Annotated in this window: 219 protein-coding genes and 1 tRNA gene; 121 read left to right on the forward strand and 99 right to left on the reverse strand. The window is 62.4% G+C overall.

Annotated elements, in window-relative coordinates; all coding sequences use genetic code 11:
* Window positions 1-103: 103 nt before the first annotated feature.
* The 9 genes from HNQ39_RS24960 to HNQ39_RS25000 all read right to left on the reverse strand — a co-directional run bounded on the left by HNQ39_RS24960 (window position 104) and on the right by HNQ39_RS25000 (window position 8,909).
* On the reverse strand, window positions 104-1,240 hold the full coding sequence (locus HNQ39_RS24960; RefSeq protein WP_184203310.1) for an FG-GAP repeat domain-containing protein: 1,137 nt from the start codon (window positions 1,238-1,240) through the stop codon (window positions 104-106).
* A gap of 105 nt (window positions 1,241-1,345) precedes the next feature.
* Entirely contained in the window at window positions 1,346-1,951 is a 606-nt protein-coding gene (udk, locus tag HNQ39_RS24965) for a uridine kinase (RefSeq protein WP_184203312.1), read from the reverse strand.
* Window positions 1,948-3,294 (reverse strand): vanadium-dependent haloperoxidase, encoded by a 1,347-nt coding sequence (locus HNQ39_RS24970; protein ID WP_184203314.1) that lies wholly within the window; start codon window positions 3,292-3,294, stop codon window positions 1,948-1,950. Before HNQ39_RS24970 ends, udk begins: the two co-directional genes overlap by 4 nt.
* A gap of 72 nt (window positions 3,295-3,366) precedes the next feature.
* Window positions 3,367-4,047 carry a hypothetical protein gene (locus HNQ39_RS24975; protein ID WP_184203316.1) on the reverse strand — a complete coding sequence of 227 codons (681 nt, stop codon included), beginning with the start codon at window positions 4,045-4,047 and terminating at the stop codon, window positions 3,367-3,369.
* Between the two features lie 182 nt (window positions 4,048-4,229).
* Window positions 4,230-4,637, reverse strand: coding sequence for a hypothetical protein (locus HNQ39_RS24980; protein WP_184203318.1), 408 nt, complete (start codon window positions 4,635-4,637; stop codon window positions 4,230-4,232).
* A 5-nt stretch (window positions 4,638-4,642) separates the two neighbouring features.
* Window positions 4,643-6,082 (reverse strand): DUF1501 domain-containing protein, encoded by a 1,440-nt coding sequence (locus HNQ39_RS24985; RefSeq protein ID WP_184203320.1) that lies wholly within the window; start codon window positions 6,080-6,082, stop codon window positions 4,643-4,645.
* Entirely contained in the window at window positions 6,072-8,207 is a 2,136-nt protein-coding gene (locus tag HNQ39_RS24990) for a PSD1 and planctomycete cytochrome C domain-containing protein (RefSeq protein ID WP_184203321.1), read from the reverse strand. The genes HNQ39_RS24985 and HNQ39_RS24990 overlap by 11 nt, the downstream gene beginning before the upstream one ends.
* Window positions 8,204-8,707, reverse strand: coding sequence for a nucleotidyl transferase AbiEii/AbiGii toxin family protein (locus HNQ39_RS24995; protein ID WP_184203322.1), 504 nt, complete (start codon window positions 8,705-8,707; stop codon window positions 8,204-8,206). Before HNQ39_RS24995 ends, HNQ39_RS24990 begins: the two co-directional genes overlap by 4 nt.
* A complete protein-coding gene (locus HNQ39_RS25000) occupies window positions 8,694-8,909 on the reverse strand; it encodes a hypothetical protein (RefSeq protein WP_184203323.1) in 216 nt (71 codons plus the stop codon). The genes HNQ39_RS24995 and HNQ39_RS25000 overlap by 14 nt, the downstream gene beginning before the upstream one ends.
* Window positions 8,910-8,941: 32 nt before the next feature.
* Here HNQ39_RS25000 and HNQ39_RS25005 point away from each other — a divergent pair, with 32 nt between their 5' ends.
* Entirely contained in the window at window positions 8,942-9,931 is a 990-nt protein-coding gene (locus HNQ39_RS25005; protein ID WP_184203324.1) for a hypothetical protein, read from the forward strand.
* Here the strand turns inward: HNQ39_RS25005 and melA are convergent.
* From melA to mqnC, 3 genes are all read right to left on the reverse strand, one after another.
* A complete protein-coding gene (gene melA, locus HNQ39_RS25010) occupies window positions 9,928-11,361 on the reverse strand; it encodes an alpha-galactosidase (protein WP_184203325.1) in 1,434 nt (477 codons plus the stop codon). The two genes, HNQ39_RS25005 and melA, sit on opposite strands and share 4 nt — an antisense overlap.
* A 27-nt stretch (window positions 11,362-11,388) precedes the next feature.
* Window positions 11,389-12,189 (reverse strand): tetratricopeptide repeat protein, encoded by an 801-nt coding sequence (locus HNQ39_RS30730; protein WP_184203326.1) that lies wholly within the window; start codon window positions 12,187-12,189, stop codon window positions 11,389-11,391.
* A 66-nt stretch (window positions 12,190-12,255) separates the two neighbouring features.
* Complete coding sequence (gene mqnC, locus HNQ39_RS25020) at window positions 12,256-13,371, reverse strand: cyclic dehypoxanthinyl futalosine synthase (protein WP_184203327.1); 1,116 nt, start codon at window positions 13,369-13,371, stop codon at window positions 12,256-12,258.
* A 103-nt stretch (window positions 13,372-13,474) separates the two neighbouring features.
* Here mqnC and HNQ39_RS25025 point away from each other — a divergent pair, with 103 nt between their 5' ends.
* From HNQ39_RS25025 to HNQ39_RS25050, 6 genes are all read left to right on the forward strand, one after another.
* Complete coding sequence (locus HNQ39_RS25025; protein WP_184203328.1) at window positions 13,475-14,071, forward strand: hypothetical protein; 597 nt, start codon at window positions 13,475-13,477, stop codon at window positions 14,069-14,071.
* A 42-nt stretch (window positions 14,072-14,113) separates the two neighbouring features.
* Window positions 14,114-16,825: a hypothetical protein gene (locus HNQ39_RS25030; RefSeq protein WP_184203329.1), complete on the forward strand. Its 2,712-nt coding sequence runs from the start codon at window positions 14,114-14,116 to the stop codon at window positions 16,823-16,825.
* Window positions 16,826-16,941: 116 nt separating this feature from the next.
* A complete protein-coding gene (locus HNQ39_RS25035; protein ID WP_184203330.1) occupies window positions 16,942-17,826 on the forward strand; it encodes a prepilin-type N-terminal cleavage/methylation domain-containing protein in 885 nt (294 codons plus the stop codon).
* Between the two features lie 132 nt (window positions 17,827-17,958).
* Window positions 17,959-18,837, forward strand: coding sequence for a prepilin-type N-terminal cleavage/methylation domain-containing protein (locus HNQ39_RS25040; RefSeq protein ID WP_184203331.1), 879 nt, complete (start codon window positions 17,959-17,961; stop codon window positions 18,835-18,837).
* A gap of 80 nt (window positions 18,838-18,917) precedes the next feature.
* Window positions 18,918-19,517: an adenylate kinase family protein gene (locus HNQ39_RS25045; protein WP_184203332.1), complete on the forward strand. Its 600-nt coding sequence runs from the start codon at window positions 18,918-18,920 to the stop codon at window positions 19,515-19,517.
* 171 nt (window positions 19,518-19,688) lie between these two features.
* The gene (locus HNQ39_RS25050) at window positions 19,689-20,630 is read left to right on the forward strand and encodes an NADPH:quinone reductase (protein WP_184203333.1); all 942 of its coding nucleotides are present in this window, start codon (window positions 19,689-19,691) and stop codon (window positions 20,628-20,630) included.
* Here HNQ39_RS25050 and HNQ39_RS25055 read toward each other — a convergent pair.
* The 6 genes from HNQ39_RS25055 to HNQ39_RS25080 form a co-directional block, all read right to left on the reverse strand.
* Window positions 20,627-23,740: a hypothetical protein gene (locus HNQ39_RS25055; RefSeq protein ID WP_184203334.1), complete on the reverse strand. Its 3,114-nt coding sequence runs from the start codon at window positions 23,738-23,740 to the stop codon at window positions 20,627-20,629. The two genes, HNQ39_RS25050 and HNQ39_RS25055, sit on opposite strands and share 4 nt — an antisense overlap.
* A complete protein-coding gene (csaB, locus tag HNQ39_RS25060) occupies window positions 23,737-24,741 on the reverse strand; it encodes a polysaccharide pyruvyl transferase CsaB (RefSeq protein ID WP_184203335.1) in 1,005 nt (334 codons plus the stop codon). Before csaB ends, HNQ39_RS25055 begins: the two co-directional genes overlap by 4 nt.
* Window positions 24,738-26,678, reverse strand: coding sequence for a DUF5693 family protein (locus tag HNQ39_RS25065; RefSeq protein WP_184203336.1), 1,941 nt, complete (start codon window positions 26,676-26,678; stop codon window positions 24,738-24,740). The genes csaB and HNQ39_RS25065 overlap by 4 nt, the downstream gene beginning before the upstream one ends.
* A gap of 19 nt (window positions 26,679-26,697) precedes the next feature.
* Window positions 26,698-28,323 (reverse strand): M48 family metalloprotease, encoded by a 1,626-nt coding sequence (locus tag HNQ39_RS25070; protein ID WP_184203337.1) that lies wholly within the window; start codon window positions 28,321-28,323, stop codon window positions 26,698-26,700.
* Between the two features lie 123 nt (window positions 28,324-28,446).
* Window positions 28,447-28,516, reverse strand: a tRNA-Gly gene (locus HNQ39_RS25075).
* On the reverse strand, window positions 28,507-29,463 hold the full coding sequence (locus tag HNQ39_RS25080; RefSeq protein ID WP_184203338.1) for a hypothetical protein: 957 nt from the start codon (window positions 29,461-29,463) through the stop codon (window positions 28,507-28,509). The genes HNQ39_RS25075 and HNQ39_RS25080 overlap by 10 nt, the downstream gene beginning before the upstream one ends.
* Before the next feature lie 29 nt (window positions 29,464-29,492).
* Here HNQ39_RS25080 and HNQ39_RS25085 point away from each other — a divergent pair, with 29 nt between their 5' ends.
* The 7 genes from HNQ39_RS25085 to HNQ39_RS25115 all read left to right on the forward strand — a co-directional run bounded on the left by HNQ39_RS25085 (window position 29,493) and on the right by HNQ39_RS25115 (window position 36,026).
* A complete protein-coding gene (locus tag HNQ39_RS25085; protein ID WP_184203339.1) occupies window positions 29,493-30,116 on the forward strand; it encodes a flavin reductase family protein in 624 nt (207 codons plus the stop codon).
* A gap of 17 nt (window positions 30,117-30,133) precedes the next feature.
* Window positions 30,134-31,138, forward strand: coding sequence for a WD40 repeat domain-containing protein (locus HNQ39_RS25090; RefSeq protein ID WP_184203340.1), 1,005 nt, complete (start codon window positions 30,134-30,136; stop codon window positions 31,136-31,138).
* An 87-nt stretch (window positions 31,139-31,225) separates the two neighbouring features.
* Window positions 31,226-31,864 carry a hypothetical protein gene (locus HNQ39_RS25095; RefSeq protein ID WP_184203341.1) on the forward strand — a complete coding sequence of 213 codons (639 nt, stop codon included), beginning with the start codon at window positions 31,226-31,228 and terminating at the stop codon, window positions 31,862-31,864.
* Window position 31,865: 1 nt separating this feature from the next.
* Entirely contained in the window at window positions 31,866-32,870 is a 1,005-nt protein-coding gene (locus HNQ39_RS25100) for a WD40 repeat domain-containing protein (RefSeq protein WP_184203342.1), read from the forward strand.
* Between the two features lie 10 nt (window positions 32,871-32,880).
* A complete protein-coding gene (locus HNQ39_RS25105) occupies window positions 32,881-34,203 on the forward strand; it encodes a WD40 repeat domain-containing protein (protein ID WP_184203343.1) in 1,323 nt (440 codons plus the stop codon).
* Complete coding sequence (locus HNQ39_RS25110) at window positions 34,204-35,514, forward strand: WD40 repeat domain-containing protein (RefSeq protein ID WP_184203344.1); 1,311 nt, start codon at window positions 34,204-34,206, stop codon at window positions 35,512-35,514.
* Window positions 35,511-36,026 carry a YaeQ family protein gene (locus HNQ39_RS25115; RefSeq protein WP_184203345.1) on the forward strand — a complete coding sequence of 172 codons (516 nt, stop codon included), beginning with the start codon at window positions 35,511-35,513 and terminating at the stop codon, window positions 36,024-36,026. The genes HNQ39_RS25110 and HNQ39_RS25115 overlap by 4 nt, the downstream gene beginning before the upstream one ends.
* Here HNQ39_RS25115 and HNQ39_RS25120 read toward each other — a convergent pair.
* The 3 genes from HNQ39_RS25120 to HNQ39_RS25130 all read right to left on the reverse strand — a co-directional run bounded on the left by HNQ39_RS25120 (window position 35,998) and on the right by HNQ39_RS25130 (window position 38,584).
* Window positions 35,998-36,930 carry a TolB-like translocation protein gene (locus tag HNQ39_RS25120; RefSeq protein WP_184203346.1) on the reverse strand — a complete coding sequence of 311 codons (933 nt, stop codon included), beginning with the start codon at window positions 36,928-36,930 and terminating at the stop codon, window positions 35,998-36,000. The genes HNQ39_RS25115 and HNQ39_RS25120 overlap by 29 nt on opposite strands.
* A gap of 20 nt (window positions 36,931-36,950) precedes the next feature.
* Window positions 36,951-37,997 carry a Gfo/Idh/MocA family protein gene (locus HNQ39_RS25125; protein WP_184203347.1) on the reverse strand — a complete coding sequence of 349 codons (1,047 nt, stop codon included), beginning with the start codon at window positions 37,995-37,997 and terminating at the stop codon, window positions 36,951-36,953.
* 119 nt (window positions 37,998-38,116) lie between these two features.
* The gene (locus HNQ39_RS25130; protein ID WP_184203348.1) at window positions 38,117-38,584 is read right to left on the reverse strand and encodes a hypothetical protein; all 468 of its coding nucleotides are present in this window, start codon (window positions 38,582-38,584) and stop codon (window positions 38,117-38,119) included.
* 87 nt (window positions 38,585-38,671) lie between these two features.
* Here HNQ39_RS25130 and trhO point away from each other — a divergent pair, with 87 nt between their 5' ends.
* Window positions 38,672-39,565: an oxygen-dependent tRNA uridine(34) hydroxylase TrhO gene (gene trhO / locus HNQ39_RS25135; RefSeq protein WP_184203349.1), complete on the forward strand. Its 894-nt coding sequence runs from the start codon at window positions 38,672-38,674 to the stop codon at window positions 39,563-39,565.
* Here the strand turns inward: trhO and HNQ39_RS25140 are convergent.
* Window positions 39,562-40,014, reverse strand: coding sequence for a BON domain-containing protein (locus HNQ39_RS25140; RefSeq protein WP_184203350.1), 453 nt, complete (start codon window positions 40,012-40,014; stop codon window positions 39,562-39,564). The two genes, trhO and HNQ39_RS25140, sit on opposite strands and share 4 nt — an antisense overlap.
* Before the next feature lie 246 nt (window positions 40,015-40,260).
* Between HNQ39_RS25140 and HNQ39_RS25145 the strand changes: the two genes are divergently transcribed.
* The gene (locus tag HNQ39_RS25145; RefSeq protein ID WP_184203351.1) at window positions 40,261-41,586 is read left to right on the forward strand and encodes a hypothetical protein; all 1,326 of its coding nucleotides are present in this window, start codon (window positions 40,261-40,263) and stop codon (window positions 41,584-41,586) included.
* Here HNQ39_RS25145 and HNQ39_RS25150 read toward each other — a convergent pair.
* Window positions 41,553-42,062, reverse strand: coding sequence for a GNAT family N-acetyltransferase (locus tag HNQ39_RS25150; RefSeq protein ID WP_184203352.1), 510 nt, complete (start codon window positions 42,060-42,062; stop codon window positions 41,553-41,555). The two genes, HNQ39_RS25145 and HNQ39_RS25150, sit on opposite strands and share 34 nt — an antisense overlap.
* 69 nt (window positions 42,063-42,131) lie before the next feature.
* Here HNQ39_RS25150 and HNQ39_RS25155 point away from each other — a divergent pair, with 69 nt between their 5' ends.
* The gene (locus tag HNQ39_RS25155; protein WP_184203353.1) at window positions 42,132-42,566 is read left to right on the forward strand and encodes a hypothetical protein; all 435 of its coding nucleotides are present in this window, start codon (window positions 42,132-42,134) and stop codon (window positions 42,564-42,566) included.
* 25 nt (window positions 42,567-42,591) lie between these two features.
* Here HNQ39_RS25155 and HNQ39_RS25160 read toward each other — a convergent pair whose 3' ends face one another.
* The 5 genes from HNQ39_RS25160 to HNQ39_RS25180 all read right to left on the reverse strand — a co-directional run bounded on the left by HNQ39_RS25160 (window position 42,592) and on the right by HNQ39_RS25180 (window position 48,232).
* Complete coding sequence (locus HNQ39_RS25160) at window positions 42,592-43,023, reverse strand: hypothetical protein (protein WP_184203354.1); 432 nt, start codon at window positions 43,021-43,023, stop codon at window positions 42,592-42,594.
* A 20-nt stretch (window positions 43,024-43,043) separates the two neighbouring features.
* The gene (locus tag HNQ39_RS25165; protein WP_184203355.1) at window positions 43,044-43,652 is read right to left on the reverse strand and encodes a hypothetical protein; all 609 of its coding nucleotides are present in this window, start codon (window positions 43,650-43,652) and stop codon (window positions 43,044-43,046) included.
* 27 nt (window positions 43,653-43,679) lie between these two features.
* Entirely contained in the window at window positions 43,680-44,210 is a 531-nt protein-coding gene (locus HNQ39_RS25170) for an SMI1/KNR4 family protein (protein WP_184203356.1), read from the reverse strand.
* Window positions 44,211-44,298: 88 nt separating this feature from the next.
* Window positions 44,299-46,926 (reverse strand): DNA mismatch repair protein MutS, encoded by a 2,628-nt coding sequence (gene mutS, locus HNQ39_RS25175; protein ID WP_184203357.1) that lies wholly within the window; start codon window positions 46,924-46,926, stop codon window positions 44,299-44,301.
* A gap of 133 nt (window positions 46,927-47,059) precedes the next feature.
* Window positions 47,060-48,232, reverse strand: a complete 1,173-nt coding sequence (locus tag HNQ39_RS25180; protein ID WP_184203358.1) for a tyrosine-type recombinase/integrase — start codon at window positions 48,230-48,232, stop codon at window positions 47,060-47,062.
* A gap of 79 nt (window positions 48,233-48,311) precedes the next feature.
* Here HNQ39_RS25180 and HNQ39_RS25185 point away from each other — a divergent pair, with 79 nt between their 5' ends.
* The 30 genes from HNQ39_RS25185 (at window position 48,312) to HNQ39_RS25330 (ending at window position 79,088) form a co-directional block, all read left to right on the forward strand.
* On the forward strand, window positions 48,312-49,118 hold the full coding sequence (locus HNQ39_RS25185) for a hypothetical protein (RefSeq protein WP_184203359.1): 807 nt from the start codon (window positions 48,312-48,314) through the stop codon (window positions 49,116-49,118).
* Window positions 49,111-49,716: a hypothetical protein gene (locus HNQ39_RS25190; protein ID WP_184203360.1), complete on the forward strand. Its 606-nt coding sequence runs from the start codon at window positions 49,111-49,113 to the stop codon at window positions 49,714-49,716. The genes HNQ39_RS25185 and HNQ39_RS25190 overlap by 8 nt, the downstream gene beginning before the upstream one ends.
* 4 nt (window positions 49,717-49,720) lie before the next feature.
* The gene (locus tag HNQ39_RS25195; RefSeq protein ID WP_184203361.1) at window positions 49,721-50,461 is read left to right on the forward strand and encodes a hypothetical protein; all 741 of its coding nucleotides are present in this window, start codon (window positions 49,721-49,723) and stop codon (window positions 50,459-50,461) included.
* 24 nt (window positions 50,462-50,485) lie between these two features.
* Window positions 50,486-51,268, forward strand: coding sequence for a hypothetical protein (locus HNQ39_RS25200; RefSeq protein ID WP_184203362.1), 783 nt, complete (start codon window positions 50,486-50,488; stop codon window positions 51,266-51,268).
* A gap of 16 nt (window positions 51,269-51,284) precedes the next feature.
* Complete coding sequence (locus HNQ39_RS25205; RefSeq protein WP_184203363.1) at window positions 51,285-52,973, forward strand: hypothetical protein; 1,689 nt, start codon at window positions 51,285-51,287, stop codon at window positions 52,971-52,973.
* Window positions 52,974-53,073: 100 nt separating this feature from the next.
* On the forward strand, window positions 53,074-54,708 hold the full coding sequence (locus HNQ39_RS25210; RefSeq protein ID WP_184203364.1) for a hypothetical protein: 1,635 nt from the start codon (window positions 53,074-53,076) through the stop codon (window positions 54,706-54,708).
* Window positions 54,705-56,258 carry a S49 family peptidase gene (locus HNQ39_RS25215; protein WP_184203365.1) on the forward strand — a complete coding sequence of 518 codons (1,554 nt, stop codon included), beginning with the start codon at window positions 54,705-54,707 and terminating at the stop codon, window positions 56,256-56,258. Before HNQ39_RS25210 ends, HNQ39_RS25215 begins: the two co-directional genes overlap by 4 nt.
* 22 nt (window positions 56,259-56,280) lie before the next feature.
* Window positions 56,281-56,721, forward strand: a complete 441-nt coding sequence (locus HNQ39_RS25220) for a head decoration protein (protein WP_184203366.1) — start codon at window positions 56,281-56,283, stop codon at window positions 56,719-56,721.
* Between the two features lie 165 nt (window positions 56,722-56,886).
* Window positions 56,887-57,927: a hypothetical protein gene (locus HNQ39_RS25225; protein ID WP_184203367.1), complete on the forward strand. Its 1,041-nt coding sequence runs from the start codon at window positions 56,887-56,889 to the stop codon at window positions 57,925-57,927.
* A gap of 51 nt (window positions 57,928-57,978) precedes the next feature.
* On the forward strand, window positions 57,979-58,788 hold the full coding sequence (locus HNQ39_RS25230) for a hypothetical protein (RefSeq protein ID WP_184203368.1): 810 nt from the start codon (window positions 57,979-57,981) through the stop codon (window positions 58,786-58,788).
* Between the two features lie 254 nt (window positions 58,789-59,042).
* Window positions 59,043-59,447 (forward strand): hypothetical protein, encoded by a 405-nt coding sequence (locus HNQ39_RS25235; RefSeq protein WP_184203369.1) that lies wholly within the window; start codon window positions 59,043-59,045, stop codon window positions 59,445-59,447.
* A 13-nt stretch (window positions 59,448-59,460) separates the two neighbouring features.
* Window positions 59,461-60,231 (forward strand): hypothetical protein, encoded by a 771-nt coding sequence (locus tag HNQ39_RS25240; RefSeq protein WP_184203370.1) that lies wholly within the window; start codon window positions 59,461-59,463, stop codon window positions 60,229-60,231.
* Window positions 60,228-60,530 (forward strand): hypothetical protein, encoded by a 303-nt coding sequence (locus tag HNQ39_RS25245; protein WP_184203371.1) that lies wholly within the window; start codon window positions 60,228-60,230, stop codon window positions 60,528-60,530. Before HNQ39_RS25240 ends, HNQ39_RS25245 begins: the two co-directional genes overlap by 4 nt.
* On the forward strand, window positions 60,527-61,414 hold the full coding sequence (locus tag HNQ39_RS25250; RefSeq protein ID WP_221290323.1) for an N-acetylmuramoyl-L-alanine amidase: 888 nt from the start codon (window positions 60,527-60,529) through the stop codon (window positions 61,412-61,414). Before HNQ39_RS25245 ends, HNQ39_RS25250 begins: the two co-directional genes overlap by 4 nt.
* 104 nt (window positions 61,415-61,518) lie before the next feature.
* Window positions 61,519-63,591 carry a hypothetical protein gene (locus tag HNQ39_RS25255; RefSeq protein WP_184203372.1) on the forward strand — a complete coding sequence of 691 codons (2,073 nt, stop codon included), beginning with the start codon at window positions 61,519-61,521 and terminating at the stop codon, window positions 63,589-63,591.
* 4 nt (window positions 63,592-63,595) lie between these two features.
* Window positions 63,596-64,096: a hypothetical protein gene (locus tag HNQ39_RS25260; protein WP_184203373.1), complete on the forward strand. Its 501-nt coding sequence runs from the start codon at window positions 63,596-63,598 to the stop codon at window positions 64,094-64,096.
* 122 nt (window positions 64,097-64,218) lie between these two features.
* Window positions 64,219-64,650 carry a hypothetical protein gene (locus tag HNQ39_RS25265; protein WP_184203374.1) on the forward strand — a complete coding sequence of 144 codons (432 nt, stop codon included), beginning with the start codon at window positions 64,219-64,221 and terminating at the stop codon, window positions 64,648-64,650.
* A 2-nt stretch (window positions 64,651-64,652) separates the two neighbouring features.
* On the forward strand, window positions 64,653-65,474 hold the full coding sequence (locus HNQ39_RS25270) for a LamG domain-containing protein (RefSeq protein WP_184203375.1): 822 nt from the start codon (window positions 64,653-64,655) through the stop codon (window positions 65,472-65,474).
* A 4-nt stretch (window positions 65,475-65,478) separates the two neighbouring features.
* The gene (locus HNQ39_RS25275) at window positions 65,479-67,131 is read left to right on the forward strand and encodes a hypothetical protein (protein WP_184203376.1); all 1,653 of its coding nucleotides are present in this window, start codon (window positions 65,479-65,481) and stop codon (window positions 67,129-67,131) included.
* A 10-nt stretch (window positions 67,132-67,141) separates the two neighbouring features.
* Complete coding sequence (locus HNQ39_RS25280; protein WP_184203377.1) at window positions 67,142-67,654, forward strand: hypothetical protein; 513 nt, start codon at window positions 67,142-67,144, stop codon at window positions 67,652-67,654.
* Between the two features lie 34 nt (window positions 67,655-67,688).
* A complete protein-coding gene (locus HNQ39_RS25285; protein ID WP_184203378.1) occupies window positions 67,689-67,976 on the forward strand; it encodes a hypothetical protein in 288 nt (95 codons plus the stop codon).
* A gap of 24 nt (window positions 67,977-68,000) precedes the next feature.
* Complete coding sequence (locus tag HNQ39_RS25290) at window positions 68,001-68,966, forward strand: hypothetical protein (protein ID WP_184203379.1); 966 nt, start codon at window positions 68,001-68,003, stop codon at window positions 68,964-68,966.
* 40 nt (window positions 68,967-69,006) lie between these two features.
* Window positions 69,007-69,483 carry a hypothetical protein gene (locus HNQ39_RS25295; protein WP_184203380.1) on the forward strand — a complete coding sequence of 159 codons (477 nt, stop codon included), beginning with the start codon at window positions 69,007-69,009 and terminating at the stop codon, window positions 69,481-69,483.
* Window positions 69,484-69,527: 44 nt separating this feature from the next.
* A complete protein-coding gene (locus tag HNQ39_RS25300; RefSeq protein ID WP_184203381.1) occupies window positions 69,528-69,701 on the forward strand; it encodes a hypothetical protein in 174 nt (57 codons plus the stop codon).
* 4 nt (window positions 69,702-69,705) lie between these two features.
* The gene (locus HNQ39_RS25305) at window positions 69,706-70,227 is read left to right on the forward strand and encodes a hypothetical protein (RefSeq protein WP_184203382.1); all 522 of its coding nucleotides are present in this window, start codon (window positions 69,706-69,708) and stop codon (window positions 70,225-70,227) included.
* Between the two features lie 9 nt (window positions 70,228-70,236).
* The gene (locus HNQ39_RS25310) at window positions 70,237-70,821 is read left to right on the forward strand and encodes a hypothetical protein (protein ID WP_184203383.1); all 585 of its coding nucleotides are present in this window, start codon (window positions 70,237-70,239) and stop codon (window positions 70,819-70,821) included.
* A 217-nt stretch (window positions 70,822-71,038) separates the two neighbouring features.
* A complete protein-coding gene (locus HNQ39_RS25315; RefSeq protein ID WP_184203384.1) occupies window positions 71,039-72,610 on the forward strand; it encodes a hypothetical protein in 1,572 nt (523 codons plus the stop codon).
* Window positions 72,611-72,635: 25 nt separating this feature from the next.
* Window positions 72,636-75,314 (forward strand): hypothetical protein, encoded by a 2,679-nt coding sequence (locus HNQ39_RS25320; protein WP_184203385.1) that lies wholly within the window; start codon window positions 72,636-72,638, stop codon window positions 75,312-75,314.
* 29 nt (window positions 75,315-75,343) lie between these two features.
* The gene (locus HNQ39_RS25325) at window positions 75,344-75,622 is read left to right on the forward strand and encodes a hypothetical protein (RefSeq protein ID WP_184203386.1); all 279 of its coding nucleotides are present in this window, start codon (window positions 75,344-75,346) and stop codon (window positions 75,620-75,622) included.
* 19 nt (window positions 75,623-75,641) lie between these two features.
* The gene (locus tag HNQ39_RS25330; RefSeq protein WP_184203387.1) at window positions 75,642-79,088 is read left to right on the forward strand and encodes a hypothetical protein; all 3,447 of its coding nucleotides are present in this window, start codon (window positions 75,642-75,644) and stop codon (window positions 79,086-79,088) included.
* Between the two features lie 137 nt (window positions 79,089-79,225).
* Here the strand turns inward: HNQ39_RS25330 and HNQ39_RS25335 are convergent, their stop codons facing one another.
* The 3 genes from HNQ39_RS25335 to HNQ39_RS25345 all read right to left on the reverse strand — a co-directional run bounded on the left by HNQ39_RS25335 (window position 79,226) and on the right by HNQ39_RS25345 (window position 80,431).
* On the reverse strand, window positions 79,226-79,483 hold the full coding sequence (locus tag HNQ39_RS25335) for a hypothetical protein (protein WP_184203388.1): 258 nt from the start codon (window positions 79,481-79,483) through the stop codon (window positions 79,226-79,228).
* 154 nt (window positions 79,484-79,637) lie between these two features.
* Window positions 79,638-80,012, reverse strand: a complete 375-nt coding sequence (locus HNQ39_RS25340) for a hypothetical protein (protein ID WP_184203389.1) — start codon at window positions 80,010-80,012, stop codon at window positions 79,638-79,640.
* A 56-nt stretch (window positions 80,013-80,068) separates the two neighbouring features.
* A complete protein-coding gene (locus tag HNQ39_RS25345) occupies window positions 80,069-80,431 on the reverse strand; it encodes a hypothetical protein (protein WP_184203390.1) in 363 nt (120 codons plus the stop codon).
* A 141-nt stretch (window positions 80,432-80,572) separates the two neighbouring features.
* On the opposite strand from HNQ39_RS25345, the gene HNQ39_RS25350 reads away from it, so the two are divergent.
* From HNQ39_RS25350 to HNQ39_RS25360, 3 genes are read left to right on the forward strand one after another with little or no spacing between them, the layout of a single operon-like run.
* Window positions 80,573-80,809 (forward strand): hypothetical protein, encoded by a 237-nt coding sequence (locus tag HNQ39_RS25350; protein ID WP_184203391.1) that lies wholly within the window; start codon window positions 80,573-80,575, stop codon window positions 80,807-80,809.
* Window positions 80,806-81,255 carry a hypothetical protein gene (locus HNQ39_RS25355; RefSeq protein ID WP_184203392.1) on the forward strand — a complete coding sequence of 150 codons (450 nt, stop codon included), beginning with the start codon at window positions 80,806-80,808 and terminating at the stop codon, window positions 81,253-81,255. The genes HNQ39_RS25350 and HNQ39_RS25355 overlap by 4 nt, the downstream gene beginning before the upstream one ends.
* Window positions 81,252-81,467 (forward strand): DUF1653 domain-containing protein, encoded by a 216-nt coding sequence (locus HNQ39_RS25360; protein WP_184203393.1) that lies wholly within the window; start codon window positions 81,252-81,254, stop codon window positions 81,465-81,467. The genes HNQ39_RS25355 and HNQ39_RS25360 overlap by 4 nt, the downstream gene beginning before the upstream one ends.
* A gap of 13 nt (window positions 81,468-81,480) precedes the next feature.
* Here HNQ39_RS25360 and HNQ39_RS25365 read toward each other — a convergent pair whose 3' ends face one another.
* Both HNQ39_RS25365 and HNQ39_RS25370 read right to left on the reverse strand, forming a co-directional pair.
* Window positions 81,481-81,831: a type I restriction endonuclease subunit M gene (locus HNQ39_RS25365; protein WP_184203394.1), complete on the reverse strand. Its 351-nt coding sequence runs from the start codon at window positions 81,829-81,831 to the stop codon at window positions 81,481-81,483.
* Between the two features lie 53 nt (window positions 81,832-81,884).
* Window positions 81,885-82,442, reverse strand: a complete 558-nt coding sequence (locus HNQ39_RS25370; RefSeq protein WP_184203395.1) for a hypothetical protein — start codon at window positions 82,440-82,442, stop codon at window positions 81,885-81,887.
* 160 nt (window positions 82,443-82,602) lie between these two features.
* Here HNQ39_RS25370 and HNQ39_RS25375 point away from each other — a divergent pair, with 160 nt between their 5' ends.
* The 5 genes from HNQ39_RS25375 to HNQ39_RS25395 all read left to right on the forward strand — a co-directional run bounded on the left by HNQ39_RS25375 (window position 82,603) and on the right by HNQ39_RS25395 (window position 85,564).
* Window positions 82,603-82,806, forward strand: coding sequence for a hypothetical protein (locus tag HNQ39_RS25375; RefSeq protein WP_184203396.1), 204 nt, complete (start codon window positions 82,603-82,605; stop codon window positions 82,804-82,806).
* 3 nt (window positions 82,807-82,809) lie between these two features.
* Complete coding sequence (locus HNQ39_RS25380) at window positions 82,810-83,055, forward strand: hypothetical protein (protein WP_184203397.1); 246 nt, start codon at window positions 82,810-82,812, stop codon at window positions 83,053-83,055.
* Window positions 83,042-83,293, forward strand: coding sequence for a hypothetical protein (locus HNQ39_RS25385; RefSeq protein WP_184203398.1), 252 nt, complete (start codon window positions 83,042-83,044; stop codon window positions 83,291-83,293). The genes HNQ39_RS25380 and HNQ39_RS25385 overlap by 14 nt, the downstream gene beginning before the upstream one ends.
* Window positions 83,294-83,606: 313 nt before the next feature.
* Window positions 83,607-83,825, forward strand: coding sequence for a hypothetical protein (locus tag HNQ39_RS25390; protein WP_184203399.1), 219 nt, complete (start codon window positions 83,607-83,609; stop codon window positions 83,823-83,825).
* A 197-nt stretch (window positions 83,826-84,022) separates the two neighbouring features.
* Window positions 84,023-85,564 (forward strand): DNA methyltransferase, encoded by a 1,542-nt coding sequence (locus HNQ39_RS25395; protein WP_343075987.1) that lies wholly within the window; start codon window positions 84,023-84,025, stop codon window positions 85,562-85,564.
* Here the strand turns inward: HNQ39_RS25395 and HNQ39_RS25400 are convergent.
* From HNQ39_RS25400 to HNQ39_RS25415, 4 genes are read right to left on the reverse strand one after another with little or no spacing between them, the layout of a single operon-like run.
* The gene (locus HNQ39_RS25400; RefSeq protein WP_184203401.1) at window positions 85,548-85,817 is read right to left on the reverse strand and encodes a hypothetical protein; all 270 of its coding nucleotides are present in this window, start codon (window positions 85,815-85,817) and stop codon (window positions 85,548-85,550) included. The two genes, HNQ39_RS25395 and HNQ39_RS25400, sit on opposite strands and share 17 nt — an antisense overlap.
* On the reverse strand, window positions 85,814-86,728 hold the full coding sequence (locus HNQ39_RS25405) for a hypothetical protein (RefSeq protein ID WP_184203402.1): 915 nt from the start codon (window positions 86,726-86,728) through the stop codon (window positions 85,814-85,816). Before HNQ39_RS25405 ends, HNQ39_RS25400 begins: the two co-directional genes overlap by 4 nt.
* Window positions 86,729-86,732: 4 nt before the next feature.
* Entirely contained in the window at window positions 86,733-87,143 is a 411-nt protein-coding gene (locus HNQ39_RS25410) for a hypothetical protein (protein WP_184203403.1), read from the reverse strand.
* Between the two features lie 3 nt (window positions 87,144-87,146).
* On the reverse strand, window positions 87,147-87,605 hold the full coding sequence (locus HNQ39_RS25415; protein WP_184203404.1) for a helix-turn-helix domain-containing protein: 459 nt from the start codon (window positions 87,603-87,605) through the stop codon (window positions 87,147-87,149).
* A gap of 103 nt (window positions 87,606-87,708) precedes the next feature.
* Here HNQ39_RS25415 and HNQ39_RS25420 point away from each other — a divergent pair, with 103 nt between their 5' ends.
* The 13 genes from HNQ39_RS25420 to HNQ39_RS25480 all read left to right on the forward strand — a co-directional run bounded on the left by HNQ39_RS25420 (window position 87,709) and on the right by HNQ39_RS25480 (window position 95,852).
* Window positions 87,709-87,921, forward strand: coding sequence for a helix-turn-helix domain-containing protein (locus HNQ39_RS25420; RefSeq protein WP_184203405.1), 213 nt, complete (start codon window positions 87,709-87,711; stop codon window positions 87,919-87,921).
* Window positions 87,922-87,952: 31 nt separating this feature from the next.
* Window positions 87,953-88,219, forward strand: a complete 267-nt coding sequence (locus HNQ39_RS25425; protein WP_184203406.1) for a hypothetical protein — start codon at window positions 87,953-87,955, stop codon at window positions 88,217-88,219.
* A 1-nt stretch (window position 88,220) separates the two neighbouring features.
* The gene (locus tag HNQ39_RS25430; RefSeq protein WP_184203407.1) at window positions 88,221-88,370 is read left to right on the forward strand and encodes a hypothetical protein; all 150 of its coding nucleotides are present in this window, start codon (window positions 88,221-88,223) and stop codon (window positions 88,368-88,370) included.
* Window positions 88,371-88,777: 407 nt separating this feature from the next.
* Entirely contained in the window at window positions 88,778-89,398 is a 621-nt protein-coding gene (locus HNQ39_RS25435; RefSeq protein ID WP_184203408.1) for a hypothetical protein, read from the forward strand.
* Window positions 89,398-89,835: a hypothetical protein gene (locus tag HNQ39_RS25440; protein WP_184203409.1), complete on the forward strand. Its 438-nt coding sequence runs from the start codon at window positions 89,398-89,400 to the stop codon at window positions 89,833-89,835. The genes HNQ39_RS25435 and HNQ39_RS25440 overlap by 1 nt, the downstream gene beginning before the upstream one ends.
* Entirely contained in the window at window positions 89,836-90,456 is a 621-nt protein-coding gene (locus HNQ39_RS25445) for a hypothetical protein (RefSeq protein WP_184203410.1), read from the forward strand.
* Window positions 90,453-90,710, forward strand: a complete 258-nt coding sequence (locus tag HNQ39_RS25450) for a hypothetical protein (protein WP_184203411.1) — start codon at window positions 90,453-90,455, stop codon at window positions 90,708-90,710. Before HNQ39_RS25445 ends, HNQ39_RS25450 begins: the two co-directional genes overlap by 4 nt.
* Window positions 90,711-90,715: 5 nt before the next feature.
* A complete protein-coding gene (locus HNQ39_RS25455) occupies window positions 90,716-91,090 on the forward strand; it encodes a Lar family restriction alleviation protein (RefSeq protein WP_246386172.1) in 375 nt (124 codons plus the stop codon).
* Window positions 91,087-92,184 carry a ParB/RepB/Spo0J family partition protein gene (locus tag HNQ39_RS25460; protein WP_184203413.1) on the forward strand — a complete coding sequence of 366 codons (1,098 nt, stop codon included), beginning with the start codon at window positions 91,087-91,089 and terminating at the stop codon, window positions 92,182-92,184. Before HNQ39_RS25455 ends, HNQ39_RS25460 begins: the two co-directional genes overlap by 4 nt.
* Window positions 92,184-92,444: a hypothetical protein gene (locus tag HNQ39_RS25465; protein WP_184203414.1), complete on the forward strand. Its 261-nt coding sequence runs from the start codon at window positions 92,184-92,186 to the stop codon at window positions 92,442-92,444. Before HNQ39_RS25460 ends, HNQ39_RS25465 begins: the two co-directional genes overlap by 1 nt.
* Window positions 92,441-93,664, forward strand: coding sequence for a DNA polymerase III subunit beta (locus HNQ39_RS25470; RefSeq protein WP_184203415.1), 1,224 nt, complete (start codon window positions 92,441-92,443; stop codon window positions 93,662-93,664). The genes HNQ39_RS25465 and HNQ39_RS25470 overlap by 4 nt, the downstream gene beginning before the upstream one ends.
* Before the next feature lie 32 nt (window positions 93,665-93,696).
* Complete coding sequence (locus HNQ39_RS25475) at window positions 93,697-93,921, forward strand: hypothetical protein (protein WP_184203416.1); 225 nt, start codon at window positions 93,697-93,699, stop codon at window positions 93,919-93,921.
* Entirely contained in the window at window positions 93,918-95,852 is a 1,935-nt protein-coding gene (locus HNQ39_RS25480) for a ParB/RepB/Spo0J family partition protein (RefSeq protein ID WP_184203417.1), read from the forward strand. The genes HNQ39_RS25475 and HNQ39_RS25480 overlap by 4 nt, the downstream gene beginning before the upstream one ends.
* 8 nt (window positions 95,853-95,860) lie before the next feature.
* On the opposite strand, the gene HNQ39_RS25485 is transcribed toward HNQ39_RS25480, so the two are convergent.
* Window positions 95,861-96,040 (reverse strand): ribbon-helix-helix domain-containing protein, encoded by a 180-nt coding sequence (locus tag HNQ39_RS25485; protein ID WP_184203418.1) that lies wholly within the window; start codon window positions 96,038-96,040, stop codon window positions 95,861-95,863.
* A gap of 130 nt (window positions 96,041-96,170) precedes the next feature.
* Here HNQ39_RS25485 and HNQ39_RS25490 point away from each other — a divergent pair, with 130 nt between their 5' ends.
* From HNQ39_RS25490 to HNQ39_RS25525, 8 genes are read left to right on the forward strand one after another with little or no spacing between them, the layout of a single operon-like run.
* On the forward strand, window positions 96,171-97,208 hold the full coding sequence (locus HNQ39_RS25490) for a DUF5131 family protein (protein WP_184203419.1): 1,038 nt from the start codon (window positions 96,171-96,173) through the stop codon (window positions 97,206-97,208).
* Window positions 97,201-97,476, forward strand: coding sequence for a hypothetical protein (locus HNQ39_RS25495; RefSeq protein WP_184203420.1), 276 nt, complete (start codon window positions 97,201-97,203; stop codon window positions 97,474-97,476). The genes HNQ39_RS25490 and HNQ39_RS25495 overlap by 8 nt, the downstream gene beginning before the upstream one ends.
* 1 nt (window position 97,477) lies before the next feature.
* Window positions 97,478-97,933: a DUF7694 domain-containing protein gene (locus HNQ39_RS25500; protein ID WP_184203421.1), complete on the forward strand. Its 456-nt coding sequence runs from the start codon at window positions 97,478-97,480 to the stop codon at window positions 97,931-97,933.
* The gene (locus tag HNQ39_RS25505) at window positions 97,930-98,157 is read left to right on the forward strand and encodes a hypothetical protein (RefSeq protein WP_184203422.1); all 228 of its coding nucleotides are present in this window, start codon (window positions 97,930-97,932) and stop codon (window positions 98,155-98,157) included. Before HNQ39_RS25500 ends, HNQ39_RS25505 begins: the two co-directional genes overlap by 4 nt.
* Entirely contained in the window at window positions 98,150-98,656 is a 507-nt protein-coding gene (locus HNQ39_RS25510; protein ID WP_184203423.1) for a hypothetical protein, read from the forward strand. Before HNQ39_RS25505 ends, HNQ39_RS25510 begins: the two co-directional genes overlap by 8 nt.
* Complete coding sequence (locus HNQ39_RS25515) at window positions 98,653-99,201, forward strand: DUF1643 domain-containing protein (RefSeq protein ID WP_221290326.1); 549 nt, start codon at window positions 98,653-98,655, stop codon at window positions 99,199-99,201. The genes HNQ39_RS25510 and HNQ39_RS25515 overlap by 4 nt, the downstream gene beginning before the upstream one ends.
* A complete protein-coding gene (locus tag HNQ39_RS25520; RefSeq protein ID WP_184203424.1) occupies window positions 99,194-99,751 on the forward strand; it encodes a hypothetical protein in 558 nt (185 codons plus the stop codon). Before HNQ39_RS25515 ends, HNQ39_RS25520 begins: the two co-directional genes overlap by 8 nt.
* Complete coding sequence (locus HNQ39_RS25525) at window positions 99,748-100,083, forward strand: helix-turn-helix domain-containing protein (RefSeq protein ID WP_184203425.1); 336 nt, start codon at window positions 99,748-99,750, stop codon at window positions 100,081-100,083. Before HNQ39_RS25520 ends, HNQ39_RS25525 begins: the two co-directional genes overlap by 4 nt.
* Window positions 100,084-100,151: 68 nt before the next feature.
* On the opposite strand, the gene HNQ39_RS25530 is transcribed toward HNQ39_RS25525, so the two are convergent.
* The 3 genes from HNQ39_RS25530 to HNQ39_RS25540 form a co-directional block, all read right to left on the reverse strand.
* Entirely contained in the window at window positions 100,152-100,529 is a 378-nt protein-coding gene (locus HNQ39_RS25530; protein ID WP_184203426.1) for a hypothetical protein, read from the reverse strand.
* A 113-nt stretch (window positions 100,530-100,642) separates the two neighbouring features.
* Window positions 100,643-101,587, reverse strand: coding sequence for a non-reducing end alpha-L-arabinofuranosidase family hydrolase (locus HNQ39_RS25535; RefSeq protein WP_184203427.1), 945 nt, complete (start codon window positions 101,585-101,587; stop codon window positions 100,643-100,645).
* A 7-nt stretch (window positions 101,588-101,594) separates the two neighbouring features.
* Window positions 101,595-103,262: a C13 family peptidase gene (locus HNQ39_RS25540; RefSeq protein WP_184203428.1), complete on the reverse strand. Its 1,668-nt coding sequence runs from the start codon at window positions 103,260-103,262 to the stop codon at window positions 101,595-101,597.
* A 101-nt stretch (window positions 103,263-103,363) separates the two neighbouring features.
* Here HNQ39_RS25540 and HNQ39_RS25545 point away from each other — a divergent pair, with 101 nt between their 5' ends.
* The gene (locus HNQ39_RS25545) at window positions 103,364-104,764 is read left to right on the forward strand and encodes a beta/alpha barrel domain-containing protein (RefSeq protein WP_184203429.1); all 1,401 of its coding nucleotides are present in this window, start codon (window positions 103,364-103,366) and stop codon (window positions 104,762-104,764) included.
* Here the strand turns inward: HNQ39_RS25545 and katG are convergent.
* The 5 genes from katG to greA all read right to left on the reverse strand — a co-directional run bounded on the left by katG (window position 104,741) and on the right by greA (window position 109,817).
* Window positions 104,741-107,119, reverse strand: coding sequence for a catalase/peroxidase HPI (gene katG, locus HNQ39_RS25550; protein WP_184203430.1), 2,379 nt, complete (start codon window positions 107,117-107,119; stop codon window positions 104,741-104,743). The two genes, HNQ39_RS25545 and katG, sit on opposite strands and share 24 nt — an antisense overlap.
* 156 nt (window positions 107,120-107,275) lie before the next feature.
* On the reverse strand, window positions 107,276-108,232 hold the full coding sequence (locus HNQ39_RS25555) for a LysR family transcriptional regulator (protein WP_184203431.1): 957 nt from the start codon (window positions 108,230-108,232) through the stop codon (window positions 107,276-107,278).
* A 30-nt stretch (window positions 108,233-108,262) separates the two neighbouring features.
* Window positions 108,263-108,808 (reverse strand): hypothetical protein, encoded by a 546-nt coding sequence (locus HNQ39_RS25560; protein WP_184203432.1) that lies wholly within the window; start codon window positions 108,806-108,808, stop codon window positions 108,263-108,265.
* A gap of 67 nt (window positions 108,809-108,875) precedes the next feature.
* Window positions 108,876-109,328 (reverse strand): low molecular weight protein-tyrosine-phosphatase, encoded by a 453-nt coding sequence (locus HNQ39_RS25565; protein ID WP_184203433.1) that lies wholly within the window; start codon window positions 109,326-109,328, stop codon window positions 108,876-108,878.
* A gap of 18 nt (window positions 109,329-109,346) precedes the next feature.
* On the reverse strand, window positions 109,347-109,817 hold the full coding sequence (gene greA / locus HNQ39_RS25570) for a transcription elongation factor GreA (RefSeq protein ID WP_184203434.1): 471 nt from the start codon (window positions 109,815-109,817) through the stop codon (window positions 109,347-109,349).
* A 277-nt stretch (window positions 109,818-110,094) separates the two neighbouring features.
* Between greA and rpoB the strand changes: the two genes are divergently transcribed.
* From rpoB to HNQ39_RS25600, 6 genes are all read left to right on the forward strand, one after another.
* Complete coding sequence (gene rpoB / locus HNQ39_RS25575; protein WP_184203435.1) at window positions 110,095-114,141, forward strand: DNA-directed RNA polymerase subunit beta; 4,047 nt, start codon at window positions 110,095-110,097, stop codon at window positions 114,139-114,141.
* A gap of 97 nt (window positions 114,142-114,238) precedes the next feature.
* Entirely contained in the window at window positions 114,239-118,660 is a 4,422-nt protein-coding gene (rpoC, locus tag HNQ39_RS25580; RefSeq protein WP_184203436.1) for a DNA-directed RNA polymerase subunit beta', read from the forward strand.
* Window positions 118,661-118,734: 74 nt separating this feature from the next.
* Entirely contained in the window at window positions 118,735-119,715 is a 981-nt protein-coding gene (locus HNQ39_RS25585; protein ID WP_184203437.1) for a peptidylprolyl isomerase, read from the forward strand.
* Window positions 119,716-119,817: 102 nt separating this feature from the next.
* On the forward strand, window positions 119,818-120,966 hold the full coding sequence (gene steA, locus HNQ39_RS25590) for a putative cytokinetic ring protein SteA (RefSeq protein WP_184203438.1): 1,149 nt from the start codon (window positions 119,818-119,820) through the stop codon (window positions 120,964-120,966).
* A gap of 30 nt (window positions 120,967-120,996) precedes the next feature.
* Window positions 120,997-121,326 carry a VOC family protein gene (locus HNQ39_RS25595; protein ID WP_184203439.1) on the forward strand — a complete coding sequence of 110 codons (330 nt, stop codon included), beginning with the start codon at window positions 120,997-120,999 and terminating at the stop codon, window positions 121,324-121,326.
* A 56-nt stretch (window positions 121,327-121,382) separates the two neighbouring features.
* Complete coding sequence (locus HNQ39_RS25600; protein ID WP_184203440.1) at window positions 121,383-122,099, forward strand: glycerophosphodiester phosphodiesterase family protein; 717 nt, start codon at window positions 121,383-121,385, stop codon at window positions 122,097-122,099.
* Here the strand turns inward: HNQ39_RS25600 and HNQ39_RS25605 are convergent.
* Window positions 122,086-124,368 (reverse strand): carboxylesterase family protein, encoded by a 2,283-nt coding sequence (locus HNQ39_RS25605; RefSeq protein WP_184203441.1) that lies wholly within the window; start codon window positions 124,366-124,368, stop codon window positions 122,086-122,088. The genes HNQ39_RS25600 and HNQ39_RS25605 overlap by 14 nt on opposite strands.
* Window positions 124,369-124,404: 36 nt before the next feature.
* Between HNQ39_RS25605 and HNQ39_RS30735 the strand changes: the two genes are divergently transcribed.
* Genes HNQ39_RS30735 through HNQ39_RS25635 form a run of 6 tightly spaced genes read left to right on the forward strand, consistent with a single transcriptional unit; the run spans window position 124,405 to window position 130,691 of the window.
* Window positions 124,405-125,979 carry an O-antigen ligase family protein gene (locus HNQ39_RS30735; protein WP_184203442.1) on the forward strand — a complete coding sequence of 525 codons (1,575 nt, stop codon included), beginning with the start codon at window positions 124,405-124,407 and terminating at the stop codon, window positions 125,977-125,979.
* Window positions 125,980-125,981: 2 nt separating this feature from the next.
* Complete coding sequence (locus HNQ39_RS25615) at window positions 125,982-127,046, forward strand: glycosyltransferase (protein ID WP_184203443.1); 1,065 nt, start codon at window positions 125,982-125,984, stop codon at window positions 127,044-127,046.
* Entirely contained in the window at window positions 127,047-127,919 is an 873-nt protein-coding gene (locus tag HNQ39_RS25620; RefSeq protein WP_184203444.1) for a glycosyltransferase family 2 protein, read from the forward strand.
* Complete coding sequence (locus tag HNQ39_RS25625) at window positions 127,916-129,082, forward strand: glycosyltransferase (RefSeq protein WP_184203445.1); 1,167 nt, start codon at window positions 127,916-127,918, stop codon at window positions 129,080-129,082. The genes HNQ39_RS25620 and HNQ39_RS25625 overlap by 4 nt, the downstream gene beginning before the upstream one ends.
* Window positions 129,079-130,083, forward strand: coding sequence for an NAD-dependent epimerase/dehydratase family protein (locus HNQ39_RS25630; RefSeq protein ID WP_184203446.1), 1,005 nt, complete (start codon window positions 129,079-129,081; stop codon window positions 130,081-130,083). Before HNQ39_RS25625 ends, HNQ39_RS25630 begins: the two co-directional genes overlap by 4 nt.
* Window positions 130,080-130,691 carry a sugar transferase gene (locus HNQ39_RS25635; RefSeq protein WP_184203447.1) on the forward strand — a complete coding sequence of 204 codons (612 nt, stop codon included), beginning with the start codon at window positions 130,080-130,082 and terminating at the stop codon, window positions 130,689-130,691. The genes HNQ39_RS25630 and HNQ39_RS25635 overlap by 4 nt, the downstream gene beginning before the upstream one ends.
* Before the next feature lies 1 nt (window position 130,692).
* Here the strand turns inward: HNQ39_RS25635 and HNQ39_RS25640 are convergent, their stop codons facing one another.
* Together HNQ39_RS25640 and HNQ39_RS25645 are read right to left on the reverse strand one after the other, a co-directional pair.
* A complete protein-coding gene (locus tag HNQ39_RS25640; RefSeq protein ID WP_184203448.1) occupies window positions 130,693-131,280 on the reverse strand; it encodes a pentapeptide repeat-containing protein in 588 nt (195 codons plus the stop codon).
* Between the two features lie 88 nt (window positions 131,281-131,368).
* Complete coding sequence (locus HNQ39_RS25645; RefSeq protein WP_184203449.1) at window positions 131,369-132,511, reverse strand: Gfo/Idh/MocA family protein; 1,143 nt, start codon at window positions 132,509-132,511, stop codon at window positions 131,369-131,371.
* A gap of 216 nt (window positions 132,512-132,727) precedes the next feature.
* On the opposite strand from HNQ39_RS25645, the gene HNQ39_RS25650 reads away from it, so the two are divergent.
* Window positions 132,728-133,357 (forward strand): hypothetical protein, encoded by a 630-nt coding sequence (locus HNQ39_RS25650; RefSeq protein ID WP_184203450.1) that lies wholly within the window; start codon window positions 132,728-132,730, stop codon window positions 133,355-133,357.
* Here the strand turns inward: HNQ39_RS25650 and HNQ39_RS25655 are convergent.
* The 5 genes from HNQ39_RS25655 to HNQ39_RS25675 form a co-directional block, all read right to left on the reverse strand.
* Window positions 133,354-134,001 (reverse strand): cyclase family protein, encoded by a 648-nt coding sequence (locus tag HNQ39_RS25655; RefSeq protein ID WP_184203451.1) that lies wholly within the window; start codon window positions 133,999-134,001, stop codon window positions 133,354-133,356. The genes HNQ39_RS25650 and HNQ39_RS25655 overlap by 4 nt on opposite strands.
* 38 nt (window positions 134,002-134,039) lie before the next feature.
* The gene (locus tag HNQ39_RS25660) at window positions 134,040-134,723 is read right to left on the reverse strand and encodes a hypothetical protein (protein ID WP_184203452.1); all 684 of its coding nucleotides are present in this window, start codon (window positions 134,721-134,723) and stop codon (window positions 134,040-134,042) included.
* 249 nt (window positions 134,724-134,972) lie between these two features.
* Complete coding sequence (locus tag HNQ39_RS25665) at window positions 134,973-135,803, reverse strand: hypothetical protein (RefSeq protein ID WP_184203453.1); 831 nt, start codon at window positions 135,801-135,803, stop codon at window positions 134,973-134,975.
* Entirely contained in the window at window positions 135,800-136,381 is a 582-nt protein-coding gene (locus tag HNQ39_RS25670; protein ID WP_184203454.1) for a sigma-70 family RNA polymerase sigma factor, read from the reverse strand. Before HNQ39_RS25670 ends, HNQ39_RS25665 begins: the two co-directional genes overlap by 4 nt.
* Window positions 136,382-136,412: 31 nt before the next feature.
* Window positions 136,413-136,928: a GNAT family N-acetyltransferase gene (locus tag HNQ39_RS25675; RefSeq protein ID WP_184203455.1), complete on the reverse strand. Its 516-nt coding sequence runs from the start codon at window positions 136,926-136,928 to the stop codon at window positions 136,413-136,415.
* Window positions 136,929-136,970: 42 nt separating this feature from the next.
* Between HNQ39_RS25675 and HNQ39_RS25680 the strand changes: the two genes are divergently transcribed.
* Genes HNQ39_RS25680 through HNQ39_RS25695 form a run of 4 tightly spaced genes read left to right on the forward strand, consistent with a single transcriptional unit; the run spans window position 136,971 to window position 141,173 of the window.
* Window positions 136,971-137,801, forward strand: coding sequence for a M20/M25/M40 family metallo-hydrolase (locus tag HNQ39_RS25680; RefSeq protein WP_184203456.1), 831 nt, complete (start codon window positions 136,971-136,973; stop codon window positions 137,799-137,801).
* Window positions 137,798-138,937 (forward strand): WD40 repeat domain-containing protein, encoded by a 1,140-nt coding sequence (locus HNQ39_RS25685; RefSeq protein WP_184203457.1) that lies wholly within the window; start codon window positions 137,798-137,800, stop codon window positions 138,935-138,937. Before HNQ39_RS25680 ends, HNQ39_RS25685 begins: the two co-directional genes overlap by 4 nt.
* A gap of 5 nt (window positions 138,938-138,942) precedes the next feature.
* Window positions 138,943-140,058, forward strand: coding sequence for an outer membrane protein assembly factor BamB family protein (locus tag HNQ39_RS25690; protein WP_184203458.1), 1,116 nt, complete (start codon window positions 138,943-138,945; stop codon window positions 140,056-140,058).
* A 17-nt stretch (window positions 140,059-140,075) separates the two neighbouring features.
* Window positions 140,076-141,173 (forward strand): outer membrane protein assembly factor BamB family protein, encoded by a 1,098-nt coding sequence (locus HNQ39_RS25695; RefSeq protein ID WP_184203459.1) that lies wholly within the window; start codon window positions 140,076-140,078, stop codon window positions 141,171-141,173.
* 3 nt (window positions 141,174-141,176) lie between these two features.
* Here the strand turns inward: HNQ39_RS25695 and HNQ39_RS25700 are convergent, their stop codons facing one another.
* Complete coding sequence (locus HNQ39_RS25700; protein ID WP_184203460.1) at window positions 141,177-142,295, reverse strand: RNA ligase; 1,119 nt, start codon at window positions 142,293-142,295, stop codon at window positions 141,177-141,179.
* A gap of 260 nt (window positions 142,296-142,555) precedes the next feature.
* Window positions 142,556-143,020, reverse strand: coding sequence for an SRPBCC family protein (locus HNQ39_RS25705; RefSeq protein ID WP_184203461.1), 465 nt, complete (start codon window positions 143,018-143,020; stop codon window positions 142,556-142,558).
* An 89-nt stretch (window positions 143,021-143,109) separates the two neighbouring features.
* On the opposite strand from HNQ39_RS25705, the gene HNQ39_RS25710 reads away from it, so the two are divergent.
* The 3 genes from HNQ39_RS25710 to HNQ39_RS25720 all read left to right on the forward strand — a co-directional run bounded on the left by HNQ39_RS25710 (window position 143,110) and on the right by HNQ39_RS25720 (window position 145,124).
* Window positions 143,110-143,682, forward strand: a complete 573-nt coding sequence (locus HNQ39_RS25710) for a carbohydrate binding domain-containing protein (RefSeq protein WP_184203462.1) — start codon at window positions 143,110-143,112, stop codon at window positions 143,680-143,682.
* Window positions 143,679-144,512: a family 16 glycosylhydrolase gene (locus HNQ39_RS25715; RefSeq protein ID WP_184203463.1), complete on the forward strand. Its 834-nt coding sequence runs from the start codon at window positions 143,679-143,681 to the stop codon at window positions 144,510-144,512. The genes HNQ39_RS25710 and HNQ39_RS25715 overlap by 4 nt, the downstream gene beginning before the upstream one ends.
* 102 nt (window positions 144,513-144,614) lie before the next feature.
* Entirely contained in the window at window positions 144,615-145,124 is a 510-nt protein-coding gene (locus tag HNQ39_RS25720) for a hypothetical protein (RefSeq protein WP_184203464.1), read from the forward strand.
* Here the strand turns inward: HNQ39_RS25720 and HNQ39_RS25725 are convergent.
* Window positions 145,105-145,542: a sporulation protein gene (locus tag HNQ39_RS25725; RefSeq protein WP_184203465.1), complete on the reverse strand. Its 438-nt coding sequence runs from the start codon at window positions 145,540-145,542 to the stop codon at window positions 145,105-145,107. The two genes, HNQ39_RS25720 and HNQ39_RS25725, sit on opposite strands and share 20 nt — an antisense overlap.
* 8 nt (window positions 145,543-145,550) lie before the next feature.
* Entirely contained in the window at window positions 145,551-146,759 is a 1,209-nt protein-coding gene (locus HNQ39_RS25730; RefSeq protein WP_221290328.1) for an alpha/beta hydrolase, read from the reverse strand.
* 239 nt (window positions 146,760-146,998) lie between these two features.
* Here HNQ39_RS25730 and HNQ39_RS25735 point away from each other — a divergent pair, with 239 nt between their 5' ends.
* A complete protein-coding gene (locus HNQ39_RS25735) occupies window positions 146,999-148,126 on the forward strand; it encodes a glycosyltransferase (protein ID WP_184203466.1) in 1,128 nt (375 codons plus the stop codon).
* A 177-nt stretch (window positions 148,127-148,303) separates the two neighbouring features.
* Here the strand turns inward: HNQ39_RS25735 and HNQ39_RS25740 are convergent, their stop codons facing one another.
* Together HNQ39_RS25740 and HNQ39_RS25745 are read right to left on the reverse strand one after the other, a co-directional pair.
* Complete coding sequence (locus tag HNQ39_RS25740) at window positions 148,304-150,139, reverse strand: SGNH/GDSL hydrolase family protein (RefSeq protein ID WP_184203467.1); 1,836 nt, start codon at window positions 150,137-150,139, stop codon at window positions 148,304-148,306.
* 37 nt (window positions 150,140-150,176) lie between these two features.
* Window positions 150,177-151,544, reverse strand: coding sequence for a hypothetical protein (locus tag HNQ39_RS25745; protein WP_184203468.1), 1,368 nt, complete (start codon window positions 151,542-151,544; stop codon window positions 150,177-150,179).
* Window positions 151,545-151,616: 72 nt separating this feature from the next.
* Between HNQ39_RS25745 and HNQ39_RS30740 the strand changes: the two genes are divergently transcribed.
* Window positions 151,617-152,531, forward strand: a complete 915-nt coding sequence (locus HNQ39_RS30740) for an NlpC/P60 family protein (protein ID WP_184203469.1) — start codon at window positions 151,617-151,619, stop codon at window positions 152,529-152,531.
* A gap of 21 nt (window positions 152,532-152,552) precedes the next feature.
* On the opposite strand, the gene HNQ39_RS25755 is transcribed toward HNQ39_RS30740, so the two are convergent.
* From HNQ39_RS25755 to HNQ39_RS25765, 3 genes are all read right to left on the reverse strand, one after another.
* Window positions 152,553-153,752 (reverse strand): sensor histidine kinase, encoded by a 1,200-nt coding sequence (locus tag HNQ39_RS25755; RefSeq protein WP_184203470.1) that lies wholly within the window; start codon window positions 153,750-153,752, stop codon window positions 152,553-152,555.
* Window positions 153,753-153,758: 6 nt separating this feature from the next.
* Window positions 153,759-154,901: a M48 family metalloprotease gene (locus HNQ39_RS25760; protein WP_184203471.1), complete on the reverse strand. Its 1,143-nt coding sequence runs from the start codon at window positions 154,899-154,901 to the stop codon at window positions 153,759-153,761.
* Window positions 154,902-155,002: 101 nt separating this feature from the next.
* The gene (locus tag HNQ39_RS25765) at window positions 155,003-155,698 is read right to left on the reverse strand and encodes a C40 family peptidase (protein ID WP_184203472.1); all 696 of its coding nucleotides are present in this window, start codon (window positions 155,696-155,698) and stop codon (window positions 155,003-155,005) included.
* A 167-nt stretch (window positions 155,699-155,865) separates the two neighbouring features.
* Here HNQ39_RS25765 and HNQ39_RS25770 point away from each other — a divergent pair, with 167 nt between their 5' ends.
* The gene (locus HNQ39_RS25770) at window positions 155,866-156,789 is read left to right on the forward strand and encodes a hypothetical protein (protein WP_184203473.1); all 924 of its coding nucleotides are present in this window, start codon (window positions 155,866-155,868) and stop codon (window positions 156,787-156,789) included.
* A gap of 3 nt (window positions 156,790-156,792) precedes the next feature.
* On the forward strand, window positions 156,793-157,599 hold the full coding sequence (locus HNQ39_RS25775; protein ID WP_184203474.1) for a hypothetical protein: 807 nt from the start codon (window positions 156,793-156,795) through the stop codon (window positions 157,597-157,599).
* Window positions 157,600-157,652: 53 nt separating this feature from the next.
* Here the strand turns inward: HNQ39_RS25775 and HNQ39_RS25780 are convergent, their stop codons facing one another.
* The 4 genes from HNQ39_RS25780 to HNQ39_RS25795 form a co-directional block, all read right to left on the reverse strand.
* On the reverse strand, window positions 157,653-157,997 hold the full coding sequence (locus HNQ39_RS25780; protein WP_184203475.1) for a YciI family protein: 345 nt from the start codon (window positions 157,995-157,997) through the stop codon (window positions 157,653-157,655).
* A gap of 71 nt (window positions 157,998-158,068) precedes the next feature.
* Window positions 158,069-158,968 carry a phosphodiester glycosidase family protein gene (locus tag HNQ39_RS25785; protein WP_184203476.1) on the reverse strand — a complete coding sequence of 300 codons (900 nt, stop codon included), beginning with the start codon at window positions 158,966-158,968 and terminating at the stop codon, window positions 158,069-158,071.
* Window positions 158,955-160,961: a DNA gyrase/topoisomerase IV subunit B gene (locus HNQ39_RS25790; protein ID WP_343075988.1), complete on the reverse strand. Its 2,007-nt coding sequence runs from the start codon at window positions 160,959-160,961 to the stop codon at window positions 158,955-158,957. The genes HNQ39_RS25785 and HNQ39_RS25790 overlap by 14 nt, the downstream gene beginning before the upstream one ends.
* 94 nt (window positions 160,962-161,055) lie before the next feature.
* Entirely contained in the window at window positions 161,056-162,186 is a 1,131-nt protein-coding gene (locus tag HNQ39_RS25795) for an ATP-binding protein (RefSeq protein ID WP_184203478.1), read from the reverse strand.
* Between the two features lie 125 nt (window positions 162,187-162,311).
* On the opposite strand from HNQ39_RS25795, the gene HNQ39_RS25800 reads away from it, so the two are divergent.
* Entirely contained in the window at window positions 162,312-164,024 is a 1,713-nt protein-coding gene (locus tag HNQ39_RS25800) for a phosphodiester glycosidase family protein (protein ID WP_184203479.1), read from the forward strand.
* Here the strand turns inward: HNQ39_RS25800 and HNQ39_RS25805 are convergent.
* The 5 genes from HNQ39_RS25805 to HNQ39_RS25825 all read right to left on the reverse strand — a co-directional run bounded on the left by HNQ39_RS25805 (window position 163,999) and on the right by HNQ39_RS25825 (window position 170,795).
* Window positions 163,999-164,994: an alcohol dehydrogenase catalytic domain-containing protein gene (locus HNQ39_RS25805; RefSeq protein WP_184203480.1), complete on the reverse strand. Its 996-nt coding sequence runs from the start codon at window positions 164,992-164,994 to the stop codon at window positions 163,999-164,001. The two genes, HNQ39_RS25800 and HNQ39_RS25805, sit on opposite strands and share 26 nt — an antisense overlap.
* The gene (locus HNQ39_RS25810) at window positions 164,991-166,163 is read right to left on the reverse strand and encodes an MFS transporter (RefSeq protein ID WP_184203481.1); all 1,173 of its coding nucleotides are present in this window, start codon (window positions 166,161-166,163) and stop codon (window positions 164,991-164,993) included. The genes HNQ39_RS25805 and HNQ39_RS25810 overlap by 4 nt, the downstream gene beginning before the upstream one ends.
* Window positions 166,164-166,196: 33 nt before the next feature.
* Complete coding sequence (locus tag HNQ39_RS25815) at window positions 166,197-166,784, reverse strand: RNA polymerase sigma factor (RefSeq protein ID WP_184203482.1); 588 nt, start codon at window positions 166,782-166,784, stop codon at window positions 166,197-166,199.
* Window positions 166,785-167,227: 443 nt separating this feature from the next.
* Complete coding sequence (locus tag HNQ39_RS25820; protein ID WP_184203483.1) at window positions 167,228-168,859, reverse strand: DUF885 family protein; 1,632 nt, start codon at window positions 168,857-168,859, stop codon at window positions 167,228-167,230.
* A gap of 40 nt (window positions 168,860-168,899) precedes the next feature.
* A complete protein-coding gene (locus HNQ39_RS25825; RefSeq protein WP_184203484.1) occupies window positions 168,900-170,795 on the reverse strand; it encodes an oxidoreductase in 1,896 nt (631 codons plus the stop codon).
* 103 nt (window positions 170,796-170,898) lie between these two features.
* On the opposite strand from HNQ39_RS25825, the gene HNQ39_RS25830 reads away from it, so the two are divergent.
* On the forward strand, window positions 170,899-171,447 hold the full coding sequence (locus HNQ39_RS25830) for a hypothetical protein (protein ID WP_184203485.1): 549 nt from the start codon (window positions 170,899-170,901) through the stop codon (window positions 171,445-171,447).
* A gap of 34 nt (window positions 171,448-171,481) precedes the next feature.
* Here HNQ39_RS25830 and HNQ39_RS25835 read toward each other — a convergent pair whose 3' ends face one another.
* Complete coding sequence (locus HNQ39_RS25835) at window positions 171,482-172,426, reverse strand: NmrA/HSCARG family protein (RefSeq protein WP_184203486.1); 945 nt, start codon at window positions 172,424-172,426, stop codon at window positions 171,482-171,484.
* Window positions 172,427-172,557: 131 nt separating this feature from the next.
* Between HNQ39_RS25835 and dacB the strand changes: the two genes are divergently transcribed.
* Together dacB and HNQ39_RS25845 are read left to right on the forward strand one after the other, a co-directional pair.
* Window positions 172,558-173,928 carry a D-alanyl-D-alanine carboxypeptidase/D-alanyl-D-alanine endopeptidase gene (dacB, locus tag HNQ39_RS25840; protein ID WP_184203487.1) on the forward strand — a complete coding sequence of 457 codons (1,371 nt, stop codon included), beginning with the start codon at window positions 172,558-172,560 and terminating at the stop codon, window positions 173,926-173,928.
* Between the two features lie 51 nt (window positions 173,929-173,979).
* A complete protein-coding gene (locus HNQ39_RS25845) occupies window positions 173,980-176,172 on the forward strand; it encodes a redoxin domain-containing protein (protein WP_184203488.1) in 2,193 nt (730 codons plus the stop codon).
* A 2-nt stretch (window positions 176,173-176,174) separates the two neighbouring features.
* Here HNQ39_RS25845 and HNQ39_RS25850 read toward each other — a convergent pair whose 3' ends face one another.
* The gene (locus HNQ39_RS25850) at window positions 176,175-177,152 is read right to left on the reverse strand and encodes a glucuronyl esterase domain-containing protein (protein ID WP_184203489.1); all 978 of its coding nucleotides are present in this window, start codon (window positions 177,150-177,152) and stop codon (window positions 176,175-176,177) included.
* Between the two features lie 99 nt (window positions 177,153-177,251).
* Between HNQ39_RS25850 and tnpA the strand changes: the two genes are divergently transcribed.
* Window positions 177,252-177,773: an IS200/IS605 family transposase gene (gene tnpA / locus HNQ39_RS25855; RefSeq protein ID WP_184203490.1), complete on the forward strand. Its 522-nt coding sequence runs from the start codon at window positions 177,252-177,254 to the stop codon at window positions 177,771-177,773.
* Window positions 177,770-178,843: a sialidase family protein gene (locus tag HNQ39_RS25860; protein ID WP_184203491.1), complete on the forward strand. Its 1,074-nt coding sequence runs from the start codon at window positions 177,770-177,772 to the stop codon at window positions 178,841-178,843. The genes tnpA and HNQ39_RS25860 overlap by 4 nt, the downstream gene beginning before the upstream one ends.
* Here HNQ39_RS25860 and HNQ39_RS30410 read toward each other — a convergent pair.
* Window positions 178,830-178,961 (reverse strand): hypothetical protein, encoded by a 132-nt coding sequence (locus tag HNQ39_RS30410; protein WP_281380357.1) that lies wholly within the window; start codon window positions 178,959-178,961, stop codon window positions 178,830-178,832. The genes HNQ39_RS25860 and HNQ39_RS30410 overlap by 14 nt on opposite strands.
* Before the next feature lie 109 nt (window positions 178,962-179,070).
* Here HNQ39_RS30410 and HNQ39_RS25865 point away from each other — a divergent pair, with 109 nt between their 5' ends.
* Complete coding sequence (locus HNQ39_RS25865; protein ID WP_184203492.1) at window positions 179,071-179,481, forward strand: hypothetical protein; 411 nt, start codon at window positions 179,071-179,073, stop codon at window positions 179,479-179,481.
* Between the two features lie 46 nt (window positions 179,482-179,527).
* Here the strand turns inward: HNQ39_RS25865 and HNQ39_RS30885 are convergent, their stop codons facing one another.
* From HNQ39_RS30885 to HNQ39_RS25890, 5 genes are all read right to left on the reverse strand, one after another.
* Window positions 179,528-179,983: a DUF2716 domain-containing protein gene (locus tag HNQ39_RS30885; protein WP_184203493.1), complete on the reverse strand. Its 456-nt coding sequence runs from the start codon at window positions 179,981-179,983 to the stop codon at window positions 179,528-179,530.
* Window positions 179,984-179,996: 13 nt separating this feature from the next.
* Window positions 179,997-181,478, reverse strand: coding sequence for a DUF1501 domain-containing protein (locus HNQ39_RS25875; RefSeq protein WP_184203494.1), 1,482 nt, complete (start codon window positions 181,476-181,478; stop codon window positions 179,997-179,999).
* A complete protein-coding gene (locus tag HNQ39_RS25880) occupies window positions 181,462-181,794 on the reverse strand; it encodes a hypothetical protein (RefSeq protein WP_184203495.1) in 333 nt (110 codons plus the stop codon). The genes HNQ39_RS25875 and HNQ39_RS25880 overlap by 17 nt, the downstream gene beginning before the upstream one ends.
* 64 nt (window positions 181,795-181,858) lie before the next feature.
* A complete protein-coding gene (locus HNQ39_RS25885) occupies window positions 181,859-182,341 on the reverse strand; it encodes a macro domain-containing protein (RefSeq protein ID WP_184203496.1) in 483 nt (160 codons plus the stop codon).
* Window positions 182,342-182,355: 14 nt separating this feature from the next.
* On the reverse strand, window positions 182,356-184,602 hold the full coding sequence (locus HNQ39_RS25890) for a DUF1549 and DUF1553 domain-containing protein (protein ID WP_184203497.1): 2,247 nt from the start codon (window positions 184,600-184,602) through the stop codon (window positions 182,356-182,358).
* Window positions 184,603-184,723: 121 nt separating this feature from the next.
* Between HNQ39_RS25890 and HNQ39_RS25895 the strand changes: the two genes are divergently transcribed.
* Window positions 184,724-185,269 (forward strand): hypothetical protein, encoded by a 546-nt coding sequence (locus tag HNQ39_RS25895; RefSeq protein ID WP_184203498.1) that lies wholly within the window; start codon window positions 184,724-184,726, stop codon window positions 185,267-185,269.
* Between the two features lie 5 nt (window positions 185,270-185,274).
* On the opposite strand, the gene lhgO is transcribed toward HNQ39_RS25895, so the two are convergent.
* Together lhgO and HNQ39_RS25905 are read right to left on the reverse strand one after the other, a co-directional pair.
* Window positions 185,275-186,459, reverse strand: coding sequence for an L-2-hydroxyglutarate oxidase (gene lhgO / locus HNQ39_RS25900; protein ID WP_184203499.1), 1,185 nt, complete (start codon window positions 186,457-186,459; stop codon window positions 185,275-185,277).
* Between the two features lie 3 nt (window positions 186,460-186,462).
* On the reverse strand, window positions 186,463-187,098 hold the full coding sequence (locus HNQ39_RS25905; RefSeq protein ID WP_184203500.1) for a 3-keto-disaccharide hydrolase: 636 nt from the start codon (window positions 187,096-187,098) through the stop codon (window positions 186,463-186,465).
* A 112-nt stretch (window positions 187,099-187,210) separates the two neighbouring features.
* On the opposite strand from HNQ39_RS25905, the gene HNQ39_RS25910 reads away from it, so the two are divergent.
* Window positions 187,211-187,603: a MerR family transcriptional regulator gene (locus HNQ39_RS25910; RefSeq protein WP_484476953.1), complete on the forward strand. Its 393-nt coding sequence runs from the start codon at window positions 187,211-187,213 to the stop codon at window positions 187,601-187,603.
* On the opposite strand, the gene HNQ39_RS25915 is transcribed toward HNQ39_RS25910, so the two are convergent.
* The 4 genes from HNQ39_RS25915 to HNQ39_RS25930 all read right to left on the reverse strand — a co-directional run bounded on the left by HNQ39_RS25915 (window position 187,593) and on the right by HNQ39_RS25930 (window position 194,234).
* On the reverse strand, window positions 187,593-190,001 hold the full coding sequence (locus HNQ39_RS25915) for an AMP-binding protein (RefSeq protein WP_184203502.1): 2,409 nt from the start codon (window positions 189,999-190,001) through the stop codon (window positions 187,593-187,595). The two genes, HNQ39_RS25910 and HNQ39_RS25915, sit on opposite strands and share 11 nt — an antisense overlap.
* A gap of 118 nt (window positions 190,002-190,119) precedes the next feature.
* Window positions 190,120-190,575: a hypothetical protein gene (locus tag HNQ39_RS25920; RefSeq protein ID WP_184203503.1), complete on the reverse strand. Its 456-nt coding sequence runs from the start codon at window positions 190,573-190,575 to the stop codon at window positions 190,120-190,122.
* Between the two features lie 128 nt (window positions 190,576-190,703).
* Window positions 190,704-193,379, reverse strand: a complete 2,676-nt coding sequence (gene acnA, locus HNQ39_RS25925) for an aconitate hydratase AcnA (protein WP_221290331.1) — start codon at window positions 193,377-193,379, stop codon at window positions 190,704-190,706.
* Between the two features lie 96 nt (window positions 193,380-193,475).
* Window positions 193,476-194,234, reverse strand: a complete 759-nt coding sequence (locus tag HNQ39_RS25930; RefSeq protein ID WP_184203505.1) for an ATP-grasp domain-containing protein — start codon at window positions 194,232-194,234, stop codon at window positions 193,476-193,478.
* A gap of 35 nt (window positions 194,235-194,269) precedes the next feature.
* Between HNQ39_RS25930 and HNQ39_RS25935 the strand changes: the two genes are divergently transcribed.
* The gene (locus tag HNQ39_RS25935; RefSeq protein WP_184203506.1) at window positions 194,270-195,160 is read left to right on the forward strand and encodes a LysR family transcriptional regulator; all 891 of its coding nucleotides are present in this window, start codon (window positions 194,270-194,272) and stop codon (window positions 195,158-195,160) included.
* An 11-nt stretch (window positions 195,161-195,171) separates the two neighbouring features.
* Here the strand turns inward: HNQ39_RS25935 and HNQ39_RS25940 are convergent, their stop codons facing one another.
* The 7 genes from HNQ39_RS25940 to HNQ39_RS25970 form a co-directional block, all read right to left on the reverse strand.
* Window positions 195,172-195,747: a hypothetical protein gene (locus HNQ39_RS25940; protein WP_184203507.1), complete on the reverse strand. Its 576-nt coding sequence runs from the start codon at window positions 195,745-195,747 to the stop codon at window positions 195,172-195,174.
* 14 nt (window positions 195,748-195,761) lie between these two features.
* Window positions 195,762-196,790, reverse strand: a complete 1,029-nt coding sequence (locus HNQ39_RS25945; protein ID WP_184203508.1) for a glycoside hydrolase family 76 protein — start codon at window positions 196,788-196,790, stop codon at window positions 195,762-195,764.
* Between the two features lie 12 nt (window positions 196,791-196,802).
* Entirely contained in the window at window positions 196,803-197,852 is a 1,050-nt protein-coding gene (locus HNQ39_RS25950) for a TolB family protein (RefSeq protein WP_184203509.1), read from the reverse strand.
* 41 nt (window positions 197,853-197,893) lie between these two features.
* Complete coding sequence (locus tag HNQ39_RS25955) at window positions 197,894-198,481, reverse strand: uracil-DNA glycosylase family protein (protein WP_184203510.1); 588 nt, start codon at window positions 198,479-198,481, stop codon at window positions 197,894-197,896.
* 197 nt (window positions 198,482-198,678) lie between these two features.
* Window positions 198,679-199,959 carry a hypothetical protein gene (locus tag HNQ39_RS25960; protein ID WP_184203511.1) on the reverse strand — a complete coding sequence of 427 codons (1,281 nt, stop codon included), beginning with the start codon at window positions 199,957-199,959 and terminating at the stop codon, window positions 198,679-198,681.
* A 3-nt stretch (window positions 199,960-199,962) separates the two neighbouring features.
* Window positions 199,963-200,607: a hypothetical protein gene (locus tag HNQ39_RS25965; RefSeq protein ID WP_184203512.1), complete on the reverse strand. Its 645-nt coding sequence runs from the start codon at window positions 200,605-200,607 to the stop codon at window positions 199,963-199,965.
* Between the two features lie 8 nt (window positions 200,608-200,615).
* Complete coding sequence (locus HNQ39_RS25970; RefSeq protein WP_184203513.1) at window positions 200,616-201,206, reverse strand: RNA polymerase sigma factor; 591 nt, start codon at window positions 201,204-201,206, stop codon at window positions 200,616-200,618.
* A 75-nt stretch (window positions 201,207-201,281) separates the two neighbouring features.
* Between HNQ39_RS25970 and HNQ39_RS25975 the strand changes: the two genes are divergently transcribed.
* Entirely contained in the window at window positions 201,282-201,905 is a 624-nt protein-coding gene (locus HNQ39_RS25975) for a superoxide dismutase (RefSeq protein ID WP_184203514.1), read from the forward strand.
* A gap of 120 nt (window positions 201,906-202,025) precedes the next feature.
* Window positions 202,026-202,913: a HEAT repeat domain-containing protein gene (locus tag HNQ39_RS25980; RefSeq protein ID WP_184203515.1), complete on the forward strand. Its 888-nt coding sequence runs from the start codon at window positions 202,026-202,028 to the stop codon at window positions 202,911-202,913.
* Here HNQ39_RS25980 and HNQ39_RS25985 read toward each other — a convergent pair.
* From HNQ39_RS25985 to HNQ39_RS26005, 5 genes are read right to left on the reverse strand one after another with little or no spacing between them, the layout of a single operon-like run.
* Window positions 202,860-204,719, reverse strand: coding sequence for an amylo-alpha-1,6-glucosidase (locus HNQ39_RS25985; RefSeq protein WP_184203516.1), 1,860 nt, complete (start codon window positions 204,717-204,719; stop codon window positions 202,860-202,862). The genes HNQ39_RS25980 and HNQ39_RS25985 overlap by 54 nt on opposite strands.
* 37 nt (window positions 204,720-204,756) lie before the next feature.
* On the reverse strand, window positions 204,757-205,206 hold the full coding sequence (locus HNQ39_RS25990) for a hypothetical protein (RefSeq protein ID WP_184203517.1): 450 nt from the start codon (window positions 205,204-205,206) through the stop codon (window positions 204,757-204,759).
* Between the two features lie 3 nt (window positions 205,207-205,209).
* On the reverse strand, window positions 205,210-206,529 hold the full coding sequence (locus HNQ39_RS25995) for a VanW family protein (RefSeq protein ID WP_184203518.1): 1,320 nt from the start codon (window positions 206,527-206,529) through the stop codon (window positions 205,210-205,212).
* Window positions 206,526-207,224: a serine O-acetyltransferase gene (gene cysE, locus HNQ39_RS26000; RefSeq protein WP_184203519.1), complete on the reverse strand. Its 699-nt coding sequence runs from the start codon at window positions 207,222-207,224 to the stop codon at window positions 206,526-206,528. The genes HNQ39_RS25995 and cysE overlap by 4 nt, the downstream gene beginning before the upstream one ends.
* A gap of 39 nt (window positions 207,225-207,263) precedes the next feature.
* Complete coding sequence (locus HNQ39_RS26005; protein WP_184203520.1) at window positions 207,264-209,156, reverse strand: DUF3857 domain-containing transglutaminase family protein; 1,893 nt, start codon at window positions 209,154-209,156, stop codon at window positions 207,264-207,266.
* Window positions 209,157-209,212: 56 nt separating this feature from the next.
* Here HNQ39_RS26005 and HNQ39_RS26010 point away from each other — a divergent pair, with 56 nt between their 5' ends.
* The 5 genes from HNQ39_RS26010 to HNQ39_RS26030 all read left to right on the forward strand — a co-directional run bounded on the left by HNQ39_RS26010 (window position 209,213) and on the right by HNQ39_RS26030 (window position 215,113).
* Window positions 209,213-210,730: an Ig-like domain-containing protein gene (locus HNQ39_RS26010; protein ID WP_184203521.1), complete on the forward strand. Its 1,518-nt coding sequence runs from the start codon at window positions 209,213-209,215 to the stop codon at window positions 210,728-210,730.
* A 99-nt stretch (window positions 210,731-210,829) separates the two neighbouring features.
* Window positions 210,830-211,660: a sugar phosphate isomerase/epimerase family protein gene (locus HNQ39_RS26015; RefSeq protein ID WP_184203522.1), complete on the forward strand. Its 831-nt coding sequence runs from the start codon at window positions 210,830-210,832 to the stop codon at window positions 211,658-211,660.
* Window positions 211,657-213,369, forward strand: a complete 1,713-nt coding sequence (locus HNQ39_RS26020; RefSeq protein WP_184203523.1) for a M14 family metallopeptidase — start codon at window positions 211,657-211,659, stop codon at window positions 213,367-213,369. Before HNQ39_RS26015 ends, HNQ39_RS26020 begins: the two co-directional genes overlap by 4 nt.
* A gap of 9 nt (window positions 213,370-213,378) precedes the next feature.
* Window positions 213,379-214,449: a DUF6398 domain-containing protein gene (locus tag HNQ39_RS26025; protein ID WP_184203524.1), complete on the forward strand. Its 1,071-nt coding sequence runs from the start codon at window positions 213,379-213,381 to the stop codon at window positions 214,447-214,449.
* On the forward strand, window positions 214,430-215,113 hold the full coding sequence (locus HNQ39_RS26030; protein ID WP_184203525.1) for a hypothetical protein: 684 nt from the start codon (window positions 214,430-214,432) through the stop codon (window positions 215,111-215,113). Before HNQ39_RS26025 ends, HNQ39_RS26030 begins: the two co-directional genes overlap by 20 nt.
* Here the strand turns inward: HNQ39_RS26030 and HNQ39_RS26035 are convergent.
* On the reverse strand, window positions 215,110-216,114 hold the full coding sequence (locus HNQ39_RS26035) for a hypothetical protein (protein ID WP_184203526.1): 1,005 nt from the start codon (window positions 216,112-216,114) through the stop codon (window positions 215,110-215,112). The genes HNQ39_RS26030 and HNQ39_RS26035 overlap by 4 nt on opposite strands.
* Window positions 216,115-216,234: 120 nt before the next feature.
* Between HNQ39_RS26035 and HNQ39_RS26040 the strand changes: the two genes are divergently transcribed.
* From HNQ39_RS26040 to HNQ39_RS30745, 3 genes are all read left to right on the forward strand, one after another.
* Window positions 216,235-216,819, forward strand: a complete 585-nt coding sequence (locus HNQ39_RS26040) for a carbohydrate binding domain-containing protein (RefSeq protein ID WP_184203527.1) — start codon at window positions 216,235-216,237, stop codon at window positions 216,817-216,819.
* A gap of 192 nt (window positions 216,820-217,011) precedes the next feature.
* Window positions 217,012-218,361 carry an apolipoprotein N-acyltransferase gene (locus HNQ39_RS26045; protein WP_184203528.1) on the forward strand — a complete coding sequence of 450 codons (1,350 nt, stop codon included), beginning with the start codon at window positions 217,012-217,014 and terminating at the stop codon, window positions 218,359-218,361.
* Between the two features lie 52 nt (window positions 218,362-218,413).
* On the forward strand, window positions 218,414-221,704 hold the full coding sequence (locus HNQ39_RS30745; protein WP_221290338.1) for a UTP--glucose-1-phosphate uridylyltransferase: 3,291 nt from the start codon (window positions 218,414-218,416) through the stop codon (window positions 221,702-221,704).
* Window positions 221,705-221,851: the final 147 nt, after the last annotated feature.

The following is a 221,851-nucleotide window of genomic DNA, read 5'->3' on the forward strand; positions in this document are numbered from 1 at the left end:
CTCGGTCTATGAGAAAGTGGGAACTCTTGAGGCTTCTGCGGTGTCCGCTTTTAATAAAAAGCTCCGGCCTTCAGGCCGGAGTATTTTACTGCCCGGCGACGATTTATCGCTTGCCTACGAATAGATACAGCCCACTCTTGCCGGGCGCGACAATATCGAGCCTGCCGTCGCGGTTGATGTCTTGGACGACAATCTGCAGGCCGGTGCCGGTCTGGGTGCCGGAGTCGATGACGAACTTCTGCCAGGTCTTTTTCTTACGGTCGAACTGGTAGTAGTAGAGGCCTAGGGGCTCCTCTGCACCAGGATCGTGGTCGTGGGCGAGGTAGCGCTTGCCGGTGAAGACCTTGTCCCCAACCAAGACCAGCGTGTGGAACTGCGATGCGGAGAGGTCGATGGGAAGCTGCTCCCACTTGCCGCCGCCAAGATTATGGAGCCAGTAGAGGCCGTAGTTGTGGCCGCTCCCAAAGACAATATCGTTCTTGCCATCGCCGTCCACATCAAAGACCGGGGTCGAGATGCCCAGATCGCCAGGCTTGCAGGCGAACTCGGGGTGCCAGGTCCACTTGTCACTCGTTGCGTCGACATTCTCCCACCAGCCACTCGCGGTCACCAGGTCGCACTTGCGGTCGCCATTGACATCGCCAAAGCCAATCCCATGGCCCGCGCCCTGGTTGCCGACTTTATGCTCGACCCACTGGTGCTCCCGCAGCTCGTACCAGACCACTTGCCCGCCGCAGTTGGGAAGAATATCTTTTGCGTTCTTGCCCGTAAGCGGGGCAAAGACCGTGGTCTCGGCGCTTCCGGGCTTGGCGATGGCGTGGCGCGCCCAGTTTCCCGTCGCGCCGCCGTTGTTCTCGTGCCAGAAAAGCTCGCCGCTGGCGTAGTCCGACGAGACAATATCGACTTTCTTATCGCCATTGACATCGACCGGGAGCTCGGCGAAGCTGGCACGGTAGCCGCTGGAGCCCGGCCCACGGCCCCAGACCCCGATCTCGCGAAACGGGTGCGGTGTCCACCTCGGCGCCTCGTACCACGTATCGCCCGAGATGAGATCGAGCTTGCCATCGCCGTTGATGTCGGCCACACCCGCGGCCTCAAAGTCCGACGCGGCATTGACCACGACCTTCTCGAACTTCAGCGCCGACGGCAGGGTGGGCGGGACAACGGCAGCGTTTTTCTGCTGGGCGCTCGCGGCGAGGGCAAGCAGGCAGAGAGAGAGTCCAAGGGAGCGTAGCATCATAGCACTGGGATTATACCAGCGAGCAATGCCCCCTAACCCCCGCCCGGTAGGGGGACAACAAGGTATTCGTCTTATTTCCTCCGCTTGCGGGGGGCAGGGGGCTGGCTACGCTACCAGCGAGCGGATTTTATGGCTGAGAAGCTCTACGACCAGGTCGAAGTTGGCTTTCTCGGGGATGATCAGGTCGGCGAACTTCTGGCTGGGGGCGACAAACTGCTGGTGCATCGGGCGCACGGTGGCGGCGTACTGGTCCAGCACGGACTCCAGGCTACGGCCGCGCTCGCGCGTATCCCGGCGGATGCGGCGCAGGAGCCGGATGTCGTCGTCGGTGTCTACAAAGATCTTCAGGTCCAAGAGCTCGCGGAGGGCGGGGTGGGTGAAGATCAAGATTCCCTCCACCAAGATGACCGGGTGGGCGCGCTGCTCAGTCGTGGTGGGGAGCCGGTGGTGGGTCGCGAAGTCGTACTGGGGCACGGGGACACTGTGTCCGGCTCGGAGCGCTTCGAGCTGCTGGACGAGCAAGGGGAAGTCGATACAGTCTGGGTGGTCGAAGTTGCCGGAGGCCCGTAGCGCCTCGGGGAGCGTGTCGATATCGCGGTAGTAGCTGTCTTGCTGGAGCGCGACCAGCCGCTCCGCCCCGACCGCATCCCGCAAGCGGGTCGCCAGCGTGGTCTTCCCCGAGCCCGAGCCGCCTGCAATTCCAATGATCATGTGCGTGTCCCCTGAAGATACCCCATCACGCGGTCCCAGACAAGACCGCCCACCAGCCGCCCGATACGCCGTCCCTCCAGATCAGCGGACTCAAAATGAATCCCGCCGTAGCGCCGGGAGACACCCGCCTGCTCCGCGGCTCCTGAGAAGGTTGTCCACTGGCCAGCCAGAGGCGCGATCCGCCCGGTGCTGTAGACAAAGTCATCGCTACCCGTAAAGCGCTTGAGCACCTCTGCCGCCGCCGCGCTAAACGTGCTGTGCCCCGACGTATACTCGGGGAAGGGAGGGGTCAGGAAGTCGGCGGACTGCGACGGTACCCAGAAGGCGTTTCCGGGGGAGAGCGCACGGATGGCGGTGATGGGCCGCGAGGTATTGTAGTGGCGCTTGCACTCCCAGCAGGAGATACCTGCGTCCATCACAGCATTTCCCACCAGGAAGAAGCACTGCACATCACGGTCCAGGCTGTGACTGTCGCGGGCGGAGACCGCAAGGGCGAAGAGGAGCCAGTGGCCGGGGGGCTGCACCGAGCGGGGACCGTCGGCCCAGTACTCCACCCAGGACTTTTGCTGTGGGGTGAGGTCCGCCGTGAGCTGAATCACCTCGTTCATCTCCGCGATATAGAGCGCGGACCCAAACTCCGGGGGAGCAGCGGGGCGCAAGACCGACGACGAGCTCAGGGCGAAGGGGGTGACATTGCCCCAGTGCGGGCCGATATAGGCAGGAGTCGCGCCATTGGGAAAGCGAATCTGCTGCCAGTACTTGGGATCGACCACGGTATCGGGGCCATTGACTGGGACATAGCCCGTGGTATCGGCGTAGTTGTTGAGCTGGTTGGAGCCATCGCTGTGGCGGAACGTGAGTAGCTCCTGGGCGCACCGGTTGCCGATCCCCGCTGCCGTGGTCGTATCCAGCGACATATTGCTGGGGTCGTAGCCCAGCGCGAGTAGCTGCTCGTCGAAGCTGGCTTTATGGGCGGGATACAGATCGACCAGGACCCGGTAGGCAGCAAAGCTCACCGCTTGTGCCTTATTGCTCTCGGTGCGCTCGCCCTCGGGTCGTCGAAGCGCTCCCCCGAGCCGCGTCCCCAGCGCCACAGAGTCGTAGCACGACCAGGCATCGTAGGCTGCGGTGAAGACCATGGCAATAGCACGCGCATTCATCGGGGGGCCAAGTGTGGCATGTGAAATGGCGTCCAGAGTCGCCTCCGCCCACTTCCCTACCACCGTTCGTGGGATACTCGCTCCTCCCCCGCCACCGCCACAGCCGATCAGCGCGAGAGTAGGGGGGAGAGCCAGACCACCCAGCAGAAATTGGCGTCGTGTCAGAGGTGTATCGTTCGTCATCGGTGATTCTATCCTCCCTAACGACTGCGTTCCTCAGGTAAATGTTTCGAAAATTATACGGCAACAGGACCTTCAGCCTTCTTGCCAGAGAAAGCAGTGGCAGCTCTCCTGAAAATCAGATGCCATCATGTGCTCTATCGAATCGATAACTTCCTGGAGATACTCCGGGCTCTCACGATGACGATAATGACCATGCCAGTCTTTGAAGAATAGAATTGCCTCATTGGGCATGAGCTGGACGCTAAGAGTCCACTCAAAGGGCGGTGGAGTCTTTGGTTGTATCCCTAACTCTAGGGAGATCTTTAGCTTTCTAAACGACGCCAGGGTCTCTTCACGTAGTTTGCTCGGACGAATCTGGGAATGGAGAACGGGAAAGCGAGCGGCAAAGAGTTCGAGAAAACGCAGCTTGGCTACACCCTGCCGTCGGTCAACTTCCACTTCCCAGTGGTCCGCCGCATACCGTGCCTCGGGGGTCTCCAGGAGCGCATTTTTCTCCGCCACCCACCGCTCCGCGTCGTCCTGCGTGTACTCTTCGCCCCACGTGCCGATCATGCCACAGCCGGTGCAGGTGTACGAAAGATGCCAGCTTGTGCGGTAGCCGTAGCTCTGAATCTCCGCCCGAAGCGCCGCTGCCGCGGACTCTGGGCCATGAGCGAGCTTGCTCCAGAGCGCACGAGGAGCCAGCGACGGCGACATGGTCGTCACCTTGAACCGAAAGGGGCAGCCGCAGTAGTCGCAATTTGACTTCATCATGGGACGTTATCGCTCCAGCGACGAAAATTAGCAAACAAGCCACGACACAGACGATTTCCGCCACGCCTCGCTAGGTTTCTGCCTCTGGGCATAGGATCCCCACATCGCTCCATAAGACTTCTCAGACGCCAAATAGCGCTTCAAGCACGCTTCATAAGACCTCCACCAAGCGCGACAAGGCATCAGCCAGGGGGACTAGCGTGTCGGCTGAGGAGGACGAGGGTGGCGATGATACCGGGGATAAACGCGATGCCGCCCGCCAAGATGCCGTAGATCCAGAGCCCCATCACCCCCGAGTTGCGCGAGTCGCCGTAGTCGATGCCGTCGATCAGCTTGAAGAGGCACGCATTCACCCCGATCACCACCGCGACAATCACACGCCCTAGGAGCCAGCTACGGGAGACGCCGGGGACAAGAAAGACCGTGAAGGTCAGCGCGATAGCGACAATGGCTCCGACGATGCAGGTGCGCTCTAGAAACGTGTTGCCCGCTGGGGTGGGCGGTGTGTTGCGTGCTGCCAGCCAGCAAGAGAGCAGAAAAAAGAGGAACCAGAGTAGCTCAGGGCCAAGGAGAATAAGAGATCGCTTCATAGGGTTTAGGAGAGGATCGGCTTTATCACCGTACCGCTAACATCGGTGAGGCGCATGTTTCTCCCGCTGTAGGGATAGGTCAGCTTAGTGTGGTCCAGCCCGAGCAGGTGAAGAACGGTTGCATTGAGATCGTAGACCGTCTGGACATTCTCCGACGCGATATACCCCAGCTCGTCCGACGCGCCGTAGATGGTCCCGCCTTTCACCCCCGCACCCGCCAGCCAGACCGAGAATGCCTTGGGATTGTGGTCACGTCCCGAGCCGCCCTCGGTGAAGGGCATGCGGCCAAACTCGGTGTGGAAGACCACTAGGGTATCATCGAGCAGGCCACGTTGCTTGAGGTCCTTGAGCAGGCCCGCCACCGGGATATCGATCTCCCGAGCGCGCTTCTCGTGGTTGGCCACCATCCCATTGTGGGCGTCCCAGCTCTGGTCAAAGACCCCGCCGCCGGAGTAGATCTGGACAAAGCGCACCCCACGCTCGACCAGCCGTCGCGCCAGCAGGCACTGCCGCCCTACCAGCTCGGTCTCCGGCTTGTCCATGCCATAGAGCGCTTTTGTTGCCGCGGTCTCTTTACTCAGCTCCACCGCCTCGGTCGCCTCGGACTGCATCCGGTACGCCAGTTCGTAGGCGCGAATCCGGGCCGCGAGCTCTTGCTCTTGGGGCCGCTCGCGCAGGAACTCATCGTTGAGCTGGTGCAGGAGGTTCAGCTGCTCGCGTTGTTTCTCGGGGGAGAGGCCGCTCGGGGGCTTGAGGTTGAGCACGGGAAGGCCGGCGCTACGAAACTGCACGCCCTGGTAGTTGCTGGGCAGAAACCCCGCGCTCCAGTTGCCCGCGCCGCCGCCCACGAGCGCACGGGGATCGGTCATCACCACAAAGGCGGGCAGGTTCTGGTTCTCCGTTCCCAGGCCATAGCTCACCCAGCTCCCCAGGCCCGGTCGGCCGGCGAGGATCGAGCCTGTGAGCATGTGGTAGACCGCCGGGACATGGTTGTTACTCTCCGAGCGCATCGAGCGGATCAGCGCGAGCTCATCGGCGCAGCCTCCGATGTTGGGGAGGAGGTCCGAGACCGGCATCCCACACGTGCCGTAGTTCTTGAAGGCCCAGGGGCTCTTCATCAGCTTGCCGGGCGCGCTCCGTCCGCCCGTGTCGAACTCCTTCTTCCCTGCCACCGAGACCCCGTCTTGCTTCACGAGCTCGGGCTTGGGATCGAAGGTGTCCATGTGCGAGAGACCGCCAAAGCAAAAGATCGAGATCACCCGCTTGGCCTTGGGAGGGAAGTGCGGCTTCTTCGGCGCGAGTGGATCGTTGGCCCCCTCCGCCCCCACACGTGGAGGAACTGCTGCGGCATCTTCGGCGAGAAGCGCGTTGAGTGCCAGGGCACCGATGCCGCCGCCGGCACGGGCGAGGAACTCACGGCGGGGGAGGTAGTTTTTAGGGAACATAGACAAACTCATTGAGATTGACGAGTGTGTGACAGAGCTCGGCGAGGGAGCGGGTCTTGAGGAAGCTCAGGCTGAGCTGGCGCTCTCGGGGGCTGGGACTGCGGCCAAAGCAGAGCCGGTACGCCCGATCGACTTGTGCCCAGGTGTCGCCGGGACGCTCACGCTGGAGCCGCTCGGCGAAGAGGGCGGCCTGACGCAGGATCAGCGGGTCGTTGAGGAGGGTGAGGGCCTGGAGCGGGGTGGTGGTGACATTGCGCTGGGCGACCGTGTAGGTGATCTCGGGGCAGTCAAATACCTCCAGCTGGGGCAGGAGGAGAGAGCGCTTGACCTTTACGTAGACACTCCGCCTCCAGGTCTTGGGGCTATCTTCTGCCTCGTTGGGCCAGTTGAGTCCCTGGAACGTATCGGCACGCAGCGACGAATCGACGGGGGGATAGACCGCGGGGCCGCCGACTTCTAAGTTGAGTGTTCCCGCGACCGAGAGCAGGCTATCGCGCACGGCCTCCCCCTCAAGCCGGCGGACCGGCATGCGCCAGAAGAGCTTGTTGAGCGGGTCGGTTTTGAGGGCGGCGGGACGGATATCCGATGCCTGCTGGTAGGTCTGCGAGAGGAGCATCGTCCGGTGGAGGGCCTTGATGCTCCAGCCGCTCGCCATAAACTGCTGCGCGAGCGTGTCCAAGAGCTCGGGGTGGCTTGGCAGCTCCCCATTCAGGCCGAAGTTACTCGTGGTGGCGACCAGCCCGCGCCCGAAGTGGTGCTGCCAGACTCGGTTCACAAGGACGCGCGCGGTGAGGGGGTTCTCTTTGCTGGTTAGCCACTTTGCCAGCGCGGCGCGGCGTCCGGTTGTCTTTGCGCCTGCGGCGCTGGGGCCCACTTCGATAGCACCGCCGGGCAAGGAGCAGACAAACCCGGGCTTGATCTCTTTGTCGGGCTGGTAGGCATCGCCGCGGCGTAGGAGAAACGACGGTCCAAAAGTCGGGGCTTTGTCGGTGACCGCTAGGGCCTTACCACCAGGGACATCGACCTCGCGACGCTCGGTGGGGGCGAAGATCGCTGCCAGGCGGTAGTAGTCGGTCATCTTCACAGGATCGTACTTGTGGTCGTGGCAGCGCGCACAGCCAATCGTCAGTCCCAGCACGACCGAGCCCGTCGTGGCCACCAGGTCGTCGAGCTCGTTGGCGCGGGTTCGGACGTTGTTCTCGACGATATCCTGAGGACCGCACGCCAGATAGCCCGTGGCGATCAGCGCACTTGGATCACTGGGCTTGAGCTCATCGCCGGCAATTTGCAGCCGGATGAACTCATCGTAGGGCAGGTCTTTGTTGAAGGCATCGATCACCCAGTCCCGGTACCGGTACATCAAAGGCCGGTCTTTATCGCCCTCGAAGCCCCCCGAGTCGGCGTAGCGCGCCAGGTCCAGCCAGTGCCGCCCCCAGCGCTCGCCGTAGCGCGGCGAGGCAAGGAGCCTCTCGATCAGCTTCTCGTAGGCGCGTGGGTCGGTGTCACGGACAAACGCCTCCACGTCTTCGGGCGCGGGCGGCAGTCCCCAGAGATCGGCGTAGACCCGGCGGATCAGCACACGTCGCGGGGCGGGCGGCGAGAGGGAGAGGTTGTTTTCCTTGAGCTTGGCAGTGATGAAGGTGTCGATACCTCTCCCCAACCCCTCTCCCAGACGCTCATTCTTCGCTGGGAAAGGGGCTTTAATGGGTTGGAACGACCACCAGGTCTGCTTTTGACGAGATGCGAGGCTTGTGGTCACTCCCCAGGGCGCACCGCCGTCGATCCAGGTCTTGAGGGTCGCGAGCTCGCTGGCGGGGAGCTTTCCTGAGGGCGGCATGAGCGGCGCGCGGCTTCCGGTCAGGAGAATATGCATCAGGCTCTTGGCGGCGTTGCCGGGCACGAGTGCCGCGCCACGGGTGCCGCCCTTGAGCGTGCTCTCCCGGCTCCGCAGGTCAAAGTGCGAGAGCTGCGTCTCCGCCCCGTGACAACCCACGCAGCGCTTCTCCAGAATCGGCTGGACTTTCTGGGTGAAATACACGGTGTCAACTTTGACCGTTGGCTGCGAGGGTTTCTGCGCTAGGCTTGGGAGGGCGAGTGCAAAAAAGAGCAGCGTTGCGAGCTTCATGCTTCTTCTTCTTCAGCGATTATTTTTTTTAGTGCGTAGAGCTCCATAAGATGCCGCTCGTCTTTGGGGCGGCCTGCGGCTTTTTTCATCGCGATAAGATCGTCAATAGAAGCAACACGGATGGAGAAGCCACCCAGATCCATAACGTTTGCCCTCTCCCAGAGTCCGTCAAAAGAGTCGATACCTGAGGGGAGAGGCAGAAGGTCAATGGCTCCAAGGTCCGTTTTCAGATTCAGGAAGCGGACTCGGCTAAGTTGGGATGCGGTGACACTGAATGGATTGTACGAGGGCCAGCCAAGTGGCTTTGCGTGCATCTCATTCATCGTGACAGCCAGACGCTCTCGATTCCCATCCTCAGGCGCAAAGCTAAAGTCAATGTCTTTTGTCAGGTGGGCTCCCCCATGTAAGTTTAACGCAATGCCACCAACCACAACAAACTGGACTTGCGCTTTGTGGAGACGTTCTATTGCTTCGACAAAGCGGGGATCAATTTCCGGCATGACGGTTTATCTTGACTCTCTCTTGAAGGCGCATCAAGCCGGAGACACAGCGCTCTAGCTCCTCTAGACGCTGCCTTGGAGTCAGGAGGCGATTCTCCCGGAGCTGATCGCGGCTGATGCCGTTCTCATCTGGATCGCCATTCCCACGGGCGTTGAGCCACTCAATAATCTCGTCCTCTGTCTTTGGTGCTTCGGTGCTCATAAGAATCCTATCGAGTATTATACCGAGTATTCATGACCCCGCTTGAGCAAGCAGCCCTGATCTGTCTTCACTACAGCATGTACTGCACGCTGGAGAAAATGCCGCTCTGGGTGGTGGGGGAGTGGGCGCTGGGGCAGGAGTTCAACCCGGAGATTAAACTTGAGACGGCGGATACCTACCACGCCGCCTTGGAGGGAATGCTGGCCAAAGGTTGGCTCCGTGTGGTGGACAAGACCCCGGAGGAGCGGCTTGCGAAGCTCCGGGCGGCGGGCTGGATCGGCCCCAACCCCCACTGGATTCCCCAGAAAGGCGACCTTGACTTCACGCGCAAAGGCTACACGCTCTACCGTCGTATCTGCCGCGCGAACGGAACGGCGCATCCGGAGAGCCTTCTGTTTGTCGAGGAGAGCAAGCGTGTTGTTCAGATTGTGGCTTCGACAAAGGCACAGTGCTTGAGGGCCTTTCAGGAGAGCATGGGAAGCTCCCCCGGACGCTACGGAGACGAGCTTGCCTCCTATGTCGGCAAGCCTGTACGCGTACTTCGTGTTGAGGAGCCTGAGCGCGTGGGGCGCTGGATGGAGCGTGAGATGAGCCCGCATCGTGGGGGCTGGCGGATTCAGGTGCACTACCAACCTATTCGACGCTGTCGGGTCGAGATCCCAGAGCTGGGCGTGACGGGCTGGCGTGAGACCATGCACCGGACGACCATCACAGGGAGAGTTCGCCCGGAAGGCGCAAAAAAGTCACTCCATTTCGAGCTCTCAGAACCCGTCGATTGCGATAGCCGCAAAACCGTGAGCTACCGCCCCCGCTTGATTGTCTACGATGGTAAAAACACGCCAAAGCCGATTTTGACGGTCTACCACGGCGATAGTGTGAGTGCCGGTGGGATTGGGGATGGCTTTACCCACTTTCAGTGGCACGGTAGCACGGCGCTGCCCCAGCCCATGACACCGGAGCTGGCCGTTGCGGCTCTGCGCGAGGGCATTCTTGCCTGGCAGAGCCACAGGTCGGGGGGCTAGTCGGTCTTTTGCTCGATGAGGGTGCCAAAGCGCTTGCCGATCGCGAGGGCGGGATCGAGGGGAACATCGACCGCAACGCAATCGGCGGGGATGGAGATGGTCGGGGTGGCGCGGAGCGATTTCCCCTCGAACTGCGGCAGGTAGGGGCGCAGCTCGTCGAGCATCTCACTGGTTAGCTCCCGAATCTCCTTGAGCGTGCAGACCGCCGAGGTGAGCGGATCCAGCGCGAGGGCGTGGACTAGGTGCTCCGGGTCGCCGCCCAGGGCGGCCTCGGCGCAGAGGGTCTGGACATTGATATTGGTCTGGCAGAGCGCGGCGCACTGGGGCGGGAGCTCGCCAATCACGGTCGGATGCAGACCGGTGTCGTCGGCGAAGGTGGGCACCTCGACACAGCAGCCATTGGGGAGGTTGGTGATGTAGCCATCGTTGCGGACATTGCCCATCAGGCGAAACGGCTTGCCGGTGACGACAGCCTCCAAGATGTAGGAGCAGTACTCCACACTCCGGGCCTCGATCGTGGTGGACTCGAACTGGAGCGGATCGACCTTCTCGTACTTCTCCGCCATCGCCTTACCCCACTTGTAGTACGCGCCGCTCTCCCCGCCAAAGCCTGGCTCGTCACAGTAGAGGTCGAGCGCTTTCTGGTTGTTGCGAAACCACGGCACATACTCGCTCAGGTGCCCGGTGGACTCGGTCATGAAGTAGCCGAACTGCCGGAAGACCTCGCCGCGCACTTTCTCATTTTTGTAGTACTCGGGCTTCTCAAAGAGCTCGCGGAGCTGGGGGTAGAGATCGCGGCCGTTGTGCGAGAGCTTGAGGAACCAGTCCATGTGGTTGATCCCCCCACAGACAAAGCTAATCTCGTCTTTGGGGACGCCACAGTACCCGCCGATGAGATCAAGGGTCGTCTGCACCCCGTGGCACAGCCCGATAAACGGGACCGTGCTCACACGGCCCAGCGCGAGGCAGTTGGCGGCCATGGGGTTGGCGTACTGGAGCAGGATCGCGCCCGGCTTGGCGAGCGCCTCCATGTCCTTGGCGATCTCCGCGAGCACGGGGATATGGCGCTGGCCACGGAAGAGGCCGCCCGGCCCGAGCGTGTCGCCGATGCACTGATCGACTCCGTACTTGAGGGGAATCTCGTAGTCCACGCCGTAGGCATGAAAGCCGCCGACCTGGATCATCACCACCACGAAGTCGGCATCCTTGATGGCTTCTTGGCGGCTGGTGGTCGCCCAGACACTGCCCGGCAGTCCATTGTCAGCGAGCATGCGCTGCCCGAACGCCTCCATCCGGCGGAGCTTGCTCTCGGTGGGGCTCATCAGGGCGAACTCACAGCCGTGCAGGGCGGGGGTTGCCATAATATCGGACATCAGGGTCTTACAAAAGACGACGCTTCCTGCGCCGATCATTGCGATCTTCTTCGACATACCCAGATTTTACCTGATCCGGCCGTTCTAACGGGGGAGGTGGGCGTAGAATTCGGCGCGCTCGGGCTGGTCGAGGGCGCGGTAGAGGTGCTCCAGCTCCTCGAAGACATAGGGATCGGGCGCACCCGCGGCGGCGCACTCTTGCTCCAGGCGAAGCTGAATCGTCAGGGCTTCTTGGAGCTCGCCCTTTGCCCGCAGGGTCCAGGCGATCATCCAGTGGGCAACCCGGATACTCTCGGGCTTGCCCGTCCGTTCCTGGGCGGCGAGGGCGAGCCGGAACTGGGCGAGGGCATCGTCGTAGCGCCCGAGCTGGTGCAGGGCATAGCCGACATTGTTGCGTAGGCTCGCCTCCCACTTCTTGGCCTCGGCTTGCGCCGATTGCTCCATGTAGGTGAGGGCCTTCAGGTCCCAGTCGAGCTGCGCCTGCGGCTCGGTGTCTACAAAGGCCATCATGTGGAGCGCATCGACCGCGAGGTAGTCGAGCTGGGACGCTTTTGCCCGCTCAAAAGCGCGGGTGTAGCTCTCGCGTGCGGTCTGCTTGGTTTCGGGGGTCTGCGCTTCTGCCGCGTGGGCCGCGGAGGCATGGGCACGTCCGAGCTCTAGGAAGTAGCGGACCTGGGCCTCCGGTGAGGCGGCGGTGATCTCTGGCTCAAGTGTTTTGAGGAGCTCCTGGGCCTTGGCGAAGTCGCGGCGGAGCCCAAACGTGCGGGCGAGCTGTGTCTGCAAGATCAGGGCATCGTCCCCGGTTGCGCGCAGCAGTGCCTCGCGGAAGCGCTGCTCACTGAGAGCGGGATTCGCAAAGTCCCAGAGGGAGGAGAGGTCTACCACGCGTTTTGTTTCCTTTACTGGCGCCCACACTCCTTGAGCGCCAGTGAACCCGGAAAGAGTTATTTGCTAGACCCGCTCGTAGCGCGTGTTGCGCCGGGCGGGGGTGTAGCCTGCGTCCACGATCAGGCGCTCCATCTCGTCGGTGGAGACCGCGAAGGTGCAACCGGCCGTGCTCACCACGTTCTCCTCCATCATGGTCTGCCCAAAGTCATCGACCCCGTAGCGCAGGGAGAGCTGCCCGATCTTGGGGCCTTGGGTCACCCAGCTTGCCTGCATGTGGGCGAAGTTGTCCAGCATGAGGCGGGAGATGGCGATCGTGCGGAGATAGTCCAGCCCCGAGGCGCGGGTGCCGCCCAGCTCGGTGCCATCGGGCTGGTAGCTCCACGCGGCAAACGCCGTGAAACGCGCGGGAGAGTTTGCGATGCTCTCGTCCTGGAGCGCACGCAGGCGCAGGAAGTGCTCGACCCGGTCCTCGTAGGTATCCACGGAGCCGTACATCATGGTCGCGGTGGAGGGAATCCCCACTTTGTGCGCGACCCGCATGCAGTCCAGCCACTCATCGGCGGTGTCTTTGTACTTGCTGATAAAGTTGCGGACGCGGTCGGTGAGGATCTCCGCGCCGCCGCCGGGGATCGACTGCAGGCCCGCGGCCTTGAGGCGGGTGAGGGTCTCCTCCATGGTCAGCTTGCTGATGTTCTTGATGTAGATCAGCTCGGCGGGGGAGAAGCAGTGGCGGATGATGTGCGGGAACTCGGCGCGCATCCAGCTGAGGAGCTCCTCGTACCACTCGATCTTGAGCTTGGGGTTGAGGCCACCTTGCATCAGCATCTCGACCCCCCCCACATCGGAGAGCTCCTGGAGCTTCTGGCGGATCTGCTCCCGGCTCAGGACATACGAGTCGCCGCTCTTGTCGCCCGGGGTACGGTAGAAGTTGCAGAAGCTGCAGCGCACCCAGCAGACATTGGTGTAGTTGATGTTGCGGCTGACGATATAGGTGACGGTCTTCTCGGGGTTGAGGCGGCGGCGCACCGCATCGGCGAGGAGCGCGAGCTCATCGAGGTTGGGGTGGTAAAACAGCCGCAGGGCATCGTCGGCGGTGAGGCGCTCTTGCGCCCAGACCTTCTCCGCGATGTCGGCGATATCGCTCTCGGGGGCACGCTTAGACGGGGTAAGGGGGAACATGTTGGGTCGCCTTCTTGACTTCGTGATAGATTTCACAAAGTATACCGCCGCTGTATTTTTCTGTCAACTTTCGGGTTCATGGTACGATAGGAAGGAGATTAACATGAAGTACGCAGGAGTTTTCTTAGTCGGGCTGACAAGCCTTGCCTGGGGGCAGGAGAAGCCTCCTATCGCCCCGCCGCCCACCCAGACACAGAGCGAGCGTGCTACCCCGCAACCTGTTGCGCCCGCCACGGTCACCGACACGCAGGCACTGACTTTTGCCCCCCAGAAGATCGCGGTTCGCCTCCCGCTGGGCTGGCAGGTCTTGCCTGTCGCGACCCGCCAGTCCGGGACCCTGGCCAGCCTCGCCCCGCTGGGCACGTCGGGCGCGACCCTCGCGCTGTCCTACGCCGATGACCCCACACGCACACGGCTCCCCGACAACCTCCCGGCAACCATCGCCACGGCGCTGGGCAAGCGCTATCCGGGATTTCAGCAGACCGCCAAGCAGCGCCTGGCACTCGCCGGCGGCGATGCCTGGGTCCTCGATGGCCAAGTTCGCCCCTCGGGGCAGAGTGTCGTCGTGAAGAACCGGCAGGTCTATCTGTGCCACGCGGGCCGAATCTATATCTTCACGCTCACCAGCAAGAAAGACGACTTCGAGCGCCTGACCCCATCTCTGGACCGCATGCTCAAGAGCATTACCTGGCTCGACTAAGCACGACGCAACCAGAGCGGCATTACAGGTATCCTAGGGGTCATGGGAACTCTGATTCAACCTCCTGCACTTGTGCCGGGGATCGTCGCGCCGCAGGCCACGGGCACCGCAAGCTCGCTGGACTCGGTCCTCTCCAAGCTGTACTGGAGTGTCCAAGCACGCGGACCACTGCTGGTTGTCGGTGCGGAGAAGTACACGCTGGTCCCCGAGCCCAAGCCGCTAGACTTTTTTAGCGCGGGAATGGGCGGGATGTTTGGTGCGATGGGCAACATGGCCGAGCTCATGGGCCAGAAAAAGACCCCGCCGCCGACCCTGGAGCCCACCCCGCGTGAGGGCTGGAACCCGACCGTGCTCGCTCCGCGCTTTGGGGGACAGCTCGTGCGCTGCGGCACGGTGACGGTCTTTGCGCCGCTCTTGCTCCCCGATGCCTCCAAGAAAAACGATCCCTTCGGTGGGCAAGACATGGCCGAGCTCATGCAAGAGGGGATGGCGATGGGAATGGGCGGGAGCCGCTTGCTTCCTCTGCTGGCGAGCCTCACCCCCAGCCAGGTGACCCAGGCCAGCTCGACTGCGGGCCTGCCGCTTGCCAGCCTCGATAAAAACCAGCGTGCGCTCCTGCAGCCCCTGATGCGGCGGACACTCACGTTCCGGTTTGCCCAGAAGCCCAATCTGCCGCCGGCGACCCCGTTGGACCCGGCTCCCCTGATCCCGCAGGCCGACCAGAACCAGTTCCGGCTCCGCCTCTCCCGCAGCCTGAGTATCACCCCGCAACTACCGCAGTTCACCGCGAGTGGGGGCGGGCCGCGCATGGCGATGCGCCTTGGTAACCTCGTGGCGGAGAAGAATGTGGGCGAGTCGCGTGCGCTGGCGCTCAAGCCGGGCAAGCAGCTCAATCCCATGGCGATGCTCAGCATGCTGGGAATGGGCGGCAACGACAAAGGCACTCCCGCCCGCCGCAAGCCCTCCGACCTCAACCCGGACTCGGGTGCCCTGAATGCCCGTGTCTCTCTGGAGGGGGTCAGTACGGTCGAGGAGCTCGTCGCTCGAATCGCTGCTGCTACCAAGGTTCCGCTCCTCGCCGACCAGCGCATTGGCAAGCTCAAGGTGAGCGTTCGCGGGACAAGCGCCCGTGCCGGAGATCTCGTCGAGGCGCTCTGCTGGGCTGTCGGCGGGGCGGTGCGGCGCATCAGCGACGACCGCGAGGCGGTGTTCTTGCTAACGGAGCAAGCCCCGCTCAAGACCAGTGCCAATCCAATTGCAACCATGATGCCCGCGATCACCGGCATGATGCAGGACCAGAAAAGCGCTGAGCGCAAGGCGGTCGATGCCCGGATTCGGCTGATCCGCCAGCGTACCCTCGCAGGCATCTCACGCGGGACGGGCTCCGAGTTTGGGGAGCAGTTCTGGCGGATCGCGGAGGCACGCCCCACTCCCGAGGGGAACCTCATTCCCGCCGCTGAGCTCTCGCCGGATGTCCTAAAGCAGGCCCAGGAGCGCTACAACGGCTTTGCCACGGCTATCGCCGCCATCCCGGATGGGACGCCGGGGATCACCAAGCCGGCTCAGGGCGGCCTGACCCATGTTCGCTGTGGCCAAGAGCTGGTTGCGGAGCTGGTGGCACCGACCCTGGGAGCTGTCGCGACCCTCACCACCACCGATGCCAATGAGATCCACCCCGAGCTTCCCGTTCCTGCGCCGCCCCCGGCGGTCGGCTTCCCTGAGACACTGAAGCAGCGCGTCCTCTCGGTGGCGCTCCCGGAGACAGCCGCGCTTGCGGAGGCCCTGGTAGAGTCGGCGAGTACGCATGGCATCACCGAGCTTAGAGTTTCCGTGCCTGCGTCGGGGGAGAGAGCGCTCGCGACCCTGGCTGCCGCCGCAAAGGGTAAGGTCGGTGTGGTCGCGGTGTTAAGCCCGCTGGAGCCACTCACCTCCGAGGCCCCGCGGGATCGGTCGTGGGCGGGCCAGACCTTTCCTGAGTGGTTTGCCCTCCCGGAGTCGAAGAAGATGATGTCCGACCTGCCCCCTCAGCTCGCACCATTCCTGAGCCGGATGTTTGCGCAAGACTTCCTGACGCCGGAGAGCGCAGATGTGGCGAGCTTTGTCGCACGTACCAAGCGCCTCCTCGCCCTGCCGGGGGTTACGGGATTTGCTCTGGAGCGCCTCGCCGCGCCGGGCTACCGCGAGGGAATCGGGGGAATGGGCGGTGCCGAGGGCTTCTTCTGGCAGGGGGGGGCGAACGCACGGGAGCGGGTCGCCTTTGCCCGAGACCAAAGGTCCGACCCGGCGGAGCTGGGCGGCTTTAGCTTTACCGATATCTTCAGCGGCGGGAGCGTCCGCAGTGCCTGGACCAAGCGCACGACAGCCCGTAGCGATGCCTTCCTTGGGCGCCTCACCGCAGGGCTCACGAAGGCGGGGCTCGCCCCCAGCTCGGTGCTGACCACTGCCGAGCCCCCGCGCTGGGAGAAGTGGACGGGCAAGTACCCTGGGGGCTCTACCGTCAGCAGCGCGATTCGTCCCGTGCTCAAGACCCTCTCCTACAGCCGAATCCTCGCCCAGCCGGGGCAGTTTGGCGATGCCAGTGAGTTCGCGGGCTTCGACGACCCCGATCAGTTTACAGGAGTCCTTGGCAAGGAGCTCAGTGGCTTCAATGCCCCGGACGCGGAAGTGCGCTGGGATGGCCTGGTACTCGACCTGGCAGACCAGACCGTGGAGACCACGTTGGCAATTCTAGAGCGTGCTCTGCTCAAAAAATAAAACCAAGGGCAAGGCTAAGAATAAGACTATTTTAAGAGCATTAAATAATTGCGCTGTGATATAATCCCCTGTCCCCAAAACAGGGGATTATCCCTTATTGTTGAGGTACTTTTTCAATGCAACGACGTGCATTTACTCTAATTGAGCTTCTCGTAGTGATTGCGATCATTGCGATTCTTGCCGCCATTCTCTTTCCTGTTTTCGCTCAAGCTCGTGACAAGGCTCGCTCCGCAGCGTGTCTTTCGAATACGAAGCAGCTTGCGCTTGGTGTGTACCAGTACGCGCAGGACTACGACGAGACCCTTCCTGTTGCGGGCTACAACGCGCAATGCCGTGGCCGCTGGCAGTGGCAGATCTATCCCTATGTCAAGAACGAGCAGGTCTTTACCTGTCCCAACATCTCGCAGCAGCCTTGGCGCGCCACAACCGGTGTGAACTTCAACTACACCTGTCCTAACAGCGGCCAGGTGATCACATCGGGGCTGGGCCAGAACGACAAGGGCGGCTACGGCTGGAACTACGCCCTGCACGGCGACTCGGGCGATGTAACCGGTGCCGCGCTTGACCGCGCACCAGGCTACTCCTTGGCCGCGATCAACAAGCCTGCCGATACCGTCATTATTGGTGAGACCGGCTTCATTGGAACCGCGGGAACGGCCTCCGGCTGGGCGATGATGGCGTGGGACCCACGCAACACCGGATCCGCTGGCTTCTCGCAACCGGGCCTCTTTGCCCAGGGCCGCCACAACAGCGAGCAGACCGTCACCATGCAAGGCATGCCCGTTCCGGTGAAGGGGCGCCTGAACGTGGTCTTCCTGGATGGCCACGCCAAGAACCTCAGCCTGGGGCAGCTCTTCGAGAAAGCACCCAACGTGGGAGGAGTCGCTGTCGAAGACGGTGTCACCTTGACCAATGAAGATGGTGTCGCGACCTATGCTCAGGGTACCTGTGTGAACTGTGTCCGCTCGCACAACTACTACCGGCTCCTGAACCGCGACTAGTCCGCGCTTCGCTAAAAAAAATCTCTACGTTCCCGCAGGGGACGTAGAGATTTTTTTATGAGGGGCCGGGTATACTCTAAATGTTCGGCAAGGTGCCGGATAATTTCTTATAGGTATGGGGTTCCTAAATTCATGCAACGACGTGCATTTACTCTAATTGAGCTTCTCGTAGTGATTGCGATCATTGCGATTCTTGCCGCCATTCTCTTTCCTGTTTTCGCTCAAGCTCGTGACAAGGCTCGCTCCGCAGCGTGTCTTTCGAATACGAAGCAGCTTGCGCTTGGTGTGTACCAGTACGCGCAGGACTACGACGAGACCCTTCCTGTTGCGGGCTACAACGCGCAGTGCCGTGGCCGCTGGCAGTGGCAGATCTTCCCCTACGTCAAGAACGAGCAGGTCTTTACCTGTCCCAACATCTCGCAGCGTCCCTGGGTGAAGACTACCAACAATAACTTTACCTGTCCCAACAGCGGGCAGGTGATCACATCGGGGCTGGGCCAGAACGACAAGGGCGGCTACGGCTGGAACTACGCCCTGCAAGGCGACAATGGAAACGGTGCATCCAGCCTCGACTCCGCTCCGGGCTACGCCCTCGCGGCTATCGGCAAGCCCGCCGACACCGTGATCATCGGCGAGACCGGCTTCGTCCCCAATGTCGCCGCCGCTTCCGGCTGGGCAATGATGGCGTTCGATCCTCGCCTCACCGGGGCCGCCGCAGGCTTTGCACAGCCGGGCTTGCTGGCCCAGGGCCGCCATAACACGGAGCAGACCTTCACGATGCAGGGCATGCCCGTTCCGATCAAGGGACGTCTCAACGTGGTCTTCATGGACGGCCACGCCAAGAACCTCAGCCTGGGGCAGCTCTTTGAGGTGGCACCCGTGGTGGGAGGCGTTGCCGTCGAAGATGGTGTGTCGCTCGTGAATGAGAACAATGTCGCAACCGCGACACCGGGGACGCTGGTGAACCACACCCGACCCAACATCCGCTACAGACTCCTGAACATCTACTAGGATACGCGTTGCCCGACGGAGCCCACTCTCTGGATTCAGAGAGTGGGCTGTTTTTTCTTCGGGCGGTACAATAGCCCGTTATGTCACAACGCTATCGCACCATCTTGCTCTTTGGACGCCCAGGGTCGGGGAAGGGCACGATCGGGAAAGTCCTGGGCGCTGTCCCCGGCTTCTTTCACATGGCCTGCGGCGATGTCTTTCGCACGATCGACCTCTCCACCGACCTCGGAAAGATCTTCAATGAGTACTCGTCGCGCGGGGAGCTGGTCCCCGACGACGCGACTGTCAAGCTGTGGAAGGTGACGTGCGATGCACAGGTCGCAACCCACCGCTACCGCCCCGACTCGGACTTGCTGATCCTGGATGGGATACCGCGCAACCTGGAGCAGGCCAAGATCATGGAGGAGCACATCCAAGTGGAGCGCGTCTTTCACCTGGTCTGCACCGATGAGCCCGAGATGATGGCCCGCCTGCGCCGCCGCGCCCTCCGTGAGAACCGCTTCGACGATGCCTCTGAGGACGTGATCCGCCGCCGCTGGCAGGTCTACACCGATGAGACACGCCCCGTGCTCAACTACTACGCCCCCGAGAAGATCGAGCGAGTCGATGCTATGGGCTCGCCCGCCAAGGTCATCCACGATATCCTCGGGCGCATGATGGGCTGGGGGCTGATTAAGTAACCGTTGTTTATCCCGCCCGTTGGAGGGGCGGGACTGGAGAGCCTTCGGCTGGGAAGCCCGTGCCGGGCATAATTCGGTATGGCCGAAGGCCTTCGTGTCGGAGCGTGCGACGACAGCAAGACGCCCCCCTCCAACGGGGGCGGTCTAAAACGGGCGGGATAGATCAACACTATGCAAGCAATACGTTTTCACCAGTTTGGCGGGCCGGAGGTACTCCAGCTCGATACGCTCGACGACCTCACCCCCGGTCCGGGGGAGGTACGAATCGCCGTGAAGGCATCGGGGGTCAACCCGGTCGATACCTACATTCGCTCAGGGATCTATGGGCCACGACCGTTTCCCTTCACTGCCGGGCTCGATCCTGCCGGTGTTGTCGATGCCGTGGGCGAGGGCGTTACCAAGATCGCGGTGGGGCAGCGGGTCTATGCGGCAGGAGTGAAGACCGGTGCCTACGCCGAACAGTGCCTCGCCGATGCTAGCCTCGTCTTCCCGCTACCGGACTCGATCTCGTTTTCCCAAGCGGCAGGGATCAATGTTCCCTACGCCACCGCCTACCGTGCGCTCCATGGCCGCGCCCATGCCCGCCCGGGAGAGCGCGTGCTGATCCACGGGGCCTCGGGGGGAGTCGGGATCGCCGCCTGCCAGCTCGCACGGGCGCTCGGGATGACGGTCACCGGGACGGCAAGCACCGCCGAGGGCCGCGAGCTGGTCCTGCGCGAGGGAGCCCACAGGGCGCTCGACCACACGCAAGAGGGCTATCTCGACGGCCAGACCTTTGATGTGATCATCGAGATGCTCGCCAATGTCAACCTCGCACGCGACCTGGCCGCCCTCAACCGCTATGGTCGGGTGGTGGTGATCGGAAACCGGGGCACCATCGAGCTCAACCCGCGGGAGACCATGAGCCGGGACGCGGCCATTCTGGGCATGACCCTCTTCAATGTCCCCCCCGACGAGCTCCAGAGCATCCATGCCGCGCTCTACGCGGGGTTTGAAAACGGCACCCTGCGCCCCGTGGTGGGGCAGGAGTTCCCTCTGGCGGAGGCCGCTGCGGCACAACTCGCGGTCATGGCACCAGGAAAGCTCGGCAAGATCGTGCTCACTGTCGGCTAGTTAAACCGCGCTCGTAGGTCGAAGTTGAAGGTGCGGGCGCGGTAGGAGAAGTTCGGGGCGTCACGGTCGGTCATCTGGATAAAGCGCACGTCCACGGAGGCCGAGAGCAGGCTGCTGAGGCCCCACTCCGTTCCCAGACGAATCTCACTATTGCGGTAGTTGAGTGCGTTGTGTGCCCCCGAAAGTGTCCCGGTTCCCGCTCCCGTATCGCTTGTCGACGACTCGGGGCTGGTGGCATTGAGCAGACGCCACTCCATAAAGGGCAAGAACGGCGTCTCACGCGCGGGGCCTGCCGTTGCGCCTTTCTTGCGCTGGGAGAGAGTCACCGCATAGGTGCTGCGCAGCACCAGCGTGTCCGTGATTCCCTGCTGGCCGAGGCCGCTGAAGCCACTTCCCAGGCCCCCCGAGAGGCCGCCGCCCAGCCCCCCGCCGAGTCCTCCCCCGAGGCCACTGCCCGACGAATTACTAAAGACCGAGCCAAACCCCATGTGCGCTCCACTCACCGTGAAGTTCGCCCGCTTGAACGGTCCCAGGGTCGCTTGCAGGATGTAGTTGCTATTGTCCGAGTTCCCGGTGCTCCCGACATAGGTTGTTGCTTGCTGGCTCCACTGTCCCAGGAGCTTGACCTTAGGATTGAGGCTGTAGTCCATCGAGACATCGGTGGTCGAGCTCTCGGTGTTGTCGTAGCCAGGAATCAGCGAGAGCTGCTGGATATAGCCGGTCTCCATGCGGAAGCGCTGGTTGGGTGTGAAGGAGAGGCGGGCGTTGCGGGAGCGCGTGCGCTGGCCGGTCGAGGAGCCCCCTAGAGTGTTACCCGTGGTATCGAGGCCACTGCCCGTGTTGTAGAACCCCGTGAGGCTCTGGCCATTGGCGGTGTCGGTGAGGTCGATCTGGAGCTGTACCTTATCGACAATGGGGGAGTAGGTGGTCGAGAACGCCAGGTCCTTACCTTGAAATGTCCCCCCGCCCGAGTGGTTGGTAGTCACTCCGATGGTCGTGGAGTAGGTGAAGTTGGGGCTGGGGGCCATGTTGAAGCGCAGCTGGGCGTTCTCCGACGACGAGTTGGTCGTGGTCTGGGCCGTGGTACCGTCGCGGTAGCCCCCCAGCAAGCCCCCCGAGCTCCCCGAGGTTCCCGTTCCTACTGTCGAGGTGTAGCCGTAGGCGAAGATACTGCGCCCGTTCGAGCCGGTCTTGGAGAGAGTCGCCTCCAGGCTGCCCTTGGGAAGATCGTAGGTCGCCGCCAGGGTATCGCTCGCAAAAGTGGCTGTGTTGGTCCCGCTTCCTTGGGTCGTCCCCGCGTGGGCGAAGCGGACCTTAGGGAGCCTGCGCTTGCCGGTGGCGCTGGGTGACCATGTCGTGCCGATATTAAAGGTCTGGTTGCGAAACGAGGTCGGAGTCGTGGCGGTGGAGCTGCTGCTGGTTGCGGAGAGTGCCTGAGAGACAGTCGAGTCGTTGATGGCCAGGTCGTAGGCCCACTCCGGTGAGGGCGTGAAAGAAAAGGTCCCTCGAAGCCCCTTCTCGGAGCGCAGGAGCGCCGCCGCCGTGGACTCGATACTGGAGAAGCCCGGCTCGATATTGCGCAGGCTGAGTGTCCCGTTCCAGCGCGACGAGCCTTGGGGGAGGTCCTTATTGGGTTTTTCTCGCTCCCCAAAGAGCTCCTGCCGGTCCGCGCGTGGCTGGCGCGTGTCGGGAGTCCCAAAGGTCGCGTTCAGGATCAAGCCCGAGCCCGAGTTCTGCTTGGTGATTCCCTGGCTCTGGCCAAACTGAAGGTTGACCCTTGTTCCCGTGGCCGGGGTGAACTGGGTATCGAACCCAAGAACCTGCTTGTCGCCCGCCACCCCGGACTGGGGGACAGGCGTGTAGGTCACGGCCAGCGACGAGATCCCGAGCAGGGCGGTGTCGGCGGGCAGGGAGCGCCGGAGCTGGATGTAGTTGAGGTCCCGGTTGACGATGTAGTCGGCGTTGATTCCTTCGGTGAGCAGCCGCTCCTGGTAGCGTACCTGGACAGGTGTGTTGGCGGTGATGGGCGACGGAAGGGTGTAGCGCGAGGCGAGGTCGGCGGAGACGGGGAAGTACTGGGTCACGGGCCGGTTCGACGATCCGTTGCCGCCTGTGGTCTGCTTGAGGAGGGTCACTCCCATCCGGGCGTTCTTGGCATACTCCACCGGCATCTCGTAGCGCAGGCCCGTGAGCACGCCTGGCGCTGTGTTGAAGTTCTGCGCCTCGTAGGTGAACTCGACCGTGTCCTCGCGGTTGAGGATCTTGCTCTTCTTCATCCGCACCGTGCCCAAGACATAGTCCAGCTCGTAGTCTTCGTAGGAGACCAGGAGCTGCCCGTTGAGGTAGAGCTTCTCCGAGCCCGGGATGATCTGGCTGGCGTTCATGTAGTAGGGGCCGGTGGTGCCATTGCCCTGGAAACTCCCGCGGCGCGTCAGAGCGCGGGTGATCGACGCCACGGTCGAGAAGGTCCGCCCGCCTCCGAGCTGGCGGTCGTACTGCACCCCGACAAGCCGCCGCGAGAAGGTCACCAGCTCATTGCCCGAGAGGTTGCCATTGACATCGCCAAAGGCCGCCTTGGTGCGCTTGTCGGCGCTCTCGTACTCAAAGCCCAGGAGCTGCGCGAGGCTGGTCTGGGCCGCCACTCGGTTGTTGGTGAGGCTGGTGTTGACCCGGACGGCGTTGAACATGCTCCCCATCAGGGTCAGGTCGAGCTGCTGCTGAAACGGCCCCAGGGAGCTGGTGTTGAAGAACTGGTTGTTGTTCTGGAAGTTGAACCACTGCTTGGCGGCATCGCTGCCCGTTACGTTGTTGGAGCGCAGGGTGAGCACCCAGTTGCCGTACGCGTTGAGGTCTTTCCCCAGCGGGCCGATCAGGCGCTCGGGGAAGGTCTTGCCATCGCGTGGGCCGCCCCCCAGTCCGCCCCCGCCTGTCGAGTTGATCCGAAACTGGTCGCGGCGTTTTTTCTCCTCGGGCTTGCCTGCCTCTTGGGTGGTCGTGGCTCCCTCAACAAACTTGAGCTCGTTCTTGACCTCGGTCTCTTGCGCCCAGGCGGTCAGGGACGCGAGCGGCAAGGCTGCCGCCAGGAACCAGCGGATGTTATCTCTCTTCATAAAAACCACTCAGATGCCAGGGCTGCGGGGCGGTGTGCACGGAGGCGCTCGGTGCGGGCAAAGTCTTGGAGCTGGCACCGACGCTCGACACTGGTCTCACGAACTCGGCGGACGGTCTCCCGGAGCTGTTCGGGCGTGACGGTTGTCGCATCGAGGAGGGCATCGTCTTGGCCCGCCGCCCGCGCCAGTGCCACGACCTTGGGGTCGTAGGAGAGGGCCACAAACGGAGTTGCGCACCGGGCGGCAAAGATCAGCGCGTGGAGCCGCATCGCCACACAGAGCTCGGCCACCGCGACCTGGCCCAGGACATCCTCCACCCGCGCTCCGGCCTGCTGCCAGTTGTAGCACGGGAGCTCCCCCTGTGCCTCGAGGTCGTCGGGGAGGTGCATCGGGAGCGCGGTCGCGCCCGGGAGCGCATGGGCGAGCGTCGCGGGTGAGACACCCGGCCAGCGCCGGAGCGCAACCAGGACGCCTTGGGGCTGGCTTGCGGGAGCAGGGGTGAGAGCGAATGCGGGGTCGGCCACTACTTCTATAGATCGCTTTACGCCCAACTCCTTCAAAAGTGCCGCACTTTTCTCATCGCGCACCGTGAGGGCATCGGCCTGGTTGCCGATCAGCCGCACCAGGGTTCGCGAACTTGGGCTCTGCAGAGGCCCGACACCCTGACCCCACCAGAGCACCCGCTTTGCCTTCCGCCGGGCGAGCGCCGCCATCAGGGCGTACCAGAGCACCGAGCGCGCGCTGGTCGCATCCTGGAGCAAGCTCCCGCCACCAAAGACAAAGAGATCTGTCCCCTGAAGAGCCGCAAGGGCGTCTCTCCAGCGCCAGCGGTTGGCAGTCTGAACACCCGGATGGAGGGTCTGGGTTGCCGTGGCATCGTTGGTGAGCACCAGGAGCTCGGCCTTGGGAAAGGTCTCCCCGAGCGCCGTCCGAATCCCCGCGAGAACTGCCTCGTCGCCCAGATTGCCAAAGCCGTAGTAGCCGAGGGCCGCGATCTTCATCGGCGCTTCCCGTAGCGCTCCACGAGGGCGATCAGGGCAAGCCCAATCAGAGCGCCGAGCAAGAGCCCCAGGATATCGCGGCGGACACTGACAAGCAGGGGGATATGGAGATGGCAGAAGGTGTTAAGGTAGTCCGTGACCGCGATCACCCCAAGGAGAAACACGGGGATGGCAAGCTTGCGCTCACCCCGACCCGCCAGATAGATTCCCAGCATCAGCGCGCCAAAGAGATTGGCCTTGAAGCGGGGACGCACCGGAAGGGTCATGTCCAGCAGATCACGGAACCGAAGCTCGAAGTCCGTCACCACCGCCGCGCCATCGTTGCCCGAGCGCAGCCAGAGCAGCGCCAGCACTACGAGGGCGAGCAGTGCCGCCGCGACCTGCCAGAGCCGAATGGGATCGTCGGCGAGGGCGATTCCCTGCCGCACCCGAAGCTTGAGCTTCTCCCAGAGTGCCAGCGGACTGGGGGCGTGGAGGTCGAGGGCCCAGTAGAGAGTCGCCAGGAGGAGGGGAGCGTAGAGCGCGAGCTTGATCCCCACGAAGGCATCGGCCTTGATCAGAAAGACCTGCTCTGCCAGGAGCCCCACAACTGCCGTGAGGCCCAAAGTGACGATCCCCACGACCCGTGCCAGCCGCCGCAGCACCGTGGGGAGGGGCTTGTCGGTGGGGTCAAAGGGCAAGAACAGCTCGGGCTGGACCACGGCGAGCGCGGCAAAGATCACCGCAGCGGCCAAGGCTCCTAGCTTGGGGGTGACAAAACAGCCCGCGACCAGCCCGAGCGCCACCACGCCCAGCCCGACCCCCACCAGGCCCCGTCCATTGCTCAGGGTTCCCGCGAAGGCATCGGTCAGGAGGAGGAAAGCGGCGGCAACTCCAAGCCCGATCAGGGCGCGGACCACGCGCGGCACGGCGAACTTGGGATAGGTCTGGCTGACAGGCTCATTGGCGCGCGCGGGTTGGATCGTGAGCCCCCCGCGCTCCAGCGCCCGTGCGATCTTACCGACATACTCCAGGTTGGCGTCTAGGGGGTTGGGCTTGTCGAGAAAGAGCCGGATGTAGAGCAGGCGCATGTTGCGTTCACGGGCGGCGAGGGAGAAGCGCTGGACATTGTCCTCGGGGGTGGCGGTCGCCATCTCCGTGCCGAGGACCGTATGGACCCGGATCACGTGCGAGGCAGCGAGCTTTTGGAGGACCGCATCGCCCTTCATTTTGGAGAACTCGACCGTTCCAAAGCGAAGTCCCGTTTTTTCCAGGGCGTCCCGGGTGGCTTCCAGCTTCTTGTCATAGCCCAGGACATCATCGCCGGAGAAGATGACGGTGTGGACGCCCTGTTGCTTTAGCTGGTCCAGGGTCCAGCCAATGCCGGCATCGGGGATGTTGGGGGAGTTGCCCACACGCCCGACAACCCCCAGGTGTGCGGCGCGCGCAATCGAGACAAGGTCGGGGTCCAGCCCGACCCCAAGGCTCTTCACGAGGCTAAAGGGATGGTGGAGCTGCAGGCCGATATCCTGCGCCTTGAGCTTTTCGTAGTCGGGGGGGAAGCTTAGCTCCGCGTTGGGGTTGCCGGGATCGGGCCGCAGGTGGGTGCGGTGCAAGAGCGCGGCGGCGATGCGCCCAAAGTTTCCCTGGTGGGCCATGAGGTAGGTGAAGCCCCGTAGCGCCGAGGGGACGATCTCCACCCGCCGCGACTCCTCAAGGGAGCCGAGCGTGTCTTCCGTGATCGCGACCGACTGAATGCCCTGCTGCTTGAACTTCTGCAGGACAACCGGTAGCGGCTTACCTTCGGCGAGGGCTAGCTTCTGGAGCTCGGTCATGTCCAGGGTCAGCTCGACCCGGCGGTTCTTTTGCTCGACCCGAAAGCGCTCGACTGCTCCGTAGAGCCCGGCCAACATCCCGATCCCAATCATTACCCAGAGCGCTACGCGCAAGTTTTGCATTCTACTAATGGTGCCATCCTCAAGATTTCTGTCGCAAGTACGCACGAGCCGCGAGCTCGCGTTCCACGTCCAGGGTCAAGAGCCGCAGGACAGTCGCGATATTTTCGGGTATTCCGCCGCTTTGTGCCACCCCTTCCACAGAGAGTGCGGGGCCGAGCCGTGGGATTTCTTTCCCGAGCTGCACCAAGAGCGCGGTGCGTAGGCTCGCCTCTCCGGTGGACTGGGCGGCGTCTGGGGGGCGTCCAAGGCGGCGTGCCGCTAGCTCCTGCCAGACTCCGCGTGCCTCTGTGTTGTCTTGTGGGACAAGGGCGGTGAGGCGGCGCTGGTAGCGGCGGATACGGGCGAGAGACAGAAAGCGCCAGGCAATCCCCGCTGCCTTGTCCGCACGGGAGAGCTCGCTCTCGGCGTAGCGTACCAGTCCCTCAATCGCGCCGATTCGGGTCCACTGTGCGCCGCTGCTCAAGTGGTAGAAGCGCCCCAGCTGGAGATCGGCGAGGGCGGTGAGGGCGGCCTGGCTGGCGCGCTGTAGGGGAGCCGGGACGCCCTCGAGCCGCCGTAGCGCCTCCTTGACCTCTGCCCGCCCGAGCTCACACTCGCGGGGATCGCCGTGGCTGCCAGTCGCGAGGTCGTCCCAGACCGGTGCCGCTACCCGCAGGCTACGGACCGTGCGGGCGTAGGTGTCCTGGATGCGAAACTGCACCAGGTACGCATGGGTTGCCAGCGCCAGAAAGCGGATGTCCTGGCTTGGGGCGGTGAGCAGGAGAAGCTGCTGGAGGGTACTGGCGGTCACGAGCGGCTTGTAGGTCTTGAGGAGCCCCTTGAGAAGTGCGCTCTGGGAGCGCTCCAGCGCCAATCGCTGGTCGCGCAGGCCCTCGGGGATCTGGGGGGCGCTCAGGGTCGGCAGTGCGAGGGGGTCTCGACCCAGCCGCGCGAGCTCCGCTACCCCCACAAACCCCCGCTGGGCAAAGCCTGCGGCGAGTGTCGCACGGCTATCGGGGCTCGTGTCTTGTAGCAAGGCAAGCGCGCGCCCGGCCTGAGCGCGCTTGGCTCCGGGCGGGTGGGTGGCAAAGTACTCCTCCCAGCGTGCCATCGGGCCACTGGCCATGGTCTCGATAAAGCGCAAAAGCCCCAGCGGCGCGTAGCCCGCCGCTGCTGCAAACCCCAGGCCGACGTGATCTGCCTGGTACTCATTGTCGCGGCTCTGGGCGAGGGCACGGAGCAGGTTGAGAATCGGCAGGCCCTGCTGGAGCAGCGCGCCCTTGGGCTTGAGCAGGCGCATCGCCAACGCAAAGAGCGCGTTTCCCTCGATCTGCTGCCACGCATGGCGCTTGGCGACATGGGCGCTCTCGTGGGCCAACACCCCTGCCAGCTCGTCGTCGCTAGTGATCTCATCGAGGAGCCCTCGCGTCACCAAGACTTTACTTCCGGGTAGGGTCAGCGCATTGGCGACATCGCTGCCCAGGATCAGAAACTCTGGCTTGCTATCGAGCCGGTCGGAGTGCGCCGTGACCTCGCCCCCGATCCGCGTCACCCAGCCTGCAAGGAGGGGATCGTCGTCAACCCCCGATGCCCCAATGAGCGCATCGCTGGAGGCCCGGCCCAGAAGTTTTTCGAGCTCGTTGGCAAGGGTATCGGGTCTCTTCACGTTGAATTCTCAGTCTCTCAGAAAAACGGGCTCGCTTTCCGGGGGCATTATACCGCTGCCAGGGCTCCAGGTCGTTGTGGACCCAATCGCTTTTCGAGCGACAGAAGGGAGGTCTTGACGGAGAGCGGGCCGGACTCGAACCGACATCCTTTGCCTTGGCAGGGCAATGTTCTTCCGCTTGAACTACCGCTTTCCAGGGTAAGTATACCGCCGCAGGGCTTCTAGCTCATCGAGAGCGTGCTGGCGAACTTCAAACGAGAGCGTAGAATCGTAGGCGACTTGGCTAAGTCGTTCCTTTCTACCAGGCGTCTCAAGCTGTGCTCTTCTCGACTCGCGCCAGTAGGCACTCCAAGAGTCCGAGTGGCTCGGCGAGAGCCTAAGGCTTTCGTTTCTACGCTTGCGCTCCATACGAAGCTGCTTTTGAACCTTGCGAGCGGTGGGTGTGCTGAGAGATTCCAGGGCATCCCACCCCTGCGGCGTCCGAATCTCCCCAAGTAGCTCAACGAGTACCGTTTTATTTTTTCCTGTTGCGCGAGCAATGCCGTCAAGGACGAAGGGAATTGCCTCATTTTGAAAGGTGGCGATGCAGCGGATAACCTGCCCACAGGTGGTCTCGTAGAGATTGGGAGTGCTTGCAAGCCAGGTGACCAGGCTTGGGAGCGCGGGAGAAAACCGTGCGCGGGCAATCGCCTGGAGGAGGACGGTGCGGTCCTCAGGAAAGAACAGATGAAGGTCTCCTGACCAGGAATCGGGATTGCGACGGAGTTGCTCAGGGAGGTAGTGCCCCAGCCTAAAGTGGGGGTCCAAGAGCGAGCGGTGCTTTCGCATGAGGATGCGTGCGCTACGGCGCACACGCGGCCAGTCGTCGTGAAGGGCACGGGTGAGAACTGTCTCTGCATCCGCTGGAAAACCGCCTACAAGTGCCTGGAGCGCCGCAATCCTACCAGGAGGATCCTCCTTTAGGGTGTCGTAGGCAAGCAGAAGGAGCTCATGACCAAAGTCGCCAAACAGCGCCAATCGTCCCGCCGCGAGCATGCGTAGTGCGGTTTCTTCGTAGGGATCAAACAAGGCATTACAGTAGGCATCCAAGTTGTCTTGGGCCAAGAGCTCGTGTCGTGCCTGGTTGAGAGAGGGGCTCACGAGACTATTCTACCGGGTACACTCTCCGTATGTCCCACCGTGCCTTTGACCCGTCGGCGATGGCGATCCCGGATGCCTACAAGCTCCTCAATGTCTGTGTCTCGCCGCGCCCGATTGCCTTTGTCTCGACCCTCTCGCCCGAGGGCAAGCCAAATCTCGCGCCGTTCTCGTACTTCATGGCGGGTGGGGCCAATCCGCCTTCGGTGACCATCTCGCCGCTGAACAACCGCCACGGGGAGCCCAAGGACACGCTCGTCAATATCGAGGCGACCGGGGAGTACACGATCTCGATCGTGACCTACGGGATTCGCGAGAAGATGAACCAGGCGTCGTTGGAGTACCCCTACGGCGTGAGTGAGTGGGAAGAAGCGGGCTTTACCCCAGGCCCGACCGAGGTGGTCAAGCCTGCCCGCGTGCTCGAGTCGCCGCTGGCGATGGAGTGCAAGCTCTTTCAGGTAGTTAAGCACGGGCCAGGGCCGCTCTCCGCCAACTACATTATCGGGGAGGTGGTGCGGTACTGGATCGACGAAGCCTTACTTGACGAAAATGGGGTGGTGGACCCGACTCAGGTGGACTATATCGCTCGAATGAGCGGTGACTGGTACACCCGCGCCACTCCCACGGCGATGTTTGAGCTAGCACGCCCGACCTGACTGCCGTAAAATGGGACATGCGCCCGACGACAACGCTGCTGCCCCGTCCTTTACGCCATCTGGTACGCGCCACGGCGCTGTGGACGACTTTTCTCCTTCCCGTACTGGTGGTTGGGGGCGTGGTTGCCCGCCGTACCCCACGACAACCAGTGTCCGCTCCTGTCCTTTTCTGCCCGCTTCCGAGCGATGCTGATTTTGAGGGGGAGTTTTCCTTCTTTGGCTCGGAGCAAGTCGTCCTCACAGCCACGGACGCCGCTGTTCCGCGGCACGCACAAGGAAGTGGCGGGCTTGCTTTCAATACAAGAACCGGCAAAAGAGAGGCAATCGAGATCCGCCTTTCAAGCCCGATGCTGCTCATGGGGCGGCAGGAGTTTGCCCCGTTGGTACGTTCCTGGGACGACAAGGTCAGAGCCCGCTACATCGACAAGCCCGGCGTGGCTCGCTGGATGTTCGGGCATCCCGATCACCCCGACTCGCCCCCTGTCGCCCGAGAGGTGCCTGGTGTCCGACTCACCAAGGCGATTCTCTCTCCAAAAGGCCGCTATCTGGTCGGCTGGGGAGATGCCGGGGCGGACGGTAAACAGCTGGTGATCTGGGAACACGGTGTCCACCCGCCAAGGATACTGAAGGGGCTGGGAGGCAAGTCACTCAATGTCCTCCGCTTCTCCCCCGATGAGCGCTATCTTCTTATCTCGCATCGGGAAGCGGAGCTTAGCGGGGAGCTCGCCTGCCGGGAGCTGGCGACTGGAAAGCTGTGCTGGCTCGTGAGACTCCCCGCCACGGGAGGCAAGAACCTCCAAGTGGAGGATATGACGGTCTCGTGGGACAGCAAGTATGTCGCCACGGCTTTCGCGCAGGGACTGGCGATCCTCGACATTAAGACAGGGGCACCGCTGTGGCAGCAGCCGCGCCTGAATGGGTTCTATCCCCGTGCCATGCTCCAGTTCTCCCCCGATAGCCGCTTGCTGGGCGAGTCTCAGCAGGATGGGGTCGCGCTCTGGGACTGGCAGAAAGGAAAGTAGGATGCACACTCGCTCTCTCACCCCACGACAGCGCCGGGCAATGATGTTTGAGCTAGCGCGCCCGACCTGACTGCCGTAAAATGGAACATGCAGCCAAGTCTAAGTAGACGTCACAGTAGGGTAGTCGGGCTCTCGATAGGCTTTCTGGTTCCCTTGGTTGCGATTGGGTTGTACCAAGGAAACCGGCCTCCCGTGGGCTCGCGTGCCACTCAAAAACTCTTTCCCCGCGATCCTATCCCACAGGCGTATTTCGAGCTCCCCGACGGCGCAGACGGTACGTTTGTTTTTACGCGCATGGACACGATTGTCGCTGGTCTCACCAAGCGTCACCCTGACGGTGTTGAGCATGTCTATCCGGAGTTTCTTCTCTTAAATGGTAAGTTGCAGCGGTATAACTCGGAAGTCGCTCCGCTGTATCCCGCTGTGATCGAGAAAAATAAGGAGCTGATGACAAAAATTCCCGTTCCTGAAAATATTGCCTCGCTCTTACCTGCTGGAGCGACACGTGAGTGCCTGGCGCTATCTTGGGATAAGGTCTATGTCGCAATGGGCTATACAGATGGTATCGTCATCTGGGAGAGCGCGACCGGGAAGTTGCGGAGGCAAATCAAGCGCCACAATGGCTTCCCGCAGTACTCCTATCTGCAGTTCTCCTCCGATGGTCAGCTCCTCGGGGATGCCTATGTCGATGGGATTGCCCTCTGGGACTGGCAGAAAGGGACATAGATTGCACGCTCTAACCCTCACACGACGGCAACAGGGGGCGCTGGTTCCTCTGGGAATCGGGCTCCTGCTCCCCGCGGTTGCGACGGCACTCTACGGCCCCCAGGTCTATCAGCGAGAGCAGATTGCCCGTGGACTCGCCCCCGCCGTTCGGCTTCGGCTTCCCTCCGGCAAGTCGGCCAAGTCGTTTTCCTTTGACCTTGAGACCCACCGTGTCGAGGTGGAGGCAGTCCGCGCAGAAACCGCGTCCGAGGATGAGAACCTGAGAGTACGGCACCCTAGGACCGACCTTTTTGTCTTTGACCCGGCGACGGGTGCACTGCTGGCGGAGGGGAGCGGGAGCACGGCCCGCAGCGGTGAGTTCTCCGACGAGCATGCGATCTCCGCGGACAGGCAATTTATCGCAAAGCCCACCGATCTCTACCTCGACCATGGCTGGAAGGTGCTGGATCCGAGGGGAAAGGAGCTCAGCACGACTCCCTCCAACCTCTCGCTCTCCCGTGTCCTTCTCTCGCCGCACGGGAAGTACCTGCTGGGCTGGGGACAGACACACTCGCCGCGCCAGGGACGGGGAGAGGGGATGTACTTTCTGACCGGCCCCCAGAGAGACAATCCCCGGCCGATGCGGGACCTCAGCCGGTGGGACCTGATCGCCTTCACGCCCGATGAGACCGGGCTGATGGTGGTGTCTCCTGCGCCCCAGGGGCTTTGGTCACGCCTTCGCTACATAGGCCTCTCGACCACTGCGAGCTGGGAGTGCACGCTTCCTCAAGAGTCTCTCCCCCCGCAGGCTCTGACTGTCTCCCCTGATGGGCGCTTTGTCGCGGTTGCCTCCCAAAATAGCCTTCTTGTCTTTGATGCCCACAACGGGCTACTACTACGGACAATTCCCCGGACCGCGGGCTGGGCGAGTCACTGCATCGTTCGCTTCTCCCCCGAGAGCCGCTGGCTGGGGGACCTGACACCCGAGGGTGTCGACCTCTGGGACTGGCAAAAACACAGACCCTGAAAACACAACGATGCGACTGAAGAACACTCCCGCTCCTCGTAGCCAGGCCGCACCGACGCAGTACAGTACGGCACCCGCACCAACGGCATCTACGACCGCCACGACGCCCTCGGTGACTGCGAGCGTCGCAGCTCCCGTGCAGACGCGTCCAGGCCGACGGCGGTGGCGACGGCTTGGGCTCTTGGCATGCTTTCTTACCCCGCTTGCCGTGCTCGGGACCAAGGTGCCACGCCTTCTGGCAGCTCAGCAGCAGCAAGCGTTTCTTCGGAGCCCCGAGGCACGCGAGTCATTGCTCGTCCCGCCCGGCTGGGATGCCGTCACGAGCTCCTTTTCCCCGGATGGCAAGACCCTTGCGGTGGTGGTAAGCAAGCCGTATCCCAAGTCCTACGCGGGGCTCATGCTGCCCGCGTATGTCAGTTTCTGGGACTGGAAAGCCCGTAAGGAGCTAGGGACGAGAGTGCCGCTCATCAGCTGGGCGACCCCCTTGGTCTGGAGCAACAAGGGTAAGGAGCTGATCCTGCCGGGGGCCAAGGCGAGGCGGGTCGAGGTTGCCACGGGTAAGGTTACGCCTCTCGCACCCAATGTCGCCTTTGCCACCGACGGCAAGCTCATGATCCGTAACCGTCCTGAAGAGGCGGTCTCCAAGTGGGTTCAAGGGGATCGGGTCGCACGGCGCATGTTCACGTCGTTCACCGTGGCGGATGTCGGCACCGGAAAAGCGCTTGGCCGCCTCAAGCTTCCGCCGTCGTTCCTTGCGGATGAGGGGCTCGTCTCAACACAGCGCTGGAGCTTCTCGCCCGACCACCGTCACGTCGCCTTGGCGATGCTGAATTTTGGGACGCGCAACACAACCTCATCAACGAGCCTCGTGTACTGGGAGCGGGGGCGAGAGGCTCCGCTCTGGACCGCGGAGATCGAGGACTCCGCACCGGTCGCCTTCAACGCAGACGGGACACGGATTTACTCCATTGTGCGTGATCTGACGACAACCCGGGATAGCCGCGGCATGACATCGGGCTACAACGGGCCACACTTAGTCTGTTTCGATACAAAGACGGGACAGCAGGTGTGGAAAGCGCGCGCCGATGAAGCCCTCTCGGTGTGGAGTAGCGAGCTTCTGGTGACGGGGGACAGTGTCCTGGTGACCACGCCCAGCGGGATCCGGCTCTACGACCCCCATGTCCAGTATTGGGGGCCATTGCTGCCGCTGACCGCCTTTGGTTCCACGGGGTACAGTGGCGTCCCCCGAGTCGCACTCTCGCCCGATGGCACGACCATCGCGGAGCGGTACGAGTTTGGGATTCGGCTACGGCCCCTCGTGGGAGGTGACTAAGTGCGCCTGACCACAAACACGCCCACACCGACCACGCAAACACAACCCACAAGCCAGCACATCACGGCCCCTACACCTGTCGTGGCCGCTTCAACGGTGCTGGTGACGACGGGCGCTCGGACGCGTCGGAGGCGCAGCAGTAGTGGGCATCTCGTGCTCTGGGGCACGTTGCTGGTGCCGGTGGTGGCACTTGGGCTGGCGCTGAGACCCGCCGTGCAAACACAGCTGGTTGAGCGGCGGCTTGCGCCGCGCCAGCTCCTGGCCGTGTTGCCTGGCACGGAGACAAATGGGATGGCGCTGAGCGCGAATGGTCGCTATATGGCGGTGCGGTCTCTCAAGCTAGAACGTGGAAGTGGTGAGGGGATTGCATGGCTCAACCAGACCCAGGTCTACGACACAGGCACAGGCAAACAACTCGGAACGGTTCGCACTCCTGATGGCACCTCTTCTATGGTCGGAATCACCGCGGATGGCACACGGATAGTGACAGCGGAGTACGGTAACGCGAAGAAAAACCAGGGGCAGCTGAGCTGGTGGGATGTGGCTAGCGGCAAGCCGATTAATACGGTCACCTACCCTAGTACCACCGCTGAGAACCTGCTCTCCGTCGCGGGAACGGAGCTTCTGGAGTCTCAGGACGGGGTGCTGACGTTGCGGAGTACGGAGACGGGAGCACTGCTGGCTCGCTTTCCCATCCCCTCAACTCTAGCGGGGCAGCCGACCAATCCACGCTGCTACCAGCTCGCGCTCTCCCCCAATTCTCAGTGGGTCGCGGCGCGTGTCTCCCTCAAAAACAGCACAGGGCTCTACGGTCTCGTGGGCGCGGAGCTGGTGCTCTGGAAGCGCGGCGAGCAAAAGCCCCGCTGGAGTTTCCCCGTTCGCGAGCATAACGCGGCGAACACGGTCATGGTCGCCAATGATGGCACGGTGCTAGCAACGGTCGAGAAGGTAATACAAGACGCCAGGCAATTCATCAATCTCAATGATGCCATGTATCGGGGAGTGATCTGCCTGGACGCAACTACAGGCAAGGAGCGCTGGTTTATCCCGCACGGTAAGGGCTTCACGGGGCTTACGTATGCCCTCGCAATCGACCCGGCACGAAACCGGGTGGCCCTGCGCTACGGGGAGCGCTTTATCGGGCTACATCGCCTGACGGATGGGAGCCTGATCTCCACGATTGATACCCGGCAGAAAATCAGTAATGGAGGGGTTTTGGGAGAGCGGGTGCGCTTCTCCGACGATGGCAAGACCCTGTATGACCGACAAGTCGGTGGGATTGCCGTCTGGAGCCTGGAGGGGCTGAAGTGAAGTACAGCTTCACGCTCCTCGAAGACGGCGAGCGTGAGAAGCTGATCCTGGAGAGTGGCGGGGACCTTCCGCGCCACGTCGTGCTGAAGCTGCTGGCCTATCTCCTCTACCGAAAACAGCACGCGCTGGAGATCGAGAAGGGGGTAGGGCAGCGCCACAAGCCGGACTTGGTCGCGCAAAACCCCGTCACGGGGCAGGTTCAGCTCTGGATCGACTGTGGCCAGATCGAGACCGATCGGCTGGGGCGCATTGTTGCCAAGAACCGCCACGCGGAGGTAGTCGTGGTGAAGGCAACCGCGCGTGAGGCCGAGCGCTACGCGGCCGTGGCGGCCAGAGATGTCACGGGGCACGCGACGGTTCTCGGCTTCGACGACGGCTTCACGGAGCGTTTTGTGGAGCTGCTACGCGGCACCAACACCGTTGAGGTCGTGTGCTTGGAGGAGACGATCCGTATTGTGCTCAACGGCGAGGCGCTGGAGAGTGCTAGGCAAGCCTGCTCTTGCCGGGCGTGAGAAACACGGCGAGCGCGCTCAAGCAGCCCCGCCGCGATGATTTTCCATCTTTCCAGCTGGGGGGATCACTAAAGAGCGTGTCATCGGCGAGGCACTCCTGGCCGATGCCATCGGTCTGGATGCGCCAGAGGCTGGAGTCGTTGAGGAAGTAGATCGTCTTGCCATCCGGGGAGAAGGCCGGGTTGCGCGGGCTCGTCCCCGATTTTTTAAAGACCCCGAGTGCGCGAGCCGGTGCGCCCGGTGCGTCCGCGTAGAACAGCTCGTGGCGGAACTCCTGCGGGTCGGCGATAAAGGTAAAGCCCGTCCCGACCGGAGCGAAGCGCGGGTTGCAGACCGCGCCGCCCTTGGTGTAGAGGTAGACCGGGGCGGCCTTGGTACGCAGGGAGACCGTGGCAATCCCATTGCGCGTGTTCTCGTCTTCGTAGGCCCAGAACGCGACGGTCTGGTTGTCCAGTGCGACATGCGGGTTCATGGCGCAGCGGTAGTCCTGGCCGGAGTGCGTCGTAAAGTCTGTGCCATCGATTCGGACCGAGGCAATACCACCTGCCGTATGATTCGGGCCGATCCAGTGGGAGTACATAAAGACAATGCGCGAGCCGTCTGGGGTGACCGTGGGAGCACCGTGAAAGTGGCGCGACTTTGACAGGAGTGGGGTGTTTTCGCCACTGCCCACCTCAACGCGCCAAAGCGCGCTCTGGTCGTCGTAGAGCTTCTCGGTGCGGGAGTAGATCACCGCGGAGCCATCGGGGGTGAAGGCGGGATGGTAGGCGTAGATTCCCGGCGCGGTGAGGGGCTTCACCTCCCGCGCGACCAGGTCAAAGAGAAACAGCCCCAGGTGCTTACCGCCCCAGGGGGAGAAGACAAGCCAGCGGCCGTCGGGGGAGAGATCAAATGTCCGGCTCATCTTCTTGGTTTTCGGGCTTTCTAAGCGTAGGGACCCGCGCCCGCCTTGGCGTAGATGGCGTTGAGGAGCGCGACCACACGCACCCCTTCCTCGGGCTTGATGAGCGACTCTTTGCCCTCACGGACCGCGGCGATAAAGTCCCGGTAGTTGGCCTCGTGCTGGTTCGACGAGAGCGCGAGGGGATCGGCGGCTTTGTTCTCCGCGCCGGTCTCTTCCGCCACTGCCGCGCTCGCTTCCTCAAAGGGCTCACGGGTCTTGAACTTGACCAAGGTCTCCCCATCGAAGGCCGCGCTGCCGTCGGTGCCGCAGATCAGCACCCGCTGCGCCATGCCATCGTAGGCGAGTGTCGTTCCCGTGATCGTGGCGATGGCTCCGTTCTTCAGGCGCACGGTCGCCACTCCCAGGGTCTCGGCCTCAATATCCCGGAACTTCCCGAGGGAGCAGACCGCATGGAGCACCTCGTCCCAGTCGCCTGCCAGCCAGAGCAGGCGATCGACCATGTGCACGCCTTGGTTGGTGAGGACGCCGCCATCGAGGTCCCAGGTTCCCCGCCACGCGCCCGAGTCGTAGTAGCTCTGGGCGCGGTACCACGGGGTCTCGCAGTGGACATAGACCAGCTCGCCAAACGCCCCAGCCTGCACCGCGCGGCGCACTTTCTGGACACCCGCATTGAAGCGCTGCTGGAAGATGCCGCTCAGCACGACACCCGCCTCCTTTGCCGCCGCCACCGCCGCCGCCGCGCGCTCCGCATTGGTATCGAGTGGCTTCTCTGAGAGCGCGTGCCGCCCGGACTTAACCACTTGAATCGCGTGCTGGGCATGAAGCCCACTGGGCGAGGTGACCGCCACGGCGTCGATATCGTCGCGTGCCAGCAGGCTCTCCAGCGAGTCGTGCATCGGGATTCCCCACTTCTCTCCAAAGGCAGCTCGCCGCCCCGGATCGCTCTCTGCTCCCGCGACCAGCACCGCCGTGCCGTCTTTCTCTAGCCCATCGCGAAAGGTCCGCGCGTGCAGCCCCGCGATCCCGCCACAACCCACAATCCCAAAGCGCAGTGGTTTCATGAACATCCTCAGTGCTTCCTAAAGTTTGTTCATTATAGCTTGTCAATCTTGCCGGAACCACGTGAGCCCTGAGAACAAGTAAGCCCGGACAACGAGTGTCCGGGCTTGAGAGGGCTACGGGCTGCCTACATTCCCAGATTAAAGAACGGCTCGGGCTCAGCGGCGAGCGGGGCGGTGAAGAGCTCCTCGCCGATCAAGAACGAGAGCACCCGGTCGAGCTGCGCGACACGGTTCTGGAGCTCCTCGCTGCGGTGCGTGTAACGCTCTTGCACTTTATCGCGTCGGTCCCAGAGTGCCTCGATCTGCGCCGTGATCGCCACCTGCTCGCTCTCCTCCTCTTGAGCGAGGCTCTCCAGCGAGCTCATCAAGTCACGCTTCTGCCAGGCTAGCTCCCCGACAAGGGTCTCCGGGTCGAACGTGGACTTCCGGGAGAGGATGTTCTGCACAATCCGGCGCTGCTGGTCGGCGGGGAGGTGGGTGGGGAGGGCGGCTAGCAGCTCCAGGATCAGCTCGGGGCGCTCGGTAAGGCTGACGTCCTGGGGCGCGGTGAGGGCGATTGGGCGGGGAAGGAGAGGGTTGGTAAAGCTACTCATCGTTGTTAATCGGTTCCTACTGGAGATATGCCATATATTTCTCGGAACAGAAGCTAAGTTTTTTAGGGGCGGTAAAATGCAAGTGAAATGACCTACGCGATCGCTGCCTTCTACCGATTTGTCCCACTCACCCCCGAGCGGGTGCTTGCCCTCCGCGACCAGCTCCTCTCCTTGGGGAAGGCGCAGGGGATTCAAGGGCTGATCCTGCTGGCAACCGAGGGAATCAACGCGACTATCTGCGCGCTCCCCGAGGCGTTGGCGGCATTTAAGACGGCGCTGGTCGCGCTCCCGGAGTTTGCGGACCTCACCTTTAAGGACTCGTTCTCCGAAACACCCGCATTTCGGCGGCTGACCATCCAGATCCGCGAGGAGATTGTCACCGCGGAGCTGCCCGGTCTCTACCCGACCTCGACACAGCACCGCCACCTGGCTCCCAAGGAGTGGCACGCGCTCTTGGAGCGGGGGGAGGACGAGGTCGTGGTGGTGGATACCCGCAATACCTACGAGACCAAGATCGGGAAGTTCAAAGGGGCGGTCGCGCCCCCGATCCGGCAGTTCTCGGAGTTTGGGCGCTTTATCGACGAGAACCCGCTGCCGCAGGACAAGACTGTCTTGATCTACTGCACCGGGGGAATCCGCTGCGAGAAGGCGATCTTGGCGCTCGAGGAGAAGGGCTACGAGAATGTCTACCAGCTCGATGGGGGCATCCTCAACTACTTTGCCGAGTTCCCCGACGGTGGCGCGTTCGAGGGGGAGTGCTTTCTCTTCGACCACCGTGTCGCGGTAGACAGCAAGCTCCAGCCGTCGCAGCAGTATAGCCTCTGCCCCCACTGCGGCGACCCCGCGACCGAGAGCTTCGCGTGTGGGTACTGCAAGGGGGCAGGCCAGGTCTGTGAGGCGTGTGCGGGCAAGCCACACTGTGGTAAGGCGTGCACTAAGAACTGTGCCTACCACCTGCGACGCCTGGCACAGCGGGTCTAGGGCTGGACCAGGAGCTGGTTCATCACCTTGTCCGTGCCCTGGTTCTCCTTAATCTTCTCCGTGGCGATCTTGGTGGCCTTGGCCTTGAGCGCATTGCTAGAGACATGCCCCTTGATATGGACAATCCCGTCCTTGGTGTCGATATCGATCTTGTTCTTGGCATCGTTGAGCTCGGTGTCGGCCGTGATCGCGGTCTTGATGAGGGGCGTGACTTCGAGGGCTCCGGTGACGTTCTGCCCCGCGCCCTTGGCGATCTCCCCAGCGCTATTGGCCATCTTGGCGGCGTTCTCACCCGCCTTCTCGGTCTCCGCCGACGCAGACTGTTTCGCGATCTCGGTGTCCTTGGACATGCCCTCTCCGGTGTTCTTACAGCCCGAGACCATGCCAAGCGTGAGCAGTGCGAGCGTTGCGCCGATGCTGTGGCGCAGGATGTTTTCCGTGTGAATCATAGGGGTGATTCTCCTTTTCTGTGACGCTCTATATCCCAATAACCTCCCAAGGTTCCCTGGAATTTAGCGTGTGCTGAGTCCCTGAGAACAAGTCTCTGGGCTTAAGAGGGCGACGGCTCCCTGCGGAGCCAAGCGAATCTCGTGGCGACGAAGGTCGCCGTCGCCCTTTCAAGCCCGGACACTCGTTGTCCGGTTACTCGTTGTCTGGGGGTCGTGTGGTTCCGGTGGCGGTAGAATAAGAGCACTATGCGCCAAGCTCCCCCCCGTGTCACCGCTCCGCCAGAGAGCTTCTTCCTGGGGTTTCGGCCCGACGACCAAGAGCCCGCGCGGCGCTTCTACCGCAAGCACGTCGACCTCAAGGGGCTCCATATCGCGGCGGCGGCGGTCGTGGACGATGCCGCGCTGGTGCGGACGCACTTTCTGGTCTCGCACCTGCTGGCGGGACGCGCCGATGTTCTGGAGACCATGGCACGCGTTGGGACGCGGCTGATCGTGATCGGCAAGGACCAGGTCTACACCGACATGCCTGAGTACCGCAACGCGCCCAACCCCGCCTACCTCAACGAGCGGGTGCGCGGAACGGGTGGGCTGGATGTGACGAGCTTTGGGGAGGAGAACCTGCTCAACTTGCCGCTGGACCGCTACGACGATGAGAGTATTGCGGTGCATGAGTTCTGCCACACGGTCGATGCTGCGCTTGCAAAACTCGATCCGGGGTGGCGCGCGCGGCTGCGGCAGACTTTCCAGGGGGCGCTCGACAAGGGGCTCTGGAAAAATACCTACGCGGCCTCCAATCCGGGCGAGTACTGGGGAGAGATCGCGCAGAGCTACTTCGACTGCAACCGGGTCAACAACTGGAACCACGGGCCCATCGGGACCCGCGAGCAGCTGGAAAAGTACGACCCCGACGGCTTTGCGCTCGTCCGGGAGACCTTCCGGCTCACGGGGGGCGACGACTGGCGCTACACGCCCGTGCGCCGGCAGCCGTCGGTGATCGCGCCGCCCGCCAAGCTTGGGTTCCGCCCGGAGTTTACGAAGTTCACCCTAGCGCGGGAGTTTCCCGTGGTGGGGGTGGCCAAGACCCGCGACTCCGCACTCCTCAAGGCCAACGACACGATCCGCAAGCTCTTCGCCTACCGCCACGATATCCTCAAGGCCCTGATCCAGGCAGGTATCTCGCTGGCGGTCTTGCCCAAGGGCTACACGCGCACCGCGCCCGACCCGCGCCAGCTAGCGATCTCCCAGGAGCAGCTCTCCGACCTTGTGGGCCTCTTCGCCCGCGCGCTCTACACCACCACCGCGACCCGCCCCGTGGACCCCGAGTTCGAGGCTCGCCGCGATAAGCAGCAGTACGAGCTCCGGGTGAAGCGCCTCGATATCACCTTTGACAACCGCCTCAAGGCCCTCTACGGCGATCAGCGTCTGGAGCGGTGGGTTTCTGGAGTGGAGGCCTACTTCGACACCAAGAAGCGGGGGAGCCGTGAGGCGCTCAAGGCGACCGACCCGGCTCTGTTTGCCCTTGTCCTAGAGACCTTCGCCTACGCCGACCACCCGGACTGGCGCTTCTCGTAGCGGACGACGTGGAGCCAGCCAAAGACGGTGCGCTCATCGACCCGCTGAAAGCCCGCCGCTTCGTAGAGGGCTCGGAGCTTAGGACGGTCCGCGCGGCAGTCGAGCTTGAGGTAGGGGACACCCGCCGCCACGGTTTCTGCCTCGGCTTGGCGCAGTAGCGCCTGCGACACCCCACGCCCCGCCGCCCGCCGCGCCACGGCGACCCTGTGGACATAGAGCGCCGCACCAGGGGCATCCTCCGGCCAGAAGTCTTCGTCGGTGGCGGCGACCAGCATCGTCCCCACGGGATCGGAGCCGTCCCAGGCCAGCCAGAGCTCACCGCGCTCGGCGTTGGGGACCATGCTCTCGGGCGTAAACCACTCGGGCTCCCAGTTCTTCTGCCCAATCGCCACAAGCCACTCCGAGACCTCCAACAAGATCGCCGCCGCCAGCGGTGCCTCGTCCACGGTTGCGCGTGCCACCCGAAACTCACTCATGAGACGGATAGTACCCGGCTCTTGTGCAAACGGGAAGCGCTCTGCGATACTGTGTCTAGGATAACTCTGATGTCTGGCTACACCCACCGTCTCTATAAACAGCACCTCGCTTGCTTTGCCTGCCGCAAGGTCTGGCGTCAGGAGCGGCTCGACTCCGAGAGTGCGCCCCTCTGCCCCGACTGCCACCAGCCCCTCACGGACATGGGCAAGGACTTCAAAGCCCCGCGCCGCAACGCCACCGCGCAGTGGGCCAAGGCCGAGGCGCTTGTCAAGAACGGGATTCGCTTTAGCTCATTGGGAACGTCTGGCACGATTCCTCAGCGCCTCAATGAAGTCGAGGCATTTGTCGAGGCCCGGGCACAGTCCGCGGCGGAGCAAGCCGCCGCGAGTGAGCGGTACGAGCGTCAGCGCGCCAAGGAGCAGCGCCTCGCTGAGGTCTGGGATCGCCGTGAGCAGCAGCGGGTGCGGCAGTACCAGAAGAAGCTGTCTCGTCCTGCCGATTAGAACGGTGGGACTGGAGAGATTCCAGCTATGCCTCAGGATTTGGCTTTGGAGGTAAGGGGGGGAAGTTCTCGGCAAATTGTTGCACCAGGTGCTCCGCTTTTTCTCGGGAGTCCTCGGAATCGTCTGTCGGAAAGGACCTTAAGGTTCGCGGAAAGCCGCCTTCCCGAATCTTCCGCAGTGCCTTTGGCTCATAGATGACTTTGGCTCGCCAGTTCGTAAGCCAGCTTGGCCGCATCACCATAGCAACCAGGCGTGGGCTTCCGCGGTGTTTTCCCACCACACGAATCTTCGTAAGCTCGGCGTCCCAGTTAACACCGACCACATAGACCTTCGTTCCGGGCGAAAAATGCTTCGTGCCGATCTGCACCCACTCCCCTTGGTTGGGGCCGTAGTAGATAGCCTCACGGACGTTTGCTACGACGCACCACTGTGGTGGCTCGCCAGTTTGGTCTTCCATTGATACTCCACTTCAAGACGTTATGATCTCACCGCCTGAACGGCGTTGAGAAACCACTGTGCCAGCTCATCTCCATGGTCCCAAAAATCATCCGCGAGGGCTTTCTGGACATGGGGAAGCTCTAATACTCCGGGAAGCCAGGGGCACTCACGGCAGAGATACTTTAAGCTGGCTGTTGCCTTGGGTGCGCAGACCCCACTCCAGAGCCGCTCCCGTGCGCGTGGCTCAAAGTCGGGGTCGCAGAGGAAGGCCATCACGAGAAGCTGGGGGGAGACCCAGCTCTCCCGATCCACCGCTTCCCAGAGAGCCAGGAGCGTCTTTGGTGTCCGAACTCCCAGCCAGACCGCGCAGGCTCCCACGAGATGGGGACGGTACATCTTCCCCGCCAACAAGGCCAAGACCTCGGCTTCGGAGTCCTTGCTCTTTGCCACACAGCGCCGCACAATCTCAACGGACCACGCTGGCTCGGCAAACCCCAGGAGCAAGTTACAAGGCGAGCGCAGCCAGGTCGCGGTCAGGTAGCCGCGAAAGGCCGGCTCAAACGACCGATACCCACCACGCCGCGCCTGCTCCCGTGCCTGACGATTGACCTGCCGAATCACTGCCAGCCGGTGTAGGTAATCTCGCATAACAGAGAAGATTTGACCTATTCGCTTTTAGGATTGGCGAAAGAAACGCTCTTGCATGGGTTCAATATCCTCGGGATACCACTGGTTTCCAACCTCAGGATTCGTGATCGTGCCGGAGAACCAGCCAACCAAAAGCTCATGCCATCTGACACTTAAAAACACATGGCTACCTTCGCTGAAGCCATTGTCAAAATTGATGAGAGTCCATTGATCTGGTGAACCTTTTGTGCTCCAGGCAAACTGACTATTTCCGTCGTCGTGCCCACACGCAAGTAGCCCTCCGCGTTCGGGATAAATCACAAATTTTTCTTCCTCCCAAAACTCAGTAACAATGCTCCAGAACTCTCCCGAACGCTTACAAACATCAACAATCTCTCGTGGGTGCCGCAGGCGAATCCACTCCCCAAAAAATCCATCACCGTAAGTCTGGATGATCTGTTTGTAATCCGACGGAAACGCACACCCCAGCGCCGCTTCATACCGCGCCCATTCCTCCGCCGAGGGCACATTTTTCGGCTCCACAGGCGGCGGAACCAATTGAATCAAATCTTCAATCATCTTTGTTCTCTATGGCCGAAGGCCTTCCCAGCCGTAGGCTCGTTGACGCCCCGCTCCAACCGGGGCGACCTAATCCAACCGGGGCGACCTACTTCGTTGCGCGTTTTTGCAGCCGTTGCAGCGCGATCAGCGCCTCGACCGGGGAGAGCGTGTTGATATCCAGCCCGCGCAGCTCCTCCACCACCGGGTGCTCCTCGGCCTCAAAGAGCGTCATCTGGAGCTTCTGTGCCTTGGGCGCGACACTGACACCACCGAGCGTATCGCGCCGCTTGGAGCCGTCGCGCTCCAGGTCGCTCAGAATCTCTTTCGAGCGCTCGATCACGGTGGGGGGCAGGCCGGCCATGCGGCCTACTTGGATGCCGTAGCTCTTGTCCGTGCCGCCGGGGAGGACTTTTCGGAGCCAGATAATCCGGTCGTTGGTCTCTTTTACCGCGATCCGGTAGTTCTTCACGTTGGGGAGCTGCTTTTCGAGCTCATTGAGCAGGTGGTAGTGGGTCGCAAAGAGAGTCTTGCAGCCGCGTGCCGCCAGAAACTCCGCGACCGCCCAGGCAATCGAGACCCCATCAAACGTGCTCGTGCCGCGCCCGATCTCATCGAGGATCACCAGGCTGCGCTCAGTGGCATTATTGAGAATCTCCGCGGTCTCGGTCATCTCCACCATGAAGGTCGATTGCCCGGCGGCGAGGTCATCGTGCGCCCCGACACGGGTGAAGATGCGGTCCACCAGCCCGACCCGCACGGAGTCCGCGGGGACAAAGCTCCCGACCTGGGCTAGCAAGACAATCAGCGCGACTTGCCGCAGCACCGTGGACTTACCGGCGGAGTTGGGGCCCGTGATGATGTGCACCTGCTGCTGGTCGGTGTCGAGATACGTGTCGTTGGGGATAAAGTTCGCCGCCGAGCCCATCAGCCGCTCGACCACCGGGTGCCGCCCGCCCTTGATCTCCAGTGCATCGCCGGTATCCACGACGGGCCGGACAAAGCGGTTGTTCTGCGCGACTTCCGCTAGCGCCGCGACTACGTCTAGCTTGGCGACTGCCTGCGCCACCGCCAGCACGGGGCCAGTGAACTCCTGCGCCACATAGTCCCGCACCGAGACAAAGAGATCGTACTCCAGGGAGTTGATGCGCTCCTCGGCCCCGAGCACCTTGGACTCCATCTCCTTGAGCTCGGGGGTGATGTAGCGCTCGCCGGTCGCGGTGGTCTGCTTGCGGATGTAGTCTTTCGGGACATAGGCCAGGTTTGCCTTGGTCACCTCGATAAAGTAGCCAAACACCGAGTTAAAGCCCACCTTCAGGCTCTTGATCCCCGTCTTCTCCCGCTCATCGGCCTCCAGAGTTGCGATCCAGCTCTTGCCGCCCCGGACAATCTGCCGCAGCTCGTCGAGGTTCTCGTCGTAGCCGTCCTTGATGAGGTTGCCCTCGCGCACCGTCAGCGGCGGCTCATCGGCGATGGCAGACGTCAGAAGCTCGGTGAGCGCGGGCAGGCCATCGAGTGCGCTTGCCAAAGCCTGAATTGCCGGGTGCTCGATCTGGAGCGCCTGCGCCGCGACCTCAGGGATGCGCTCTAGTGACTGGCGTAGCGCGACAAGATCGCGGGCGTTGGCCGCGCCGGTCGAGAGGCGGGCCATGAGCCGCTCTAGGTCGGCGATCCCGCGGAGCGTGTCGCGCACATCGCCGCGGGGCAGGGCATCGTCGTAGAAGGCCTCGACCGCATCGAGCCGTGCATTGATCTTCTCCACCGAGAGCAGGGGGGCATCGAGCCACTTCTTGAGCATGCGCCCGCCCATCGATGTCCGCGTCTCATCGAGCACGGCGAGGAGCGACTTGCTGCGGGCGCTGTCGTAGAGGCCCGCCGTCAGCTCTAAATTCCGCCGCGCCGATGCGTCTAAGTACATCGCGTCCTCGGTGGAGTAGGTCGCCAGGGTCCGAATGTGCCCGACCGCGCCCATGTGGGTTGCCTTCAGGTACTCCAGGAGCGCGGCGGCGGCGCTGAGCCCCGCGGAGTAGTCGTCGCAGCCGAAGCCCTTGAGCGTCTGCACCCCGAAGTGCTCCAGCAGCGCCTCGCGCGGCAGGCGGGGGAGCTTGCCCTTCCCGAGCCGCGTCAGGGTCGCCGGGCACGCCGCGGCGATCGCCTCCGCGAGCTCGTCCATGCCCTCGGGCACCAGGCACTCGGCGGGCTGGAGGCGCAGGATCTCCTCGACCACCTTGGCGATTCCCTCGTCCTCCCCGACCTCCGTGATCAGAAACTCACCGGTCGAGACATCCACCACTCCAATCCCGTTCACCGGCTTGGAGAGAATCGCCGCGACTAAGTAGTTGTTGCTCTTGGCATCGAGCAGCGCATCCTCAACCAGCGTCCCCGGTGTCACGACTCTCGTCACGGCGCGCTTTACCAGTCCCTTGGCCTGCTTCGGGTCCTCGATCTGATCGCAGATCGCGACCTTGAAGCCCTTCTGCACCAGCCGTGCCATGTAGCGCTCCAGCGCGTGGTGGGGAACGCCCGCCATCGGGTACTTGCCGTCGTAGCCCTGCACCTCGCGCCCCGTGAGCGTGATCTCCAGCTCCCGCGCGATCAGCTCGGCATCGTCGCCGTACGCCTCGAAGAAGTCTCCCACCCGCATAAAGAGCACACAGTCGGGACGCTCCAGCTTCATGGTCACGTAGAGTCGGAGCATCGGGGTCAGTTTTTCCAGGGGGATGTCAGGGGTCGGCATGTTATCTATAACCTCGTTTTTGGGTGCTTGTAGAGGGAAATCGGCTGTTTCTGTAGCTGGTTTGCGGTGCTACTGTAGCAACCCTACAGCTACTTGGCAGGAAAACGGGGCAAATCATGGCCCATTGTACCAACTAACTACCCTCTGGCTTTCCGTCCACCAGCTCGTCCATCACCACGGCCACAACGTCGGTGGAGCTCTGCAGCGCGTGGGCATAGACCCGCATGGTGACTCCCGGATTGGCGTGGCCGAGGCTCTTGGATACAACCGGCACCGGGACGCCCTCATGCAGGAGCAGGCTGGCGTAGGCGTGGCGCAAGTGATGGAGCGTGATGCCCTCGATGCCATGCACCTTCAAGTGGTGTGCTGTGGCCGCCGCCACGCTGGAGTAGCGCAAGGGCGCTCCCGTGGGCGTCGTGAAGACCAAGCCGAAGGGATTGGACCACGCTTCACCCGCCGCGCCTTTGTGGCCCTCCTGCTCGATCCGGCGAGCCTCCAGCGCCGCGACCAGGAAGCGGGGCATGGCGCACTGGCGCACACTACTCTTGCTCTTGGGCTTGCGAAGCACTGCCGCGCCCTTGGCCGCGCCTTCTGCGCGCCCCAGGGAGTAGCGCACGTGCAAGATGCCAGCCGCCAGGTCGATGTCCTCCCAGCGAAGCCCGAGGCACTCTCCGATCCGCAGGCCACAGCCCAGCAGGACAGCTACAATCGGGTAATAGTCGATCTTGGCCGTGTGCCCCTTGGCGTAGCCGCGGGGGATGGGCGTCTGCATCGCCGTGAGGATGCCTCGAATGTCATCTCGGCTGAGGTCCTTGGGCTTGCGTGGCGTGACCTTGGGCGCCGTGGTCAGCTCGACCGGGTTGCGGGGCAGCCAGTCGTAGCGCACTGCCAGAGCACACGAGCGAAAGAGAACGCCTCGGGCCACCTGAGCCGAGCGGGTCTGCCCCAGCTTGCGGAGCCACACGCTCACGGCGTGAATGGTGAGGTTTGCCAGCTTGACCTTACCCAGGTGGGGGGTGATGTACAGGCGAATGTGCATCTCGGCAACTTGGTAGGTGTGGGGTGCCCAGCCCGCCTTCTTCTCGGCCAGGTACTCCGCGCAGAGCTGCTCCACCGTGATGTCCTTGCGCGCCTCGGGAAGCAGGCTGTTTGCCTGAGCCTGGAGCTCCTGGAGCTTCTGGGCGGCAAGGGCTCGCGTCTTGGCGTAGCGCACCTTCCTGCCCTCGGGAGTGCTGATCGCCGCCACCCACAGACCATCTTTTCGCTGGTAGATCGAGCCCTCGTTTTGGCCTCGCTTTTTTGCCACTTCCCTAACTCCTTGGAGGTTTCCTGTGCCTTATATTGAGTCTCACCAAGAGCTCGGTCGTCACCCTAAGACTAAGCGCTTGGCCCGTCTTCTGTCCGTCTCGCTGCCCTGCGCCGTTGGTCACCTCCAGTTCCTCTGGTGGTGGGCAATGGACTACGCCCAAGATGGCGACCTCACCAAGTTCGATGCCTTCGATATCGCCGATGCGGCTGGATGGGAAGGCAATCCGCAGGTGTTTCTTGATGCCCTGATCCAGTGCGGCATAGGCGACGGAGCGGGCTTTGTAGAGCACGACCAGTACGGCACGATGTGGCTCCATGACTGGAACCAGTACGGAGGAAAGCTCTTTGAAGAGCGCCGCAAAAATGCCCAGCGCGTGGCCTCACATCGCTCAAAACAGGTCACCGAAAAGGCTCCCCGTGGTGAGGGAAATGATACCCCGCCGTTACGTAATGCGCACGTAACGCGTACGTCACCCGTTACCCTTAAGGAGAGGAGAGGAGAGGAGAGTGTAGAGAAGCCTGCGGCTTCTACGCGCGAGGACGCGCCAGCCGCCGCCGATGCCCAACCACCCAAGACCGTCTTCGACCCCTCGAAGCCCTTGCCTGTCGTCGTGGAGAACTTCCTGAGCCACATGCCTGACCCGCCTCTCTGGAGGTCGTGGCTGCTCGATGAGCTCACGGGCCGAGAGTTCCACTCCCTGGAGCGCTACGCCCTAGGAGTGCTGCGCGAGAAGAAGCAACAAGGCGGACTTCCACCATCTCCGCCCCGGCGAAGCTCCGAAGCTCCACCACAGAGACAACGGCGAATGACCCACGAGGAGGCCGTGCTCGATTCACGGCGACTGCTGACAGAACTTTTGACCGAAGGAGACGGCTTTGAATAACCTAGCAACTACCCGCAGCACGGGCTTTACTCGCGTTGGAGACACCCAGATCGGCCCTGGAATCAGCCCTGCTCGCAAGAGTGCCGAAATCAAGTACCCGGAGCACATCGAGACTTTCCTGTCGCTGATTCGCACCCGTTTCGCCCAGGCCAAGGACGCCCCGGAGTTCGACAAAAACGATGTCCGGGTCTACGTGAAGCTGATCCTGCCACTCACGCCGCCTCAGTGCCGCGACCTGATCGACAAGCTCCGTGCAGACCATCTCTGGCGTCCCAGCCCCGCCACTGTCCGCGAGGCCATCGACGAGCTGCTCGACACCTCGCAGCCCATTGCCGCCGATCTTGCCATTCGCACGATCACCATGAGCCCACAGACGGCCGCCGCTATCCTAGCTGACCCCAATGCCAGCCCGGAGAACCAAGCCATCGCTCGCAAGGTCCTGGGGGAGTTCCCCGCGCTTCCCAGCACGGGGGAGGGGCCAGGTCGAAGCCGGGCGCGCGAGATCCTCAACAACCTGCGCCAGCGCTCGGGACTTCCGCCCAAAGAGAGCATGGCTGCCACGGCAAAGTATTCGGCACCGAATAACCATGGGAATTGACAAGATGGCAATAACCGCATACAATTCGCCTAACAATATCGGCCACCATGCCGAACGGTCAGCATCGAGCCTCCGAGCAGACTTGCCGCCTCAGATGCCCGCCGCCCTCTCGCCCGAGCAGGGGATGACCAGCGACTTTGCTGGTTCAAGCTCACAGGCGCAAAGCACCGGCAATACCGGGGCAGGGGCCACCGCTTTCTCTCTTTCTCCAATTTCGCCCTCTATTGAGGCCGCGAGCATTACTCTCCGCTCCCGCCGAGTCGCCCCCCTTGCCCTTGTCTCCTCCCGTCGCCGTGCGCGCTTGCGCTACGAGGACCGCAACGGCCACTTGGTTCGCATCCACCCTGACGGAAGCACCTCGCCCGTTGGGATCGAGTGCGACCGCTACGAGGGAGCCTTCACCGTTGCTGTTCAGCAGGCCACCGGGCTCATCAAGGGCGGCAAGACGCTTCCCCTGGACGCGATCACCGTGCTGCTCACCCGCATCGTGGTGCACATGGGCGAGAAAGAGCGCTCCTGCCGCTTGTATCGTCTGCCTGTCGTGCTGGCCTTGATCGGCTGCCCAGATGCCTCTGGCGTCGCGCCTGAAGAGGAGGCGATCGCTCGAAGGGCCAACAAGACCGAGCGAGCCATAGCTGCTGCGATCCGCTCTCTCTGCCTTGATGGCGGGGAGATGAAGAGCCTGGCTCGGCGTCAAGCTGGCATCGAGGTGCGCGAGATCCGAACGACGAAGGGAGGCAAGTAAGTGGCCTCAAAGTCGGGAAACCCCATGCTAGAGGTTGAAGCAGGGAAACCCCATGCTACGGCTCGCTGCGGAGCTCTAACGAAAGCGGGCGCTCCCTGTACTAAGGCTGCTGGGTGGCGAACAGATCACCCTGGATCAGGTCGGTGCTACCTGCATGGTGGGGCAGGGGGCCGGCCGATCGAGCATGGGCGGTACAGTCGCTACAGCATCATCACCAGCGCCGAGGCAAGGCGGCTTAGGGAGCACTTCGAGGCAGATCCCGACCCGCTGAACCTGCTGCCCGAGGTGATCGAGCTGAGAGTGCGCATCGCGGACTTCTGCAACCGCTACGATGAGTTCTCGACCGCCCTCCTGGGCTGGCATGGGAGCTGGAGCGGGGACTGGAGTCAGGCGGTCGAGAGCTGGGAAGAAGACTACGCCAACTGGCACGCTAAGTATGTCGAGCTGATCGAGCGGGTACAGGACCTACGAAAAAACGATCGGACGCTGGCAAACCTGGGCGACCCACCCGCGCCACCTGACCCGGGCGATATGCTCCAGAGGCCGCGCAAGATCGTCGATATCTTGCAGGCAGGGCAGTTTCTCGGCCTGGCCGGGACGATGGTAGACCGGATCAAGCGGCGCGAGGAGGAGAAGGGCTTCACCCTTCAGGACATCGACGCGATCATCAAGCAGCATGGCGTGGAGTTCGTGGCGGCTCTCCGGGAAGTTTTAGGGGACAACGATGAGCTGCGAGAGCAGATTCTCACTGCGGTCGCTGATCGGTGGGATATCATCCCCATCGCTAAAGCCGCAAAAGGCAAGTAACCCGGCCTCAGAGGTCTTGCGGGGGAGGCTGCAAAAGGCCAACCCCATCACGCTCTTCGACCTGTGGATTCAGGTCAAGGATGGCCCCCCGATCAACCTGGGAGCCAACCTCAACGAGCCGCAGAAGATCGCGCTGGACTATTTGGCACCGGGCTGGAGAGAGGGGGACTACACCCTAGCCCGCGGTGCTCGCCTGACGTTCCTCAAGGGGCGACAGGAGGGCATGACCACGCTGATCCTGGCGCTTTGCTTTTGTCACGTGTGCAACGTGAGCGACCAGAACGCGGTCTTCATCGCCGACGATGCCTCGAACTCAGAGACAGCCTTCGGAAAGATCGCTTACTTCTGGGAGCATCTGCCCGAAGAGAAGCGCCCCAAGCGTAAGTACTCCTCCCGCAAGGAGCTGGTTCTCGCCAGCAACGACTCTACCTTCCGCATCCTGACGGCAGGGGCGGGGCGCGTGGGGCAGTCGCGTACCATCCATATCCTGCACTGCTCGGAGGTATCCAACTGGCCTAATGCGGTCGAGACGACGCCGGGCTTGCTGCAGTCGATCCCCAGCTCTGGATTCATCGCCTTCGAGACGACGGCCAAGGGCGACGGAGAGTACGACGAGCAGACCAACGAGTATCTCGGTGGCAAGGGCGCTTTCTTTGCGGTCGAGTACAAGCGGGCGAAGGCAGGCAAGAACGGCTATACGGCCATCTTCCTCCCCTGGCACAAGATGCGGGAGTACCGCCGCACTCCGCCAGAGTGGTACACGCAGGAAAATCTTGTCAGCATCGAGGACAACGCCGACGAAGCGCCCGTAGAAAGACGTCGCCTCTATGCGCGCTTTGGCGATGAGCGCTCCCTGGTCATCCGCTTCGGGCTGGACCTGCATCAGCTTTGGTGGCGTCGGTGCAAGATCGAAGAGCCAGGCATGGGGCTTCTCATGTTCCGGCAAGAGTATCCCTGCGACGAGGAGGAAGCCTTCGCCGTCAGCGGCCAGCGCTTCGTCCCGCTCTTCGACACCCAGCCAGGCGGAATGCACGTTGTCCCGTACCGGAGCCTGGAAGAGCTGACAGAGCTCTATGGGGCACCGGATGAGATTGTTGGTGGCTACGACTGGGGAAAATCCAGTCCCTACGCCTTTGAGCTGATTGCTCGGTGGAACTCTGGGATAAGGCGGCGCGAGATCCTCGACGAGTGCGGAGGCCCAAACAAGACCGAAGAAGAGCACGCTGCCGAGATCATCAAGGTGCTAGAAGGGCGTGGCCTCAAACCTCACCAGGTTCCCATCTTTTGTGACCCGAGCATCTTTGGGAGCGAAAACGAGAAGCGGCGCACGGGTGAGTACATCGAAGACAAGCTCAAGCGAGGTGGCCTGAAGATCTACCGAGCTATCAACGACCGAGCGACGACTCACCCAGGCGTGCGCGACCTGGTGAACACTCCCGGCAGGCTGGCGATTCAGGTGCAGTGCCAGGGGCTTATTACGAGCCTTGCTTCACTGGAGACCGATCCCAAGAACCCAGAGTTCTGGGTCGAGGGTGGCAAAGACCACTACCCCGATGCGGGCGTGCGCTATGGCTGCCAGAGCGAGATTCCCGAGGAACAAAACAAGGTCGTAGGAATCAACCCCGCAGCTATTCTTTCGGGCTCTGGAAAAGTTGGGGGGCTTCCGATCGGAAATCTACCACGGCGCAGCGCTTCCCTGTTTTGACACCTTTTAGACTCTTTGACACGCCGCCCGACTCTTTGACACAACGACTATGGCAACAACGCACCACTCTAAAACCCAGCCCAGAGAAGGCGGTCGATTTGTGTCAAAGACCACGGGCGAAGCTACCAAGCTCGGCACAAGCGCCGCCCCCAAGTCCAGCACTACTGCTGATGTGCCCACGAAGCAGGTCGGCACGAAGACAAACGCTACCGCGGACTGGACCACCCTAAACGGGAAGCCGGGCGCGCTCTCCTCGACCGGCTACATTGGGCCCAGTGCCTTCACGCCCGAGGCAGCGCCGGATATGTTTGGGCGCTTTTCTCGCCCCGGCTACTTCAACGGATACGCCTCCTACCTGGGGATCGTGCCGCGCCGTGGCTGGGACGAGCAGACCCAGCACTGGATCGGGCAGAGCTCCGGGATGCCGCTGCGCTCGGTCGAGCAGTGGGCACAGTCGGCTCCCCTGGTGCTTCTGCGCCTGCTTGCCTACCTGCACCCGCTGGCAAGCCAGGCGGTGGGCAATAACCTCGACCTAGCCTTCGCCCCCGAGGACGTGAGCATCGTTGCCGTCGAGCTCGTGACGCGCTCCGATGGCACTACGACGGAGAAGGTCTCCAGCGAGGGGACTGCAGTTCTCACAGCGCTCTGGGACAAGCTGGCCCCCGAGCTAGGTAAAGAGCGCGGCCTGATGCGCTCCTGTGGCCTGCGCCTGATGGACTGTGGCCTGGCGATGCTGGAGGGAGTGCCTGACGAAAACCCTCGAAACGGCCTCAAAGACATCTACACGATCGACCCGCTCACCATCCGCTTCCGCGACACGGACGAAGGTAGGCTGATCGAGCAGACGCAGTTCGGCTATGGGATTCCCTCCCAGCTCCCGCGCGAGCGCATTGCCTATGCCGCGCTCGATGGCGACTCCGACAACCCGTATGGCGAGCCGCTGTTTAAGGCCTTCCTCGCCGAGGCGCTGGCCGATGTGCGTGAGCAGAAGAACCTGGGCGATCTGATGCACTCGGTTGTTTGGCCCCGGCTCTTCTTCAGCTTCCCGTTTGAGCAGGTGGTCGAGTACGCCCGCACTACTCCCGAGGTCTTAGTTGGGGCGGGTGGGCTCGGTGCCGATGGCAATGCCATTGACCTATCTCCCACCCAGTACGCCTTTACCCAGATGGAGCTCTTTAAGAAGAGCATCCAGGCGCTTGCTGCCGACGATCAGCTCTTTGGCATCAAGGGGGGAGACGCAAAGACCCTGACCCTGGCTGAGGGGCTTGCCGCGCTCGATCCGATCTTCCAGCGCCGTGCTTTGCGCATCGCGTCCTCCCTGCGCCACCCGGCAACTCTCCTCAACATCCAGATGGGAGGCACGCAAGGCCTGGGGGACACCAACTGGCGTGTCTATGCCACGCAGCTGCGATCTCTGCGTGCTTCGGGGGCTGCTCCCGTGCTGCAGATCGCAAACCTGCACCTGCGGCTGATGGGGCTCAACCTGGTTGCGCGGCTGAAGGCAGAGCCGATCCGCACCACCGAGAAGCTCACGGACGCACAGGCCGACCAGACAAGCATCGCCAACGCGATCACCAAGCGGGATCAGGGCTGGATCACCCAGGAAGAGGCCAGCATCGAGGTCACCGGCAGTGGTCCTGTTGGAGATGCCCCCGCCCCCATCGCTTCCGTAGCCATCCCGCCGAGCAATAGTTCTTCGCCGAGCAACAACCAGCCGACCAAGGAAAAGTCATGACGAAACCCGCTACCCCTTCAAAACCCCCGGTTCCTCCCGCAAATCGCCTGCTCGCCATCTCGCTGGCGCTGGAGGCACTTTCTGGACCGCTGGCGCTCTGGCAGCCCGCGTGCAACGCCCTGATGCAGCGCCTAGCTTCGGGTCAGACCACAGGCGAGACCGTTGCTTTTTGGAACGACGACGAGGACGAAGACGAGCCCGAGAGCGGCTACGAGGTCTTTGGGCAGGTTGCTCTGATCCCTGTGTCGGGCGTGCTGCTCCCTACGAGCTCGTGGTGGATGCGCTATCTGGGCTTTCGCTCGACCCCGGAGATTGCCGAGGCGATCAAGCGCGCCCAGGCCGATGCCAACATCAAGACCATCTTGCTCAAGATCGAGAGCCCTGGCGGCGCTGTGCAGGGAATCGCGGAGCTGGCTGACACGGTGAAGGCTTGCGATAAGCGGATCATCGCCTACACCGGGGGAGTCTGCGCTTCTGCCGCGCTCTGGGTGGCCAGCCAGTGCGATAAGGTCTACGCCTCGCGCCTGGCTGATGTAGGTTGCATTGGCACGCTCCGGGTAGTCTCCGACTGGAGCCAGTACTACAAGGCGATGGGCGTGACGGTCAATGCGATCACCAGCACCGGCGCGGAGAGCTTCAAGGGCATGGGGGTCAATGGAACCCCGCTGACCGATGAGCAGAAAGCCGACCTCAAGCGCAACTGCGACGAAAGCCAGGTGCACTTCACCCAGGCGATCGCCGATGGCTTCTTCGGTGGGGACTTGGCAAAGGCGCAGGCCATCGCCACCGGCCAGGTCTGGGTCGGTCCAGCCGCCAAGGCGCAGGGCATCGCCCACGAGATCGTGCTGGACACCTTCGACACCTGGCTGCAGAAGCTCTCGGACGATCCCGACGCCGAGCTCGATGAAGACGGTGGGACGGACGCGACCAAGACAGACGACGATGATACGACCTCTGATGAGGACGACGATATGCCTGGTTCACGCCGGGCAGAACTAGCCAGAAGCGGTGATAACACCGGCAATGGTAAGACCGCCGCGCAAACCCAACCAGGTAGCGGCAAGCGGAATGAAGACCCGCAGGAGAACGAAATGGACGAAAAGACACAAGATAGTCTTGCTTCTAAAATCGTTGCCGGGCTATCTGGCCTGTTTAAAAGCAACGGCGCAAAGGAAGCAGCAACAACCCCGCCCGCAGATCCGCTTGCGGAGCGGAAGGACGCGCTCAAGAAGAGCATGGTCGCCGCGCTCGGGCAGGGACACCCCCAGCTCACCGCGCTTGCGGGCAATGTCGATGCGATCACCGAGGAGGGCGCTCTCACCGCTCTGGAGGCCGCCTGGACCATTGCCACCCCGGAGGCCCTGAAGCAGACCACCCGCGCCAGTCACAGCCAGCGCCTCGATGACCCAAGCACGGCCGTCGATCCGGTGCGCCAGCAGGAGGCTGGGATGACTGCCCAGCAGAAGGCGGACTACGAGTACACCCTCAATCACACCGATCTGGGGCGGCGTGCAAGGAACGCTCGCAAGGAAGGACGGCTGGGACTCTAAAACCAGCCCAGGAGAAACAACTATGTCAGCACTTATTTACAGCAGTAATGCCTCTAAGCTGGAGCCCGCCTTTGATCCGTCCGAGGCGCGCACCATGGCCGGCCGCTTTATCGCCAGCACGACCTTCGCCAAGGGGACCATCATCGGCCAGATCACTGCCGCAGGTGCAACTCAGGGACAGTTCAAGCCCTACGCCAGCGGCAACACTGACGGCAGCCAGGTGGCGGTCGGAATCGTGACCTACGACTTTGTGACCGACGCCAATGGCAACGTGATCCTAGGGCCAGCCGGTAGCGCCGCCGACCTCGGGCGCGGCAACAACCCTACTGCGGAGTTCTACTACAAGGGCGCTTTCTACCAAACCGAGCTTACCGGCCTCGATGCCACCGCGATTAGCAGCTTCAAGGCTCGCGAGTTTGGCATTACCGGCGTCGGAAACGGAAAGGTGCTCTACATCCCGTAGCTACCGCGAAGGTTGGTACCTTCGCCCAAGCTTAGGTCCCGTAGCTACCGCGAAGGTACCACGCTTTTAAGGCCGCTCCCATTCAGGGAGTAGGCCTTTTGTTTTGACTGGAGCTCCCACGCAGGTTGGTACCTGCGCCAAGCTCCAATTGGTTGGAGACTAACTATGCCAATTACCTACGTTTTTCAGGACAGCTTCACGCTGACCCGCATCTCCCCCGATCTGATCCAGACGGCGGCGATGGATGATCCGATCTTTGATATCTTTCCCCTGCGTCCTCGCAACGCGGCCAAGCTCCGTTGGGCGATCAAGGACAAGTACACCGGCCTGATGGGGCTTCGTGGCCTGGGCGGCGAGCCCTCCCGCGTGAACCGCGTCGGGGAGAAGGTCTACGAGTCCGACCCCGGCGCCTACGGTGAGTTTGAGACCGTGGACGAGACCGAGATGACCAACCGCGGCGCAGGCTTCCCTGCCGGCATGGACATCCCGATCGATATCCGCGACCTGGTGAGCGATGCCCAGTACCATTTGACGGTGCGCCAGGTGAGCCGCATGAAGCAGGTGGCTTGGGCTCTGGCGCTCTCCCAGACCATCACGGTGCTCCTGCCCGGCGGTGGTGTGGGGTGGCAGGAGAGCTACACGGGGCAGACACTCACCCCTGCTACTCCCTGGAGCACGCTGGCGACCTCGACCCCGCTGGCCGATCTGCGCTCCCTGCAGCCCACCTACGGGTTTGGAACGAGCAACAAGTTCAACAGCCAGGCTCGCCTGATTATGAACTCGGTCACCAAGAACTACCTGCTGGGCAACACCAACGCGGCGGACCTTGGCGGCAAGCGTGTCGAGAACGGTGCGACCATCAACGACCTTCCGGGCATCAACCGGATTCTCGTGGCGCAGGATCTTCCTCCCATCGAGGTCTGGGACGATGGCTACATCGACGACGCGGGAGCCTTCCAGCTCTACATCCCCAACGGACGTGCGCTGGTGGTCGGAGCTCGCCCCACGGGTGAGACGCCCGGCGAGTTCCAGCTCACTCGCAACATGAACAACCCCAACGGCGAGCCCGCGCCCTACGCCTTCGTGGACGATCGGACGAAGGGGGACAAGAAGAGCGTCCCGCCACGCATCGATGTGCACCAAGGCTTCAACGGTGGTCCCGTTGTGGAACGCCCCAGCCAGCTCGTTACCCTGGTTGTTGGATAGGAAAGGGCATGCCCTCCGGCTTGAGCACTAAGCCGGAGGGCGACTAAAACGATGAAACTCTACCTTGTCCTGACCGGCATCCTGACCTTTGCCTCGGGAACGACAGCGCTAAAGGGGGCCGTGATCTCCCATGAGCAGCTGGAGACTGAGGCCGCCGATATCGACTTCCTTCTGGGAAACGCAGCCATCGAGCCGCATGACCCCGAGGCAACCTCCTCGGTCGAAACCGACCAGAATATCACCCAAGATGAAACGACTATCCAGCTTCTTCCCGGCATTGCTGTGTATCGGCCTGATGGCCTGCTTCCCGTCCTTATCGAAGGCGAGTCCACCCCCACCTGGTGCGTCCCCGGAGACTTCCAGCGCTATCTCCAGCCAGGAGAACCCGAGACACGAGCCAGCGGTCTTGTGCGAGAAATCCTCGTCGGTAGCTACCGTAGCCCCGCAGACGACGACAACGACGACCCAGCATGCCTGGGAACCTTTATCCCTGACTCGGAGTGGGACGCTGTCGTGGCTGCTGTCCACCGGGAGCGCTTGCAGCTCATTGAGGAAATCGGCTTCGATCCCACCATCGAGCGCCCTGATGAGTCTAAGCCCCGCGGTGAAACTTGGCTGGCAGAGCGCAGTAATTGGGAAACCGAAGTGGTTGGTCTCAAAGAGCACATTGCCAGCCTCGAAGCCCAGCTCGCCGCTTCTGCGCCAGCTCCCGCACCCTCCGCGCTCCCTGAGAACGCTCTGGAGCTGATCCAGGCTGCTGGATCACTGAGCAAGCCCAAGGCTGAGGCGGTTCTAGCGGCGCTGACCAGCACGGCAACGCCCGAGAGCACAGGAGCGCCCGAGAGCTCTACCCCCGCGTAGAGAGCTCTAGAGGAAGAAAGAGGCCAGGGCTGATGTCAGCCCTGGCCTTAGTAATTCGATGGCAAGAAACAACAAACCTGAACCCGGAGAGGAGCGATTAGGACAGTTCGAGCTGTCTTTCTCGCCTGGGCTATAACGCAGCTTGGGAGCTGCGGCACGCCCCACCTCCCCGAGTCCTCCACACGATGCACCTCGTGCGGCACCGGCAATATACACGCCCCTCGCCTCACGTTTCAACGAACAGAAGGCAAACGATGACACTACTCACCTGCACCGAAGAAGAAGCCGAGCAGCAGCTTGGCGACGAGCTGGGCTTCCCCACGGTCCCTTATCCGATACTCCCTGACTGGAGCAAATTCGGCAACTGGTGGCTCTGGCTACGCTCCAAAGTCCGCCTGGTTGAGCCTGCGCCTGACCCCGACCCCTACGAGATCGGCATTGACATCATCAACGCGATGCTCCCGATCCTCTACGGCCCGGCGTACCCCACGTTCCCCCTGCCGTCGCCCACACCGCCGACCCCAGCCGACCCCGAGGCGGAGCTACCAAGCTCCAGCGATCCGGTCGCCATTGTCGAGATCGAGAGCTGGGAGCAGCTCGCGGCGATCCTCCTGGAGGCTGCGGAAGAGGCAGGCTACGACCTCTGGGCTACAGAGTAGAAAGGCCACGGCCATGATCTACGACACATTGGCCTATGCAGGCGCGATGGGGGGCGGTGGGCTGATGTGCGCCGCTCTCCTTGGCCTGCTTGGGCATGGGAGAGAGCGACATCGTGTGTCGCAACTGCCGGGGGGCGCACTCGCTTGCCAGCTACCCCGCTTTGGAGAAAGTAGGAAGCGAGTGGGATACCGTTCTGGTGAGATTCTGTCGGCGCTGGTCGCCCTTATTGTGAGCTGGATGGGGCAACCGTCACAGGTGCTCTATGTCGTCGTCGTCGGGGCGTGCCTGCTCTTTTTGCTGGACTACACGACGGCGCACAAAGCCGCCCGGCTGGCTGGCGAGGCGATCACCACCCGCAAGATTCGGGAGATGACCAGCGCCAAGATCCTCTCGTACTGGATCACCGGCATGGCGTTCTGCTGCATCGGCCTCATGCTCCGGTCGTGGCTCCCGATCACGGGCATCTTCGGCTGGATTGCCTACTGCGAGGCGGTGAGCAACCTGGAGAACCTGCGCAAGATGGCGCTCGCCAGTGGACAGCAAGGGAGCCTCTTCTTCCGTGGCGTCCTCAACCTCGCCAACAAGTTCCTCGGCGAGCTACCCGGCGCACGTGAGGCACTGGGCACGGATGCCACCATCTCCCAGACGACGCAAAGAATCGATTCTTTGACTACCACGAACAAGGCCACGCAAAGAATCGATTCTTTGACGACCACCACGACCCAGACGGACACGACTGTCCATGTCTCGGCACCGACTGAGCAGAAAGCGGGGCTCTCATGAACTGGCTGAAGAACCTCCTCAACGGCCCTTTCGAGACTACCAAGGCCACCGTGCTCCGCGAGATCGACCGGGCCATCGGCAAGCTGGAAAGCGGCGCGACCGTCGCCGTCGTGGTTGAAGAGCTCCGCGAGCGCCTCACTCAGGCGCTGGCCACGGCCAAGCTCCCCGCAGGAGGGGCGATCCTGCTCAACATCGTGCTCGCACAGGTGAACTGGTCTGCTCTCCTGGGCAAGCTCCCCGCCGACGCTCTTGCCGAGCTGAAGCGGATGCGGACTCGGGTGGAAGGAGCCCGGCTGTGAACACTGCACTCCTACCGCTTGCCTGGACGCCTCCCTGCGCCATGCAGCGGGTCATCATCCACTGGTCGGAGGGGCGCAACCTCTCCAACGACACCGACCGCGAGCACTACCACCTCCTGATCGAGCAGGCAGAGGCCGGGCAGGTGCGCGTGATCCGGGGAGATCACTCCATCGCGGACAACGCCAGCACCGGCGACGGGGACTATGCCGCTCACACACGGGACTGCAACACGGGCTCAATCGGCGTCGCCTTGTGCGGCATGATGGGCTGCCAGGAAAGCCCCTTTCAGGCTGGCCCTGCTCCGATCACCCTCGCGCAGTGGCGTCTGCTGGAGCAGGTCGTCGCCGAGCTCTGCCAGCGGTACCGGATTGCTGTCACCCCGGAAACCGTGCTCTGCCACGGCGAGGTACAGCGCAACCTCAATATCCGCCAGCGGGGCAAGTGGGATCCGATGCGCTGGCCATGGGACTTGAGCGTTCCCGGCTCCCAGATCGGCTCACAGTTTCGTATCGCTGTCCAGGGCCGAATCAGTGTGGCCGCCATGTCCAAGGGGGCTACGGCTCCTATTCAGCCTCCTACGCCAACGCGCCGGGTGATCCTGCCCGATAGCTTGGTGATTGACGCTCCTACTGTCCGGGTTGAGGATGGGGAGACGTGGCTTGGTCTGAGGTACATCGCTGATCACTATGGCTGGACGATCAAGACGACGACGACAAACAGCGCCACGGTCGCGATCAGCGGCGTAGATCACACGCTGGAGCTCGATATCGACGGCGGCACAGGCTATGTGCCGGTGCGCCAGGTCGCGGAGCTACTCGGAGCGTCGGTGAGCTGGGACGGGCCTAACAAGACGGTCACGCTGGCCAAGGAGCTCTCCCAGTGAAGCGCGCACACACCCTAGGCACAGACCTGCTCTACAGCTTCTTGATCGTCGCCATCGTATCGGGGTTTACCCTGCTTGCCTTCCGCATGGAGGGATGGATTTAGATGCCAAGCAACCTCTTTGACCTCACCCACGCCAATGCGAGCTGGTTCGGGCGGCGCAACCAAAACGACTACGAGATCTATCTCGATGCCGGCAAGCGCATCAAGTTCGCCTTCACAGGCACGACCTGCCGCATCTTCGCCAAGAGCGACTATGCCGACGGGGTGACCAAGGGGTTTGCGGTCTCGGTCAACGGGGGGGCCTGGACGCTCTACGGCCCGACCACCTTCGGCAGTGGCACGGTCATCGCCAACGTGGCAGAGGGCACGCACACCATCGAGATCGACGGCGACTACAACAACGCCGGAGCGGGCACCCTCAAGCTCCGGCGCTTTGTGGACGGTGGCGCGGTCGAGATCACGGGGGCGGCTCCCAGCGTGCAGTACGCCGCGGGCTTTGGCCGGGTGCGCCACTTTGGCAACACCGACACTGACCCGCTGCGCCAGCTCGCCGGTTGGATGAGCCTCACCGGGAGCGTGCTGAACTTCGATACCTTGGTCTCCGGCCTCAACGCAGGCTCCCAGATCAGGATTCGCACCGCCGACCGCTACCTCTACTGCTACTACACCAGCCGGGGCAACGCTCCCGAGGTCTGTGTGTTCGACGGCCGCACCTCCACCCGGGGCGCGATCCTGGCCTACGGGACGCTGGCAAGCTCGACCGAAGACGCCGTGATGGTCCTCGATACGGGGCTGACCGATGGCGTGGCACGCGACCTGGTGCTCGGCGTGGGGGGCGTGCCTCCTGCCTCAATTGGCACGGAGGGCACTGGACTCCTGACTCTGGGAGCGGACTGGCCCATCGCGGCGAGCCTGGGGACCTCGCTGACCGTAACGGCCAAGCCCAGCGTTCCCGCCTTCAACCAGAGCTCTAAGAGCTGGCCCAACCAGGTCGGCGTGCGCTTTGGCTGGCTCGTGGTGAACTTCGGCGTGGGGGGCTCCTCGCTCTCCGACTACGGTGGTCTGATCAGCGGCGGAGCGCCCAACGCTCTAGGCCGCGACCGTGAAGATGAGGTAGCCACTCTGGGCTCCTCAATCGTCCTGACGAACCACTACGTCAACGATGCCCACGCGGCCTCCCAAGGCGCGGCGATCACCCCCACGATGTTTGGCGGGCAGATGCAGGCGCACCTGACGGCCCTGACCGCCATGCCCTTCGTCCAGAAGGTCTATGCCCTGGGTGGGGAGACGGCCTACGAGAGCGGTCTGCGCTCCACGTGGCTCCCCAAGATCAGCCAGGCGGTGGCGGCGGTCAACACGGCCAACGGCGACACCCGGTGTACCTACCTCAGCACCGATGCCTTCTACGCCTCGGTCGATCTCTACGATGGCGTGCACCCGACGGTCGTTGGGGCCGACCAGATCGCCGACGGTGTGGAGACCGTTCTGCGTGCCACGCTGGACAACACCCCGCCCGCTCTCCTGATCGCCAGCACGGACGAGGGGGGCGTGCAGGTCTCCCTGGGCTTCGATGAGGCGATGGCGAGCGGCTACGACGGCCTCACGGTCAAGATCAACGGAAGCGCCGCCAGCGTGCTCTCCTACGCCTGGAATGGGCAGAAGACCATCTTGACGCTCACGATGGCCCGGGGGATCACGAGCACCGATGTGGTGACCCTGGACTATGCGCCGGGCACTCTGACCGACTTTGCAGGCAATGCCCTGGCCTCATTCACTGGGCATTCGGTATCGAATAATTCCACCGTTAGTGGTGGCGGAGGTTCTGACGTGGCATTTATCGCGACCCCCATGGAGATCTCCTGGGCTGGCAAGTGCAAGTGCTCTGTGATCGAGCTGCGGGCCGGGGACTGTGTGCCCAAGCGTCTGCACCTGACCGATGCCAATGGAGCGCCCGTCTCCGTGGCGACCGGCACTCTGACCGCAAAGTTCGTGCAGGCAGGAGTGGTGAAGGTGCCGAGCCTCACGATCACCACCATCGTCGCCGACGAGGGATTCCTCAACGTGAAGCTCGACACGCGCACGGGCCTCACGGGAGTAGCGAGCTGCGACCTGGTGATCCAGTGGACGGATGGAACGACGGTGCTGCTCTTTGAGGCACCGGTGAGGATTGGATAACGACATGACCACAGAACAACTACGAGCTCTGATCGAGAGCGATCCCGAGGCGCTGGAGCTGGCCCAGGCGGGCAATGACAGCGGGTGTGCAGAGCGCCTCTCGGAGATCGCGCCCAAGGTGATCGGCCCGGATAAGTTCATCCACGGTATGGACCTAGTGTCGGCTTTTGCCGACCCTGCCGTGGGAGCCGAGGCCTGGGCCAAGCTCAAGGCAGCGGCCCCCTCAAATGCTGTCGTGGCCCTCGCCGTCGAGTACATGGGGCCGTCTTCCGTGCGCGGTCTCAACATCGCCGACCAGCGCTCTCTGGCTATGTGCGATCAGCTCCGGCAGCTCGGCGTGTGGAATCAGGCCCAGTGCGATGGCGTGAAGGCGCTCGGCATGGTGGCGCAGACCATCACCGCCGACCAAGTAAGCGAGGCGATGGCACCTGACCGGGCGATGTTCCGCGACGAAGGCGACGCCGATTCGCCTTGGTTTGTACCAGTAGAGGGAGGGGGTGAATAGGATGAAGAAAGTTTACGTGACTCAGGATACTGATGGGTGGACAAGAGTGGTTGTTGTTGGCTCTGGCACGATCACCGTTGAAGATGTAGACAAGGCGCTGAAGAAGCAGGGAGGCGAGTAGTATGGCAAAAGGCACATGGTCTGCACTTGGGACAGTGACCACGGTACTGTCCACCGGGCTCAACTCGCTCGCCAGCAACGCCTCGGCGATCTCCAACTCGTACACGACCTCGGGCTGGATGCTGGCTAGGGTCACCCTCACGATCTCCTACGCTGTCGCGCCGACCGCCAACACGAGCATCGACCTGTTTGCCATCCAGAGTAGCGATGGTGGCACGACCTGGAGCGATGGGAGCGGGAGCGTGACTCCTACCGCGGGTCTCATTAAATCCTTTGGTCTACGGGCCGTGACGGGGGCGCAGGTGCTCGTTGATACCGTGATGATCCCTCCCGGCCCGATCAAGTTCTTGGCGCGGAGCAATGGCGTGGGCCAGACAGCGGCGGCCTCTGGCAACACCATCACCATCGAGACCGTCACGGTGGATATGACCTAGCCATGATGCGCATTCCTGACATCTTGGGGCCGATCAACACGCTCGTGCCGCTCAACCGCAGCCACTGGCTCAACGAGAAGCGCTTGGCCTGGTGGCTCTCCCTGCCCAGCCAGAGCGGCGGCAGAGAGTTTCGAGATCTGTGCGGCCTCAACAACGCCACGCTGACGAACATGGGCAACACGAGCAACGGCTGGCGGTTTGACACTCCCCGGCCTGGTGCTCTTGGCCCTGCCATCCTCTGTGATGGGAGCGCGGGGTATCTCTCTGTAGGCTCTCCTGCCGCCCTTAAATTGCAGCCGCCCTTCACAATCGCGGCATGGATTCGCACCCCACACAGCGCCGATTACAATTGCGCGATTGCCAATACGACCGCGTTTAATAACAACGCGACATCGTACTCAATCGTAGTGCAGGCAAACGGCTCTGTGTACGCAGATAGGGGGTCGTCGGGGCCGGTTTCTAGCGCAGCCGGGGTGATTCCGGCAAATACCTGGTGTAGAGTCGCGGTTGTCTACGATACGAGTGCGACAACGATCTATGTCAACGGTCAGCAGGTTGCGACCGGTGCGGCGGCTCCTACCCTTTCGTACTCTGGCAGTTTGCAGCTGGGAGCCTACGTGGCAGGCGGCGGCAGGTTCAACGGCCTTATCGACGATCTATCGGTCTTAGGGCGAGCGTTCTCGGCAAGGGACATGGCTGAGGAGTACTGGCTGTCGCTGACGGGATACTTCGGCGTGCTTAATCGCTTCGGCCTCCCGCTCAACTCTACCTCGTCTTGGTTCCCGTGGTATCGCCGCGGCGATCTACTGCTCAAGGGGCTCTGAAATTATGGGATACGCAATCCAACAAGGCAACACCACCATCCCGATGGTTTTCTTCATGCAGGACTCTGCGGCAACGCGACGCCTGGGAAAGACCGGACTGGTGGCTGGCGGGACCCTCGCAGTCAAGATCTCCAAAAACGGTGGCACGCAAGCAGCTCCAGCGGGGGCGATCACCGAGATCGGGGACGGCTACTACAGGATCGCCCCAAACGCCACGGACGCCAACACCCTAGGGTCGATTGCACTGATTGCCACCGCGACCGGTGCTGATCCGTGTGACGACGTTTTTCTGGTTGTGGCCTACAACCCGTTCGCCGTCGCCGACCTGGGGTTGACTAACCTCAATGCAACCATTGCCTCACGTGCGGCCCCTGGGGATGCCATGGCCCTGACTGGCGGCGAGCGCACCACACTCCTGGGGGTCTTCCAGGGAGTGGGGACGTACCTGAAATCGCTCTACGACGGCCTGTCGGGTCGGTACGCCTATCTCGACAACCTCAACATTGGTGGCCCGGTCGCCTCCAATGCCTCGATCCTGGCGATCAACCAGAGTGCCAGTCGGCGCATCGTCGTCGCCTGCGTGGGGCAGATGGAGCGCCCGGAATCGGGGAGCAATACGTTCACGGTCGAGGTTCGTACCTACGACGGGGACGGAGCCGTGGTCGATGCAGATGCCACCCCGACGATCGTGCCCCAAGGCAAGACCTCCGGGTCTCTGGCGGCCAACCTCAGCGCAGTCACCCGTGTGAGTGCCGGACTCTACCGGGCAACCTACACCGTGGCGAGCGCGGCGACACTGGAGGAGATCCGCTTCGATGCCAGCGCGACCGTAGCGACCGAGGTTTTTACGCTCTCGGCCTACTCACAGGCAGTGGACTTCGTAGCGGCGAACTTCAGCGCGACCGACCGGGCGAACCTGACCAGCGCGGCCTCGGATGCGGCGGCGGCAAAGACAGCGGCGCAAGCGGCTCAGGCCCGTGCCGAGCTTGCCCTCCCCGCATTCGCACCCGGCAACGCCAGCGGAGTGCCTCGCGTCTCCGACTTGCCTGCTGCAGCTCCTACCGTCTCGGCGATCTCCGACCGAATCGAGCGTAGCGGTGGCCCTCTGGCACTCACCCAAGCAAGTGCCTCCAGTGCCGACGGGAAGCTCACGCCCGGCTTTACCAACATGGTCACCCGCTTCCTGACCATGATCGAGAGCTACTCTGGCGGCACGCTCTGGCGCTTCGTCACGGGGGCACTCTCCCAGGCAGGTGGAGGCGGGGGCAGCGCTGGCACGCAGCTGATCTCTCTCCCGCTGCGCATCGTGCTTGCCTCGGGGGAGGGCTGCGAGGACTGCCAGAGCGATAGGCTCACGCTCACCCGTGGCTCCAAGCTCGATGTCCGGCTCAACCTGGTCGATGCCGACGGCACACCTGTCCCGACCACGGGGACGACGCTCTCGGGCAAGCTGACCACCATGCGGGGCGCGCTCATCGTGGCTCTGGCAGACGGCACTGTGGTCGAGACGCTTGGGAGTGAGGGGCAGCTCACGGTGTCGCCACTGGACACCAGCATCTCCGAGCTGGCGGGCATTAACCAGTTCAAGCTGGTCATCACAAGGGGCAACGGTGCGGCAGATGTGCAATCCGGCGAGATCATCGTCGGGCTGGAATAGGAAAAGATATATGGCATCGTATACAGACTGGGCACGGATGGCGCTGACGGGGACCAGTACAAGCACTGTACCGGCGACGGCAGATATCGAGATGCTGGGTGAGGTTGTTGAGCCACGCCTTAACAACCAGTTTCCCACTCAGCTGAGTGGGGCACCTGGATCGCTCTCGAGTAGCGATCTTGCTGCCTACAATCAAGCCGTTGGTCTCTGCATCGCGGCACTTTTGATCACCACACCTGCGGGCCTCGCATGGCTCCGCTACGTGACGAGCAAGAAGCAGGGGCCGATTACGAATGGCTACGAGGGAACCACGATGACGCCTGCCCAGGCCCAGGAGTTTCTGCTCGGCCAGGCCAATGTCGCGCTCCGCCAGATCAGCACGATTCGTGAGCTTATCGCCGCAGCGCCCCCGGCTCCGCTCTTTGGCACGGTCGCAACCCGTAGCCGTGTGCCGGGTATCAGCCTGACGGAGATCATGCTCGGCGGCAATGTCGCTCTTGGCGAGGGTACTCCCAATGGTTGAGCCTACTCACCAGATCCGCGTTGGTAAAGAGTGCGTGCTAGGCCAACTCACGCCCCTGCCGCAGGGCTCCCAGCTCGGCGCTCAGACCGGCGTCGGACAGATCGAGAGGGCGCACCAGCTCCTGGTCAACCTGGAGGACGAGCAGCACTTCCCCGATGGCACAGTCTTCACCGTGGGCCGACGCTCGTTTCGGGTCGCTGCGCCTGGCCTGATCTGGGATGCAGACCCGGAGACCTCCTGCGCTGAGATTCTCTGCCAAGCTCTCACGGGCGGCAAGGCGGGGGACATGAACACCGTCGTCGATAAGTTGGCAGGAGCATAACAATGGAAACAGGAGCGTAAGATCATGGGCAATCCCTTCCCAGCTTTCCATGCCGGACTTCGGGCCGCGATCTCCGCGACCTGGCCCGATATCCAGAGCGGCAGCGACCAGCCGATCTATAGGTTCGGACAGCGGGCGCGCATCGCCTGGAAAGCCATCTTGGAGCAGGCCAACAACCAATACCCCTACGCGGTGATTTTCCTCTCTGATGTCCCGCAGGCCACAAGCTGGGGGCTAAATAATACGATCTGGACGCCGCGTGTGGAGATCTTCTACATCACCAAAGCGGTCGCCAGTGAGCCTGACATGAGCGCTTACCTAGAGGAGCAGCTGATGGCACTGCGCCAGACGCTCCTCACCTGGTCCACGGGCTTTCAGTTCGCCTACGATGCCTCCATCGAGGTCGGGACTGCCAGCGCGGTGCAGCAGGCACTCCTCGCCGAGAACATGGACCTCTTTGTCGGCTCGATCGCCTTCGATGTGCGAGTGAGTGACAGTGGAGATAGCCAGCTTCTCTTCTTCGATCCGCGCCAGCTCTCGGTGTGCAAGCTGGAGCCCTTCACCCTCACGACCAATGCCGGAGTCACTACGGCCACGACAAACACAGGGGCCGCGGTGGATCTGCTGACCATGGTCGATGCCATCGCCTACAACCCGACCCAGACCGTCAGTGACTATGCCAACGAAGACGCTCCGATCATGGACTATCGGAGCGGGGGCAAGAACGACTTCACCCTCTCGATTGGGGCCATCGACGGGCAGGGGCGCTCCCAGCCTCTCATGGACCTCTGGCACCAAGGGAAAGACGCGCTCAAGTTCTCCCTGCGTGCCAAGAACCTCGACGGCACCGATGGCAAGTGGCTCATTCTCGTAGGCATCCCCGCGACCCTTAAGAATGGCGTGGTGGCAGGCAAGAGTGCGACCTTTATGACTTTCAAGCCCACCTGGGGCGTGATGCCGTACTGGGGCATGACCCCGCCGGCACTGTGAGCAAAGCTACCAAGCTTTGCAGGAGAAAGACTCTAGCGATATGAGTGCACCCGCACGAGTACTTACCCGCCTCCAGGAGCTCGCCCAGGCGGCGGAGAGCTACCCTGAGCGCCTCGCCCGCGCGATCGTGGACGCCGAGCAGGAGAGCCTCGACGACATCGAGGCGGAGTTCAGACGCCGGAGCGAGGGGACGCTGACCTACTCCGACCTGCGCCGCATGGGCCACCCCTACGCGCGTCGAGACCCACAGACCCCACTCGATCCCGCCATGCTAAACACCCACAGCGGGGAGCTGCTGGCGGGCTACGAGCAAGAGTCCATCGAGGCTGATGATGAGGGTACCAGCGGGATGGTCTTCAACGACTCGGAGCACGCCCACCGGATCATGTCCGGGGGCAAGGGGGACAGCCTGATGGTCGAAAGGCCAATCGTCGAAGCGGTCGAGGACTTTATCGAAGCGCCCAGGCGAGAGCGCCTTCAGAGGGCGCAGCAGAGTGTGCTCAGTCGGATGGTCTGAGCCAAGCCCTGAGGTGCGAACCTCAGGCACTGAAAGGAAACGAAATGGCAGTCAAGAAGTATGCACTGTACCGCCGGGTCGCTCGCCGCGGCTTTGGGGGGCCGTGCGAGAAGAAGGTTATCGAAGTCGAAGAGGGCACCCAGCCCCAGGGCGCGATTGAAGTCGCGCCAGAGACCGAGCTGCAGGACTGGGCTCCTGTGGCGGAAGAAGGAGCATAGCTAAATGGCACTGACACTCACCTCGTACCTGGTCCCCAACCAGATCACCTATGTCAAGATCACGCCGGGGACGCCCAACGCCTCGGGCGTGCTGGTCTTCGATAGCGCCAACATGCTCGATATCTCTGAGGCGGTTCTCAAGCGCTTCGTCTCGGTGGAGATGACCCCGATGCAGGAGCTAGAGCAAATCAACAATACCGACAGCTTTGTAAAAAATAATGTGGTCCAAGCTATTAGCTTCAACGCCACCATCCGCGAGCTGATCCCTTCCAATGTCCTCTCAGCGATTCAGCAGGTCTGCATGGGCTTCAGCTACGTGCGTGTTGAGGTCGGCTACGCTTCAGAGTTTGCCATTGGCACCACCGTGGTCAAGGCCGCGGTCGCGGGAGTCTGGGGCGAGGCAGGGGGCATCGGCGTGCAGGCTGGCCAGAACGTGAACTCGCTGACGATCCTCCCTGCAGGCAAGACCAGCGCCAACGGCACCGGATTCTGGGTCGGACTTCTGGCAGGAACCATTCCCTTCTAAAAGGACGCTATGAGCAAGCTACTCTCTCTCTTGCCTCAAGCCCAAGTCTTTGAGGAGACAAGGGCTTTCATTGATTCCCGCTACCCGGACTCACCGGAGACGCTGGCCTTTCGCATCGTTCCCGGCCCTCTGCATGACATAGCTGTGCAAGATAAGAAAAACGAGTTACAGCAGCGCTTTGTCACTGCTGGCGAGGTTATCTCGCTTCCGGGTCAACCACCGCAGACAATCTCCTCGTCGATGTGTAAAACGCTAGCATTGCTCCTTGTGTGCCAATGCCCGCCTAAGGCAGATCAAACGGTATCAGGGGGCGTGACCGAAGACCTCACAGGGCTAGGCTGGAAGCCCTACACACTCGATACCTGGGTCGAGATTGCTAATGGAAGCCCACAGGTTTTCTGGGCATCTGTAGCACTGGTGAGGCTCCTTGAGGCTCGTGCCGCTGGTCTCAAGACGCGGAGATCGTACGTCAGTCTGGCATATCAGCAGGAAATGCCAGAGGGTGCCAATGAAGACGACCTAGTGAGCCCGACGCTGGACGGGCTCATGGAGGAAGGTATCAAGACTCAAGAGGCTCTACAGGGAAACGAGTAGCCGGGCGGCTGTCGGGGGCGCGTGGCGAGCTGCTCCGCGCCTCCCTTCAGCCGTCCGGCATTCACCCTGACCTTCTGCATCGCTTTGACCATCTCCTCACGGGGATGTATCGCGCCCTGGCCGTGATGGTCCCACAGGCAGGACTGCTTCCTGTTCCTGACCCTGACGGGGACTGGCTCAGTGACTTGGTAGCGCTCCATAGAGAAAGCAAAGACGGATGAACCCAGACGAAGAACTCAAGATCAAGCTCTCGACCGAGTTTGGCGGTATGGACGATGCGGCCAAGTACGCCGCAGCGCTCCGCAATGTCGCCAACGAAGAGGGAAACCTGGCGCGCGCTTCTCGCCGCGCGGCCAAGGTGCTGGCGGAGTCGGCCAAGGTCAAGCAGGACGCGATCAAAGCCACGGGGAGCAATGCCCCAGCGCCCAACTACTACCAGCTCTCTCGCAATGAGGTTATTGGGCCTCACACACGGCTAGGGCTTCTGCAGCAACGTCTGGCAGAGGCAACCGCGCAAGGGGCCGACGATGCACTTCTGAAGGACCTGCGTCTCAAGGTCCGACGCACCCAGCGCTTAATTGACCGATCCGGCGAGGGCATTGAAGGACTAAACCACGAGGCCATTGGTCAGGCAATTCTGACTAGCCGCTTCAATGCCGGCCCTTTTCAGCCTCTCGCGGGCCGAGCTCTTCGCGCCACGCTTACGCCAGAGCGTGCGGCAGAGTTGGCCAAGTCGGTAGCAGGGCTTCCCGGTGGCAAAAAGCTCGCAGAAACGATTGAGGGGCTTGCTGGAAGCAATGCTGCCTCCGTTGTTGGAAAACTGGTTACGGGTCCTGCTGGCGTGGCCGCTCTGGGTCTTCTAGGGGTGGCCAAGGCCAGCAAGGCGTTCTACGAAGCCGAGTTTACTCGTGCGGAAAAGACGTCTGCCCTGACGCAAAAGCTAACCGAGTCCATGGCGGCTTTTGGGGATGCCCGAACAGGCTCTTTAGGCCAGATGATCGGCGGGCCGGGCGCGATGGGAAACGCCTTTGCTTTTCAGAACCGCATTGGTACAGACCCGCTTGCCCGTGCCGCCGCTGCGCGTCTGGGAATCTCGGACCTCGCCGCCCCTTACGGAAAGATTGATCCGGGGAAAGAGTACATTGAGGCCATCAAGAAACTCTCCCGTGAGGGTGACGAGATGGTTCGTCGCCGCACTGCGCGTATTTTAGGGATCGAGCGTGAGGTCGAGCGGTATCGCCTGCTCTCGCCTGAGACAAAGAAGGCGATGGAGCTGCAATCGCGGATGGAGGGCATCATCAATGACGTTGCCCAGCAGAAGAACGCAGGGGAGTTTGATGCCGCGCAAAAACGACTAGAGAACGCCAAGAACCTGTTTGACACCGCCAAGGGTAAAGGTTTTTCTCGGGGCATTACGGACTTGATGAATCGAGAATCAAATGCACTAGAGCTTCTTGCTGGCTTGGCGGATGCCGCAGACAAGATTGGTGTTCAAGAGACCGATCCCACCGGGCTGCTCATGCTCCAGAACCCCGCCCAGGCGCTTGGCGTTTACCTAGGCAATAAGCTCGGCCAAAAGATTCAGGGAGGCATTTCTGGGGGCGAACAGGGCGGCAAGTCCGAAACCCAGAAGAACACCGAGGCCATGAAAGAAAACACCCAGGCCATGATGCGGCTCAACAAAAACATCGGGGAGACCGAGGGCAGCCGCTCGGCACTGGGCAAGATGCGCGGCGATCAGATCTTCGATGCCTACCTCATGGGCGCTCTACAGATGGGAGCCTTTTGATGAATAAGATGGGAGCTTTCTAGCTATGGCGGGAATGGCTGGGGTGGATGAGAACGGCAAGGTCACAAAGGGCCGGGTCACGCGCGCCAAGCTGGACATCAGCGAGACCTACGCGCTCTCGGATGGGGGCGTTTCTGACACGCGGCGGCATGGGGCGGTGTCCCAGATCGCCGCACGCGATAAGGGAGCCAACTCCTACCGCTCGAACGAAGTGCGCCTCTACGCCTCGGGAGCCTGGGGACTGCGCCCGCTTCAGCTCAAGCCTAGTGCCATGCAGGAGTTCACTGCTGGAGCGTCTGCGGTCTTCCTGCCATCTTCCACGGGCGTGGGTTCGTCTCGCCAGATCCAGACTGCGCCCATCACCCTCGCCGCCAAGTTTCGCAGGCCCACGGGTACGGGCATGGCCAGCGCTCCAGCAGGGGCCAACAGCGACGGGGGCGACCTCTTCTTTCGCTTCAAGGTGCCGGCAGGATCAAGCTGGGACCAGAGCTCTGCCGTCTCCTCAGAGAGCCACATCACGGCGCTGCTCTCAACGCTCTCGGGCATCCAGACAACGAGCCAGCCGCTTGACATTCTGGCACGCTCCACCAACGCCGTCGAGGTCGATGCGGGATTCTGCCTGCGCTTTACCCTACCCGGTGCCAAGCAGCACTCGCCGGACATGGTGGCGATCTTTACCTGGGGACAGTACGCGCTTCTGCTTGGTGGCGACGGCGAGGGAGCGCTCTGGATGTATGCTCCCTACACGGTGGGTGGTGATCCGGCCTGGCGCTCGATCCGCTCGCTGCGCTGGTCTCGTCCTGCTCAAGTCAGCGGGTTTGCCCACACCATCTGCATCTTCCCCCACATGGGTGAGCACGGCGAGAAGCACCTCAGCATCATCTCCGTGGCGATGGACTCCACCAGCGTCTCCAGCGCCGGGGGCGCTTCCACGCTCTCGCCAGCCAAGGGGGACAGCGGAGCGCACAGCACGACAGAGGACCTGTGGACGTTCGATCCGAGCGTGACCGGCCAGCTCGATGTCGCTGCCACAGGCCAGGTCACCACCTCGCGCCGCTTCTACCTCTTGGAGCGGCGCGATCTGCGGGGCGAGTGGCAGGTCTCCCGCCTCACGTTCCCTGTGGGATCTCCCATTGGCAAGCTGATCGGCGACCCCCACGCCAAGGCGACCCCCTTGACGCTAGGAGGGATTCCCTCAACGGACTGGACCGTGCAGAAGCTCTCGCGGGAGTCGGGGGCCATGACCATCACGCCACGGGTCAAGGATGCCGATACCGACTCGACCAGCGCGATCGATACTCCCTACGTCATCTTCGACTTCTACAGCGACGGGAGCAAGACGCCGCTCCTGTACGGCTACAGCATCTCCCGCGCTCCCTTGGTGGTCACCAGCGCTCCCGGAGAGTTCACCTGCCCGGTCAAGTCGGTCAGCGTGCAGACGGGGAGCGCCGACCCGCGCAGTGAGGCGGCGCACGTGGATATCGAGGACCTCACCGATGCCTGGCCGCGCCTGCGCAGGCGCTCTCGCCTCTCCTTCCGCCTCACGACCACCTACACGCCGCCCGGCGGCACAGAGCAGACCATCACGCTCTTTAGGGGGGCGGCCAAGTCCCCGCGGCGCACCAAGAAGGGGACGAGCTACGGCACCGAGGGATTTGGCACCACGGCCCGCGTCTATCCGTCTGCCGAGTGGAGCGAGTACAGTGTGAGCTGCGTCGGGATGTGGGAGCGCCTCTCTGCCATGACCACCCGCACGGTTCTCTCCTTCGAGACCTTTGTCGCCGATCCCGTGGCAGGGACAGCCGCCGACGGCTCGCTGATCCCCTGGAAGGTCACCGATGTGATCAAGCGGGTGCTGACCATCGCGGGCTTTCCCTCCTCCATGCAGCGCATTCCTGACCTGGGGATTCGCCTCAATCCCGGCGTCGGCACCGGGGACAGCGACCGCATCTTTGAGCCGGGAACCAGCGCGGCGCAGCTCGTGGTAGACCTGGCGAGAAGCTACCTGGGGCGCTGGCTGCACTTCGACTACAACGACGGCGCGGAGGGCAAGTGGACACTGATCGGGCCACCGGCGGCGGGAACCGTGACGCCACTCTTCGCCTTCACCAAGGACGCTCCCACCGTCGCCTCGGGCTCGCTGGTCTTGCCTCATGCGCTCCATGCCTACCCGGCTGGCACGGCTCCGACCTTTGGCCGCGCGACCAGCTACATCCTCCCGCCACAGAAGAACCATATCTGGCTCATCAGTGCGGTCAATGCGGCTCAGGCAGGAGCGGTCAAGATCGACAACCATGTCTATAATCCCCTCAGTTATGCGGTGCCTGGAGCCAGCACCGCGCCGGACTACGAGAGCGGACACTACATCGGGCACGAGGAGCTCTTCACTCTTGCCGATCCTGCGTTCTGGGCAGGAGGGCATCCTCTGACCTACCAGCAGACCCAGAACATGGTCAATTACGTGGCGCTGCGCCTCTTCCCGCTGGTCTGCATGGCACGCAAGATTCAGCCGATCCACGCGCCCCTGGTCTTTATCCAAGACCCCGTACATAGCGGCTGGCGTCCTCTGCGCTTCTACGACCCGGTGACGCTCGATGGCGTGGGCTACTACGTGCGGAGCGTCAATATCCTCTACGACAACGACGGACTCCAGATGGCCGACTACGAGCTGGAGCGGTTGATTCCCTACAAACCAGGGACATAAAACAAAGGCCAGGAACCTAGGAGAACGACATGGACGGACACGTTTACAGTAAGCGGGCGATCACGGACTTCGCCAAGCGAGCCGAGGAGCAGAAAGCAAAGAACCTGCAGGGGCACTTTGCCGAGAACGCAGGCAAGGGCTACACGCCCCAAGCTCACCAGGCGCTCAGCAACGCCCCCACGATCACAGCGACCCGAACGGCGCTCCAGAACACACTGGGCCAGTTCCTCTTGAGGCCCGCCGACGATGGCACGCTGACGGCCGGCACCTTCGGCTTTGACGAGTGGGGCCGGATGGTGGCAATCTAATGAATAAGGTGGCGATCTAGTGGCCTTCACTCCGACAGCCAAGTGGCTCACCGGGCGCTCTCGCGAGCAGGTCTACACTCTGGACTTTACCCTCTCGCTGGAGTGGGCTCCGATTATCGTCGGCTCGGGCGTGGTGGTGCACTTTGTGAAGCGCTGCGACCTCATCGCAGCGGCAGACGGTGGCTACCAGCTCGCCTTTAACCCGACCTTTGGGGGTGGCACGCGTGGCCCCTACGTGCAGATCCAGCCCACCTTCCAGCTCGTGGCGGGCTCGATCCGCACGGTGAGCGCCTCGCCCTACCCCCCGGACTCGACCTACCAGTATGTCTGGAGCCCTGCCTTTGATCCAGCAGGGGGCTGGGTTCAGGCAAACCGACAGGTGGCCGACTATAAGTGGGGCTGGCTCCTGACGATCTACCCGGGCGATGGCGGCAGTGGGGGAGTGACTCAGTTCGTGGACGTGTCGGCGGGCTCGCCGGTGACGTTCTGGTACATCGGCACGAGCCTCCCTGCCACGCCCGGGCCACTGGGAGCGACGGTCTATTCCTCATCGGGCGTACCCGCTGGCGTGACGATCCCACCCGACACGCTCCGGCCCGCCCCGGATGACTGGGAGCGCACCCACGGGCCGACCTACTCCCACACCCTGAGCGGGACGATCACCTTCAGCGGTGGGCTCTTGGAGGAGTACTTCCTCAACCTCGACCAGCCCTCCGCTCTCGACATCGGGGGGCACTCGGTTCCCAGTGCTCAAGTGTCGGAGCTGGGGAGCGAAGACCCCGACCTTGGGCAGCTCCAATGGGCACGCCAGTACTCCGAGCGTAGAGCATCCGGCTCGGTGCAGTCCATCACGGTAAACCTGGGAGCGCTGGGCACTTACAGCTCGACCACCGCGGCGAATGCGAGCTTCCCCAACTCGTCCTTCCAGATGCCCTTTGCCCAGGTGAGTGCCTTCTCCCATGCCCTGGGCTCGACGGGGAGCAGCATGAATGCCACGTACTCGCTGACGGCCCTCTGGAGCGCGGGCGGGGTCACGGTCTCGCCGCAGCCGGTGAGCTACAGCGACTCGGGGGGCAGTGCCAGCGACTCGGGCGGCACGGCGACCACCAATGCGCTCACAGGCTCTTCTGCCTGGCCGAGCTTCCCGACCTACTTGCCTGGTGGGGGACCAGGGGGAGGGCAAGCCGAGCGCGGCGGGGTCAAGGTCGGCAATGCCAGCACGCACCTCAAGATTCCCACCCCTCAGACCATGGTCTTCAACGGGCAGCTCCTGCGCCTGCCCATCGGGGCGGCCAATGACGTGCCCTACGATGTCCAGATCGACACCTACAGCAGTGCTCCAGGCACCGCGCCGGGGAGCCTGGTGACCATCAGTGGCGTCACTAGCTCTTTCTCGCGCACCTTCACCTACGATGATCGCGCCTCACGCGGGGCAACGCGCCTGGGGAGTGCGATTAGCCGGGCAGGAGGGGGATCTACTTGGTACGTGGCCAAGAGCGGCTTTCCTGACAATGCAGGCGTGCGCCTCACGGGCACCAACGCTCCCGCGTGTCTCTCTCGCCGCATGGCGCTTCGGGGGCGGCGCTGGGGGCTCTACAATGCGACCCTGCCCGACATGGCGGATATCCTCATCGCCCCTTGGCCTAGCTACACCCTGAGCGCGACCGCGACCGCCAGCGTCACCGGCGGCATCCTAGGCCTCACGGGCGCGACCGGGGCGGGCTCGATCTACTTTGCGAGCGGCACGGTAAGCACGGCCCCCCTCCCAGAGTACCGCTACTTCAGCTTCCGTGTGCGGAGCGTGGGGAGCGCCAATCAGAGCGTGCGGCTCCAGCGCTCCGGGAGCGTCTCTATCCCCACCCAGCACACCTACGACTGGACGGTGACCACGGGAGCCGATGGCGTCTGGACGACCTTCGACCTCGATGCCCTGGGGAGCTTTGGGAGCTCGATCTTGGCAGGATTCATCACGCCCGCGCTCATGTCCGGCTTCTGGGTCATCACCGTGCCCAGTGGGGCCACAGTGGAGATCGAGTACCTCAAGGCCAGCAAGCACACCTTTGCGCGTCTCGATGCCATCCGTGGCCTCTGGAGCACAGGAAACCCTGCACTCACCGGCATTGTGGATGGCTCTCCCTACTACTTCACGTTGGCGGGCACCGACACCCTCCCCTCGTGGCTGTATGGCGGCTGGAGCCTTACGCCACAGGCCAGCCCAAGCGGGAGCAAGCCCTGGGGGCACGAGCGGCCCACCAATGCCAATGTCAACAGCGGCAGCTACTTCCCGCAGGCGTGGTTCTACGACGCGGATAACTGGTGGTACATCGCCGGGGGCGGGCTGCTCTACAATCCGAGCGGTGGGGGCTGGGAGGTCTTCTTCAACCAGGAGCCGTCCGCTGGTCTGGGAGGAACTCCCTCGCCGGGTAGCAGCACAACCCCCGAGAGCAGTCTGGTCGGCCTCGGAATCGACTGCCAGGATGTGTATGAGCGTGTCCAGGTCTACTCCGGGGCAGGCGATGTGTTTGGGCACTCAGGGGGCAACTACGGCCTCACCACCACGCTCCAGTTTGGCATCCTCCTGGGAGCGGCCAGCACGGGCCTTGAGGTTGGCGACACGGACGCGGGCTGGCCTGATGTGGTGGCCTACGACCCCACTCCGGCGGAGCGGGCGCGGGGAGCGGTGGCAGGAGTGGAGAACTACGCAATTCTCTCGCCTGACCTGCGTAGCAACATCACCTATACCTGGCGCCTCGATCCCGAGGTCGATATCAGTCAGTTTCTCACCGCCTCGCCGGTGGATCGGGACATCTGGCGCACGATCTGGGCACTCTCCGCCGACGGCAAGGGGCTGGCTGCTTTGGCGAGCGCCGACGGCTGGTACGCCCTGGCCGCTGTGGAGACATCGGGCGGGACGACGGGAATCCGCTTTAGGCGCTGTGACCATGGGGTGCCCGACGTGCCCTCGGGGATGCGCTGGCCGGTCTTGGTCTTTGCCACGACCAACGCGGCGGACAAGTGGCCCTCTCTCGCCCTCGATCCGTGGGGGAAGATCCTCTTGCTCTACGAGCGGGCGGGCGCGGTGTATCGAAGGTCCTCAGACGATGAGGGCGCTTCGTGGAGTGATGAAACGATGGCATTTAGTTCAGGCAAGTTCCCCGACCAGAGCGCCGACCCCATGACCGGGACGCTCCTAACGGCGGCAGTGGCCGCCTCTGGGAGCGACTGGGTGATTAAAGGCCAGGTGCAGCACCCGGGCGATGCAAGCCCATCCGCCGAGTTCACCTTCCAGTACTGGAATGGGAGCGCTCTGGTCGATCTGAAGGTGAAGAAGAGCGCGTTTCGGCTCGCCTGTGGCTACGAGGTGCAAGGGCGCTGGAACCTGGCCTGCACGGTAGCGGGGGAGTCGGACGTGTCTAACTGGTGGTGCGGGGACGGGGAAGGGCGCACGTGGACCCGGATCACGTAGCATCGATGCTCTGGTCACGTAGCTTGAAAGAGCTTGAAAAGCTTGTCGGGTATTTCTGCCAAGCTTTTCAAGTATTCGACGCCAAATATTCAAAGCCCCCTGGACCCGTGTTGCGGGTCCAGGGGGCTTTTTGTGTTTTAGTACCCCTCGATCCCGATCTCTCGGAAGGCTCGCTCCATGCCCCGCTGCGCCTCGGTGCTTATCGGCGGCCAAGTCTGCCCCGTGCCGAACTGCCGCGCCAGCTCGGTGATGCGGCCGTATAGCGCGCGCCGGTGCGCTCTCCTCGATGCGTGACCAGCCCAGCGCCAGGCCGCCCTCCAGCCAGCGCTGGGCGTCGCGGCGCTCGTGTAGACACCATCAAGGTCAAAGAGTAGAGATTCCAGTTTGATTTCCATACTATATAAGTCGAAATAAACTGCATAAAATCGGTAAGGTTTTGAATAAAAAGTTATTTTTCTGAATACTTTTGCATAACTTTAGGGGCACCACGAATAAAAAAGCCCGCCACCGGGGAACCTTCCGGGGCGGGCTTGTTGGGGGTCTTGGAGGCTAGTCGTTACCTCCTTCAAAGGCGGCGGTATCGACTTGCTCGGCGAGCTGGTCTTGCCACTCCTGGCTGCTCTCCTGCTCCTCAAAGCGTGCCAGCTCGCAGGTCGGGCAGTCACCATCCCGATTGAACTTCAGAGACCACGTAGGAGCGCCACAGGAGGGACAGCGCACCTCATCGAAGCCGGTGAAGCGGAGGCCGTACCCGTCGCTGGTCATGTGCGCCTTCAGGCTCTCTACAGGGTTGCCCTCGCCTGTCGTGGGAGCTCCTGCCAGGATAGCACCGATGGCACGGACGCACTCGTCCAGCTCGGTCTGCATGACCTCCAGCGCGCGCCGCGCTCTCTGCTCTTGGGTGAAGTGGGGAGGAAAAATCATTGTCGTCTCTTTCTGTGAAGGTCTTGGGGGGAGGTTCTCCCTCCCCCCGTTAGGGGCTAGCTCAGCCATGCCCCGTAGGTGTCGCTCAGGCAATCCTCGGTGAACCCTGCGAGGTGCTCTCGGGAACACTCTAGGAGGAACGCTCCGTCCTCCTGAGCCTGCTCCATAGCGCGGATCTCGATCTCCTCGTCCACGATGTACTGATGCTTGCAGACGCCACCCTTGCGGAACGCTTCGCACTGGCAGGTGCGGAGCTCGCTGTCCACAAGGTAGCTCCGGGAGCGGTCGCCGTCTTTGCGAGAGACTTTCCAGAGGTTCAGGTCGCTCAGGAAGTCGCAGATGTGGTACTTGCCAGCATCGCGGAGACCGTTCTTGATCGCGGTCTCGATAGCTTCAGGGGTCGGGATGATGAAGTTCATGGTTTCAGGTTCCTTATGGAGCTTGATTGCTCGGTATGAATTAATTATATCCTGAGTCTCAGGTTATGTCAATAATCAAGAGGAAGTATTTTGACATAACCTGTATTGACAAAACCTGACAAGTGGGATAATCTGCCAACTATGGAATTGACAGAAGAGGAAAAGCAGGTGCTTCAGGAAGCGGGGCGAATCCTGCGAAGGATGAACACAGACAAGCAGCGTCAGGCGAGCGCGGCCAATGGGAAGAAGGGGGGGCGGCCTCAGAAACCGCTCTCTGAGATTCCCTGCAACTGTGGCCGGGGAGAGGATGAGCAGCATCCAACTTCCTGCCCACGAGGGCTCGCCGTGCGCCGTCGCATGAAAGCAGGCACCTCATGAGCAGTCTGCCCCAGGGCACGCTGGACAGCCTCCAGACGCACGCGGTATCGGCGCTGGAGAGCTCTATGATCTCCCAGGCGCTCCACGCTCGCTCTGGCAACCCCAAGGGTGAGGAGCTGGCCCGTAGCGCGACGGAGAACGTCCGGGCAATGGTAGGTATTCTCCACCGCCTAGGAGCTCACGAGGACCAGCAAGCCGCCGCAGCGCTCGCCCATCCGATTCCCTTCCACGCTCTGGACACTCCCGACGTTCGAGAGCTCCTTGCGGGCTTGGAAGCGCTCTTGCCGGTCGCGGAACGTGTGGACGCCGCTCGGGGTCGAGCTTGCGCGGAGGTGATCGGTGGCTCTGCGGGGCTGGACTTGGCCGAAGACTTAGCGCAGCTGATCGCGAGGATCTCGCTAGAGGTGCATGGCCCTGGTGAAGCAGTCACGGGGGCTAGGGAATGAGCATCACGCCACTACCCGGAGAGCTCTACACGCACCGCAAGGGCGGGCTCGTCGTCTGCGTGGCCACCGAAGAGGCCACGCAGCGCCCCGTGGTGGTCTACCGAAGCCAAGAGACGAGGCGATACTGGACCAGGCCGCTGGGTGAGTTCATGGATGGCCGATTTACGCGCGCCTCAGACGCCACCACGCCCACCATTGAGCCGGGCCAGTAAGCCCGGCTCTTGGCTAGTACTCGTCCGGTAGCAGGATTGTCGTGCTGGAGCGGTCGGCCTCTGTGATGACCCAGAGCTTCTGTGGAGCCGTCCCAGGAACCCGGACGGGCAAGTGATAGGCCGAGAGAATCCGCGCCCCATGCCTCAGAGCCTGGTCGTTGGCGCTCTTGTCCTCCCTACACACGTCGCCCCAGTCCCCGGAGCGGTGCCGGGCGATCAGCCGCCCCGCCTCGATGCGCCAGCGGTTCCCGTGCGCCTCATTCAGGGCCTCGATAGCTCCGGGGGTGGCAACGACCTCGCCACAGAGAAAAAGCGGGTTGCCGATGGTCGATTGTGTCGCCTGCTGTGTTGGTTGTGCTGTCATCGTGTTTCTCCTTGCCCCCTTCCCCCCGCCACACGGGGGGAAGGGTAGCTCCATCACCGAACCCAGAAGCTGGGAGCCTCCCCGATGCCCTCGACCAGGCGAGTCCCGCGAGTGTTCGGCCCGGCGTTGTTGGTAGTCCTCACGCGGGTTCCGTGGGGGACGTACACGCTCGCCACCTCGAAAGCCCGGTGTGTGTCGGGGCAGGAGCGAATGGAGGAGGAGCTATCCCAGTCAAAGACCAAGACGGTGAACTCCTTCCCACAAGCTCCCTTCGGGAAGGTGACGCGAGGCTCCCCAAGCTCCTCACCCCGCAGGGTCTCGGTGAGAGCGTAGCCGAGGCAACCGGCGGCGCGGGTGATCTCCTCGGCAGACAGGCGGCGCTGGAGAACCACCTTGATCTGCTCAAAGCGCACGGGGACGGAGCGTAAGCAGCTTCCAAGCTCCGCGGGATGATCGAGCGCGATCTTCTTCCAAGGGAACTGCTCGTCGATGATCTTCTCGATAGCGGCGGCAAGGTCGGGGCTTGCGGTCGCGGAAGTGGGAAGGGCGGCATCGAAGCTACCAAGCTTCGCTAGAGCGCCAAGGGCAACGATGTTCAGAGTGATTTTCATTGGTAAATGAACCTTTCGGGAGAGGGAAGTAGCGAAGGTACCAACCTTCGTCGTAGCTCCCTCCCTCACCTAGAGACTCCCCAAAATCCCCCCTAAACGGAAATAAAAAGTACACATTTATTTATTTTCCGGTATAATTATCTCCGTGGAGTATCCAGACATGAGAAGCGATTTTGACGACATTTTCGTAGAAGAGGACACTACCACCGAGGCCGAGCGAGCAGCTGAGAGAGCCTACTGGCAGCAGCTCCGCGACATTGACCGGGCCGCTGATGCCCAGGTTGCTGAGATTGAGGCCGAGGCCCTGCTCGCTCAGTACGACGACGATCCCAGCCCCTACGCGGGCAATTGGAGCGAGGAGTAAGACATGGAAGATTGGATACCTAGCCCTGGCGATATCGTGCAGGCCAAAGACCCGGCGAAGGCTCCGGGGTGGCGCGGTGAAGTGGTCGGGGTGTATCGAGTGAGCCCTGAGAACAACCGCCTCCACTGGGCGGATGTGCGATGGGAGACCGGCCCCAGTGAAGATGACTGCGAGCTGACCCGCATCCCGCTCGACGAGCTGGAGCCCTTCGTGTGGCCTGGAGAGGAGCCGGATCATGTTCGACATTGAGTCTGAGGAGGATCTTCTCAGGAAGCTCTTTGCCAGCAAGCTGCGGATCGCGCGGTATCGGGGAGAGCAGCCCGACTTGGCCGAGCTGGAGGCGCAGGTTAGGGCATCTCGCGCCAGCCTGCTCCAGACCCGCTTGGAGACCTGGGAGCCGCGCTTTGGGAGCGCTCAGGGAACTCGGGAAGCGCTGGCCTACTACACCGAGGGGAGCGGCCTGGTCGTGCAGGGCTTCGGGAAGTGACCAGAGGCTCTTCCGGCTGGGTGCGCTACGGTCGGCACTGTGGGGGCACCTGGGTGCATGAGGAAAGCGGTTGCCGGGTTCAGCACTGCGGCCATCCGACTGCACTCTGGCCCTACTATGGAATCCTGCCCGATGGCTCCGTCCCGCAGATTTGGTTCCCGGAGGGCTTTAGGTGCAAGACTGAGGGCGCATTTCGCTCTAGTCCTAAGTGGAGCGAGCTGTGGGAGTGTCAGGAGTGGATTTTGCGGGTGTACCGGGGAGAAAGCCCCGAGCTGCTCGACACTGATCAGATAGGGATAAAATGATGGCTATTATGGGACGAAAACCAACGGGTGTGACTCCACAGACGCAGGCGCGCATTCCTGCCGACCTTAAGGCGCTGGCCCAGGCCGAGGCGACCAGGCGGGGAATTTCGCTTTCTGAGCTGATCTGCGAGGGACTTCGCCACGAGCTGGAGCGCGGGCCGGCTGAGATCGCGGGCCAGGCCGCCATTGAGGCGCTGCGAGCAGAAGGTTATACGGTCGAGAAGTGAGCAAGGCTGGGGTTATCGTGGGGTGAGCAAACGGGCGTTTCGGAGGAATCCCCACCAATCTGCCGAAAATCTCCGGCGTGGAAACTAACAGGCTGTACTTTGGCGACAATCTCACCGTGCTGCGGGAGAAGATCCCGGATGAATCCGTAGACCTCTGCTACATCGACCCGCCGTTCAACTCAGCCCGAAATTACTTCGTGATCTTCAAGGACCGCACCGGGGACGCCAGCCAGGCGCAGGAAGCCGCCTTCGTCGATACCTGGAACTGGAGCCACGAGAGCGAGTACGCCATGCGCGAATTCACACGCCAGCCCAATCAGGAGCTGCGCGTGTGCATGGAGGCGCTCCACACCATGCTCAAAGAGTCGCCCATGATGGCCTACCTCGTGAGCATGGCCCAGCGCTTCATCGAGATCCACCGGGTTCTCAAGCCTACGGGCAGCTTCTACCTACACTGCGACCCGACCGCGAGCCACTACCTAAAGATCGTTCTCGATACAGTATTCGGACCGGAAAATTTCAGAAGTGAGGTGATTTGGAAAAGGACTAATTCCCGAAGCACATCGGGTAAGTGGCCAAGACTTCATGATGTTATTCTTCAGTATTCTTGTAGCACTACAGCAATTTTCCATTCATTACAAGTTCCAGGAGATGTTGCTAAAATGCCTCATACTCTAATAACAGGCATAGATGGATTAAAATATCAAACCTTTGAGTTAACTGCTCCAGGTGTTACTAAAGATGGTGAAAGTGGAAAACCCTGGCGGGGACACAATCCGACTTTGATGGGCAGGCACTGGGCAAATAACTTTGAGACACTTGACAATTGGGACGCAGAAGGTCTTATACATTGGCCCAAAAATGGAGGGTTTCCACGTCGTCGAGCACAGGAACCTTTTCAACCCACAGAGCGAGTTGTAACTGTGGGAGATGTTTGGACAGATATTGATCGCATAAATCAATCTGCAAAGGAACGTCTCGGCTACCCCACCCAGAAGCCCCTTGCTCTCCTGCGCCGGATCATCGAAGCCAGCTCGAACCCTGGGGACGTGGTTCTCGACTGCTACTGTGGCTGCGGGACGACGGTACACGCGGCGCACGAGCTCGGGCGGCGCTGGGTAGGGATCGACATTACCCCGATCGCGGTCTCGGTCATCAAGACGCGCCTGGAGCAGACCTTCGACGGGCTGAAGGTGCCTATCGACGGGTTCCCGACCGACTACGAGGGAGCGCGCACGCTCTTTGAGACAGACCCCTACCGCTTCCAGACCTGGGCTTGCACGCTGGTGGGAGCTTACCCACGGCTCAAGAAGGGGGCGGATCGAGGCATAGACGGCGACCTCCCGTTCTACGACAACAACGAGAAGAGCCAGCTCGCTCTTGTCCAGGTCAAGGGGGGCAAGGTTGGAGCCGCGCAAGTGCGGGATCTGGTCGGGACGGTCCAGCGCGAGAAAGCAGCGCTCGGGCTCTTTGTGTGTCTCGATGAACCCACCAAGCCCATGCTCACCGAAGCAGCTTCTGCGGGTCTCTGGGAGGCGGGCTACGGCCGAGAGTATCCACGAATCCAGATACTGCCCGTGCGGGCGCTCCTGGAGGGCACAGTGGACGTTCGGATGCCTCCGCAAGAGAAGCGCTCCCTTCTGGGCTTCAAGGCCGCCAAGGGAGCAGTAAAGGGCAAACAGACAGCGGCCAAGGTGACCCAGACCAACGGCCAGCCAGAGCTCACCTTCGAGCTGTAAAGGTCAGTCCTCCCGCTCGATCAGCAGGTAGCCAGTCAGATCCTGCTCTCCCACACCACACCCGCCGCACTGCCAGACCATCGGAGCGATCCAGCACGGGGGAGAAGAGGGGGAAGGATAGGGGCTCACCCGGCTCGATCCCGAAGCGCTCGCGGAGCTGCGCCAGGCGTGCGTCTGCCTCCAGCTCGGCCTCTAGTACACGGAGGTTGCGGCGAATGGTGGCGGGGTCGGGTGGGGGCTGGTCGGGGGTCATACGCGCTCTAAAGTCAGCGTATCGGAATCGCCGTGAAGCTCTACGCGCACGCTCTGTTTGTCGCCCCCAGGGGCCGTCAAAGTGACTGCCGAGTATTGGTATTTCTCCTCCCTGCGCTGGCCTGAAACGGGATCTATTCTAATCCAGTACAAGGTGTCTTTTGTGGTGTGCCAATCAAAATCACTTAGCTTTGTGCCCATTCCCGTTTCATAAATGCTTCCTACGCCATCGTGCTCAAATTCGTACACGCCCATGTGGCTTGAGGTAGTCCACTTGCCGACAATGAGAGGGTCGTGCTCTTCACCTGTCGCGCTGACAAAACCTTTCGCTGCCTGCTTTGCTCCGCAGCTCAATCCGCCCGCCAGCACGATCACCACGCCGACAACGGCCCCAAGAATTGCGACACTCTTGACAACCATCGTGATGATGGGGCCGGCTGTGTCCCAGAAGCGTGCCCTGGCCGCCCTCGCCAGCTCCTCGGGATTGACACCCATCTCCGCAGCCCTACGCCTTAGCGCTCCCTGCTGGATCACCCCGTAGAGAAAGAGGCCGATGGCGATAGGCCCGGTGATGAATCCGATGATGGCAAGCGCCTGGTACCAGTAGAGAGTCGTGTACTGCTTGGTGTATTCCTCGGTGGTGTAGGGATTGGCCGGGTTGAGCTTGCCGTCCACTCCCAGCGCTCCGGGTGCGTCTGCCTTGGGCGCTTTCTTAGCCTCCTCGGCCTCTTGGCGCTTGCGGGCCTCGTACTTGGCTTGCTCTTCCTGAGCCTCGCGCTTTGCCTCCGCCTCGGCATCGAAGGGGAGCTTTTGGTTCCAGCCGCACGTCCCACAGAACTGCTGATCGGGAGGCATGGCATTCTTACACTTGCGGCAGTAGACGGGATCGAGGGGAAGCGGTGGCGTACTCATGGTCTTATCCTAGCAGAATCCTCTCCACCCTGCGAGCCACCTTGTGCCGCTCATCAGCGGGCTCGCCCTCGTAGCGCCCCGCGTCGCTCCCATCGTCGAGCAGGGGCGGCTGTAGGCGATGCAGGAGCAGCTCCGCCAGCTCGTGAACGAACGCCTTTGCCACCTCGATCTCTGGGTAGGCGGTATTGATCGCGATGGCGCTGGGGTCGCCGTCGGGTGGGGAAGCTCTCCACTCCCCACGACCAGCGCCGGGGACGTGGTAGAGGTGGACGCTCACGCCCATCTCCTCGGCGACGCGCTCCCAGGTGGCACGGGAGGCCAGCGGGAAGCCCTGGGCATAGCGTGCGAGGCGGGCGGCGACAAGCTCGGCTACCTGCCTTTGGGTACTAGGAGAGATGGCGGGCAGTCGAGACATGGGCTACTCTTCTTTGGGCTCTCCTGTGCCGCCGATAGCCTGCTTGCGCTCCAAGTCCCGCAGGCGATTCTCCAGGTCGGTCAGCGCCGCCAGCTCGTTTGCCAGCTCCTCTACACGGGCCTTGCGGTCAGGGGGTAGGTTGTCGAATCGCCCACCGAAGAAAATCCGGTCTTCGTCGGGGACGTACTCGGTCTCAAGGCCAGCCCGCACTGCTCTTGCCTCTCTGGAGAGCGCCGTCACTTCCTCTTCCGATGCGCCTTCCCCTGCCAGCGCTCGCACGACCAGCTCAAGGGTGCTATCCCGCATCCCACCACCACGCTCCGCTTTATCCAGAGACGAATGGGCGATACCGGCAAGTTCGGCAAGTTCCCTGAGGGAAAGCCCTAGCCCTAGGCGCTTCTGCTTTATCCACTGACCAAGCCCGGCAGATTCTAAAGCACTGCTCATTTTTAAGTATGTCACTACCTTCTGACACCATTGTACGCCGTTAGGGTACACGCAACCATACCGGTTTAGGCGTACACTTGCCTTGTGTCTTGTACGCTAGTAGGATACAATTGAGGTTATGGTACTAAAGAGTTTCAGACCCGAGGGTGTTTCCATTGGGGACGTGGCCCGGAACATGGGCAGGGCTCGCTCAACGGTTCAGAAGATGGAGACTAGCGAGAATCCCGGCGTCTTCACCGTGAAGCAGTACGCCGAAGCCGTGGGCAAGTCCCCGTTAGAGGTGATCGCCGCAATTCTGGGAGTGGACGAAAAAAGCGTACAAAATGCTTGACAGACTGTACGCCTGTAGCGTACAATTAGACATGCGAACACTCTACACCCCCAACGGCCCCGCCGCCTACCACAAGACGATGCACGTAGCAGCGCACCTCTCGATGCGTGGCACTCCCACCGCCAAACGCTACTCGGTCTGGTTTGTCCCGACTGGTGGCGTCGGTCGCGGCCTGGCGGAGTCCGATCCTCGCCACAAGGCCGCCGTCAAGCGCGCTCTGGAGGCCGGTCCGCTGAATGGGGCGCGTGCGGAGTGGGCGGAGGAGAACGGCGACACGTACACGGTGCAGGAGGCCTGAGATGAAGACAAGGCCCGCACGCACCATCACGATCTACAGCGCCAAGGTCTACGTCGCCTGGGACAAGTTCCCGCCGCTCTGCGCTCCCGACTCGGTATGGAAGGAGTGGCACAGGCTCCAGGCTGAGGCCGGGGAGGCACCGACCTCCTAACAGTTTCCCGGTAGAGGAGATGTGTACTCCTCCTCCCCGCTATGGCCCCGGCGTACCGGGAAAGGGGCCGATTCGTTTACTGCTCTCCCCCGGCGCACTCCGGGGGCCTTTTTGGAAAAGCGCAGGTAGCCACCTAGCGAGACGCAGCGCCCGCCGCTCTTGCCGTGATGGGGCAGGGTTCGATTCCCTGGCTTTTCCTTTTGCTGAGGCGACCTCTCAGCAGACGCGACGCGCTCCGGCGAACAGGGGCGCACAGATTCGGTGTTCGTTCATTCACTTCCTCGGGGTAGCTCAACACCTGCCCCGAGGTCAGAAAAACAAAAAGGGTCGGAGCGCTACGAACGCTCCGGCCCCAATCCTCGAAAGGATCATTTACCGTGACGATTCTATCATCCGACCTGACTGCCATGCCAACTGGACGCGAGACCAAAGCAATCACCACGAGCTTGATGCGCTCCCAGACCCTGCTCTGGAAGGGCTACAAGATGCGTCGTGTCCAGGCTGGCGTCGTCGAGGTCAAGGGGCAGCCCACCGAGCACAAGATTCGCGGTGGTGGCACTCGCATCGACACCCACGGCCCCTACACCGTGGACACCATTGCCCGCACCTGCACCTGTGCCGGATTCGCCAATCGCTCGATCTGCGCCCACCTTCCTGCCGCGATGGAGTTCCACGCGGCCTACCAGCGCGGGGAGAGCCCGACGGTGCGCATGGTGACCATCTCCCGTGAGCTGATCGCACTGCGCGAGATCGAGGGGAGCCGCTACCACTGCCAGGAGGGCCGCATCGTGGTCTTCCGCTCCTGGGAGCAGGCGGGAGCCTACTGGAACCAGCGCCCCGACCTGATCGAGCACACCGAGCTGGTCGAGCTGCGGAGCATTGACCTGGAGGAGCTGGCCGCGACCAGGCGCTATGCCGGGCTGATGCTGGAGACCGGCGAGGGAGCGCAGGAGATCCCGCTTCCCGAGGTCGATTGGTCGGCCCGTGCCACACGAACCAATGCTGCTAAGAGAGAGGACTTTGACTGATGTCTAACCCAATCGCCTTCTCGCTTCTGCTTGCCTACGCCCAGGCGCAGGAGGCCAAGCGCGCCCTCGATGCCATCGACTTTGGCTACTACGACGATCTCACCACGACCGAGAAGTGCCGCCTTTGGTGGGATCAGCTCGATCACCTCTTCCCCGCCGTGGCCACGACCTGCCCGCCGGTGACGGTCGAGGACCTGATCGCGCACGACGAGCTCGACACTCTCCGGGACACCGAGAGCATCGCTAGCCTGGAGGCGCTGACCCCCGCCGAGCTGCGGGACCAGCGCTGGCGCTTCGAGTGCTACGACGAGTGGGAGGCTCCCGACTCCGAGCACGTGGACTACAAGCTCGACCACTACCTTCGCCAGCTCCGCCACCAAGCGATGGCCGCCGCTGGCGTTTCTGTCTCGCTACCGACCTACCAGGAGGGCAATTAGATGCCTACCACTAAGCCAATCAGGGTTGTAGATTCTTCTCGACCCGCGCCCCCAGCAGGCACCAAGACCCACAAGCAGGGATGTCCCTGCCCGATCTGCAAGATGCAGCGCAAGAAGGCCGAGCAAGAGGTGCGCGCCGAGGAGTACGCCCTGGCGATCCGCACCCAGAAGGCGGAGGAGCTTGCCAAGGTCGAGAGCCTTGAGGCCCAGGTCTCCCGAGTGCAGGAAGCCCTTCGCACGATGGAGGACAGCCGCAACATTCTCCAGACCCAGCTGCGCAACACTAACGAGGAGCTCAAGGCGGCCAAGGAAGAGAACGATGCTCTGAACACTGAGGCCGGCATCAACCACCGCAAGCTGATCGACCAGAGAGCACAGATCGACGAGCTCCTGGCCCACGTGACCAGCGCGGAGAAGGAGCTGACCGCGATGCAGTCGGAGCTCGCCTCGATCACTGGAAGCCGAGAGCAGCAGTTCCGGGAGTGGGACGAGGAGCGCAACGTGCTTCAGGCCATGCTGGAGCACGCCGAGATAAGTCGGAGCGGGGCACGGCTGATGATCGCCCTTGTGGTCTCGCTTGCCTTGGCGCTGGGGATTGTGATCGGGAAGGTTGGACGATGAACTGGAACACCCCCGACGCCCCCGACCAGTACGCCGCGCTGGTTCGCTCCCGTGCCCAGGTTCAGGCCGCGATTTGTGCAGACCGCCGCCGCGATGCTCTCTCTCTCTGGCGACTCCGGGGCGCTCTCCTTGCCATCGTCTTCGCCGTGATCGTACTGCTGGTCGGACTGATCGACTCGCCTGCGGATCACGTGGGGCCGGACGAGATGGCTCATGTGCGGGCTGGGCGTCAAGTCGTTGAGGTGACCCGGTGAGCATAATGCCCTGCCCGTTCTGTGGGCGTAACTCATTCCGCACAAGGGCTTCCGCAGGCTATCTAGTCATGTGCGCTTCCTGCGGAACCACCGGCCCCGGCGACAGCCTCACTGGAGGAGGCACTACGCACGACACGCAGGAGGAGGCAATCGCCGCATGGAACAAGCGCCACACTCCCGCCCCAAGCAACACCCAACAAGCCGCCGCCGCCGTTCTAGCCGCTCAGGAGGCCAAGGGCTTGAGCAAGTACGGCACGACGCTCGACACGGCGGGACTCAGCCTGCTTGAGATAGCCGAGCACTACCAGCAAGAAGCCGCCGACGCCCTGATGTACGCGACGGCGATGGTGGAGCTGATGAAGAAAGAGGCCGCCTCATGAACACCCAGATGCTTCTGCTCTCCCGGATCGTCGAGACCCCCGGCTTCAATCCGCGCGAGAAGTACGGCGATGAGGAGTTTGCAGAGCTCGTCGAGAGCATCCGCACCAATGGGATGATCACGCCCCCGCTGGTGCGCGCCGCCGATGCCGAGGGGATGTCTTGGAGCCTGGTTGCGGGTCACCGGCGCGTGAAGGCCGCTCGCCAGATCGGTCTGGAGCAGATCGCCTGCGTGTGCCTGCCCTACGCACCGGAGGCGGACAACCTCCCCTTAGCCCTAATCGAGAACCTGCACCGCAAAGACCTCGACCCCATCGAGAAGGCCAAGGGCTTCAAGCGCATGATGGATCGTGGGCTCAATAAGCTCCAGGTAGGCAAGGTGCTGGGCATCTCGGACGCCTATGTGGGGCGGATGCTGTCCTTGCTGGAGCTGCCCAGTCCCATCCAGCAGCTCGTGACCACCAAGGGCCTAGGGCAGGAAGCCGCCTCGCACCTCGCCACGGGGATTCGCCAGGGGATGCCAAAGCGCGAGGCCACCACGCTGGCACGCACCGCCGCCAAGGACAAGCTCACGGGCTACGAGGTGCGCCAGGAGGTTCGCAAGTCCCTGGGCGATCCCATGCCACCCGTGCGCCAGCCCAGCGAGATCTTCTTGTCTTTGCCCATGAGCAAGAAGCCCGTTCTCGACTGGGCACTGATGCGCTTTGGGAGCCTGGCGGGGGCGCTGGAGGCTCTCCAGGCGCTACACGCTCCCGCCACGGCCAAGAAGCAGGCAGGGGAGCCCTCGCCCATCGCGGTGGGCTCTGATGCCGTCATGGGCACCTGGCGCGATCCCATGGGCGTGGTACGCACGGGTCAGCGGCGCTGGCCTGAGTTCCTCGTGGGCATGAACCAGGGGACGGGCGGGCTCATCGCGCTCCCCGCTGGCCCCCTGCCTGCGGGCTTTGTCCTCTGCTGCGAGGTCATGCCCAACGACTCGGTACACATCGCCGCCACGGCCAGCGGTCGGGCTCGCACGGTCGCCGAGACGATCAAGGACAGCCTGATGGGCCGAAGGATCGATCCTTCGGCGGGCAAGAAGGGCGGCATCAAGTAATGGCTCGCACGCTCCTTCCCGCATCCCAGCGCTGCCCCGCACAGAAGGCATTTGCAGACGCGCTGTGCCCGGATGGCATTGGGGCTAAGGACGCGGCCACGGAGCTGTACCGCCTACTGGCGCTAGCCCAGAGCATTCACGACAACCCCAACGCAAAAGAAGCCGACCTGCGCCTGGCGACGGACATCGTAGGCGCAGGTCACATCGTCGCTCATCACCTGGAAGCAATCCGGGAGCTGAGCAAAGGACTACCAAAATGATTCATGTTTCAACCCGAGACTTAAACCAGGCACTTGCCATCGTCACGCCGCTTGCCCTGAAGGCGGGCACGCTTCCGATCACGAGCACAGTGCACCTTCTTCCGTCCAGCAACAAGCTGGCCCTGATTACTACGAGCATGAGCGCATGGCTACGGGCCGAAGTCCCAATGATGAGCAACTCAGGCACTCCTGACCTTGGACTTGGCGAGCCCACGCCCAAGTCTCTAGGCACCGAAGAGGTCGGCACGTGTATCGGAAGCCGGCAGCTCAACACGCTCGTAAGCACGCTGGAAGCCCCCGATACGCAGATCGCACTTCCCGAAGGAAACAACAAGGCGACGGTCACCAGCGGGCGAGTCAAGGCCGCTCTCCTATGCCTCCCCGGAGAGGAGTTTCCACACCCTGCCAGTGATGGACAACTTGGGCAGCCGACCGTGCTTCCCGCCGAGGTATTCTGCATGGCTCTCCAGAGTGCCATTGCCTTTGCCGCAACGGACACGAAGCGAACGGCCCTTTGTAGCGTCCTGCTCGATGGCGACCGACAAGAGGTGCGATTTGTGGCTACGGATACGCACACGCTCTTTCGTAGGTCGCTCTCGGGAGGGAGCTACACCGGGGTCTCGCCCCTGGGCAAGTGCCTGATTCCCATGGAGTCTGCCACACACGTGCTTCGGATCGTGCGTGCACTGAAAGCCCTGGAGGTTTCCCTACGAGTCCTCAAGCCGGAGACGGGTGGTAGCTACTTGGTTGTTGGTCTGGCTTCCGGCGATATGGCAGTGACGATGACGCTTCGGCTTTCCGAGGAGGCGTACCCCAACTACGAGCGCGTCATCCCGACGGCTCACGAGAGGGAATGGACGCTGGATCGAAAGGACGCGCTGACCGCCATCTCTCGCGTCTCCATTGCCGCCAGTGACAATGCGAACCGCTGCGTCCTGTGTAACTACGACCGCCCCTCATCTGCACTGATCACGGCTGAATCGGGCACTATCGGCGTGATCGAGGACGAGCTGGAGGTAGCCGCCAATGGTGAGCCGATTGAGATCTGCTTCAACGCAAAGCTGTTCAAGCGGTGTCTTGATGCGATGGTGGGCGATGGCGTCTCCCTGCGGATGACCGAGCCCCTGCGGCCAAGCAGTATTGTGCCCACCGATGAGCCCGCCACAGACGGGTGGCACGTCTCGACGTTGACAGTTCTGATGCCGATGCAGGTGGTTTGAGAAGGTTCGTACCTTCTTTGAGGAGCAATACCATGAGATGCAAGCGATGTAAGTGCGATATTTCCCGTCCCATCGAGCAGTTTGGCAACCCCGCCGGACTGCCCGATCAGGGCGATGGCCCGGTCTGCGCCGTGTGCTGGCTGTCCACCACGACCAGGGGAATCTACGGCGGCCCCGTGATGCCAGTCAAGCTGCCCATTCAGCAGCTCAGCATAGACGTGAGCCTCGATCTTGAGCAGAAAGCGGTGGCAGCATGATCCCCCCTGTAAACCTGTCCCTGCCCTTAGAGGAGATGGACAATAACAACCGGCACATTGGCCCGGGCGTCTTTCCTCTGGCCGCGATCTCGGAGCGCCCTGGACATAACCCGCGCAAGGACTACGGCGAGCATGATGGGAGCTTCGCCTCCCTGGTTGAGTCGATCAAGCAGTTTGGGATGATCCAACCCCCCGTAATCATCCCGACCAGCACCGCCGGTGAGGCGTGGTTTGTGGTGAGTGGGCATCGGCGTATCGCCGCTGCCCGCGCCGCTGGCATGGAAGAGGTGCGCTGCATCGAGCTGGGCTGGGACTGGACAACCGATGAGAGTGGCAAGGACCTCGCCAAAGACACCCTTGCCAGCTACACGGAGACAGAGCAGAGCATCTATGCCCTGATCGAGAACCTCCAGCGTAAAGAGCTCAACTGCATCGAGGTCGCCGAGGGGGTTCACAGTCTGGAGCGCCTCGGCAAGACGCAAGAGGAGATCGGGCGCTGGATCGGACGCTCCCAGGGGGCCGTCTCGAAGCTCTCCCGGCTTCTGACCCTCCCCGACGGCGTGCGGGCTTACCTGCGCACCGGAGAGCTCTCCCAGAGCCACGGCGAGGAGCTGCTGCCTTTGCTCGGGGAGTCGTTCCTGACCGGGGAGATCGAGACGCTGGCAAGCCGGGCGGTGGAGCAAGGGCTCACCGCCAACGGACTGCGCCACGTGGTGCGGGAGAAAGTCGAGCGCGCCACCCCCAAGCAAGTCACTCTCGAGGAGTATTCGGCACCGAATGATGAAGGGTTCGACAGCGAGCTCGATGCACGAATCGCCCGGACACTGGCGGGCACCAAGGGACTCGACAAGTCGGAGCTTGGTAGCTTCGACAAAGACCCGAAGCCCATGCCCCGCGATGACAACGGCCTGACGCGCAAGGAGAGCGATAAGGAGTTCGCTGCGGCGATGGCTCCCGATCCCGACGTTGTGCCGCTGTCGGAGCTACCAGCCCCAAAGCCTTCCCCTGAAGTGCAGGCACGAATCAGCCTAGGCAAGTGGCTTGATGAGATCGGCCTCAATTGGATCGAGGCCGCAGGCAGGCTCTGCGATATCACGGGACCAGGCGGCGATGTCCACAAGCCTGGTATGTGGATTCGCTTGGAGCCGGAGACCGCGCTGAAGCTCATGGAGCTGTGTGACTGGCACCTGCAAGAGCACGGGGACATTGCCGGCAGCGCGATGGGGGCCAAGCTAAACGATGTGGTGAACTCGTTCCACGCCGCCAAGCTGGAGATGCGATCGGAGGCGGATGCGGCCAAGCAGGCGCTCTCTGCAACCCTCCCTGTCTTTGAGGAGCCAGCGCCCGCACAGACTAAGCCCCTCACTCCTTCCGAAGCTGGCGAGAAACAACGCCAGAAGGAGCTGGCAGACCAGCAAGCGGCGCAGAAGAAAAAAGCCCAGCGGCAGGCAGAGCACGAGGCCAGGGCCGCAGAGAAGGCCAAGACCGATGTCACCTTCCGTGTGAGCTACTGCTACCCCCAACACGGTGAGTGGCAGGGTGGGGGCGAGTGCGAGACCCTGGACGGTTTTACCGCCAGCTTCAAGAGCCTCGTCGAGGCCCGTGCGTTCGCGGCAGAGGAGTCTGCTCGAAACCCGCGCTTCCTGGTTCACGTGACAATCTGGACGGAGCACATAGATCGCCAGTCCGACCGATGCCAGCAGCGGGGCGATCTTTGGTTCTTCCGCGGGCAGTCCGTTCCTGGTGGCGTCTCCAACTCGATCCCCAGCGAGGAGAGCCTGGCCGTGGTCGGGTGCGTGCTGAGTGAGCTGTACCAGGTCGAAGGCGCGAAAGACGAGGAAGATCCGGGCGACCCCGCCAACTTCCAGATCTTTCCCGAGGCTCAGACCACCCGCGGGCTCGTCGATGACATGGCGGGGAGGCTGGTCTGATGAGAGCGCTACTGCTCTATTTTGGGGGGCGTGCCCGACACGCCCCTCTTTTCGGCGTACTCCCGGACAGCCTGCTCGATGATCGCTGCCTCGCTAATGCCGTAGCGCAGGATGAGCGCCTCAAGAAGCGCTTTACAGTCGGCGGTGATCCGGCTTGCCAGCCGGAAGGGTTTGGTCGGTCTATTCACGATAGCGATAGTAGTCATCATGTACCTCTAGTGCAAATTATGCTGTACTTATTTTACCTCATGGTTGATACTGTGTACCGTTTGGTGTACAATTCCTTTAGACCCAAGGAGACAGAGAAAGGTTACACCAATGGCTAAAGACAGCAAGATTGAATGGACGCATCACACCTTTAACCCGTGGCGTGGATGCACCAAGGTTTCGGAGGGGTGCAAGCACTGCTACGCGGAGACCCTCAGCAAGCGAAACCCCAAGGTGCTTGGGATTTGGGGGCCGCAGGGGACGCGCGTGATGGCGAGTGAGTCCATGTGGCGCGAGCCGCTCAAGTGGAACGAGGAAGCCAGAGCAGCAGGGGAGCGCCATCGGGTGTTCTGTGCCAGCTTGGCCGATGTGTTCGAGGGGCCGGAAACCTGTAGCGAGGAAGCGTACCAGGTGGTTCGTGAGGCGCGGGAGAAGCTCTTTAGACTCATAGAGGCGACCCCTGATCTTGATTGGCTCCTGCTGACCAAACGCCCAGAGAACATGATGAAGTTTTGTCCGTGGCCGTGGGCGAATCTTTGGCCCCGAAATGTTTGGGCAGGCACCTCAGTCGAGAACCAGTCCGCTGCCGATAAGCGCATCCCGGAGCTGCTGAATGTTCCTGCCAAGTACAGGTTCCTGAGCTGTGAGCCTCTCCTAGGCAGGTTGGATATTCTCCCGGCCATTGGCGCTTGGTGCTCTTGTGGGTGGAGGCAAGTATCGCCTCGGCAAATAGATCGCTCTCTTGCTACGCATCTAGACAGCAATAATCCGTGCCCTCGGTGCGGCGAATCTGTAAGCCTCTCGCCGCGCGGTATCCACTGGGTGATCGCTGGCGGTGAATCTGGCTCCGACGCTCGCCCGATGCACCCCGATTGGGCGAGATCGCTTCGGGATCAGTGCCAGAGCGCCGGAGTGAGCTTCTTCTTCAAGCAACACGGGGAGTATCGGCAGGCTGAAGGTGATGAAGGGAGATTGCCTGAAGGATGGCCCTCAGTGCCTTACCGAGGGTTGCCTACTCACTGTTTCTGTGAGCCAGGACCTGATACTCTCGACACCCTTGTGATCCGTGTTGGCAAGAAGAACGCCGGTCGCCTGCTCGATGGCCGCACCTGGGACGAGCTGCCCACCGTGGAGGCGTCCCATGCGTAAGCTCATCACCTCGAAGTTTCGGGGCTTCCTCACCTCCCCCGACCTGCGCACCGAGCCGGGTAAGTCCCGCCTCAACCTGCTCCTGTGCGCCCTGGCGGTCTCCTCACTCTCCCTGCTGTCTACCGCCTGCCACACCGAGCCCACGGTCATGGTGGCGATGCAGAAGGATGGGGCCATGCTTCGGAGCACAGGGGCTGATGCCGTGCGCCAGGCCCGAAGCGCGGCTCTCACGACCGTGGGCTATATGGCCCAGATAGGGGGCTGGTGAGATGGCCTTCAAAGTCCCTGAAGCCAAGCGCGTGACCTTCCATCCGGCCTTTGGACCAATGGATATCAGCATGGGCAATAACGGTGTCTTCGAGCTCTACCACAAGGCCACCGGGCGGACGCTCTACTGCATCGCCTCGGATGGTCTTGGCTGGGAGCACGTCTCCGTATCGGTCAAGGGAAGCTCTCAGACTCCCGCGTGGGCCGACATGAACTTCGTCAAAGACCAGTTCTGGGGCGAGGAGGATGCCGTGATGCAGCTGCACCCTCCGAAGGGCGACTGGATCAACAATCACGCCTCCTGCCTGCACCTCTGGCGTCCTTACTTTCTGGAGATTCCCTTGCCACCCTCGGCCATGGTCGGGGTGAAGGGCATCGAGCCTGAAGACGTTGAGCGGATCGGAGCGCGCAAGCTCCGCGAGATCGCGAGCCAAGAGCTGACTGGAGTGACGCTATGACTCCCTGCCCCTTCTGCGATAGCCTCGATGTCCGCACCAGCGCCACGCAAGACCTACCGCCTCGTCCCACGATCTCGCAGCGCCGGAATGCTAGCTGGACTGCCTACGCCTACTGCCGAAACTGTGGCGCACGCGGTCCGCAGGTCACGACGATCCGCGAGTTCAGCAACGTAGCTCATGACCTGGCTTTACAGGCGTGGGAGGGGAGAGTCCGCAATGGCTAAAGGCAAGTCCGCCCCCGTCCTGAACCTCTTCGACTTCGAGGAGCCCGAGACCGTGATTGACGTAGACCTGGTACTCAGCAACGATCACGCTGTCACTGCGCATATTCCCGGCTTCGAGAGCATGGCCCCGGCAACACAGAAAGCCCTTGGCGATGTGGTGCAGTCCGTTGTGGCTCTCGCGCAAGAGGTTCTGGATACATCAAGCCAGCAAGGTGCTGGCCCTGCCAAGGCCGCGGACTCGTTTGCCCTGGGACGCCTCGAAGACCAATGGCCCCACGCCTATGCCTTCGTCGCCCAGGCGCGTAAGAGTGGCCTCACCGACCCTGCCCTGACCCCGGTGCAGGTGAGCACTGCTGGGCGCCGTGAGTTCGACCTGGCCGAGCTGGCACGCTACGCCAACGCGCTGCTCCGTGGGGTGCGCTCTGATCGACCTACGATGACGCCGGAGCGCTGGGCCCAAGCGACCGCGAAGGCGAGAGAGATGGGAGGGAAGTCGTGAACACGCTTGCGACCCTTTCAGAGTGCGGAACCTTCCGCTATGACCTGACCCGTGAGTGGACACGCGGGCTCTACGACGACGACCGCGGGGTTCTTCTCATCATGCTGAACCCCAGCACAGCAGACGCGACCAAAGACGACCCGACGATTCGGCGAGCGATTGGTTTTGCGAAGGCGTGGAAGTGCTGCTCGCTGACCGTCGTGAACCTCTTTGCCTATCGCGCCACCGACCCCAAAGACCTGCTTGCCAGGATTGAGTCAGGGGAGGACGCAGTAGGCAAAGAGAACGACCAGCACATCATTGCCGCGCTGGAGAGAGCCGAGAGCCGAGGGGACTATATCGTCGCCGCGTGGGGGGCGAACGGCTCCCACAAGCTAATCAAGCCCCGGCGCGATGCTGTCCTCAGAATGCTCCCCGTGGCCGACACGTGCTGCCTGGAGACCTGTGCGAGCGGCGACCCGAAGCACCCACTGTACTGCAAGGGCTGGCTAGTTCCGGTTCAGTACGAGTTCCCGCGAAGCGCATGGGAGGCCAGCAATGCCTGAACTGATCGAGGGAGCGACTTATCGCTTTATCGGGGACTCTGCTGCCTACCGTGGCCGCACCGGGGTTCTCTCTGGCGTGCGTCGTCAGGGTCGCCACTGGTTTGGCTCCCTGAGCAACCACGCGGAGTGGATGAAGGCAGGACTGCCGCCACAGATCGAGGTGATGGACACGGAGCTGGAGCTGGTGAGCGCTCCAAAGGCAAAGCCCGCGGCCTCGGTGCCTGCCTCTGTGGCCTTCGATGGCATGGAAGCGGATCTCGTGGCCCTGATCGAGTTCGCCGCCCAGGAGCGGGGCTTCGAGGTCGCCAAGGTCGGGCAGTTCCGCGCTGACGGCTCTGGTACGACCGTTGGCTACCCCGATATGTCTTTCCGCCGCCCGAGCTGGCCCCGTGGTCTGGTCTGCCTGATCGAGGTCAAGACCAAGGCAGGGGTTCTCTCGCCCGAGCAGCAGAAGCTCAACGACCAGGGCTGGAGCTTTGTCGCAAGGTCTACTGATGAGGCCCTGGTGCTCCTCGATATCTTTGAGCGAAGTTTCGGAGGGAAACTGTGAACCGAATCGCTTATAGCGTGGAGGAAGCTGCGCAGCTCTGTGGTGTCTCCGAGGAGAACATTCGGGAGATGATCCGTGCCGGCAAGCTCCTTGCCCAGCCCATGGGGGCCACGGAGCGCGGTCACCTGCGGATCGGTGCCGTCGAGCTGGAGCGCTTCTTTCTGGGGATGCCGAGGCCCTCTCAAACTGCTTTAGGCATCGGCTCCGTCACTGTCGCCACTGCTCCGGCTACTGTAGCAACTGAGCACAAAACTGTATCAACCCCGGTGCGTTCCCGTCGGTCTCCATCGGGCCGTGTCGGTGCAGATCGTGAGGAAATCCGCTATGAGTAGAGGGCACCTAATCTGCGGGGTCGGCATTTCGGTTCTATTCTACGCCATGCCCTGCAATTGCGGAAAGCCTACTCCCTGCTCAGATTGGCGTAAACATAATAAAGCTTCCCTTCTTCAAAACGAAGCGCGATCCCGTTGTGCCTGTAGCTGTCCTCTCCATAACCCTTTTGTGGCGCGAATCCGAGGGAGATTATGCGTGGCTTGATCTCTTTGAGCTCCTGCCCACGTTTCAGAACAAGCGTCTGTATGCCCTTCTTGAGCTCCACAGTAAAGTCCTGCTCGTAGCGGGTGTGGAAGGCGACAAGGCGGTGGTCCTGACTAAACTCGAACTCGGGGGAGCCATCTTGCACGGAGCAAAGTTCGGGGTCGGAGCCGGTGTACTCCATGTACCGGACACAGGAGCCCTGCTGTCGCTTGAGCTGGTCGAGTGAGTCACCACCTTGCATGCCCAAGACGGTTCGGCGGTCCAGATCGATCTTGATCGGCTTTGGCGGGCCGTTCTGACAGCCACTGGTGCTGAGGATTAGTAGCCCAAGGTACAGGCATCGCCTGCCTCGTGTCATGGCTTTACCGTGAGCAGGCCGAGCTTCCAGGGGATTTTTCCGTAGGCGGTTCGGTACTCGGTGTCGCTGGCACCTTGGAAGAGAAACTGGAGGTTTTGAGGGTCTATCTCCAGGGTTTCGTCGTTGCGGGAGCGGAGCAGCTCGCCGTGGCTAATATTGGTTGTCCAGGGCGACGGGCAGTTGGTGAGGCCGGCGAAGGGCTTCTCCCAGCTATCGGCGAGGGGCTTCCAAGGACCCGTGAGGGTGTCGGCGAGGTAGGCTTTGAAGTAGCGGCGCCCCTTGCCTTGGGCCTCCACGATCGTGAGGTACGGAGAGCGTCCCTTGAGCTTGTAGGTGTGGGAGGCCTCGAAGATATCGGCTTGGAGCGCGAGGGTGGGCGCCGACCAGACGCCACCCGGGAAGTGCTGGTGCTCGGTCTGGGCGCGCCAGAGCTTGCCGTCGAGGGAGGTCCAGAAGAGGTGGGCGTGGGTGGTGTCGCAGATCACCCAGAAGTCGAGCCACTTGGGCTTGGCGGGGGGATTTGCCATCAGGGGCTGTGGCTTGCTCCAGCTCTTCAGATCGCTCAGGTCGGTTGTCGTGGAGTAGCAGGGCTGGAAGGGCGGGGTTCGGGAGTCGTCGGCGAGCTGGTAGATCAGAAACCAGCGCTTCTGGGGCGTGTAAAAAAAGAGCTGGGGCGCGCAGTAGTACTTATCGTGGAGCGCAAGGACATGGCGCGGTGCCGTGGCGGCATCGGCCCAGGTCTTGAAGCGGCTCCCGACAATATCCACCCGCCCCGATGCAAACCGGACCGTCGCGTAGAGGTTCCAGAATCCCTGGTCAAAGACAAGGGTCGGGTCCTTCACGGCAACTTGGGGATCGGCTCCACCCCGCTCTGGCCCAAGAAGAGGGGCGGAGACCTGCCAGGAAAACCGCCCTGTGGTGAAGCTGTCGTCGGGGTACATAGGGCGCTTACTTGGGGAAAATAAAGCTGACTCCGGGACCGCCATCGTTGGTTTGAGGATTCTCGGGGAGATTTTCGTGGGTGCGGTTCCACTCTGCCATCTCGCGGACCGAGATCTTTCCATCGCCATTGGTATCGGCGTTGATGGCACTACCGGTGGGAGTGACACGGCCGAGAGCCGTGGTGATGTGATAGTTAAACTCCCCGTGGCTATACTGCCGTCCCGCGACAGTCTCAAACTCGGTGTCGGCGGGACGCGCGTTTTCGTCGAAGCGGCACGCTGTGGCAATAAAGGTCTTACTGTTTTGCAGGTTGTCGATAAAGCCGCCACTTCGGCACTGCTGCATAAAGATCGCGCGGGAGGCGTAGGAGATGGCGTTGAGCTTGTTGGCAAAGTCGGTGTCGGTGATCGCGCCGCCCCGCAGGTTGAGGGTGGCGTTCATTCCACCGCCGCCGTGGTCAAAGGTCCAGACAAAGAGCGTGTCGTTGCTATCGAGCTTGGGGAGGCTATTGGCGGCATCGCCATTCTTCAGCCCATCGAGGACCTTATTTACCCATGTGGGGCTGGCGGGAAAGTCGGTGACAGTGCTAGGGTGGCGGTACTTGGGATTGGCTGAGGCATAGTCGGCACCATCGCCGTAGAGCACGAAGATGTTCTCAGGCTTATAGCCATTGTCCAGCAGGGTCTTGTACATCCAAACGGTGTCGTTCCAGAAGCACTCGCCCGCAAAGTTCTCCGCCAGATCGCCACAGATGAGCACGGCGTAGTGTTTGACGAGGTACTTGCTCCAGTCGATCTTGGGAATTCGGACATCGACCCGGCGAATGACATCCACATTGAGGCGCGTGGTGTTGAGATTCGTGAGGGCTTTGTCGATCTGATACTTGCTGATGCGGCTCACACTGTCGGTGAGGACATTGAGCTCCCCATCGCGGAGCGCGAGACCTCTAGCCCCCGCCTGAGGTAGCTCGATCTTATCGTGGGTTTTCTCCACCGTGTCGGTGTAGCGGGCGACCTGCGAGCCATTGCCGGTGAGGACATAGAGCCCGCTCTGAAAAAACGCCATGGCGCTCATCTCCGCGCCTGGTGCCCAGCCACGGCTGACGATGCGCTTGGTAGCCAGGTCAATCTTGAAGATCGCACTGGAGAAGCCCGCCTCCATCGCCACAAAAACCTCCTTGCCATTGGAGGCCACCGCGGTGAGCTCGCCGGACTTGAGCAGTGCACTCTCGGGTTCCTGGCCCGCATTGGGATCGGTGACCGCATCGAGGCGTAGGAGCTCCGTGGTCTGGCCGCTGGCGATATTGAGCCCGATGAGGATCTTGCGCGCGCCATCGCCCAGAACAAGCTGATCGGCGGTGTGCTTGGAGATCGAGAGCTTTTCAATCCCGACGTTGTAGCGACGTAGCACCTCGCCTTTCTCCCCAAGTGCGGCTACCGTCCGCGGCGCGCCAGCAAAGAGCTTCCCATCGAGGTCTGTCAGCGTCTCAAACTTATCTTGTTGTGCGAGGCGAAGCTCGCTTAGCTTCCCGGCCTGTACAAACTTCGAGAGGCTGACAGGACGGAGCTGAGGAGAGAGCTGCGGGTCGAGCCGGTTGATCTGTGAGAGGCTGGCACCGGCCCAGAGGGTCAGGACACTCGCCAGTGAGAGCCCCAGAAGAGTCTTTCGTTTCATGGAAACAATGCTACCCGTTAACGAAAGTCTGTAAACTTCCCAAGGAGTAAATACGCCATTTTGGAGACGCTACTCTGCGCTGGGGCGGCGATACTGCTACTATGAACCTCGATCAACCTCTTCTCGATGGTATGCCCCGCTTGATCCAAGCCGGAATGGGCATCCATGTCTCGTCGGCGCAGCTTGCCAATGAAACGTCCCGGCGGGGGGCGCTTGGGGTTGTCTCCCATGTGGCGCTGCGGCATATTGTGGTGGAGGAGGTCCGGCGCGGCGATGCGACCGCGATCGCCCTCGCCAAAGAGTTTCCGATTCCGTGCTACGCCGAAGAGCTGCTGGCCTTTGCTCCTGGTGGCGAGTGGCACAAGCGCCCCGTGCCTCTCGATCTCCCCGACCCGGAGAAGGCCCGCCTGCCCAAGCGCCTCAGCACGATCGCGGCCTTTGTCGAGGTGAAGCGTGCCAAGCTCGGGCATTCGGGGAAGGTCGGGATCAATGTGATGTGGAAGTGCTCCCTGACCGTCTTGCCGTCGATCTACGGTGCGATGCTGGCGGGAGTCGATGCCCTGCTATGCGGCGCGGGGATTCCCATGGAGCTGCCCGATATCGTCGCCAAGATTCGGGCGGGCGAGGACCTGTGCTACAGCCCGCTCCATGGGACGGGGACTCCGGTTGCGCTGGAGATTGCCGCCGACAAGTCCGCCGGTTTTCTGACGCAGTTCGCCGAGCCCAAGCTCCTGCCGATTCTCTCCAGCTTCCCGATCGCCAAGCGCCTGCTGGATGTCTGGACCCGGGAGTTTGGCACGCGGCCCTTTGCCTTTATCCTGGAGAACCACACGGCGGGTGGGCACAACGCCCCGCCGCGCAACAAGACCGACTACACCGACGCCGACGAGCTCACGGGGTACTTCGACAAGGTCCATGCCCTTGGGGTGCCGATCTATGTGGCGGGCGCGTTCCCCGAGGGCGGCTCGCACAACGACTTTGTCTACTGGCGGGAGCGGGGGGCCTACGGCCTGCAGGTCGGCTCGCGCTTCGCGCTCTGCGACGAGTCCGGGATGCGGCGCGATATCAAAGACGAGGTCCTAGCCTACAACGCGCTGGGGGGGGAGCTGGAGACCGCGTTTGGCATCTCCCCCACGGGCTATCCGTTCAAGGTGCTCCCGCTCCCCGGAAGCGCCGCCGACCCGAGTGTCCACGCGCAGCGCCGCCGCATCTGCAACAAAGGCTACCTGATGCAGGCGGAGACCATCGAAAAAGACGGCGAGGCGGAGCTGGTCTATCGCTGTCCCGCGATGCCGTCGCGCCAGTACGAGAAGCTGGGTGGGGATGCCACAGAGATCGGGCCGCGTATCTGCCTCTGCAACTCCCTGCTCTCCACGGCGGGCTTCGATAGCGAAAAAGAAGCGCCGCTGATCACCCTAGGGATCAGCGGCAAGCGAATCACCGAGCGGCACAGCGCCCGAGACGTGATTGAGGATATCTTAGGCCAGGTCGAAGCGGTCTAGGTTCATCACCTTGGTCCAGGCCCCGACAAAGTCCTTGACAAACTTCTCCTGGGCATCGTCGCTGGCGTAGACCTCGGCGAGGGCGCGCAGCTCGGAGTTGGAGCCGAAGATCAGGTCCACGCGGGTCCCGGTCCACTTGGTCTGGCCGGTCTTGCGGTCGCGGCCTTCAAAGGTATCCTTGGCGTCCGAGGTCGGCTTCCACGTGGTCTCGAGATCGAGAAGATTCACGAAGAAGTCGTTGGTTAGGGCCTCGGGGCGCTTGGTGAATACCCCGTGGTTGCCATGACCCGCCTTGAGGACACGTAGACCACCGACCAGAACGGTCAGCTCGGGGGCCGTGAGCGTCAGAAGCTGCGCCTTGTCGATCAGGAGGTCCTCCGCCTTGATGGGATGTCCCGCCTTCAGGTAGTTGCGGAAGCCATCGGCGGTTGGCTCCAGGGAAGCAAACGATGCGGCATCGGTCTGCTCGGCGGTGGCATCGACACGGCCCGGGGTGAAGGGAACCTTGACGCTGTGCCCGGCGGCCTTGGCTGCCTTCTCGACGGCGGCGCAGCCGCCCAAGACGATCAGATCGGCGAGGGAGACCTGCTTACCTCCGGTCTGCGACGCGTTGAACACCTTCTGGATACCCTCCAGGGTGGAGAGAACCTTCGCGAGCTGGGCGGGCTGGTTGGCCTCCCAGTTCCTCTGCGGGGCGAGCCGGATGCGGGCACCGTTGGCACCACCACGCTTGTCGGAGCCGCGGAAGCTAGCGGCCGAGGCCCAGGCGGTCGCCACGAGCTCGGAGACGCTCAGACCGGAGCCGAGGATCTTGCCCTTGAGTGCGGTGATATCCTTGCTGTCGATCTTCTTGTAGGTGGCCGCCGGGAGCGGGTCTTGCCAGCTCAGAACCTCCTTGGGAACCTCGGGGCCGAGGTAGCGGGCGATCGGGCCCATGTCGCGGTGGGTCAGCTTGAACCAAGCACGGGCAAAGGCATCGTTGAAGGCCGCCGGGTCGCTCAGGAAGCGGCGCGAGATCTTCTCGTAGACCGGGTCGAAGCGCAGGGCGAGGTCGCTGGTGAGCATCATCGGGGCGTGGCTCTTCGACGGATCATGGGCATCGGGGACGGTTCCCGCGGCGGCGCTGCCCTTGGGCTTCCACTGCTTGGCACCGGCAGGGCTGGTGGTCAGCTCCCACTCGTACTTGAACAGATTCTCAAAGTACTGGTTGCTCCACTTGGTGGGAGTCGAGGTCCAGGCACCCTCTAGGCCACTGGTGATCGTATCGCCGCCGCAGCCCTTGCCGTAGGTGTTGGTCCAGCCAAGCCCCTGCTCCTCAATACTGGCCGCCGCAGGCTCCCGTCCAACATACTTGCCCGGGTCTGCCGCGCCGTGCGCCTTGCCCAGCGTGTGGCCCCCGGCGATCAGCGCGACCGTCTCTTCGTCGTTCATCGCCATGCGGGCGAAGGTCTCACGGATATCCCGGGCCGACGCCAGAGGATCGGGGTTGCCGTTGGGGCCCTGTGGGTTGACATAGATCAGCCCCATCTGCACCGCCCCCAGCGGGTTCTCTAGCTGGCGGTCGCCGGTGTAGCGCTTGTCGCCCAGCCACTCGGTCTCCGCGCCCCAGTAGACATCCTCCTGTGGCTCCCAGACATCCTCACGGCCGCCGGCGAACCCAAAGGTCTTGAGCCCCGCCGACTCCAGCGCGCAGTTGCCCGCCAGGATCATCAGGTCGGCCCAAGAGAGCTTCTTGCCGTACTTCTTCTTGATGGGCCAGAGGAGCAGGCGCGCCTTGTCGAGGTTGGCGTTGTCGGGCCAGCTATTGAGGGGGGCGAAGCGCTGCATCCCGGCTCCCGCCCCGCCGCGGCCATCGGTGGTGCGGTAGGTTCCTGCGCTGTGCCAGGCCATGCGGATGAAGAAGGGGCCGTAGTGGCCGTAGTCGGCGGGCCACCAGTCCTGCGACGAGGTCATCAGGGCAAAGATGTCCTTCTTGACGGCCTTCAGGTCCAGCTTCTTGAACTCTGCTGCGTAGTCAAATGTCGAGTCCATGGGGTTGGAGAGCGACGAGTGCTGGCGCAGGATATTGAGCTTGAGCTGATCGGGCCACCAGTCCTGGTTGCGCATCCCACGCCCGGCGACGGACTGGGGCGCGGCGGCCTCGGCATGGAAGGGGCACTTGCCCGCCGTGCTCGGTGTTGGCGCGGGCTCGGTGCTGAGGAGATCAGATGGGATGCCGGGGAAGGCGGCGGCGCTGGAGGCAACGGCCCCCGATGCAAGCGAGCAGCCCAGCGCGGCCAGGAATGTCCGGCGGTTGCTCACCAGGGGGCTCTCGTCTTGGGAGGTGGGCTCAGGGTTTGGATTGGTCTCGTTCATGGTGCTTATCGTGTCCTTATTGCCGTCGTTTGGTCTGGAGTCGCATCGACGGCTACGTCTTGTCTGATCCTATTGTCACCGGGGTTGCGGACAAGATCAACGACGGATTTCCGATCCTAAGCTTCGGTTTTTCCGATGCATGAAAACGGCCCGCGCTTAGGCGAGGGCTTCTGGACGCCCACGCTCGGTGGGGGGGACGCTCTCCAGGAGCAGTTCCAGGGAGGGGAGGCGGCGGAGGAAGGCGACTAGGCTCTGGGAGTCGCGGTCGTCTTGGTTGGTCTTGCGGGTCACGAGCGCGATCGTGCGACCGGGGGTGGGCGGGGCGAAGGGGATTGCGCGGATGCTGGAGTCTGGGCGGCGGGTGGCGAGGGCGGGCAGGATCGCACAGCCAAGGCGCGCGGCGACTAGGGCGCGCTGGGTCTCTAGCCCCGCGGCGTGGACAATGCGCTTGTGGGAGAGAAAGCCCGTGCCGCAGGCGGCGAGCACCTGGTCGCGCAGGCAGTGCCCTGGCTCGAGGAGGAGAAGCTCGTCGAGCGGGACATCCTCGACTCTGAGCTGTGCATGCTGGGCCAGCGGGTGCTCGTGCGCCACCCCGAGCCAGAACGGCTCGCGAAAGAGTGGATAGACCGCCAGGTCGCCTTCGTCTTGAGGGAGTGCCAGCAGGGCCGCATCGAGCTGGCGGGCACGGAGCAGGCGCAGGAGGTCGTCGGTGAGGGCCTCGGTGAGAACGAGCTGGAGGTTGGCGTAGGAGGCGAGCAGGCTCGGCAGGATCAGAGGGAAGAGGTAGGGAGCCAGGGTCGGGAAAGCCCCGAGGCGGAAGCGGCCACAGAGGGGCGCGCTGGCGTCCTGGAAGGTCTGGGCGAGGAGGGTGGACTCGTCCAGGACCACCAGCGCTTGCCGCACGACACTCTCGCCCTCCGGGGTGAGGGAGACACTGCGGCTGGAGCGGGTGAAGAGTGGCTTGCCAAAGGCGGCCTCGATCTTCTTCACGGTCGCGGAGAGAGTCGCCTGGCTCAGGCCAAACTCCTCCGCAGTGCGGGCAAAGTGCCGGCGCTCGGCTAGGGTGACCAGCAGGCGCAGGTCGCGCAGGGAGAGGTTCTCGATCCGATCCATCGGGCTATCGTAGCACACGAAGGGATCAATTTAAGCCATCTGAACCTCTCCGACGACTTCAATGCCATGGCCCTCTAGGGTCGCTTCACGGATCCGCGCAGTCCAGTTGGAATCGCCCTCTGTCACAATCAGGCCCTTGATCCCGGTGCGCCACGCCTGCAAGACATGGTTGGGGTCATCGTCGAAGACCATCTCCTGGCCCTCGAACGGCGGCCACTCCACCTGGGTGGGGACCCCAAAGTGATCCAGGCCGAGGGTCTTGAGCTCCTTGGAGAACCGCTTCTGTTTCTTCTGTGCCTTTTGTTGGAGCCGGCGCTTCTCCTGCTCTACCGTGATCACCCGCTCGACCGGGAGCCCACTCAGGCGGCACCAGAGCCAGAGCTTGGCTGGGTGTTCCGCTGCCGTGGAGTAGAGCGTCAGCGAGTGACCGGCCCGTGCGAGGTCTCGGAGGAGGGCGCGTGCCTCCTGACGGACTTCCCCACGAAACGAGCGGTGTGTCAGTGCGGGTTGTGCATTGTCCGAGGTCTCTTCCCCTTTGCGGAGAAGGACACCTTCCAGGTCGAGTGCTATCTTCATGATGGGCGTTCCTAGTAATTATAGTAGTATAGCAGTCTACACATAATCTGGACAAGTCTGTACAAGTCTACGGACAGAGCGCCGCAAGGAGCCCATCACACGCACGGTCGAGGAGCTGGTAGGTCAGGGCGAAGTTGCCGTCGTACCACGGGTCGGGGACTTCGTCGTAGCCGAGGTCAGGGGCGAACTCCAGGATGGGGCGCAGGATACCGGTGGGCACCCCAAGACGCTGGACATCGCGGAGATTGTCGTGGTCCATCGTGAGGAGGTAGTCAAACTCCCCCAAGTCTGCGCCGGTGAGCTGGCGGGCACGGATGCCGGAGAAGTCAATCCCGTGCTGGTGAAGAATCTGCTGTGTCCCCCGGTGTGGCGGCTCGCCGGCGTGCCAGCCCCCGGTCCCTGCGGAGTCGCACGTGAGCTGGTGGGCGAGCCCTGCGAGCGCTACTTTATGGCGAAAGAGTGCCTCGGCCATGGGGGAGCGGCAGATATTGCCGAGGCAGATAAACAGGACACGGGGCATGGGGCAGCTTGGAAGGTGCTACTCGACCGAGAGAATCTCGAGGGTCATCGAGCCGCCGGGGGTAGCGACCGTGACGGTCTCGCCCACTTTCTTTCCCATGAGCGCGGCCCCCACGGGCGAGGCGACCGAGATCAGGTCGTTGATCGGATCGGCCTCGTAGGAGCCCACGAGCGTGTAGGTGAACTCATCGTCGAACTCGGTGTCACGGACGCTGACCTTGGAGCCCATTCCGACGATACCACTGCCGGGGACGCTCTCGGGGACGATCATGGCGCGCTCTAGCATGGCCTGGAGGTCGGCGATCCGGCCGCCGATAAAGCCCTGCTGGCGCTTGGCGTCTTGGTAGTCAAAGTTCTCGGAGAGGTCCCCGAGGTCCCGTGCCTCACGGATACGCACGGCAAGCGCGGGCATCTCGACGCTGCGGAGGTGCTCTAGCTCGTCTTCAATTTTCTTCTTGCCTGAGGGGGTCAGGACGATTTCTTCTGCCATAGTCTTTCCCTGGGAAAAGCAAATTGCCCCGAAAGTGTTCGGGGCAGTCAGGCGATTATACCAACCAACCTTAGTTCGGTCAAGAAAAAAGAAAAAAAGTTAAGTCCGTAGTGTTGACAGGGAGGTAATACAGCGGTAAATTAAGAGTTCGTGCCACAAGAGGAGTATCCGCAAAAAGCGCCTCTGGCGAGTGGCTTTTTTGGGCTCGGGAAGGGGAGGTCAGTGTACCCCGACCGTCCTAACCGATTTGCCCGAACTAGGAGGGGTTCCAGTCCGTATGGAAATTCAGCATCAGGCTAAGCGTACCGAGCATGCCGCCCCGATCCCCAATCTTGTCGAACTTCAGCTAGATTCATTTCGCTCGTTCCTTGAAGAGGGGTTGCATGAACTGTTCCGATCTTTCTCTCCCATCTATGATTTTACTGGCCAGACGGCCATTGAGCTTGTAGATTTTACTCTGGGTGAACCAAAGCATTCTTTGGAGCAGTGCCGGTCACGTGATGTGACCTTTGAAGTGCCGATCAAGGCCAAGGTACGACTTACCAGTCCCGGCCAGGAAGTGATCGAGTCCGAGGTCTACCTGGGCGATCTGCCGTTGATGACCGAGAAGGGGACATTTGTGATCAATGGCGCCGAGCGCGTCGTGGTGTCACAGCTCTCCCGTTCGGCAGGTATCTACTTCCGCGACTCTCTGAGTAACTTGCTGGAGTGGCAGTTCTTCGCTACCTTGATCCCTTCCGAGGGACCTTGGGTGGATATCGAGACCGACGGCGGTGCGATCACGGTGCGTATCGGCCAGAACAAGAAGTTCTCGATCATGACCCTGCTGCGTGCGCTACATGCCTTCGATGTAGCCTCGCCTGAGGGTGAGTTTGTGATCGAGTTCCGTGAGCTCGTGGGCAAGACCCTCGCCGAGCCGATTATCGACGAAGTGACCGGTGAGGTTCTTCTGGATAAGGGCGCGGTGGTGACCACCGACGACTACCGGAACCTGCTGAAGGCCCTGGGCGGTGAGCAGGCGGTTCGTACCCGCAAGACCAAGTGTCTGCTGACGGGCTTCGACCTGGAGACCGACAGCCAGCTCTTGGACCACTTTGGCACTCGGGTGAGCCTGAGCAGTGCGGAGTTTGACCAGACGGACGAGGACCCGGAGGCGCGCTGGCGCTACGCGGCGACCGATCTCTACGACGGTGCCGGTAAGCTGATTGTCCCCGCCTATGCCCGCATCGACCGTGAGGCGGCCAAGAAGCTCATGGTGATGGACCAGACCGGTGTCGAGGTCATTGAAGTTCATCGCTTCATCGGCCTCTCGCTCGCCATGGAAGAGTCCAAGATCACCGACCGCAAGAGCGCGCTGCACGATATCTACCATAAGATTCGTCCGGGCGATCCCGTGACCGATGAGTCGGCCAAGGCGCTTCTGCACTCGATGTTCTTCGACACCCGCCGCTACGACCTGGCGAAGGTGGGACGGCACAAGCTCAATAAGAAGCTGCGCATGACCCTGCCGCTCTCGGTGCGTACGATCACTAAGTACGACCTGATCGCGGTGATCGAGTACTTGATCGGGATGCAGGAAGCCTCCCGCCCCGATGCGTCGGAAGAGCTCAAGATGCGCTTCACCACCGACGATATCGACCACCTGGAGAACAAGCGCGTTCGCTCCGTGGGCGAGCTGCTCTACTCGCAGCTGCGCATGGGCTTCCTCCGCATGGAGAAGGTCGCCAAGGAGCGTATGACCCAGTACGATGCGGAGAATATCATTCCCCAGGTCGTCCTCTCGGTCAAGCCAGTCAGCGCCGCGATCAAGAGCTTCTTTGGCTCGTCGCAGCTCTCCCAGTTCATGGACCAGACCAACCCGCTGGCCGAGCTCACCCACAAGCGCCGTCTCTCGGCTCTTGGGCCGGGTGGTCTCTCCCGCCAGAGTGCCAAGCTGGAGGTCCGCGACGTCCACCACTCGCACTACGGTCGTATCTGTCCGATCGAGACCCCGGAAGGTCCCAACATTGGTCTGATCGGCTCGCTGGCCGTCCATGCCCGTGTGGACCCGTTTGGCTTTATCGAGACGCCCTACCGGCGCGTGATCGACGGTAAGGTCTCCCGTGAGCTGGACTGGCTCCCGGCCGACAACGAGCACCACTACCATATCTGCCCCGCGAGCGTTCGGCTCAACGAGGACGGTAGCTTTATCACGGCTCAGGTGCAGGTGCGCCACAACCACGAGTACCCGTATGTCCCCGCCAAGCAGGTAGACTACATGGATGTCTCGCCCCAGCAGCTGGTCTCGGTCGGTACGAGTCTGATTCCCTTCCTGGAGAACGACGACGCCAACCGAGCGCTGATGGGCGCGAACATGCAGCGCCAGGCCGTGCCGACCCTGCGCCCCGATGCCCCGCTGGTCAAGACCGGTATGGAGCGCCGTGCGGCTCTGGACTCGGGCGCGATCATCGTCGCCAAGCGCGGCGGACGGGTCAAGAAGGTCACGAGCGAGGAGATCATTATCGAGACACGCGAGGGGCGGATCGACCGCTACTGGCTACTCAATATGATCCGCTCGAACCAGGCGACCTGTATCACCCAGCGCCCCGTGGTCGAGCCCGGTCAGCGGGTACGGCAGGGGCAGGTTCTCGCCGATGGTCCCTGTACCGACGGCGGTGAGCTGGCACTGGGGCAGAATGTCCTGGTCGCCTTCATGCCCTGGAACGGCTACAACTACGAGGACGCTATCCTGCTCTCTCGTCGTATGGTCAAGGACGATGTCTACACGTCGATCCATATCGAGAAGTACGAGGCCGAGGCCCGCGATACCAAGCTGGGACCCGAAGAGATGACCCGCGACATCCCCAATGTCGGTGAGGACGCTCTCAAGGACCTGGACGAGGACGGGATCATTCGGATCGGAGCCGAGGTCCGCAGCGACGATATCCTCATCGGTAAAGTCGCACCCAAGGGCCAGGGTGAGCTCACGGCAGAAGAGCGCCTGATTATCGCGATCTTTGGCAAGAAAGCTGAAGAGACCCGCGACGTCTCGCTGCGCGTTCCGCACGGTGAGAAGGGCAAGATTGTCGATGTCAAGGTGTTCTCGCGCTACAAGTACAAGGACGCCAGCGGCAATATCTTCAACTTCTCCAAGCGCCCGGACTCGCTGGAGTCCCCCTACGATGGCTCGGAGCTGGAGCGGCTTGCGCCCGATGAGCTCCAGGCGGGTGTCAATAAGCTGGTCCGTGTCTATATCGCCCAGAAGCGAAAGATCATGGAAGGCGACAAGATGGCGGGACGTCATGGAAACAAGGGTGTGGTCTCCAAGATCATGCCCGAGGAGAACATGCCCTTCCTGCCCGACGGGACCCCGGTCGATATCGTGCTGAACCCGCTTGGCGTGCCTAGCCGTATGAATATCGGACAGATCATGGAGACCCACCTTGGGCTGGTCGCCAAGGAGTTCGGAGCCCAGTTTGTGGAGCCGATCTTCGAGGGGTCCAACGAGGAAGAGATTCTCAATGAGATGGGCCGCTTCGGTGAGAAGCGCCGCCGCGAGATGCTGATCCGCTATGTCAAGAGCGATCTGGAGCTCACGGTAGACTTCCCGGAGGTCGGGGAGGGTGGCCAGAACCTGGAGGACCTGCTCGGTCCGATGGAAGCGGCTCTCCGTGACCTGGAGTCTGAGGAGCTAGAGCGTGTCTCGACGATCCTCGCAGGACCCGAGGTGCCGGAGGAGATTCCTGCCGACTACCCCTACGACCTGCTGATCGACGAGATTCGTGACCGTGTCTGGCGCCGCGTGGGCTTCCACGAGGACAAGTGTAAGATGGACCTGCGCGATGGTAGAACGGGCGAGAGCTTCAACATGCCGGTGACGGTCGGAAATATCTACATGCTCAAGCTGGCCCACCTTGTCGATGACAAGATCCATGCCCGCTCGACCGGTCCCTACAGCTTGGTTACCCAGCAACCCCTCGGAGGGAAGGCACAGTTCGGTGGACAGCGGTTCGGTGAGATGGAGGTCTGGGCTCTGGAGGCGTACGGCGCTGCCTACACGCTGCAGGAGATCCTTACCATCAAGTCCGACGATGTCCTGGGCCGTGTGAAGACCTACGAGTCGATTGTCAAGGGCGAGCCCATGCTCGAGCCCGGTGTGCCGGAGTCGTTCAAGATCCTGGTCAACGAGCTCCAGAGCCTGGCGCTCAAGGTGACGGTCGAGGACGCCACGGGCGCTGAGATCGATCTGAAGGACAAGGACGAGGACTTCCTCGACGACGAAGCCAACCGCCGCCGTGCGCAGATTCGTCGCCAGCAGGAGTCAGAAGACCTGCTTCTGAGCTAGTTTGTTTTTCTAAGAGTTGGTTGGGCCCCGTGCTCTTCAGCTGAAGAGTGCGGGGCAATGCCTTGTTTCCATGGAAGGAACTTCCGAAAGGGAAAAAATGGCCGACGCTAGTACATTTGATAAGATTCGTATCGGGATCGCTTCGCCCGATCAGATCCGCACCTGGTCCTACGGTGAGGTAAAGAAACCCGAGACCATCAACTACCGAACCTTCAAGCCCGAGCGCGATGGGCTGTTCTGCGAGAAGATCTTCGGGCCGACCAAGGACTGGGAGTGTCACTGTGGTCGCTACAAGAAAGTCAAGTTCAAGGGAGTGGTCTGTGACCGCTGTGGGGTCGAGGTCACCCGTGCCAAGGTCCGCCGCGAGCGCATGGGGCACATCGAGCTTGCCTCGCCGGTCTGCCACATCTGGTACCTGAAGGGCGTCCCCTCGCCGCTGGCGCTTCTTCTGGACATGACCCCGCGTCCGCTGGAGAAAGTGCTCTACTTCGCCAGCTATATTGTCACCGAGATCGACAAGCAGCGCATCAACGCCGGGATGGAGCAGTTCCGCCAGGCCGTTGAGCAAGAGATTCAGCAGATCGAGGAAGACCGCGATGTTGCTATCGTCGAGTGGCGCGAGGAGATCGCCCGCGAGATCGCGCTGGGCCGTCCGGTCAACCCCGAGGCGATGTACAACGAGGACGGCGAGGAGCTAGAGGTCGAGCGGGTCGCCTACACCGAGGAAGAGATCGCCGATAAGTACAAGTACCTCGACGATCGCATCCAGCAGGAGAAGAAGGACGCCGAGGAGCAGGCTCTGCTTCTGCGTGCGAGCCTCGACAACCTGCCCAAGGTCGAGAAGAAGATGCTCGTGGCCGAGGACGACTGGCGCGCGATCGAGCGTCTGGTCGAGGTCGTCAGCCGCCGTGTCGATGAGAGCCTGGAGGATATCATTCAGGCCGGTCTCGGTGGCGCCGCGATCAAGAAGCTCCTGATGGAGATCGACCTGGACTCGCTCCAGCGCTCGCTGAAGAAGGAGATTGAGGAGACCCAGGGGCCCAAGCGCCTCCGCGCCATCAAGCGTATCGAGGTGGTCAATGCCTTTATCGACTCCAAGAGCCGCCCCGAGTGGATGATCCTGGACGCCGTTCCGGTGATCTCGCCCGAGCTACGCCCGATGGTGCAGCTGGACGGGGGACGCTTTGCGACGTCGGATCTCAATGATCTCTACCGCCGTATCATCAACCGCAACAACCGCCTGAAGAAGATTCAGGAGATTCGCGCCCCCGAGAGCATCGTCAATCACGAGAAGCGGCTCCTGCAAGAGGCTGTGGATGCGCTGATCGACAACGGTCGCCGCACCCGCCCGGTGACGGGAAGCAATGGCCGTGCGCTCAAGTCGCTCTCGGACATGCTCAAGGGTAAAGAGGGCCGGTTCCGCAAGAACCTGCTCGGCAAGCGCGTAGACTACTCCGGTCGCTCCGTGATCGTCGTTGGGCCCGATCTGCACCTGCACGAGTGTGGTCTTCCGAAGGAGATGGCGCTGGAGCTCTTCAAGCCCTTTGTGATGAAGACGCTTGTGGAGCGTGGTTTTACCAGCAACATCAAGACCGCCAAGCGCATGATCGAGCGCATGCGGCCCGAGGTCTGGGACGCGCTGGAGGAAGTGATCAAGGAGCATCCCGTGATGCTCAACCGCGCTCCCACCCTGCACCGTCTGGGAATCCAGGCCTTCGAGCCCAAGCTGGTCGATGGCAAGGCCATTCAGCTGCACCCGCTGGTCTGTAAGGCCTTCAACGCGGACTTCGACGGCGACCAGATGGCTGTCCATATCCCGCTGTCGTCGTCGGCGCAGGCAGAGGCCCGCGTCCTGATGCTCTCCACCCACAACCTGTTCTCGCCCGCCGATGGCTCGCCCATCGTCTCGCCGCAGCAGGACATCGTGCTGGGGGCGTTCTTCCTGACGATGGACAAGCAGACCGAGATCGAGCCGAGTGGGGACATGACTGAGCACGTCGGCCGTGTCGTCGCCCGCGATATCGTGGATAAGAGCACCGGGACGGTCCTGGTCAAGTCGGGGCGCTACTTTGGCCCCGATACCGCGGCGGCGATCGCGGCGGCACCGGCCAACTTCGGTCCGCTGGTGCTGGGGGCAACCCACCCGCCGTTTGCCGACCCCACCGATGCGATCCAGGCCTACGACAATGGGCTCCTGGACCTGCACGACTACATCTCCGTGCGCCTCAAGCCGGGTGAGGGCCTCTCTGCGATCACCGCAGGGCGCCTGATCTTCAATGAGATCGTCCCCGAGGAGATTCGCTTTGTCAATGCAGCGCTGGACAAGAAGACCATCACGGCTACCATCGCCTCGGTCTACCAGAACTGCGGCCATGAGCGGACGATCCAGTTCCTCGACGACCTCAAGGCGACGGGCTTCAAGTGGGCGACCAAGGGAGGCATCTCCTTTGCGCTGACCGACATGAAGTCACCGGAGAGCCGCGCTCGTATCCTGAAGGACACGGAAGACGCGGTCAATAAGACCAATACGCAGTACCGCCGCGGTGTGATCTCCCACGCCGAGCGCAAGCAGCGCGTTCTGACCCTCTGGACCGATGCAACCACCCTGATTGGTGATGAGATTGTGAAGGCGATCGAGCCCTTCAACCCGATCTCGATCATCACGACCAGTGGTGCCCGTGGTTCCAAGAAGCAGATCTCGCAGCTCTCCGGGATGCGTGGGCTCATGGCCGACCCGTTTGGAAACATCATCGACTCGCTTCCGGTGAAGTCGAACTTCCATGAGGGGCTGACGACTCTTGAGTACTTCGTGACCACCCACGGAGCCCGTAAGGGACTCGCCGACACCGCGCTTCGAACCGCGGACGCCGGCTACCTGACCCGGCGCCTAGTCGATGTCGCGCAGGATGTCATCATCCGTGAGATCGACTGTGGCACCGAGAACGGTATCTTTGTCGGGGAGGTGCGCGACGGCAACGACGTGATCGAGATGCTCCACGAGCGCCTCCTGGGTCGCACGTCGCTGGAGGACATCGCCCATCCTGAGACCGGTGAGCTGATCATCGCCAAGGGCGAGATCTTCACCGATGTGATCGCCAAGAAGGTTGCCGGGAGTGGGGTCAAGCGTGTTGGCCTGCGCTCGGTGCTGACCTGTGAGTCGCGCCAGGGTGTCTGTGCCACCTGTTATGGCAAGGACTTGGCTATCGGCAAGCTGGTCGAGATCGGGGTTGCGGTCGGAATTATCGCCGCCCAGTCGATTGGTGAGCCGGGGACCCAGCTGACGATGCGAACGTTCCATACGGGAGGGGTTGCCACCGCGCACTCGCTTACCGGTGTTGCGGGAACCAAGCGCCAGCGCACCCAGAACCTCCAGATGCTCTTCCAGGACCAGCAGAGTGGACACATCTCGCTGGGTACCGAAGAGGGCAGCGAGCGTGAGAAGGCCCGCCAGGTTCAGGCCCTCCTGAAGGTGGCGGAAGAGCAGGTCGGTGGACTCCTTCGTGTCGTGGAGCTCTTCGAGGCCCGAAAGCCCAAGGGTGAGGCGATTATCTCCGAGTTCGGTGGAACAGTCGCCGCGATCCCGATGGAAGGTCTGCGTAAGGTTGTGATCCACTCGCCCCTCAAGGTGAGCGAGGACAACAAGCCCATGACCGGCCAGATCGCTGCCGTCTCGATCGTCAATCCCGCCAACAACGAGGAGATCGTCCCGGCGGGCAAGGACCTCGTGGACCGTGATATCCGCAAGATCCGCGAGGCGGGGCTTGAGAGCATCCTGGTCCGTAAAGAGATTGTGGTGCCCTACCGTGGTGAGCTCAAGGTCAAGGAAGGCGATGTCATCGAGCCCGGTGATCGCCTCACCGACGGCCCGCTCAACCCGCAGAAGGTCCTGGAGCTCCAGGGGCTACGCGGTATCCAGGAGTACCTGGTGCGTGAGGTCCAGAAGGTCTACAAGCAGCAGGGCGTGGACATCAACGACAAGCATATCGAGGTGATCGTCCGTCAGATGCTCAAGAAGCGCAAGCTTGTCGAGCCGGGCAACAGCGAGTACCTGCACGGCCAGCTCGTCGATCGCTTTGAGATCGAGGATGCCAACCGCAAGATTGAGAAGCGCGAGCAAGAGGCCGGGATTCCGGGCAAGCCCGCGACCTCGATCCCGGTGCTCCTGGGAATCACTGAGGCATCGCTGGCGACCGAGTCGTTCCTCTCTGCGGCGAGCTTCCAGAAGACCACGCGTGTTCTGACCGAGGCAGCTGTCCGTGGCAAGCGCGACAACCTGATCGGCCTGAAGGAGAACGTCATTATCGGGCGGCTCATTCCTGCAGGAACCGGTCTGGCGCAGTACCGCGCTCTTGAGGTCACCAGCGCCGATGGTAGCGCCATTGGCCTGCTCGAAGTGCCGGACTTCCCGCTCTCCAGCGAGGCATCGACCATCCCGGCTCCGGTCCGTGGGCTCGATGATGCTCGTCAGCTACTCGGTGGCGATCTTCAGATTGAGGAACCTGTCGAGGCCGAGAGCTAGTCTAAACCGATAAGTTCGTTGACAATCCCTCCTCCGTCTCTGCGAAGGGGGGATTTTTTTAGAAAGGGATACAGATGATAGTTGCAACGACGCTGGTCGCCATGATGCTCGCGACCGCTCCCCAGGGGACCAAGAAACCCACCCAAGCCAAGCCCGCTACCAAGTCCGCCGCCGCCGCTAGCCTGCCGGCCAATGTCGTGGCCCGCTACAATGGGATTGATATTACGGTCGATGACATCCGCCAGCAGGTCAACGCCACCCTAGCCCGCAAGGTCGTGCCCGATCTCATCCAGCGTGCTGTGATCGAGAAGCAGGCCAAGCTCGCGGGGGTGACCGTCACCGCTGCCGAGCTCGCCACCAAGGTCTCGGAGGAGCAGGGGAAGGTGATCTCTCAGATGGCGCAGAGCACGGGGGTGATGATGAAGTTCGACCAGATCACCCGTGAGTATGGCTTGACCGAGGCCGAGATCAAGGAGAGCGTCCGCCTCAACCTTCTGGCCCGTAAGGCCTTTGAAAAGTCCATCGCTAAAGAGCTGCCGTCGCTGGATGGCCAGCTCCACCTTGCCCATATCCTGATCGCCACGGTTCCGTTGGCACCTGGTCCCGAGACCCAAACCCCGCTCACCAAGGAGCAGCAGGACAAGAAAGACGCCGATCAGAAAGTGCGTCTGGAGCAGATCATCACCGATATCAAGGGCGGCAAGCTCAAGTTCGAAGACGCTGCCAAGCAGTTCTCCGACGACAAGGGCTCGGGGGCACAGGGGGGAGACCTTCCCTGGGCGGGCAAGGGCACCTTTGTCCCGGAGTTTGAGAAGGCTGCCTTTGCGCTCCAGAAGCCGGGAGACATGAGTGTCCCCGTGAAGAGCCAGTTTGGCTGGCACGTCATCAAGCTTATTGCCAAGGGCTCCGATGCCAGCGCTGCCGAGAAGGAAAAGTACCGCAAGGAGCAGCTCGCACAGCGAACCAGCCAGCCCCAGGCGGTCCAGCAGTGGCTCGCCGGGCTCTCCCGTGGGGCGAAGATCACGTTCAATACCAACGCCAAGGTCTATAAGTAGGCTAAGGGACGCCATAAAACGCCCCTGGCAACGAATCTTGCCAGGGGCGTTTTCGTGACTGCTTGTTCCGCTGTCGGAGCAGGGATATAATCTCTTAACACGATGACTCGAGGCCAGTGGTTCACTCGCGGAAAAGAAAAGGCACAGTCGCACACCCTGGAGGTCCGTCTTGGGCGGCGTACCAAGGCGCTTGCCCCAACCCTCTCACCCGGTTGCCTTGTTGTGATCGATCACCCCGACCTGGATGCCGTTGCCGCCCAGATGCTCCTTCGTGCACGCCCCGCGGCCATTATCAACTGCCAGCCGTTTGTCACCGGGCGCTATCCCAACCGTGGCCCACGTGTGCTTCTGGAGGCGGGAATTCCCCTCTACGAGCTACCCGGCTGTGATCTGTTTGGGGTCCTCAAAGACGGGGAGCGGCTCCGACTCTCCGACCGGCGTCTGGCGGATCTGGAGCTCTTGACGCTCCCTCTCTTGGAAGATCGCTTAGAGGCCGCCCGGAAAAACCTGGATGCGGAGCTCCAGCGCTTTGCCCAAAACACGCTTCAGTTCCTGGAAAAACCCGAGGAGAGGGCGCTTCTCTTGGAGACGGGCGCGCTGCCGACACTGAAGACAAACCTCACCGGGCGGCATGTCTTGGTGGTGGTGCGCGGGGAGGGCTACGAGCAGGACCTGCAGCGCCTGACCAGCTACCTCCGCGAGCAAAAGCCCGCCGTGATCGCGGTCGACGGAGCCGCCGATGCCCTCCTCGCGCTGGGGGTCCGCCCGGAGCTGGTTCTTGGGGACATGGACTCCGTGAGCGATGCGGCGCTGCGCTGTGGCGCGGAGATCGTGGTCCATGCCTACGCCGATGGCCGCTCGCCGGGCAAGGAGCGGGTCGAGGCGCTGGGAGTCGAGGTCACGCTCTTTCCGACAGCGGGGACGAGTGAAGACGCCGCCTTGCTCCTCGCCTATGAAAAAGGGGCGGACTTGATTGTTGCGGTGGGCACGCACTCCAACCTGGAAGACTTTCTGGACAAGGGGCGCGGGGGCATGGCGAGCACGTTTCTGGTGCGCCTCAAGGTAGGCAGCCGCCTAGTCGATGCCCGCGGGGTCTCCCGCCTCTACGGCAAGCACCCGTCGGCCTCGCCCCTCCTCTTCTTCCTCTCCCTCTCCGCGCTCTTTCCCGTGATTGTCCTCGCCGCCAGCACCGAGTGGGGGAAGAACGCCTGGCAGCTCATTAACTTCTGGCTCCGCTCGCTCCATCGCTAGTGGCCCGTGTGGGTCAGGTACACTCGGGGTATGGAATTTGTCTTTGATCATGTCGCGCAGGTTGTCCCCGATATCTCCGATGCCGTGGCCTGGTATGTGGAGCATGTCGGGGCGAGCGTGCTCTACCAGGACGCGACCTGGGCCTTTGTGGAGGCGGGCGGGGCGCGGCTGGCGTTTGTGGTGAAGGACCAGCACCCCAATCACCTCGCGTGGCGTGTCTCGCTGGCGGAGCTGGAGACGCTGGCGGCCAAGCACGAGAAGGCGATCAAGACCCACCGCGATGGGACGCGCTCGTTCTATCTGGAGGCGCCTGGCGGGACGCATGTCGAGATCATCACGTGGGACACGGTGCCCCAGTGAGACAGGCACCGCGCTGGCCGAGGGCCCGGCTACCGCAGCACCGGGGCAGGTTTGTCGTGGCATCGCACCGGGGCACCCACACGCACGACCCGGAGAACAGCCTCGCCGCGCTGGAGGCCGCGATTCAAGTCGGGGTGGACTTTGTGGAGTGCGACCTGCGGACCACCAAAGATGGCCACATTGTCATCCTCCACGATAGCACAGTGGATCGGACGACCAATGGTAAGGGAAAGCTCGCCGAGCTGACCCTCGCCGATGTCAAGGCGCTCACCCTCCGCGACTCCCGCTTCCCGGAGCGCACGCGTGAGAGCATCCCGACCTTTGAAGAGCTGCTCCAGACCGCCAAGGGGCGCATGGGCTTCTATCTCGACTGTAAGGCGGTCGATCCCGAGCAGGCCTTTGCCCTCGTCAAGCGCTACAAGCTCACGGAGCGTGTCTTTGCGTATACGTCAACCGAAGGGGCGGTGGCGTGGAAGAGAGCCGCGCCCCAGGTCTGTGTTATGACTAGCCCGCCGGAGACCGCCAAGACGCCCGAGGGGATGATTGCCTTCCTGAAGGAGTGGCCCTTTGAGCTCCTGGATGGCCCCTACAACCTGCCCCCCGAGACGATCGCTGCCGCGAAGACGCTGGGCACGGAGGTCTGGGCCGATATCGAGAACCCACGGGAGAGCCCGGCGCAGTGGGAGCCCGTGATCGCCCGCGGGGTTACCGGCCTCCAGACCGACCACCCCGCGGAGCTAATCGCCTACCTCAAGTCGGTCAAGCGCCGGTGAGGCTCCAGTCGTTGGCAAAGAAGCCTGCCTCTAGGACGCCGCCCATGCCCTCGGTGAGCATCTTGGACCCGAAGACACACCAGTCCGGGTAGGGGGTCCCCGACGTGAAGTAGGCAACCCGCTCGGTGAGGCGCAGGCCCGGCAGGCCCGTCCCCCCAATCGCCCCGATCAGCCCAACTGCGGAGTCCGGGCGGGGATAGACAAAGAGGCAGGCAAGATCGGGCTGGCGCAGGGCCTTGCTCTTATTGCCAAAGACGATACCGTCGCGGTGGACTTTGATCGGGCAGGTGCCAAGGAGCTGCTTCCAGAGCCGGTTGGTATCGGCGTTGCCGTAGAGAATCACGCTCCGGTCCCGCTCGCGCTTGGGATCGAACTCCGTGTCGGGGAGGAGGTCCGGGGAGGCGTTGCCGCGGTAGAGGAACTGCTCGGCATCGAAGCGTGCCTTGGCGTAGCTCCAGGCGTTCTCCTCCGGCGAGCCTGCAGTGCCGTAGACCAGCACAAAGCGCTGCGTGAAGGCCTGCTTGAACGGCCCCGAGCGCAGGTTACTCTTGGCGAGGGTCGGCAGGGCCTTACGCGTCGTCTTCCAGTCCGTGCCGGAGTTCTCTAGCGTCAGTGGGCCACCGTCGTGCTTGAGTGTCTGGCCATCGACGACGATCTCGCGAATCCCGGCGAGACCCACCGAGAGCCGCGCCGCGTTCTTGGTTGTCCCTGTGAGCTTGCTACCCTCCCGACGAAGATTAAACGACGAGACTTCTAATGCAGCGGTCTGCTGCTCCAGAGTCGCCCAGGCGTTGGTGGCGCTGACCGCGGGGTTGACCGTCACGAGGGCCGCCGTCTCCGGGTGCTCGTCGCGGCGGCAGGCGTTGAAGAGGCGCACCATCGGGGGCCAGTCCACGCAGGCCGCACCCGGGGTCTTGGGGTCGTTGTCCCACCAGTGCCCCGCGCCCGGCTCTTCGTGCCAGAGGAGCTTGGGGTGCCCAATCGCCTCCAGCTCCTTGCGCATGGTTCGGGCCTCACTCACCGGGACGTTGTCGTCGGCATCGCCATGCACCACGTAGATCGCGGTCTGCTTCAGGTTCTCCTTGAAGAGGAGCGTATCATACTGGTTGGCCGCGCGGCTAAAGGCAGCCGTGACAGGGTTGGTGCTCGCGACACGGTTGGCACCGCCGTAGCTGTTGAAGCTGATCCAGCCCGCGCTCGGCCCGATCACCGCAAACTGCCCCGGAAAGAGCGAGCCAATCGACCAGGTGCCGTGTCCGCCCATCGAGTGGCCGGTGAGGTAGCGCTGGGTGGGGTCGTGGGGGTAGCGCTTCTGGGCATCGGCGAAGACCTCCAGCGCATCCAGGCGGCCCCAGTCCTCCCAGTCGAAGCCGTAGGGGCGGCGGTTGGTGGCGGCGGCGAGGGTCGCGCTCTCCTTGGAGCCATAGGCCTCCGCCTGACCCTGTGCCTGCACACTGGCCCCGTGGAGCGAGAGAATCAGCGCATTGTCTGGGGCGGGCTTCTGCGCCGGATTGACCGCGTAGTACTGCACCGAGCCATCGACATTGCTGATAAACGTCCGGCGGTGGGTGAGGGTCGGCTTGCGAACCCGGAGAGAGATGCTGGCCGTCGCGCTGCCCACTTGTAGGGTCACGGGCAGCTCCTCACCCATGAGCCCCCGCGGAGGCACGAGCTGGAAGGCGGCCTTTCGGACACTCAGTGGCGGCAGAGGAGGGATCGGGGTTACACGGCCATTGGCGAGAATCTTGAGCCCGCGCTGGGTCTTCTCGCTGGCATTGACCACGACCACGCTTCCCCAGACCGGTGCACTCTCGCCCAGGACAAGATCGGGCTGTGTCAGCTCTGCCGTATTGATCGAGATCTCGGAGGTCACCGGCACGAGCTTGCCCGCGAAGCGCCCCCGGCCTACTGGAAAGAGCAGCTCGTTCTTGCCCGCCTTGAGCCGCACGGGCACAGCGATCCGGTTGTCGCTATAGACATCCCCGATCCGGGGTTCGCCATTGACATAGGCCATGCTATGCCCACTGGCCGCCAGGAGAAATGTCTGAGGCGCACTGAGTTCCACCGTGAAGCGCAGCAGACCCAGCCCGCGCCCGGAGAACTCGCCGCTCTCACTGGACTGAATGGGGGACCAGGCGATACTCTCCAGCCCCTCTTTGCCGATTATCTTTGCCTGGAGGTTGTCCGCCGAGAAGGCAAACCGCCCGCCCCGTCCGCCACTGGGCGCGGCCACGAGGCCCTGCCGAAACTCAATCACACCTTGCTTCATGCCAGGCATTGTACCCGAGGCGAGTATAATGCTCTCGTGCCCGCTCCACTCAAGACCTTCCTCCTCGCGCTCCTGGCGATCTCCGCCTGTGTCGCGGGGATTGCGTTCAAGCCCTTTGGGATCGCCTTGACGGTCGCCTGTCTGGGAGTGGGGGTGTGCTCTTGGCTGATGCGGCGCCCGATTGCCGGGTTCTGGCTGATGCTGGTCTTCTTTCCGATCTACCCGCTCTTCCGCGCGTGGGCGGAGCTCAACCTCCCGACTGTCTTGATGGGGATCAAGTTCTGGCCCGATCTGCTCGTCGCCTTGATCTGGGTCTCGATTGTGCTGCGTGCCACTCTGGAGCGACGGCGGCTGAAGCTCTACGGCGACGACTGGCCCGCCCTTGTCTGGGTGGTGAGTGTGGGCTATGGCTCGCTGATCGCCTTTGAGAACCAGCACCCCTTTGTTCTGCTCTTTGGCTGGCACTATGCCTTGCCGCCCGTGATCGGCTACTTCGCGATCCGCCAGATTCGCCCCAGCGCCCGCGAGGCCGCCGGCCTGGTGCGCCTGCTTCTGGTGACCTATGTCTGTCTGGCCGTTCTCTCAATCGCCGACTATGTCTTTCGCCCGGAGTTCACGGCCAAGCTCGCCCAGACCGCACGCCCGGAGGTGGCGAAGTGGGCGATGCAGGTCGATGACCAGATCAGCAGTGCCGTGGACTTCTGGAAGCGCTACGCCCGCATGCAGTCGCTGCTCTTTGAGGAGAATGTCTTTGGCTCGCTCTCGGCCTTTGTCTCGCTCTACTGCCTCTCGTGGTTCACGCTGAGCCGGCGAGCTGTGGGGCGGTACTTCTGGCTCTGGGGGCTCAGTACAGCCGCGCTCTTTCTCTCGGTCTCGCGGGGGAGCACAGTGGGCTGGGTGGTCGGTGTGGTCGTGCTGATCCTGCTCTGGCGACGCTACTCGTGGCGACTGACCGTGGCGCTGGGCTCGATCACGGCGCTGGCAGCGGGGCTCTTTCTCTTCTTCACAGACAACCCCAAGGTGAAGTTCTGGGTGCAGATGATCGAGAACACGGGGGCACTCGACGGTAAGTTTGGCCAAGACCGGGCGCACCAGTGGAACGCGGGGCTCGATATCTTCGTCCGGCACCCGTCGGGGATGGGCCTCGGCTCGGTGGGGTATGCGGCGTCGCGCTCCGGGGCGGCCTCGACTATCGTGGCGGATGGCAACTACATCGCCTACCTCGCCGAGCTAGGAATCCCCGGTGCGCTGGGGCTAGTCGCGATGCTGATCGGCCTCTTCTGGGTGCTGGGGCGCTGGCAGCGCACCACCGACGATCCCGGCCTGAAGGCACTGGGAATGGCGCTGATCGCCTATCTGGCCGGTGAGTGTGTCCACGCGGTGAGTGCCAATGTCTTTGAGTACTACTACACCTGGCCGGTCTTTTGGCTCCTCGTGGGGGTCTATGTCTGCCGCTGCGAGGCGGGCACAAAACCTCTCCCACCCCCTGCCCCTCCCTCTCCCGGGCGTTCGTACCTCACTGGGAAAGAGAGGGGAGCTCATCTGGTTTGTAAAGCCCCTTTCCCAGCGAAGAATGAGCGCCCGGGAGAGGGGGTGGGGAGAGGTAATTAACCGTGCGCGTCCTGTTTGTCTCCTGCGACCCCCTCGACGGTGCCGTCACCCGCTATCGCTGCACCCACCTCGCGGAGGCGCTGAAGTCTGCCGGCCACACCGCCGATGTCGCCACTATCTACGACCCCGTGATTCGCCTGGAGCACGATATTGTCGTCCTGCACCGTATCTGCGCCAACAGAGAGGGCCAAGCCCTCGCCGACGCCGTCCGAAAGTCCGGCGCAACCCTGATCTACGGCGCGGACGATCTGGTATTTGAAGAGGGGCTCCATCTGGCGATGCTTCGCCAAGCAGATGGGGTGCTGGTCTCGACAAATGCTCTTGCGGAGTTTGCGAGCGAGGCGGGTGCAAAAGACGTTGTCGTTGCCCGAAATGTTGCCGATGCTCGACAAATCCCCATGTTGGCATTGTCGCCCGATCTACAGGCTAAATTTCTTAACCTAGGAGGGAAAGTTCGGCTTTTCTACCCGTCAGGAACCCCGACACATGATGCAGACTTTGCTGTGATTGGTGAGACATTAAGCGCTCTTTTAGGAACCTACTCTGAGCTTCGGCTGGTTCTCATGGGACCACTCACTATTCCCGAGGCTCTCAGATCCAGGCAATCACAGATTCTAACCTTACCGCTGATGGACTGGGACAACTTCACAGCAGTGATGCGCTGGACAAATATCGTCCTGGCTCCTCTTGCCCAAACTCGCTTTAACCAAGGCAAGAGTGAGCTGAAATGGCAAGAAGCGGCAATCCTAGAGACCGCGACGGTTGCAAGCAACTGGGGTGGTTTTGCTGAGTCGGTGCGGGATGGCGAGGATGGTTTCTTAGCTTCCACTCTTGATGACTGGTCACAAAAACTATCGGAGCTTATAGAAAGGCAAGAGCTCAGGGACACAATTCGTTGTGCTGCTTTCGCACGGTTACAACGGATGCGTGAGGAACGCAATGCCACTCTGTTTGAGCAATTTGGATTGTGGGCGGATTTAGGCCCGATCCATCTGACTACGGTCTCCAATCCGCGCGGGTTCGCTAAAGGAATGGTGAAAAGGACGTTGCGGAGGCTGAAGGCATAGATGCAGCTCTCCATTGTAATTGTCACCTACCGCTGCAAGGACGACGTGCTCAAGTGCCTGTCCTCGCTTTCCCCTCGTTCTGGGGGGCAGGGGGCTAGCCAAGTGATCGTCGTGGATAACGCCAGCGGCGATGGAACGGTCGAGGCGGTTCGAGAGCAGTTTCCTGCTGTCTGTGTTCTGGCGCTCGACGAAAACATTGGGTTCGCGCGGGCCAACAACCTTGCCGCGCAACACGCAACGGGTGAGTTTCTGCTCCTCCTCAACCCCGATACGATTATCCCCGAGCCCGGCACGCTGGAGCGCTGCGTGGAATATCTTGCCGCACAACCCAGCGAAGTCTGTGGGATGACCTGCCGCGTGGAGTCCACCGATGGCTCGCTCCAGTGGGAGTGCGCGCGGCGCTTCCCGACGGTGTTCTCGGAGTGCGCCAAGGCGTTCTTTCCCTATCGCCGATGGGATGCGATTCCACGCTTCGACGAAACGAAGGCACAGGCAGTTCCGTGCGTGCTTGGAGCATTTGTCTTGCTTCGTCGTGCTGCCTGGGAGGCGGTGGGGGGCTTCGATGAGCAGTTCTTTCTGATGTACGAAGATGTCGATCTGTGCCGAAAACTCGCGAGCCACGGCGGCAAGCTGCTGTACTGGCCCGAGGCGCGGATTGTCCACACGGGCGGGCAGTCGTGGAAGACGGAGAAGCCGCGCACCTACGCCAACACGCATCTCTCGTCGCTGCAGTATGTCGCCAAGTACTGGCCCGGCTCCGAGCGGGGCGTGAAGGGTGTCTTTCGGCTTGCGCTGGCGCTGAAGAAGCTCGCAACACGCGGCAACCCCGACAAGCAAGCCATGATCGCCGCGGCACAGGAGGCGCTTCGGTGAAGCTCCTGTATGTCTCGACCCTGGATCACATTGTCTATGTCATGCTGCCACAGCTCGATGGGGCACGAGCGGCGGGCTACGAGACCCATGTTGCGTGCCAGTTCACGCGCTTCAAGGACGATGCCGCGCAGCACGCCGACTTCCTCCACCCGCTCTCGGTGCAGCGCAATCCGCTCGATCCCCGTAATATCTGGGCCCTCGTGCAGCTTGTACGGCTCATCAAAAAGATCCAGCCCGATATTATCCATTGCCACAATCCCAGTGGCGGGCTGCTTGGCCGGCTCGCCGCGACCTTGGCAGTCCCTCCCGCCCCCAAGAAGGGGGGAGCTCGAAAGCCAGTGCGGGTCTATACGGCCCATGGCTTCCACTTTCATCCCCTCGGGGGGAGGCTTACCAATGTGCTCTACCGGGCGATTGAGCGCTTCGCGGGGCGCTTTCTCTCCGACGCGGTGCTGACAATAAATCAATGGGACTTCGAGGAAGCGCAGAGGCTGATGCCGAAAGATCGCGTCTTTGCAACCCATGGGGTGGGGGTCTCGGTGGAGGTGTTCGACCCGGCAGGGGTGCCCGCAGAGACGCGTCAAGCCCTCCGCGCCGAGTTTGGGGTGCCCGACGGTGGGCTCTTGATTACCTGTATCGGGGAGCTCTTGCCGCGCAAGAACCAGAAAGAGGCGCTTGCAGTTCTGGATCAGGTACGGAAGCGAAACCAGGAGCGAGCTCCGGTGCTGGTGCTGGTCGGCGATGGGCGGGAGTGGGAGGCGCTTCAGGCACAGCTTGCGGGCGGGGACAAGGCGAATGTTCATCTTGCGGGGTTCCGGCGCGATACCAAGGCGATCCTCGCCGCGTCCGATATCTTTCTCTTTCCCTCCCTCCAGGAAGGACTTCCGTGCGCGGTGCAAGAAGCTCTCTGCATGGAGGTTCCTGTCGTGTGCTACCCGATCCGGGGCTGTGTCGATCTGGTGGACAGTGGCTGTGGCCGAATTGCAAAAGAGCAGACGGTCCAGGCGCTTACCGCCGCCCTTGAGGAGGTTCTGGCTCTGACCCCCGACGAGCGCAAGGCTCTGGGGCGTGCAGGGCGTGAGAAGATGCGCCAGATCTACTCCCGAGAGCACTGTATCGCCGAGTGGCTAGAGATCTACAAAACCCTCGGAGTGGCCCCATGATCGCCCTCGTGACCGGTGCCAGTGGCTGTGTCGGCTACGCGCTCTGTGAGGCCCTGCTCGCCGATGGGGGCTTTCACGAAGTCCGTGGCCTCGTCCGCCGAGCCGATGCCGAGCTTCCCCCGGGAGTCGTGCGCGTTGTCAGCGACCTCTCCTGCTGCGCCGATGCCGACGTCATCTTCCACTGCGCCGCCCTCGTGCACCAGCCAGACGCCGCGAAGGAAGACTACCACAAGGTCAATGTGGGCTTCACCGGGCAGCTCCTCGATGCCTGCAACCCGGAGCGCCCGCCGCGCTTTCTGTTCTTCTCGACCGTCGCGGTCTACGGCGAGAGCACACCGCGCACCGGAGTCGCGGAGGACGCCCCGCCCGCGCCGGCAACGCCCTACGCCGCCTCCAAGCTCGCCGCAGAAAAGCTCATCGACCGCTGGGCCGACGATGTCGGCGCGGTTGCCGTTCACCTGCGCCTCGCGACCGTCTACGGGCCACGGGATCGGGGCAATATCGCTAAGCTAGAGACTGCCATTCGAACAGGTCGCTTCTTTATTCCGGGCGATGGGCAGAACAAAAAGACCCTCTGCGCGGTGGAGTACGCCGCCACTGCCGCGATCGCACTGGCTCGCATGGGCTCGATGGCCGTGGCAGGGAAGCGCTTCGTGATCGCCGATGCCGCTCCCTACACGCTCCGGGAGATCGTGGTGGCGCTCGGGGGGAAGCCCTTTGCCCTACCGCTCCCCCTCGCACTGCTTGCGGCACGGGTGCTCAAGGGCCGCACAGGCGTTGCCCAAGTCCGAAAGCTCGCGGCGGACAATGTGTACCGGGGATCCCTCCCGGCATCCCTCCCCCCGGCCCCCTCCCTTCGCTCTGTTTCCCGCTTCGCGGGGACGAAGGGAGGGGGAGACAGAGGGGGTGGGTTCCCCTTGAGCACTCCCCCGCCTCGTTCCTCGGCACCCCCTCTCCTCCCGACGAAGGAGGAAAAAGAGGGAGAGGGGGTCGCGGAGTGAGGAACGAACGAAGCGGGGGGAGTGTTCGTACCCTCTACCCCGCCCTCATCAAGCGCCTCGCCGACTTCGGGTTCGCTCTACTCGGCTTGGTCTTTCTCACGCCACTCTGGCTCTTGCTTGCCCTGCTGATCCGCCTCGACTCGCCTGGCCCCGTGCTCTTTCGCCAGCGCCGAGTCGGGCGAGGGGGCCACGAGTTTGTCTTGCTCAAGTTCCGCTCGATGCGCACCGACACCCCCAATCTCTCGACTGCCGAGCTCCGTGCCTCCGGTCTAGAGCCCTATACCCGAGTCGGTACGTGGCTCCGCAAGACCTCCGTCGACGAGCAGCCGCAGCTCTGGAACGTGCTCAGAGGGGAGATGAGTATTATCGGGCCGCGCCCCGCGTTGCCATCGCAGACCGAGCTAAATGCCGACCGTGAGGCACGCGGGGTCCACGCGCTCCGACCGGGAATCACGGGCTGGGCGCAGGTCAATGGCCGCGACAACCTCACCGATGACGAAAAAGTACGCTTCGATGCGGAGTACCTAGAGCGCCAGTCTCTCGGCTTCGACCTGTGGATTCTCTGGCGCACGCTGGCGGAGGTTGCCACGGCACGCGGTAATAAGTAGGCTATCCGAGCTCGGCGCCGTAGCAGCGGGCGAAGTAACCGGCCTGGCTGAGATCGAGCTTGGTCTTGTCAAATGTCACGGTCTTCAGGTCCACGCGATCCAGAGTCGCCCCCCGCAGATCGGTCTTGAGCAGCGTTGCTCCTGCTAAGCTGGCCTCCGTCAGATCGGCGTTGCTCAGGTTAGCCTCGGTGAGGTCGGCGCCGTAGAAGTCGGCCCCGGCGAGCTTTTGCCCACTGAAATTTTGTTTCTTGAGGGATTGGTGGCGAAAATTAACAAAGCTCAGGTCGCAGTCGCTAAAGGTGACGCCTCCCAGATCGGCGCTGGTAAAGTCTGAGCCCAGCAGGCGGCACTCCGAAAAACTAGCCACAAAAAAACTAGCTCCCACAAAGCGGCAGTTTGTGAAGTTACACTGGGAAAACAGCCCCGCATTGAGCCGCGCCCCCGAGAAATCACACTCGTCGAAGTGGCACCCGGTCAGCTCCGCCTCCTGAAAGTTCGTACTCAGAAACTTGCATCGCGAGTACTCCTCGCCCTGCCAGCAGACCTCCACGAAGCTCTTGTGGGAAAAATCCAAGCTCACCTGACTCACAGGCCCCACCGCCTCACTGGTCTGTTCCCTCCCTTGTCGCGGAGCGACTTCGAGGCCGAAGGCCAGCAGCGAAGCGGTGGGGCCTCGTTCATGAGGCCGCCGTGAGGTCGTCAGGGAGGGTGAAGGTGGTCTTGAGCACCTGCGTAACCCCCGTCTCCGCCGCCGCGTAGCCCGCCTCGATAATCTCGATGACGTGGGCGGCGTGGTCTGCGGTCACGATCGACGGCTTGCCCTCGCGGATCCAGCGCACCAGCTGCATCGTGTCTTCGTAGACATGGTGCTCACCCAATTTGCCGTGCGCGGCGTACTTGCCGGCGACGTGTGGGGTCACTTGCAGCGGGGAGAGCCCCTCGGCCTTACCGGGGTAGTCAATCGGCTCGCCGTTCAGCTTGGTGCCGACAATCTGCCCCTTCTCACCGAAGTAGCTGGGCTGCCCAAACTCGCTCACCATCCCGGCAAAGGTTCCGTGGATAAAGGCAAAGACATTGTCGCCAAAGTCCGCCAGAATGACCGTGTTGTCGTCGGCGTCGCACTCGTAGGCCTCGCCCTTGAAGTGACGAGTCTTGATCCCGATCCCCGACATCGCTGTCACGCGCTTTGCCGGTCCCAGGACCCCTGTCAGCGAGTGCAGCGCATAGACCGTCATGTCGTAGAGCGGGCCGCCACCGGGCTTGCGCCAGTACCAGCTCGGGTTGATATTGGTGAGCGGAGAGTCGCCGGTGCGGACCCCCTCGTTCTCATGGTAGGCACCAAACGCAGCGCCGGCCACGGCCCAGGAGAGCTTGCCCAGGCCACCGCCACGGACAATCTCACGGATCTTCTGGTTGGTGGGGCGGAGCATCTGGCCAGGGGAGGCGACCAGGTGGACACCCTTGGCCTGTGCGCGGGCGATCAGGTCGAGGGCCTCGCCACTGGTGACCGTCATGGTCTTATTAAAGTGAATGTGCTTGCCCGCCTCGATCGCCTTGATGCCCTGCTGGTAGTGCAGCCCGATGGGGGAGCAGATAATCACCATATCGACATTCGGGTCCGCGAACAGCTCGTCCTCGGTCTCGTAGGCGGCAGCGACACCGTACTTCTCCGCGGCGGCTTGGGCGCGGCCGGGGGCGGGGTCACAGCAGGCAGCCAAGTGAACCTGGTCCTGCACGTCTTCGAGAATGAGATGATCCAGGGCGCCACGAATGCCGATACTGCCGCATCCGACGACGCCGATTCCAACACGCTTGCTCATTTGCTTTTTCTCTCCTGCGGCAGTGCACACCTGGCCCTGCCCGGTCTCGTTTCGCCAAACACGGGCCGGATTCCTCCCGCCACAACACCGGGATCGCGGGGGGAATTAGCCTACATTTTTGGTGGAGATTTACCGAATATAGGAGGGAAACCTATGAGATTGACTGAGCGCTTACGTGGATTTGTAGGAAAGGGGACCGCTGACGAGCCTGCCCCTGTGATCGAAGCGACACCGGTGGCCTCACCCCCACCCGCCCCCGTCCCGCCTCCGCCTCCCGCCGCCGTGCCCGCAAACGTGACGGTCGAGGCGGCGTACGCCATGCTCCAGGCCTTCCCCAAGGAGACCGAGGATGCCCAGCGACTCCCCGCGTTGCGCGCTGCCTTGGCCGCGACGGTCGAGGAGAAGAATAAAACCCTCCAGCAGCTCTTGGCGGAAGTGTTGCAAGAGAAAGCGCGCATCGCGGGCCTCTTGCAGAACCAGGACAAGCACTTCGAGCTCCAGGTTCAGAAGATCACCGAGGCGGTCGATGCCCTGTGGGACAAGCGCGATAAGCTCACCGAGCACCACCAGCGCGTGACCCTTCAAGGGAAGGAGCGCCTTGATGGCCTCGACCAGCTGATCCAGTGCCTGAGCCTCACCGACGACACCGCGCCCAGCCCGATGACCCTCACGACCATGACCCCGCCTAAGGTAGAGCTGGTCGAAGAAAACGACGAACCGGTAGTGATTCGGATGCCCATGATGGAGCTCCGCCCGCTTGGCGAAGACCAGTCGTTCGAGTCGGTGCCGGAGCCCGTGGAAGAGGCTCCTAGCAACCCCCGCAAGCTCTACCGTAGCGCCGCTTAGAGCGCCCCCGCCGGGAGCAAGACCGCCCTGCAAGGCGCGCCATCGGTGGGGAGGCTCAGCGGCAGGCAGACGAGGGTGTAGGTTCCCGCCGCAACGCCTCGTAGGTCCAGCCCCTCGACAATAATCACCGCTGGCCCCAGTAGCGCCCGGTGGGTCTCGGGGTTGCCGCCGTAGAAGGGGCCAATCGAGAGATAGTCCGTCCCGATCAGCTTGAGCCCGCGCTCTACCAGGTACTGCGCGGCGTCCTCGGTGATCCCGACATAGTTCGAGAAGAACCGGCTCTCGTCGAGCTTGCCATCGTGGATTTTGCAGTGCAGTAGAAGCCGCGTGACCGGATTCGGGAGCGCCTGCGCCTCGAACCATGCCTTATCCAGCGGCCCGTCGCCATCGTAGCAGACCACGGTGCACTCCCCGATCAGGGTGTTGAGGTCCAGCTTGTCCACCAGCCCGCCGCCTGCCACAAAGTGCCGGGGGGCATCGAGGTGGGTTCCGGTGTGGCACCCAATCGCCATGTCCGTGACCTGGACTTCGTCGCCGGCTTCGTGGCTCTTGACGATCTTTAGCTTCACCGGCTCGTGCCCCGGCCAGACTGGGAAACCCTCACGAAGGGGGTAGGAGATATCGCGGATGTCTAAGTTGCTCATGAGAGAGACAGTTCGACAGGCGCGGTGGGATTCCTGCTCTACCCGGCACTTAGGGTCGGGATGGTCTTGAGGAGCGCGTGGCCGGCGGGGAGAAGGCCGCGCGCGACTCCCGCATAGTCCTTCACGACGGTGCCCGCTTGCTCATGGAGGCGCTTACGCTCCACAATCCCCTCGGTGACCGTGCTCTCTGCGGTCGCGAGGGTGTCGGCGGCGGCCCGTAGCGCGTCGATCCGCGCCCGGAACTGCTCCAGGGTAATGTGGACGATCCCATTGTTCTCCTCTAGTGGGATGCGCAGGGGGAGTTTTGCGGCTGGCACGCGGGCTTGGGGCAGGGCATTGACCCGCTCCCAGACACTGGCGATATCGGTGTAGTTTTCCAGCAGCACGGCGGGGGCACTGGTGATGGCAAGGAGTGTGGGGAGCCCGTAGAGATCGGGGGCGTTCTTTGCCAGTCCCTTGAGAGAGAGGCGTGCCTGCTGGGCGACCGTGTGAGCCGCCCGCCGTGTGGCATCGCGTGTCCCTTGCGCCGCCGAGAGCGCATTTCGCTCTACAGTTACGGCAGTCTCGGCGTCTTGAATGCTCATCGCAAGGTCAATCGCTACATCGTGTGTTGCACCATCGGGCAGAAGGACTCTCTCTCCTAGTGCTGTCTCGACCTTATCCCAGTGGGTGATGGTCTTATTTAAAACGGGTAGGTTATTAACGGTCTTTGTTGTGGGCATAGTAGCTCCCTCCATTGTAAAGCGTTAGTATAGTATACAATAGAGTGTGTACACTTTGCCAATAACCCTCTCCTCCTAGATGGGCAGTGTGTACCGAGGTATGGTAAGTCTTTTCTAAAGCATGGGCAGCTCGCCGCTACGATGGGCCGACTACCCCGTGACATAAAGAGACCACCCCGAGGCATGGGAAGAACGCCGGTGACATGGGCTGACTACCCGACAACTTAAAGTGCCTAATATTTTATTTAACTAAGGATGTTGGCCCACTGTATACTGTTTAACTTGTTCGGTAAGTAATTTCCAATAGTCAGGTTGGTAGGTAGATGGTCTGCCATTACTATTAGTCCACGTTGTCTCCGTGCGCTTTGCATCTTTGGGAAAATCCACCCAGAACACGGAGTCAGGTATGTGTACACTTGTCTCCACCTCCATTTGTGATTTCCCCTTGTCTAACTCTTTAATTTGAATGACCAACTCCGTCTCTGGATCATAATAATAATTCTTTGATCCTATACGGGCAACACGTAGCTGCTTTCCATATTTAAACTCTGTTGGGCGGTTATCACGGGTGCGAAATAGCAATATAGGAATTGTGTTTATGGCAATTGTTTTATATCTTTCGTATGGTGAAACTTTTATCTCTGGCATGTGAGTTATTGTCACGGTATTTAGCGATTTGTTATAACTAAAGTTAGTGTGATCTGCGTAAATGTCGATAGTTTCTAGTCTTCCTTCCATGTCGAGAGTATTAGTCCTGATCTTACCGCCTCTGTGCCAGCTTTCAAGACGTAAGACCCGTTCCGCTTTTTGTCTATTAGTGCTGGACAGATTGTATAGGTACAAGCGGGTATGATAGCCCACTGGAGCGAGGTTTTGTTTGGCAATCTTGAGCGCTGTTGGGACATTGTGCCCGATCCATAAAACTGCGAACACGGCAAAGATGTGGCGGAACTTGAGCTTGTAGCCGGTGACGGTCGGGGTGAGGGGGGTGAGGTTCTCGATGCGCTGGCTTAGCTCCGGACGGACAGGCTCGGTGGGGAAGGCGGCTTGGAGAGACTGGGTTTGCTCAGGCTCGGTCATGGGGTGGACTCCTCGGGGAGAAAGTGGGCGGCGGTGCGCGCAAAGACCGTGGCGCGGGCGCGCTGGATGAGGCTATTGACGGCGGCTTCGGACTTGCCCAGCACGGTGCCGATCTCGGGCATGGTGAGGCCATCGACATACTTCAGGAGCAGGGCGTCGCGCTGGTTGGGCGGAAGCGCAAGCACGGCACGCCGGAGCTGGAGCGCGTCCTCGGCACGGAGCGCGTGTGCCTCGGGGGTGGGGGCGCTGTCGGGCGGCTCGGGGAGGGACTCGACCAGGCTCTCGCGGCGGCGGTAGCGCTTGCGGTGCAGGTCGGCGACCTTGCGGCGGGCGATCCCTAGGAGCCAGGCGCGGTGCAGGGACGCATCGGCGGGGCAGCGGGCCACCGACGAAAACGCGGCGGCGAAGGTCTCGGCGGTCGCGTCCTCGGCATCGTCGCGGGTGGGAAGCCGCCGCCGTGCAAAGTCAAAGACCGTGGCGAGGTGGGCGTCGCGGAGCTGGACAACCACCGCGCTATCTGCGGGCGGCGACGAGCGCGCAAAACTACGAAAGGGGCGCCGGAGCAAGAGCTGGTTCACTACTTACCAGATCGCTCGCAACACCGAAAAGCTATCGGTCCGTGCTCGGGGGGAGGTGAATCTGGTAGAGGCTTACATCCACGAGCCGCCCAAACTTCTCCCCAACCCGCTCCAGGGTCCCGACAAAGCGGAAGGCGAGCTTCTCGTGGAGGCGGATCGACGCCAGATTGTCCGACGTGATCAAGGCAACAATGGTCGTGATCCCGCGCGAGGGGGAATCGTCGAGGAGGGTCTGGAGGAGCGCCTCCCCGACTCCGCCGCCTTGGGCACGCACATCCACGTAGATAGAGTTCTCCGCGGTGCCACGGTAGCCGGGCTTGGGGTTATAGGGCGAGAGCGACGCCCAGCCCACGACAATTCCATCCCGGTCTTCGGCGACAAAGCAGGGGTAGGGTTCGCCATTGTGCTGTTGGAGCCAGCAGCGCTGGGCGGCGAGATCCCGTTCATTGGTCTCCAGCGTGGCAGTGCTGGTCTTAACAGCGTCGTTGTAGATGCGGCGAACAGCCTCTGCATCGTCGATGGTGGCGATACGGATGATAAAACTCACGGCGAAGTTTTACCATAAACCACTTCTCCGGTACAATCACCTGTGGATAAATACCAAGTTCTTTCCAAAATTTCCCGCGCCAACCTGGAGCGTGATGTTAAAGACCTCGCGACGCGCTGGCCGACCCGTCACACGCTCTCAAAGCACCATCCCGCTATCGTGGCGTATCTCTCCGGGAAGTTTAAGGCACTTGGCTATCCTCCTAAGCGCCATGTCTACGAGCAGGCAGGCAAGTCTCTGAGCAATGTGATCGCCCAGAAGCCCGGCGGGAGTGGTGCGCCGATCCTGCTCTGTGCCCACTTCGATAGCCGCCAGGAAGATCTGCATGCGCCGGAGGCCCCCGCCCCCGGCGCTGATGACAATGCGACCGGGGTGGCGGTGCTCTTCGAGGTCGCGCGGGTGCTCAAAGACACTCCGCTCCGTGTCCCGCTCCGCTTTGCGCTCTTCTCCGGCGAGGAGCAGAACCTCTGGGGCTCGACTGCCTACGCCGCGGAGTGCAAGCAGCGTGGCGAGAAGCTGACTCTGGTCTTCAACCTCGATGAAGTGGGCTACCCGGACACCGAGAAGCATCTCTTTCTGGATCGGGATGAGCGCGGGCGCCCGGAGAACAACGCGGCATCGGCGAAGCTGATTACGCGGCTAGAGTGGCTCGCCCGGAACGTCGTGAAGGTCCCCACCCGTATAGATCCTGCAGAGGCCTCGGACTATATTCCCTTTGAGGCGCAGGGCTACACGATCACGGGCCTCTACGAAGGGGAGTACCGCTATCCGCACTACCATAAATCAACCGATACTCCGGATAAAGTGGATTTTGGCTATGTCAAAGACATGGCGCGTCTGACGGTCGCTTTCTTACTGGACTACGCACGATGAACAAAGAACCCTGGTACACAAGTCGTCTTCTCACCCGCTTGCTTGGTGGGGTGGGGGTTGCCTGCACGCTCGTGGGCTCGTGTGTGCGCCTCGAGACCCTCGATACTCGTTCGTCGTGCCGGGGAGACATTCTTCAAAGCAATGCGTACAACGCACCTGTCTTCTCCACGGACAGTCAGAAAGTCTTCGGGTTTGTCGATCACACCACTCCCGGCAAGCACTCCCAGACCCTGGAGGCATGGGAGACGGCCCAAGGGCGACGGCTGTGGAAAGTGCCGTTGTCTTCAGATGGCCTGGCGCTCGCGACTCAGGGAGACCGTGTGGCAACCATGACCTTTAAGGAGCTGGCCGTCCGTGACACCCGCACCGGACGTGTGCTCTGGCAGAATACACGTACGATACCACTCTCGGAGCACGCCACACTCTCGTTCTCGCCGTCGGGGAAGCTCCTCGCGCTGACCCTGCCCGATTTCATTCAGGTGCTTGATGTGGCCACGGGCAAGTCGCTGAAAGGAATTGCCTACACCGACTGCAAGTTTCACCAACAACCGGTCTTCTTATCGGATGGGACATTGGTTGTCGCAGAGTGTGCGACGGTTTCTGGCGACCCATATCCGGGCCTCAACCTACGCCTGAGCTTCTCCACTCCCGCCGTTTCCGTTGTGACCGTCTTGGACCCCCTTACCGGAAAAGCCCTCCGCCGCCTCGCCCGCGATGTGGAGGATTGGTGTGTCTCTCCCGACGGTACTCGCGTGCTCGTCAAGCGCGCCCACGAGCTCCTGCTCTTGAGCCCCTCAGGCGAGACGCTTGCCACCGTCAGCCCTGGGAAGTACTTCGAACAATACGTAGGTGCGAGGTTTATCCCTGGGAGCACCAATATCTTGCTCATCGGAGACAATGCAGGCGATACGCCCGTTCGGTCGTATGTCTGGAACCCGACGCAGCACATCGTCCGCCGTGCCCACCCGGACGAAGAGCTTCACGAGCAAGCGTACTCCCGCGAGGGAAGCAAAGCGCTGCGTGCGGAGGACATGGGGGGCCTCGGGCGGCACAAGCCCCTTGGCACGGTAATGAGCCCGAATAAAGCCGTTGCGCCCGTCCCGCTTGAGGGAATGACGGGCTGGGAGCTGAAGTAGACGAAATGAACGACCCCTGGTATACCCGTCGCCCGGTTACCCGCTTCCTTGGCATCACCGGCTGCATCGTCACGCTTGTCGCGAGCTGCTACCGTATCAATGTCCAGGACGAGCGGAACCACTACCGCGGCGATCAGCTGGTTGCCTCCGAGACGGCCGTGCGCTTCTCCGAAGATGGGAAGCAGCTCTTTGGCGTCGTTGGGACAAGCACGCCGAAGGACTCTCATTGGGAGCTACGGGCATGGGAGACTAGCCAAGGTCGGCTCCTCTGGCGGCACCGCCTTCCCTCAACTCCGCCGGGAACCTACGACTATGACTACGCCCTGAGTCAGAACATGGTAGCTCTGGCGACCTCGGGAAAGTATGTGGCCGTGGTGACGGATAAGGAGCTCGCGCTCCGCTCGACCGAGACGGGCCGCGTACTCTGGCGCACCCCTTCGACAACTACCGACGGTTTCAGGATATGTTTCTCCCCTTCAGGAAAGCTCATCGCGCTCTCTGAGCCTGGGTCTGAGTCGGTGCGCGTCTTTGACGTGGAGACGGGACGAAAGCGGAACGCACTCTATGTGTTCTACAAGGCCCCAAGCTACCCGCTCCACTTCCTCGCTGACGGCAGCGTGCTTGTGCCCGAGATTCGGCGCGATCCGAAGAGCAAAGAAGACGTCACCTTGCTGGTCGCCCGTGACCCGCTCACGGGAGCAACGCGGCGGCGTATCGCCCGTGATGTCGTGCACTGGACCGTCTCCCCAAAAGGCGACAAGGTTCTCGTCACCCAGCAGCGCCAGGTTCTTCTCACGACACCTACGGGGAAAGTGACGGCTAGTCACCGCCTTGTGGGATTTAACGGCTATTCGGGACCCGAAGCCACCTTCTGGTCCGATGGGGTCTCGGTGCGGGTTACGGATAACTATCAGAGAAGCTACCTCTGGAATCCGGCACGTGTGGGGAGTAGCGCGATCACGGCTCGGGATTTCTCCCGCGATGTCCTCTATTTTCCGACGACAACCAAGGCAGTGCGTGTGTCGTCTACGTGGGGGCCGGGCTCCCATGAGCCACTGGGGGCACTGGTGGAACCGAGGAGGAGGATCGCACTGGAAGGCCAGACGGGCTGGGAGCTTTAGTCGTGCTGAGCCCGGGGTTGACCCGCTTTCTTCTGGTCGTGGGCACTCTTGCGACAGTCGTACTGGCCTCCGTCATTGGTTACGTTGAGATTGCGGGAAGGCAGCGTGCAGGGGAGTACCTCTGGCTGTACCGCCACGGTGCCGTCTTTTCCCAGGACAACCAGCGCTTCTACTCGTTGGTGCACCGGGAGACCCTCTGGGAAGGCACGAAGCAGCTCCGGGCGTGGGAGACAAAGTCCGGCAAGCTCTTGTGGCAAGCCCCCGTGGGCAACCCCGACGAGAGCCGAGATGGGTTCAATATTACGATCGCCGTGAGTCCGCACTATGTTGCCGTGATGAACACAAGCTCGGTCTCCGTTCACAGCGCCGCGACGGGGAAAGTGCTTTGGACACGTCCTGAGCAACGCCTCGGTGTGGAGCCTTGGATTTTCTTTAGCCCGGATGAAAAGACCCTTGTCTATGCCCTGGAATACAAAGTGGTGGCCGTGGCAGCAGCAACAGGCGCGCACCTCTGGGATGGGGATTATTTTTGGGGAGGAGGCTTTCTCCCTGATGGCACGCTCCTCCTCCCTGAGCTAAGGGATGCTCGCAATTCGCCCAAGGAGCAGAGTATCGTCGTGGTCGATCCGCAAACCGGAGAGCGGATTCGAGTGGTCGATCCGCAAACCGGAGAGCGGATTCGAAACGTGACACCCGAGCCGTTCGACTGGGGGCTCTCGCCCAGTGGCCGCCTCCTTGCGTGCGTCGGCCCCAAGGCGCTCTGGCTTGTGGATACAGCCTCGGGTAAGGTCCTCCAGCGCACTGTCTATGCGTTCGCTCCACAGATGATGTCAGGAAGTATGGGAATCGGCCCAGGGACGCCAGCCATTACGTTCAATTCCAAGGAGACAAAGGTATATCCCTACGGGTCAGATTTCTGGGATCTCAAAAAGAATACGTTGCAGAAGAAAAAACTGGACAACGAGCACGGGGGTGCGCTCACCTCGCCCGATGGCACGCTCGTGCTGGAGAAGGGGCAGACGGGGGGGCTTCACCAGCGCTTCCCGCTCGGGTATCTCGTGGACACCGCGAGCAAGAAGCGCGTCGTGACTCTGGAGGGCCTGACCGGCTGGTAGGCCCTACTTGCGCTGGTAGATGACGTTCTTCAGCAAGACCGACTCCAAGAGCGTCCGCTTGCCGTCGTAGAGCGTGAAGGCGTACTTGGCGAGCGGGGCGTGCTGCGAGAAGACCAGCGCCGCAAACGCCTTGCGCCGCGCCCGCTCGTCGTCGTAGGCGATCCCGGAGCCGTTGAAGCCCGCGATTAGCGCCTCGACTTGGGCGGTGAGCTGGTCTGCCTCCGCGCGACGGGTCTTATAGACCGCGAAGTGCTCCTTGGCCTTGACAATGATCTCGTAGTCCCAGCCCGCCTTCGCCAGCCCGGACTCCAGCCCTGCCTCGTCGGTGATCCCGCCATCCAGCACAAACCGGACAATGCTGTCGTAGGTCATGTGCCAGCGGAGCGCGTGCTGGGCGAAGTACCAGGCGGACTTGATCTTCAGCAAGGTCTGGCCGTCGCCAGAGCGCACGACCACTCCCTCCGCGTGGTTCCAGTCCTGCACCAGCGAGAGCACGTCCCCGATCCCCCCCGTGCGTGCCCAGTCGTAGGTCTCAACTAATCGCAGGCCCAGCCTCTCCGCGAGGGGCTTTAGCTCCGCGAAGGGAAGGTAGCGCTGGGTGTCGTGGAGAACGGCGCCGAGGAAGATCAGGTCGTCGTCGCCTTCGTAGCGCACGACAATCTGGTTGGCCTGCCCAACATACTCAAAGAGTAGCGAGCCCTCGGGAAAGACATCGGGATCGAGGAGGGCGGGGTACTTGGCAGTCGCGACCGCGTGGGCCGCTACCCCGTACTCCCCGCCGTCATACGAGCCGCGCGTACGCAGCAGGACTTGCTTGTCCGATAGGACGGAGCGGATGAGCAGAGAGCCGTCGTGCTTGTGCGTGATCACGGCCCGACCCGCCGCCAGCTCCTGTGCGATCACCGAGTCGTGCGTGGGCGACTCGCCCTGATTGAAGAACTTCGGCCAGCCGAGCGAAGCGATGCTTCCGTCCGCGTCGAGCACGGCGGACCGGTAGATCAGCTCGTCGGGCTCCCAGTCGAACTTGTTGCGGGCCGGATGCACCAGCACCCGGTTGTCCGCCGTCGTGTGGGTGAGAAACCCGCTCTTGCTCAGCTTCGTAAGTAGTGCCGCCCGATCCATCCCAGCCTCCGTCTGTGGTGTTCTCCTGGAGTGCGTTCAGCCCAGGGACATCCTCGACATAATGATATCGGACCAGCAGCTCTAGCATTGCTAACATTTTTCTCTCCTTCTCTCTCTCACTATTCTCTACTACTCCTAAGAGCATGCCTGACCTGGAAAAGTCACAGGGTTGTGCCAATTTTCACAACCTCGGTTTCTTCTTCTCCAGACGATCTAGCCACTGGAATCCGCGAACTCTATCGCGCGGCTTCCCTGACCTGCTAAACGCTCTCAAGAGCCTCCTTTGTGACACGGTGCCGGTAGGCAAACATCTCCGTGAGCGTGCGGTGGAGAAAGAGCCGGTCGGCGATTCGCCCGAGAAAACCCAAGGGTGGTGTGTAGGTGATCGTGTCTACCAATAGACACGAATCGGGGCCGTCGGGTTCAAAACGGTGCTCGTGTTCCCAGAAAGCAAAGGGGCCCTTCCCCGGAACTTGGTGGTCCACAAAGCGACACGGCGGCTCGTAGACCACAAACTCACAGCGCCAGGGAAGCGGCACGTAGAGGGGCGGCTGGGAGACCACGAGGGTGAAGATCACTCCCTGCCCAAGAGACTCGGGGGGATCGAGGAGCCGCACACGGGTGCCGGGAGGGGTGATCTTGGTGAGCGCTGCCGGGCTATTGTGAAAATCCCAGAGGGTTTGTTGTGAGACAGCGAGCTTAGTATGGAACGTTAAGGTGGGCATCAGGGGTTCTAACGCCTTTCTTGTTAAGAATGTTCCTCAAAGGCTATAGAACACTGTGCAATATACCTAAAATAGTTAAGGAGGATACGATGCGTATTATCATCAAACCACTGGGCATGGTATTTTTTGCCCTCGCAATTGGCGGTGGGTTTGCTGCTGTCTCGCTAAAGAAGACGGGTCCCCTAGGTATTGGAGCGGGTGCTGTGGCGCTCTCAGGCCATGGCAACAACGTGGTTGCGGAAGAGAAGTGGAAGTTCTACACCGAAAAGGGCGCGGTTGGGAACATGACGGTGACCCGTGAGACGATCGAGGGGGCACCGCGAAACGGCCTCAAGATCCTGGCGGATCGGCCCGGTGAGCAGCCGTGGAACCTCGGGATTTCCAATGCGCTGGGCACTCCCTTTAAGGCCGGCGAGAAGCTACAGCTGCGGTTCTGGGGGCGCTCGGAGCAAGGCTCGCAGGTGACGATTATCCTGCAGCGCAATGTCCCCGGGTTCCCGGACTGTTTTAAGCAGACCCTAACCCTGACTCCTCAGTGGAAGTCCTACCAGTACGATGTCACGACCACGGCCATGGCGCAGTGGGAGTCGATGATCGCGGTTCATGCCGGATTCCAGGCGGGCTCCCTTGAGCTGGCTGGAGTTGAGCTGGTACGGGTGTGAGAGTCCAGTTTGAGACAACGGGAGGGGCACTCTTTGCCGCCCTCGCCGCCTCGTTTGGGCTTGGGATGGTGATCCAGAAACAGAAAACGACCGCGCCGGCACCCGTCGTGGCGACCTCTGCTCGTCCTAGCCCTCAGCAGACCGCCGCTCCTAATCCCGTGACCGGCATGACCTTCCACGATGAGTTCGACGGCAAGGCCCTAGATACCCAGAAGTGGATCGACTCCTATCCCGATGGTGTGCGTACCCACTCCAACCACGAGCAGCAGTACTATGCCACCGATGGCTACCGGCTCCAGGACGGCAAGCTGGTCCTGATCGGGGAGCGTAAGCCCCAAGGCGGCATGCCCTACACGTCGGGGATGGTCTCCAGCTACGGAAAGTTCTCCCAGCTCTACGGGCGGTTTGAGATCCGTGCGCGCTTTCCGGCGGGCAAGGGAATCTGGCCCGCGTTTTGGCTCTTGCCTAACGACAAGTCTTGGCCCCCGGAGATCGATATCCTGGAGATCTTGGGGCACGATCCGACCTGTATCTACTTTACCAACCACTGGCGCACGGTGGCGGGGACGGTCCAGAACGAACAAGGGCGGCTCCGTGGCCTGGACTTTTCGAAAGAGTTCCATACGATCACGCTGGTCTGGAAGCCCGATGTTTTGATCTGGAGCGTCGATGGGGTCGAGCGGTTTCGGACCAAGGAGCACGTCCCCCAGAAGCCGATGTTTGTCCTGGCGAACCTGGCGATCGGTGGCGACTGGCCGGGATTCCCGGATGCGACGACGCCCTTCCCGGCAAAGATGGAGATCGACTACATCCGGGTCTGGGCACTGTGAAAAACTACTGACCTAAATCTGGCACAATTGCGGATAAATCTATGTCCTACTTGTGAGAAGATGTTCACCAGAACCCTTCTCCTGAGGATATAATCACACGCAATGCTAAAACGACGACACTTTCTGCTGGTCAGTCTTCTTGCGGTTAGCGCCGCAGCCGTGCCCGCCATCATGGCGCGTGACGGACAGGTGGTTGTGGACGACAAGGACTGGACCCTCTCGACCGTGAACGCGCTCGACGGGACCATGGAGGTGCTCACCGACGGCGACACGCACCCGCCGATCTACCAGGTGAATGTGCTCCGGCCCGGCCAAGGGGTCGAGGACCTGCACCTGCAAAAGCCCGTTCCCGCGGACGTGCTCTCGTCGAACCAGCCGCTCTCCCTGCGCTTTCGTGCCCGTGCCGGGAACCGTCGCAAGATCCGTACAGCGCTCCAGGACCCCCAGAACGAGCCCTGGGCCAGTGAGGTCACACTGACCTCGGACTGGCAGGAGTTTCGGCTCCCGATCAAGCCCAAGACCTCGCCCAAGGGGCAGGCAATCATGGCCTTTCAGATTGGCGGCACCAGCGGCGACGTTGCCATTACCGATATCAAGCTGGAGCGCTCGTAAAGCGAAACTCCGCAGCGTGGCGGGGATCGGGCGCACCCCGGAGACTCACGCGTGCCTCCAAGCGAAGCCGGCCCCGCTCTCCGTCGGGCTCGTAGTGCGCGAGGTAGGGGGAGTAGGCAGCGGGGGCAATCGCAAACGTGAGGGCTTTCTTCTCCCCCTCCGCCACGGTCAGCGGCGTGATCACCGTCTGCTCCACAATGGCGACCCAGTCGTAGGTGACGGTCGGCTCGGAGCGCCCCCGGTCTCGTCGAAAGAGCGTGAGCTCGACGCTTCCCTCTAGTGCTCGGTCCACTCCCTCTATCTGCACCGTGCCGGTGAGGGGCTCGCCGAAGTCAAAGGCGTCTTTGTCGAGCTGGAGCGCGACGTAGCTTCCTGTGTTGTTTGTCAGCCGCCAGAATGCCTTGACCTTCTCCAGCATCCGATACCCTACTTCTTTCCTTCGTCGCGCCAGAGCCAGCGCAGCGACTCGGGGAGGATCGCGCGGCCGTGGCGGTCGCCGTGGAAGCCGTTGCCAAAGACAAACTTGTAGTCGTACTGGCCGAAGGCGAGGGCTTTTGCCATCTGCTGGTTGGAGAGAGGCCAGTTGCCGGCTTTGTTGTCCAGGTCGTTGGCACCGTCTTGGAGGAACACCCGGATCGGCTTGGGCGCGCCCTTTTGGTCCCAGCCACGGCGGTCGCGGATGATGGCGGGGAAGGTGTTGCCGCCCGCCACGCCGGTGGGACCGCCTTGCAGGTTGGTGAAGCTACCGACCCAGCTCAGCACCTTATGGAACTGGTCGGGGCGCTGCCAGGCGAGGTTGAAGGCACAGATACCGCCGCTGGAGATGCCCGCTACCAGGCGCCCCGCCGGGTCTTTGCGCAGGTTGTAGCTCTTACTAACCTCGGGGAGGATCTCCTCGACAATCAGCTTGGAGAAGCGATCCGAGACCGTGTCGTACTCGATCGAGCGGTTGTTGCCGTTCCAGCCGTTCTCAGGGGGCGTCTCGCCTCGGTGACCGGGGCTGATGAAGATGGCAATCGACACAGGGAGCTCGCCCTTGTGGATCATGTTGTCCAGCACGACCGGGACAAAGTCTTTGTAGGAGTGGCCGTCCATGAAGATCATGACTGCCGCGGGCTTGGACGCATCGTACTGGGCGGGGACATAGACCCACCAGTTGCGCACCGTCCCCTCGTAGACACTGCTCTTCCAGGCGGGCTGCGGGGTGAGCTTTCCTTGGGGGACGCCGGCTTGGCGCTTGCTCTCCGGGGGCGCGGTGTAGACCTCCAGCTCACCACCGCCGCGGGTCTCCGCACCGACTATGAACTTCCAGCGCGTCCCAAAGCCCTCGGGGAGAGTTGTGGCGGCAGCCCAGATACGGGAGCCCTCGATATTGCGTAGCGGCAGCGACCAAACGCCATCATCGGAGACCAGCTTGGGCTCCGGCTCACCGTCGGCGACCTCGATAGCAAACGCGACTTTGAGCTCATCGGTCTTGAGGGCGCCGCGCTTGAGGTTGGCCTCACCGAACCAGGCACGGAGCGGGGCGGCAAGGCCCGCGCGGGTCGCACGCTCGCGGAGCGCGGTCTGAAGGGTGGCAATATCCATAGGCGGCTGTGCTGGTACAACCAGCGCGATCATGGGTGGGAGTAGCATGCCAAATTGTACCCGAGTTTTTTCGACCGCCCGTGTTTAGACCGCCCCCATTAAGACCGCCCCCGTGGGAGGGGGGCGTCTTACGTCCTCGTGCCTCGGACACAAAGGGCTTCGCCCATCCCGAGGTAACTCGGGATTATGGCCGGAGGCCTTCGTGTCGGAGCCTGCGACGACAGCAAGACGCCCCGGTTCATCGGGGCGATCAAAAACACGGGCGGTCGAAGTGGTACAATGCGCCCGTGAAAATTCTGGTGGTCAGTCACTCTTGTGTGCGCGAGGTCAATCAGCAGCTCTTTATCGAGCTCAGTCGTCTGCCTGGAGTGGAGCTGGAGCTGGTAGTGCCCGAGACCTGGGACGATGAGTACGGCAAGGGGATGTTCCGCTCGGGGCGGCACCCGGAGGCGACCTTTCCGATCCACTTCTGCCCGACCATCAAGCCGGGGCACATCACCTTCCATGCCTATCCCAAGCTCCCGATGGCCGCCTTCAAGAAGTTCGCGCCGGACTTGGTCTACTCCACCCAGGAGCCCTGGAGCCTGAGCAACCTGCAGTTTCTGATGGCGGCACGCTCTCTCAAGGCCAAGTTTGTCTACCATACCAACCAGAACCTGCTGAAGAAGTACCCACCGCCGTTTTCGTGGTTCGAGCAGCTCTCCTACAAAGAAGCGTGCGCGTCGCTGGCCTACTCGGAGGAGGCGCGGCAGGTGCTCCTCACCAAGGGGCTGAAGGGACCGTCGTTTGTGGTGCCCTACGGAACCAATGTCGATCAGTTTGTCCCCGGGCGCGAGGAGGCGCTGCGGGAGAAGCTTGGGCTGGGAGACAGTGTCGTGGTGGGCTATATCGGGCGCTTTGTCGAGGAGAAAGGCGTTGATCTGATCGTCAAGGCGCTCCCCAAGCTCCCCGCCAACACGAAGATTTTGTTAGTGGGGACCGGGAGTGAGGAGCAGGCGCTCAAGTCACTGGCGAAGGAGCTCGGCGTGGCGGAGCGTGTTGTCTTTACGGGGGGCGTCCCGCACAACGAGGCCGATAAGTACCTACGGTGTATGGACATCATGGCGCTGCCGTCGCTGACCCGCCCGCACTGGAAAGAGCAGTTTGGCCGCGTGCTCATCGAGGCACTAGCCTGTGAGGTGGCGGTGGTGGGCTCGGACAGTGGGGAGATTCCCAATGTGGTCCGCAACACGGGCGGCGGGCTGGTCTGCAAAGAGGGGAGTGTCGAGTCCCTCACCGAGTGTTTGAGCGCGCTGGTCAACGACCCGGCGCGGCGGCTTGCCTTTGCGAAGGTGGGCTGCGCGGTGGTGCACAGCCAGTACACATTTGGCGCGGTCGCCCGGCAGCTCCAGGGGATTTTCGCGGAGGCGTTGTAGGGCATCCCTCCCCCCTGCCCCCTCCCTTCCCCTGAGACCCGACTTCGTCGGGGGGAAGGGAGGGGGGGACTGGCTCAACCCACCCCTCTGACTCCCCTCCCTTCGTCCCCGCGAAGCGGGATAAAGAGCGAAGGGAGGGGCCGGGGGAGGGATGTCAAACCGGGCAGGGATGTCAAACTACGACACTAAGAAATACACCACCCGAAGCGCGGTGCCCGTTGCCTTGGGATTGCGCTTCTCCGAGAGTGTCAGGGTGAGCGTGTGCTCGCCGGAGCTAAGATCATCGGCGAGGATCACGGCCCAAGGCAGGTGCAGGCCGCCGCTCCAAGGCGTGTAGGTATCGAGAGGCGGGCGCGGCTTGCCGTCGATCACACACTCCACCACACCCGTGTCCGGCCCCGCAGCGATCATCAGGCCGACTGTGTTGCCCGTAAAGGTCAGGGTAAAGCGGCTCTTGGGAGTCGTGGCGACCAGTGCAGGAACCTTCACGAAGCCGTCGCGGGTGCCCTTGCCATCGGTGGGCTGCCACGACGGATCAAGTGCAAAGCCTTCGAGCTGCGTGGCGGCGTTAGGCAGGACATAGCGGCCCGCGCTGTAGCTGTGCCTATCGACCGGCTTGGGGAGCGGGTGCGGCTTGGTCGGGCGTGGCGTTGCGAGGGCGGAATCGAGCAGGCGCGTGATGCTATTGGCGTAGAGCTGGTGGCCAAAGGGCGAGGGATGCAGGTCCTTAAAGTCCTTCTCCCAGCTAAACTCCCCGGCGGCGATCCGCTCAGAGACCTCGCGGGTGAGGTCCAGCGACGGGTTCCCATAGCGCTCGGCGACCTTCTCGTGCTGCGCGACCGCCAGCGGGGTCTTGCCGGACTTCCAGTCCGCTAGGTGCTCGGGCATGGCAAAGTGCAGGTGGACGATATCGCACTCGGGCGCGACGGTGCGCACGTGCCGCACGACGCCCTCTAGGCCGCGCACCATGCGCTCGGGCGTCGTGAAGTTGGTCGGATCATTGACCGCCGCCTCCACAAAGAGCAGGTCCGGCTTGCCTTGGCCCAGCACATCGCTCTCCAGGCGGAAGGCGTGGGGGACCGAGCCCAGCGACGAAATCCCAGCGCGGATGAACGTGAACTGGGTCTGAGGAAAGCGCTGGGTGAGCCAGCTCTCCACTTGGGTGCGCCAGCCGTTAGGCGAGAAGGTGATCGAGCCGCCCAGAAACGCGACTGTCGCCTTGGGACCAAACGCCTTGAGCCCGCGCCGGAGCGTGTGGTAGCTCTTGCCCATCGTGTGGCGCTTGAAAAACTCCGCACTCTCGGGAATGCCGACCAGCGGGAAGTGGTGCCCCTGGCTCTCCGCGGTGCCCTCCTGGATCGTCACCACGTCCATCGTGACGCCCAGCTTCTTGAGCCGCCGCTGCGCCTCCCGCGTGTTCTCGTCGGCGGGGACCACACGGTCGTTGAGGCTGACGACGTGGCGCAGGGGGATCTTGGCTTTCGCAATTACAGGCAGTAGGTCGAGTGGGTTCTGGTTGTAGGCTAGCGCCTCGGCGTCGGACTTGAAGCCGTAGCGCTCAAACGCGACCTTCCAGACCTGCGGCGCACCGACCCCCTTGCCCTTGCCACCGGGCCAGCTCTTGAGGTCCAGCACCGGCGTGTCAGCGTAGAGCGCGGCGATCCGCTCGGGGTGGCGCGCGGCATAGCGGTAGGCATAGAGCCCGCCTCGGCTCACGGCCTCCAGCGCAGGCCGCGCTCCCAGCCCGCGATTCTTCGTCACTTCGTCGTAGAACGCGTCCCAGAGGTCCAGTGCCGCATCGCAGCCGAGCATCTCGCCCGTCTCCAGATAGGCCGTGTGCCATCCCGCGGCGAGCAAGGCACGGTCGATCTCGGCGTGAAAGTCTGGAAACGATGCCCGCCACACCCAGGGCCTCCCGGACTGCGGCACCTTGGGCTCGGTGATCCAGCCCTCCTTGCCCGCTACCGTGAAGGTCACCCGACGAAACCCGAACCACTCTGTTACTCGATCCATGCTCGCAGTATGCCCGATTCTCCGCAGCCCTGGCAAGCTACTCCGCAGGTTTCCCCACCACGGTCAGACGCTTGCGCTCGTACTCGTAGTCTTTTCGAAGATTCGGGGGACAGAGAGCCATGGCCTGATTGAAGTACTGCAGTGCCTTGTCAGCGTAGGCTTTTTGTTTCTCTGGATCGGTCGTGGCCGCTCCCTCACGCAGGTCGCGGTAGTGGCGGAAGCGCGCCAGCGCAATCGCCATCGTAAAGGGGATGGGAGGTGTGTAGCCTGTAGCTGGCCCTGCTCCTGTGGGGGGAGGCGAGGGGGGTGGGGGCGGAGCGGGCAGTGCGCGGACAGGAGCCGGAAGGGGAACCGTTACAGAAATCAGGTCCTTCTTGACATCGGCGAGCTTGAAGAGCTGACGAGCCTCATTGGCCCAACCGAGCTCTGTGAGGACATCCAGGGTGACGGTCTTGGGGCGCTTGGCGCCTGGAGCGAGCGGGGTGATACGTGCCAGATAGAGCTCGCTGTGCGAGTGGAGGCGATACGACGCAGCCGGATCGGTGCAGCGGTAGACTACGCCTTGGTCGTCGCGTGGGGCTTGTTCTTTGATCCAGCTCATGGTCTGGCGTGGCCCGTCTATGGGAGTGAGGCGGCTCATGTCCACCATTGCGGCGGTGGGCGGGGGCGCTGTCATCACCCGCTGCCGGCGCGCTAGTGGGCTTTGCAGCATGTTCGAGACGCGGCAGTATGCCGTTAAAGGGAGGCTCTCGGGCGCACCGGGCGGGCCAGGGGTGACATCGACCGCCACCTTGAGATTGCCCTCGGGGTCACTTGCGACAACGGTGGCATGGACGGTCACGCCACCACGGTAGGTTGTGTTGGGAGGCAGGAGCCGCGACGGGAGGCTCTGCTGGGTATCGATCACCGTGCCTTGGCGGACGAGCTCTAGGCCCTCGGTGGGGAGGGGCTGGTTGTAGGTGGCGCTCAGCTCGGCGAGGGGGGCACCACCGGTCTGGATGCGGTAGCCGGTGGGGAGGTTGGTTGTGGGATCGCGCTCGGGGAGAGACCACTCTTGCAGGAGGACAAGCTGGTTCTTGGCCGTAAGCTCACTCCCAAGGACAGTCAGAGGTGCCTTTCCGCGCCAGGGCTCCAGCGAGACATCCTCGCGGTTCTGGGTGGCGATACGAACACTATTGCCGATCCGCTCGTAGAGGAAGAGGGGCTTGGCTTGGCCCCAGATCTCCCAGGGAATCTGTTTCTTCTCCAGGAGGCGCCAGCCCTTGAGATGCCAGGTTGCCGCGCTATCGACCCGTCGGTCACCGAGTGGAACCGAGGGGGGCTTAGGTGCGGTCAGGCGCATGAAGGCAATAATGCTCGCAAAACCACCCAGGGACAAGAGGCCGATGCGCAAACGTGGGCTCATGGTGCATTATACCGGGAAGTTTTTCCGGCAGAGGCCTTGCAAACTAAGTCCATTTCGCCGATAATCGACCTTGTGAAGACACTCTCTGGAACTCTTGCCTTACTCACACTGGTGCTGGCTCCGGCCACACAAGCTCAGGAAAACAGCGGAAACAGCTCCCTGGATGTCACGGTCAACACGGGCTCCGCGCCCTCGTCGGCTGCATCACGCGCCGTGGGGACAGCGGGGACCCAGAAAGCCAAGCTCCCTCCTCTCTCGAAGTCGGCGCCGGCTCCGAACCGGGGAACCCTCTCCAGCCGTGCGGGCCGCCCTCAGGAGCCGCAGGCCGCTCCCACAAAAGTGATCGTCCGGCCGGCCAAGGTGGTCATCGACTCCGTGGGGGTGCGTGTCTCCCGGACCGACAGCTCGAAGATCCTCTCGGTCGCGACTGTGGGGCAGACCCTGGCGGTTCTCTCGGAGCTGGAGGGCTTCTACGGGATCCTGATGCGCAACAATACGATTGGCTGGGTTCCCAAAGAGTCGATGGAGCTCCTGGACTACGACCAAGAGGTCACCCTGGAGCAGACCGCTCCCACCCCAAGTGGCACCCCCGAGATCGCCGAGCGTGGCGGGCTCTCCGCGAAGCAGCGCCAGGTCCTGCGCGAGGCATTCACCTACATGGGCGTCCCCTATGTCTGGGCTGGCAACACGCGCTCTGGGCTAGACTGCTCCGCATTTGTCAAGAATGTCTTCTCGACGGTCGGTGTCTCGCTTCCGCGGCACTCTGGCGACCAGACCGTCGTGGGGCAGAAGATCACCGACACGGGCGAGCTGCTTCCCGGTGACCGGCTCTACTTTGCGATGAAGGGCGGCTCGACCATCACGCACACCGGAATCTATATCGGTGATGGGCTCTTTATCCACGCCTCGACCAACCATAAGTGCGTCGATGTGGACAATCTTTTCAAGAGCTACGTCAATAAGCTAGTCGCCATTCGCCGCGACTAGCTTATTGGCGTAGCTCACGGGTTATTTTAGGGGCAGGCGTAGCCGGATTCGTGTGCCTTCGCCCGGCGCACTCTCGATCACGAGCTCGCCGCCCTGACCCTCCGCGCGCTCCCGCATGCTCATCAGCCCGATCCCAGAGCCCAGCTCTGCCACATCAAAGCCCGGGCCGTCATCGGCAACCACGAGTGTGAGGGTTTTGGGGTCCCGCGTGACGGTTACGCTGGCTTGAGTTGCGCCAATCGCGTGCTTGGCCGCATTGATGAGCCCCTCTTGCGCGACCCGGAGAACCGAGAGGCGAACTTGCTCGGGGAGGCCGCTCAGGAGGTCGGAGCCCTCGGTCTTTATTGGGAGGCCTGTGCGCCGCGAGAGACGTTCCGCCTCAGCCGCGAGGGAGACCTCGGTGGACCAGGGACGGTTGAAGAAGGTCCAGTCCCGAACCTGCTGCATCGCCTCGCGGAGGGTCTGTGCCTCGTCTTTTAGGATAACAATGGTTGGGTCACTGGCATCGGCCTTCTCCCGCACCCGTGCGGCGAGCTCTAGGCGCATGACCGCAGCGGCCAGGCTATTTCCCACCCCATCATGAACCTCGCGGGAGAGCGACGAGCGCTGCTCGGTGAGCTCCAGCTCGGACTTGAGGTTGGCCAGCTCCGCCGAGACCTGCTCGGAGCGCTCGCGCAGGCGCCGCACGACCGAGCTTACGGCGAGCAAGAGCCCCATCCGCACCACCATCTCCAGCGCGTAGGCCGCCCAGTCGGGGGTACTTGACGGAGACGGGACGGTTCCCAGAAAGAGCGCGAGGCACGCCCCGGAGCGGGTGATAGTGGCCTCGACCCGGTTCTCCAGCAGGGTCTCTCCCGCTAGGACAACAAAGGCGACCACCCAGATCGCGCTCTGGAGCCCCCCCGAAAACCGGAGCCCCAGCGCGATACAGATCAGGTCCACGGAGACAAAGAGCCAGCCGAGGCTGTAGTAGACCCGGGCCGCGATTCCCTGCTGGTCACGGCGTGCCGAGGCCCAGTTGCGGACTGCGAGATTGACCATGACCAGCGTGAGAACTCCAAGAAAGGGCTCCAGCTGAATGGGAGGAGCGGCCCGGTCGACCCCGCTGGCGCGTGCGAATGCCCAGGCGACAATGCCCACAACACAGGCCCAGTAGACTCCATTGGGATTGCGTCGTACCCGCACACTCAGGCGCTGCGCACGGTGGGTGAGAGTACGCATACGGGGCTACAGCGTTCCATTGAGGACATAGCGGTAGAGCGAGAGGCGTAGCATCTTGCAGGCATCGTCGGCGAGCTTGTCCACGGGCGCGGCACCATCGCTGGTCTCTAGGGTCACGAGGTGCTGACCACGGATCTGGATCGACGTGCCTTGCTTGCGAACGTCGTAGACCTGCAGGTCCTGGTCGAGCGCCTTGTCCAGCGCCGCCGCGACCTCTTTGGCCCGCTCGGGCTTGGGGGTACGCAGAAAAACCTTGCCATCGAGGAGCACCTCGGTGAGGGTGCCATCGGCGCGGGTGGCGACCTTGAGGATATCTGCGGTGGCGCGGCGGTTGATGGGCAGTCCCATCTGGGTAATCTGCGCGATCATCGCCTCGGCGCGGACCTTCTCCGGCGGGTGGGTGCGGAAGATGCCCAGCTCGACATCGGGGTGACTGCGCTGGTCGCGGGCCAAGCGCTCCATGAACGTGAGCATCCCGACTGGGTTGTAGCCCGCTTTCTGCGCAAGAATGATCCCGCCCTGGTCGGCGTCGCGCTCGGCGGTCTGGCCGTAGCCGTTTACCTTCTGGATCGCCAGGAGCTGAAAGCCCGTGAGGAGGTTGCCCGTGTCTTGGAGGGGGACCTTTCCCAGGATCGCCCCGAGTGCCGCGATCGCCATCTGGGTGTTGAGCTTGCTCTGCTCACGCTGGAGTTTTGCTCCATGGCTGTGAGCCGCGTGGATAATCTCATGGCCCACGACCCCGGCTAGCTCATCGTCGGACTGGGCGTACTTCAGGAGACCTTTATTGACATAGACATAGCCACCGGGGAGGGCAAAGGCGTTGGTGTCTGGGTCATCGACAATAAAGAAGCGGTAGACAAAGGGGCGCGAGATCTTGTTCTCGCTGCCGTAGAGAGCGGGAATCGGGGTCTGGTTGATGATGGCCGCGAGCTTCTGCCCCATGGTCTCGACCCGCTTCACGAGGGCCGGGTCGGTGACCAGCTTGAGGCCGCTCTTGATCATCTCCTCATGCGACTCGCGCCCGAGCTTGACCTCGGGATCTTCCAGGGGCGCGGCGGCGGGCTTCTTGTCTTGCGGGAGTGCTCGTGGGGTGAGCGCGGGGAGGGCAAGGCAGAAGGCAGTGGCAAGTAGGGCAGCGGTGCGTCTCATAGTCGTTTGCTTATTCTACGTCAATTGTGCCCCAATTGTTCCAAAAGGAAAACGGGCGAGGCTGAAAGAGCCTCGCCCGCTTCGTGCTGTGGAGAGCGCGCTTACTTGAAGCGGCGAGCTCCCGCGTACTTGCTGTTGTAGTAGGGCAGGTCGAGGGGGTCCATCACGACTCCCCGCTTGCTACTGGCGGCGTGGACAAACATCCCATTGCCAACATACATCCCGACATGGGAGATTCCAGAGCGGTAGGTTCCTGCAAAGAAGACAATGTCACCCGGCTGGAGCTCACTGCGGGAGATCTTCTTTCCCTGACCGAACTGCTCGCGGGCGGTGCGGGGAAGGGAGACTCCCTCACCCTGCATCAGGTGCTGCACAAAGCTGGAGCAGTCAAAGACCCCGTTGGTGCCCGATGCCCCGAAGCGGTAGCGTGCACCGCGGTAGGAGAGGGCTCGGGAGATGAGCTTGGAGTTGGTTCCGGTACGCCCATTGCGAGGTCCGAGGTTGGCCTCTGCGGCGGCGCGGCTCTTGGCGATCTGGTCTTCGCTGGCCCCGAGGGTATGGTCGAGCTCTTCGTCCCCGGTCTCAAGCGTCACATTAATGGTGTTCTCGTCGTCAGGATCGGTGGTGCGGGGCGCGGCGGGCTTGGCCTTGATGGGAGCGGCGGGGGCTTTTGCCTTAGGGGCTCCCTCAAAGCGGGAGCGGTTCTGGGGAGCGGCGAAGCTGGTACTGGTGAGAGCAAACAAAGTGAAGGCGATGGTGGTTTGTGTCTGCAGTCGGAGGTTCTTAGAGCGCGTCAATATTCCTTGTTCCTTTTCCTAACTGTCCTGTCCGCGATCAGTGTAACCCGCGCCTCTAAAGATTGTCAATAGGGGATGTGACATCGACACGGGTTTTTCCGTACAAATTATGGGGGCTGTCGGGTATTCTCCCTAGTGTCTTTGGCGAAAGAAAGGTAACTTTTGTGATGCGAATTTTTTCTGTTACTCGGGCTCTGGTGCCTGGTCTGGTTCTGATTGGTCTGGTAGGGACGGCGCATGCGGACCTGAAAGTGGTCTCGAAGATGACGATGGACGCTCCTGCGATGGGGGGGCTGGGGGGCCTCGGTGGGGGTGCTCCTGCGACTCCCAAGCCCGGTGAGGCGGTCAAGTCCGTGACCTACTACAAGGGAAGCAAGGTTCGCACCGAGGATGCCGCTGGCATTATCACGGTCACCGACAACGAGGCGGGGACCATCACACGAATCGACCCTAAGAAGAAGACCTACTCGACCATCAAGCTGACCGAGCTCACCGAGCAGCTGACGGGGGCGGGTGGCCCTGGCGCGCAGTTTATGGAGATGCTGGACATGAAGGTCAAGGCCGATGTCAAGAAGGGCGGCCATGAGCGTGAGATCGCAGGCAAGAAGGCGACCGACTACCTCTGGACCGCGACCATGAGCATGAGCCTCAAGGGGGCCGCTGAGGGTGCTGGCGGGATCGCGGGTGAGGTTGCCAATATCTCCATGGAGGGCGAGCAGTGGACCACCGAGGATGTCAAGCTCCCCGGCACCCCCGCCACGGCCAAGACCGCGGCTGCACCAGCACTCCCAGGACTCGGCGGCGGCATGATGGGGGGCATGATGAAGATGATGAACAACATGCCTGGCATGAAGACCATGATGGATAAGCTGGCGGAGATCAAGGGATTCTCGCTCCTGACCAACATGAAGATCAAGATCAAGAGCCCGTTTGCGGAGGCACAGGGGGCTGATCTCTCCAAGCCCATCACCAACACGACCGAGGTGCTGGAGCTGAGCGAAGCGGCACTCGACGACACGCTCTTTGCGGTTCCTGCGGGGTTCAAGAAGGTTGCCTACGAGACACCGCAGCTCCCAGGGTTCGGAGGCTAGGCGATGCGCAACGGACTACTCGCGCTGGCGGCGGTGCTCGCTTTGAGTACCGCTGCCAGCGCCGATCTGAAGCTTGTTCAGACCACGACCATGGAGGGCGAGCTGGGACAGAAGGTGCAGAAGCCCGGGGACCCCAAGAGCCCGACTGTCACGCTGTACTACAAGGGCAACCGGCAGCGGACGGAGTCCGGGGACCGGGTGACGATCTTCGATGGCCAGCGGATGTTGGTGCTGAATACCAAGGCAAAGACCTACCAGGTGTTGCCGAAGGATCCCTCCGGTGGAGCGGCGAACCCGATGATGGCGATGATGGATATCAAGGCCGATATTCGGGTAGCACCGACTGGCAAGACCCAGACCATCCAGGGGAAGAAGGCAACCCAGTATGTCATGACCATGACCATGAACCTGGGGATGCGGCCTGGCTCGACGAAGGCTCCGGGGAGCTCTCAGAAAGCGCCTCCACCGGGTGAGATGAAGATTCCCCCACTCACCAGCAAGACCGAGCTCTGGACCGCGGAGTTTCCGGGCGTCACCCTGAGCGCGGCGATGTCGCGGCAGAGTCTGCCCAATGGGATGGGGAGCATGCCCTTCATGAAGGACATGACCGAGAAGATGAAGACAGTCAAGGGAATCCCACTGCTGACCACGACCTCGCAGGAGATCATGGGCAAGCACATGGAGATGACCATCAAGACCACATCGCTCTCCGAAGCGCCGCTCCCCGATAGTCTCTTTGCTCCACCCGCCGGCTTCAAGCAGGTGCCCTACGAGGCACCCGGCCTGATGATTCCCGGCGGCGGACGCTAGACACTGCCCCTCTCTCAGCGGATTCTCATGTCTGAGCAGAGGGGCTATCTTGATTAGTAGAACGGGCGCACTTGGACGGGCACACGGCAGGCGATTGTGGCCTTGCGTCCCCACTCAAGCGCCTCGTCCATGTCCGCGGCTTCTAGAACCCAAAGCCCCCCGATATGCTCCTTGGTCTCCAGATAGGGGCCATCGGTGACCAGCACAGTGCCGCTCCCGCCGGGCTGCACCCGAAGTGACTTTGCGGTCCGAGGTGGCTGGAGGCCCCCCACATAGACCCGGATACCCGCTGCTACCATCTCCTCGTTCAGTGCGTCGATCGCGCGGTCCATGGCCTCATCCTCGACCGTGAAAGCCTCGTAGTCATCGGGGTGGTAGATCGCAACCAAATACTTCATTCTTTTTTCCTTCCTTCTCGGACTTGTCGATTGGCAGACAGGGAAATCGACAAAACGACAAAAATAGTTGTCTACTGTCCTGTTGGCGTTGTTGTCGGGATCAGGAGGATAGCGGTGGGGACCTGGACCCCGGTGGGCTCAACCTCTTTGAGCTTGCCCCCCTCCTGGTAGACCAGCTGCGCGGAGGGGCCGCCATCGAGGCAGAGGGCTTCGTCGGGGATGGCTTGGAGCGTGGTCTTGAAGTACTCCATTAGGTAGTGGGAGAGCTCGCCATAGGTCATGGCATCGGCGCGGCAGAAGACCAGGTAGCGCTCGCTCACGGCCACGGCCATGCGCCCCGTCCGCAGGTCGCTCACGAGCTTCTCGGCACGATCGGCGATATCGACCTTCCCCCGGTGGATCAGGCGCGGGCCGCACGCCACGGCGGACTCCGGGTGCCAGGTGAACCCCGTCTTTGCCTTCACCGGCCTGTCGAAGCGCCGTGCGCCTGCTTGCTCACTTCCCACCGCCCAGGTGACCTCGGCTCTTCCGTCGCCTTGGAAGCCAATCGCGGAGCGGAGGGCGGCTCCGACCGGAGTGCCTGGCGCGACCACTTTCCCCTCCAGAACACAGAGCTGGACCACTTGCTTGCGGCGCCCCAAGGAGTCGTAGGAGTCGCCGAAGAACCCTGCATTCACACCGGCAACGGCGTTGTACTTGCGTGCCCAGTCCAGTACGGTGTGGGCATCCCCGACCACGTTGTTGCGCAGGTGCTCCAGCCGCTCCGCCACCACCACCGGCCGCACCTTGGCGACCGCGAGCTCGACCGTGAGGGTCTGCGCACCGAGCGCCTTGTTGGTGCGAAAGGTGACTCCCTCGGCGACCGTAACTTCGGACGGGGGCTCACCGCCACACGCACCTAGAATGCAAAGGGCCGCCGCGAGTGCGGCGGCCCGAAGGGGAGGGAGTCGTCTACGCTTAGACGAAGTCAAGGTCCTTGACCTCTTTGGCGTATTTCTCGATAAAGGCGCGGCGCGGCTCGACCTTGTCGCCGAGCAGGACCGTGAACATCTGGTCCGCCTCCGCTGCCTCCTCGACCGTGACCTGGGCAAGTGTTCGGTTCACCGGGTTCATGGTCGTGTCCGCGAGGTCATCGGGGTTCATCTCGCCCAGACCTTTGAAGCGGGTGACATGGGTGTCGCGCTTCTTGATCTCCTTGAGAATCCGGTCCCGGTCGGCCTCGGTGCGGGCGTAGATTTTCTGGTCCTTGCCCACACGGATCGAGTAGAGCGGCGGCTGCGCGACATAGATATGCCCGCTGTCCACGAGCGGCTTCATGTAGCGGTAGAAGAAGTTCAGCAGCAGCGTGCGGATGTGGTCGCCGTCGACGTCCGCGTCGGCCATGATGATGATCTTGTGGTAGCGCAGCTTGGCGAGGTCGAAGTTGTTGCCCTTGTCCTTCTCCTCGTCCGCCGATGTCGAGAGCGCGAGCCCGGTGCCGATGGCGGTGATGAGCTGCTTGATTCCCTCGTTGTCGAGCGCGCGGTCGATCCGGGCTTTCTCCACACAGAGGATCTTTCCACGCAGTGGCAGGACCGCCTGTGTCCGGCGATCGCGTCCCTGCTTGGCGGAGCCACCTGCCGAGTCGCCCTCGACAATATAGAGCTCGCACTTGCTGGCGTCTTTCTCCATGCAGTCGGCAAGCTTACCGGGGAGCCCGCCACCGTCCATGGCGCTCTGGCGCTTGATGAGCTCGGCGGCTTTTCGGGCGGCATCGCGGGCGCGCTGGGCGATCGAGGCCTTCTCCAGCACGGCCTTGGCGATATTGGGGTTCTCCTCGAAGAACTCCGCCAGCCCCTCCCCAACAATCGAGTTGGTGACTCCCTGAATCTCGGGGTTGCCCAGCTTGTTCTTGGTCTGCCCCTCGAACTGCGGGTTGGAGATGCGCACGGAGATCACCGCAACCAGCCCCTCGCGCACATCGTCGCCGGAGAAGTTGTTGTCCTTCTCCTTGAGGTAGTTATTCTTACGGGCGTAGTTGTTGATCACACGGGTCAGCGCCGTCTGGAACCCCGAGAGGTGCGTCCCGCCGTCCTGCGTGTTGATGTTATTGGCGAACGAGTAGATGTTCTCCTGGTAGCCCTTGTTGTACTGGAGCGCGATCTCGATCTGTGCGTTCTCTCCCTCGCGGTACTCGCGCTCTCGGTAGAAGTAGATGACGCGGGAGTGCATCGGGTCCTTGTTCTCGTTGAGATGCGCGACATACTCGGCGATCCCCCGCTTGTGGTGGTAGACCTCGGGCTCGCCGTCGTGGAGCTCGTCGATAAAGGTGATCGAGACCTCTTTGTTGAGGTAGGACAGCTCGCGGATACGGGCACGGATACGGTCGGCGGAGTAGGCCAGCTGACCTTCGTCGTTGACCGCACTGGTGAAGATCGTGTCATCGGCGAGCCAGCGCTGCATGGTGCCGGTCTCGCTAGGATCGCACTCCCCGACCACGTGGAGCTTCTTGGTGACCTTGCCGCGGGCGAAGCGAATCTTGTGGATCTTGCCATCGCGCTTGACGGTGGTCTCCATCCAGGTGGAGAGGGCGTTCACACACGAAGCGCCGACTCCGTGGAGCCCGCCCGACGTCTTGTAGCCGCCGCCACCGAACTTGCCGCCGGCGTGGAGCTCTGTCAGCGCAAGCTCGACACCGGGCTTGCCGGACTTGGAGTTGATGCCGACAGGAATCCCGCGTCCATTGTCCTCGACACTGATCGTCCGGTCTTTGTGCAGGATCACCGTGATCTTGGTACAGTGTCCCGCGAGCACCTCATCGATGGAGTTGTCGATGATCTCTTTGAAGAGGTGGTGCATTCCTGGAATGCCCGTGTCGCCGATATACATCGCGGGGCGGTGGCGAACGGCCTCCAACCCTTCGAGTTTGGAAATGGAGTCACCATCGTAGGCGGTCTCAATTTTCTTGATATTGGGCGTCTCAATGGCATCGTCGCCCTCGTTCAACGCACCTAAAATTTCGTTCTCTTTATCACTAGCCAAAGTCTGATCCTCCCGATGATTTTACCATGAAGCGTCCTTAAACTCCTTGAATCCCCAGCATTCCGGAAAGGATCGCCTCTGCTTGGTGTGGATATTGTGTGAAGTGCGCCTCTAACGCCTCCGCAGTCACAGCCCCGACCGCGCTTGCTGCCTCGGGGTTAGCCAGTCGGTTCTTGGTCGGCCCCTCAAACTGCGGATTGCGCACCCGAACCGAGATCACCACGGCAACTCCCAGCCCGGCCTTGCGCGGCTCGAACTCCCGCCCATGCGCTCGTGCCCACCTCCCGAGGGTTCGCGCGACCGCCTGCCGAAACCCCGTGAGCGGTGTCCCCGCATCGGGGAGCTCGACCCCATTGCCAAAGATGCGCCACACGGGCTCGTCCTCGGTGAAGAAAAACGCCACCTCGGCCTCGGTGCCGTCTTTGGTGCCAGAGCCCGCGATCACGGTCTCGTGCACCGGCCGTCGCCCCGCCACGTTCTCGATTGCCCACTCCGAGATGCCGCCGGGGAAGTGGAGCACCTGCGGATCACAGCCCAGGGCTTCATCGGTGAAGGTGACCGTGAGCTGGGGATAGAGGAACGCCTGCTGGCGCAAGTTCGCCAGCAGCCGCTCGACAGACCATTCTGTCGTGGAGAAAATCTCCGGGTCGGGTTTAAAGCGAATCTGCGTCCCGCTGGGGCCATTAAAAGCGCTCTCGCGCTCCGACACCAGCTCGCCCCGCTCCGTCCGAATCACCACCTCGCGCCCCGCCTGCCAGACCGTCGTCTCCATCCATTCGGCCAGAGCGCAGACACAGCAGGTTCCGACGCCGTGCAAGCCACCACCAACACGAAATGTCGTCTCTACTTTGGAGAACTTACCTCGGTAATGAAGCTCCATGAGCACCGCTTTCAGCGTCTCTAGGGGAATTCCCCGACCACTGTCGCGAACACTCAGGCTGCCATCTGTGTGGAGAGTCACCTCGATCTGGTTACAGTGCCCTGCAACAGCCTCATTGACACCGTTATCCACTAACTCCTTAAAGAGGTGGTGCATTCCTGGAATGCCTGTGTTGCCGATATACATTGCGGGACGGTAGCGGACGGCTTCCAGTCCAACGAGTTTGACCAGAACGACATCCGTGTAATCTGCTTCAATCTTCTTGATCTTTGGAGTGACTTCTTCCATGTGAAAGCCTTTCAATAATTAGTCTGAATCTGTCAATGGCTAACAGAATATTCTATCAGAATTGCGACTTTTTCGCCCGTTTTCGCCGATTTCCAATCGGCGAAAACGGGTAGAATGAGGGCGCTATGTTTACGCCTCTGGTTGCCTTTGTGGCACTTTTCTGTGTCTCCGCTCCCGCTGTCAAGAAGAAAGTGGTGGTGCGACAGCTCGCGCCGGGGGTGGAGCTACTGCAAGAGGTGACCCCAAGCGGCGACAAAGACGGGCCGCTGGTGGTGACAACGGTGCGGATCGACCCGAAGGTAAAGGGGGTGCGGGTCGAGGCGGCGCTGGGCGGCGGTGGGGTCTGGGCCAACGATGCGACCCTGGGACGAGAGATTCCCTCCAAGACCGTCGCGCGGCGCAAGGCGGTCGCGGGGATCAATGCGGGCTTTTTTCCCTTCGCGGGCAATCCCATCGGGCTGCACGTGGAGAACGGCGAGCTGGTAACCGAGCCGGGCCTGCCACGCACCGCATTTGTGCTCCTTGATGACGGTACGGTCTCGTTTCCACGGTTCTCATTTGAGGGGACGGTCAACGGGGGGGCGCTCCAGGGCCTCAACCGGAAGCCAGGAAAAGGCAACGAGCTGCTGCTCTTTACCCCGATCTTCGCGGACAAGACTCTCAAGACAGACGGGCGCGTTGAAGTGATTGTCGAGGGCGTGCCCCTGCCGCTCAAGCTCGGGTCAATCGTGACGGGGAAAGTTGCCGCGGTGCGTGAGGGCGGGCTGACTCCGCTGGCACCGGGGACTCTCGTGCTCTCGGCGGGTGGCGACTCGGTGGACTGGCTCAAGGGCTGGGCCAAGCCGGGCGAGGCGGTGACGATTGCGCTCAAAGCGACGCCGCTGGACCGAAAGCTGGACCCAAGCAAGATCCTTCAGGCAGTGACTGGCTCAGGGCGGCTCCTGGCAGGCGGCAAGTTTGCGCTGGACCTGAAGGCGGAGAAGATCGGGGCGAGCTTCTCGACAACACGCCACCCACGCACCGCCGTCGGGGTGACCGCCGACGGAAAGTTGCTCTTTGTGACGGTAGATGGGCGCCAGGCGAGCCTCTCCCGAGGTGCCTCCCTGACCGAGCTGGCAGGGATTATGCTGGCTCTGGGTGCAGTGGAGGCCGTGAACCTCGATGGCGGGGGCTCGTCGGCGTGCGCGGTTCGTGGCGCGGTTGCCAACTCGCCGTCGGAGGGAGTCGAGCGCCCGGTCGCCGATAGCCTGCTGGTCTTTGCGGAAGAGAGCTCGATGCCGCAGAGCGAGGTCGCCCTCCCCACACAGCCACAGGTGCTGACGGTCGGGGAGACCCGCTCCTTTCCCCTCCCCGAGGGCGTGGACTCGGCAAGTGTTGCGTGGACAGTCGCGGGTGGGATTGGCTTTGTCGATCAAGAGGGGAGCTTTCGCGCCCTTCGGGCAGGCAAGGGGGCACTGGTTCTCTGGCGCGGTACACAGGCGAGCCGCATCCCGCTCGTGGTGGTAAAGTCCGGTGCAAAGGCCACGCCCGAGCCCAAGCTGGACAACGCCGCGTTTGTCCCGCAGGCGGTGTTCAACGACGACGGGACCCAGCTGACAATCACGATAGCCAATAGCGAGGGGGACAAGCTAGGGAGCGAGGCGATTCAGCTCACCGTGACCGGTGGCACCGTCGTGTCAAACCCGGTGTCCACGGACTCTAGAGGCGTGGCGAGCGTGACAATTCAGTGGGACACGGCGACCGCCCCCGACGCGCGCCAGGTCAAGGTTTCGTCGCCGCTCAAGCGCTTCCAGAGCGTGATTGTGAAGCCTGCTAAAAAGCTGCCCACTCAAAAATGACGGTCTGAATCCCTGAGTGACGGTCGCGGAGGAGCTCGTAGGCTTTGGGGGCTTCCTCGGTGGGAAGGGTCAGGCTGGCGAGATCGCGCACCACGAGCTTCTTCTGCTCGATCAGCTCCAGCGCCTGCCGGATATCGTCGCGGCGGGCATCACGAGGAATGAGAAACGTCACCTCGTTCTGGAAGGCAGACTGGTAGGGCAGGGTCAGGTCGCCGGGGTAGCTTCCCTGGATCAGGTAGCGTGTCCCCTGGATATCGAACTCGTCCCAGGCAACACTCCGGGCCAGAGTCAGTGCCTCGGTGAGGACACTGGCCACCCCTGTGGTGTCCACTATAATGCTGGCCCCGTCGGGCAGGAGGGTAAGTAGCTGCTCGAAGAGGTCGTCGCCGGCGATGATCTCCAGCCCGAGCTTGGAGAGAGCATCCGTCCCGAGCCCGAAGTAGTCCACCCCAATCACGCGGACCCCTTGCTGGATATAGAGCCGCGCCGTGAGAATGCCAACCGGCCCCAGCCCGATCACCACCACCACCTCACCCACCTGCGGGCGCGCAAGCTGCATCCCTCGGTTGGAGATTGCGGCCAGACGCGCGAGGGGCGCGTCGCGAAGGGGGACCCCGAGAGGAAGGGGGATGGTCTCTGACGCCCGACGAACCGCGTGCCCGATATGCCCGCCCCAGCAGCGCTCTTGGCCCGCGACACGGCTGGTGCCGCTACAAAAGACACGGGTTCCCGGAAGAATCCCCGCCTCCTCACCGCTCTCGACGACAATTCCGGTGAGGGCGTAGCCGGGGATAAGCGGGAACTTCGAGGCGGCGGGGTGTTGCCCGGAGAGGACGCGCATCTCAACACCAGGGCTGATGCACGTAAACGATGTCTTAATCAGCACCTCGTCGGGCTCTGGCTCGGGAACCTCGACCGTGCGAACCTCAACCACTCCCGGACTGGGGAAGACAACCGCTCTCGTTTTCATGATTTCTTTTCCCTGGGTAGGAGTAGCATGGCGACTAGTGCTCCACCGGCTCCTACCCAAAACGGTGCCGACGGGGAGACTCTCTCGTAGAGTAGCCCTGCCAAGAGGCTTGCCGGAAGCGCTCCGAGCCCGACAACCAGATGAAAGACCCCAAGCTGCTGCCCGCGTGCGTTCGGGTCCGAGAGATCCGCAGCGAGTGCCTTCTGTGCCCCTTGCGTGAGGGTGTAGTAGAGCCCGTAGAGAAGAAAGAGCCCGAGCACTCCCGAAAATCCTAGACCACCGGGAAGCAGGGCGAACCCGGCATAGACCAGAGCAAAGACTCCCCAGCCCGCCAAGATCAGCGGCACCCGCCCGATCTTGTCCGACCGCTTACCCACAATATAGCCTAAGCTTGCCTCGACGACATTAAACAGGGCATAGACCAGTAGTATATTTTGCGGCGAGAGGCCCGCTCCCTCCTGTGCGCGCAGAAGCAGGAACTGGTCCGACGAGTTCGAGAGGCTAAAGATTCCCACCGCGAGCAGAAAGCGCTGGTAGGTGGGGGAGATTCCGCTGAGGGAGAAGCGGGGTACGGTCTTATTCGCTGCCTCGCGACGGGGTTGCTCTTTGACGACAAGCCACAGGAGGAGAACACCAAGGACGGCCGGGATAAACGCGAGCCAATAGAGGGTGCGGAGCGACTCGGGGTGAGTGCGCAGATACCAGTAGCCGACCAAGGGGCCAAGCACTGCCCCCGTGGTATCGAGGCTGCGGTGCAGTCCATAGGCCCGGCCGCGTTGTTCTTTGGGGCAGATATCGGCGATGAGGGCATCGCGTGGGGCTCCGCGCAGGCCCTTACCGGTGCGGTCGAGTAGCCGTGCGCCGAGCACGAGGGGCCAGCCACCCGCGACTCCGATCAGCGGCTTTGAAAGGGCTGCCAAGCCGTACCCCAAGAGAGCCAGGGGTTTTCGCCGCCCCATCCGATCCGAGACAGTCCCTGAGTAGAGCTTGAGGGTACTGGCGGTCGCCTCCGCGAGCCCCTCAATCAGCCCCAGTGCCCACGCCGGAGCACCGAGGAGGCGAAGGAGCCGCCCATTGAGGGGATAGACCATCTCGCTGGAGAGGTCGGTGAGGAGGCTAACAAGCCCGAGCGCCTTGACGGTGGCGGGGAGGGGGCGCTCAGGGTCCATGGTGCGCACAGTATACCCCCGCTCGTCGAAGCGTCAGGAGAGCGCCAGGTTCTCTTTGTCGAAGTACCGTCGGAGCGAGTTCATGGCGTGGCGAAGGAGAGAGCGTGGGGTCGAGGTCTCCACATTCAAGAGGGCGGCGATCTCGTGGAACTCTTTGTGCTCGTAGTAGCGCCAGATCAAGACCTGACGCTGTCGAAGCGGGAGCTGCGCGATAGCACCAGGCAGCAGGTGCCGTACTCTATCCATCAGGATCTTATCGTCCCACTGGTCGGTTGGGTTGAGCTCGACCGCGCTCTCTTCGTGAAGCTCCACGGAGACCTCTCGCTGCTCGTAGCGCCACTCGCGACGGGCAAAGGTAAAGGTCGAGGTGGTGAGCTGGTGTACCAGGTAGGCGCGGAGTGGCACCCCGCGCTGTGGGTCGTAGGCATCCAGCAGCTCACAGAAAATACAGAAGATCTCCCCTTCAAGATCCTTGCGAATCTCAGGGTTGTTTCCGTACTTCCAGATCAGGCGGTTGACCAAGGGCCGAAACTCTGAGAACAGAGTGTTACGGGAGACACCTGCCCACTCACCTGTCGTTGCTCCTTGTAGGAGGGAGCTGTCCTCTTCAGTCGCTAACATCTTATTGTTTACTGGTTTCATTTTTTCCCATGAGGCGGCTGGTCGTTTGTCTTCTCTGAATGCTTGGGAGCGATCTTCGGGAGGTCTCGCCTGGTTGACCAAGCTGAGCCTCCTCTTTTACGGTATGGGGAATGAACCGGGTTCGGTGGTGAGAGCACGGAGGTTCTCAAAAACGGGGACCTGTCTTGTGCCTACCTAAATGCCATTCTAGCACGGAAGTCTGTACAAACTCTTGACAAGTCTTGTGATGTTGGCGGACACATAGGAAAATTATAGCATGCCACTCGGGTGCCCGACGGAGAGATTCTATTAATTCTTGATGGGAAAGGGGTGAAATTTTTCTCGTTTCTAACGGGGCCGAGAGGTGGAAAGAAACCGGGTAGAAAAATTTTGAATCTCACCCAGAGACCGTGATCCCCAGTTATTTGGAGTCGCGCCTCCGGCTAGAAGTGCCAGAGCAGGTCGGTGTTTTTCTCCAGTGGGTGGTCCAGCAGAAACGCACGGAGCGCCGGGATGGGCATGAGGTTCTCGCGCAGAAAGGCATCGTGGAAGGCGCGGTCGGTCTTGCCGGAGGCGAGCCACTCCGTATGCAGCGCATGAACCTGCATCCCCCCGATCAAGTAGGCAAGCTGGTAGAGCGGGTCGTAGTTGCCCCCGAAGCTGCGGCGCACCTCAGCCTCGGCGTTCTTGGGCTCGTGGCCCACCTCCTCCACCAGCAGGTCGATACACTGCTGCGGTGTCCACTCCCCAAGATGGAACTTCAGTGAGAAAAGCACGCGGGCGCAGCGGTGCAGGCGCCAGAAGAGCATCCCCACTCTTTGGAGAGCCGTCTGCGGGAAGCCGCGCTCCCAGAGGAGAAACTCCCAGTGCAGGGTCCAGCCCTCCACCCAGAACGCCGTCCAGAACTGCCGCCGGTAGGGCCGGTAGCGCTCCTGAAAAAACGACTGCATGTAGTGGCCGGGAATGAGCTCGTGGTGGACCGTGGCGCGGGCGAAGGCTTTGTTGTTGCCGCGCTGGCTCATCTGCTTAAAGTCGTGCTCCATGGAGTCTGTCGGGTAGGAGACCCAGATCGTCTCGCCGCCCAGGAAGAAGGGATTGACCCGCTGCATCTCCGGCGACATCATGATCATCCGCCAGCCGTCGCGGGCGAGCTCGGGCACGGTCAGCAGCTCGTTGTCTTCCACAAAGGCAATTGCCTCGCGCGTGAGGTCGCGGATCAGCCCCACTTGCTCGCCCGGCTTGCAGTGGTCTTGCTTGGCCGCCTCGATCGCCGCGCGTCCGTCCGGTAGCCCTAGCTCCTGCGCCGCTCGCTCTAGCTCTGCGAGGCACCACTGACGATCGGCATCGGCCTTGGAAATCAATTCTTCCGGCGTGTAGGGGATAAAGTTGGCCCGAAGCTCCGAGATCAGCGCCTCGCGCCCCACCGGGTCCCCGACAATGGCGTCGTTATCCGATGGCTTGAGCGCGGCAGCGTACTCGGTGAGCGCCTTGTCCAGCTTCTCATAGGGCACGCGGCACCACCAGCCGACCAGAGGATCGTAGCCGCCATAGAACGTCCACCAGTTTTTCAGCGTCTCCTTAACACTCTCTGTGGCTTTGGCGGCGCGACCTCTCCCCGCCGCTGAGACGGCGACCCGGGTACCCTCTGGGTGCGGCTTCGCGAAGAGGGTGATGGCGCTGAGTGCGCGATCAAGGACGTCTGCTGCTGCTTCTGCATCGATGGGCAAGTGATCGCGCCGGGCATCGTCGAGCTGGGTGAGCGGGAGCACAAACGGCACGAGGCTTGCGATCTCGTCGAACTCCGCCTTGCTCCGCCCGAGGCGCTCGCTCTCGCGGGTGAGGAGGTTACGAAAGAGGAGCCAGTCGAGGCGATCGGGCCGCGTGAACGCGTCGAAGGGGAGCTTCTCTAGTGCCTCGGTCCACGCACCAAAGTATGCGGTGAGCTTTTCGTAGCGCAGCGGCGAGTAGGCATTGGGGTAGCGGCGCTCGATAGCGGAGCGGTCCGATGCAAAGCGCGCCAAGATGGCGGGCATTCGGTCCTGGGAAGGGGTAAGGAGCTCGTCGAGGGGGATCATGCGGCGATTATACCCAATCCCGCCGCTCCCATCGGCTGGACTACACCCGACGCCCGATTCGTGCGCCTTGGTAGGTCGCAGCCTCGACTGTCTGCGGGAGATTCGCATCGCCGATCGTATAGAGCTCTACCCCACTCTCGCGCAGGGCGTGGGTGAGGGAGCTCTCCGGGGTCGAGCCGATGGTGGCGACAATCGCCTCGATGCCGTCGAGCACGAGCTCCTCCGCGGTATCGACATGGCGCAGGGTGATCGGGCACTGCTCGACCAGCTCGTAGCCAGGATGGAACGTGACGCCGCGCTGGCGGAAGTGCTGGAGAAACTCATCCAGGAGCATGGTGTCGCCGGTGCCGCGGAGGGCGGGGAGCGCGGTCACAAAGACCACCTCTTTTCCCTGTGCCGAGAGGGCATCGCACGCGGTGAGGGCGCGATTGGAGCCCTCGCGGTCGAAGATCAGCACACGCTTGGCACTCCCGACCGCCCCTTGTAGCGCCTCGTGGACCGTCAGGGTCTCGGGGAAGCGCACGGGGCGCGAGCCGGTGGCGACAATCACGCAGTCGGGCTGGAGGGCGAGGATACTCTCGGGGGTGGCGCTGGTGCCAAGGCGCACGTCCAGCTTTTTCGCCTGGCGCTGGTAGTACTCGGCGATGCGAGCCCAGGGCTTACGGAGCGGGGACGCGGCGGCAAGCAGCACTTGCCCCCCGATCTGGCCGCTACGCTCTAGGACGATCACCTCGTGGCCGCGGTCGTGGGCGGTGAGCGCGGCTTCCATGCCCGCGGGTCCCGCACCCACGACGACAACCCGCTTCCTCTTCTCCGCCGGAACCAGCTCCGACCAGCCGGGAATCGCCTCGCGGCTGGTGAGCGGGTTGTAGACACAGGTCATGCGGTCCATCGCCCCGTGGCAAGACTGCAAGCAACGCGTGCAGTAGCGGATGTCGTCGAGCCTGCCCTCCTGCGCTTTTTTGGCATGGTGCGGGTCGCAGATATGGGCCTTGGTCATGCAGACCGCATCGAGCCAGCCCGCTGCGAGCGCATCCTCTGCCTGCTGCGCGGTGACGATCCGCCCGGCATGGAGTAGAGGAAGCTTGGTCACCTTTCTCAGCTCCGCCGCCAGTGGCAGCCACTCACCCTCGGGCCTGGGGGTGGGGCCATGGTGAAAACGCGCATCGCCGCCCGTCGTGATGACGTAGTCTACGAGGCCGTCTGCCTCCAGCCGGTGCACCAAACCGCGGTAGACCTCAGGCGTGTTGCCGCGCTGCTCCATGTCATCGAGCTTTACCCGCACGCCCAGCGGCAGATCCTCGCCAATCGCTTGCCGCATCGCGACCAGGGTCTCTCGCAGGAAGCGCTCGCCGCCGACAAAGCCCCCGTACTCGTCGGTGCGGGTGTTCCAGTGGGGGTTGAGCATCTGGGAGTGGAGAAACGACTCGTGGGCGTGGAGCTCCAGCCCATCAACCCCGCCCGCCGCCGCCCGCCGCGCCGCCGCCGCGTGGGCCGCGATCAGCTCCTGGAGCTCGGTGATTGTGGGCACTTTTTTTGGCGCACTCTTGCCGCGCGGACCGGTCGGTGGGGTACTGGGAATCGGGCCAAAGATCGGAACCCCCGGAAGCGGATGGAACCCCGGATGGCAGAGCTGGGCAAAGACCTTCATCCCATGCCGGTGTCCCGCCGCCGCCAGCGCGGCGTAGCGCGGGATGATCTCCTCCGACACATTCTGCATCCAGCCCGAGCCCGGCATCGGGGAGGTCGCCCCGATCACAAACAGCCCGACCCCACCCTTGGCACGCTCCTCGATATAGGCCTCAAACGCCGCCGACGGTAGCCCGCCATCGACCCACCAGCCGGCAAAGTGCCCGCTGATCACGACACGGTTTTTCATCGTCACGCCACGGACACTCCAGGGCGAGAAGAGACGGGGAAACGGTGACTGGCTCATGGCAGGTATTTTACCTGCCTTCCGGTATACTGGGCCAAGATCAAGGGGGCGCGATGCAACAACAAACCTTACCCGAGGAGCAAGCCGTGCCGCTCACCACGAAGTGCAGCAGCAAGAGACTCTGCAACAGGCGCAGAGGCCCGTTTATCGCTATCAGCCCCCGCAGCGCCCGCTGAAGCTCATGGCACTCGCCTGGTACTTAACCGCAGGCGCACTCCTGATCGGTAGCCTCTACAATGGCCAAGAGCCTCTCACGATCTGGGGGATGCTGGTTCCCGCTCCCGTCAGTACGCTACTCTTAGCGGCAGGTGGCCTAGGGTGTCTTGCGTTTGGCTGGGGGAGTGTGCTCCAAGCCCGTGCCCTGAAGGGAAAGCAGTGTAAGCTGGCCTTTCTGGACGACACGGTCGTGCTGCTCGACCTTGGGCGCCCCGGCTCGGAGCAGGAGCTCTTTCGCTTGTCCAAAGTGGACAGATTTCGCGTGGTTGAGACGAAGAAGGGCCGACGGCTGGACGTGTGGCTCACCTCAGGCTTGAGCTCGAATGGAACCAACAGTACTGCGTTTGCCTCCGAGGACATGGGCTCCGTAGAGGAGTTCGATGCCTTTGTCGCCCACCTCCGAGGCAAACTCCCCCCCGAAAAAGAGCGCCGCTAAGAGGCTCCGGGCCGTGAACGGCCCGGAGCGGATTTTAGTTGCGCGGGATGCGCTCGCCGTTTTTTGCGAGCCAGGCGGTGAAGTCCTGAAGCTCAGGGTTGAGCGCTTTCGAGGTCTCCGTGCTCCGTGCGGCGCAGAAGTCGTCGTTGAAGTCGTGGTAGAACTGGAATATATTGCCCAGGTCGTCGGCGCCGGGGAAGCCAAAGGTACGGTAGACCGCTGCGGGAACCGCGTTGTAGACTACTTCCTCACCAAAGACGCCACTTAGCCCGGTTGCCATTGCCGCGCCCGTGACGTGATCGCCCGCGATACCGACAGTCTTGCCGATCCACTCCGCGCCCGCTTTGAAGATCCCGTAGGCGCACTTTCCGATATCCTCCGCCGCGATCCCCGAGAGGGGCTTGTCGCCCATGGGGAGCGTGATGGCCAGCTTGCCATCGGGGCCGCGCTGGGGGCCCATTCCAAAGTAGATAAAGTTATCCCAGTAGAACGACGTCAGCAAGAACGTCGTGGGGACATCGGCGAAGAACGCATTGGCCTCGCCCTTAGCATCGAAGTGGGGAACCTTGTACTTGCCCTGAAGGGTTGGCATCCGGTCATCGGTAAGAGGCACCCACTTGCGCGTGTCCTCCAGCGTGGACCAGATCACATGGGCGACTCCTGCGTTCTTGGCCGCGGTCGCCAGGTTCTTCGCCTGCGCCAGCTCGGTCTCGGTCGAGAAGTGCTCCCAGAAGTTCGTGACACAGTACGCGCCGTGTGCTCCCGCAAAGGCCGCCTCCAGGCTCGCTAGGTCGTCGAGGTTAGCCGCAACCACCTCCGCACCCAGCGCCGCCAGCGCCAGCGCCTTCTCCGACTCAACATTTCGCGTGATCGCACGAACCGCAAAGGTCCCCGCGGGATCGCTCAAGATCGCGCGAACCAGACTGCCACCTTGGGCTCCGGTTGCGCCAATAACCGCAATGATAGGTTTTGTGCTCATAGGTTTATCAATACACACGCCTCAGAAATTAGTTCCACATCACAGTATTAATGTCGCGGAGCGACTTGGTGGCGCTTGCGCCAGAAGCGAAGCGGGCCCGTGTCGTTCCTGACACTAGGGTAAAATAGGGCATGCTTGCTCCGCTCCTCTGTCTCGCTACCCTTGTGCCGCTCCAAGCTCCCGCTCCGATTGCCGCCCGCCTGGAGAGAACCCTTGCGGCTCCGAGCCTGAAACCGGCGACGGTTGGGGTGCGGGTCGTCTCGCTGGACTCTGGCAAGCTACTCTTTGAGCGCAACTCGGATAAGTCCCTAATGCCGGCATCCAACATGAAGATCGTCACCTGCTCCGCCACACTTGCGCTATTAGGGCCCAGTTTTAGCTACACCACAGGGGTCTACGCCAGCGGCGACGACTTGATTTTAAAAGGAAGCGGCGATCCCTCGCTGGACTTTGCGCGGCTCAAGACACTTGCCGCGGCGGTGAAGGCAGCAGGAGTGACGGAGCTCAAGGGACGGCTCCTCTACGATGCGTCGGTCTTCGATACCGACGTCCTAGGCGAGGGGTGGCAGTGGGACGACGAGGAGTTTTACTACTCGGCGCAGGTCTCCGGCCTCTCGTGCGACGAGAATGTCGCGCTGGTGATTGTCAAACCGGGCGCAGTCGGCGAGGCCCCGACCGTCGAGGCCAGCCCGTACTTCACGGTGGAGAACAAAGCGACCACCAGCGACGGCAAGGAGCAAGCGCTCTCGGTGAGCCGTAAGCGGGGGCTCAATACGCTGGTCATCACAGGCACGCTGGGGGCGAAGGCTGAGCCCAAGCGCACCGCGATCACGGTCGAGGACCCCGCGCCCTTCGCGGCGTTTCGCTTCGCCGAGGCGCTCCGTGCGGCAGGGGTCACCGTCTCCGAGAGTGTTGTTCTGGCTCCCGGTAAGACTCCCGACGGCGCGATGCCGGTGGCGAGCTCGGTCTCCAAGCCACTCTCGCAGCTCGCCGCGGACTTCATGAAGCCCTCCGACAACCTCTTTGGTGAGTGCTTCCTCAAGACTCTCGGGGCGATCAAGGGCAAGAAAGGCTCGACCTCCGAGGGCGCAAGAGTGGTCCGAGAGTGGCTCAAGTCCCGCAACATCCCGCTCGCAGGCTTCTACCAGGCCGACGGCTCCGGGCTCTCCCGGATGAACCTCGTTACCGCGCAGCTCCTGATGGGAATCTTGCGAGACCGCGCAGGGGATGCAAATTTCCGCGCTGCCTTGCCCATTGGTGGGGTGGACGGTACCCTGAAGAGTCGCTTCAAGAACACCCCTGCGGCCAACAACGTTCGTGCCAAGACCGGAACGCTCACCGGGGCATCGTCGCTGTCTGGTTATGTCACGACAAAAGCGGGCGAGCGGCTCGCGTTTTCTATCCTCATGAACCACTACGACCGCGAAGGCGGCTCGTCGGTGGCCCGCTCCCTACAAGATGCGCTGGTGATCACCCTGCTTGACCTGCCCGCTCGGCGCTGAGGTCGGAAATTTTTCAAAATATAGATTAGGGAATATGTTAGAATGGCCAGCATGCGCCCCTTATTGCTGGCCCTGTTCCTACTGCTATCTTCCCTCTGCCTCGCCGACGACACGCCGGGGCACTCCAGCCACGGATCTGCATTTGATTCGGGAATGCGGACCAAGCCGTGGGTCATCAAGGGAATTGGCGATACTCCGTTTCCGATTACCTCCAAGGGCCCCGAGGTCCAGAAGTGGTTCGACCAGGGCAACGCCCTGCTCCACTCCTTCTGGTTCGAGGAGGCTGAGCGCTCCTTCCGCTGGTGCCTCAAGCTGGACCCCGAGAATCCCATGGCCTACTGGAGCCTGGCGCGCTGCGGATTCAACTGGTTCACGGTGGGGGTGCCCAACTACGACGATAAAAACTTCGACCGGTATAAAGCATTTCTGAGCGAGGCAGTGCGCCGCAAGAGCAAGGTGAGCGAGCGGGAGCGGATGTACATCGAGGCGTGGGAGAAGACCTACGCGCCGCTGGAGAAGAATCGCGCCAAGACCATGTGTGCGGCGCTCCAGCAGATCGTGATTCGGTTCCCCGATGATATTGAGGCCAAGAGTCTTCTAGCCCTCTACAACATCGGGCAGGGGAGCGCGTTTGCCAATGAGCTGCTGATCCAGCAGGTGCTCGCCAAGAACCCCATGCATCCGGGGGCGCACCACGCCAGCATCCACAACTGGGACGGGGTCTCGTCGGATCAGGCGATTCGGAGCTGCGAGCTCTACGGCAAGTCCGCCCCCGATATCGGCCACGCGATGCACATGCCTGGCCATATCTACAGCAAGATCGGCATGTGGCACGAGGCTGCCATCGCCATGGACTCCGCGACTCGCACCGAGCTGCGGTACATGAACGACCGCTTGGCGCTGCCCTTCGAGACCTGGAACTACCCGCACAACCGCAACTACCTCTGCTACATCCAGGAGCAGCTCGGCATGGCACAGGCCTCGCTCCAAGGCTCCGCCGACATGCTAGCCGCCCCGCGCGACCCGGAGTACAACCCGGCGGAGACAGGCGCGATCGTGGGCCAGGGACTTGAGGCACGGATCCGCGCCCTGATCAAGTTCGAGCGCTGGAACCAGATCCTCGCCCCCAACGGCATCGAGTGGAACGATAAAAACGACGATGGCAAGCTGGTCCGGGCATTTGCGGAAGCGCTTGCCCTCAGCGGTACCGGCAAGAACTTCGAGGCCCGGGAGCGGGTGACAACTCTCCGCTCGCTCTTGGAGAAGCTCAAGGCCACAGCGCCTCCCGGCACGCCGATTCCGTCACCGTCGCCGCTGGACCTGATGGCCGATATCGCCGATGGGATCGTGAGCCTCGGGGAGGGGAGTGTACTCGATGGCCAGCGCAAGCTGCTCAATGCCGCCGAGATGGAGCAAAAATTCCGAGACAAGGGCGAGTACCAGAACGATCCGCCCGGGCAAGCCTGGCCAGTCATGCGCATCCTGGGCGATCACTACCGCAAGAGCGGCGATAACAAGCTCGCCATCAGCTGCTACGAGCAGGCGCTCAAAAACGAGCCCAACGATGGTTTCTCGCTCTCTGGGCTGGCGCTGGCGCACTTCTACAATGGAAATCGGGAGAAGGCGACGGTCTACGCGGGCCGGCTCTCCTATGTCTGGTCCCAGGCTGATCCGAATCTGAAGTGGCTTGAGGACGTGAAGAAGCTCGGTCTGGATGCCAAGCCGATCGCGCAGACACCGCGGCCGGAGCGGCTCTACCAGCCAAAGACCCTAGACACCATTGGTCCGATGAACTGGCAGCCGTTCCAGGCACCGAGTCTTCAGGTCGTGGACCGGAGCGGCAAGAAGGTCAGCCTCCAAGACTACAAGGGTAAGAATGTCATCCTGGTGTTCTTCCTCGGAGATGCCTGTGTCCACTGTGTCGGGCAGCTCAAGTCCCTCAACGACAAGAGCGCGGACTTCGAAGAGCAGAACACAGTGATCTTGGCGGTGTGTAGCCAGACTCCGGCGAAGCTGAAGGCATCGAAGGCGCTGGACCAGGCAAGCATCAAGTTCCTCTCGGACAACGCCCATGAAAACGCCCGCCGGTTCTCGTCGTACGATGACTTCGAGGAGATCGAGCTCCACTCCACCATCCTGATCGACAAGGCGGGCCGTGTCCGCTGGAAGCGAACGGGTGGCGATCCGTTCACCAACCTCGACTTCCTGATGGGCGAGCTCAAGCGCGTCAATAAATCGAAGTAAGGCTAGAGCTTCTCCGCGAAGGCTAGAAACGCGGTCCAGTCCTCAGGGGTCAGGGCGTGCTTGCCCGGGCGCATGAACTTTTGCACCAGCTTCTCGTCGCCGCCCAGTAGCTTCCAGGTGGGCAGGGCGGCGTCGAGGAGGGAGAACTGACCGTCGTAGTTGGCCCAGGTGTCCTCTTGCGCGTTGGAGAGCAGGATCGGGCGGGGCGCGACACAGGCGAGCAGGCAGTGCTGGTCGAAGGGCAGGTCTGCGGTACGCTCATTGAACTTCTTGTAGGCATCGTTGAACCAGTGGGGGAAGACCGTGTTGATGCGCTGGACGGACTCTCCAATCGTCCCGCGGCTCGGGGCCGCGCCTCCGGTGCCGGACTGGTGGGGGATGACCGCCGCCAGGCGCTCGTCGCGCGCACCCGCGAGCAGTGTCGCCTTCCCCAGGCGCGAGTGCCCCAGCGCGATGAGCTTCTTGCTGTCGAGCTCGGGGACGGTCAGTGCCCAGTCCACCATGCGGGAGAATCCCCACGCCCAGAGCGAGACAGCCCGGTACTTGGACTCGTAGAGCGGCGACTCTTTCCGGTCCGCTGCCAGCTCCTCGTAGCAGACAGTCGCAATCGCAAACCCACGCCGCGCCGCCTCCGCAAAGCTCCACGCGGTCGGCCCGGAGTGCAGCGACTCATTTCCCGTGAAGTTCAGCGCCAGAAAGGTCGGGACGGGCTTGGACTGCTTAAGGGGAAGCGTCAGCTGGAGCGCCACCGGGCCAAGAATCCCGGTGTGTAGGCGAATATTGCGGAGCAGAAACCCGTCCATGGGCTTCTCGTTCACCACGGTTGCTTTGGGAGCCTCCGCGGGAGGTGCCTCGCCGTACATCAGCCCGGTGAATTGCTTAAGGAGCTCCGGGCGCCGCTTCGTCCGCCACTGATCCGCGGTGGTGCCCGGTACAAATACGTGAGGGAGCGGGCCAGCAATGCCCTTAAGGTCGTCCATATGCTTAGGTTCGTGCGAGGAGTTGAAAATTCCTCGCTGAAGGCAACCCGTTGCCGGATGTCCTGCTGGACAGAAAATTGTTGGGGCATTTTATCAGAAATGGCCTATCTCACCCGTTTTAGGGGCATGAAGCGAAGTAAAATCCTCATCCCGCTCCATCTGGTATGGACAACAAAACACCGTGAACCCTGGATCACATCAGACATTGAGCGCCAGGTCCACCGGGTTATCGTCGCTGAAGCGACAAAACAGAAGGCGCGTGTGACGGCGATCAACAGTATGCCAGACCACGTTCATCTAGCGGTGATGTTTCCGGCGACGATCTCAGTGGCAGTGTTTATGAAACAGGTTAAAGGGGCCAGCTCGGCGCTGCTCCGAGCGGAGCTTTGCCATGGGCAAATGAGGCATTGGCAGGAGGGATACGGAGCTTTCGCTTTCCAGATCGGCTTGATGAGCCGTGTCGTGGCCTATATCAAGAATCAGAAAGAGCACCACGGAGACGAAACCACGTGGCCAAGCCTCGAAACGACTACCGAGGAAGTTGCCCCGCCCGGAGGGCGTTCGGCGCGAAGCGTCACCAGCGAGGAATTTTCAACTCCTCGCACGAACCTACCGGCATGACAACGCTGTATTCCTCTGAGCTGATCTTTCCCCTCGGCAAGCTGCATAGCCATAGCAGTAGTATCGTCGAGTTTCCCCGCGGCCAGCTGCTGGTCTGCTGGTACATGGGCTCGGGCGAGCGCAAGGCCGACGATGTTCGCATCATGGGGGCGACCAAGCCGCTCAAGGGAGGCACTTGGTCCAAGCCCTTTGTCCTGGCCGACACGCCGGGCTTTCCCGATACGAACTGTGTGCTTGCGGTCAATGGCGACGGGCGGCTCTGGCTGTTTTATGGGACCCAGCTGGATAACAACTGGGAGAGCACGCTGCTCAAGTATAAAGTGGGGCGCAAGGTTGGGCAGTGGGACGACATGGGGGTGGTGCCGCTGAAGCCCGGCGACGAGGAGTTCCCTGCCGAGGTGCGCGCCAAGCTTCCCGCGGTGCTGGCGGCCTATCCGGAGCTGGAGAGGTACCGCGGCGAGCTGCTGGCGATGGCCGACAACAAGCTCAAGCGGCGCATGGGCTGGATGGGGCGCTGCAAGCCGATGGTCGAGGGCAAGCGGATGCTGCTGCCGCTCTACTCCGATGGCTACAACTTCTCCCTGGTCGCCATCACCGACGATGCAGGGGGGACATGGCGCTGCTCGAAGCCGCTGATCGGGCCGGGAGCCGTGCAGCCGAGCTTGGTGCGCCGCAAAGACGGTACGATTGTCGCGTTTTGTCGCAACAACGGCCCCGCGCCGCAGCGCATGCTGGTGAGTGAGTCCAGCGACAACGGCGTGACATGGACCGTCGCGACCCACAATGCGCTCCTCAACCCCGGCTCGAGTGTGGACATCCTCAAGCTCAAAGACACCCGCTGGCTCTTGTGCTACAACGACACGGAGGACGGTCGCCACCAGCTCGCGGTCTCGGTCTCAGAGGATGAAGGCAAGACGTGGGGGAAGACACAGCACCTAGATGAGGCTGAGGTGGCCAGTAAGTCCTACCCGTCGCTTCTGCAAGCATCGGATGGCTCGGTGCATATCACGTATAGTTTTAGTAGCTCAGGCGGCGAGGCGATCAAGCACGTCGTGCTCAGTCCACCTTGATAAAGCCGAAGTAGAACACCAGACCAATCAGCCCGATCACGACAATCAACCCGAAAATGGTTGGGCCATTGTTTGCCTTGGACTTAGTGGATTTTGACGATTGTTGGCGCGTTGCCATAGCGGGCATTGTACCAAATTTTTCACAGCATGCCATTTTGAACCTTGGACTGGGGGCCGCGTCTTTGTAGGCAGAACGCACGAAGGTGCTTCGAAAGGAACTGAACACCATGAACCTGAAACGATTTTCCCTGCTCTGCAGCGCTGCCTTAGCCCTTGTCGCAACCACCGCCTTTGCACAGGACACCAAGCCTGGTACGGGAGCACCCGGTCAAGACACCAAGCCTGCCAAGGGCGAGCGCAAGGCCAATCCGCTGAGCGCCAAGGCCCTAGAGAAAGCCCTTGAGCTGAAGCCAGAGCAGGTCGAGAAGCTCAAGCCCGCCTTCAAGAAGCTCGCCGACACCCGCAAGGAGCTAGCGACGGTCACCGATCGCAAGGAGAAGTCGGAGAAGATGGCGGCAGCGACCAAGGAACTTGTGAAGTCGATCGAGGAGGTCCTCACTCCCGAGCAGAAGACCAAGTTCGACGAGATCAAGAAGACGATGGCTGCGGGCAAAAAAGGCAAGAAGAAGAACAACTAAGTTCTCCAAATAATAAACTCCGGGACAGGAACTCTGCCCGGAGTTTTTATTTTGTGGACTCCCAAAGAACCGGGAAATCACGGAGCTCGTTCTCTACTTGAGGGAGAAGTGGCCCGAAGATACAAAGGCTTTGTTGTCCTGGATGGCCGTAGGTGCCCCAGCGAAAGCTGTCGTCTAGGAAAAAATAATGATCTCCATCGGGGAGAACAGGTATCGGCCAGTGTGTATCCGTGACAAGCAGGTGGGGACCAACTGAGTAGCAAGGGTGCTGCCAGTCCAAGACAAGGATTCGTTGTCCCGAGGGAACCATCCTGCAAAACGTTGGCCGGAGAAGCTCGGCGAAGAATGCCTGTCCTTCCGGCGAATAATGGGTAGTGATCGTGTAGGTTCGTGAGGGAGCTGGCGCTAGGATTCCCGGTACGTCGTCGTACCAATTGAACGCGGGACGGAGTACGGTCTCGACCCGCTCCCACACGAGATTTTCGTCCTCGGCAGTGAGCACTTGCCACGCTTGTTTAGGCAAGGATGTCTTTCAAGACGCGGGCTTCGTCGGTGGGGCCGATGAGACGGTTGTTCAGGCCTTGGTACGGATAGTTAAACGTGAACGGATCGAGCCCGAGCTGGTGGAGAATCGTGGCCTGGAGGTCGCGGACACTGACCTTGTTCTCGACAATGTTGTAGCCTAGCTCGTCGGTGGCACCGTAGCTCAGGCCGCCCTTGATCCCGCCGCCCGCCATCCACATCGTGTAGGCGACCGGGTGGTGGTCCCGTCCGATAAAACCCTTCTTAAGCTCTTTGTTCACATTGTTCTGCATCATCGGGGTGCGGCCAAACTCGCCTCCCCAGATAATCAGCGTGGAATCAAGGAGGCCGCGCTGCTTGAGGTCCTTGATGAGCGCGGCGATCGCGCGGTCGCTGTAGCGGCACTTGATGGGCAGAGTCTCATCGAGCGACTCGCCCGGGGAGCTGCCATGGTGGTCCCAGCCCCAGTCGTAGAGCTGGACAAAGCGCACGCCTTTTTCGACCAGACGCCGCGCAAGGAGGCAGTTGTTGGCGAAGGTCGGATCGTCGCCCTTGTAGCTCGCCCGGGGATCGTCGAGGCTCTCCACCGGGGAGACATAGCCCGGCTTCGCGCCATAGAGATCGAGGATATGCTGCGGCTCCTTGGAGATATCCATCACCTCCGGCACCGAGACCTGCATTCGAAACGCCAGCTCGTACTGCTGGATGCGGGTGAGGGTCTCGGGATCGCCGACCGCCTTGACCTGCTGGTCGTTGAGGTCCTTGAGCGCATCGAGGGTCTTGCGGCGCAGCTCGCGGCTCATTCCGCTGGGGTTGGAAAGATAAAGGACCGGGTCGCCGTCGGTGCGGCACTGGACTCCCTGGTAGACACTGGGCAGAAACCCGCTCCCCCAGACACTCTTGCCCGCATCCGGGGTCTTGCCGCCAGAGCTCAGCACGACAAACCCTGGCAGGTCCTTGTTGGTGGTGCCGAGGCCGTAGGTCACCCACGAGCCCATGCTCGGGTAGCCCAGGCGCGCATTGCCAGTGTGCATGAAGAGCTGCGCCGGGGCATGATTAAACTGCTCCGTGTTCACCGAGCGAATCACGCACAGCTCATCGGCGACTGTCGCCAGGTGCGGGAGCTGCTCGGAGAGCCACTGGCCGCTCTGGCCGTGTTGCTTAAACTCGAAGATTCCGCCGAGCATCTTGGGGACGCCGCGGATGAAGGCGAAGCGCTTGCCCTTGAGAAACTCCTCGGGGCAGTCTTGGTCGGTGTGCTTCTTGAGCTCGGGCTTGTGCTCAAAGAGCTCCAGCTGCGACGGTGACCCGGCCATGTGGAGGTAGATCACCGCCTTGGCCTTGCCCCCCGCCTTCGCATTGGCTGTCAGCGCATCGAGCGCAAGGGCACCAAAGCCCAGCCCTAGGCGGCCGAAAAAGTGCCGGCGCGTCAGGGCTTGCGCGCTCAGGAGTCGAAAGTCATCGCGTGGGTTCATGCTGTAGCAATTTTGCCGCAATCAGGGGGGGAAGCGCCATGGTTGCCAGCAAAAAGAGCTGGGTCAGGGCGGGATTTTTTTTCGCACCGAGCAGAATCGCCAGCGTGAGGCCGATGCTGGTCAGAAAGAGCACGAGGCTGCCTTGTTGCGGCCAGCGCCACGCGGTGAGCGCCCCGGAGCCAAAGACAATTAAAAACACCAGGACCCGAATCAGCGCGGGGAAGCCGCCCCCATCGGTGATTCCCGCTGCGACCACGAAGTAGGTCCAGAATCCGATCCAGAGCGTCAACACGCCCCAAGCAAGCTGCTGCTTCATTTTAAAGCGTACCTCCACTTGGTAGTGTAGCGTTGCCCTGCGAGGTGCTCCTGGGAAGTTCGGCCTATTTTTCGGCAGCGCTGGTCCTAGGCCAGCGCACGACCAAAACCTGAGCATTTGTATCGATCTCGGCAAGGGCGGCAAGCATAATCTCCAGTGCCCGTTCTGTGTTAAAGCTCCCAGAACCTGCGCCGATCACAGGGAAGGCAACCGACTCAAAGCCTTTCTCGTTGACCACCACCATCGCGTTTTTCACAGACTCACGGATTGAGAACTCGCTCGCCCGCCAGGCGAGGTTGATCCCGGCGACATGGATAATCCCCTTGTAGGGCAGGAGTCCGGCCGTGGTGAGCACGGCCGAGCCGAGGGGCATGGGCCTAGAACGTGCAAGCTCTTGAAACGGCTCGTAGCCGGCGTGGCGCTTGATCGCGCCGGAGACTCCCTGGGGCAGCAGGAGCCACCAGGGAATGATATTTCGGTTCCAGGCATTGACGATCACCTCTACGGGCTGATCGCAGATATCCCCCCAGACCAGCTCGGGTGCCATCGTGCCCTCAATTCCTAGCTGACAAAGTAGAACTCACGCGAGGAGATCAGGGCCCACATCAGGTCTTGTACGGCTTCGTCGCGCTTGGGGCTGCTGGTGAGGTGCTTCACGGCGGCGGCGAGCTCGGTCGGGCTGGGGAGGCGGCTGAGGGTGGACTGGTAGAGCTTCTTGATGATGTCCTCGTTGGAGAGTGCCTTGTCGCGGACCAGGGTTGCGACTGTCCCATTGCCCGCCCGGATCTTCTGATCAACATAGGGCGAGTTCAGCACGTGGAGCACTTGCACTAGGGTTGGCTCATTCTTGGGCTCTAGCTCGGCGAGGAACTCTCGCTGGGAGCGGCCGAAGCAGTCCATGAAGAACGAGTTGCTGGGAAGGGTGAGCTGGGTGGCGCGGGTGTCGGTGGGGAAGTCGCCGAAGCGCTCGGTGCTGCCCGTGGCGAGGTTCAGGTTGTCGAGGAGCACCTGCCCGAGCATGGGACGGGGGTAGAAGTGGCTGAAGAACTGGTTGTCGAGCGCGTTGGTGGGATTGACCTCGCTTGATGTCTGGTAGGTTCGAGAGCTGAGGATCGTGCGAATCAGGTGCTTGGTATCGTACTTGTGGTCGACAAAGTCCTTGGCGAGGGCCTCCAGCAGGCCAGGAACGGAGGCGGGCGTGGTGGCGCGCATGTCATCGACCGGGTGGACCACGCCGCGTCCAAGATAATGGCTCCAGATGCGGTTGACGGTCGCCTTGGCAAAGTAGGGGTTCTCGCGGCTGGTCACCCAGTCGGAGAGAAGCGCGACGAGATCAGGGCCATCGCCGCGACGGCCGGGGCGCAGGAGCTCGGGGTCGAGGGGGGCGCCTGTTCCCAGCAGCGTGGGGGGAGCGTCTTTTCCCCGGTTTCGTCCGGTCACGCTCTGGTTGGTGACCCGCCCACCCGGGCTATAGAAGATCTCCGACTCACCGTCGAGGTTGCCATTGCGCGTTCCCACCCGCCCCATGAAGGCCGCAAAGTTCCAGTAGTCGTCGGTGGTCCAGCGGTCAAAGGGGTGCTTGTGGCAGCGGGCACAGGCCATGCGCTGGCCCAGAAACGCCTGCGCCGTCGTCTCCATGCGCTCGTCGGGGTTGCGGTCGATCTTGTAGAAGTTGGTGGGGCCGTTGGTGTAGCTGGAGCCACGCGCCATCAGGAGCTGCTTGACAAACTGGTCGTAGGGGAGGTTCTGGCTGACACAGTCCTTGAGCCACTCGGTGAAGATCGCCGCGCTCCGCTCGCCGCTGATGTTGTTTCCCAGGTTGCGCGGATGGACACGCAGCATGTCTCCGAGCCGCAGGACACGCATGTCCACAAACTCGGGGGAGTCCAGGAACGTGTCGATCAGCTTTGCGCGCTTGTCCGGGGTCTTGTCGGCGAGGAAGGCCGTGCTCTCTTGCACCGACGGGAGGATTCCGCGCAGGTCCAGTGAGACGCGGCGCAGAAACTCGGAGTCGTTGGTGAGGCGCGACGGCTGGACATTGAGCCGCTTGAGGTTGGCATAGACCAGATCATCGATCAGGTTGCCTTGTGCGAGCTTGGGGTAGGGAGTCTTGTCCTCACGGGGAAGGGTCAGCGATGCCGAGTGGACCGTCCCCAGGTAGCGCACCACCACGGCAGCACCGCCCCAGCGCTTGCCGGTCATCACGCCCTTATCGTCGACCGCGACCACCGCCGGATCGCTGGTCTCGTAGTTCGCTTGGGCGGTCACATCGCGGGTCGTGCCATCGGAGAAGCTGGCGACCACCTTGAGCGGCACCTTTTGGCCTACCTTGGAAAGGGTTACCTGAGCCGGGCTCACCGTGAGCTTGGTGAGGCTGGCATCGTTTGCTTCATTGAACGGAGCGCCCGCCGCGATCCAGTCCCGGATCGTGCGGTACTCCGGCGAGCCCACCGCGAAGCGCTCACCGCCCGAGTGAGGGGTCTTGTTGGTAGCCTTCATGAGAAGCAGGCTCTTCTCGGGCTCTAAAAGATTGACACGCCGTCCGCGCCCGCCGCGCACGAGAGGCTCGAAGTCATCGGCGGGGGTCAGCGTGAGCAGGGAGAGCTGGAGACCACCACGTCCGCCGAACTTACCGTGGCAGGCCGCGACCGAGCAGCCTTTTTTGTCGAGGATCGGGGACACATCGCGTAGGAACTGAGGCACCGCCGCCTTGGTACTAGCCCGTGCACGAGGCCCGAGCTGCGCCGCTCCTACCACGAGTGCTGTCAGCGTGAGCAGGAGCCCCGCACGAAGCTGAGTGTTGGTCATATGAAAAACTCTCCCTTGAAAAATACCAATAAAATTATCCCCTATTCCGGCACTATCGTCAATGCAAAATCGGTAGAATACGCGGAATCGTGAGATCCAACCTACGGAGAGTTCTATGCAAGTGAAACGTGTTTTTCTGCCCCTGATGGGCTTTGTCGTTCTAGGTGCGCTGACCGGCTGTGAGAACAAGCCCGCAGACGAGGCCACCACTCCCCCCGCGGGGACCTCAGCAGCGCCCGCGGAGCCTGGTGCTGTCTCTGCCACCACTGCCAAGCCCGAAGCAGCCGCAGTGAAGCCGGGAGCCGATGCGGCAGCGCCTGAGGCCAAGCCTGAGACTCCCAAAATGGCCGGGGATAAGGGCGTCACGGAGACCGTCAAGGAGGGGGCGGACAAGACCAAAGCGGGTGCCGACAAAGTAGGCGCGATGGCCGGCAAGGCGGGTGAGGCCGCTGCGAGCCTGCCCGGTGCCGCCGGTGAGACCGCCAAGGCGGCTGCCGAGGGAGTCAAGGCGGGCGCGGACAAGGTCAAGGCTGGAGCGGATGCCGTCAAGGGTGGGATGGAGAAGGTCGAAGGCGCAACCAAGGCGGCAGGCGATGCTGCCAAGGGGGCAACGGATGCGCTCAAGGGGGCCGGCGACTCCGCCAAGGGCCTGCTAGGCGGCAAGTAGCTGCGTTAGTTTGCGAGCTGCGCGACAATCTCTCGGGCGATCTCCAGAGAGGCAGTCGCGGCGGGTGAGGGGGCGTTGCAGACATGAAGCTGGCGCTCCCCCCGCACAAAGAGAAAGTCATCGACCAATTGGCCGTCGTCGCGGAGGGCTTGGGCACGCACCCCTGCCCCCGCCGGGATAACGTCCTCGGGTCGAATCTCCGGGATCAGAGTCTGCATTGAGCGCACAAAGAGAGCCTTGCTGAGCGAGCGAGCGATCTCCCGCAGGCCTTCGTCGCCGTGCCGCACCGCGAGCCGCCAGAACGCGGGGTAGGTCAGGGTCTCCCAGAGCTCGCCGAGCTGGAGATCGGATTTTTTGTAGCCCTCCCGCGCCAGCGCCAGCACAGCATTGGGCCCCGCGTGGACGCTGCCGTCGATCATCCGCGTAAAATGCACCCCGAGGAAGGGGAAGCTGGGGTTCGGGACAGGGTAGATTAGCCCGCGGACGAGCCCACGGCGCTCGGGGACGAGCTCGTAGTACTCTCCTCGAAAGGGAACGATCTTTGCTCCGGGCTGTGCGCCGGCAAGCTCCGCCACTTTATCGCTATAGAGTCCTGCGCAGTTGATCACGAAGCGGCTCTCAAAGCTCCCTCGGGTTGTCTCTAGCACGACCGAGTCGGTGGTTCGGGTGAGCCCCGTGACCTTGGTGCTTCGGCAGAGCTCCGCTCCCTGTTCGCGTGCTTGGTCGGCCAGGGCCTCGGTGACCTGGCGGTAGTCGATAATCCCGGTCTGGGCAACCCAGAGCCCCCCGACCCCACGCACGGCAGGCTCGTAGTCGGTGAGGCGCTCTGGGCCAAGCCGCTCGACTGGGACACCATTGGCGAGAGCGCGCTCAGCCAGGGTCTCTAGCCGGGGGAGCTCGTCGGGGTGGGAGGCGACAATGAGCTTGCCACAGCGCTCGTGGGCGACTCCGTGTTGCTGGCAGAACTCCACCATCCGCCTGGCCCCGGCGACCGCCATCCGCGCCTTGGCACTGCCGGGCTTGTAGTAGATTCCCGAGTGGATCACCCCAGAGTTGTGCCCGGTCTGGTGCGCCGCCCAGCGGTCTTCTTTCTCGACGAGGAGCAGGCGTGCCGTTGGGTGGCGCTTACCCAGCTCGACCAGAGTCGCCAGCCCGACAATGCCCCCCCCAATAACGGCGTAGTCGAACATGCTCTAGAGGGGGCGGACCCAGATATTACGGAAGCGCACGGGGTTGCCGTGGTCCTGTAGGTAGAGCGGTCCTTTGGCGGCGATCCCCTTGAGCGGCGCCGAGGTCGTGGGCTCGCCAGTGACCGGAATGTTGTCTTGGATCAAGACCCCGTTGTGGAGCACGGTAAACGAGCCGGGCTGAACCTTCCCATCGGGGAGCTGCTTGGGGGCGTGGAAGATAATGTCGTAGGCTTGCCACTCGCCGGGCTTGCGGCAGGCATTGACGAGCGGGGCATTGTGGCCGTAGAACGCGCCGGCTTGGCCGTTGAAGTAGGTCTTGTTGTTGTAGGAGTCGAGCACCTGGATCTCGTAGCGGCCCATGAGGTAGACCCCACTGTTGCCGCGCCCTTGGCCGTCGCCCTTGACCGTGCTAGGGGAGGCCCACTCGACATGGAGCTGGCAGTCGCCAAACTCTTGCTTGGAGAAAATCCCCCCAAAGTTGGTGGTCTCCAGCACTCCGTTTTCTAGCTTCCAGCGCGGCTCGGGGCTACGCTCGCCACGAAAGGCGCTCATGTTCTTGCCGTCAAAGAGGACGATGGCATCGGAGGGTGGCCCACCAAGGGGACCGGGATCGACGATACGGGGCTCGGTTTGTCGCATGGCCAATTGTACCAAACGCTCCTCATTTTTGGGCGAGAGAATTGTGTCCGTAAAGATAAATTTAAGGACACATTGTTGATATTCGTGCATCTTGCGCAGTATCGCAAGATATGTGTATAATCACAACATGACAATGCGCGAAATCGCAAGAGAATGTGATATCCCAGAAAGCACGCTGCGCGTCTGGCGGGATGAGTTTGAGGCGTTTTTACCCGCGGTGGGTGAAGGGAAGCGGCGGCGCTACTCCGAGGCGAGCCAGGAGCTCCTACGGCAGCTCGTGGCGTGGAAAAAAGTGGGGATGCCCGCCGAGCAGATTCGGGGCGAGCTGGCCCGGCGCAACACGCCCCAGGCACGCGTCCGACGACGGACCGGTGAGAGCCAGCTCGACGAGGTGCTAGCGCTCCTACGTGCTCAAGCATCGGAGCTCGCGGCACTGCGAGCCGAAGTCGGGGAGCTACGGCGCGTGCTGGGGCAGCACGCCAAGCCCCCTCGCTTTATGGGCTAGCGTGCTGGTGCGCCTCAGCGAGGCAGGCACGGAGCTGCTCGGCGACAGTGTCGACCGTCGGCAGGTTCAGCATCTCTGCGTGCGTGCCCACAAAAGGAACGACCTGAAAGCCACTGGTGACGAGCTGTCCCCACGCGAGGCGTGAGTCGCTTGCGGAGCCTGGGGCATCGACGGGGCAAGCAAGGAGCTGGACAACCCGCGCGGCGAGCGGGCAAGGGCGGTAGCGGCTTAGCGCCAGCCAGTTCCGGCACGTGATGTACTTGGTCCGTCGCGTGGTAGGCTCGTGAGTGAGCCTGCCCACGAGCCGAAGAAAATAGCCCCACCGGGAGAGCCAAGAGCGCTGAAGGTGGTAGGTATCGATCAAGACCACGACGGCGACCTCTTCTCCCGACTGCAGGAGCTGCTGGGCCATCTCGTAGGCGATAATCCCCCCCGACGATCCCCCCGCCAAGTAATACGGCCCCTTCGGCTGGACACCCCGAATCTCCGAGATATAGGCCGCAGCCATCACTTCCACACTCCGGTGGGGGGCCTCTGTTGGATTGAGACCGCTCGCCTGAAGGCCGTAGAGTGGTTGGTCCTTGCCTAATGCCAGCGCCAAGAGTCGGTAGTTGAGCACATTGGCACCAAGTGCATGGACACAGAACAGAGGGGGGAGGCTTCCCTCCGGCTGGAGGGGCACTAAACAAGACCAGCTTGTCGGTGTCGAGACAAAAAGCGCAAGAGCCTGGAGAGTCGGTGCACCAATCAAAACCTGGACAGGAAGCACCATCCCCCACTGCTTCTGGATGAGGCTCATGACGTGCGCCGCCTGCAACGATGTCCCACCAAGCGCAAAGAACGAGACGTTGCGTGAGGGCACGGGACAGCCCAAGACCCGCTCCCAGAGCTCCGCCAGCTGTCGCTCGTCGGGCGTCTGGGGAGGATCAGACGGCTCCGAGGGCAGGGCGAGGGTCCGCAGGGCGAGCAGATCAGCCTTGCCATTTGGGGTTCGGGGGATCTCGTTTAGTAAGATCGCCGTCTTGGGAACGAGATAGTCGGGCAGGACGGCTTGTAGCTGGGAGAGCACCTCGTCAGGCGGAATCCTTTCTAGCGCGGACTTGGCGTGGGTATAGAACAGGACGAGCCCTGCTTGCTCGTGCTCGATAGCATAGCCCTCCTGAATCCCAGCGAGTGCATTTGCGGCTTGCTCGATGACCTCGGGCTGGATGCGCACGCCATTAATCTTGAGGAGCCTGTCTTTGCGGCCCGTAAGCCAGAGTGTTCCGTCGTCATCGACAAAACCAAGGTCGCCCGTCGCAAACTGGACCCCCTCTGTAGAGACTCGGTGCACAGGGGAGTGCTCGTGGCCAAAGTAGCCCTCTGGGATATGGGCGCTCTGGACACAGATCTCCCCGAGCGCACGGGGAGCAATGGTCTTGCCCCCGGGATCGACAATTAGTACGCGCTTGCCTTCAACGGCGGTGCCCAGCGGGACCATGGTGGGTGGGATCGGCTCGCCGTGGCGAAAGAGCCACTGCGTGATCGTGCGCGCCTCGGAGCTGGCGTACGCCACTTGGAGGGTGGTCGGTGCGGGGAAAAACTGGTCGAAGAGGACGATATCTTGTGGGGTGACTAGCTCGGCGCTGAGGCTGAGGAGTCGTAGCGTCGGGAATGTCTCTTCGGGGCTGAGCTGCTGGGTAAGCTGACGAAAGACACTGGTCACCATGTTGGAGATAGTGATCTGTCTCTGTCTAAGCCAGTCGGGAAGCGCAGTTACACCCTCCGCTGCAATATCGTAGAGGTGGAGGCTGGCACCGCTCAGGAGCGCGGGGTAGACACAGGCGACCGAGGCACTGAACCAGCCTGCAAACTGGAGATCAAAGGCATCGTGCTCGTAGAGAGAGAGGGCTCGCTGCTGCCGGGCGGCGTCAAAGCAGAGCTGGCTGTCGGTGTAGAGAACCCCCTTGGGAGTGCCCGTGGTCCCCGAGGTGAAAAACAGCGCGGCACCCGAGCTAGGCTCCCGCGTGTTTATTGGCAGGACGGTGGCCCCGCCCGTGAGCGCAAGAGGGATGGCCGGGATATCTACCGGCAGACTCGCTGTTACGCCGTCCCCGACTAGCGCAACCTCAAACCCAACCTGCTGCTGGAGCTGCGCCAGATAGGCTGGCGGCGACGTGGGCGAGAGAGGGACATAGTAGTACCCCCGGCTCAGGACCGCAAGCGCCCCGACAATCGATAGGGTATCCGTTGGGGAGAGAATTGCGACAGGTGACCCCGGCGCAAGGTCAGGGAGTGCACTCGCCACGATCGCGATGGCGTCTCTCAGCTCCGCAAAGGTAAGTGCGAGGTGGGCATCCCGCAGCGCGAGACGTCGCGGATGACGCTGAATTGCGTGAAGCACTGCGGAATACAACATGGAGCTGCCGCCATTCTACCCCACCTCTTCGCTCGCTTCTCGGCTACCCAGCCAGCGTCCGAGAAAGAAGAGAAAGGCCGCGATGGTAGCGATGCCTACACGATACGTCACTTAACGATTACTGTCTTGAGTTAGTCTCTTCCATCCGACCTAGCCAGTACCCCAAGACAAATAGCACGGCAGCACCAGCGACATAATCTAATGTCCAACCAACAAGCATAGCTTGCTTGATATCGGGGCGAATGCTGAGCTCAATAGGGATATTAGCACCCGCAATTATCAATACACAAGACGCCGCTACTGTCAGTAGAACTCGCGTTAGTAAGGACAGACGCAACAAAGTAGTGAAACCACTCGCTAGGCAACAAAGAGCATAGAGGACTGTTGCAATACCACGAACATAGTAAAGGTCAAAGGCTTGGGTGAAAGTATCTTCTTCCTTATACGATGCCAGTAAGCAGGAGAACACGCCCCATAGCACAAGCACCCAACCTGCGATCAATTGTATCACGGAGCGATGGGAGCCACGGTTGCCCAGTCGGTTCATTGCCCCTTTCTCCTGCTGGTTTTGCATCGCTCATGGTACCGGAAAATGCAATGAGCCGGAGGGAAATCCCTCCGGCTCATCTCCCAATCTTACCCGTCCTCGGGACGCTCCTTACCTTGTGCCGGGGATTGAAATCCCCGGCAACGGCAACCCGATTACGCCCGTGCCACCAATTGGCGCAGGACGTAGGGAAGAATCCCGCCGTGGAGGTAGTACTCCACCTCGATGGGCGTGTCGATCCGCAGCGTGACGGGCTGCTCGATCTTGGTGCCATCGGCCTTGGTGATCGTCAGGGTCAGGCCCATGCGCGGGGTGATTCCCCCGGCGACTCCCGTCAGGTCGAAGGTCTCCGTGCCGTCGAGGCCCAGCGTCGCGGCGCTGACGCCCTCGGGGAACTGGCAGGGGAGGACGCCCATTCCCACCAGGTTGCTGCGGTGGATGCGCTCGAAGCTCTGCGCGATCACGGCCTTGACACCCTGGAGCGCCGTGCCCTTGGCCGCCCAGTCGCGGCTGGAGCCGGTGCCGTATTCCTGACCCGCCAGAATGACGAGCGGAACGCCCGCGGCCTTGTACTCCATCGCCGCATCGTAGATCGCCACGGGCTCGCCCGCGCCATTGATCTTGGTGATGCCACCCTCCACACCAGGCACCATCTGGTTCTTGATGCGGACATTGGCAAAAGTTCCGCGCACCATCACCCGGTCGTTGCCACGGCGCGAGCCGTAGCTATTGAAGTCCGCCGCCTCGACCCCGTGCTCCACCAGGTAGCGGCCGGCAGGGGAGCTGGCCTTGATCGCACCGGCGGGGGAGATATGGTCCGTGGTCACCGAGTCGCCGAGAATCGCGAGGGGACGTGCGCCCAGCACATCGGCGGCCACACCGGCATCCGGCCCGAAGTTCTCGAAGTACGGCGGGTGCTGGATATAGGTCGAGTTCTCGTCCCAGGCGTAGAGGTCGCCGGTGCTCGACGAGATCTCCTGCCAGAGCGGGTTCTGCTCCGCAAAGCCGGAGTAGAGGGTCTGGAACACCGCCGGGTCCTCCGCGGAGCCAATCAGCGCGGCCACTTCGGCGGGAGTCGGCCAGATGTCCTTCAGATAGACCGAGTTGCCATCGCTGCCCGTGCCGATAGGAGCCGTGGTCAGGTCGATGCTCACCGAGCCTGCCAGTGCGTAGGCCACGACAAGCGGCGGGGACATCAGGAAGTTCGCCTTGACATTCTGGTGCACACGCGCCTCGAAGTTGCGGTTCCCCGAGAGCACCGCGGCCACGGTCAGGTTGTTCTCGACAATCGTCTTCTCAATCGCCGCATCGAGCGGGCCGGAGTTGCCGATACAGGTCGTACAGCCGTAGCCCACCGTCTGGAAACCCAGCGTGTCCAAGTAGCTCTGGAGCCCGGTCTTGTTGAGGTAGTCGGTCACGACGCGTGAGCCCGGCCCAAGCGAGGTTTTCACGGTCTCGCGAACCGTCAGGCCCTTCTCGACCGCCTTCTTGGCCACCAGGCCCGCGGCCAGCATGACGCTCGGGTTGGAGGTATTGGTACAGCTCGTGATCGCCGCGATCACCACATCGCCATTGGAGAGCGACTCCATCTCCAGCTTGCGGTCGGAGGCGGGGGAGCCGGCCATGGGGAGGATTGTGTACTTGGTGTTCTCGGCGACCAGCTCGCCGAACTTCTCCTTGACATCGGTGAGGGCGATGCGGTCCTGGGGACGCTTCGGCCCGGCGACACTGGGAACAACCGTGCTGAGGTCCAGCGTGAGTAGCTGGCTGTACTCCAGTGCACCGGCGGCGGGCATCCCAAAGAGCCCTTGCGCCTTGAAGTACTGGCGGAATGCATCCACTTGCTCTTCCGTGCGGCCGGTGTTGGTCAGGTAGCGGCACGACTCCTCGTCCACGGGGAAGAAGCCCATGGTCGCGCCGTACTCGGGGGCCATGTTCGCGATCGTCGCGCGGTCGGTGAGGCTCAGCGACGCCGCGCCCTCGCCGTGGAACTCCACAAACTTGCCGACCACCTTGGCCGCACGGAGCAGCTCGGTGAGGGTCAGCACCAGGTCCGTTGCCGTCACACCGGGGTTGAGCGAGCCGGTGAGCGTCACGCCGACCACATCGGGCGTCAGGAAGTAGACCGGCTGGCCCAGCATGCCCGCCTCGGCCTCGATCCCCCCGACACCCCAGCCGACAATGCCGAGGCCGTTGATCATGGTCGTGTGCGAGTCCGTGCCCACGAGAGTATCGGGGTAGAAGACGCCCTCGCCATCGACCAAGACGCCCTTGGCGAGATACTCCAGGTTCACCTGGTGCACGATCCCGATTCCGGGTGGCACCACCGAGAACGTCTCAAAGGCCTGCATGCCCCACTTCAGGAACTGGTAGCGCTGCTCGTTGCGGGCGAACTCGATCTCCATGTTCTTCTGAAGGGCATCGGCGCTCTCGCTCACATCGACCTGAACGGAGTGGTCCACGACTAGGTCCACCGGCACGAGCGGCTCGATAATCTTGGGGTTCTTGCCCAGCTTGGCGGCGGCATCGCGCATCGCGGCCAGATCGACCAGAAGCGGCACCCCGGTGAAGTCCTGAAGCACGACACGGGCGACCACAAACGGAATCTCCGCCGTACGCTCGCCGGTCGCGGCCCAGTTCGCCAGGGTCTTGACATCGGAATCCGCGACCCGCATACCGTCGCAGTTACGCAGCACCGACTCCAGCACGATGCGGATCGAGACCGGCAGCTTCGACACGGGGCCAATCCCGAGCTTCTCCAGCTCCGGCAACGAGCAATACTTGCCGGTCTTACCGCCGGCATACGTGAACTCACGAATCACATCAAACATTGATCTTGTCCTCATTTTTCCGGGCGCGTCCGTCACGTGACCGGTTGTCTAGTTGTATTGTACCTTCTTCTGTGTTATGCTCCCAATGAATTGATTTCATGGAATGAATGCATTTTTTGCATGAGTAAGCTCTTCCCAGCGGGCACGGAGCAGCTCGGCGTAGGCGCTGCCGATCAGCCCGCCGTGGCCCAGCGCGTAGCCGTCGTTGAGCTCCACCAGCGCGGTCTGGCCGGACTCTAGCACCCCGAAGTCGGCGCTGTAGCCCGCGGGGGCATCGGGGTAGGCGCTCAGGCAGGCGGTGATGGTCGCAGGATCGGGGAAGGTTAGGGGATGACCACGGTAGTGGAAGGTGCCGACTACCGCGCCGCGGATCACAAAGCAGCGCCACTCGGAGAGAAAGTGCACGGGCTCTTGGCACAGCAGCGGAAAGTCGCTCGGGAGCGTGGGCTGGTTCGGGCGGGAGAGAATCAGCGCCTCCAGCGCATCGGGGCTGGTCACAACCTGCCCCGTGAAGGTCTTGTTGTCGAGTAGGGGCTTGACAAAGACGGGAAAGTCAGACGACTCCAGCACCTCCCCGACCGTGGACTCCCAGACCCGGCGGCAGGCAAAGCCGCGCAAGGGAACTGGGAGCGTGATGTGCTGCGGAGCGATCCCGAGGCGGGCGAGTGCATCCAGGACGGTATCGACACCGCCCACAACGACGGTCTCGGCGGAGAGGGGTGCGGTCTTGAGCGCCTCGCGTGTGACGAGGCTGATCTCGTAGCCGAAGTGAGAAAAACCCTGCGCGGCGGCGGTGGCGCTGGGGCTACTGGGAGCGCCCTGGGCATTGGCGACTATAAAGGCGATTCGAGGCACGGCCTGTTATACCGGAAAGCGAGCGAGGAGAAAAGATGGAGCTACGACAACTAGGGGCGTTTGTGACGGTCGCGCGGCGGGCGAGCTTCACCCGTGCGGCGGAGGAGCTACACCTGACCCAGCCCGCCGTCACGCGGCAGATCGCGGCGCTGGAGAGCGAGCTGGGCGTGCTCCTCTTCGACCGGCTGGGCAAGAGCATCCAGCTCACGGGGGCGGGGGAGACGCTTTTGGGCTACGCCGAGCATATCCAGCGCCTCACTGATGAAGCCCACGAGGCGCTCTCGGAGCTGGCGGCGGGGCGTGCGGGGCGGATCGCGATCGGGGCGGCGAGTACGCTGGCGACCTATGTCCTGCCGCCCCTGCTCACCCGCTTTCGCCAGGCCTACCCCGGTATCGAGCTCTCGCTACGCACCGGCCTCTCGGCGCGGGTGCGGGAGCTGGTGCTCAGTGGGGTCGTCGATATCGGGCTAGTGACCAGCGAGGGCGAGCCAACCCGCACCGACGGTGCCCTGCTCTCGGAGTCGCTCGGGGTCTACGAGACCGTCTTGGCCGTCCCGCCAGGCCACACCCTCGCGGGGCGCACCCGTGTCACCGTGGACGAGCTGGCGGGGGAGTCGCTGCTGGCCATGACTGAGGGCACCAACCTCCGCACCTACGCCGAGCACGTCCTCGCCGATGCCGGGGTCGTGGTGAGTGTCACGATGGAGCTAGACTCGGTCGAGGCCATCAAGCGCATGGTCGAGGCCGGCCTAGGCGTCTCACTCCTCCCACGGGTTGCCGTCGCCACCGAAGTGGACGCTGGCCGCCTCGTCGCCCTCACCCTCACCGGCGTCCCCCTCCCCGAGCGCCATATCGTCGTCCTGCGTCGAGGAGACAAGCACCAGAGCGGCCCACTGACAGCGTTTTTCACCTTGTTACATCAATAAGAAGATGGACTTTATCCGATTAGAAAGCCTCCAAAGACACTAGATTGGTAAATCCGAGGTTCGATGGAGAGAACTAGGGTAAAAAAATCGTCGTTATCAATGTCATCATCTTCATCACCAAAAAGTACATATTCTTCCTGGTCAAGTTGAGAAGCGTCGTAAAATGAACCAAATCGTTGGCTCAAGACATTGAGAAGAAAGAACGGCTCAAGTCCGCTTGCGACAAAATACACTGACTCGTTGTCGTAAATGCTCCATAGGAAGCCAGTGAACCGTTCAATAAAGATCGTTTTATAGCTGCTCTCAAAAATACAATAGAGTTCGGCGAAACGTAATTGTCCGTCCTCCATGCAGAACTGGATTTCTGCTTGCCAGTTAAGACTCAGGCTGTAAGAGTCAATTTGCCCCGGCAGGCCTGGCCAGAACAGAAAGTCTTTTTGGGCATCGGGGATGTCCAGCGCCTGAACAAACGCCCTTGAGAAGCGAACCCATTTCGTCTCCCCAAAGCACCGGAGAACATCGTGGAGAGTCGGAAGGGCGGGCAGGAGACGCATTCCGTTTGGGACTTTAGGCTCGATCTCCCGCATCGTGGTTTCCTTGGTTATTGGCTGAGTAGCCAGTAGAGCCGCGCGACGGACGCGTTGTCCATCAGCGTTTTCCGAGTTTGCTTGCGATTGGGCTCGATGCGCCACTTGGTCCAGTGGCCGCCCTCTTGTTGGTCGCGGAGGGTGTTCCAGGCGAAGTTGCCGCAGGCCTCGGCGCGGGCGCGGAGGTAGGGGGCGCTGGTCTCACGGTGCAGCTCCAGAAACGCCTCGACCAGCAGGTGCGTGAAGTTGGCTTCGTCGCGGAAGGCCTTGGTGCTGGGCTCGACAAACTCTTTCTCCGACGCCAGCGCGATGCGGTTGGCTTCGGTCAGATAGGTGCGCTTGCCGGTGGCTTTCCAGAGCGCCAGATTGGAGCGGAGCATGAGCGCGGCGTTGTAGGTCCACTTCGTGCGCTCCTGCTTGCCGTTTAGGTCGCAGTTGTCCAGAAAGAGGCCGTCGCTGTCTTGGAGCTTGGCATTGGTCCAGGCGACAATGCGTCTTGCCCAGCCGACATAGTACGGAGCATTCAGGTGCCGCGCGACCACGAGCGCCGCCATCGCGCTGGGGCCGTTGGAGCAGGTGTTCTTGGACTGCCGGTTCTCGCGCCAGTAGATTCCCCCGCCGAGCTTCTCGTCCCAGCCGGAGAGGACAAAACGAAGCGCCTCGACCGCGCGGAGCAGATACCTGCGCTCACCGGTCTTTTCGTAGGCCTCGACAAAGGTCAGCACCATCCACGCGTTGTCGTCGTAGTACTTGTCGGAGCTGCCCGGCGACGACAGATAGGCATCGTAGCCCGGAATGAGGGCGCGGGTGTCCCAGTAGCCCTGGAGGCCGTCGAAGAACGCCGCGATTTTCTCGCTATCACCGGCCCCGACCAGCATGGAGAAGGCGACCCCGTTGCCCCACATGAACTCCCAGGGGAGCGCCTTGGGATCGGGGGGAGTGGCGGGGTGGAATTTCCGCGCCTTTTCATCCCAGAAGCGATCAAGACAGAATTGTGTGGTGGCGAGGGCACGCTCGCGCCAGAGTGCTGGTTGCGTCTGCATGCCCTCATGGTATCACTCGGAAAACCAGGTGATCTTCGTGCCATTTGGGGGAACCAAGGCTCCCAGGTCGTTGAGATTGCGGTCGTAGAGGCGTATCCCCTTCCCGTTGTTGAGGTTGATCCAGAGCCGCTCGCCGTCGGGGGAGAACATCCCACTTCCGCCTGTGGTTCGGGTAAGCAGCGCAAGCGTGTTGTTGTTGGGATAGAGCCAGAAGATATCCGACTCGCTGGAGCTATAGCCAAGGTTCCCCCGACTTACCAGGCCCATTCCATCATTCAGTGCCAGATCGCTGAGGTTAGAGCTCCGGTCAGAACTCTCTAAATACAGGCTCCCCGAGTTGGTAAAGTAGCGAAGCAGGCCATAGAGCGCCTTACCGGGTAAGAGAGGCGTTGCGAGCCTCTGTGCCGAGTAGCTGACCCAGACCTCCGCCTCGCTCCGCCAGCGCGGCATGCGAACATCCGTACTATCGGGCGCAGCGCCAAGACTCGTTGCGTGGGGCCGGGAGTCGTCGTTGGGGAAGGCAGGTGCGTTGGTCTCGAAGTTCCAGGCGGCGAGATGGCCAAAGTTGGGCTCGACCGCGATATAGGCCAGCTTCTTGCCACTCGGGCTCCAGCGCGGATCAACGCCATTTCCAAAGAGCGTGCGCCCCGTGCCGTCTGCGTTGATCGTGTAGAGGGAATACCAAGAGCTGAAAGGCTTTGTCAGGTCTTGAACCACATAGGCGATTTTTTTTCCATCGGCGGACCAGTGTGCGTAAACAATATTGGGCTCCAGTGCCATCGCGACCGGCTGGTGGTCGGTGCCATCCGTGCGGACGCTCGCAAGACGGTAGCCATTGCCCAGGTACTCGACATACCCAAAGCGCTCCTTGCGCGTTGTCGGGCTGGGGGTAGGACTTGGAGTCGGGCCTGGGGTCGGTGACGGTGTGGGGGTTGGTGCGGGAGTCGGGGTGGGAGTGGGGTTAGGGCTCGGGGAGCTCCCTCCACAACCTGCAAGGAGGCTTGCGCCACTCGCGATAAAAAGCTCACGCCGTGTCGGTGTCCAGAGAGAATTTACTTTCATGAACCCGGTTTTAGCCCCCAGTGCGTGAACGATTCGTGAACTCAGACGCACTCTCGCAGTTTTTCAAGCTGCACGAGAGCCTGAGCAAGCAGGGCCTGGTTGTGGGCAGAGTTGAGCCAGGTACTCGCCCCCGACGAGTGTGGCAGGGGCAAGTAGAGCCGCCCGTCTTTCTCAAACACCTGCCCGATCAGCTCCTCCAGCGGGGCTTTGGACAGAAAGGTCTTGATCGCCAGGCCACCAAAGAGCACGAGTGCCTTGGGCTGAACCGCCGCTAGCTCCGCATCGAGCCAGTGACGGCAGAGCTTCTGCTCGGTGGGCGAGGGCACACGGTCCTTGGAGCTTCCCGGGTTGCGCCCCGGGAAGCACTTGGTGATCGCGGCGGCGTAGATGCGGGTCCCAAAGTCGGCTTCCTCGAAGCCTGCGTCGAGAAACCAGCCGCGGAGCTTTCGGCCTGCGGGGCCCTCGTAGAACCGCCCGGACTCGTGGTCGGTGCGGGAGGGAGCCTGGCCGATCAGGAAGATGGTCGCGCCGGGCTGGCCGAGCACGAGCGGATTGGCGTGGGGAATAAAACCGCTGTCCACACACCGCGTGCAGGAGCGAATCTCCTGCTGAAGTACTTCTAGGTCCACGAGCTATTGTAGCGGGTCTAGACAAAAAAAGAGCTGTCAGCGCCGTCGCCCGAAAACCCGGGTGCATGACGCTGACAGAGTGTGGTGACCTCCCCGGAAAGAGAGGTCTAGAGTAGAAACGGTGTGGTTACCACACTGTGGACTCCTTGTTCGCCCACAGGGTAACGAAATAGAGAATCGAAATCCTTAAAAAATCATTAAAGCAGGAAAAAGTCGATAGGGATTCTTGGATTATCAAAGCCCCGACGAGAGGTACGCGAGTACGACGGCGCAATACTGAGGTTGTTGAAGAGCGGTGCTTGGCTACTCTGTCGGATTCGATTCTTGTAGCGCTTGCCAATACGGACGATAGGCTTGCCATCGGGGCCTTGTTCCGCAGTCCAACCGACTTCGATGCTCTCACAGATCATGTCTAGCGCCGTGGAGAGCGGGACATTGGAGAATGTAAAGGACTTTGTATCGCTCGGGAGGTCATCAGCGAGCGCGTAGCTGAGATCCGCATCCTTAAGGAGCTCCTTAAAGCACTCTCGCACGTCGGTGTTTTTCTTGTCGAGAGAGACACGCTTGCTGAGGGTGGGCGTGGAGCGGAAGAGGTTGCCGATGATCGGGAGGTCGGAGAGGATAGGGATATTGGGGCCAGGTGCGGTAAAGACCTGCCCACGCCCGCCAGGATTGGTCAACCAGCGGGGGCCAGGCACCGGGTATCTCTTGCTGAAGACGACCTTGACCTTGTCGCCTTTCTTCTCCGCCTTCCAGCCGCCGCCCAGCCAGCTTGCTGCATTGTCGAGCGCATTGCCGACCGAGACACCTCTCATCTTGATACTGAGCTTGGAGTCGCTCTTGAGGCCGTCCTCGATCTCGTAGTCGATTCCTGCCTTCTCGCAGATCTGCTTAATGACATCACGAGCACTGCCGTCCTTGACCTCAATATCGAGTGTTTTCTCCGGAAGGTCCTTGAAGCGCACGGAGGACGAAGCGCTGCCAGGGACAATAATCGAGGTTGTGCTTCCACTAGAGTTCCCCCCAAGGCTCCCTCCAAACCCCGTCATGCCGGGAAAGGTCGAGAAAGAGCCTCCTATATTGACCGTGTCTGCCGTGCGCTTGCGGAGCTCGACCGTGGTCTTGCCGTCCTCGCTGAGAACATAGGCCTGGGCACCGTAGAGGCGGGAGACCGATGCGAGGGCATCGCGCACGTTGACGGCATCCAGCTTGAGGGTGAGCTTGTTCTTGTTGCCCTTGGTCTGGTCGTCGATCTTATCTAGCTTGACCTTGGCGGCATCTAAAATCTTCTTGATGGCGTCTTCAAGGGTTGCGTTTTTGAAGTCAACGTCGATGGTCTTGTTAAACCACTCCGGGTCGCTGCTGATGGTGGTGAGTCGAGAGCGGCCTGCGGAGCCTTGGACAATGAGATTGGTGTCCTGGGCAGCGGCGGGAAGTGCTGCGGCGAGCGCAAGGGCGGCAAAGAGTGTGCTTCTCATGAGTTAGTTCTCCTGTTTTGTTTCAGAATAGATCACATCGGGGTCGTCGAGAGCGACCGCGACGGGGGTATAGGTGACGCTTTGGCCGTCTTCGCTGGGCTGGGCGTAGTAGGCCGGGGTGTAGGCGGGCGACTCCACTGCGACACGGATGCCGCTACGAACGGAGTCAGTGGCTGTATCGACCGCCACGGGCAGGCGGCGTGTGACGGGCGACTCCCGTCTCTGGCGCGTGAGCACGGGGCGCTGGCGCGCCGGCGGCTCCGGCTGCTTCGGTGACTCGCGCCTCACCTTTGGGGGACTCTGAGGCGGGCTCGCCTGATTCATAGGCACTGGCTCAGAGCTCTCCATGCCTTGGCGCTCCGTCTGAGTAGATGGGTTTGCCGTAGGCGTTGGACCAGCGGAGACCACGGAAGACGGCGTCACCACGGGGCGGTCCAGCCGCGCCATGACCACCATACAGACCGCGCCCGCCAGTGCCGTGGTGAGGAGCACACTTCGGGGGCGTGTCATCCCAATGGGGCGCAGTGGGGGGCGACGCTGTGGGAGGAGGGCGCGTCGCTCTAGGCCCGCGGGCATCTCGCTCTGAGGGCGCCAGTCCGCGGCCTTCTTGAGTTTTGCTTCGATCTCGGGAAATTCTTGGTCTTGCATCTGTCCTCCTACCTTGCCCCCTCTTCCAAGCGAAGAGGGGGACAACCCTCCGTCTCTAGTTCGCTGAGCTTGCCCGCAAGTCGCTTCAGCCCGACCTTGACCCGGCTGCGGATCGTGCTCTCGGGCACGCCCTCCAGCCGGGCCACCTCGGCGAGGCTGTACTCCTCGAAGTAGATCAGGTGGATCGGTGTTCTCTCTTTCTCTCCTAAACCAGCGACCGCCGCACGGACTAGGCGCTGCTGCTCCCGCCGAGCGGTCTGCTCAGGGAGCGAGAGAGCATCATCGGGCTCGTCGGGGCGGTCGTCTCTCCAGAAACATACCCGACGCATCCAGGCGGACTTCTGGTGGTCGTGGGCCGCATTGAGTGCAATACGGGTCAGCCACGAGCCCAGCGACGCCTCGCCGCGATAGCTCCCCAGCGCCTGCCAGGCCTTGATGAGGGTCTCTTGGGCGAGGTCCTCGGCATCGGCTCTGCGGCGGGTGACACTGGAAACCGTGCGCCAGATGCGGCCGCGGTGGGCCTCACACAGCTGTGCAAAGGCGTCGGTGTCTCCGTTGCGGGCTCGCTCCAGCAGCTCGATTTCCGTCATCACACTCATAGACGAGACCTCTACGAAAAACCGCGAACTTCCGTTGCCAATTGGGGTATATTTTTGTAGAAGGAAACCAACACTATGTCCATTGAACTACCCGCACTGCCCTACGCCTACGATGCGCTCGCTCCCGTGATCTCCCAGGAGACCATGGAGTTTCACCACGACAAGCACCACGCCGCGTATGTCACCAACCTCAACAACGCCATCAAAGACACCGAGGTCGCCGACTGGAGTGTGGACTCGCTGATCAACAATCTCTCCGCCGTGCCCGAGGGAATCCGTGGCGCGGTCCGCAACAACGCGGGCGGCCATGTCAACCACACGCTGTTCTGGGATATTCTCACCCCCGGTGGCGCTACTGCCCCCTCCGGTGAGCTTGCCGAGGCCATCACGGCGGCATTTGGCTCGCTCGATGCCCTGAAAGAGGCGGTTGCCAAGGCCGGCGCGACCCGCTTCGGCTCCGGCTGGGCTTGGATCGTCACCGATGGCGACGGTAAGCTCTCGGTGGTCTCGACCGCCAACCAGGACACCCCCCTGATGGGAAGCGCCATCGCGGGCTGCACCGGCACCCCGATCCTGGGAATCGATGTCTGGGAGCACGCCTACTACATCGACTACCGCAACGCCCGCCCCAAGTACCTAGAGGCGATCTGGGGAATCATCAACTGGGACAAAGTGGCCGAGCTCTACGCCGACCGGTAGCCCCCGACGTCGGAGGTCGGGGGCACGCTTCGCTCCTGGCCTCCGGCCACCAAGTCGCTCCGCGACACAAAATACAGCCGTGCGGGAACTTTGCGTCGGGAAGTTCCCGTAATCAGGCACATGCAACGTCCAAAAAATCGTCCTCTCACGCGTGCGGAAGCCGAAGCTCGGATCCAGGGAATGTCGCGCCGCATCAGTCCCACGGAACGTGAGACGCTGATTGAGGTCTGGACAGCAAACGCGGAACTCTTGAGCACGCTGATCCTGAGCCACGAACCTAATATGGCCCTTGCAGCGATGAGTGAGTCTCAACGACGCTGGAAAGAGGGATGGGATCACAGGGGCACAGATCAAGCTTTGGCGATGTGCTTAACTCCAAAGACGAACTTGAGCGTTCGAGAGAAAGCTGCTCTTGTACTGGGGCAGCGCAACGATAAGCGTTCTATTCCTATTCTGCAGACAATGCTGAGCTCATCTGACCCTGGTAACCCCCTGCAAAGTCCCAAAGCCGTCCAAGCCGGGTTTTTCCTCGCTCGCTTTAAAGACACAGCAAGCTATCCAGGCATCCATAAGTTGATCGCACGTCTCGACAATGCTGAGCAACGCAACCTCGCGGATGTACTTGCCATGATGGCGGATCCAAAGTCTGTGATTCTTCTTCGAGAGCTTCTGAAAAATCCCTACCAAGGAACGCGTAGTCATGCTGCACTTGCCTTGGGGCGAGTGAAAGATCAGTCGTCCGTTCCCGCGCTTATCCTCGCGCTCACCGACGGCTATTCTGCGGTTCGCCGTGACGCGGCGTGGGCACTGGCCGCCATTGGTGATACCAAAGCGCTTCCGGCACTGAAGAAAGCCGTCACGGCGCAGAACAGCAAGCAAGTGCCTGGACACGGCTCTCGCGGAGCGCAGGAGATGGCACGAAGGGCCGTTGCCGCTTTAGAAAAGGGAAAACCCCTAGAGATCGCCCGCGATTGGCGCGGCGATCCCGTCGGCATGAGCCGCTTTTGACCGAAGCACCTCGGCGAGGCTCCAGGCTTGCCAGGGGCAGCCGTTGGGGCGGTGCGGCGCGGCACCGTCAAATACCTCCGCAATCCCGCCCAGGCCGTAGTCCTCGGTGAGGTGCCGCTCTAGCGCAGAGAGAAAGACCGAGAGATCGGCATCGGCTCCGTGGACTTTTTTATACAGCTCGCAGAAGCTCCCGATCAGCCACGGCCAGACCGTCCCCTGGTGGTAGGCCGCGTCGCGCTGGTGTGGGCCGCCTTCGTAGCGTGGGCAGAAGCGGGAGTCGGCGGGGGAGAGCGTGCGCAGGCCAAACGGCGTGAGCAAGTGCTCCGTGGCGACGGCAAGTATCGCCTGGTTTACCGAAGCTGGCAGGTCGAGCAGGGCCGCGGCGATCACTTGATTGGGACGAATGGATGCGTCCGGCGTGCCGTCAGGGAGCAGGCAGTCGTAGAGCCCGAGGCCATCGGCGCGCACAAACCGTGCTAGGAACGTCGCTGTGGCTCTCTCGGCAAGCTCTACGCGCCCTGCCACTCTCAGTGCGTTGATCCAGAGCGCCTGCACCTCAACGGGTCGGTCGTAGCGCGGCGTGATCGCCACCCCGTCTACCTTCGCGTCCATCCAGGTTAAGTTGGTGTGGTCGTCGCCGCAGCGCAGGAGGCCATCGGAGTCGCAGAAAATCCCATCGCCCACCGTACCCTCAAGATGCGCCGCGATGATCTGCTGAACGACCTCCGAGAGCTCCTCGGTCAGCCCGCACAGCCCGATGCAGTGCAGAAACCACAGCGTCCCATCCACATTGTTGTAGGCAGGCTCATCGAGGTTGTCTGGGAAGCGATTGGGAATCCGCCCGTTGCGCACCCACGGCACAAAGTCCCGGATGATTTGCCTTGCGATTTCCTCGCGCCCTGTGGTCAAACAAAGCCCGGGCAGCGAGATAAACGTATCGCGCCCCCAGTCCGTAAACCACGGATAGCCTGCCAGAATCGTGGTGCGACAGTCGTTTCCGCCCAGCAGAAAGTGACGGATGGGCCAGACATGGCGACCACGTGTGTCTTCGCCAATACCTTCCCAAATATGTTCAACGACTTCTAGCTCTGCCTGTTCCAGTGAGGTGATGGGAGATAATTCGGTTGTTACAGTCAGCTTTGGATGCGTCTCTGAAGACGTCAGAATGGCAGGGCAGTAGAGAGATTCCATCCAGTCAAATCCCCGGTCACGCTCCCGTGGTTGCGCGAGTTTCTCATTCCACCAGCCTGCTCTCTGCCACTCGCCCTTACCAATCAGACGAAGAACTGGGGCATCTTCAGTTGCCTGAAAGAGCCAGCCTTCTTCTGTGGGCTCAGACCGGAAGGGAAAGCCGTCCCAAGGCCGCATCTGGCTGTGAATCTCTTTCCAGCATACCAGTGGTGCCAGGCGAAGTTTTACATCAACAAAGGGATCCTCATTAGGAAGACCGTACTCGAAATAGATGGTATTCTTGCCAGGCTCCATGCAGAAGTTTTTGGTTGCATGTTCGTACTGAATCGTAAAAAAACTGTACTCCCCAAAGGATTGAATAGACTTCCAACCGTTGGGAAAGATGGTACCGTCTGCATAAATATGTGTAGAGAGCGGATACTCGACACCGTCGATAATTACGGTTTCATCTAAGCCGCCAAGCAGCGACATTCTGCGACCCGACGGCGGATCAAGTGCGATGGTGAGAAGGCTATGGTAGCGGCGGGTGGCGCAACCGGCGAGCGTGCCGGAGGCAAAGCCGCCGATACCATTGGTGAGGAGCCACTCTTTGGACGCAAGCTCTTCGAAGGTCATGTTGGATTCCCCCGCCGGGCGGGGGTTAGGGGGCCGGTCAAAGTTTTACTTCAAGAGTTGCGGTGACACCGACGCCGGAGACGCGCTTGAGGGTTTCGAGGCTCTTGACGGCGCGGTCGGAGACGGGGATGAGGCCGCGGACGCGTACCGTGGGCTGGATGATGCGCTTCTCGCCCTCCATCTGCGCGACCGCACGAACCGTATCTACCAAGCGGCGTGGGCCGTTTACCTGGGCCGCACCGGCGTAGGTGCCGTTGCCGACCGTGAGGATCGGGACGACCTTGGTGACCGCCTCATCGCCGATATCCTGGGTACGGGTGACATCGTTGACAAACTTATTGATGTCCTTGCCGTAGCGGTCCACCGCGAGCAGGATCAGGCTGGCCTTGATGGTCTTGTCGAGCTGGGCACGGACTGCAGGGGCTTGCCCAAGGAGCATCCCCAGGCACACCAACGCAAGGGAGGGAACGAGTGAGGGCTTTTTCATGGGCTATCTCCGTGGCTTGGACGGTGTCGCGGGCGCACGGTACGACGAGCTATCGATCACCTCGGTCTTGGTCGTGCCGTCGGGGAGCTGGACCTTGCGGTAGCTCGTCACGGAGGAGCCACCCGAGGCGTTGAAGCGCCGCTCGCCGGTGTAGATCGAGAGAACCTTGCGCTCCGGGGCCTTGGTGCCGTAGATGCGGAAGGTCAGGGTCTCGCCGTTGGCCTTCGCACCGACAAAGATGGGGCCGTCGGTGTTGTTCTGGAACTTGAAGTCGGTGGAGTCGTAGGAGACCGTCGCGTCCCGGCCGGGGCGGACATAGGCGACCGGCATCGAGTGGTTGGAGCGCGAGACTACCTTTAGGTCGGCAAGCAGAACAGCGTTATAAAGCGTGGTCGAGACCTGGCAGACACCGCCCCCGACTCCGTCTACCACGAGCCCGTCCTGGTACTGGTGTGCCATCTTCCAGCCGAACTCCGTCTCACGCGGCCCGACCGTGTTGTTGTAGGAGAAGGTCTCGCCGGGGCCGAGGAGCAGCCCATTGATCTTTGCCGCCGCCAGCGCGACATTGGCCTTGCGGTTGCTGGGCGAGCCGCCGTAGTCGGTCGTGAAGGCGCTCAGGAGGGTCCCCATCTTCCCCAGGTCCTCTGCGGTTACCTTGGGATCCTCTTCCTTAACCACGATCTCCGCGGTCTCTCCATCGGCGAGGGCAGCATTGCCTCCCTTGAGAAGAGCAGCCTTGGTCGCGGCAAGGTCGAGCTCGATTCCCTTTTGCTCGCGCTCGGCGAGGACCAAGCCACCGGTACCTTCCATCTTGGCGCGCGCATTTTTGGGGGTCTTGTGGACGGCCTTCGCGACCTTTGCCAGGTGGGCATCGAGCTTGGCGGGGTCGAACTTGAACTCCGGATAGAGGGTCACCCCGCGCTCTTTGTTGCCGTGGTAGAGTCGCTCAAAGAAGTTGTCGTCCTTTCCCACCTGCCAGGCGGCATCGAGCGCGGACTCTAGCTCAAAGCGCCCTCCCAGCTCCCCAGTCGTGATCGCCCACTTCTTGCCAGAGACCGGGGCGGTCAGCACCACGGCCTTTGCGAGCTGCTCCCGTGCCCAGGCTACGGTCTTCTCTTGCGCCTCCTCGCGGGTGAGGCCTCCGACCGGGGTCTCGCCGATCTTGACACCAGGGGCAATGCGGGTGGCATCGGGGAGGGTACGGGAGTAGGTCACGGTCGCGCCCGTCCCAAGGAGCCCGAGGCCGATCAGGGTTGAGGTTAGCCCTATAATAAAGCCACGGGAGCGCCGCGGCGGTTCAGGAGTAGGTTCCACGCTTGTCATCTTAGTTCTTCAGTGTCGTTAGACGGCGACGAAAGGGTTTGGGTTTCGTCCTCTTTTTGCCCTTCTAACACGATCAGCCTCTGCCGGAGCGATTGTACCTCGTCCCTCAGGACGCGAAGTGCCTCTGCATTGGGATCGGGGGAGTTGAGGCTGGCGTTCATCACCGGAGTTGTCTCCGTGACCGTGGGCTGCCCGACAATGCGTGCGGGGATTCCCACGGCGGTGGAGTCGGGCGGGACATCCCGGATCACGACCGCGTTGGCTCCGATCCTCGCCTTCGCTCCCACCGTGATGTTACCCAGAATCTTCGCTCCCATACCAATTAAGACACCGTCTTCGATCGTGGGATGGCGCTTGGTCTTCTCCAGGCTGGTCCCTCCCAGAGTGACATTGTGGTACATCAGGACATCGTCCCCAATCACTGCCGTCTCCCCGATCACAACCCCCATCCCATGGTCGATAAAGAAGCGCCGTCCGATTGTCGCGCCCGGATGGATCTCGACTCCCGTCATGAAGCGCGACCACTGGGAGACCCAGCGTGCCGCAGTCTTGAGGTTCGAGAGCCAGAGCCGGTGCGCGAGGCGGTGGTAGAGAACGGCCCAGAGCCCGGCGTACGTGAAGACCTCCAGCAAGTTTCGCGCCGCCGGGTCTTTCTGGAAAATGGTCGCAACATCCTCACGGAGCCGAGCAAACATATGGAAACAATTTTATCACGGGGCCTCCTTGGGCTTGGCTCAGTCCTTCTTAGCGATCACCGACTCGCTGTACATCCGCAGGTAGCGCTCGATGTACTGGCGCTGTGCAGCGTAGTCGGTTGCGGGAACGAGGGCGCGGCGGTCGGTGACCTCGATGGTGATGGCGAGCTTGCGCCCTTCTTGGATGACCGTGCGCTTGAAGCTCCCCAGAGCGCTCTCACCCTCGGTGGGCTTGGGGACATAGAGAAAGCTATAGCCTTGCGGAAGGGTCACCTCGAGAATAGCGCGGGTCAGGCGGGACTGGGACTGGTAGATCGGGTAGAGCCGGTTCTCCTCGGTGAAGGGCGAGGCAAAGGCGGAGGTCGCTTGATCCGGGCGGGCCTTGAAGATCAGGAGCTCACCGCTGACATTGGCCCACGAGGGAAAGCTCGCCTCGGACTTGAGCACGAGAGGCGTGTCTCGGTTGGCGACATCAGAGAGCTCGTAGCGGCTCACCTTGGGGTTGACTCCAATCGTCCCCAGCAGCGACTCGACATACTGCCGCGACTCATCCGGGCTCTTAACCCGAAAGTTCGCCCGCAGCGCCAGCTCGGTATCGCCGCTTCCGGAGAGCGCGACCTGGCCCTTGGCGGCTCCCTCAGTGTCCAGAGTCAGCAAGACCCGCTGCTCACTAAGCTCATCTTGGGGCGTGCCCACGGGGATCGTCTCAAAGACCGCCTTGCCATCTTTAATCACCAGCACCTCGACCCCGCGGTCTGCCTGGGGGATATCGCCAAAGCGGCAGACCTGCGCTGTCGCATCGAGCCAGTAGGTCTTACCCCCGAGCTGCACCTGGCAGAGGGCGTGGTTGAAGGCATGGGGCGACGGCAGCTCGGTCTGCTGGGGGAAGGGCTCGTTGGCCTGGAGCAGGACCGGGTAGGCGGTGAGCCCCGCGGCGCGCAGGAGCGAGACGAGGAGAGTCGCCATGTCCTTGCAGTCGCCGTACTGCACGGTCAGTGTCCGGCTCGCAGGGCGGGGCTGGTAGGCGGAGATACCCAGCTCGATGGCGACATAGCGTGTCTTCTCCTGAACATAGTAGAAGATCGCCCGCGCCTTGTCTTCGTCAGTGCGGCAGTCCTTGGTAAGCTCGCGGGCCAGGCTCGTAACCGCGGCATCGCTCTGCATCGCGGACTGGGCAAGCTTGGTGTACCAGTCGGCGACACTCTGCCAGCTCGGGACCGTGGAGACCGTCAGCTTGGGGAGCTGGCGCTCGATGGGGGGCATGAGTGGCTCGGTGGAGAGCGGGGCGACATTTTTGTCTTCCCAGGTATAGGTGACGCTTTTTCCATCCGCCGCCGCCCGGATAGTCGGCTCGATCGCGCTATTGCGGAGCTTGCGGGCCAGATTCAGCGACTTGGGGACGGTCACCCGGAGCCGCGTGAGCTGGACGGGATCGAAGCCGCCCTGGAAGTACCAGTGAAACCAGAAGTTGCCCGGGAGAGGCGAGGTCTTCTGCTCCGTGACATACTCGTAGTCGATCACGCAGCCGGGCTCGACCGCGGGCATCGAGAACGAGAGCACCCGGGCATCGTCGTAGCCCTCGCTGGCGGCACCGTTGCGCACCTCGGTCGGCTTGACCTCGACAACCTCGCCATTGGGCCGGAGGGTTCGGGCACGGATCAGCTTGACGGTCTCGTAGCTCCCGTTGTAGGGCACCTTGACCTCCGCCTCTTGCTCACGTCCTCGCTGGTTGAGGATCTTGATTGCTTGGCGCGTGACGATTCTTGCGGAGCCGTCGCTCTTGACCGTGATGTCGGCGAGATCGAGCAGGGTTGCCTTGGCGGCGTTGGGGTACTCACTGGCCTTGGGCGCCTCCGCGAGCAGCTTTTTGAGCTCCGCGAGGTCGGTTTGGGGGGCGAGCAGAGCAGGTGGGGGGGGAGCAACGGGCCACATGAGTGCAGTATACAACAACGAATGCGCCTCCGTGGGGCGATATAATGCAGGCTGTTATGCTCACACGAAAACGTTTCCTTGGCACGCTTGCTGCCAGTGCCCTTACCCCCGCGGCCTTCTCACAAGAGCACGAGCCCGCGCCCGATGGAAAGACCGAGCTATTTCGTCTGCGCATCGTCAACCGCCGCCTAGGCACGATCTCTGTCTCCTCGGACGAGGGCGATACCTGGCACCTTGTCGGGCGCGTGACCCAGCCCTGTACCGGCGCGAGCGAGGGCTATATCGCCGCCGAGTACGCTCCCCGTGGCTCGGTCGCGGCCGTGGCGGTGCATGGGCTTCGGATCCGTGTGTCCGGGGAGGACCCCCAGCTCCACGCGCCCTTGGTCATGGGGATCGCGCCCCTGGAGTTCTCCGGCGACAAAGCAAACTACGGCTACGGTGGGCACCGTGCGGGCAATGTCGGGATGAAGACCGATATCCCTGCGGGCACGTCGATATTCCGTGAGCTTGCTCCTCTGCCGGGCAACATGGTCTATGTGGAGAGCCGAACGGGCCGCCTGCTTCCCCTCCCCGACGATTTCAAGCCCACGGGCCAGGGTGAGGCGCTGGTGATTCTGGTGCGTGCGCCGCTCAAGCGTATCCAGGAGCTGAAGATTGAGAACAAGGTCGCCGGGGCAGTGACCGCGACTTTCTCTGGGGGCGAGAGCAAGGTGCTCACCCATGTTGTCAAGCCCGTTCAGGGGATTGGTCGGTTTGATGGCACGAGCTACACCGGGGTCGGGCAGATCAACACCGCCCATACCGGCGTCATCACGGTCTCGACGGCTCCGGTCGATACCCGCCTGCCTGAGGGCGAGGGCAAGGAGCGCCGCGGCGGATTTCAGATCTCGCCCGTCTGGCACAACGCCCGGACCGAGGAGCACGACGCGCCGATGATGCTGCTCCTGGGGGCGCTCGACCCCGACGGCAAGCCTGCCAAGCGCCGCCGCGAGCTGGAGGGGACCGCTCCGCTGTTTCTGGAGCACGTCGGGCTCTTTGGCGAGGGAGCCACGGTGGACTGCCAGATCGACGGCGGGGAGTGGGAGCCCCTCCCGACCGTGCTGGGCGTCCGCCTCACTGCCTTCACCGCCGATGGTCTCAACGAGGTCTGGAAGGGGAGCGGTAAGGTGCGCACCTGCACCCAAGGCGTCACCGCGTTTCGTTTCCGCTTCGCGCAGCCCTCACCAAACAACATGCGTGCGGTCGCCGTCGCGTCCTCCGAGCGCTACCGCCAGCTCCGCCTCGCCGAGGCACGGCGCAACAAGACCAAGTTCGTCGGGGGGACTGTCACCATCAACCCCAGCCTCACCGACCCAAGCCGCGTCTCGTTTATTCGGCTGAGTGTGGACGGTAAAGTAAAGGCCCTTAAGAACTTCGCGCCCTTCCAGCTCAACTGGGACACGACACGGCTCTTGGACGGCGAGTACTTTATCGAGATCGAGGCGCTCGACGCCAGCGGCGCGGTGCTCGCAAGTACCCCTCAGCGTGTCTATGTCCTCAATGCCAAGCCCGTCCCGCCTACCACGGGCGATTAGAGCGGCGTCCCACGTCACCCCAGGAACGAGTCGTGCCGGAACCACCAGGGTTCGGGCACACTTGTTCTTAGGGCACCCTGTCCGGGTACAATAGGCCCCATGAGCATTCAACTGGGTATCTCGTCGTATTCCTACTGGCACTTCAAAGAGCCAAAGATCGCCATTGAGCATGTCATCGACGAAGCGGCGCGGCTTGAGGTCAGCGGAGTCGAGATCCTGCACCGCCAGATGGAGAGCGAGGACAATGGCTACCTCCAGAGCCTCAAGCGGCGAGCGTTTCTCAATGGCCTCGATCTGATCTGCCTCTCGATCCACCAGGACTTTGTCCACCCCGAGGCCGAGCTTCGTCAGGAGCACATCGACCACACGCTGCGGTGCATCGAGCTGGCCTACAAGCTGGGCATTCCCTGCATCCGCCTCAACTCAGGCCGCTGGAAGACCATCCCGGACTTCAATGACCTCATGGACGCCCGCGGCGACGAGCCCCCGATTCCGGGCTACACCGAAGACGATGCCTTTGGCTGGTGTATCGACAGCATCCAGAAGTGTCTGGACAAGTGCGCCGAGTGCGGTGTGACGCTGGCGCTGGAGAACCACTGGGGCCTCACGCGCACGCCGGAGGGCGTCTTGCGCGTGATCGAGGCCGTGAACTCGCCGTGGCTGGTCGGGCTCATGGATACGGGTAACTTCCGCGAGGACCTCTATGAGAACCTGGAGAAGATGGCCGAGTACGTCCGCTTTGTCCAGGCAAAGACCTACTTTGGCGGCGGCGAGTGGTACACACAGGAGATGGACTACAAGCGAATCGCGGGCATCCTCAAGGCTGTGAACTACAGCGGCTACATCTCGCTGGAGATGGAGGGCAAGGAAGACCCCGCCACCGCGGTTCCCAAGAGCATCGCGCTCTTGAAGGAGGCTTTCGGACTATGAGTTTTTTCCCCTTTGATCGCTACATCAAGCACGACGAGCTAACTGCTGGCCTACAAGCCGTCGCCGCGGCGTTCCCCAATCTCGTTAAGATCGAGAGTATTGGCAAGAGCTTTGAGGGGCGCGACATCTGGTGCGCCACGGTCACCAACTTCGAAACGGGGCCGGATACCGAGAAGCCTGCGGTGTGGGGCGATGCCAATATCCATGCCACCGAGGTCTCCCCGACCACCGCGCTGACCTACTTACTGGAGAAGCTCGTCACGGGCTACGGCACCGACCCGGAGATCACGCGGGCGCTGGACACCCGCGCGTTCTATCTGGTGCCGCGTGTCAACCCCGATGGTGCGGAGCTCTATCTCACGACCGGGCGCTCGATTCGCTCGTCGACCCGGCCCTATCCCTACGACGAAGAGGCGCTGGAGGGGGTCAAGCGGGAGGACGTGAACGGGGATGGCCTCGCCTTGCAGATGCGTCTTCTCGATCCCGATGGCCCCTGGAAGAAAGACTCCGTAGACCCGCGCCTCATGGTGCGCCGCGACCCGACCGAGACCGGCGGCGAGTACTACCGCATCCTGCCCGAGGGCTTCTACAAGAACTACGATGGCATCTCGCTCAAGATGCAGGGCAACAAAGAGGGGCTCGATCTCAACCGTAACTTCCCCGGCCACTGGCGCACGGAGAGCGAGCAGTACGGCGCAGGCCCCTATCCCACCAGCGAGCCTGAGGCACGGGCACTGGTTGCCTTTATCACCGGCCACAAGAATATCTGCCACGCAGTGACTTTCCATACCTACTCGGGCGTCCTGCTGCGGCCCTACGGCACGCAGGCAGACGAGAGCTTTCCCGCCGAGGACCTCTGGACCTACCAGACGATTGGGAAGAAGGGGACGGAGCTCACGGGCTACCCGGCTGTCTCGGTCTACCACGACTTTAAGTACCACCCGAAGGAAGTGATCACCGGGGTCTTCGACGACTGGTGCTACGAGCACCTGGGCATCTTTGCCTGGACCACGGAGATCTGGAGCCCGCAGCGCCAAGCGGGGATCACGGAGGGCTTCGACGATAAGACCAAGCAGGGGGCGTTTAAGTTCACCACCTGGGGCCGCAACCACGATCTAGAGGACGACCGAAAGCTCCTGGAGTGGGCCGATTCGCAGCTCGAAGGCAAGGGCTACTACGACTGGACGCCGTTTGAGCACCCGGATCTCGGGCCGGTGGAGATCGGGGGCTGGGACATGCTCTACAGCTTCCGCAACCCTCCGCCGCAGTTTTTGGAGAAGGAGATCGCCCCGTTCTCGGACTGGCTGCTCTGGCAGGCATTGACCACGCCGCGCCTGGCGCTCCACCAGCTCGATGTCGCGTTTCTTGGCGAGGACACCTGGCACGTGCGGCTGGTGGTGAAGAACACCGGCTGGCTCCCGAGCTATGTGACCAAGAAAGCCCTGGAGCGCAAGTACGCCCGCGCCGTGGTGGCGGAGCTGACCCTGCCCGAGGGCGCGAGCCTTGTGACCGGGAAAGAGCGCCTGGAGGTGGGGCAGGTGGAGGGCTTCTGCTACAAGCCGCCCGCCAACGGTGGCTACACCGCCGACACCACCGAGGACCGTGCCCGCGCCGAGTGGATTGTCAAGGCCGCGGCAGGGACGGAGCTGACGGTCACGGCTCGCCACGAGCGGGCGGGCGTGGTGCGCGCGACGGTTACGCTCGGCTAGGAGCATCCCATGGGACGAAAAGCTGGCGTCGTCGATCCGCGGGTGGCGGTGGCGCAAGAGACACTCTCGGCGATGATCGTCGATTTTTGCCGGGTCCACCTCAACCAGGAGTGCCAGAAGCTGTGCCTCAAGCTCCTGGCGACCTGGACCAAGCACGACCCCGACGCGCTCCTGCGCGGCAAGCTTGCGGTCAGTGCCGCCGCCGTGGTGCATACGATCGCGAGCCTCAATGGGCTCTTCTACCGAGACTCGCGACCGTCGGTCTCGGCAACGGAGATCGCGGCGGGCTTTGGGGTGAGTGTCGGTGGGGTCAATACACGGGTCAATGCCCTCAAGCAGACCATGCAAGCCAGCGGTGTCCCCGTGGAGAAGTACCTCACCAAGCGCGGTAAGGAGCAACGGGAGAGCATCGAGAGCCTCTATGCCGAGATGATGGGTATGGCACAGGGGCTCCAGAACCTCGGGGAGCTGGATGGGGTTGCGTCGGTGGACAGCGACGGCAACTTCTACGACGCCGAGCGCTCGGTGATGCATGCCTTTTACGATCTCATGGCGGAAGTGGACGACGTAGGGGAAGAGCCCACCGAGGCGCAGGTTCCCGCTCTGCGTCAGCTGATTGCCCAAGACCCCGATTTCTACGACACCTATGTCGCGCTTGGTAATATTCTGGGTGGCGACGAGGGCCGGGAGCTTCAGCGCGATGCCTGTACCCGCGCCCTTGGGCGAATCCGCTCCAACTCCTTTGTTCGCCACGTGCCCTGGGGATATCTGGAGAACCGTCACCTCCTTCGTACAATCCTGAACGAGGCAATCGCCTGCTGGGAAGACCAAAGCACGGAGAACGCAGTCTTTCTCTTTAAGACGCTTCTTGAGCTCTGCCCCGACGACAACCTTGGCGCGTCGTTCTACCTCCTTGCGGTTCGGGAAGGAATGTCCTTCGCGCAGTTCGAGGAGAGGTTTATGGACCCGAGTGGCCTCGGCTATGTCGCCGGCAAGCTCAATCCCTGGTTTACAAAGAATAGCCCACGCTACCCCGAGGACTTCGCGGAATGGAAGCAGTATGTTGATTCCCTTACCTGAGCCCCCACCTGAGCGCTTCTTTGTCTTCTCTCTGGGCACGTCCCAGACCCATACCAGCGATGTGCGGGTTCGGCAGCCGGAGAAGGGGACGGACTTGACGCTCCAGCGGGTTCGGTGGGGGATTCGGACGTTCGAGCCGACCATCTACTACGCGCTGGAGGTGGGGCAGTTCCTGCCAAAATCCCCACGACTGGGCGTCTCGCTGGATCTCACGCACAATAAGGCGATTGCGCACGTGCGAGACGCGGTGGGCGTGACGGGGACTTGGAAGGGGAGCCCGGTCTCGGGGACGGTGCCGATGACGAACTATGTCCAGAAGCTGCGCTACACCAATGGGATCAATATCCTCTCCGCGCTGGGCACCTACCGAGGCGCTGGCCCCGACGCGCGATTCCAGCCCTTTGTCACAGGAGGGCCGTCGTACTATATTCTGTGGTCGCGCAACTACGTAGACGGAATCGAGAGCGCGACCGACTACCGTAAAGCGGGCTGGGGCTGGCTGGGCCGCACGGGCTTTCGCTACCGCCTAAGCACCACACTCTCCCTCCAAGCCGCGGTGAGCTACACCGACGGTCCCGGCGAGGTGCGCACGGCGGAGAATGGGTTCCTCTCCACCCCCCTGCGCTCCTGGCACGAGACCGTCGGTGTGGTCTGGAAGCTCTAGCCCTTCCCGGACTTTCCGGCACCACCGCCGGCACCCGCGGCTTTGTTGTACTCCTCTAAGGCCGCTTTTTGCTTCGGGGTCAGCTCCACCTTCGCATTGGCCTTGGCCGAGTCGAGGGCTTTCTGGTTCTCCGCATCGACCTGCTGCTCTTTCTTCTTAGCGGCACTATCGTGGCTACTGCTCTGGAGAAGCACCGCATTGAGCGCATCGGGGTTGATCTGCGTCCCATCCAAGGTCGGGATCGTGATCGCCGGGCGCTGGCTACGCCCCGTCACCGTAATCGCGATGTGGTCTGAATTGTGGGCGATATTTCCCACCATCAGCGTGTTGCCGTAGCCCGTGGTCTGCTGGAGGTAGGGCACCACACTCAGCTGAACCACAAGATTCAGCCGGGGACGGAGCTCCGCCGCCAGTGCATTGCCCACTGCGGTGTTGATCTGGTTGTGGAAGAGCCCTGAGATTCGGTTCAGGAGGCCACGAATCTGCCAGTCGCCCGCCGCTTGTAGCTGGAAATCGTCGAGGGCCACAACATTGCCTTGGCGCACCAGCCGAAAGCTCCCCTGCACCTGAATGCGGGAGACGCCCACGCCGGGAACATCGGGAAGCCAGAACCCACCACTGGTCCAGCTCGTGTTGATCGTGTGGGCCGTGTCCTGCGGTCGTAGTGAGAGCGCAAAGCGCAGGCGACCGTCGCGGTAGTTCAGGGTCGGGGCGCCGTCGTTGCGGATCGTGTTCGTGCTGGCGACAATCCCGGGCCAGGGATCGGGCATCCCAATGGTCACCACGGGGATGCGCACCGGCGAGTTCACATTGGTTCCATTGGGCAGCCGTAGCGAGATCGCACCGCCGCCACTGCTCACATTGATCGACACCGAGCGCAGGGTCTCGCCCATCATGCGCTGGAGTGCCGCATCATCGATCCGAATATCCGCCTCGGCACGCACGGGTGCCGCCACCGAGATCGCTGCCAGGACAGCCGGGAAGAAGAGAGTTGTTTTCATTGAGTAAGCTCCTTGAGGTAACCGATGACGCATTTTCCCGTGACAACGCAACAAGATCGCAACAGCCAGCGCAACATCGGGCTCCTTCAAAAAAAAGTTCTGACGCCCGAAAATAGCCCTATGCGCATTATTATCAAACCCCTTGGGCTCGCTATTCTCGGTCTCGCCGCGGTTGCCGGAATCGCCCTTCCTCGCTTTCTCCAACCCCAGAGCCAAGCCACGACTACCTCGACTACTACAAGTGCTGTGCCCTCCGCTTCTGGAAATCTCCTCGACCCGGGGGGCTGGCAGGCCTACGGCGCGGAGGGCGGCGAGCAAGTATCGAGCCCCCTCGAGTCTCTCCCGCCCGGTGTGACCGGTGCCGCGGGAATTCGAATCGAGACCAAGAAGTTCACCAACCAGCCCTGGTCCGTGGGCTATACCCAGTCTATGATAGCTGCCTTCAAGGACAAAGAGCCCGTGACCCTTTCTTTCTGGGCACGTGCCCACGAGCCCCAGCACGTCCGCATCGCCATGCAGTTTCCCACCCACGGCTACCACGAGTGCTGGTTCAAGGAGGAGCAGCTCACCACCGAGTGGAAGCAGTACACCTACAAGTTCACCACGGAGGCGTTCCAGCCCAAAGAGGGGAGCATGGCCTTCCAGACCGGCTTCCGCGCGGGTTGGGTCGAGCTCGCGGCCATCACCCTGACACGCGGCAACTAGTTAGCCCGGATATATTCGCCCGGACAACAAAGTCCCGGACCACGAGGGTCCGGGCTTGAAAGGGCTACGGCTGCCTTCGCAGCCAAACGAATCCAGTGGGCACGGAGGTGCCCGTCGCCCTTTTAAGCCCAAGGACTTGTTCCTCGGGAGTTCACGGGGAGTTCACGTTTCGTCGAAGCGGTAGAATAGGGCATGGCCCTGTCGCGACGTTTGCTACTTGCTACCCTCTCGGGCGTCTTGCTGGCGGCGGCCTTTCCGCCCTACCACTTTCCGTATTTCTTGCCACTGGCCCTCGCGGCGCTCCTCAAGGCCCTCGACGGCGCGACCCCGCGCCAGGGCTTTTTTGTGGGCTTGCTCTCGGCGGGGATTCACACGGGAGCCACCCTCTTTTGGCTCTCGAATCTCTTTGCCGCAGCGGTGCTGCCGCTCTGCGTGATCCTCTCGCTATTCCCGATTTTGTTCTGCATGCTCTGGGCACGGTGTCAGTCTGTGCTCCCGCGGGTCGCCACGGCGGTACTCTGGGTGGGGCTAGAGTTCTTTCGGGCGGAGCCGTTTGTCCTTAACTTTGGCTGGCCGACCCTGGGCTACGCTGTGGCGGGACGGCCCGTGTTTGCCCCGCTGACAGCTACCTTGGGAGTCTATGGGATCAGCTCTCTAGTCGTGGCACTAGGGACGCTCCGAGGGCGGGCACTGGCGATCACCACTGCGCTCTGGGCGGTGGCGTGCCTGATTCGGCTTCCCGCGCCGGTGCCGGAGCGCCCTCTCACCGTGCTACTAGTCCAGGCACGCTCCGGCGACGAAGAGGCGCTGTTTGAGCAGAGTGCAGGTGCAAAGGCCGACGTGATTGTCTGGCCGGAGCATGCCTTCCACAGCGACCCGCGGCAGCCGGGACGGTTTCGCTTCAACAACTTCTGGCCCCGGCTCCAGGCGCTCGCCAAGAGCTCGGGAGCGCATCTCGTGCTGGGGGCCCATGTTGCACGGCAGGGGGAGGACCCTGAGAAGATCTTTGACAACGCAGCACTGGTTCTCACACCGACAGGCGAGCTCGCCGGAATCCATGTGAAGAACCACCCCGTGCACTTCCTCACTGATGGCGTCGCCAGCACAGTGGCGAAGGCGATCCCGACCACTCTGGGGCGGATCGGAACCCCCATCTGCTTCGACAACGACTACCCCGAGGTCGATCGGCGCATGGTGCAGGATGGCGCGGAGGTCTTTCTCGTGCCCAACATGGACCCGGATGAGTGGGGGCCGGTTCAGCACGCCCAGCACAGCCTGCTCTTTGCGATGCGGGCGATGGAGAATGGCCGCTGGCTCGCCCGTGCGGATGTAGACGGCGGCACGAGCGCCGTGGCACCCAATGGGGTTGAGGTCGGCCACGTCAAAAACGGCGAGCCGCAGACCCTCATGGTGCGTGTCGGCCGCACGACCCACCGGACGCTGTATGGCCTTGGTGGCTGGGTCTTTGGGCCGCTCTGTTTGTTTGGAGCGCTGGGCTGCACGGGGTTTGGGCTCTGGAAGGGACGGCGCGCCTCCCCATAAACGGCGTGGCCAACAGGTTTATAATTTCGGATCGTGCGGTACAATCGGGGCTGTGAGCCTACTTCTCCCCCTAATTACCTCCGACGATCCCGCTGTTCGTAATACGTCGCTCGATACCCTCTGTGCCTCTCTCGATATCACCGGCCTGCAAGCCGAGTGCACCGCCCTGGAGCGCTTCCGCCACGAGAGCCAGAGCCTCTACGAGCGGGTTCGTGCCTGCTTCTTTCTCTACGCAATTCATCGCTTCCACCTGCCGACCCGCGAGGGCTTTGCAGTGGGGGGGCACCTGCCGTACTCGGGCTATGTCAGCCTACTGGAGCGGCGCTTTGAGGAGGCGATCTCAGCGTTTCGCGGGGCCGAGGCGGCGCAGGGGGCCAGCGATGCGCTCTCCAGCGCACTGGCGGCGGCCTACCACCGGCTCGCGTTTCAGATTCTGGCCGACCAGGTGCGCCACTCCGTGCGCTCGGTACGGGGGAATCAGTGGATGTTCCAGGCCAACCATCCCGCCGAGCTGCTCCTGCGCGTCCGCCCGGAGCTCACAACCGCAGGAAGCGAGGGAGCCCTGCCGATCCTGCGTGAGCGGACTCCCGTGCGCATGGACCTGACCCACTCAGGCTGGAGCGATATCTTCTTTCTGGGCATGGACTACCCCGAGGGCGCGCGTGTCCTCAATGTCTCGATTGATCTGGCGGTGCACGGCCGCGATGACTCCCCGCGCCCGCCGGTGGAGGCCTACTTCCGCGTCCTAGACGAGCCCGTCCTGCGCCTCGCCAGTGTCGATCTGGGGGCCAGTGTCGAGATCACGGACCTAAACGATGTCTTTAACTTTGGAAAGGACTACCTCGGGCTGCTCAAGGCGGGCCTGATCGCGTCTGGGGTCGTGCCGCCGGGGATGGAGGGGTCGGGGACCAAGCTGACCGACCTGCTGGAGCGCCTGGTGGGGCCGGGGCAGGGGATCGAGCTCGTCTCCAGTGTCAATGGGATTCCCAAGGGGAGCCGACTTGCGGTCTCGACCAACCTGCTGGCCGCCCTGATCGCGGTCTGTATGCGCGCCACGGGCCAGACCCGGACCCTCACCGGCGAGCTCTTGGAAGAGGAGCGGCGGCTGGTTGCGGCCCGCGCCATTCTTGGGGAGTGGCTCGGGGGCTCGGGCGGCGGCTGGCAGGACAGTGGGGGAGTCTGGCCGGGAATTAAAGTGATCATGGGCCAGCTCGCCGACACGGGCGACCCGGAGTTTGGGATCAGCCGCGGGCGTCTGCTCCCCAGTCACACGCTCCTGCCCGCGAGCTCAGAGACCCGGCAGGCGCTCCAGGACTCGCTGGTGCTGGTGCACGGGGGGCTCGCCCAGAATGTCGGCCCGATCCTGGAGATGGTGACCGAGAAGTATCTGCTGCGCGGTGCCGCCGAGTGGGAGGCACGCCTAGAGGCCCAGCGCTTCCTCGATGCCATTGTCGGGCACCTTGGGACGGGCGATATCCGCGCCATAGGCAAGCTGACCACCGAGAACTTCTACGGCCCGATCCAGACCATCATCCCCTGGGCGAGCAACCTCTACACCGAGAGCCTGATCCAGGGAATGCGCGAGAAGTTCGGCGACCAGTTCTGGGGCTTCTGGATGCTCGGAGGAATGGCCGGCGGGGGCATGGGCTTCATGGTCGCGCCCGAGCGTAAGACCGAGGCGCAGGGCTTCCTGCAGACCCTGATGTCCGAGCAGAAGAAGCGCCTGCAGAGCGCCCTGCCCTTTGCCATGGAGCCGGTGGTCTACGACTTTGCGATCAACGACCAGGGGACTGCCGGTGACCTCCTCGACGGCGAGAGCGCTCCGCTTCCGGCTTCCTACTACGAGCAGATGCTTCCCAATCTGGTGCGGCGGGACTCGCGCTCGCTGACCCCTGCCCTGCGCGGCGAGCTGCTCGCCATCCGCCAGGCTGCCCAGACCCGTCCCGAGCTCGCCTCGCTCCCCGCGACTCTCTTCGACCAGCTGCTGCCGTCGGTGGCGGCAGAGGACAAGGCGACTACCCTCACGGACCTGCTCGCGCAGAACGGCTTCGATGCGGTCGAGCACGAGCAAATTCGCCACGACCTCACCCATGGCCGTATCGGGCTCTCCCAGAATCGCCTGCCGGTCCACGCCACGATCCGGGATGTCGAGCCCGGCGATGTACTGGAGCTGGCCAACCACGCCGAGCTCGGGAGCCAGGCGCTCGCCCGCGGTGAGGTGGCCGTCGTGACCCTGGCCGCAGGGGTCGGGAGCCGCTGGACCCAGGGCGCGGGTGTCGTCAAGGCGCTCCATCCCTTTGCTCAGCTGGGGGAGAAGCACCGCACGTTTATCGAGATTCACCTCGCCAAGAGCCGCAAGATCAGCCGGGCCCACGGTGCGGCGATCCCCCATGTCTTCACCACGAGCTTCCTCACTCACGCGGCGACCGATGCCTTCCTAAAGAGTGAGCAGAACTACGGCTACGAAGGCCCCGTGGCGCTCTCGCCCGGACAGTCGATTGGTCTGCGCCTTGTCCCGACTGTCCGTGACCTGCGCTTCCACTGGGAAGAGACCATGCAGCAGGTGCTCGATGTCCAGCAACAAAAAGTGCGCGACTCCGTGCGGGCGGCGCTGATCGGCTGGGCGCAGAGCAAGGGCGAGGGCTCGGACTACACCGACAACCTGCCGGGGCAGTGCCTCCACCCAGTCGGGCACTGGTACGAGGTTCCCAACCTGCTGAAGAACGGCCTGCTCCTCAAGCTCCTCACCGAGCGCCCCGCCCTGAGGTACCTGATGGTGCACAATATCGACACGCTCGGCGCCGATGTCGATCCCAATGTCCTGGGGCTTTTCGCGTCGCGCACCGATGGCATCATGGTAGAGGTGATCCCACGCCGCCTGGAGGACCGGGGCGGTGGCCTCGCCCGCGTGGACGGCCGCCTGCGCCTGGTCGAGGGACTTGCCATGCCGCGTGAGGAGGCGGAGTTCGGCCTGACCTACTACAACTCCGCGACCACGTGGGTACGGATCGACTCGCTCCTCTCCCTCTTTGGCCTAACCCGCGAGACCCTCGCCGATGCGGAGAAGGTACAGGAGAGCGTCCGCCGTGTCGCGGCCCGGATGCCGACCTACGTTACCCTCAAGGATGTCAAGAAGCGCTGGGGCGCGGGGCAGGAGGACATCTTCCCCGTGGCGCAGTTCGAGAAGCTCTGGGGCGACATCACCGCTCTCCCGGACTGGCAGGCGAGCTTTGTGGCGGTCCCACGCTTCCGCGGCCAGCAGCTCAAAGACCCCGCCCAGCTCGACGGCTGGCTCCGCGACGGTAGCGCTGCGCATATAGAAACGCTGTGTGATTGGGGATAGGCCTGTGGGCCCAGGACGGTAAACCTCCGGGCTGTAGGGCGTGGGGGGGGGGGGGCCGGCCGCCGCGGGGGCGGCGGCCCCCGCCCCGGGTGGGTTTTGTTTTTTTTGGGGGGTGTGGGTGGGGGGGGCCCACAACCCACCCGCGGG

The sequence above is a fragment of the Armatimonas rosea genome, assembly GCF_014202505.1.
Lineage (GTDB): Bacteria > Armatimonadota > Armatimonadia > Armatimonadales > Armatimonadaceae > Armatimonas > Armatimonas rosea.

Coding starts and splice junctions, on each gene's coding strand:
- HNQ39_RS24960 (WP_184203310.1), bottom strand. CDS start 1,240: ATGATGCTACGCTCCCTTGGACTCTCTCTCTGCCTGCTTGCCCTCGCC.
- udk (WP_184203312.1), bottom strand. CDS start 1,951: ATGATCATTGGAATTGCAGGCGGCTCGGGCTCGGGGAAGACCACGCTG.
- HNQ39_RS24970 (WP_184203314.1), bottom strand. CDS start 3,294: ATGACGAACGATACACCTCTGACACGACGCCAATTTCTGCTGGGTGGT.
- HNQ39_RS24975 (WP_184203316.1), bottom strand. CDS start 4,047: ATGATGAAGTCAAATTGCGACTACTGCGGCTGCCCCTTTCGGTTCAAG.
- HNQ39_RS24980 (WP_184203318.1), bottom strand. CDS start 4,637: ATGAAGCGATCTCTTATTCTCCTTGGCCCTGAGCTACTCTGGTTCCTC.
- HNQ39_RS24985 (WP_184203320.1), bottom strand. CDS start 6,082: ATGTTCCCTAAAAACTACCTCCCCCGCCGTGAGTTCCTCGCCCGTGCC.
- HNQ39_RS24990 (WP_184203321.1), bottom strand. CDS start 8,207: ATGAAGCTCGCAACGCTGCTCTTTTTTGCACTCGCCCTCCCAAGCCTA.
- HNQ39_RS24995 (WP_184203322.1), bottom strand. CDS start 8,707: ATGCCGGAAATTGATCCCCGCTTTGTCGAAGCAATAGAACGTCTCCAC.
- HNQ39_RS25000 (WP_184203323.1), bottom strand. CDS start 8,909: ATGAGCACCGAAGCACCAAAGACAGAGGACGAGATTATTGAGTGGCTC.
- HNQ39_RS25005 (WP_184203324.1), top strand. CDS start 8,942: ATGACCCCGCTTGAGCAAGCAGCCCTGATCTGTCTTCACTACAGCATG.
- melA (WP_184203325.1), bottom strand. CDS start 11,361: ATGTCGAAGAAGATCGCAATGATCGGCGCAGGAAGCGTCGTCTTTTGT.
- mqnC (WP_184203327.1), bottom strand. CDS start 13,371: ATGTTCCCCCTTACCCCGTCTAAGCGTGCCCCCGAGAGCGATATCGCC.
- HNQ39_RS25025 (WP_184203328.1), top strand. CDS start 13,475: ATGAAGTACGCAGGAGTTTTCTTAGTCGGGCTGACAAGCCTTGCCTGG.
- HNQ39_RS25030 (WP_184203329.1), top strand. CDS start 14,114: ATGGGAACTCTGATTCAACCTCCTGCACTTGTGCCGGGGATCGTCGCG.
- HNQ39_RS25035 (WP_184203330.1), top strand. CDS start 16,942: ATGCAACGACGTGCATTTACTCTAATTGAGCTTCTCGTAGTGATTGCG.
- HNQ39_RS25040 (WP_184203331.1), top strand. CDS start 17,959: ATGCAACGACGTGCATTTACTCTAATTGAGCTTCTCGTAGTGATTGCG.
- HNQ39_RS25045 (WP_184203332.1), top strand. CDS start 18,918: ATGTCACAACGCTATCGCACCATCTTGCTCTTTGGACGCCCAGGGTCG.
- HNQ39_RS25050 (WP_184203333.1), top strand. CDS start 19,689: ATGCAAGCAATACGTTTTCACCAGTTTGGCGGGCCGGAGGTACTCCAG.
- HNQ39_RS25055 (WP_184203334.1), bottom strand. CDS start 23,740: ATGAAGAGAGATAACATCCGCTGGTTCCTGGCGGCAGCCTTGCCGCTC.
- csaB (WP_184203335.1), bottom strand. CDS start 24,741: ATGAAGATCGCGGCCCTCGGCTACTACGGCTTTGGCAATCTGGGCGAC.
- HNQ39_RS25065 (WP_184203336.1), bottom strand. CDS start 26,678: ATGCAAAACTTGCGCGTAGCGCTCTGGGTAATGATTGGGATCGGGATG.
- HNQ39_RS25085 (WP_184203339.1), top strand. CDS start 29,493: ATGTCCCACCGTGCCTTTGACCCGTCGGCGATGGCGATCCCGGATGCC.
- HNQ39_RS25090 (WP_184203340.1), top strand. CDS start 30,134: ATGCGCCCGACGACAACGCTGCTGCCCCGTCCTTTACGCCATCTGGTA.
- HNQ39_RS25095 (WP_184203341.1), top strand. CDS start 31,226: ATGCAGCCAAGTCTAAGTAGACGTCACAGTAGGGTAGTCGGGCTCTCG.
- HNQ39_RS25105 (WP_184203343.1), top strand. CDS start 32,881: ATGCGACTGAAGAACACTCCCGCTCCTCGTAGCCAGGCCGCACCGACG.
- HNQ39_RS25120 (WP_184203346.1), bottom strand. CDS start 36,930: ATGAGCCGGACATTTGATCTCTCCCCCGACGGCCGCTGGCTTGTCTTC.
- HNQ39_RS25125 (WP_184203347.1), bottom strand. CDS start 37,997: ATGTTCATGAAACCACTGCGCTTTGGGATTGTGGGTTGTGGCGGGATC.
- HNQ39_RS25130 (WP_184203348.1), bottom strand. CDS start 38,584: ATGAGTAGCTTTACCAACCCTCTCCTTCCCCGCCCAATCGCCCTCACC.
- trhO (WP_184203349.1), top strand. CDS start 38,672: ATGACCTACGCGATCGCTGCCTTCTACCGATTTGTCCCACTCACCCCC.
- HNQ39_RS25140 (WP_184203350.1), bottom strand. CDS start 40,014: ATGATTCACACGGAAAACATCCTGCGCCACAGCATCGGCGCAACGCTC.
- HNQ39_RS25145 (WP_184203351.1), top strand. CDS start 40,261: ATGCGCCAAGCTCCCCCCCGTGTCACCGCTCCGCCAGAGAGCTTCTTC.
- HNQ39_RS25150 (WP_184203352.1), bottom strand. CDS start 42,062: ATGAGTGAGTTTCGGGTGGCACGCGCAACCGTGGACGAGGCACCGCTG.
- HNQ39_RS25155 (WP_184203353.1), top strand. CDS start 42,132: ATGTCTGGCTACACCCACCGTCTCTATAAACAGCACCTCGCTTGCTTT.
- HNQ39_RS25160 (WP_184203354.1), bottom strand. CDS start 43,023: ATGGAAGACCAAACTGGCGAGCCACCACAGTGGTGCGTCGTAGCAAAC.
- HNQ39_RS25165 (WP_184203355.1), bottom strand. CDS start 43,652: ATGCGAGATTACCTACACCGGCTGGCAGTGATTCGGCAGGTCAATCGT.
- HNQ39_RS25170 (WP_184203356.1), bottom strand. CDS start 44,210: ATGATTGAAGATTTGATTCAATTGGTTCCGCCGCCTGTGGAGCCGAAA.
- mutS (WP_184203357.1), bottom strand. CDS start 46,926: ATGCCGACCCCTGACATCCCCCTGGAAAAACTGACCCCGATGCTCCGA.
- HNQ39_RS25195 (WP_184203361.1), top strand. CDS start 49,721: ATGGCAATAACCGCATACAATTCGCCTAACAATATCGGCCACCATGCC.
- HNQ39_RS25200 (WP_184203362.1), top strand. CDS start 50,486: ATGCTAGAGGTTGAAGCAGGGAAACCCCATGCTACGGCTCGCTGCGGA.
- HNQ39_RS25215 (WP_184203365.1), top strand. CDS start 54,705: ATGACGAAACCCGCTACCCCTTCAAAACCCCCGGTTCCTCCCGCAAAT.
- HNQ39_RS25220 (WP_184203366.1), top strand. CDS start 56,281: ATGTCAGCACTTATTTACAGCAGTAATGCCTCTAAGCTGGAGCCCGCC.
- HNQ39_RS25225 (WP_184203367.1), top strand. CDS start 56,887: ATGCCAATTACCTACGTTTTTCAGGACAGCTTCACGCTGACCCGCATC.
- HNQ39_RS25230 (WP_184203368.1), top strand. CDS start 57,979: ATGAAACTCTACCTTGTCCTGACCGGCATCCTGACCTTTGCCTCGGGA.
- HNQ39_RS25235 (WP_184203369.1), top strand. CDS start 59,043: ATGACACTACTCACCTGCACCGAAGAAGAAGCCGAGCAGCAGCTTGGC.
- HNQ39_RS25240 (WP_184203370.1), top strand. CDS start 59,461: ATGATCTACGACACATTGGCCTATGCAGGCGCGATGGGGGGCGGTGGG.
- HNQ39_RS25245 (WP_184203371.1), top strand. CDS start 60,228: ATGAACTGGCTGAAGAACCTCCTCAACGGCCCTTTCGAGACTACCAAG.
- HNQ39_RS25255 (WP_184203372.1), top strand. CDS start 61,519: ATGCCAAGCAACCTCTTTGACCTCACCCACGCCAATGCGAGCTGGTTC.
- HNQ39_RS25260 (WP_184203373.1), top strand. CDS start 63,596: ATGACCACAGAACAACTACGAGCTCTGATCGAGAGCGATCCCGAGGCG.
- HNQ39_RS25265 (WP_184203374.1), top strand. CDS start 64,219: ATGGCAAAAGGCACATGGTCTGCACTTGGGACAGTGACCACGGTACTG.
- HNQ39_RS25270 (WP_184203375.1), top strand. CDS start 64,653: ATGATGCGCATTCCTGACATCTTGGGGCCGATCAACACGCTCGTGCCG.
- HNQ39_RS25275 (WP_184203376.1), top strand. CDS start 65,479: ATGGGATACGCAATCCAACAAGGCAACACCACCATCCCGATGGTTTTC.
- HNQ39_RS25280 (WP_184203377.1), top strand. CDS start 67,142: ATGGCATCGTATACAGACTGGGCACGGATGGCGCTGACGGGGACCAGT.
- HNQ39_RS25290 (WP_184203379.1), top strand. CDS start 68,001: ATGGGCAATCCCTTCCCAGCTTTCCATGCCGGACTTCGGGCCGCGATC.
- HNQ39_RS25295 (WP_184203380.1), top strand. CDS start 69,007: ATGAGTGCACCCGCACGAGTACTTACCCGCCTCCAGGAGCTCGCCCAG.
- HNQ39_RS25300 (WP_184203381.1), top strand. CDS start 69,528: ATGGCAGTCAAGAAGTATGCACTGTACCGCCGGGTCGCTCGCCGCGGC.
- HNQ39_RS25305 (WP_184203382.1), top strand. CDS start 69,706: ATGGCACTGACACTCACCTCGTACCTGGTCCCCAACCAGATCACCTAT.
- HNQ39_RS25310 (WP_184203383.1), top strand. CDS start 70,237: ATGAGCAAGCTACTCTCTCTCTTGCCTCAAGCCCAAGTCTTTGAGGAG.
- HNQ39_RS25315 (WP_184203384.1), top strand. CDS start 71,039: ATGAACCCAGACGAAGAACTCAAGATCAAGCTCTCGACCGAGTTTGGC.
- HNQ39_RS25320 (WP_184203385.1), top strand. CDS start 72,636: ATGGCGGGAATGGCTGGGGTGGATGAGAACGGCAAGGTCACAAAGGGC.
- HNQ39_RS25325 (WP_184203386.1), top strand. CDS start 75,344: ATGGACGGACACGTTTACAGTAAGCGGGCGATCACGGACTTCGCCAAG.
- HNQ39_RS25335 (WP_184203388.1), bottom strand. CDS start 79,483: ATGGAAATCAAACTGGAATCTCTACTCTTTGACCTTGATGGTGTCTAC.
- HNQ39_RS25340 (WP_184203389.1), bottom strand. CDS start 80,012: ATGATTTTTCCTCCCCACTTCACCCAAGAGCAGAGAGCGCGGCGCGCG.
- HNQ39_RS25345 (WP_184203390.1), bottom strand. CDS start 80,431: ATGAACTTCATCATCCCGACCCCTGAAGCTATCGAGACCGCGATCAAG.
- HNQ39_RS25350 (WP_184203391.1), top strand. CDS start 80,573: ATGGAATTGACAGAAGAGGAAAAGCAGGTGCTTCAGGAAGCGGGGCGA.
- HNQ39_RS25355 (WP_184203392.1), top strand. CDS start 80,806: ATGAGCAGTCTGCCCCAGGGCACGCTGGACAGCCTCCAGACGCACGCG.
- HNQ39_RS25360 (WP_184203393.1), top strand. CDS start 81,252: ATGAGCATCACGCCACTACCCGGAGAGCTCTACACGCACCGCAAGGGC.
- HNQ39_RS25365 (WP_184203394.1), bottom strand. CDS start 81,831: ATGACAGCACAACCAACACAGCAGGCGACACAATCGACCATCGGCAAC.
- HNQ39_RS25370 (WP_184203395.1), bottom strand. CDS start 82,442: ATGAAAATCACTCTGAACATCGTTGCCCTTGGCGCTCTAGCGAAGCTT.
- HNQ39_RS25375 (WP_184203396.1), top strand. CDS start 82,603: ATGAGAAGCGATTTTGACGACATTTTCGTAGAAGAGGACACTACCACC.
- HNQ39_RS25380 (WP_184203397.1), top strand. CDS start 82,810: ATGGAAGATTGGATACCTAGCCCTGGCGATATCGTGCAGGCCAAAGAC.
- HNQ39_RS25385 (WP_184203398.1), top strand. CDS start 83,042: ATGTTCGACATTGAGTCTGAGGAGGATCTTCTCAGGAAGCTCTTTGCC.
- HNQ39_RS25390 (WP_184203399.1), top strand. CDS start 83,607: ATGGGACGAAAACCAACGGGTGTGACTCCACAGACGCAGGCGCGCATT.
- HNQ39_RS25400 (WP_184203401.1), bottom strand. CDS start 85,817: ATGACCCCCGACCAGCCCCCACCCGACCCCGCCACCATTCGCCGCAAC.
- HNQ39_RS25405 (WP_184203402.1), bottom strand. CDS start 86,728: ATGAGTACGCCACCGCTTCCCCTCGATCCCGTCTACTGCCGCAAGTGT.
- HNQ39_RS25410 (WP_184203403.1), bottom strand. CDS start 87,143: ATGTCTCGACTGCCCGCCATCTCTCCTAGTACCCAAAGGCAGGTAGCC.
- HNQ39_RS25420 (WP_184203405.1), top strand. CDS start 87,709: ATGGTACTAAAGAGTTTCAGACCCGAGGGTGTTTCCATTGGGGACGTG.
- HNQ39_RS25425 (WP_184203406.1), top strand. CDS start 87,953: ATGCGAACACTCTACACCCCCAACGGCCCCGCCGCCTACCACAAGACG.
- HNQ39_RS25430 (WP_184203407.1), top strand. CDS start 88,221: ATGAAGACAAGGCCCGCACGCACCATCACGATCTACAGCGCCAAGGTC.
- HNQ39_RS25435 (WP_184203408.1), top strand. CDS start 88,778: ATGCCAACTGGACGCGAGACCAAAGCAATCACCACGAGCTTGATGCGC.
- HNQ39_RS25440 (WP_184203409.1), top strand. CDS start 89,398: ATGTCTAACCCAATCGCCTTCTCGCTTCTGCTTGCCTACGCCCAGGCG.
- HNQ39_RS25445 (WP_184203410.1), top strand. CDS start 89,836: ATGCCTACCACTAAGCCAATCAGGGTTGTAGATTCTTCTCGACCCGCG.
- HNQ39_RS25450 (WP_184203411.1), top strand. CDS start 90,453: ATGAACTGGAACACCCCCGACGCCCCCGACCAGTACGCCGCGCTGGTT.
- HNQ39_RS25455 (WP_246386172.1), top strand. CDS start 90,716: ATGCCCTGCCCGTTCTGTGGGCGTAACTCATTCCGCACAAGGGCTTCC.
- HNQ39_RS25460 (WP_184203413.1), top strand. CDS start 91,087: ATGAACACCCAGATGCTTCTGCTCTCCCGGATCGTCGAGACCCCCGGC.
- HNQ39_RS25465 (WP_184203414.1), top strand. CDS start 92,184: ATGGCTCGCACGCTCCTTCCCGCATCCCAGCGCTGCCCCGCACAGAAG.
- HNQ39_RS25470 (WP_184203415.1), top strand. CDS start 92,441: ATGATTCATGTTTCAACCCGAGACTTAAACCAGGCACTTGCCATCGTC.
- HNQ39_RS25475 (WP_184203416.1), top strand. CDS start 93,697: ATGAGATGCAAGCGATGTAAGTGCGATATTTCCCGTCCCATCGAGCAG.
- HNQ39_RS25480 (WP_184203417.1), top strand. CDS start 93,918: ATGATCCCCCCTGTAAACCTGTCCCTGCCCTTAGAGGAGATGGACAAT.
- HNQ39_RS25490 (WP_184203419.1), top strand. CDS start 96,171: ATGGCTAAAGACAGCAAGATTGAATGGACGCATCACACCTTTAACCCG.
- HNQ39_RS25495 (WP_184203420.1), top strand. CDS start 97,201: ATGCGTAAGCTCATCACCTCGAAGTTTCGGGGCTTCCTCACCTCCCCC.
- HNQ39_RS25500 (WP_184203421.1), top strand. CDS start 97,478: ATGGCCTTCAAAGTCCCTGAAGCCAAGCGCGTGACCTTCCATCCGGCC.
- HNQ39_RS25505 (WP_184203422.1), top strand. CDS start 97,930: ATGACTCCCTGCCCCTTCTGCGATAGCCTCGATGTCCGCACCAGCGCC.
- HNQ39_RS25510 (WP_184203423.1), top strand. CDS start 98,150: ATGGCTAAAGGCAAGTCCGCCCCCGTCCTGAACCTCTTCGACTTCGAG.
- HNQ39_RS25520 (WP_184203424.1), top strand. CDS start 99,194: ATGCCTGAACTGATCGAGGGAGCGACTTATCGCTTTATCGGGGACTCT.
- HNQ39_RS25530 (WP_184203426.1), bottom strand. CDS start 100,529: ATGCAAGGTGGTGACTCACTCGACCAGCTCAAGCGACAGCAGGGCTCC.
- HNQ39_RS25535 (WP_184203427.1), bottom strand. CDS start 101,587: ATGTACCCCGACGACAGCTTCACCACAGGGCGGTTTTCCTGGCAGGTC.
- HNQ39_RS25540 (WP_184203428.1), bottom strand. CDS start 103,262: ATGAAACGAAAGACTCTTCTGGGGCTCTCACTGGCGAGTGTCCTGACC.
- HNQ39_RS25545 (WP_184203429.1), top strand. CDS start 103,364: ATGAACCTCGATCAACCTCTTCTCGATGGTATGCCCCGCTTGATCCAA.
- katG (WP_184203430.1), bottom strand. CDS start 107,119: ATGAACGAGACCAATCCAAACCCTGAGCCCACCTCCCAAGACGAGAGC.
- HNQ39_RS25555 (WP_184203431.1), bottom strand. CDS start 108,232: ATGGATCGGATCGAGAACCTCTCCCTGCGCGACCTGCGCCTGCTGGTC.
- HNQ39_RS25560 (WP_184203432.1), bottom strand. CDS start 108,808: ATGAAGATAGCACTCGACCTGGAAGGTGTCCTTCTCCGCAAAGGGGAA.
- HNQ39_RS25565 (WP_184203433.1), bottom strand. CDS start 109,328: ATGCCCCGTGTCCTGTTTATCTGCCTCGGCAATATCTGCCGCTCCCCC.
- greA (WP_184203434.1), bottom strand. CDS start 109,817: ATGGCAGAAGAAATCGTCCTGACCCCCTCAGGCAAGAAGAAAATTGAA.
- rpoB (WP_184203435.1), top strand. CDS start 110,095: ATGGAAATTCAGCATCAGGCTAAGCGTACCGAGCATGCCGCCCCGATC.
- rpoC (WP_184203436.1), top strand. CDS start 114,239: ATGGCCGACGCTAGTACATTTGATAAGATTCGTATCGGGATCGCTTCG.
- HNQ39_RS25585 (WP_184203437.1), top strand. CDS start 118,735: ATGATAGTTGCAACGACGCTGGTCGCCATGATGCTCGCGACCGCTCCC.
- steA (WP_184203438.1), top strand. CDS start 119,818: ATGACTCGAGGCCAGTGGTTCACTCGCGGAAAAGAAAAGGCACAGTCG.
- HNQ39_RS25595 (WP_184203439.1), top strand. CDS start 120,997: ATGGAATTTGTCTTTGATCATGTCGCGCAGGTTGTCCCCGATATCTCC.
- HNQ39_RS25605 (WP_184203441.1), bottom strand. CDS start 124,368: ATGAAGCAAGGTGTGATTGAGTTTCGGCAGGGCCTCGTGGCCGCGCCC.
- HNQ39_RS25620 (WP_184203444.1), top strand. CDS start 127,047: ATGCAGCTCTCCATTGTAATTGTCACCTACCGCTGCAAGGACGACGTG.
- HNQ39_RS25630 (WP_184203446.1), top strand. CDS start 129,079: ATGATCGCCCTCGTGACCGGTGCCAGTGGCTGTGTCGGCTACGCGCTC.
- HNQ39_RS25645 (WP_184203449.1), bottom strand. CDS start 132,511: ATGAGCAAGCGTGTTGGAATCGGCGTCGTCGGATGCGGCAGTATCGGC.
- HNQ39_RS25655 (WP_184203451.1), bottom strand. CDS start 134,001: ATGAGCAACTTAGACATCCGCGATATCTCCTACCCCCTTCGTGAGGGT.
- HNQ39_RS25660 (WP_184203452.1), bottom strand. CDS start 134,723: ATGCCCACAACAAAGACCGTTAATAACCTACCCGTTTTAAATAAGACC.
- HNQ39_RS25665 (WP_184203453.1), bottom strand. CDS start 135,803: ATGACCGAGCCTGAGCAAACCCAGTCTCTCCAAGCCGCCTTCCCCACC.
- HNQ39_RS25685 (WP_184203457.1), top strand. CDS start 137,798: ATGAACAAAGAACCCTGGTACACAAGTCGTCTTCTCACCCGCTTGCTT.
- HNQ39_RS25690 (WP_184203458.1), top strand. CDS start 138,943: ATGAACGACCCCTGGTATACCCGTCGCCCGGTTACCCGCTTCCTTGGC.
- HNQ39_RS25700 (WP_184203460.1), bottom strand. CDS start 142,295: ATGGATCGGGCGGCACTACTTACGAAGCTGAGCAAGAGCGGGTTTCTC.
- HNQ39_RS25705 (WP_184203461.1), bottom strand. CDS start 143,020: ATGCCCACCTTAACGTTCCATACTAAGCTCGCTGTCTCACAACAAACC.
- HNQ39_RS25710 (WP_184203462.1), top strand. CDS start 143,110: ATGCGTATTATCATCAAACCACTGGGCATGGTATTTTTTGCCCTCGCA.
- HNQ39_RS25720 (WP_184203464.1), top strand. CDS start 144,615: ATGCTAAAACGACGACACTTTCTGCTGGTCAGTCTTCTTGCGGTTAGC.
- HNQ39_RS25725 (WP_184203465.1), bottom strand. CDS start 145,542: ATGCTGGAGAAGGTCAAGGCATTCTGGCGGCTGACAAACAACACAGGA.
- HNQ39_RS25730 (WP_221290328.1), bottom strand. CDS start 146,759: ATGCTACTCCCACCCATGATCGCGCTGGTTGTACCAGCACAGCCGCCT.
- HNQ39_RS25740 (WP_184203467.1), bottom strand. CDS start 150,139: ATGGATCGAGTAACAGAGTGGTTCGGGTTTCGTCGGGTGACCTTCACG.
- HNQ39_RS25745 (WP_184203468.1), bottom strand. CDS start 151,544: ATGAGCCCACGTTTGCGCATCGGCCTCTTGTCCCTGGGTGGTTTTGCG.
- HNQ39_RS25755 (WP_184203470.1), bottom strand. CDS start 153,752: ATGCGTACTCTCACCCACCGTGCGCAGCGCCTGAGTGTGCGGGTACGA.
- HNQ39_RS25760 (WP_184203471.1), bottom strand. CDS start 154,901: ATGAGACGCACCGCTGCCCTACTTGCCACTGCCTTCTGCCTTGCCCTC.
- HNQ39_RS25770 (WP_184203473.1), top strand. CDS start 155,866: ATGCGAATTTTTTCTGTTACTCGGGCTCTGGTGCCTGGTCTGGTTCTG.
- HNQ39_RS25775 (WP_184203474.1), top strand. CDS start 156,793: ATGCGCAACGGACTACTCGCGCTGGCGGCGGTGCTCGCTTTGAGTACC.
- HNQ39_RS25780 (WP_184203475.1), bottom strand. CDS start 157,997: ATGAAGTATTTGGTTGCGATCTACCACCCCGATGACTACGAGGCTTTC.
- HNQ39_RS25795 (WP_184203478.1), bottom strand. CDS start 162,186: ATGGAAGAAGTCACTCCAAAGATCAAGAAGATTGAAGCAGATTACACG.
- HNQ39_RS25800 (WP_184203479.1), top strand. CDS start 162,312: ATGTTTACGCCTCTGGTTGCCTTTGTGGCACTTTTCTGTGTCTCCGCT.
- HNQ39_RS25805 (WP_184203480.1), bottom strand. CDS start 164,994: ATGAAAACGAGAGCGGTTGTCTTCCCCAGTCCGGGAGTGGTTGAGGTT.
- HNQ39_RS25810 (WP_184203481.1), bottom strand. CDS start 166,163: ATGGACCCTGAGCGCCCCCTCCCCGCCACCGTCAAGGCGCTCGGGCTT.
- HNQ39_RS25815 (WP_184203482.1), bottom strand. CDS start 166,784: ATGTTAGCGACTGAAGAGGACAGCTCCCTCCTACAAGGAGCAACGACA.
- HNQ39_RS25820 (WP_184203483.1), bottom strand. CDS start 168,859: ATGATCCCCCTCGACGAGCTCCTTACCCCTTCCCAGGACCGAATGCCC.
- HNQ39_RS25825 (WP_184203484.1), bottom strand. CDS start 170,795: ATGAGCCAGTCACCGTTTCCCCGTCTCTTCTCGCCCTGGAGTGTCCGT.
- HNQ39_RS25835 (WP_184203486.1), bottom strand. CDS start 172,426: ATGAGCACAAAACCTATCATTGCGGTTATTGGCGCAACCGGAGCCCAA.
- dacB (WP_184203487.1), top strand. CDS start 172,558: ATGCTTGCTCCGCTCCTCTGTCTCGCTACCCTTGTGCCGCTCCAAGCT.
- HNQ39_RS25845 (WP_184203488.1), top strand. CDS start 173,980: ATGCGCCCCTTATTGCTGGCCCTGTTCCTACTGCTATCTTCCCTCTGC.
- HNQ39_RS25850 (WP_184203489.1), bottom strand. CDS start 177,152: ATGGACGACCTTAAGGGCATTGCTGGCCCGCTCCCTCACGTATTTGTA.
- tnpA (WP_184203490.1), top strand. CDS start 177,252: ATGGCCTATCTCACCCGTTTTAGGGGCATGAAGCGAAGTAAAATCCTC.
- HNQ39_RS25860 (WP_184203491.1), top strand. CDS start 177,770: ATGACAACGCTGTATTCCTCTGAGCTGATCTTTCCCCTCGGCAAGCTG.
- HNQ39_RS30410 (WP_281380357.1), bottom strand. CDS start 178,961: ATGGCAACGCGCCAACAATCGTCAAAATCCACTAAGTCCAAGGCAAAC.
- HNQ39_RS25865 (WP_184203492.1), top strand. CDS start 179,071: ATGAACCTGAAACGATTTTCCCTGCTCTGCAGCGCTGCCTTAGCCCTT.
- HNQ39_RS25875 (WP_184203494.1), bottom strand. CDS start 181,478: ATGAACCCACGCGATGACTTTCGACTCCTGAGCGCGCAAGCCCTGACG.
- HNQ39_RS25880 (WP_184203495.1), bottom strand. CDS start 181,794: ATGAAGCAGCAGCTTGCTTGGGGCGTGTTGACGCTCTGGATCGGATTC.
- HNQ39_RS25885 (WP_184203496.1), bottom strand. CDS start 182,341: ATGGCACCCGAGCTGGTCTGGGGGGATATCTGCGATCAGCCCGTAGAG.
- HNQ39_RS25890 (WP_184203497.1), bottom strand. CDS start 184,602: ATGACCAACACTCAGCTTCGTGCGGGGCTCCTGCTCACGCTGACAGCA.
- lhgO (WP_184203499.1), bottom strand. CDS start 186,459: ATGTTCGACTACGCCGTTATTGGGGGGGGCATTGTCGGGCTGGCGACT.
- HNQ39_RS25905 (WP_184203500.1), bottom strand. CDS start 187,098: ATGCGACAAACCGAGCCCCGTATCGTCGATCCCGGTCCCCTTGGTGGG.
- HNQ39_RS25915 (WP_184203502.1), bottom strand. CDS start 190,001: ATGTTGTATTCCGCAGTGCTTCACGCAATTCAGCGTCATCCGCGACGT.
- HNQ39_RS25920 (WP_184203503.1), bottom strand. CDS start 190,575: ATGCAAAACCAGCAGGAGAAAGGGGCAATGAACCGACTGGGCAACCGT.
- acnA (WP_221290331.1), bottom strand. CDS start 193,379: ATGTTTGATGTGATTCGTGAGTTCACGTATGCCGGCGGTAAGACCGGC.
- HNQ39_RS25935 (WP_184203506.1), top strand. CDS start 194,270: ATGGAGCTACGACAACTAGGGGCGTTTGTGACGGTCGCGCGGCGGGCG.
- HNQ39_RS25940 (WP_184203507.1), bottom strand. CDS start 195,747: ATGCGGGAGATCGAGCCTAAAGTCCCAAACGGAATGCGTCTCCTGCCC.
- HNQ39_RS25945 (WP_184203508.1), bottom strand. CDS start 196,790: ATGCAGACGCAACCAGCACTCTGGCGCGAGCGTGCCCTCGCCACCACA.
- HNQ39_RS25950 (WP_184203509.1), bottom strand. CDS start 197,852: ATGAAAGTAAATTCTCTCTGGACACCGACACGGCGTGAGCTTTTTATC.
- HNQ39_RS25960 (WP_184203511.1), bottom strand. CDS start 199,959: ATGAGAAGCACACTCTTTGCCGCCCTTGCGCTCGCCGCAGCACTTCCC.
- HNQ39_RS25965 (WP_184203512.1), bottom strand. CDS start 200,607: ATGCAAGACCAAGAATTTCCCGAGATCGAAGCAAAACTCAAGAAGGCC.
- HNQ39_RS25970 (WP_184203513.1), bottom strand. CDS start 201,206: ATGAGTGTGATGACGGAAATCGAGCTGCTGGAGCGAGCCCGCAACGGA.
- HNQ39_RS25975 (WP_184203514.1), top strand. CDS start 201,282: ATGTCCATTGAACTACCCGCACTGCCCTACGCCTACGATGCGCTCGCT.
- HNQ39_RS25980 (WP_184203515.1), top strand. CDS start 202,026: ATGCAACGTCCAAAAAATCGTCCTCTCACGCGTGCGGAAGCCGAAGCT.
- HNQ39_RS25985 (WP_184203516.1), bottom strand. CDS start 204,719: ATGACCTTCGAAGAGCTTGCGTCCAAAGAGTGGCTCCTCACCAATGGT.
- HNQ39_RS25990 (WP_184203517.1), bottom strand. CDS start 205,206: ATGAAAAAGCCCTCACTCGTTCCCTCCCTTGCGTTGGTGTGCCTGGGG.
- HNQ39_RS25995 (WP_184203518.1), bottom strand. CDS start 206,529: ATGACAAGCGTGGAACCTACTCCTGAACCGCCGCGGCGCTCCCGTGGC.
- cysE (WP_184203519.1), bottom strand. CDS start 207,224: ATGTTTGCTCGGCTCCGTGAGGATGTTGCGACCATTTTCCAGAAAGAC.
- HNQ39_RS26005 (WP_184203520.1), bottom strand. CDS start 209,156: ATGTGGCCCGTTGCTCCCCCCCCACCTGCTCTGCTCGCCCCCCAAACC.
- HNQ39_RS26010 (WP_184203521.1), top strand. CDS start 209,213: ATGCTCACACGAAAACGTTTCCTTGGCACGCTTGCTGCCAGTGCCCTT.
- HNQ39_RS26015 (WP_184203522.1), top strand. CDS start 210,830: ATGAGCATTCAACTGGGTATCTCGTCGTATTCCTACTGGCACTTCAAA.
- HNQ39_RS26020 (WP_184203523.1), top strand. CDS start 211,657: ATGAGTTTTTTCCCCTTTGATCGCTACATCAAGCACGACGAGCTAACT.
- HNQ39_RS26025 (WP_184203524.1), top strand. CDS start 213,379: ATGGGACGAAAAGCTGGCGTCGTCGATCCGCGGGTGGCGGTGGCGCAA.
- HNQ39_RS26030 (WP_184203525.1), top strand. CDS start 214,430: ATGTTGATTCCCTTACCTGAGCCCCCACCTGAGCGCTTCTTTGTCTTC.
- HNQ39_RS26035 (WP_184203526.1), bottom strand. CDS start 216,114: ATGAAAACAACTCTCTTCTTCCCGGCTGTCCTGGCAGCGATCTCGGTG.
- HNQ39_RS26040 (WP_184203527.1), top strand. CDS start 216,235: ATGCGCATTATTATCAAACCCCTTGGGCTCGCTATTCTCGGTCTCGCC.
- HNQ39_RS26045 (WP_184203528.1), top strand. CDS start 217,012: ATGGCCCTGTCGCGACGTTTGCTACTTGCTACCCTCTCGGGCGTCTTG.